203 protein-coding genes, 3 tRNA genes, 9 pseudogenes and 2 riboswitches (2 of these 217 only partly in view) are annotated in these 227307 nt (G+C 68.8%); of the genes and pseudogenes, 102 read left to right on the top strand and 113 right to left on the bottom strand.

Annotated elements, in window-relative coordinates; all coding sequences use genetic code 11:
- From EZH22_RS09750 to EZH22_RS09740, 3 genes are all read right to left on the bottom strand, one after another.
- On the bottom strand, nt 1-197 hold the 5' portion of the coding sequence (locus EZH22_RS09750) for a VIT1/CCC1 transporter family protein (protein WP_203195442.1). Its footprint begins 499 nt before the window's first position; 197 of the gene's 696 nt are visible here — the first part of the coding sequence; its start codon is at nt 195-197; its stop codon lies beyond the left edge, outside the window.
- Nucleotides 198-714: 517 nt separating this feature from the next.
- A tRNA-Ala gene (locus tag EZH22_RS09745) sits at nt 715-790 on the bottom strand.
- 140 nt (nt 791-930) lie between these two features.
- Nucleotides 931-1323 carry a TIGR02300 family protein gene (locus tag EZH22_RS09740; protein ID WP_203195441.1) on the bottom strand — a complete coding sequence of 131 codons (393 nt, stop codon included), beginning with the start codon at nt 1321-1323 and terminating at the stop codon, nt 931-933.
- Nucleotides 1324-1517: 194 nt separating this feature from the next.
- Here EZH22_RS09740 and aroA point away from each other — a divergent pair, with 194 nt between their 5' ends.
- From aroA to folK, 4 genes are all read left to right on the top strand, one after another.
- The gene (gene aroA / locus EZH22_RS09735) at nt 1518-2891 is read left to right on the top strand and encodes a 3-phosphoshikimate 1-carboxyvinyltransferase (protein ID WP_203195440.1); all 1374 of its coding nucleotides are present in this window, start codon (nt 1518-1520) and stop codon (nt 2889-2891) included.
- A 14-nt stretch (nt 2892-2905) separates the two neighbouring features.
- Nucleotides 2906-3532, top strand: coding sequence for a (d)CMP kinase (cmk, locus tag EZH22_RS09730; protein ID WP_203195439.1), 627 nt, complete (start codon nt 2906-2908; stop codon nt 3530-3532).
- Nucleotides 3533-3684: 152 nt separating this feature from the next.
- Entirely contained in the window at nt 3685-4521 is an 837-nt protein-coding gene (folP, locus tag EZH22_RS09725; protein WP_203195438.1) for a dihydropteroate synthase, read from the top strand.
- Nucleotides 4518-5012 (top strand): 2-amino-4-hydroxy-6-hydroxymethyldihydropteridine diphosphokinase, encoded by a 495-nt coding sequence (gene folK / locus EZH22_RS09720; protein WP_203195437.1) that lies wholly within the window; start codon nt 4518-4520, stop codon nt 5010-5012. The genes folP and folK overlap by 4 nt, the downstream gene beginning before the upstream one ends.
- A 90-nt stretch (nt 5013-5102) precedes the next feature.
- On the opposite strand, the gene EZH22_RS09715 is transcribed toward folK, so the two are convergent.
- On the bottom strand, nt 5103-5309 hold the full coding sequence (locus EZH22_RS09715) for a CsbD family protein (RefSeq protein WP_203195436.1): 207 nt from the start codon (nt 5307-5309) through the stop codon (nt 5103-5105).
- A gap of 171 nt (nt 5310-5480) precedes the next feature.
- Here EZH22_RS09715 and meaB point away from each other — a divergent pair, with 171 nt between their 5' ends.
- Nucleotides 5481-6470, top strand: coding sequence for a methylmalonyl Co-A mutase-associated GTPase MeaB (meaB, locus tag EZH22_RS09710; RefSeq protein WP_203195435.1), 990 nt, complete (start codon nt 5481-5483; stop codon nt 6468-6470).
- Between the two features lie 184 nt (nt 6471-6654).
- A complete protein-coding gene (locus EZH22_RS09705) occupies nt 6655-7296 on the top strand; it encodes a pyroglutamyl-peptidase I family protein (protein ID WP_203195434.1) in 642 nt (213 codons plus the stop codon).
- Here EZH22_RS09705 and EZH22_RS09700 read toward each other — a convergent pair.
- On the bottom strand, nt 7284-8573 hold the full coding sequence (locus EZH22_RS09700; protein ID WP_203195433.1) for a GGDEF domain-containing protein: 1290 nt from the start codon (nt 8571-8573) through the stop codon (nt 7284-7286). The two genes, EZH22_RS09705 and EZH22_RS09700, sit on opposite strands and share 13 nt — an antisense overlap.
- Before the next feature lie 293 nt (nt 8574-8866).
- Between EZH22_RS09700 and EZH22_RS09695 the strand changes: the two genes are divergently transcribed.
- From EZH22_RS09695 to EZH22_RS09685, 3 genes are all read left to right on the top strand, one after another.
- Nucleotides 8867-9793 carry a sulfite exporter TauE/SafE family protein gene (locus tag EZH22_RS09695; protein WP_203195432.1) on the top strand — a complete coding sequence of 309 codons (927 nt, stop codon included), beginning with the start codon at nt 8867-8869 and terminating at the stop codon, nt 9791-9793.
- A complete protein-coding gene (locus EZH22_RS09690; protein WP_231711404.1) occupies nt 9790-10566 on the top strand; it encodes a TIGR02186 family protein in 777 nt (258 codons plus the stop codon). Before EZH22_RS09695 ends, EZH22_RS09690 begins: the two co-directional genes overlap by 4 nt.
- A gap of 531 nt (nt 10567-11097) precedes the next feature.
- Nucleotides 11098-11880 carry an enoyl-CoA hydratase-related protein gene (locus EZH22_RS09685; RefSeq protein WP_203195431.1) on the top strand — a complete coding sequence of 261 codons (783 nt, stop codon included), beginning with the start codon at nt 11098-11100 and terminating at the stop codon, nt 11878-11880.
- Between the two features lie 24 nt (nt 11881-11904).
- Here the strand turns inward: EZH22_RS09685 and EZH22_RS09680 are convergent, their stop codons facing one another.
- Nucleotides 11905-12270, bottom strand: a complete 366-nt coding sequence (locus EZH22_RS09680; RefSeq protein WP_203195430.1) for a hypothetical protein — start codon at nt 12268-12270, stop codon at nt 11905-11907.
- Between the two features lie 348 nt (nt 12271-12618).
- On the opposite strand from EZH22_RS09680, the gene EZH22_RS09675 reads away from it, so the two are divergent.
- Both EZH22_RS09675 and EZH22_RS09670 read left to right on the top strand, forming a co-directional pair.
- A tRNA-Gln gene (locus EZH22_RS09675) sits at nt 12619-12693 on the top strand.
- Nucleotides 12694-12841: 148 nt separating this feature from the next.
- Nucleotides 12842-13900, top strand: a complete 1059-nt coding sequence (locus EZH22_RS09670) for an MBL fold metallo-hydrolase (protein WP_203195429.1) — start codon at nt 12842-12844, stop codon at nt 13898-13900.
- Between the two features lie 69 nt (nt 13901-13969).
- On the opposite strand, the gene pap is transcribed toward EZH22_RS09670, so the two are convergent.
- The 4 genes from pap to EZH22_RS09650 all read right to left on the bottom strand — a co-directional run bounded on the left by pap (nt 13970) and on the right by EZH22_RS09650 (nt 17710).
- Nucleotides 13970-15457 (bottom strand): polyphosphate:AMP phosphotransferase, encoded by a 1488-nt coding sequence (gene pap / locus EZH22_RS09665; protein WP_203195428.1) that lies wholly within the window; start codon nt 15455-15457, stop codon nt 13970-13972.
- A gap of 45 nt (nt 15458-15502) precedes the next feature.
- Entirely contained in the window at nt 15503-15955 is a 453-nt protein-coding gene (locus tag EZH22_RS09660; RefSeq protein WP_203195427.1) for a MaoC family dehydratase, read from the bottom strand.
- Nucleotides 15956-16192: 237 nt separating this feature from the next.
- On the bottom strand, nt 16193-17149 hold the full coding sequence (locus EZH22_RS09655; RefSeq protein WP_203195426.1) for a DnaJ C-terminal domain-containing protein: 957 nt from the start codon (nt 17147-17149) through the stop codon (nt 16193-16195).
- A gap of 129 nt (nt 17150-17278) precedes the next feature.
- Nucleotides 17279-17710, bottom strand: a complete 432-nt coding sequence (locus tag EZH22_RS09650) for an RT0821/Lpp0805 family surface protein (protein ID WP_203195425.1) — start codon at nt 17708-17710, stop codon at nt 17279-17281.
- A gap of 79 nt (nt 17711-17789) precedes the next feature.
- Here EZH22_RS09650 and pdxH point away from each other — a divergent pair, with 79 nt between their 5' ends.
- Nucleotides 17790-18431, top strand: a complete 642-nt coding sequence (gene pdxH / locus EZH22_RS09645; RefSeq protein ID WP_203195424.1) for a pyridoxamine 5'-phosphate oxidase — start codon at nt 17790-17792, stop codon at nt 18429-18431.
- Nucleotides 18432-18524: 93 nt separating this feature from the next.
- Nucleotides 18525-19240: pseudogene (locus EZH22_RS09640) on the top strand (SDR family NAD(P)-dependent oxidoreductase).
- Between the two features lie 36 nt (nt 19241-19276).
- Here EZH22_RS09640 and EZH22_RS09635 read toward each other — a convergent pair.
- Together EZH22_RS09635 and EZH22_RS09630 are read right to left on the bottom strand one after the other, a co-directional pair.
- Nucleotides 19277-20251: a magnesium transporter CorA family protein gene (locus EZH22_RS09635; RefSeq protein ID WP_203195423.1), complete on the bottom strand. Its 975-nt coding sequence runs from the start codon at nt 20249-20251 to the stop codon at nt 19277-19279.
- Nucleotides 20252-20396: 145 nt separating this feature from the next.
- Nucleotides 20397-20609, bottom strand: a complete 213-nt coding sequence (locus tag EZH22_RS09630) for a hypothetical protein (RefSeq protein WP_203195422.1) — start codon at nt 20607-20609, stop codon at nt 20397-20399.
- A 315-nt stretch (nt 20610-20924) separates the two neighbouring features.
- On the opposite strand from EZH22_RS09630, the gene EZH22_RS09625 reads away from it, so the two are divergent.
- Complete coding sequence (locus EZH22_RS09625) at nt 20925-21527, top strand: L,D-transpeptidase (protein WP_203195421.1); 603 nt, start codon at nt 20925-20927, stop codon at nt 21525-21527.
- A gap of 289 nt (nt 21528-21816) precedes the next feature.
- Here the strand turns inward: EZH22_RS09625 and EZH22_RS09620 are convergent, their stop codons facing one another.
- Nucleotides 21817-22971 carry an extensin-like domain-containing protein gene (locus EZH22_RS09620; protein ID WP_203195420.1) on the bottom strand — a complete coding sequence of 385 codons (1155 nt, stop codon included), beginning with the start codon at nt 22969-22971 and terminating at the stop codon, nt 21817-21819.
- A 158-nt stretch (nt 22972-23129) separates the two neighbouring features.
- On the opposite strand from EZH22_RS09620, the gene EZH22_RS09615 reads away from it, so the two are divergent.
- Complete coding sequence (locus EZH22_RS09615; RefSeq protein WP_203195419.1) at nt 23130-23873, top strand: HAD family hydrolase; 744 nt, start codon at nt 23130-23132, stop codon at nt 23871-23873.
- Between the two features lie 101 nt (nt 23874-23974).
- On the top strand, nt 23975-24754 hold the full coding sequence (locus EZH22_RS09610; protein WP_203195418.1) for a DUF1499 domain-containing protein: 780 nt from the start codon (nt 23975-23977) through the stop codon (nt 24752-24754).
- Nucleotides 24755-24789: 35 nt separating this feature from the next.
- On the opposite strand, the gene EZH22_RS09605 is transcribed toward EZH22_RS09610, so the two are convergent.
- The 3 genes from EZH22_RS09605 to EZH22_RS09595 all read right to left on the bottom strand — a co-directional run bounded on the left by EZH22_RS09605 (nt 24790) and on the right by EZH22_RS09595 (nt 27497).
- Nucleotides 24790-25509, bottom strand: a complete 720-nt coding sequence (locus tag EZH22_RS09605; protein ID WP_203195417.1) for an SOS response-associated peptidase — start codon at nt 25507-25509, stop codon at nt 24790-24792.
- 70 nt (nt 25510-25579) lie between these two features.
- Nucleotides 25580-26494 (bottom strand): MBL fold metallo-hydrolase, encoded by a 915-nt coding sequence (locus tag EZH22_RS09600; RefSeq protein WP_203195416.1) that lies wholly within the window; start codon nt 26492-26494, stop codon nt 25580-25582.
- Between the two features lie 298 nt (nt 26495-26792).
- Nucleotides 26793-27497 carry an outer membrane protein gene (locus EZH22_RS09595; RefSeq protein ID WP_203195415.1) on the bottom strand — a complete coding sequence of 235 codons (705 nt, stop codon included), beginning with the start codon at nt 27495-27497 and terminating at the stop codon, nt 26793-26795.
- Between the two features lie 342 nt (nt 27498-27839).
- Here EZH22_RS09595 and EZH22_RS09590 point away from each other — a divergent pair, with 342 nt between their 5' ends.
- On the top strand, nt 27840-28181 hold the full coding sequence (locus EZH22_RS09590; RefSeq protein ID WP_231711403.1) for a hypothetical protein: 342 nt from the start codon (nt 27840-27842) through the stop codon (nt 28179-28181).
- Nucleotides 28182-28314: 133 nt separating this feature from the next.
- The gene (locus tag EZH22_RS09585; RefSeq protein ID WP_203195414.1) at nt 28315-28611 is read left to right on the top strand and encodes a hypothetical protein; all 297 of its coding nucleotides are present in this window, start codon (nt 28315-28317) and stop codon (nt 28609-28611) included.
- A gap of 160 nt (nt 28612-28771) precedes the next feature.
- Here the strand turns inward: EZH22_RS09585 and EZH22_RS09580 are convergent.
- Nucleotides 28772-30687: pseudogene (locus EZH22_RS09580) on the bottom strand (propionyl-CoA synthetase).
- Between the two features lie 250 nt (nt 30688-30937).
- Between EZH22_RS09580 and EZH22_RS09575 the strand changes: the two are divergent.
- Nucleotides 30938-32581 (top strand): acyl-CoA synthetase, encoded by a 1644-nt coding sequence (locus EZH22_RS09575; protein ID WP_203195413.1) that lies wholly within the window; start codon nt 30938-30940, stop codon nt 32579-32581.
- Nucleotides 32582-32794 carry an alkylphosphonate utilization protein gene (locus EZH22_RS09570; RefSeq protein WP_012114481.1) on the top strand — a complete coding sequence of 71 codons (213 nt, stop codon included), beginning with the start codon at nt 32582-32584 and terminating at the stop codon, nt 32792-32794.
- A gap of 35 nt (nt 32795-32829) precedes the next feature.
- On the opposite strand, the gene EZH22_RS09565 is transcribed toward EZH22_RS09570, so the two are convergent.
- Nucleotides 32830-33276, bottom strand: a complete 447-nt coding sequence (locus EZH22_RS09565; RefSeq protein ID WP_203195412.1) for a GSU2403 family nucleotidyltransferase fold protein — start codon at nt 33274-33276, stop codon at nt 32830-32832.
- An 84-nt stretch (nt 33277-33360) separates the two neighbouring features.
- Here EZH22_RS09565 and EZH22_RS09560 point away from each other — a divergent pair, with 84 nt between their 5' ends.
- Nucleotides 33361-35109, top strand: a complete 1749-nt coding sequence (locus EZH22_RS09560) for an ABC transporter ATP-binding protein/permease (protein WP_203195411.1) — start codon at nt 33361-33363, stop codon at nt 35107-35109.
- A 110-nt stretch (nt 35110-35219) separates the two neighbouring features.
- The gene (clcA, locus tag EZH22_RS09555; RefSeq protein WP_231711402.1) at nt 35220-36611 is read left to right on the top strand and encodes a H(+)/Cl(-) exchange transporter ClcA; all 1392 of its coding nucleotides are present in this window, start codon (nt 35220-35222) and stop codon (nt 36609-36611) included.
- 57 nt (nt 36612-36668) lie between these two features.
- Here clcA and cydC read toward each other — a convergent pair whose 3' ends face one another.
- Genes cydC through EZH22_RS09530 form a run of 5 tightly spaced genes read right to left on the bottom strand, consistent with a single transcriptional unit; the run spans nt 36669 to nt 41705 of the window.
- Nucleotides 36669-38378 carry a thiol reductant ABC exporter subunit CydC gene (gene cydC, locus EZH22_RS09550; protein ID WP_203195410.1) on the bottom strand — a complete coding sequence of 570 codons (1710 nt, stop codon included), beginning with the start codon at nt 38376-38378 and terminating at the stop codon, nt 36669-36671.
- Entirely contained in the window at nt 38375-38932 is a 558-nt protein-coding gene (locus EZH22_RS32380; protein ID WP_203195409.1) for an ATP-binding cassette domain-containing protein, read from the bottom strand. The genes cydC and EZH22_RS32380 overlap by 4 nt, the downstream gene beginning before the upstream one ends.
- Nucleotides 38929-40191 carry an ABC transporter ATP-binding protein/permease gene (locus tag EZH22_RS09540; RefSeq protein WP_203195408.1) on the bottom strand — a complete coding sequence of 421 codons (1263 nt, stop codon included), beginning with the start codon at nt 40189-40191 and terminating at the stop codon, nt 38929-38931. Before EZH22_RS09540 ends, EZH22_RS32380 begins: the two co-directional genes overlap by 4 nt.
- A gap of 53 nt (nt 40192-40244) precedes the next feature.
- Nucleotides 40245-40997: a 4'-phosphopantetheinyl transferase family protein gene (locus EZH22_RS09535; RefSeq protein WP_203195407.1), complete on the bottom strand. Its 753-nt coding sequence runs from the start codon at nt 40995-40997 to the stop codon at nt 40245-40247.
- The gene (locus EZH22_RS09530) at nt 40998-41705 is read right to left on the bottom strand and encodes a thioesterase II family protein (protein WP_203195406.1); all 708 of its coding nucleotides are present in this window, start codon (nt 41703-41705) and stop codon (nt 40998-41000) included.
- Nucleotides 41706-42138: 433 nt separating this feature from the next.
- On the opposite strand from EZH22_RS09530, the gene EZH22_RS09525 reads away from it, so the two are divergent.
- From EZH22_RS09525 to EZH22_RS09505, 5 genes and pseudogenes are all read left to right on the top strand, one after another.
- Complete coding sequence (locus tag EZH22_RS09525) at nt 42139-43551, top strand: beta/alpha barrel domain-containing protein (protein ID WP_203195405.1); 1413 nt, start codon at nt 42139-42141, stop codon at nt 43549-43551.
- Nucleotides 43552-43684: 133 nt separating this feature from the next.
- Entirely contained in the window at nt 43685-44548 is an 864-nt protein-coding gene (locus EZH22_RS09520) for a sugar phosphate isomerase/epimerase family protein (RefSeq protein ID WP_203196479.1), read from the top strand.
- Between the two features lie 388 nt (nt 44549-44936).
- Nucleotides 44937-46178, top strand: coding sequence for a S1 family peptidase (locus tag EZH22_RS09515; protein ID WP_203195404.1), 1242 nt, complete (start codon nt 44937-44939; stop codon nt 46176-46178).
- A 444-nt stretch (nt 46179-46622) separates the two neighbouring features.
- Nucleotides 46623-48370 (top strand): annotated as a pseudogene (locus EZH22_RS09510) (ABC transporter permease).
- An 11-nt stretch (nt 48371-48381) separates the two neighbouring features.
- Entirely contained in the window at nt 48382-49719 is a 1338-nt protein-coding gene (locus EZH22_RS09505) for an ABC transporter ATP-binding protein (protein WP_203195403.1), read from the top strand.
- 327 nt (nt 49720-50046) lie between these two features.
- Here EZH22_RS09505 and EZH22_RS09500 read toward each other — a convergent pair whose 3' ends face one another.
- From EZH22_RS09500 to EZH22_RS09490, 3 genes are all read right to left on the bottom strand, one after another.
- Entirely contained in the window at nt 50047-50295 is a 249-nt protein-coding gene (locus EZH22_RS09500; protein WP_203195402.1) for a hypothetical protein, read from the bottom strand.
- A gap of 1201 nt (nt 50296-51496) precedes the next feature.
- Entirely contained in the window at nt 51497-52132 is a 636-nt protein-coding gene (locus EZH22_RS09495; RefSeq protein WP_203195401.1) for a response regulator transcription factor, read from the bottom strand.
- Nucleotides 52133-52139: 7 nt separating this feature from the next.
- Entirely contained in the window at nt 52140-54056 is a 1917-nt protein-coding gene (locus EZH22_RS09490) for a sensor histidine kinase (RefSeq protein ID WP_203195400.1), read from the bottom strand.
- Nucleotides 54057-54286: 230 nt separating this feature from the next.
- Between EZH22_RS09490 and EZH22_RS31695 the strand changes: the two are divergent.
- Nucleotides 54287-54495: pseudogene (locus EZH22_RS31695) on the top strand (amidohydrolase family protein); the annotation flags it as partial.
- A gap of 54 nt (nt 54496-54549) precedes the next feature.
- On the opposite strand, the gene pcaD reads toward EZH22_RS31695, so the two are convergent.
- The 9 genes from pcaD to pcaF form a co-directional block, all read right to left on the bottom strand.
- Nucleotides 54550-55347 (bottom strand): 3-oxoadipate enol-lactonase, encoded by a 798-nt coding sequence (pcaD, locus tag EZH22_RS09485; RefSeq protein WP_203195399.1) that lies wholly within the window; start codon nt 55345-55347, stop codon nt 54550-54552.
- Between the two features lie 25 nt (nt 55348-55372).
- Entirely contained in the window at nt 55373-56407 is a 1035-nt protein-coding gene (locus EZH22_RS09480; RefSeq protein WP_203195398.1) for a cyclase family protein, read from the bottom strand.
- 12 nt (nt 56408-56419) lie between these two features.
- A complete protein-coding gene (locus tag EZH22_RS09475) occupies nt 56420-57142 on the bottom strand; it encodes an SDR family oxidoreductase (RefSeq protein WP_203195397.1) in 723 nt (240 codons plus the stop codon).
- Nucleotides 57139-57450, bottom strand: a complete 312-nt coding sequence (locus EZH22_RS09470) for a YciI family protein (RefSeq protein ID WP_203195396.1) — start codon at nt 57448-57450, stop codon at nt 57139-57141. Before EZH22_RS09470 ends, EZH22_RS09475 begins: the two co-directional genes overlap by 4 nt.
- A gap of 8 nt (nt 57451-57458) precedes the next feature.
- On the bottom strand, nt 57459-58121 hold the full coding sequence (locus EZH22_RS09465; protein ID WP_203195395.1) for a 3-oxoacid CoA-transferase subunit B: 663 nt from the start codon (nt 58119-58121) through the stop codon (nt 57459-57461).
- A complete protein-coding gene (locus EZH22_RS09460) occupies nt 58118-58792 on the bottom strand; it encodes a 3-oxoacid CoA-transferase subunit A (protein ID WP_456300860.1) in 675 nt (224 codons plus the stop codon). The genes EZH22_RS09465 and EZH22_RS09460 overlap by 4 nt, the downstream gene beginning before the upstream one ends.
- Before the next feature lie 17 nt (nt 58793-58809).
- The gene (gene catC / locus EZH22_RS09455; protein WP_203195393.1) at nt 58810-59085 is read right to left on the bottom strand and encodes a muconolactone Delta-isomerase; all 276 of its coding nucleotides are present in this window, start codon (nt 59083-59085) and stop codon (nt 58810-58812) included.
- A 165-nt stretch (nt 59086-59250) separates the two neighbouring features.
- Entirely contained in the window at nt 59251-60462 is a 1212-nt protein-coding gene (locus EZH22_RS09450; protein WP_203195392.1) for an ABC transporter substrate-binding protein, read from the bottom strand.
- A 36-nt stretch (nt 60463-60498) separates the two neighbouring features.
- Nucleotides 60499-61704 (bottom strand): 3-oxoadipyl-CoA thiolase, encoded by a 1206-nt coding sequence (pcaF, locus tag EZH22_RS09445; RefSeq protein WP_203195391.1) that lies wholly within the window; start codon nt 61702-61704, stop codon nt 60499-60501.
- 259 nt (nt 61705-61963) lie between these two features.
- On the opposite strand from pcaF, the gene EZH22_RS09440 reads away from it, so the two are divergent.
- Complete coding sequence (locus EZH22_RS09440) at nt 61964-62950, top strand: 3-hydroxyacyl-CoA dehydrogenase (protein WP_203195390.1); 987 nt, start codon at nt 61964-61966, stop codon at nt 62948-62950.
- The gene (locus EZH22_RS09435; RefSeq protein ID WP_203195389.1) at nt 62947-63723 is read left to right on the top strand and encodes an IclR family transcriptional regulator domain-containing protein; all 777 of its coding nucleotides are present in this window, start codon (nt 62947-62949) and stop codon (nt 63721-63723) included. The genes EZH22_RS09440 and EZH22_RS09435 overlap by 4 nt, the downstream gene beginning before the upstream one ends.
- A gap of 132 nt (nt 63724-63855) precedes the next feature.
- Here EZH22_RS09435 and EZH22_RS09430 read toward each other — a convergent pair whose 3' ends face one another.
- The 8 genes from EZH22_RS09430 to EZH22_RS09395 form a co-directional block, all read right to left on the bottom strand.
- On the bottom strand, nt 63856-64032 hold the full coding sequence (locus tag EZH22_RS09430; RefSeq protein ID WP_203195388.1) for a hypothetical protein: 177 nt from the start codon (nt 64030-64032) through the stop codon (nt 63856-63858).
- 187 nt (nt 64033-64219) lie between these two features.
- Nucleotides 64220-65467 carry a M20/M25/M40 family metallo-hydrolase gene (locus tag EZH22_RS09425; protein ID WP_203195387.1) on the bottom strand — a complete coding sequence of 416 codons (1248 nt, stop codon included), beginning with the start codon at nt 65465-65467 and terminating at the stop codon, nt 64220-64222.
- Between the two features lie 77 nt (nt 65468-65544).
- Entirely contained in the window at nt 65545-66582 is a 1038-nt protein-coding gene (locus tag EZH22_RS09420; protein ID WP_203195386.1) for a 2-hydroxyacid dehydrogenase, read from the bottom strand.
- A 59-nt stretch (nt 66583-66641) separates the two neighbouring features.
- Nucleotides 66642-67727 carry an FAD-dependent monooxygenase gene (locus EZH22_RS09415; protein WP_203195385.1) on the bottom strand — a complete coding sequence of 362 codons (1086 nt, stop codon included), beginning with the start codon at nt 67725-67727 and terminating at the stop codon, nt 66642-66644.
- 150 nt (nt 67728-67877) lie between these two features.
- Entirely contained in the window at nt 67878-68783 is a 906-nt protein-coding gene (locus EZH22_RS09410; RefSeq protein ID WP_203195384.1) for a polysaccharide deacetylase family protein, read from the bottom strand.
- 211 nt (nt 68784-68994) lie between these two features.
- Complete coding sequence (locus EZH22_RS09405; protein WP_203195383.1) at nt 68995-69861, bottom strand: substrate-binding periplasmic protein; 867 nt, start codon at nt 69859-69861, stop codon at nt 68995-68997.
- Nucleotides 69862-69902: 41 nt separating this feature from the next.
- The gene (locus EZH22_RS09400) at nt 69903-70688 is read right to left on the bottom strand and encodes an amino acid ABC transporter ATP-binding protein (protein WP_456300859.1); all 786 of its coding nucleotides are present in this window, start codon (nt 70686-70688) and stop codon (nt 69903-69905) included.
- Entirely contained in the window at nt 70670-71335 is a 666-nt protein-coding gene (locus EZH22_RS09395; protein ID WP_203195381.1) for an amino acid ABC transporter permease, read from the bottom strand. Before EZH22_RS09395 ends, EZH22_RS09400 begins: the two co-directional genes overlap by 19 nt.
- 552 nt (nt 71336-71887) lie before the next feature.
- On the opposite strand from EZH22_RS09395, the gene EZH22_RS09390 reads away from it, so the two are divergent.
- Both EZH22_RS09390 and EZH22_RS09385 read left to right on the top strand, forming a co-directional pair.
- Nucleotides 71888-72631, top strand: a complete 744-nt coding sequence (locus EZH22_RS09390; RefSeq protein ID WP_203195380.1) for a GntR family transcriptional regulator — start codon at nt 71888-71890, stop codon at nt 72629-72631.
- 70 nt (nt 72632-72701) lie between these two features.
- Nucleotides 72702-73298, top strand: coding sequence for a flavin reductase family protein (locus EZH22_RS09385; RefSeq protein ID WP_203195379.1), 597 nt, complete (start codon nt 72702-72704; stop codon nt 73296-73298).
- Nucleotides 73299-73799: 501 nt separating this feature from the next.
- Here EZH22_RS09385 and EZH22_RS09380 read toward each other — a convergent pair.
- From EZH22_RS09380 to EZH22_RS09365, 4 genes are all read right to left on the bottom strand, one after another.
- Nucleotides 73800-73875 (bottom strand) — tRNA-Lys (locus EZH22_RS09380).
- Nucleotides 73876-73980: 105 nt separating this feature from the next.
- Nucleotides 73981-75480 (bottom strand): tripartite tricarboxylate transporter permease, encoded by a 1500-nt coding sequence (locus EZH22_RS09375; protein WP_203195378.1) that lies wholly within the window; start codon nt 75478-75480, stop codon nt 73981-73983.
- Nucleotides 75481-75492: 12 nt separating this feature from the next.
- Nucleotides 75493-75954, bottom strand: coding sequence for a tripartite tricarboxylate transporter TctB family protein (locus EZH22_RS09370; protein ID WP_203195377.1), 462 nt, complete (start codon nt 75952-75954; stop codon nt 75493-75495).
- 288 nt (nt 75955-76242) lie between these two features.
- A complete protein-coding gene (locus tag EZH22_RS09365) occupies nt 76243-77217 on the bottom strand; it encodes a tripartite tricarboxylate transporter substrate-binding protein (protein WP_203195376.1) in 975 nt (324 codons plus the stop codon).
- A gap of 273 nt (nt 77218-77490) precedes the next feature.
- Here EZH22_RS09365 and EZH22_RS09360 point away from each other — a divergent pair, with 273 nt between their 5' ends.
- Entirely contained in the window at nt 77491-79482 is a 1992-nt protein-coding gene (locus tag EZH22_RS09360) for a flagellar export protein FliJ (RefSeq protein WP_203195375.1), read from the top strand.
- 154 nt (nt 79483-79636) lie between these two features.
- Here EZH22_RS09360 and EZH22_RS09355 read toward each other — a convergent pair whose 3' ends face one another.
- Nucleotides 79637-81232 carry a 2-isopropylmalate synthase gene (locus tag EZH22_RS09355; RefSeq protein ID WP_203195374.1) on the bottom strand — a complete coding sequence of 532 codons (1596 nt, stop codon included), beginning with the start codon at nt 81230-81232 and terminating at the stop codon, nt 79637-79639.
- 737 nt (nt 81233-81969) lie between these two features.
- Here EZH22_RS09355 and EZH22_RS09350 point away from each other — a divergent pair.
- From EZH22_RS09350 to EZH22_RS09335, 4 genes are all read left to right on the top strand, one after another.
- On the top strand, nt 81970-83670 hold the full coding sequence (locus tag EZH22_RS09350; RefSeq protein WP_203195373.1) for an OFA family MFS transporter: 1701 nt from the start codon (nt 81970-81972) through the stop codon (nt 83668-83670).
- Between the two features lie 300 nt (nt 83671-83970).
- Nucleotides 83971-85356 carry a sigma-54-dependent transcriptional regulator gene (locus EZH22_RS09345; protein ID WP_203195372.1) on the top strand — a complete coding sequence of 462 codons (1386 nt, stop codon included), beginning with the start codon at nt 83971-83973 and terminating at the stop codon, nt 85354-85356.
- Nucleotides 85349-87397 carry a cache domain-containing protein gene (locus tag EZH22_RS09340; protein WP_203195371.1) on the top strand — a complete coding sequence of 683 codons (2049 nt, stop codon included), beginning with the start codon at nt 85349-85351 and terminating at the stop codon, nt 87395-87397. The genes EZH22_RS09345 and EZH22_RS09340 overlap by 8 nt, the downstream gene beginning before the upstream one ends.
- A gap of 242 nt (nt 87398-87639) precedes the next feature.
- Complete coding sequence (locus tag EZH22_RS09335; protein ID WP_203195370.1) at nt 87640-88083, top strand: SRPBCC family protein; 444 nt, start codon at nt 87640-87642, stop codon at nt 88081-88083.
- Between the two features lie 182 nt (nt 88084-88265).
- On the opposite strand, the gene EZH22_RS09330 is transcribed toward EZH22_RS09335, so the two are convergent.
- The 4 genes from EZH22_RS09330 to EZH22_RS09315 form a co-directional block, all read right to left on the bottom strand.
- Nucleotides 88266-89054 (bottom strand): 1,6-dihydroxycyclohexa-2,4-diene-1-carboxylate dehydrogenase, encoded by a 789-nt coding sequence (locus tag EZH22_RS09330; RefSeq protein ID WP_203195369.1) that lies wholly within the window; start codon nt 89052-89054, stop codon nt 88266-88268.
- 66 nt (nt 89055-89120) lie between these two features.
- Nucleotides 89121-90464: an MFS transporter gene (locus EZH22_RS09325; protein WP_203195368.1), complete on the bottom strand. Its 1344-nt coding sequence runs from the start codon at nt 90462-90464 to the stop codon at nt 89121-89123.
- Between the two features lie 88 nt (nt 90465-90552).
- Nucleotides 90553-91467 (bottom strand): catechol 1,2-dioxygenase, encoded by a 915-nt coding sequence (catA, locus tag EZH22_RS09320; protein ID WP_203195367.1) that lies wholly within the window; start codon nt 91465-91467, stop codon nt 90553-90555.
- 102 nt (nt 91468-91569) lie between these two features.
- The gene (locus tag EZH22_RS09315; protein ID WP_203195366.1) at nt 91570-92748 is read right to left on the bottom strand and encodes a muconate/chloromuconate family cycloisomerase; all 1179 of its coding nucleotides are present in this window, start codon (nt 92746-92748) and stop codon (nt 91570-91572) included.
- Between the two features lie 97 nt (nt 92749-92845).
- Between EZH22_RS09315 and EZH22_RS09310 the strand changes: the two genes are divergently transcribed.
- Nucleotides 92846-93760 (top strand): LysR family transcriptional regulator, encoded by a 915-nt coding sequence (locus tag EZH22_RS09310; protein ID WP_203195365.1) that lies wholly within the window; start codon nt 92846-92848, stop codon nt 93758-93760.
- A 419-nt stretch (nt 93761-94179) separates the two neighbouring features.
- Nucleotides 94180-95427, top strand: coding sequence for a cupin domain-containing protein (locus EZH22_RS09305; RefSeq protein WP_203195364.1), 1248 nt, complete (start codon nt 94180-94182; stop codon nt 95425-95427).
- Nucleotides 95428-95602: 175 nt separating this feature from the next.
- Here EZH22_RS09305 and EZH22_RS09300 read toward each other — a convergent pair whose 3' ends face one another.
- From EZH22_RS09300 to EZH22_RS09280, 5 genes are all read right to left on the bottom strand, one after another.
- Nucleotides 95603-96259 (bottom strand): response regulator transcription factor, encoded by a 657-nt coding sequence (locus EZH22_RS09300; protein WP_203195363.1) that lies wholly within the window; start codon nt 96257-96259, stop codon nt 95603-95605.
- Complete coding sequence (locus tag EZH22_RS09295; RefSeq protein ID WP_231711513.1) at nt 96256-97689, bottom strand: sensor histidine kinase; 1434 nt, start codon at nt 97687-97689, stop codon at nt 96256-96258. The genes EZH22_RS09300 and EZH22_RS09295 overlap by 4 nt, the downstream gene beginning before the upstream one ends.
- A gap of 233 nt (nt 97690-97922) precedes the next feature.
- Complete coding sequence (locus EZH22_RS09290) at nt 97923-101030, bottom strand: efflux RND transporter permease subunit (RefSeq protein ID WP_203195361.1); 3108 nt, start codon at nt 101028-101030, stop codon at nt 97923-97925.
- A 2-nt stretch (nt 101031-101032) separates the two neighbouring features.
- Nucleotides 101033-102178 carry an efflux RND transporter periplasmic adaptor subunit gene (locus tag EZH22_RS09285; protein WP_203195360.1) on the bottom strand — a complete coding sequence of 382 codons (1146 nt, stop codon included), beginning with the start codon at nt 102176-102178 and terminating at the stop codon, nt 101033-101035.
- Between the two features lie 268 nt (nt 102179-102446).
- A complete protein-coding gene (locus EZH22_RS09280; RefSeq protein ID WP_231711401.1) occupies nt 102447-102821 on the bottom strand; it encodes a response regulator transcription factor in 375 nt (124 codons plus the stop codon).
- A 334-nt stretch (nt 102822-103155) separates the two neighbouring features.
- Between EZH22_RS09280 and EZH22_RS32375 the strand changes: the two genes are divergently transcribed.
- Both EZH22_RS32375 and EZH22_RS09275 read left to right on the top strand, forming a co-directional pair.
- Nucleotides 103156-103281 carry a hypothetical protein gene (locus EZH22_RS32375; RefSeq protein ID WP_269902911.1) on the top strand — a complete coding sequence of 42 codons (126 nt, stop codon included), beginning with the start codon at nt 103156-103158 and terminating at the stop codon, nt 103279-103281.
- Between the two features lie 91 nt (nt 103282-103372).
- Nucleotides 103373-104146: an alpha/beta fold hydrolase gene (locus EZH22_RS09275; protein WP_203195358.1), complete on the top strand. Its 774-nt coding sequence runs from the start codon at nt 103373-103375 to the stop codon at nt 104144-104146.
- A gap of 227 nt (nt 104147-104373) precedes the next feature.
- On the opposite strand, the pseudogene pncA reads toward EZH22_RS09275, so the two are convergent.
- Both pncA and EZH22_RS09265 read right to left on the bottom strand, forming a co-directional pair.
- Nucleotides 104374-105011: pseudogene (gene pncA / locus EZH22_RS09270) on the bottom strand (bifunctional nicotinamidase/pyrazinamidase).
- Between the two features lie 407 nt (nt 105012-105418).
- Complete coding sequence (locus EZH22_RS09265) at nt 105419-105670, bottom strand: hypothetical protein (RefSeq protein WP_203195357.1); 252 nt, start codon at nt 105668-105670, stop codon at nt 105419-105421.
- Between the two features lie 381 nt (nt 105671-106051).
- Between EZH22_RS09265 and EZH22_RS09260 the strand changes: the two genes are divergently transcribed.
- Nucleotides 106052-106771: a response regulator gene (locus EZH22_RS09260; RefSeq protein ID WP_203195356.1), complete on the top strand. Its 720-nt coding sequence runs from the start codon at nt 106052-106054 to the stop codon at nt 106769-106771.
- Nucleotides 106768-108264 (top strand): ATP-binding protein, encoded by a 1497-nt coding sequence (locus EZH22_RS09255; protein ID WP_203195355.1) that lies wholly within the window; start codon nt 106768-106770, stop codon nt 108262-108264. The genes EZH22_RS09260 and EZH22_RS09255 overlap by 4 nt, the downstream gene beginning before the upstream one ends.
- Nucleotides 108265-108316: 52 nt before the next feature.
- On the opposite strand, the pseudogene EZH22_RS09250 reads toward EZH22_RS09255, so the two are convergent.
- The 5 genes and pseudogenes from EZH22_RS09250 to EZH22_RS09230 all read right to left on the bottom strand — a co-directional run bounded on the left by EZH22_RS09250 (nt 108317) and on the right by EZH22_RS09230 (nt 115188).
- Nucleotides 108317-109515: pseudogene (locus EZH22_RS09250) on the bottom strand (amidohydrolase family protein).
- Nucleotides 109516-109630: 115 nt separating this feature from the next.
- Nucleotides 109631-110404, bottom strand: a complete 774-nt coding sequence (locus EZH22_RS09245; RefSeq protein ID WP_203195354.1) for a ferredoxin--NADP reductase — start codon at nt 110402-110404, stop codon at nt 109631-109633.
- A gap of 33 nt (nt 110405-110437) precedes the next feature.
- Nucleotides 110438-110764 (bottom strand): ferredoxin FdxA, encoded by a 327-nt coding sequence (fdxA, locus tag EZH22_RS09240; protein ID WP_203195353.1) that lies wholly within the window; start codon nt 110762-110764, stop codon nt 110438-110440.
- Between the two features lie 322 nt (nt 110765-111086).
- Nucleotides 111087-114641, bottom strand: coding sequence for a molybdopterin cofactor-binding domain-containing protein (locus tag EZH22_RS09235; RefSeq protein ID WP_203195352.1), 3555 nt, complete (start codon nt 114639-114641; stop codon nt 111087-111089).
- Nucleotides 114634-115188, bottom strand: a complete 555-nt coding sequence (locus EZH22_RS09230) for a (2Fe-2S)-binding protein (RefSeq protein WP_203195351.1) — start codon at nt 115186-115188, stop codon at nt 114634-114636. Before EZH22_RS09230 ends, EZH22_RS09235 begins: the two co-directional genes overlap by 8 nt.
- Nucleotides 115189-115507: 319 nt before the next feature.
- Here EZH22_RS09230 and EZH22_RS09225 point away from each other — a divergent pair, with 319 nt between their 5' ends.
- The 9 genes from EZH22_RS09225 (at nt 115508) to EZH22_RS09185 (ending at nt 124561) form a co-directional block, all read left to right on the top strand.
- Nucleotides 115508-117004 (top strand): 6-hydroxynicotinate reductase, encoded by a 1497-nt coding sequence (locus EZH22_RS09225; protein ID WP_203195350.1) that lies wholly within the window; start codon nt 115508-115510, stop codon nt 117002-117004.
- Nucleotides 117005-117007: 3 nt separating this feature from the next.
- Nucleotides 117008-117958, top strand: coding sequence for a UPF0280 family protein (locus EZH22_RS09220; RefSeq protein WP_231711400.1), 951 nt, complete (start codon nt 117008-117010; stop codon nt 117956-117958).
- On the top strand, nt 117951-118535 hold the full coding sequence (locus tag EZH22_RS09215) for an amino acid synthesis family protein (RefSeq protein WP_203195349.1): 585 nt from the start codon (nt 117951-117953) through the stop codon (nt 118533-118535). The genes EZH22_RS09220 and EZH22_RS09215 overlap by 8 nt, the downstream gene beginning before the upstream one ends.
- Nucleotides 118532-119116, top strand: coding sequence for an amino acid synthesis family protein (locus tag EZH22_RS09210; protein ID WP_203195348.1), 585 nt, complete (start codon nt 118532-118534; stop codon nt 119114-119116). Before EZH22_RS09215 ends, EZH22_RS09210 begins: the two co-directional genes overlap by 4 nt.
- 129 nt (nt 119117-119245) lie before the next feature.
- Nucleotides 119246-120442: an ABC transporter substrate-binding protein gene (locus EZH22_RS09205; RefSeq protein ID WP_203195347.1), complete on the top strand. Its 1197-nt coding sequence runs from the start codon at nt 119246-119248 to the stop codon at nt 120440-120442.
- Nucleotides 120443-120633: 191 nt separating this feature from the next.
- Nucleotides 120634-122535, top strand: a complete 1902-nt coding sequence (locus tag EZH22_RS09200; protein ID WP_203195346.1) for an ABC transporter permease — start codon at nt 120634-120636, stop codon at nt 122533-122535.
- Complete coding sequence (locus EZH22_RS09195) at nt 122532-123305, top strand: ABC transporter ATP-binding protein (RefSeq protein WP_203195345.1); 774 nt, start codon at nt 122532-122534, stop codon at nt 123303-123305. The genes EZH22_RS09200 and EZH22_RS09195 overlap by 4 nt, the downstream gene beginning before the upstream one ends.
- A complete protein-coding gene (locus tag EZH22_RS09190) occupies nt 123302-124006 on the top strand; it encodes an ABC transporter ATP-binding protein (protein WP_203195344.1) in 705 nt (234 codons plus the stop codon). The genes EZH22_RS09195 and EZH22_RS09190 overlap by 4 nt, the downstream gene beginning before the upstream one ends.
- Nucleotides 124007-124096: 90 nt before the next feature.
- Nucleotides 124097-124561 (top strand): MarR family winged helix-turn-helix transcriptional regulator, encoded by a 465-nt coding sequence (locus EZH22_RS09185; protein ID WP_231711399.1) that lies wholly within the window; start codon nt 124097-124099, stop codon nt 124559-124561.
- 63 nt (nt 124562-124624) lie between these two features.
- On the opposite strand, the gene EZH22_RS09180 is transcribed toward EZH22_RS09185, so the two are convergent.
- The 4 genes from EZH22_RS09180 to EZH22_RS09165 all read right to left on the bottom strand — a co-directional run bounded on the left by EZH22_RS09180 (nt 124625) and on the right by EZH22_RS09165 (nt 127430).
- Nucleotides 124625-125302, bottom strand: a complete 678-nt coding sequence (locus EZH22_RS09180) for an energy-coupling factor ABC transporter permease (RefSeq protein ID WP_203195343.1) — start codon at nt 125300-125302, stop codon at nt 124625-124627.
- A gap of 41 nt (nt 125303-125343) precedes the next feature.
- Nucleotides 125344-125561, bottom strand: a riboswitch (cobalamin riboswitch).
- 141 nt (nt 125562-125702) lie between these two features.
- Nucleotides 125703-126278: a copper chaperone PCu(A)C gene (locus tag EZH22_RS09175; protein WP_203195342.1), complete on the bottom strand. Its 576-nt coding sequence runs from the start codon at nt 126276-126278 to the stop codon at nt 125703-125705.
- A gap of 103 nt (nt 126279-126381) precedes the next feature.
- Nucleotides 126382-126771 (bottom strand): hypothetical protein, encoded by a 390-nt coding sequence (locus EZH22_RS09170; protein WP_203195341.1) that lies wholly within the window; start codon nt 126769-126771, stop codon nt 126382-126384.
- Between the two features lie 134 nt (nt 126772-126905).
- Nucleotides 126906-127430 (bottom strand): carboxymuconolactone decarboxylase family protein, encoded by a 525-nt coding sequence (locus EZH22_RS09165; RefSeq protein WP_203195340.1) that lies wholly within the window; start codon nt 127428-127430, stop codon nt 126906-126908.
- Nucleotides 127431-127759: 329 nt separating this feature from the next.
- Here EZH22_RS09165 and EZH22_RS09160 point away from each other — a divergent pair, with 329 nt between their 5' ends.
- The 5 genes from EZH22_RS09160 (at nt 127760) to EZH22_RS32830 (ending at nt 132804) form a co-directional block, all read left to right on the top strand.
- Nucleotides 127760-128128: an EamA family transporter gene (locus tag EZH22_RS09160; RefSeq protein WP_203195339.1), complete on the top strand. Its 369-nt coding sequence runs from the start codon at nt 127760-127762 to the stop codon at nt 128126-128128.
- Between the two features lie 71 nt (nt 128129-128199).
- Nucleotides 128200-130356: a DUF7657 domain-containing protein gene (locus tag EZH22_RS09155; RefSeq protein ID WP_203195338.1), complete on the top strand. Its 2157-nt coding sequence runs from the start codon at nt 128200-128202 to the stop codon at nt 130354-130356.
- Nucleotides 130357-130457: 101 nt separating this feature from the next.
- Nucleotides 130458-131363, top strand: a complete 906-nt coding sequence (locus EZH22_RS09150; RefSeq protein ID WP_203195337.1) for a class I SAM-dependent methyltransferase — start codon at nt 130458-130460, stop codon at nt 131361-131363.
- 92 nt (nt 131364-131455) lie between these two features.
- Nucleotides 131456-132364, top strand: a complete 909-nt coding sequence (locus EZH22_RS09145; RefSeq protein ID WP_203195336.1) for a hypothetical protein — start codon at nt 131456-131458, stop codon at nt 132362-132364.
- Entirely contained in the window at nt 132259-132804 is a 546-nt protein-coding gene (locus EZH22_RS32830; protein WP_408647728.1) for a rhamnosyltransferase WsaF family glycosyltransferase, read from the top strand. The genes EZH22_RS09145 and EZH22_RS32830 overlap by 106 nt, the downstream gene beginning before the upstream one ends.
- 36 nt (nt 132805-132840) lie before the next feature.
- Here EZH22_RS32830 and EZH22_RS09135 read toward each other — a convergent pair whose 3' ends face one another.
- Both EZH22_RS09135 and EZH22_RS09130 read right to left on the bottom strand, forming a co-directional pair.
- On the bottom strand, nt 132841-133203 hold the full coding sequence (locus EZH22_RS09135) for a DUF2304 domain-containing protein (RefSeq protein WP_203195334.1): 363 nt from the start codon (nt 133201-133203) through the stop codon (nt 132841-132843).
- Nucleotides 133200-133826, bottom strand: coding sequence for a glycosyltransferase family 2 protein (locus EZH22_RS09130; protein ID WP_231711398.1), 627 nt, complete (start codon nt 133824-133826; stop codon nt 133200-133202). The genes EZH22_RS09135 and EZH22_RS09130 overlap by 4 nt, the downstream gene beginning before the upstream one ends.
- Before the next feature lie 310 nt (nt 133827-134136).
- Here EZH22_RS09130 and EZH22_RS09125 point away from each other — a divergent pair, with 310 nt between their 5' ends.
- The 5 genes from EZH22_RS09125 (at nt 134137) to EZH22_RS09105 (ending at nt 138791) form a co-directional block, all read left to right on the top strand.
- Nucleotides 134137-134973, top strand: coding sequence for an ABC transporter ATP-binding protein (locus EZH22_RS09125; RefSeq protein WP_203195332.1), 837 nt, complete (start codon nt 134137-134139; stop codon nt 134971-134973).
- On the top strand, nt 134966-135868 hold the full coding sequence (locus tag EZH22_RS09120; RefSeq protein ID WP_203195331.1) for an ABC transporter permease: 903 nt from the start codon (nt 134966-134968) through the stop codon (nt 135866-135868). Before EZH22_RS09125 ends, EZH22_RS09120 begins: the two co-directional genes overlap by 8 nt.
- A 41-nt stretch (nt 135869-135909) precedes the next feature.
- Nucleotides 135910-136794, top strand: coding sequence for an MBL fold metallo-hydrolase (locus EZH22_RS09115; protein ID WP_203195330.1), 885 nt, complete (start codon nt 135910-135912; stop codon nt 136792-136794).
- Between the two features lie 58 nt (nt 136795-136852).
- Nucleotides 136853-137860 (top strand): ABC transporter substrate-binding protein, encoded by a 1008-nt coding sequence (locus EZH22_RS09110; protein WP_203195329.1) that lies wholly within the window; start codon nt 136853-136855, stop codon nt 137858-137860.
- A 97-nt stretch (nt 137861-137957) separates the two neighbouring features.
- Entirely contained in the window at nt 137958-138791 is an 834-nt protein-coding gene (locus tag EZH22_RS09105) for a GntR family transcriptional regulator (protein WP_203195328.1), read from the top strand.
- Nucleotides 138792-138795: 4 nt separating this feature from the next.
- Here EZH22_RS09105 and EZH22_RS09100 read toward each other — a convergent pair whose 3' ends face one another.
- A complete protein-coding gene (locus EZH22_RS09100; protein ID WP_203195327.1) occupies nt 138796-139836 on the bottom strand; it encodes a GlxA family transcriptional regulator in 1041 nt (346 codons plus the stop codon).
- Between the two features lie 119 nt (nt 139837-139955).
- Here EZH22_RS09100 and EZH22_RS09095 point away from each other — a divergent pair, with 119 nt between their 5' ends.
- From EZH22_RS09095 to EZH22_RS09070, 6 genes are all read left to right on the top strand, one after another.
- The gene (locus EZH22_RS09095) at nt 139956-141209 is read left to right on the top strand and encodes a sarcosine oxidase subunit beta family protein (RefSeq protein WP_203195326.1); all 1254 of its coding nucleotides are present in this window, start codon (nt 139956-139958) and stop codon (nt 141207-141209) included.
- A gap of 8 nt (nt 141210-141217) precedes the next feature.
- A complete protein-coding gene (locus tag EZH22_RS09090; RefSeq protein ID WP_203195325.1) occupies nt 141218-141499 on the top strand; it encodes a sarcosine oxidase subunit delta in 282 nt (93 codons plus the stop codon).
- A complete protein-coding gene (locus EZH22_RS09085) occupies nt 141499-144528 on the top strand; it encodes a sarcosine oxidase subunit alpha family protein (protein ID WP_203195324.1) in 3030 nt (1009 codons plus the stop codon). Before EZH22_RS09090 ends, EZH22_RS09085 begins: the two co-directional genes overlap by 1 nt.
- Complete coding sequence (locus tag EZH22_RS09080) at nt 144521-145075, top strand: sarcosine oxidase subunit gamma (protein WP_203195323.1); 555 nt, start codon at nt 144521-144523, stop codon at nt 145073-145075. Before EZH22_RS09085 ends, EZH22_RS09080 begins: the two co-directional genes overlap by 8 nt.
- 19 nt (nt 145076-145094) lie before the next feature.
- Nucleotides 145095-146432: an L-serine ammonia-lyase gene (locus EZH22_RS09075; RefSeq protein ID WP_203195322.1), complete on the top strand. Its 1338-nt coding sequence runs from the start codon at nt 145095-145097 to the stop codon at nt 146430-146432.
- 794 nt (nt 146433-147226) lie between these two features.
- Nucleotides 147227-147412, top strand: coding sequence for a hypothetical protein (locus EZH22_RS09070; RefSeq protein ID WP_203195321.1), 186 nt, complete (start codon nt 147227-147229; stop codon nt 147410-147412).
- Between the two features lie 100 nt (nt 147413-147512).
- Here EZH22_RS09070 and EZH22_RS09065 read toward each other — a convergent pair whose 3' ends face one another.
- The 3 genes from EZH22_RS09065 to EZH22_RS09055 are packed head-to-tail and all read right to left on the bottom strand — an operon-like array spanning nt 147513 to nt 150698.
- Nucleotides 147513-148211 (bottom strand): ABC transporter ATP-binding protein, encoded by a 699-nt coding sequence (locus tag EZH22_RS09065; RefSeq protein WP_203195320.1) that lies wholly within the window; start codon nt 148209-148211, stop codon nt 147513-147515.
- Entirely contained in the window at nt 148204-149430 is a 1227-nt protein-coding gene (locus EZH22_RS09060) for an ABC transporter permease (RefSeq protein WP_203195319.1), read from the bottom strand. Before EZH22_RS09060 ends, EZH22_RS09065 begins: the two co-directional genes overlap by 8 nt.
- The gene (locus EZH22_RS09055; RefSeq protein WP_408647687.1) at nt 149427-150698 is read right to left on the bottom strand and encodes an efflux RND transporter periplasmic adaptor subunit; all 1272 of its coding nucleotides are present in this window, start codon (nt 150696-150698) and stop codon (nt 149427-149429) included. Before EZH22_RS09055 ends, EZH22_RS09060 begins: the two co-directional genes overlap by 4 nt.
- Before the next feature lie 231 nt (nt 150699-150929).
- On the opposite strand from EZH22_RS09055, the gene EZH22_RS09050 reads away from it, so the two are divergent.
- The 12 genes from EZH22_RS09050 (at nt 150930) to EZH22_RS08995 (ending at nt 163902) form a co-directional block, all read left to right on the top strand.
- The gene (locus EZH22_RS09050; RefSeq protein ID WP_203195317.1) at nt 150930-151523 is read left to right on the top strand and encodes a GntR family transcriptional regulator; all 594 of its coding nucleotides are present in this window, start codon (nt 150930-150932) and stop codon (nt 151521-151523) included.
- A 119-nt stretch (nt 151524-151642) separates the two neighbouring features.
- Entirely contained in the window at nt 151643-152989 is a 1347-nt protein-coding gene (locus tag EZH22_RS09045) for an FAD-dependent oxidoreductase (RefSeq protein ID WP_231711397.1), read from the top strand.
- Nucleotides 152990-153013: 24 nt separating this feature from the next.
- On the top strand, nt 153014-153751 hold the full coding sequence (locus EZH22_RS09040) for an enoyl-CoA hydratase/isomerase family protein (RefSeq protein ID WP_203195316.1): 738 nt from the start codon (nt 153014-153016) through the stop codon (nt 153749-153751).
- The gene (locus EZH22_RS09035; RefSeq protein WP_203195315.1) at nt 153748-155334 is read left to right on the top strand and encodes an acyl CoA:acetate/3-ketoacid CoA transferase; all 1587 of its coding nucleotides are present in this window, start codon (nt 153748-153750) and stop codon (nt 155332-155334) included. The genes EZH22_RS09040 and EZH22_RS09035 overlap by 4 nt, the downstream gene beginning before the upstream one ends.
- A 50-nt stretch (nt 155335-155384) precedes the next feature.
- The gene (locus EZH22_RS09030; protein ID WP_203195314.1) at nt 155385-156413 is read left to right on the top strand and encodes a TRAP transporter substrate-binding protein; all 1029 of its coding nucleotides are present in this window, start codon (nt 155385-155387) and stop codon (nt 156411-156413) included.
- A 56-nt stretch (nt 156414-156469) separates the two neighbouring features.
- Nucleotides 156470-156991 carry a TRAP transporter small permease subunit gene (locus EZH22_RS09025; protein ID WP_203195313.1) on the top strand — a complete coding sequence of 174 codons (522 nt, stop codon included), beginning with the start codon at nt 156470-156472 and terminating at the stop codon, nt 156989-156991.
- A 34-nt stretch (nt 156992-157025) separates the two neighbouring features.
- Nucleotides 157026-158339, top strand: a complete 1314-nt coding sequence (locus tag EZH22_RS09020; RefSeq protein ID WP_203195312.1) for a TRAP transporter large permease — start codon at nt 157026-157028, stop codon at nt 158337-158339.
- A 103-nt stretch (nt 158340-158442) separates the two neighbouring features.
- The gene (locus EZH22_RS09015) at nt 158443-159585 is read left to right on the top strand and encodes an acyl-CoA dehydrogenase family protein (RefSeq protein WP_203195311.1); all 1143 of its coding nucleotides are present in this window, start codon (nt 158443-158445) and stop codon (nt 159583-159585) included.
- Between the two features lie 376 nt (nt 159586-159961).
- Nucleotides 159962-160321: a hypothetical protein gene (locus EZH22_RS09010; RefSeq protein ID WP_203195310.1), complete on the top strand. Its 360-nt coding sequence runs from the start codon at nt 159962-159964 to the stop codon at nt 160319-160321.
- Between the two features lie 12 nt (nt 160322-160333).
- Complete coding sequence (locus EZH22_RS09005) at nt 160334-161740, top strand: glutamate decarboxylase (protein ID WP_333473714.1); 1407 nt, start codon at nt 160334-160336, stop codon at nt 161738-161740.
- Nucleotides 161741-161801: 61 nt separating this feature from the next.
- Nucleotides 161802-162917, top strand: a complete 1116-nt coding sequence (locus EZH22_RS09000) for a linear amide C-N hydrolase (protein WP_203195309.1) — start codon at nt 161802-161804, stop codon at nt 162915-162917.
- Between the two features lie 163 nt (nt 162918-163080).
- Nucleotides 163081-163902, top strand: a complete 822-nt coding sequence (locus EZH22_RS08995) for a hypothetical protein (protein WP_231711396.1) — start codon at nt 163081-163083, stop codon at nt 163900-163902.
- 273 nt (nt 163903-164175) lie between these two features.
- Here the strand turns inward: EZH22_RS08995 and EZH22_RS08990 are convergent, their stop codons facing one another.
- From EZH22_RS08990 to EZH22_RS08935, 12 genes and pseudogenes are all read right to left on the bottom strand, one after another.
- The gene (locus EZH22_RS08990; RefSeq protein WP_231711395.1) at nt 164176-165492 is read right to left on the bottom strand and encodes a glycosyltransferase; all 1317 of its coding nucleotides are present in this window, start codon (nt 165490-165492) and stop codon (nt 164176-164178) included.
- 42 nt (nt 165493-165534) lie between these two features.
- On the bottom strand, nt 165535-166080 hold the full coding sequence (locus EZH22_RS08985; RefSeq protein ID WP_231711394.1) for a TetR/AcrR family transcriptional regulator: 546 nt from the start codon (nt 166078-166080) through the stop codon (nt 165535-165537).
- 779 nt (nt 166081-166859) lie between these two features.
- A pseudogene (locus EZH22_RS32825) lies at nt 166860-167009 on the bottom strand (transposase); the annotation flags it as partial.
- A gap of 70 nt (nt 167010-167079) precedes the next feature.
- Nucleotides 167080-168255, bottom strand: coding sequence for an OmpP1/FadL family transporter (locus tag EZH22_RS08975; protein WP_203195306.1), 1176 nt, complete (start codon nt 168253-168255; stop codon nt 167080-167082).
- A 314-nt stretch (nt 168256-168569) separates the two neighbouring features.
- Nucleotides 168570-170135 (bottom strand): carotenoid oxygenase family protein, encoded by a 1566-nt coding sequence (locus EZH22_RS08970; protein WP_203195305.1) that lies wholly within the window; start codon nt 170133-170135, stop codon nt 168570-168572.
- 30 nt (nt 170136-170165) lie between these two features.
- Nucleotides 170166-171674, bottom strand: coding sequence for an aldehyde dehydrogenase family protein (locus EZH22_RS08965; RefSeq protein WP_203195304.1), 1509 nt, complete (start codon nt 171672-171674; stop codon nt 170166-170168).
- Between the two features lie 29 nt (nt 171675-171703).
- Nucleotides 171704-172660, bottom strand: a complete 957-nt coding sequence (locus EZH22_RS08960) for a PDR/VanB family oxidoreductase (protein WP_203195303.1) — start codon at nt 172658-172660, stop codon at nt 171704-171706.
- An 18-nt stretch (nt 172661-172678) separates the two neighbouring features.
- Nucleotides 172679-173749: an aromatic ring-hydroxylating dioxygenase subunit alpha gene (locus EZH22_RS08955; RefSeq protein ID WP_203195302.1), complete on the bottom strand. Its 1071-nt coding sequence runs from the start codon at nt 173747-173749 to the stop codon at nt 172679-172681.
- 67 nt (nt 173750-173816) lie between these two features.
- Entirely contained in the window at nt 173817-174662 is an 846-nt protein-coding gene (locus tag EZH22_RS08950) for a fumarylacetoacetate hydrolase family protein (RefSeq protein ID WP_203195301.1), read from the bottom strand.
- Between the two features lie 7 nt (nt 174663-174669).
- Nucleotides 174670-175734, bottom strand: a complete 1065-nt coding sequence (gene gtdA, locus EZH22_RS08945) for a gentisate 1,2-dioxygenase (protein ID WP_203195300.1) — start codon at nt 175732-175734, stop codon at nt 174670-174672.
- An 18-nt stretch (nt 175735-175752) separates the two neighbouring features.
- Nucleotides 175753-176736 (bottom strand): PDR/VanB family oxidoreductase, encoded by a 984-nt coding sequence (locus EZH22_RS08940; RefSeq protein WP_203195299.1) that lies wholly within the window; start codon nt 176734-176736, stop codon nt 175753-175755.
- Between the two features lie 4 nt (nt 176737-176740).
- Nucleotides 176741-177832 carry an aromatic ring-hydroxylating dioxygenase subunit alpha gene (locus EZH22_RS08935; RefSeq protein WP_203195298.1) on the bottom strand — a complete coding sequence of 364 codons (1092 nt, stop codon included), beginning with the start codon at nt 177830-177832 and terminating at the stop codon, nt 176741-176743.
- Between the two features lie 581 nt (nt 177833-178413).
- On the opposite strand from EZH22_RS08935, the gene EZH22_RS08930 reads away from it, so the two are divergent.
- Entirely contained in the window at nt 178414-178896 is a 483-nt protein-coding gene (locus EZH22_RS08930) for a MarR family winged helix-turn-helix transcriptional regulator (RefSeq protein ID WP_203195297.1), read from the top strand.
- Between the two features lie 533 nt (nt 178897-179429).
- Here EZH22_RS08930 and EZH22_RS08925 read toward each other — a convergent pair.
- From EZH22_RS08925 to EZH22_RS08870, 12 genes and pseudogenes are all read right to left on the bottom strand, one after another.
- Nucleotides 179430-180437, bottom strand: coding sequence for an MBL fold metallo-hydrolase (locus EZH22_RS08925; protein ID WP_203195296.1), 1008 nt, complete (start codon nt 180435-180437; stop codon nt 179430-179432).
- A 273-nt stretch (nt 180438-180710) separates the two neighbouring features.
- A complete protein-coding gene (gene arsH, locus EZH22_RS08920) occupies nt 180711-181430 on the bottom strand; it encodes an arsenical resistance protein ArsH (protein ID WP_203195295.1) in 720 nt (239 codons plus the stop codon).
- On the bottom strand, nt 181427-182482 hold the full coding sequence (arsB, locus tag EZH22_RS08915; RefSeq protein WP_203195294.1) for an ACR3 family arsenite efflux transporter: 1056 nt from the start codon (nt 182480-182482) through the stop codon (nt 181427-181429). The genes arsH and arsB overlap by 4 nt, the downstream gene beginning before the upstream one ends.
- A 16-nt stretch (nt 182483-182498) precedes the next feature.
- Nucleotides 182499-182924 (bottom strand): arsenate reductase (glutaredoxin), encoded by a 426-nt coding sequence (gene arsC / locus EZH22_RS08910; protein WP_203195293.1) that lies wholly within the window; start codon nt 182922-182924, stop codon nt 182499-182501.
- 11 nt (nt 182925-182935) lie between these two features.
- Nucleotides 182936-183475: an arsenate reductase ArsC gene (locus EZH22_RS08905; RefSeq protein WP_203195292.1), complete on the bottom strand. Its 540-nt coding sequence runs from the start codon at nt 183473-183475 to the stop codon at nt 182936-182938.
- Nucleotides 183468-183830 (bottom strand): ArsR/SmtB family transcription factor, encoded by a 363-nt coding sequence (locus EZH22_RS08900; RefSeq protein WP_203196473.1) that lies wholly within the window; start codon nt 183828-183830, stop codon nt 183468-183470. The genes EZH22_RS08905 and EZH22_RS08900 overlap by 8 nt, the downstream gene beginning before the upstream one ends.
- Before the next feature lie 184 nt (nt 183831-184014).
- On the bottom strand, nt 184015-185010 hold the full coding sequence (locus tag EZH22_RS08895) for a beta-ketoacyl-ACP synthase III (RefSeq protein WP_203195291.1): 996 nt from the start codon (nt 185008-185010) through the stop codon (nt 184015-184017).
- Nucleotides 185007-186293 (bottom strand): adenosylmethionine--8-amino-7-oxononanoate transaminase, encoded by a 1287-nt coding sequence (locus EZH22_RS08890; protein WP_203195290.1) that lies wholly within the window; start codon nt 186291-186293, stop codon nt 185007-185009. The genes EZH22_RS08895 and EZH22_RS08890 overlap by 4 nt, the downstream gene beginning before the upstream one ends.
- Entirely contained in the window at nt 186290-186934 is a 645-nt protein-coding gene (gene bioD, locus EZH22_RS08885) for a dethiobiotin synthase (RefSeq protein WP_203195289.1), read from the bottom strand. Before bioD ends, EZH22_RS08890 begins: the two co-directional genes overlap by 4 nt.
- Nucleotides 186931-188078, bottom strand: a pseudogene (locus EZH22_RS08880) (8-amino-7-oxononanoate synthase). The gene bioD and the pseudogene EZH22_RS08880 overlap by 4 nt, the downstream one beginning before the upstream one ends.
- A gap of 19 nt (nt 188079-188097) precedes the next feature.
- Complete coding sequence (gene bioB / locus EZH22_RS08875; protein ID WP_203195288.1) at nt 188098-189111, bottom strand: biotin synthase BioB; 1014 nt, start codon at nt 189109-189111, stop codon at nt 188098-188100.
- Between the two features lie 339 nt (nt 189112-189450).
- Complete coding sequence (locus EZH22_RS08870; RefSeq protein WP_203195287.1) at nt 189451-190062, bottom strand: GntR family transcriptional regulator; 612 nt, start codon at nt 190060-190062, stop codon at nt 189451-189453.
- Between the two features lie 162 nt (nt 190063-190224).
- Between EZH22_RS08870 and arsC (EZH22_RS08865) the strand changes: the two genes are divergently transcribed.
- From arsC (EZH22_RS08865) to edd, 3 genes are all read left to right on the top strand, one after another.
- Complete coding sequence (gene arsC, locus EZH22_RS08865) at nt 190225-190602, top strand: arsenate reductase (glutaredoxin) (protein WP_203195286.1); 378 nt, start codon at nt 190225-190227, stop codon at nt 190600-190602.
- Between the two features lie 243 nt (nt 190603-190845).
- Nucleotides 190846-191550: a glutathione S-transferase N-terminal domain-containing protein gene (locus EZH22_RS08860; protein WP_203195285.1), complete on the top strand. Its 705-nt coding sequence runs from the start codon at nt 190846-190848 to the stop codon at nt 191548-191550.
- A gap of 162 nt (nt 191551-191712) precedes the next feature.
- A complete protein-coding gene (gene edd, locus EZH22_RS08855) occupies nt 191713-193566 on the top strand; it encodes a phosphogluconate dehydratase (RefSeq protein ID WP_203195284.1) in 1854 nt (617 codons plus the stop codon).
- Between the two features lie 17 nt (nt 193567-193583).
- Here edd and EZH22_RS08850 read toward each other — a convergent pair whose 3' ends face one another.
- Both EZH22_RS08850 and EZH22_RS08845 read right to left on the bottom strand, forming a co-directional pair.
- Nucleotides 193584-194933 (bottom strand): sigma-54-dependent transcriptional regulator, encoded by a 1350-nt coding sequence (locus EZH22_RS08850; RefSeq protein WP_203195283.1) that lies wholly within the window; start codon nt 194931-194933, stop codon nt 193584-193586.
- A complete protein-coding gene (locus EZH22_RS08845) occupies nt 194930-196771 on the bottom strand; it encodes a sensor histidine kinase (protein WP_231711393.1) in 1842 nt (613 codons plus the stop codon). The genes EZH22_RS08850 and EZH22_RS08845 overlap by 4 nt, the downstream gene beginning before the upstream one ends.
- 280 nt (nt 196772-197051) lie before the next feature.
- On the opposite strand from EZH22_RS08845, the gene EZH22_RS08840 reads away from it, so the two are divergent.
- Both EZH22_RS08840 and chrA read left to right on the top strand, forming a co-directional pair.
- Nucleotides 197052-198398 carry a dicarboxylate/amino acid:cation symporter gene (locus EZH22_RS08840; protein WP_203195282.1) on the top strand — a complete coding sequence of 449 codons (1347 nt, stop codon included), beginning with the start codon at nt 197052-197054 and terminating at the stop codon, nt 198396-198398.
- Nucleotides 198399-198580: 182 nt separating this feature from the next.
- Nucleotides 198581-199810, top strand: a pseudogene (gene chrA / locus EZH22_RS08835) (chromate efflux transporter); the annotation flags it as partial.
- A 457-nt stretch (nt 199811-200267) separates the two neighbouring features.
- Here the strand turns inward: chrA and EZH22_RS08830 are convergent.
- Together EZH22_RS08830 and EZH22_RS08825 are read right to left on the bottom strand one after the other, a co-directional pair.
- Entirely contained in the window at nt 200268-200747 is a 480-nt protein-coding gene (locus EZH22_RS08830; RefSeq protein ID WP_203195280.1) for a Crp/Fnr family transcriptional regulator, read from the bottom strand.
- A 109-nt stretch (nt 200748-200856) separates the two neighbouring features.
- Nucleotides 200857-201543 carry a response regulator transcription factor gene (locus EZH22_RS08825; protein WP_203195279.1) on the bottom strand — a complete coding sequence of 229 codons (687 nt, stop codon included), beginning with the start codon at nt 201541-201543 and terminating at the stop codon, nt 200857-200859.
- Nucleotides 201544-201671: 128 nt separating this feature from the next.
- Between EZH22_RS08825 and EZH22_RS08820 the strand changes: the two genes are divergently transcribed.
- Nucleotides 201672-202211, top strand: coding sequence for a L,D-transpeptidase family protein (locus tag EZH22_RS08820; protein ID WP_231711392.1), 540 nt, complete (start codon nt 201672-201674; stop codon nt 202209-202211).
- Nucleotides 202212-202240: 29 nt separating this feature from the next.
- Here EZH22_RS08820 and EZH22_RS08815 read toward each other — a convergent pair whose 3' ends face one another.
- The 5 genes from EZH22_RS08815 to thiO form a co-directional block, all read right to left on the bottom strand.
- Nucleotides 202241-204610, bottom strand: a complete 2370-nt coding sequence (locus EZH22_RS08815; RefSeq protein ID WP_203195277.1) for a Tex family protein — start codon at nt 204608-204610, stop codon at nt 202241-202243.
- 85 nt (nt 204611-204695) lie between these two features.
- Nucleotides 204696-205334: a thiamine phosphate synthase gene (locus EZH22_RS08810; RefSeq protein WP_231711391.1), complete on the bottom strand. Its 639-nt coding sequence runs from the start codon at nt 205332-205334 to the stop codon at nt 204696-204698.
- 8 nt (nt 205335-205342) lie between these two features.
- A complete protein-coding gene (gene thiG / locus EZH22_RS08805) occupies nt 205343-206122 on the bottom strand; it encodes a thiazole synthase (RefSeq protein ID WP_203195276.1) in 780 nt (259 codons plus the stop codon).
- Between the two features lie 86 nt (nt 206123-206208).
- The gene (thiS, locus tag EZH22_RS08800; RefSeq protein ID WP_231711390.1) at nt 206209-206448 is read right to left on the bottom strand and encodes a sulfur carrier protein ThiS; all 240 of its coding nucleotides are present in this window, start codon (nt 206446-206448) and stop codon (nt 206209-206211) included.
- A gap of 5 nt (nt 206449-206453) precedes the next feature.
- Nucleotides 206454-207656, bottom strand: coding sequence for a glycine oxidase ThiO (gene thiO, locus EZH22_RS08795; protein WP_203195275.1), 1203 nt, complete (start codon nt 207654-207656; stop codon nt 206454-206456).
- A riboswitch (TPP riboswitch) is annotated at nt 207645-207744 on the bottom strand. Its footprint overlaps the gene before it by 12 nt.
- A gap of 120 nt (nt 207745-207864) precedes the next feature.
- On the opposite strand from thiO, the gene EZH22_RS08790 reads away from it, so the two are divergent.
- From EZH22_RS08790 to EZH22_RS08770, 5 genes are all read left to right on the top strand, one after another.
- Complete coding sequence (locus EZH22_RS08790) at nt 207865-208473, top strand: glutathione S-transferase family protein (protein WP_203195274.1); 609 nt, start codon at nt 207865-207867, stop codon at nt 208471-208473.
- Nucleotides 208474-208542: 69 nt separating this feature from the next.
- Entirely contained in the window at nt 208543-209022 is a 480-nt protein-coding gene (locus tag EZH22_RS08785) for an NUDIX domain-containing protein (protein ID WP_231711389.1), read from the top strand.
- Between the two features lie 144 nt (nt 209023-209166).
- Nucleotides 209167-210138, top strand: a complete 972-nt coding sequence (sppA, locus tag EZH22_RS08780; protein ID WP_203195273.1) for a signal peptide peptidase SppA — start codon at nt 209167-209169, stop codon at nt 210136-210138.
- A gap of 102 nt (nt 210139-210240) precedes the next feature.
- The gene (gene ihfB, locus EZH22_RS08775; RefSeq protein ID WP_012114247.1) at nt 210241-210525 is read left to right on the top strand and encodes an integration host factor subunit beta; all 285 of its coding nucleotides are present in this window, start codon (nt 210241-210243) and stop codon (nt 210523-210525) included.
- A 4-nt stretch (nt 210526-210529) separates the two neighbouring features.
- On the top strand, nt 210530-210859 hold the full coding sequence (locus tag EZH22_RS08770) for a lipopolysaccharide assembly protein LapA domain-containing protein (RefSeq protein ID WP_203195272.1): 330 nt from the start codon (nt 210530-210532) through the stop codon (nt 210857-210859).
- Nucleotides 210860-210937: 78 nt separating this feature from the next.
- Here EZH22_RS08770 and cysW read toward each other — a convergent pair whose 3' ends face one another.
- From cysW to EZH22_RS08755, 3 genes are all read right to left on the bottom strand, one after another.
- Nucleotides 210938-211810, bottom strand: a complete 873-nt coding sequence (gene cysW, locus EZH22_RS08765; RefSeq protein WP_203195271.1) for a sulfate ABC transporter permease subunit CysW — start codon at nt 211808-211810, stop codon at nt 210938-210940.
- A gap of 2 nt (nt 211811-211812) precedes the next feature.
- Nucleotides 211813-212676, bottom strand: coding sequence for a sulfate ABC transporter permease subunit CysT (cysT, locus tag EZH22_RS08760; RefSeq protein WP_203195270.1), 864 nt, complete (start codon nt 212674-212676; stop codon nt 211813-211815).
- A 225-nt stretch (nt 212677-212901) separates the two neighbouring features.
- Nucleotides 212902-213237 carry a hypothetical protein gene (locus EZH22_RS08755; protein WP_203195269.1) on the bottom strand — a complete coding sequence of 112 codons (336 nt, stop codon included), beginning with the start codon at nt 213235-213237 and terminating at the stop codon, nt 212902-212904.
- 234 nt (nt 213238-213471) lie between these two features.
- On the opposite strand from EZH22_RS08755, the gene EZH22_RS08750 reads away from it, so the two are divergent.
- Nucleotides 213472-214506, top strand: coding sequence for an aspartate-semialdehyde dehydrogenase (locus tag EZH22_RS08750; RefSeq protein ID WP_203195268.1), 1035 nt, complete (start codon nt 213472-213474; stop codon nt 214504-214506).
- Between the two features lie 66 nt (nt 214507-214572).
- Here EZH22_RS08750 and EZH22_RS08745 read toward each other — a convergent pair whose 3' ends face one another.
- Nucleotides 214573-215478 (bottom strand): DMT family transporter, encoded by a 906-nt coding sequence (locus tag EZH22_RS08745; protein WP_203195267.1) that lies wholly within the window; start codon nt 215476-215478, stop codon nt 214573-214575.
- A 274-nt stretch (nt 215479-215752) separates the two neighbouring features.
- On the opposite strand from EZH22_RS08745, the gene EZH22_RS08740 reads away from it, so the two are divergent.
- Nucleotides 215753-215965, top strand: coding sequence for a Trm112 family protein (locus EZH22_RS08740; protein ID WP_203195266.1), 213 nt, complete (start codon nt 215753-215755; stop codon nt 215963-215965).
- Between the two features lie 84 nt (nt 215966-216049).
- Here EZH22_RS08740 and EZH22_RS08735 read toward each other — a convergent pair whose 3' ends face one another.
- Entirely contained in the window at nt 216050-217342 is a 1293-nt protein-coding gene (locus EZH22_RS08735; RefSeq protein ID WP_203195265.1) for a ubiquinone biosynthesis hydroxylase, read from the bottom strand.
- Between the two features lie 227 nt (nt 217343-217569).
- On the opposite strand from EZH22_RS08735, the gene tesB reads away from it, so the two are divergent.
- Nucleotides 217570-218442, top strand: coding sequence for an acyl-CoA thioesterase II (tesB, locus tag EZH22_RS08730; protein WP_231711388.1), 873 nt, complete (start codon nt 217570-217572; stop codon nt 218440-218442).
- Between the two features lie 75 nt (nt 218443-218517).
- On the opposite strand, the gene EZH22_RS08725 is transcribed toward tesB, so the two are convergent.
- Complete coding sequence (locus EZH22_RS08725) at nt 218518-218769, bottom strand: hypothetical protein (RefSeq protein ID WP_203195263.1); 252 nt, start codon at nt 218767-218769, stop codon at nt 218518-218520.
- Between EZH22_RS08725 and EZH22_RS08720 the strand changes: the two genes are divergently transcribed.
- The 7 genes from EZH22_RS08720 to EZH22_RS08690 all read left to right on the top strand — a co-directional run.
- Nucleotides 218756-219094, top strand: a complete 339-nt coding sequence (locus tag EZH22_RS08720; protein WP_203195262.1) for a P-II family nitrogen regulator — start codon at nt 218756-218758, stop codon at nt 219092-219094. The genes EZH22_RS08725 and EZH22_RS08720 overlap by 14 nt on opposite strands.
- 29 nt (nt 219095-219123) lie before the next feature.
- Nucleotides 219124-220620 carry an ammonium transporter gene (locus tag EZH22_RS08715; protein WP_231711387.1) on the top strand — a complete coding sequence of 499 codons (1497 nt, stop codon included), beginning with the start codon at nt 219124-219126 and terminating at the stop codon, nt 220618-220620.
- 405 nt (nt 220621-221025) lie between these two features.
- Nucleotides 221026-224028, top strand: a complete 3003-nt coding sequence (ileS, locus tag EZH22_RS08710) for an isoleucine--tRNA ligase (protein ID WP_203195261.1) — start codon at nt 221026-221028, stop codon at nt 224026-224028.
- A gap of 7 nt (nt 224029-224035) precedes the next feature.
- A complete protein-coding gene (gene lspA, locus EZH22_RS08705) occupies nt 224036-224566 on the top strand; it encodes a signal peptidase II (RefSeq protein WP_231711386.1) in 531 nt (176 codons plus the stop codon).
- 37 nt (nt 224567-224603) lie between these two features.
- Nucleotides 224604-225290, top strand: coding sequence for a hypothetical protein (locus tag EZH22_RS08700; RefSeq protein WP_203195259.1), 687 nt, complete (start codon nt 224604-224606; stop codon nt 225288-225290).
- Between the two features lie 290 nt (nt 225291-225580).
- Nucleotides 225581-226936: a M16 family metallopeptidase gene (locus EZH22_RS08695; RefSeq protein ID WP_203196467.1), complete on the top strand. Its 1356-nt coding sequence runs from the start codon at nt 225581-225583 to the stop codon at nt 226934-226936.
- A 77-nt stretch (nt 226937-227013) separates the two neighbouring features.
- Nucleotides 227014-227307, top strand: partial view of a M16 family metallopeptidase gene (locus tag EZH22_RS08690; RefSeq protein ID WP_231711385.1) — the 5' portion only. Its footprint extends 1002 nt past the window's final position; only the first 294 of its 1296 coding nucleotides appear in the window; the start codon lies at nt 227014-227016; its stop codon lies beyond the right edge, outside the window.

Raw genomic sequence — 227307 nt, 5'->3', positions numbered from 1 at the left:
CCCGCCGCCATCGACATGGCACCGGCCACAAGGCTCGCGACGCCCGCGACCAGAATCTCGGACGAATTGGTCGATGCCGCCGCGACGCCCACCATGAGGCTTGCCGTCGAAATAATGCCGTCGTTGGCGCCAAGGACGGCGGCGCGCAGCCAGCCGATACGCGCGATCAGATGGGTTTCCCGGTGGAGGGGTTTCATTGCAATGCCTGCTCGGAGGGTCTGCAGATCGCTGGCAGCATAGCGACGAAGGCCCCGATTGGCAGCTTCAAATTAGAATTAGTCTAATTTTCTGCAGGCCTTCATCCAGAGCGCTTTCTCCCACCCCACGGTTGAAGCGACCGTCGAAAAGCGCCACATGATGCCCTTCCGAGGCGCAAGGCGGTGTAGAGCTCTTCGCGCCGTTCAGTGATCTGCGAGCGCGCTTTTGCAGCAGCAGGGTCGCAACGGTGGCGAGCATTGGAAACCGGCATCGTCTTCGGCCGGGTCTCCGCCGGCTTGTTCGGCGCGAGCACGCGCTTGCCGCGCAGATCCTCGACCGGGTGTGGGAGGCGGTCTGAGCGGTCGCATCCCGCCCAATCCCACCTGATCCCGGCCAATCCCGCTTCTGTCCACCATGGACCGCCACGAGCCAACGCGCGTGCCAGGGCCGATGCTCGGACACGGAGTTTCCGAGATGCAAATTTTCTCGTGTTTTCAGTTATTTAGGATATATTTTTGGTGGAGCCAGGCGGAATCGAACCGCCGACCTCTTGAATGCCATTCAAGCGCTCTCCCAACTGAGCTATGGCCCCACCGGGCCGCGGGCTGCGCACGGGGATCATGAACACGAGGTTCTGAGCCCTTCCATGCGCCGGGAAGTCCCGCGGCGGGGTGCTCGGTGAATCAGATCCGCCGAGCGAGAGCGGCCTTTAAGCACAGGCCGCGTCGGGTATCAAGCCTCTTCGTCGTCCTCGAGGCCCTCACCGATCAGATCGGAGACATCGTCCCCATCATCTTCGTCTTCCTCGAGGAAGGTATCGTCGTCACCCGCCTCGATGTCGTCGTCCACGTCCACGTCGTCGGCCACGGACACCTTGGTGGTGCCCGCGGCCTCCTCGTCGGCTTCCTCGAGGCTGATCACCTCGGCATCCGGCTCCTCGCCGGCGGCCTCCTCGGGAACGGGGCGGGACTCGGCGCGGCTGGAACTGCGTGCCGCCGGTTCAAAATAGGACCTTGGATAGGATTCCCCCGTGAACGGCGACACGATGGGATCCTTGTTCAGATCGTAAAACTTGCGCCCCGTGACAGGACAGATGCGCTTGGTGCCGAGTTCAGGCTTCGCCACGGCAAAGATCCTCGGAGGGCTGTAAAAGGAGCGTGCTCCATTGGCGCCTGACTTTGCCCCTGTCAAGGGCTGATCTCCCCGAGGCCCTCCGATTACCCGCCCGTGACGCCCGCCGAGACCCCGTGCTAGACGACGCAATCGACAAGAGACGATCATCCGGCGTCAGGCCGGCAGACGCCCGAGGAAGCCCGCCCATGTCCGCACCCAGCGCAAGCGCCCCCGCCCCGTCCGGCCACGGAACCTTGCCCGCGACACCCGCCACGGCGCGCCGCTCGCCGCCCCTGTCCGGCCGCGTGCGGGTGCCGGGCGACAAGTCGGTCTCCCATCGCGCGCTGATCTTCGGACTGTTCGCGCAGGGCAAGACGCGCATCACCGGCCTGCTGGAAGGCGAGGACGTGCTCAACACCGCCAAGGCCTGCGCCGCCCTCGGCGCGCGCGTCACCCGCCTCGGCGAAGGCGAATGGGAGGTGGAGGGCGTGGGTGCGCGCGGGCTCTCCTCCCCCGCCGCCCCGCTCGATTTCGGCAATTCCGGTACCGGCGTGCGCCTGATGATGGGGGCGGTGGCGGGACAGAATGTCACTGCCACCTTCGATGGCGACGCCTCGCTGCGCCGCCGGCCCATGAAACGCGTGCTCGATCCGCTCGCCGCCATGGGCGTGGCGTTGGCCGCCGCCTCCGAGGGCGGCCGCCTGCCGCTCACGCTCAAGGGCAGCGCGACCCTGAAGCCCACCGTCTATGAGACCCCCGTCCCGTCCGCCCAGGTGAAATCGGCCGTGCTGCTCGCCGGCCTCGGCGCCGCGGGCGAGACGGTGGTGATCGAGCGCGAGGCCACGCGCGACCATACCGAGCGCATGCTCGCCCATTTCGGCGCCGACGTGCGCGTGGAGCCCCACGGCACCCACGGCCGGCGCATCACCCTGAAAGGCCGGCCAAGCCTCATCGCAGCGCCGGTGGACGTGCCGGCGGACCCCTCCTCCGCCGCCTTCCCGCTGGTGGCGGCGCTGATCGTGCCGGGTTCGGACGTGACCCTCACCGACGTGATGATGAACCCCCTGCGCATCGGCCTCGTCACCACCCTGCTGGAGATGGGAGCGGACATCGCGGTGGTGGCCGAGCGCACCGAGGGCGGCGAGCGGGTGGCCGACCTGCGGGTGCGCCATTCGCGCCTGAAGGGCGTCGAGGTGCCGCCGGAGCGAGCGCCGGCCATGATCGACGAATATCCCGTCCTGGCGGTGGCCGCGGCCTTCGCCGAGGGCGTCACCCGCATGCGCGGCCTCTCCGAGCTCCGGGTGAAGGAGAGCGACCGGCTCGCCGCCGTCGCCGCCGGCCTTGCCGCCTGCGGCATCGCCCATGAGGTGAAGGGCGACGACCTCATTGTCACCGGCAGCGCGGGGGTGCGTGGCGGCGGGCCGGTGGAAACCCACATGGACCACCGCATCGCCATGTCGTTCCTGGTGCTCGGCCTCGCCAGCGAACAGGGCGTGAGCGTGGACGACGTGGCCTTCATCGCCACCTCCTTCCCCACCTTCATGCCCATGATGCGCGGCCTCGGCGCCGTCATCAACTGATGCGGACGATAGCCGTGATCATCGCCATCGACGGGCCGGCGGCCTCCGGCAAGGGCACGCTGGCGCGCCGGCTCGCGGCGCATTACGCGCTCCCCCATCTGGACACCGGCCTGCTCTACCGGGCGGTGGCGGCGCGCTGCCTCGCCCTCGGCCGCCTCGACGACGCGCCGGCGTCGGAGGAGGCGGCACGCCATCTCGACCTCTCGACCCTCGATCCGGAGGCGCTGCGCACGGCGGCACTGGGCGAGGCGGCCTCGGTGGTGGCGGCACGGCAGGGGGTGCGCGCCGCGCTGCTCGACCTGCAGCACCGCTTCGCCGCCCAGCCGGGCGGCGCGGTGCTGGACGGGCGCGACATCGGCACGGTCATCTGCCCCCGGGCGGAGGCCAAGCTGTTCGTCACCGCCACGCCCGAGGTGCGGGCGGAGCGACGCTACCGCGAGCTGGCCAGCCGGGGAGAGCCGATCACCTATGACGCGGTGCTGGCCGACATCCGCAAGCGCGACGAACGTGATTCGGCCCGCGCCACGGCACCGCTGGTGATGGCCGAGGACGCCGCGCTGCTCGACACCTCGCAGTTGGACATTCCGGCCGCCTTCGCCGCCGCCCTCGCCATCGTCGAGGCGCGCCGGCACGGGCGCTAGGCCTGCCGCCCCCGGCGGTGCCCCGCCGCCGGGAGGCCTGAGCGCGCGTGCTCACTCGCCCGCCCGCTTGCCCGCCCGCTTGCCCGCCCCTTGCCCGCCCCTTGCCATGTGAACCCCGCCGCGTTTCAGTGGGGCCCCTCTGGATCACCCCCATGCCCGCTGCTCCTGCCCGCACCCTCCTCGCCCGTGGCCGCGCCATCGCCCTCGGCCCGCGCACCCTCGTCATGGGCATCCTCAACGTGACGCCCGATTCGTTTTCCGATGGCGGACGCAGCGCCGCGCCCGAGGACGCGCTGGCCAATGCCCGGCGCCTCGTCGCCGAAGGGGCGGACATGCTCGACGTGGGCGGCGAATCCACCCGCCCCGGCCACACCCCGGTGGCGGCGGAGGACGAATGGGCGCGCATCGCCCCCGTCATCGCCCCGCTGGCCGGCGAGACCGGCGTGCCGGTCTCGGTGGATACCTACAAGGCCTCCGTCGCCCGCCGCGCGCTGGAGGCGGGGGCGCTGATCGTCAACGACGTGTGGGGCTTCGCCCGCGACCCCGACATGGCTCGGGTGGTGGCCGACTACGATGCCGCCGCCGTGGTCATGCACAATCGCGAGAGCGTGGACGAGGGCATCGACATCGTCGCCGACATGCTCGCCTTCTTCGAGGTGGCGCTGGAGAAGGCCGACAGGGCCGGCCTGAAGCGCGAGCGCATCGTGCTCGATCCGGGCATCGGCTTCGGCAAGAGCTTTCCGCAGAACCTCTCCGCCGTGCGGCGCCTCGACGAGCTGCGGGTGCTGGGGCTGCCCCTGCTGCTGGGCACCTCGCGCAAGTCGCTGATCGGTAAGGTGATCGACACCACCCCGGCGGAGCGCCTGCCAGGCACCATCGCCTCCAACGTCATCGGCATCATGGCCGGCGTGGAGATCATCCGGGTGCACGATGTGGCCGCCCATGTGCAGGCGGCGCGCGTCGCCGAGGCCATCCGGGACGCCCGATGAGGCCCTCGCGCGGCACCACCGCCTATCTCTGCCTCGGCTCCAACGTGGGCGGGCGCGCCGCCACCATGGGCCTTGCCCTCGGCACGCTGGCGCGGGCGGGGCTCACCATCCGGGCGCGCTCCTCGCTCTACGAGACGCCGCCCTGGGGGCCCATCCCGCAGGGACCCTACCTCAATCAGGTGGTGGAGGTGGAAAGCCCGGTGCCTCCGCGGAGCCTGCTCTTCCTCGCGCTCCTGGTGGAGCGGATGCTGGGGCGCGACCGGCCGCACGAGGTCCGCTTCGGCCCGCGGCGCATCGACATCGACATCCTGCTGTTCGGCAGCGAGAAGGTGGACGCGCAGGACCTGGAGATTCCCCATCCCCGCCTCATGGAGCGCGCCTTCGCGCTGGTGCCGCTGACGGAAATCGCCCCGGAGATCGAGGTGGGGGGCGTGCGGGCCAAAGACGCGCTGGCCGGCCTCGACCGCAGCGGCATCCTGAAAGTGACGTGAGGCGGAAGCCGCCCGAAGACACGAGGAAGCCCCGCGCCGCTGCGGCGGCACGGGGATTGCCCTGCGCGGCTCTCACCAGCGCGCGGCGCGTCACATGGTCCGGATGTTGGTGGACCAGGTATCAACCTGGCGCTTCACCTCGTCCTTGGCATAGCCGTAGCGCTCCTGCAGCTTGCCTTCGAGAATCTCGCGATTCCCGTTGATCTGGGTGAGGTCGTCGTCGGTGAGCTTGCCCCACTGCGCCTTCAGATTGCCGGTGACCTGCTTCCAGTTGCCCTCGATGCGATCCCAGTTCATTGGCTCGTCCTCGCTTGAAGTGGAAAGATATGGAAAGAACGTTCACGCTGACGGCGGGTTCCAGATGATGGCGAATCCGATTCTCCGGATCCGCCGGAGGAGCTGACGGGCCAACGGCCCCAGGGCGAACATCCTGCGGAGAGCGAGCTGGTGGGTGGGGACACGGCGGGCATGACGGGCGCACGGCACGAGGACGACGAGAAACTCGCCGCGAGCGTGGCGAAGGGCGAGCGGGCGGCGCTGGCCCGGGCCATCACCCTGGTGGAATCGCGCCGGGCCGATCACCGGCGCCGGGCGCAGGTGCTGTTGCAGTCGCTGCTGCCGCGCACCGGCGGGGCTTTTCGCGTGGGCATCACCGGGGTGCCGGGGGTGGGCAAGTCCACCACCATCGATGCGCTCGGCACCTACCTCACGTCGCAGGGCCACAAGGTGGCGGTGCTGGCGGTGGATCCCTCCTCCACCCGCACCGGCGGCTCCATCCTCGGCGACAAGACCCGCATGTCCCGCCTGTCGGTGGACCGCAATGCCTTCATCCGCCCTTCCCCGTCCAGCGGCACGCTCGGGGGCATCGCGGCGAAGACGCGCGAGACCATGCTGTTGTGCGAGGCCGCCGGCTTCGACGTGGTGCTGGTGGAGACGGTGGGCGTCGGCCAGTCGGAAACGGCGGTGGCCGACCTCACCGATACGTTCCTCGTGCTGATGCTTCCCGGCGCGGGCGACGAGCTTCAGGGCATCAAGAAGGGCGTGTTGGAGCTCGCCGACATCGTCGCGGTGAACAAGGCGGACGGCGACAACATCAACCGCGCCCGCGCCGCCGCTGGGGAATACCGCACGGCGCTGCACCTGCTCGGCGCGCGCCTGCCGCACTGGTCGCCCCCTGTCCTCACCTATTCGGCCCTCACCGGCGCCGGCATCCCGGAGGTATGGGAGCAGGTGGTGCTGCACCGGCAGAAATCGGAAGCTGCCGGCACCTTCGCCGCCACGCGGCGCGCCCAGCAGGTGCGCTGGATGTGGACGCTGCTCAACGAGCGCCTCGCCGAGAAGGTGGCCCACGACCCGGCGGTGAAGGCGCGCCTTCCCGCGCTTGAGAAGGAGGTGGCGGCGGGCACCCTCGCGCCCGCACTGGCGGCGGCAGAGATCGCCGGCCTCATCGGGCTCTAGTGGATCAAAGAGTTGTGGTTCGACCTAATCGCGACAGATGGGTTCCATCTGTCGCGGTCGAATCACTAGAGCGTTTTCGAGCGAAGTGGAGACCGGTCCGCGTGAAGAAAATGCGATCACGCAAAGACATAGGGCGTTTCCCCGATTCCATGAAACGGGGAAACGCTCTAGGACGCCAGGGAGAATGAGCACCCGCCCCGCCCGCCTCCTCGTCTGCGCCTTCGGGCCGTTTCCCGGCGTGCCGGTGAATCCATCGCAGCGGGCGGTGGCCGATCTGCTGCGGCTGCGGCGGCCGGCCCTGGGCGGGCTCGACATCGAGGTGGAGATCCTGCCCACGCGCTGGGATGCCCTCTCCCGCCTCGACGCGCTGCTGGAACGGCGCGTGCCCGATGGCGTGATCCTGTTCGGCGTGGCCGCCCGGCGCCGGTGGGTCTCGGTCGAGACCCTGGCGGTGAATGCGGCGCGCGCCTTGCCTGATGCCGCCCGCCGGCCCCCGCCCGGCCGCCGGCTGCTGGCGGGAGCGCCGGATGCGCTCGGCGCGACGATGCCGGCCGGCCCCCTTCTGGCGGCCCTGCGCGCCGGCGGGGTGCCGGCCGCCACCTCCCGCGACGCGGGCCGCTACCTGTGCAACGCCGGCCTGCTGCATGCCCTCGCCTGGGCGCGGAGGCGTCGGGATGCGGGCGGGCCGCCGCCGGCCGTCTTCATCCATCTGCCCGGACGCAGCGGGCGCCCCCGGGGCGTCTCGCGCGCGGGGATGGCCCGGGCCCTGTCGGCGCTCGTCGTCGCCTTCGCCGCAGCCGTGCGCCACCGCCGTCAGGCGCGCTGAACCTCGATCCGGTCCCGCCCGCGGTGCTTGGCGCGGTAGAGCGCCTCGTCGGCGCGGCGCATGGCGGCATCGGCGGGCACCGCGCCGACGGCGGCGATGGCACAGATGCCCACGCTCGCCGTGAGCACCTTCAGATCCGGATGCACCTCGGCCCAAAGCTCGATGCGCATGGCGCGGCGGATGCTCTGCGCCACCGCCAGCGCCTCCTCCGCCGTGGCGTTGGGCAGGAGGACGGCGAACTCCTCGCCGCCGTGGCGCGCCGCCAGATCCCCGGGGCGGGTGACCGCGCCGCGCACCGCCGCGGCCACGCGCCTCAGGCATTCGTCACCGGCGGCGTGGCCGAAGCGGTCGTTGACCAGCTTGAAATGGTCGAGGTCGATGAGCAGCACCGCGGCCGGCGTGCCCCACCGGGCGCAGCGCGCCCACACATCGCCCATCGCCTCGTCGAAGCGGCGGCGGTTGGCGAGGCCGGTGAGCACGTCGGTGGCGGCGATGGCGGACAGCTCGTCCAGCGCGCGCTTCAGCTCCGTCTGCTGGCGCTTCAGCTCGGTGATGTCGGAATGGGTGAAATAGCCGATGCCGGCAGCGGACCGCCGCGCGATGACCCGCCGCCAGCGGCCGCCGGGAAGCTCGATCTCAAAGGGCGCGCCGACGAAATGCAGGTTGTCCGGCACGAAGCCGTCCGACCAGCGGTCGGGCTGCTGCGCCTTTATCCAGGCGGCGCAGACCACATCCACGAGGGTCGAGCCGATGACCGATTGTCCTTCCGGAACGTCGTAGAGGGCGCGGAACTCGTCGTTGGTGGCGATGATCCGGTCGTTCTGGTCGAGCACCATCGCCCCGTCGGCAATGTGATCGAGCAGGTCGATGGGAAACGCGTCCCACCCGCCCGGCCCGGCGGCCTTGCGCTCCTCCGACAGCTGCTGCCAGATGCGCAGGCGATGGCCATCCGGCGTCGGCAGGGAGGCGACCCGCAGGCGCCGGCCGAGATGGAGGAACACGAAGGGCCGCGACTGCGCCCGATGGCGGGCGATCCCCTCCTCGATGTACCGGTCGATGTTGCGCCGCTCCTCCCCCGCGAGCCGGGCGTCGTAGAAGCGGCGCAGGTTTTCGCGATAGGGCTCGCCGGCATACACATGGCCGGCATGCTCGGGAAAGAAGCGCAGGAACGTGTCGTTCCATAGGAGGGTGTGGTCTTCCGCATCGAACAGGCAGACGGCCATATCGAGAGAATCAAGGATCGTCCCGAAAAATCCGTACACACGCGATTGCGACACGAACGCCTCACCGAGCGCCGAAGACCGGACCACAATAGCAGCGGCAGCGCGATCCATACATGGCTTGCGAAACCGGCTCGCGAAACCGGCTCGCGAAACTTGGCCCGCGAAGCTTTGGCGACGGAAGGTCCGGCGTCCCGATGCAACCGCCCCGCCGGCGGCGTCCCGCGGCCCGTGCGGGATCACCGGCGCGGAGATGCAATGCCAAGTTCTTCGATCAAAGGGCTTCAGCTTTCCTTGACCTGCCGCGCGCATTATAGGCCCGGCACCGACCGCGACCAAAAGGTCCGCCCGTGACCATCTACCTGCCCATCGCCGAACTGCCCGTCGCCATCTTCACCATCTTCGCCATGGGCCTTGCGGTGGGGTTCATCTCCGGCATGTTCGGGGTGGGCGGCGGCTTCCTGATGACGCCGCTGCTCATCTTCACCGGCGTGCCGCCGGCGGTGGCGGTGGCCAGCGTGTCGCCCTACATGGCCGCCTCCTCCCTCTCCGGCGCCCTGTCCTACTGGCGCAAGGGGATGATGGACATGCCGCTGGCCGGCGTCCTGCTCGCCGGCGGTCTCCTGGGGACGGTGGCGGGGGTGCTGCTGTTCCTGTTCCTGCGCACCATCGGCCAGGTGGACCTCGCCATCCGCGTGTCCTACACCCTGCTCCTCGGCGCCATCGGCACGCTGATGCTGGTGGAAAGCCTGCGCGCCATCCGCCGGGCGCGCCGGGGCGAGCCTGCGGTGGTGCGGCGGCCCGGCACCCGCGCCTGGTTCATGCGCCTGCCCCTGAAGATGCGCTTCCGCCGCTCGCGCATCTACATCTCGGCCGTGCCGGTGGTGGGCCTCGGCTTCATCATCGGCCTGCTCGGCGCCGTGCTGGGGGTGGGCGGCGGCTTCATCCTGGTGCCCGCGCTCATCTATCTCCTGAAGGTGCCGACCCAGACCGCGGTGGGCACCTCCCTCGTCCTCACCCTCGTCACCATGGCGGCGGCCACCGTGCTGCACGCGGAGGCCAACGGCACGGTGGACGTGGTGCTCGCCTTCGTCCTGATGGTGGGCGGCACCATGGGCGCCCAGTTCGGCGCGCGGACGGGGCAGACGCTGAAGGCGGAGAACCTGCGGCTGCTCCTCGGCCTCCTGGTGCTGTCGGTGGCGCTGCGCGTGGCGGCGGACCTGGTCAGCCGGCCGCCGGACGCCTTCGCCGTGACCATCGTGGAGCCATTGCCGTGATCTCCCGTCGCCTCGCCGGCGCCCTCGTCGCGGCAGGCCTTGCCTGCGGCGCGGCTCCGGGCCTCGCCCGCGCCGACCGCCTGGTGCTCTCGGTGTCGCAGCCGGAGGTGCGAATCACCTCCGGCTTCACCGGCGCCGACCTCGTCCTGTTCGGCGTCGCCGAGCCGGAGGGGGCGACCGGCGCCGCCGACGTGGTGGTGACCGTGCGCGGCCCGCGCGAGACCTTCATCACCTGGCGCAAGACCCGCATTCTCGGCCTGTGGGTGAATTCGGACAGCCGCACCTTTCTCGAGGTGCCGGCCTTCCTGTCCGTGCAGTCCTCCCGCCCCACGGCGGAAATGGCCGGCGCCGACGCGCTGCGGGCCGGGCAGATCGGGCTCGAGCGCAACATCTTCATGCAGCGCGTCGGCACCGACTTTGCCGATTCGGTCCCCACCGACCTGTTTCGCAGCGCCTTCCTGCGGATCCAGTCGGCCCAGGGCTTCTACGGCGAGAACCCGCGCGGCGTCAGCTTCCTTGCGCCCAACGTGTTCCGCAGCGAGATCTCCATTCCCGGCACCGCGCCGCTGGGTCGCTACGAGATCGAGGTGGCGCTGCTGCGCGCCGGGCGCGTGTCGGCCACCGCCACCACCACCTTCAACGTGCAAAAGACAGGATTCGAACAGAAGATCGCAGAATTCTCCCAGCACAACGGTCTGCTCTATGGTCTCGCCGTGGCATTGGGCAGTCTCGTTGTCGGATTTTTCGGAAACCTCCTGTTCCGGAAGGAATGAAGCAAGCGATTCGAGGCCCGGTCCGGCGCGGCGCACCGCCGAAAAGGCACAGTTCAAGGGCAAGCTATTACCAATGCGGGGGTCCCGCCGTACCATTGGCTCACTTTTTCCTTGAAAGCTGCTCCAACCGGCGCCACACACAAAGGCAACATCAGTCGGCGAGATGGAGATCTGGAGCTTCGCGAAGCCGTCTGCGCGCTTCGGGTGCCAAGCCCTGACCGGCGCCCGTTGGGGAACGGGGTGGCGTTACGGCGCCACCCCGGGAACCCTCGTACAGGCGTTTCCAGACCTCGCCCCTCGCCTTCCCCGCGCCCCATCGCCGATGCCCGCTCGCGGCCCGGTTCGCCCGGCGAAGGCCCTTGCGGGCACCGCCTCAGCTTCGGCGGGCTTTCCTCCCCGACGCGATCCGTTTAGACCGGAAGGCGGCCCAGCGGCGCACCGTGCCGCGGGCCGGCGAAGATCGGGGCGATACGGTCGGGCAGTGACCGCCGGCCAGCTGGTCCCGATCCGGCGCAACCGGGGAGATGAAGTGTGGCCGGCAGCATCGCCATAACCGTCGAGGGCGGCATCGCCCGACTGGTCCTGACGAATCCCGAACGGCGCAACGCCATTTCAAGCGCAATGTGGCGGGCGCTGAGCGCGTTCGCGCAGGAGGCGGCCGGCCGCACCGACATCCACGTGGCGGTGCTGCGCGGCGCGGGTGACCTTGCTTTCTCCGGCGGCGCCGACATCTCCGATTTCGATACCGCGCGCTCGGATGCCTCGGGCGCCCAGAGCTATGACGAGTTGGTGGAAGGCGCCTGCTCGGCGCTGGAAAGCCTGCCCTTTCCCACCGTCGCCCTGGTGCGTGGGGCCTGCGTGGGGGCGGGCGCCGCGCTCGCGGCCAGCTGCGACATGCGCATCGCCGCCGACGACGCCTTTTTCGCCATCCCGGCCGCCCGGCTCGGCCTCGGCTACGACCCGCGCGGCATGGGCCGCGTCCTGCGCGTGTTCGGGAGCCAGGGGTCCCGGCAGCTCTTCTTCACCGCCGACCGGCTGCCCGCGACCCGCGCCCATGCGCTCGGCGCGGTGGATGCGATCGCGTCGCCCGCCGAAGTGGACGCCGCCGCCGACCGCATCCTTCAGCGCATCTCCGAAAACGCGCCGCTCACGCTGAAGGCCGCCAAGCTCGCCATCCGCGCCGCCGAAACGGGGGCGGCCGCGCTTCTGGCCGACGCGCGGCGCGCCACCGCGCTCGCCAATGCGAGCGCGGACTATCGCGAGGGGCGGCGCGCCTTCGCCGAGAAGCGGGCGCCGCGCTTTTCCGGCAGCTGACGGCCGGCGCGATCGATCCCGCCCCTACTTGCCCTGGGCCTTGAGGCGCGTGTTGCACGCGCTCCAGTATTTCGGCCAGGTCTGGCCGGCGGGAATCTTGCCGGCCTCCTTCGCCGTGCGCCATTCCGCCCCGCACGTCGTCTGGCGCTGATGCAGGGCCGCCTGCGCGGGCGACTGGGCCGGCTTGGCCGGAGCTGGGGTTGCCGTGGTGCCCGCCGTGGTGCCCTTGGCGGCATCGCCGGCCGGCTTGGCCGGCGCCGTGGCGGGCTTAGCCGCCGGCGGGACCGCGGGCGTGGTGCTGGAGGGGGTGGTGGCCTGAGCGAAAGCGGGAGCCCCGGCAGGCAGGGTCGCCGCGAGGGCGAGGCAGAAGCAGACGGTGCGCAATTTCATTGCGCTGATCTCCGGGAGAGCTGCGCGGAACGGCGCGGCGCGTGCAGGTTCCATCTTAGGGACCCGGTCGGAAAAAAGCACGCGAGCGGGGCCGAAAAGCGGCGTCGAACGCGACGCCCGGCGCCCCGCCATCGGCGGACCCGGGCACGATGTCCGAGATCCCACCCCACGCGTCGGCGGGCGACGCGCAGGGAAAACGCCGGCGCAAGGGCCCCGTCGCAACCGGGCGGCCGCACGGATGCTCAAGCAGGCCGCGCACCCGCCGCGCGGATGCTCAAACAGGCCACGCATCCGCCGCGCGGATGCGTGGACAGGCGGCGTGCTCGCCTATATGGTCCGCCGCCGCGTTGGGGCGTAGCCAAGTGGTAAGGCAGGGGATTTTGATTCCCCCATCCCCTGGTTCGAATCCAGGCGCCCCAGCCACTTTCCGCAAGCACGGCGTCCCGCACGCACGGCATCTCCCCGTGCTCCTGCGCGAGCGTTTGCCGATGCGCGCGGCGGCCTGGGGGGAGAGGGTCTTTTCCCGAGCAAATGGATGCCATTTGCTCGGATCGCGCTCTAGATTGGCGCCATGTCCCGCCCCTATCATCACGGCGCGCCCTCGGACCATTTCGACGGGGAGCGCTTCTTCAATCCGGACCATCCTCCCACCGACAGGTCGCTAGGCGACCTGCTGCGCTGGCGCCGCGAGCGCCGGGAGCGCGGCGCCTGGCCCGCCGTGCCGACGCTGCCGTTGGCGGTCGATGCGCCGCCGTCCGCCGTCACCTCCGGCCTTCGGGTGAGCATGGTCGGCCACGCCACCCTGCTGATCCAGGTCGCCGGGCTCAACATCCTCACCGATCCGGTCTGGTCGCAGCGCGCGGGGCCCCTGCCCTTCCTCGGGCCGAAGCGCTTCACCGCACCGGGCATTCCCTTCGCGGCGCTGCCGAAGATCCACTGGGTGCTGGTCTCGCACAGCCATTACGACCATCTGGACCTCGCCAGCCTGCGGCGCCTGTGGCGGGAACATCGCCCGCGCATCCTCGCCCCCATCGGCAACGACATGCCCCTCGCCCGCGCGCTGCCGCGACAGGCCATCGACACCGGCGACTGGGGCGCGCGCTTCGCCTTGTCGCAGGACGTGTCCGCCGTGATCCACCCGGCCTACCACTGGTCGGCGCGTACGCTGAAGGACCGGCGGCGCGCCTTATGGGGCGGCTTCGTGCTGGAGACGCCGGAGGGCGCCATCTACTTCGCGGGGGATACCGGCTACGGATCGGGCGAGATCTTCCGCGCCCTGCGGCGCAGCCACGGCGCGCCGCGCCTCGCCATCCTGCCCATCGGCGCCTACGAGCCGCGCTGGTTCATGGCGGCGCAGCACGCCAATCCGCAGGAGGCAGTGCAGATCCTCGAGGATACCGGCGCCGCGCAGGCGCTCGGCATCCACTGGGGCACCTTCCGCCTCACCGACGAAGCGCAGGACGCCCCGAAGCACGCCCTTGCCGGCGCGCTCGCCGCGGCCGGCATCGCGCCGGACCGGTTCCTGCCGCTCCATCCCGGCGAGGTCTGGCAGGCCCCCGGCCGCTCAGTCCCGGCGGGAGGGGAGATCCGCGCGGCGGGCGATCACCGGGGCGACAGGTCACCCGCGTGAACGGCTCGGCGCGGCCGTCCTCGTCGCATAAGGTCCGGTGGCAAGCCGTCCCGCCTCGCCCCGCTCCCCCTATCCCAGGGCGGCTTCCAGCCGGTCGGCGATGGTCCTCAGCACCTTGACCCGCGCGAAATGCTTGTCCTCCGCCTCCACCAGGACCCACGGCGCGGTGCGGGTGGAGGTGCGGTCCACCATCTCCGTCACCGCCGCGTCGTAGAGCGGCCACTTCCCGCGGTTGCGCCAGTCCTCCGGGGTCAGCTTGAAGCGCTTGTAGGCGATGGACTCGCGTTCCTCGAAGCGCCGGGCCTGCTCCGCCTCGCTGATGGCGAGCCAGAACTTCACCACCACATAGCCGGCCTGCGAGACCTGGTCCTCGAAATCGTTGATCTCGCCATAGGCGCGGCCCCAGTCGTCGGGCCCGCACAGCCCCTCCACCCGCTCCACCAGCACCCGGCCGTACCAGGAGCGGTCGAAGATCACCGTGCGCCCGTGCTGGGGAATATGTCGCCAGAACCGCCACAGATAGGGCCGCGCCCGCTCCTCGTCGGTGGGGGCGGCGATGGGATGCACGCGGAAGCGCTGCGGATCCAGGGCCCGGCGCAGGCGCATGATGGTGGAGCTCTTGCCCGCGGCGTCCGACCCCTCGAACGCGACCACCAGGCCGGCGCGGCCGAAGGCGGGGGAATTGGTCAGGCGGGTGATGCGATTCTGCTCCCGGGCGAGCTGCGCCTCATACTCCGCCGGCGTCAGGCTCTGCGACAGATCGAGGGTGGACAGGATGGAGAAGGGTGGAAGGGCGCCCGGCACCCGGGTCGGGTTGGGCGGCAGCGGCTGCGGGGCCGGCTCCGGCTCGGCGGCGATCGCGCGCAGCGTCTCCAGCAGCAGGCTGCCCGCCATGGCGTCGCGATAGTCCACGTCGGCCGCAGGCACCACGTGCCACGGGGCGATCTCGGTGGAGGTGGCGCGGGCCGCCTCCTCGGATGCCTCGTAGAGCCGCTTGCGCGCCCCGGCTCCACCCAGTTCGGCCCATTCGCGCACCACGGGGCGCTGCCAGGCCCCCTTGGTCAGCGCCTTCAGGCGGCGGCGGGCCTCCTCGTCGTCGAGATAGAGCCAGATCTTCAGCAGGCTCACGCCCTCGGAGTGGAGCATGGCCTCGAAGCGCTGGATCTCCTGAAGCGCGGAGATGAAGTCGGCCCGCCCCATCTCGCCCAGCGCCCGCCTGCACAGGGGGGCGTGGTACCAGGAGCCGAGCATGACGCCGATCTGGCCGAAAGGCGGCAGCTCGCGCCAGTATTTCCACATGGGCGGGCGGTCTTCCTCCGCGCACGGCATGTCGAAGGTGAGCGTCTGCACCTTGCGCACGTCGAGCCAACCGTAGAGACGGTTCAGCACGCCGCCCTTGCCGGACCCGTCCGGCCCATGGATCAGCACGAGCAGGCTGCGCCGCTTCTGGTCGATCAGCTGGAACTGGGCATTGAGCAGGTCCTCGCGCAGGCTGGGCTCAAGCGCCTTGAAGTCCGCCTTGTCCAGGTGGTGCTCGAATTTCACGGACTCGAACATGTCATCCCCTCATCGGCGGGCAGCACGGGGAAGGTGGACGCCCCCTCAGGGGGATGCAACCTTCCGCGCGCCCGAGGATGGCACCTTCACCCACGCCTCCCCGTCGAGCACCACCTCGCCCTTCACCGTGCAGAAGCACGAGAGGCGCGCGCGGAATCGCTCGGGGATGAGCTCCACCACCCGCACTTCCACCTCCACCGTGTCGTCGATGCGCACGGGCGCGCGGAAGTTCAGGGTCTGGGAGATGTAGACCGCGCCCGGCCCCGGCAGCCGGGTGCCGAGCACGGCGGAGATCAGGCTCGCGGTGTACAGACCGTGGGCGATGCGGCCGCCGAACGGCGTCTTCGCCGCGAAGTGCTGCGACAGGTGGATGGGATTGCGGTCGCCGGTGAGCTCGGCGAAGCCGACGATGTCGGAGGACGACACGGTCTTCGACATGCGTTCGGTGCGACCCAGGGTCAGGTCTTCGAAATAGAGGTTCTGCAGCTCGAGAAACATGGGTCAACCCGCCGGCCGGAGTTCGGGGCGCGGACTTTAGAGCGCCGGCGCCTGCCTGAAAAGCCGGCAGTCCGGCGCCGCCGCTGCCCAAGGCGACGCCGGGCGCCACAGACCCGGTCCGATCCGCCGGCGGCGGCGCGGTCCGGCCGGCAAGGCGGTGCGCCCGCCTGCACCCGTCAGGGCCCGGCACGAGGCCGGGCATAACGGTCGCTTAGGAGGAACCCCGCCGAATACTGATCAGTCCTGGGCGGCGGCCTCGCGCAGCTTCTTCATCAGCGCTTCCAGTTCCTCGTCCTGCGCCTTGGGCAGCACGATGTTGGCCTTCACCAGAAGATCACCGTGTCCGCCCGTGGCGGTGGGCAGGCCCTTGCCGCGCAGGCGGAAGGTGCGCCCCCCCGAGGTCCAGGCGGGAATCGCCAGCTCGACCGCGCCGGTCAGGGTCGGCACCCGCACCTTGGCGCCCAGCACCGCGTCGGGCAGCGGCACGTCCAGGCTGTGGCGCAGGTCGTCGCCGTCCCGCTCGAACACCGCGTGGGGCGCGTATGTCACCGAGACGTAGGCATCGCCGGACGGTCCGCCCATGGGGCTCGCCTCGCCCTGGCCCTTCAGCCGCATGCGGTGCCCCTCGCGGGTGCCGGGGGCGATCTTGATGTCGATCTGCTTGCCGTTGGGCAGGCCGACCCGCTTGGAGGCCCCCGCCGTCGCCTCCTCGTAGGAGACGGGAAGGGTGATCTCCATGTCGGCGCCGGGCGTCGGGGCGAAGCCGCCCCCGGCCGATCGCCGCTGGCGGCCGAAGCCGAACAGGTCGCCCACGTCCTCGAAGCCGCCGCCACCGCGCGGCCCGCCGCGGCGCACGCCCTCGGGACCGAAGGAGAAGCTCTCGAAGATCGTGTCGCCGTCGAAGCCGGAGAAGCCGCCCGGCCCGCGCCGCGGCCCGCCGCCGCTGAAGCCGGAGAAGTCCGGCGCGCGCGGCTTACCCTCGGCGTCGATCTCGCCGCGGTCGTACTGGCCACGCTTCTCCTTGTCCTCCAGGATCTCGTGCGCGGTATTCAGTTCGGCGAACTTGTCCTGCGCCTTGGGATCGGAGGCGTTGGCATCGGGATGCAGCTTTTTCGCCAGCCGCCGATAGGCGCGCTTGATCTCGGCCTCGTCGGCGGTCTTCGAGACCCCGAGGACGTCGTAAGGATCACGCATGAAATCTCACCTCGCCGGCCGGCGCTCAGGCGGCCGGCCGCATCGGAAATGTGGTTCGCGCCGACAAAAATGCAACAGCGCAGCTGCCGCAGGCGACGGCTTTTCGTTCCGGAGGGGCGGTTTTCGTCCTCAAACCCGGCCGAGCACCCGCACCTGGGACAAAACGGTGCCCGAGCGGCCCTTGCAGGCCTCGCCCTGGATCCAGCGGTCCGCGGCCTTGCCGTCCACCAGCGAGATCATGAAGTCGCGGCATCCCGAGCCGCGCGCCGTGCCGATGGGGGTGGCGGTGCCGCGCGCCCCGCTGTCGCGGTTCTCCCAGGGGATGGAGGCGTCCTTGCTGCGCGCGGCGAGGGCCTGGTCAAGGGCGATCTTCGCCTGCGCCCAGTCCCCGGCGGAGACCCCGGAGGGGGCCGCGCCCTCCGGCACGTGGTAGGCGGCAGGGGTCGGCCGGACGGAGCCGGTGACCAGCGTTTCCTCGTCCATGGCCCCCACCGTCGAGCAGCCGCCGAGGGCCGCGACCACAAGCCATGCGGCCGGGAAGAGGCCGAGGCCTTCGCGCACGCGGGTGAGACTTCTATATAAGGAGATGCAGCGGCCCGCAGAGGCAGCGCGCGAACGGCGAGACACGAGGGGCTCCCACATGACCACGAGCACGACCATGGAAGCCCAGAACCCCTTAACATCCGGTGATTTCACGCAAGCCGGCGAACCTTTTCGCCTGTTCGCCGACTGGCTCGCCGAGGCCGAGAAGAGCGAGCCGAACGATCCCAACGCCATGACCCTCGCCACCGTCGATCCCGACGGCCTGCCGGACGCGCGCATGGTGCTGCTGAAGGGGCTCGACGAACGCGGCTTCGTCTTCTTCACCAACACCGGCAGTGCCAAGGGCCGCGAGCTCGCCGCCACCCCCAAGGCCGCCCTCGTCTTCCACTGGAAGTCGCTGCGCCGGCAGGTGCGGGTGCGCGGCCCGGTGGAACAGGTGAGCGATGCGGAGGCCGACGCCTATTTCGCCACCCGCCCGCGCCTGTCGCAGATCGGCGCCTGGGCGAGCACCCAGTCGCAGCCGCTCGAAGGGCGGTTCGCGCTGGAGGCCGCGGTGGCGGTGGCGACGGCGAAATACGCCATCGGCAGCGTCCCGCGGCCGTCCCATTGGACCGGCTTCCGCATTCTGCCCGTGGCCGTCGAATTCTGGCACGACCGCCCCTTCCGCCTGCACGACCGCGTGGTCTTCCGGCGCGAGGGGGAAGGAACGCCCTGGAGCAAGACGCGACTCTTTCCCTGATCCGCCCGAGAAGCCCTGCCCGCGGCGCGTTCCGTGCACGGGCGTCCTGAAAGCGAAGCCATGACCACCGCACCCGACCAGCCGCCGCGCATCATGCTCCTCACCGGGGCCTCGCGGGGCATCGGGCATGCCACCGTGAAGCGCTTCTCCGCCGCAGGGTGGCGTGTCATCTCCTGCTCGCGCCACGCCTTCCCCGAGCAGTGCCCCTGGGGGCGGGGCCCGAGGACCACATCCAGGTGGACCTGTCGAGCCCGGCCAGCACCAAGGCCGCCATCGACGAGGTCAAGGACCGCCTGCCGGACGGCAAGCTGCATGCCCTGGTCAACAACGCCGCCATTTCCCCCAAGGGCGAGGGCGGCGCGCGGCTCGGCACCCTCGACACCGACCTGGAGACCTGGGTGGATGTGTTCCAGGTGAACTTCTTCGCGCCCATCATGCTGGCGCGGGGGCTGTCGGCGGAGCTGGAGAAGGCGCAGGGCTCGGTGGTGAACGTCACCTCCATCGCCGGCTCGCGGGTGCATCCGTTCGCGGGGGCGGCCTATGCCACCTCGAAAGCCGCGCTGGCGGCGCTGACGCGGGAGATGGCGTCGGATTTCGGCCGGCGCGGCATCCGCGTCAATTCCATCGCGCCGGGAGAGATCGACACCGCCATCCTCTCGCCGGGGACGGACAAAATCGTGGCGCAGATCCCCATGCAGCGCCTCGGCACGCCCGACGAGGTGGCGAAGATCGTCTACGTGCTGTGCACCGAGGCCTCGTCCTACCTCAACGGCGCGGAGATCCACATCAACGGCGGCCAGCACGTGTGAGCGGGTCCGCCCGGCCCCGCGCTGGCGGGCCGGCCCCTACAGCCAGCGCCGCCACTTGAAGAAGAGGTAGGGCAGGATGCCCGAGATCACCATGCCCACCAGCGCCGCCGGATAGGCGTAGGTCCAGTCAAGCTCCGGCATGTGCTGGAAGTTCATGCCGTAGATGGAGGCGATCAGCGTCGGCGGCATGAGCACCACCGAGAGCACCGCGAAGATCTTGATGATGTTGTTCTGCTCGAGGCCCACCATGCCGATGGTGGCGTCCAGCAGGAACTGCAGCTTGTCGCCGAGGAAGTTGGCGTAGTCGGACAGGCCCGCCACGTCGCGGCTCATGGACTTGACCGAAGCCTTCGCATCCTTGGTCACCGTCGCCCCGTCGGTCTCGGTGCCGAGGAAGGACAGCAGGCGCTGGAGCGAGGCGAGGCTCTCGCGCGCATAGGAGACGAGGCCTTCCTTGCGGCCGATGTGGGAGAGGATGGCGCGGTAGCGCTGATTGGAGTTCTCGCGGCCCTGCGAGCGGTCGAAGATGCGCTTTGAAATGCGCTCCACGTCCGAGCCGATCTGCTCCAGCACGTCGGCGGCGCGGTCCACGATCGCTTCCAGGAGCTCGATCAGCAGCGCCTCCCCGGTGATGCCGGCGGGGCAGGCCTTGCCGAGCCGTCCGGCGACCGTGGGGAAGGCCTTGGGCTCGCCGTAGCGGACGGTGATGAGCCGTCCGCCCGAGAGGATGAAGGTGACCGCCAGCATGACCGGCGTCTCGGTATCGGCGCCGCAGAGGACGGAGGCGGTCATATAGCGCGCGCCGCCTTCCATGTAGAGGCGGCTCGACTGCTCGATCTCGCCCATCTCCTCCCGGGTCGGGACCGAGATACCCGCGAAAGCTTCCGTGAGGGCGTCGTCCGCCTCGGTGGGCGAGACGAGATCGAGCCACACGGTTTCCGCCGGGATGTGCCCTTCCGTTACGGGAACAACCCGGAGACTTCCTTCGGCGGCAACGTTGGCGAGGATCATGCGGCGGTTCCCAGCGGGATGTAGGGCCTTCTAGCCCGGCCCCGTCGCCGAGGGAATGGCCGCCGGCTGTCGCCGGGGGTCCCCGTCTCAATGGCACCCCGCCCCGGCCCCCGCGCCGGAACTGGGTCGTGCCGCATCCGCCGGCTCAGGCGGCGAGGTGGTCGATGTCCTTGAGGGTCACCACCCGGTTCGGCTCTCCGCCGCCCTTGGTCTCGGCGAGACGCTTCTCGCTCGCCTGCTGGGCAGCTGCGGCGACGGCCGAGATCCCGATATCCCGCCACTGCTGGCTCTGCGCCTGACGCTTCAGATCCGATTCCACCCGGGTGCTGAGCCCCTGCGACGGCTGTTCGGTAGACATGTCCTTCTCCTGTGTGGTGCGCTTATGATGATGCGGCACCTTCGCGTGACCCCTCAGAGATGGCCATCGACTGCGTCAAAACTGTGCAACCGATGCGACTTCTCCGGGGTCATACCGAGAGTAGGAGCCCAAATGCTTGCGAAACTCCGAATCCCCTGACGAAAGGTGAGCCGGTGCGGCATTTCTGCAACGCTCTCGCATAAGCCGACAGTCCTCACGACCTCGACACTTCAAGCACGGCGGACATTCGGTTAATTCAGACGGAGCGGGATCGAATCCACCTTGCGTGACAAGGCAGAGTATAAAGAGGCGAACATGATGTGGCGGGCGGTCGGGGCATTGCTGACGGGCTTGATGCTCAGCGGCTGCGTGTCGGGAACCTTTGCGCCAGCGCCGGAATCGGCGATGACGGCAAAAGACAAGCAGCTTCTCGCGAACAAGCCCTATCCAAATGTGAAGCCGTCGGGCGAGTATGCCCGGCACCTCGTCGAGTATCCGACGAACAAGAAGGCCGGTACCATAGTCATCGATACGCCGAACAAGTTCCTTTACTACGTGGAAGGGAATGGTAAGGCGATCCGGTACGGCGTGACCGTCGGCGAAGAAAGCCTCGCCTTCCGTGGCCAGGCCAAGGTGGGCCGCAAGGCGGAATGGCCGAGCTGGACCCCCACGCCGGAGATCCACCAGCGCATCGCCGGGCTGCCCTCCTATGTGGGCCCCGGCCCGCACAATCCCATGGGCGCCCGCGCCCTCTACCTCTACCAGGGCAGCCAGGACACCCTGTTCCGCATCCACGGCACCAACCAGCCGGAATATATCGGGCAGGCCATCTCCTCCGGCTGCATCCGGATGCTGAACGAAGATGTGATCGACCTCTACAGCCGGGTGCCGGTGGGCTCCGAAGTGGTGGTTCTCTGATCGCGCATCCGAAGGGCCGGGATCTGGATGAAAAGGCGCGGGTATCCCGCGCCTTTTTCTTTTGTGCCGGCAATGAGCCCACCCCTCCGCCCGCTGATGCGGACCGCGACGCGCAGCGCCTCGGCTGAATGGCGCATTGGCCGCGCAGCCGCTTGGCTCGCCGACCGGGCGGGCGGGCCGGACTTGCTGGCAGCCGGGGGGAAAGGGGGCGCCGGTCCTTCCGGGCGCGGGTCTTGCTCCCTCGGCGGGTCTTGCTCTCGCGGCGGGGTCTTGACCGGCCCGTCCCGGCCTACCGCGCCGCGGGTTTTGCGGGGCCTGAGGGCTGTGCCTCCGCGACAGGAGCCGGCGCCGCCGCGGGCGCCGCCTCGTCGCCGGCCTTCTCCCCCTTCGCGCCGGCGGGCTTTGCGCCGGCCGCCGGGGCCGCCTCCTTCTTGCGCGCCACCACCGCGCCGGCGTCCAGGTCCCAGCGGCACAGCTTGTAGTCCCGCTTGCGCACGGCGAGATCCACATGGACGTGGTCCTCGTGATAGCCGTCCGAGCCGGGGCCGAGCACGGTGGCGAAGCGGCGGCAGGCGCTGTCCTTCATGCCGACGCGCAGCAGGCGCGGCAGGCCACCTTTCTCCACCTTGATCAGCCGCCGGTCGGCCAGCTCGAAGCCTCCCACGTCCACCGCCTTGCCGAGGCCGTGCTCGCTCATGCGCGCGCCGGCGACCCGGTTGCGCGGGCGGCAGTCGTAGGAGGCGGCGATCTGCACCGCGCTGAGCTCGCTGCCGAGGGCCGCCACCGCCGGGCCGACGTCCTCGCGCATCCACGCCGTGAAGGCTGCCGCCACCTCGCACGCCACGATCGCCGCCGGCCTCAGCGCGACCATGCGGCCATCGGCCAGCCGCACGCCGGAGAGCCGGACGGGCTGGGGCAGGCCGCAGCTGCCGTTCGGCGGAATGTCTTTCTCCAGCGTCGCGAGCATCGCCCCCTCCGCCACCAGCTCGGCGCAGGCCGGGGCGAGCGCGACGGGCGCGGTGATGACGTCCGCCGGCGCCTCCTCTCCCTCTGCCGGAGCCTCGGGGGCGGGCGTCGCCTCCGGCGCCGCGCGGCGGGGCGGCAACGGAGCGAAAGCGGGCGCGCGTTGCGCCGGGAGGGCCGCGACTTTTGCGCCGACCTCCGGAGCCACGCGCTCCTGCGCCTGGCTCTCCTCAGCTTCCTCGTCCTCGGCGCGCAGCGCATCCAGTTCGGCCGGGCGGGCCGGTGGCAGCGGCGCCGGGCGGGCCCAGGCGGCGCGCGGCGGCAGGGGACGCGGCAAGGGCGGCGGCGCCATCGTCGCGGGGCCGGCCGGCCGCTTGGGCGGCAGGGGCGCCGGGGCCTGTGCCGCGGCGGCCGCGCCCGCGAGCAGGAGCAGCGCCAGCGACACCCCGGCGGAACGCTGCCAGAAGGCGAACGGGGACACGCGGCGGGCCGCAGCTCCGGCAAGACGGCGCAAGGGGGGATGGCGCGGCGGCGCAGGTCGTCGCGAAGGCATGATGATGATAGTAGAGAAGCTTCGGTGCCCGGTCGATACGGCGGGCCGGTGCTCACCCGAGGCGCCCGCGCGGCGATGTTGGTGCCATGCAAGACCTGACCGCGCTGCTGTTCGACAAGGACGGCACCCTCATCGATTTCAACCGCACGTGGGGCCGTGCGGCCGGCGCGGTCATCCGCGCAGTGGCCGGCGGCAGCGCCGAGGCGGAGCACCGGCTGGCCGCGGTCAGCCACTATCTGCCGGACGAGAGCCGGTTCCTGCCCACCTCCCCGCTGGTGTCGGGGTCGTCCGCCCATTACGGCCCGCTCTGGGCGGAGGCGGTGGGCCAGCCGGCGACGGCGGCCTTTCTTGCGCGCATCGATCAGCTCTTCGCCGAGGCGGGCCTGCTCCATCTCACACCGATCGGTCGTCCGCAGGCAGCGCTCGCGCGGCTGAAGGCGGCGGGGCTCGACCTCGGCATCGTGACCAACGACGCCGAGGCGAGCGCGCACCGGCAGGCGGAGGCGCTCGGCCTCTCGCACCTCCTGACGGCGGTGCACGGCTACGATTCCGGCTTCGGCTCCAAGCCCTCGCCGGGCATGGTCCGGGCCTTCGCCGAGCGCTTCGGCCATCGCCCCGGCCAAGTGGCGGTGATCGGCGACAGTGCCCACGATTTTGCCGCCGCGCGCGGCGCCGGGGCGCGCTTCATCCTGGTGCGCAGCGGTCCCATGCCGGTGGAGCACCTGCTTTCCGAGGCCGATCTCGTCATCGACACCGTGGACGAGCTTCCCGACCGGCTGCTCGGCCCGGGCGATGCCGCCTCTTTCCCGGGGCGTGAAAACGCGGTCTAGATAGGATACGTTCCCGCCGGGCCACGCCGCGATCCCGGCGAGCGCGCATCCCAATTTTCAAGGTCAGGCGCGGCAAAGGAAGGACGCGGACGGGCGAGAGCATGATCAGACGCCGTCTCTATGCCGAGGAGCGCTTTTCACCGCTGGCGCGGTGGAGCTTTCGCCTCGCCTTGTTCTGCCTGCCGGTGGTGGCGCTTTCGGCGATCCTCTACCGCACCGGCCTGCTCGACTTCACCCCGGCGGTGGTGACGTTGGCGGCGGGTCTCGGCCTCGCGCTGCTCGCGGCGATCCTGGGGACGGTGGCGTTCTTCATCACCTGGGAAACCGGCTGGCTGGGCATCGGCCGGGCCATCGCCGCGGTGGCCATTGCGGTCGCGGTCCTCGCGGGCCCCGCCGCCGTGCTCGCGCGCGGCATGATGCTGCCGCGCCTCACCGACATCACCACCGATTCCGCCGATCCGCCGCGCTTCCGTGGCCTCGCCCTGGCGCATCCGCGCGAATCCAATCCGCTGCAATATCCCGGCACGGAGGCGGCGACGGCACAGCGCCTCGCATATCCGGGAATCAAGCCGGTGGACCTGAGCGCCACGCCCGAGGAGGCGTTCAACGCCGTGCTCGCACTGGTGCAGAAGCGGCACTGGCGCATCCTGGATGCCATCCCGCCGCGCGGCACGCGCCGCGACGGGCAGATCGAGGCGGTGGCCGAATCGCCGCTGATGGGGTTTCGCAGCGACGTGGTGATCCGCATCCGGCCGACCCCCAAGGGGGCACGGGTCGATGCGCGCTCCGCCGCGCGCTACGGCATCCACGACCTCGGCACCAACGCCCAGCGCATCGAAAGCCTGATGGCCGACCTCGCCACCGAGCGCCGCAAGCGCTGACCCCCGGCACGCGGCGCAGCCACGCCGGCGCCGCTTCAGGCCGCGCCCTCCAGAAGCCGCAGGGCGGCGGCCGCCGTCTCCCCCGCGAGCGGCGCCATGAGGTCCGCCCCCTCGTTGCGCACCGCGTTGACGCGGAGAGAGACCGGCCGGATGGCGAGGTCCCCGCCGGGATAGGGCCGCAGCAGCGCGCGCGGGTCGCCCTCCCCGAGGAAGGCGGCGATGTCCTCTTCCGCGAGGATCACCGGCATCCGCCCGTGCAGGGGGCGCAGGCGCGGGTCGGCGGCGCAGGTGAGGATGCTGAAGGTCCTCAGCCAATGGCCGGTGGCGGGGTCCTTCCAACCCTCCCACAGGCCGGCGAGCGCCAGCAGACGCCCGTCGTCCCGGCCGATGAAGAAGGGCTGGCGCACCTTCGCTCCGGGCGGCCATTCATAAAAACCCTCGGCCGGCACGATGCAGCGCCGGCGGGCCCGCCAGGCGGCCCGGAACGACGGCTTCTCGGCAACGGATTCGGCGCGCGCATTGATGAGCCGCGCGCCGCCCGACGCATCCTTCGAAAACGACGGCACCAGCCCCCAGCGCAGCACCGAGAGGTGGCGCGCTCCGGTCTCGGGGTGCCGGCGCACCACCATCAGGTCCTGCGTCGGCGCCGCGTTGAAACGCGGCGGCGCGTTGGGCAGGGGTTCCGCCAGGGAGTCGACACCGAATTGCGCCGCATAGGCGATGGGCGCGCCATGCTGGACGAAGCGCCCGCACATGGCCTCATCGCCTCCGGCCGGAGGCCGGCACGGCCCCGCAGGACGGGAGGCACCGCATGCGCCGGCCCTTTCAGGCGGCGCGACGGAAGCGGCCGTCGAGGGCCGAAGCGCCTTCGGTGACCACGCGGCCGCTCTCTACCAGATGCTCGAGATGCGCCAGCACGGTCAGCGAGGCGGCACCCACGAGGCGGGGGTCGAGGCCGATATAGATGCCGCGCACGAGGTCGGGAATGGTCTCCACCTCCCGGTCGAGCGCCCGCAAAATCGCCGCCTCGCGCGCCCGGCGATGGTCGAGATAGTCGCGGACGAAGGCGGGCGCGTCGGTCACCGGGCCGCCATGGCCGGGCAGATAGATGCGCTCCGGCCGCGCCGCGAGGATCTCCAGCGACCGGATATAGTCGCCCATGGCGCCATCCGGCGGCGCGACGATGGAGGTGGCCCAGGCCATCACATGGTCGCCGGAAAACAGGAGATCGTCCTCGGCGAGGGAGAAGGCGAGGTGGTTGGCGGTGTGCCCGGGCGTCGCCAGGGCGGTCAGGGTCCAGCCGGCGCCGGCAACGGCGGCTCCGTCGGCCAGCACGATATCGGGCCGGAAATCCGTATCGGCGCTCGCATCCAGCGGGTTCACCTCGCCCCGCGCGAGCGGGCGGGCGGGCCGGTGCGGGCCTTCTGCGACCGTGACGGCGCCGGTCGCGGCCTGAATGGCGCGGGCGGCGGGGGAATGGTCGCGGTGGGTGTGGGTGACGAAGATGTGTGTCACCTGCTCGCCGCGCACGGCATCGAGCAGCGCGGCCACGTGGGCCGGGTCGTCCGGCCCCGGATCGAGGATGGCGACCTGGCCGCGTCCCACGATGTAGGAGCAGGTCCCGGTGAAGGTGAAGGGCGAGGGATTCGGCGCCACGATACGCCGGACCAGGGGCGAGACCTGGTCTACCCGGCCGGACGGCACATCGAAATCGCGATTGAACGGGATGTCGTCACTCATGAGGCGAAACTAGATCACCCCGGGGCGGGCGTGCAACGCGGGCGGCCGGGAAAACGCGGGACCAGCGGGCCGTTCAGCGACCCGCACCGTGGAGCGCGGGCTCGGGGCCCGGCCGCGCCCTGTCCATCGGCGGCGGACCCGGCGGCGGCTTCCCGAACAGACCCGGCACGGATCCGGACGAGCGCCAAGGCGGGAAACGCGAAGGCTGGAGAGGCCCGCGCCTGGGCTGAAGATGGCGGCTGAACGACAAAAAGCCCGCTGCCGAAGCAGCGGGCTCTGAGATGAAGCGAGGCTTCGATCAGAACTTGTAGTTCACACCAGCCTTGAAGGTGTGGAACTTGGTGTCGTTGCTGATGGTGGCCGGGATGCCGAGGGCCGCCAGGCTCAGGTCGTTGCTGCCGAGGTCGACGTACAGGTATTCCGCCTTGAACGTCCAGTTGTTGGTGACCGCGAACTCGCCGCCGGCACCGAGGGTCCAGCCCCAGTTGGTGGACGAGGACGAGAACAGCGGGACGCCGAGCACAGTCAGGTCGGTGCTGGTCTTGCCGTAGGCCACGCCGCCGGTGATGTAGGGCAGGAACCGGTCGATGGCATAGCCGAGGCGAGCGCGGATCGTGCCGAAGTAATCGACCGAGGAGCCGAAGCTGGCGACGGGCAGGCCGAGCACGGAGGCGTCGACGGTGCCGGAGATGTCCGACCACTGCAGGTCGGTCTCAAGGCCGAGCACGACGTTGTTGGCGAACTGGTAGTTGTAGCCGATCTGGCCACCGACGAAGAAGCCCGACGAGGTGATGCTCGCGTCGGCGAACGGCACGCCGGCCAGGTTCACGTCGTAGCTGAAGGAATCACCACCGTAGCCAACGTTGGCACCGATGTAGAAACCGGTCCAAGAGAACACCGGAACCGGCACTGCCTTGACCGGGTACTTCGTCGCCAGGTCAGCAGCCGCGGCCGGAGCCGAGAGCGCCGCCAGCGCGACAGTGGCGAGAAGGAACCGCTTCATGACCAACCCCCTTGCTTGGGTAAATTACGCTTTTGGGCGAATTTGTTTCGATACGCAGACGCTAGATACGAGTCATTTCGTCCAGTGGGATCTATCTAGCAGGGGTCCGATCCAAATGCCGTAACATTCCTGCCACAGTCGACCCAAAACAGCACAACCAAACGCCGAAATCCTATCACGCTACCGCCATCCATCGCGAGTCCCCAAAATCGCGCGCCGAAAATGCCCCCGCGCCGCTCCCAGCGGTAAATAGATTGTAAACACAGGGCCTTCAGCCGTCGTTCAGGTGAGGTAAGGGATGCTTCCAACGGGGCGGAAGGCGCGTCTGCAAAGGTCTCCGAGATGCAACTATTCCGATTCGCTCGCCGGTCGACCCCGCTGAATGCCGGGCCGGCCGCGACGGGCGCCGCGGCCATCATTGCGCTGCTCGCGGCAACAGGCTTCGCCGAGGCGCGGCCGGACACCCTCGCCATGAGCTGCGGCGAGGCGGCCGGCCTCGTCGCAGCTCATGGCGCCATCGTGCTGGGGACGGGCCCCAACCTCTACGACCGCTACGTGCGCGAGCTGCGCTTCTGCTCGGGTTTCGAGCAGCTCAAGCCGGAATGGGTGAAGACCAGGGACAATCCCCAGTGCTTCATCGGCTACACCTGCTACGTGCCCACCCGCGACAACAACTTCCGTTGAACGTGCGCGCGTGGGCCGGGCCTTGTGATATCGAGCGCCGCGCCCCAGCTATCCGGGGGGCGTGTCGACGGGCGCGAAAGACCCCGCCGGCGGAGTGCCGGGCGGCTCGCCCAGGGTCCAGCGGAGAGGTGCCATGAAGAAGATTGCCGTGGTGACGGGTGCGCTGCTGCTGGCGGGCGCCGGCGGCGCTTTGGCCCAGACCCCCAGCATCACCCTCACCTGCGGGCAGGCCGCGGACTTGGTGCGGACCCGCGGCGAGGCCCTGCTGGCGACGTCCCGCACCCTGTACGACCGCTACGTCCGCGATCGCAGCTTCTGCGTCTACGACCAGGACACCCGGCCGGAATGGGTCCCGACCAGGGACAACCCGCAATGCTTCATCGGCTATACGTGCTTCGAGCCGTCGCGCGGCGGCGGTCGCAGCCCGTAGGGCATGCGCCGATCCGCTTGCACCGCACGCGGATCGCGTCACGCGTTCGCTATCAACGCTCCGGCACCGGCGGCGCCGCCCGGAAACGAGAACGCCGCGCCCGGAGGGCACGGCGCTTCACGCAAGGTTTCGAGGCCGGTGGCTTGACGCCCGTGAGCCGTCAGGCGATGCCGCGCGACTTCAGCACCCCTTCGATCTCCTCCAGCACCCCCGGATCGTCGATGGTGGCGGGGATGGACCAGGGGTCGTGATCGGCGATCTTCTTCATGGTGCCGCGCAGGATCTTGCCCGAGCGCGTCTTGGGCAGGCGGTCCACGGTGACCGCCAGCTTGAAGGCGGCGACCGGGCCGATGCGGTCGCGCACGAGGCCGACCAGTTCCTTCTCGATCACCGCGTGGGCGCGCCGCTCGCCGGCCTTGAGCACCACGAAGCCGCAGGGCACCTCGCCCTTGAGTTCGTCCTTCACCCCGATGACCGCGCACTCGGCCACGTCCGGATGGGAGGCCAGCACCTCCTCCATGCCGCCGGTGGACAGGCGGTGGCCGGCGACGTTGATGATGTCGTCGGTGCGGCCCATGACGAAGACATAGCCGTCATCGTCCATGAAGCCGGCGTCCGAGGTCTTGTAGTAGCCGGGATACTCGACGAGGTAGCTCTCGACGAATCGGTCGTCCTGCTGCCACAGGGTCGGCAGGCAACCGGGGGGCAGCGGCAGTTTCACCACGATGGAGCCCATGGTGCCCGCCGGCAGGGGCTTGGCCGCCTCGTCGACGATCTGGACGTCGTAGCCGGGCATGGGCACGGTCGGCGAGCCGAGCTTGACCGGCAGGAGGCCGAGCCCCACCGGGTTGGCGGCGATGGCCCAGCCGGTCTCGGTCTGCCACCAGTGATCCACCACCGGCACCTTCAGCTGCTGCTGGGCCCAGACCACCGTGTCCGGGTCGGCGCGCTCGCCGGCGAGGAACAGGGTGCGAAAGCGGGAGAGGTCGCGGCCCTGCTTCAGGGCGCAGTCCGGATCTTCCTTCTTGATGGCGCGCAGCGCGGTGGGCGCGGTGAACAGCGCCACCACCTTGTGCTCCTCGATCACGCGCCAGAAGGCGCCGGGGTCCGGCGTGCCCACCGGCTTGCCCTCATAGACGAGGGTGGTCGCGCCCAGGATGAGCGGGCCGTAGACGATGTAGGAATGCCCCACCACCCAGCCGATGTCCGAGGCGGTCCAGAACACCTCGCCGGGCTTGATGCCGTAGAGGTTCTTCATGCTCCAGGCGAGGGCCACCATGTAGCCGCCGGTGTCGCGCACCACGCCCTTGGGCAGGCCGGTGGTGCCGGAGGTGTAGAGGATATAGAGCGGATCGGTGGCCGCGACATCGGCGCAGGACGCGCTCTTGCCGGCGGCGGTCGCGGCGGCGCAGGCGGTCGCCCAGTCATGGTCGCGGCCCGCGACCAGCGTTCCCGGCCCCTGCGCGCGCTGCAGGACGAGGCAGGCCTCCGGCTTCACCGCCGACATGGAGATGGCGAGGTCGAGCAGCGGCTTGTAGGGCACCACCCGGTTGGGCTCGATGCCGCAGGAGGCGGCGAGGATCACCTTCGGCTCGGCATCCTCGATGCGGGTGGCCAGCTCCTTCGCCGCGAAGCCGCCGAACACCACCGAATGGATGGCGCCGAGCCGGGCGCAGGCCAGCATGGCGGCGATCGCCTCCGGCACCATGGGCATGTAGATGAGCACCCGGTCGCCCTTGCCGACGCCGAGATCCTGGAGGACGGCGCCGAGGGCGCCCACCTCTCCCAGCAGCTCGGCATAGGTGAGGGTGCGCTTGGTGCCGGTGACCGGGCTGTCGTAGATCAGCGCCGCCTGGTCGCCGCGGCCGGCGGCCACGTGGCGGTCGAGGGCGTTGTGGCAGACATTGCCGGTCGCGTCGGGAAACCAGCGGCCATAGACCCCGGCCTCGGGATCGAAGACGGCCTCGGGCGGCTTCGTCCAGTCGATGTTCTGCGCCGCGGCCCCCAGAAGGCGGACGGGTCGGCCTTCCAGGCGGCATAGGTTTCGCCGTAGCGGCTCGTGCCGGCATCAGACATGGACGTCTCCCTCGTCACTGTTCTTTATTGTGGTTAGTGCCCGGTCAGCTATTCACGACGCAAGTTCGCACAAATGCGTAAGACGTTGGTCGCGACGCCGGCCCGATGCGCGACCGCGACGTGAGACTTTCGTCGCGCGCGGGGCCGATTGCGCCGGCTTGCCGGGCTCGGCTACGTTCGCCCGCGCATTCGACCGGAATTTCGACGGCGCCACAAGAGACGCCACAAGACTTGCATCCCGGGGGACCAGATGACCGGCAGCAGCATCTACGACCTGCATCTCGACCGCAATCCGGCGAACCACCAGCCGCTCAGCCCGCTGGGCTTCCTGGAGCGGGCGGCCAGCGTGTTTCCCGATCACACCGCCGTCATCCACGGCCAGCTGCGCCGCACCTACCGCGATTTCTACGCCCGCAGCCGCCGGCTCGCCTCCGCCCTGGCCAAGCTCGGGGTGGGCAAGAACGACACGGTCGCGGTGATGCTGCCCAACACCCCCGCCATGCTGGAAGCCCATTACGGGGTACCCATGGTGGGCGCGGTGCTGAACTCCCTCAATACCCGCCTCGACGCCGCCATCCTCGCCTTCACCATCGACCATGGCGAGGCCAAGGTGCTGATCACCGACCGGGAATTCTCCCCGGTCATGAAGGCGGCCCTGGCCATGGCGGTGCGCAAGCCCGTGGTCATCGACTATGACGACCCGGAATTCACCGGCAAGGGCGATCGCGTCGGCACCATGGAATACGAGGACTTCCTCGCCACCGGCGACGCCGACTTCGCCTGGAGGACGCCGGACGACGAGTGGGACGCCATCGCCCTCAACTACACCTCCGGCACTACGGGCGACCCCAAGGGCGTGGTCTATCACCATCGCGGCGCGCACCTTCTGGCGGTAGGCAACGTGGTCACCTGCGCCCTCGGCAAGCATCCGGTCTATCTGTGGACGCTGCCCATGTTCCACTGCAACGGCTGGTGCTTCCCCTGGTCCATCACGCTGGCGGCGGGCACCCATGTGTGCCTGCGGCAGGTGCGGGCCAAGCCCATCTTCGACGCCATCGCCGACCACAAGGTCACGCACATGTGCGGCGCCCCCATCGTCATGTCGACGCTGCTCAACGCGCCGGACGCCGACAAGCGGCCCCTGCCGCACAAGGTGGATTTCATCACCGCCGCCGCCCCGCCACCCGAGGCGGTGCTCGCCGCCATGCAGGATGCCGGCTTCAACGTGGTGCACGTCTACGGGCTGACCGAGGTCTACGGCCCCTCCGTGGTGAATGAATGGCATGCCGGGTGGGATGCGCTGCCGGCGCAGGAGCGGGCCATCCGCAAGGCCCGCCAGGGGGTGCGCTACGGCGCCCTCGAGGCCCTCGACGTGCTGGACCCGGAAACCATGGTCCCCGTCCCCGCCGACGGCGCGACCCTGGGCGAGGTCATGTTCCGCGGCAATGTGGTGATGAAGGGCTACCTGAAGAACCCGACCGCCACCGACAAGGCCTTCGAAGGCGGCTGGTTCCATTCGGGCGACCTCGGGGTGAAGCATCCCGACGGCTACATCCAGCTCAAGGACCGCTCCAAGGACATCATCATCTCCGGCGGCGAGAACATCTCCTCCATCGAGGTGGAGGACGCCCTTTACAAGCATCCGGCGGTCAGCGCGGCGGCGGTGGTGGCAAGGCCCGACGAGAAGTGGGGCGAGACTCCGGTCGCCTTCGTGGAGCTGCGCGAGGGCATGAGCGCCACGGCGGAGGAGATCATCGCCCATTGCCGGACCCATCTGGCCGCCTACAAGTGCCCGCGCCACGTGGTGTTCGACGAGATCCCGAAGACCTCCACCGGCAAGATCCAGAAGTTCCGCCTGCGCGACATGGCGCATAACCTGGCCAAGGAGGTCTGAGTGGACGTGAAGGACGCCAACGGCGCCATCCTCAAGGACGGCGACAACGTCACCCTCATCAAGGACCTCAAGGTGAAGGGCACCTCGGTGACCCTGAAGCGCGGCACCTTGGTCAAGGGCATCCGCCTCACCGACGATCCGGAGGAAATCGACTGCAAGGTCGAGAAGGTGAAGGGCCTCGTGCTGCGCACCGAATTCGTGAAGAAGGCCTGAGCGGACGGCTCAGGTCACCAATTCGGGCAGCCAAATCAGGCCCCCAGGTCGTCCGGCGTCGGCCCGAGTTCCGCCAGGGAGCGCTCCTCCGGGCGCTTCCGGCCGGTGACGCCCTGCGCGCAGGCGCCCTCGAAGGCGTCGGACAGGGCGAACCGGTCCGCCGCCTTCAACGCCGCGATCAGCGCCCCCGCCTGCACCAGGTCCTTGGCGCGCCGGGTGGTGTCGCCGCCGCGCTTCTGGGCAAGGATCAGCTTGTGCCCGGCGAACCGCGCCGGACGGGGAATGCGCACGGTAATACCGGAACGGTAGAGAACCGCCGCATCCGTCGGGTCCTCGATCAGCCACGCCAGACGCCGGAGCGGCGTCGCGCCTGCCGCCGGCGCCGAAAGCGGCAGGGGATTGGGATCGGCCTGCTTGAGTTTACAGACACAAATCTCAAGTCCGTCTGAAACCGCCCCTTCACCCCTCTTCCCCTTCGGCACCTTTCCAATTGTTCATGCGGCGGCCATGGTTCCGCCATGCGGGCCGCGCCAAAGCTGCGCGGCCCGTGTCTGGAGAGTGCCCCCTTGCGCGCCTTGCTCAACCTTCTCGCCGACATCCGCCGGCTCGCCGTGCCCTATTTCAGGAGCGAGGAGCGCTGGAGCGCCATCGGCCTGCTCGCCGCCGTCATCGCCCTTGAGCTCGCCTGGGTGTTCGCCACCGTCCTCCTGAACGAGTGGAACGTGGCCTTCTACAATGCCATCCAGGACAAGGACTTCCCGGCCTTCAAGACGCAGCTCCTCATCTTCTGCGGGCTGGCGGCGGGCGCCATCGTGGTGGCCGTCTACCAAGTCTATCTCAAGCAATGGCTGGAGATCCGCTGGCGGCGCTGGCTGACGCGGCGCTATCTCGGCGCCTGGCTCACCGACAACGTGCACTACCGCCTGCGCCTGTCGGGCGACGCGGCCGACAATCCAGACCAGCGCATCTCCGAGGACGTGCAGCTGTTCGTCAACCGCACCATATCGGTGGGCATCGGCCTCCTGGGCACGGTGGTGTCTCTGGTCTCCTTCAGCATCATCCTGTGGAACCTGTCCGGCCCGCTGGCGATCCCGATCTTCGGCCACCAGCTGAACGTTCCCGGCTACCTGTTCTGGGCCGCGCTGATCTATTCCCTCTTCGGCACGCTCATCGCCCATTTCATCGGCCGGCCGCTGGTGCGGCTCAATTTCGACCAGCAGCGCTACGAGGCCGACTTCCGCGTCGACCTCGTACGGGTGCGCGAGAACGGCGAGCAGATCGCCCTGCTCGACGGCGGCCGGGCCGAGGACCGCAAGCTCGAAGGCCGCTTCACCCGCATCTGGGGCAACTTCTTTGATCTCATGCGGGCGCAGAAGCGCCTGACCTGGTTCACCGCCGGCTACAACCAGATCTCCACCATCTTCCCCTACGTGGTGGTCGCCCCGGCTTATTTCGCCGGGCAGATCCAGCTCGGCCAGCTCATGCAGACGGCCTCCGCCTTCTCCTCGGTGCAGGGTTCCTTCTCCTTCTTCGTCTCGAGCTACGTGACGCTCGCCGAATGGACCTCCGTGGTGAACCGGCTCACCGGCTTCGAGGCGGCCATCGCGGCGGCGCAGGCGGACGCGGGCCAGCCCGCCTTCACCGGCAGCGCCAGCGCCGACGGACCGGCCATCGCCCTCAGCGGCTTCGACGTGCGCCTGCCCGGCGGCGGGGCGCTGGTGGCCATGGACGACCTGGCCATCGCGCATGGCGAGAGCGTGCTGTTCACCGGCCCCTCGGGCGCCGGCAAGACGACGCTCCTGCGCGCCATCGCCGGCATCTGGCCATTCGGCTCGGGCAATGTGGAACGCCGTGACGGCCACCGCCTGATGGTGCTGCCGCAGAAGCCCTACGTGCCGGTGGGCCGGCTCGACGCCGCCCTCGCCTATCCGCGGCCGGCCGAGGAGATCGAGCCCGCGCGCATGGCCGAGGCGCTCACCGCCGTGGGGCTCGGCGCGCTCGCCGGGCGGCTCGGCGAGGAGGCCCTGTGGCCGCACATGCTCTCCCTCGGCGAGCAGCAGCGCCTGTCCATCGCCCGCGCGTTGCTGGATGCCCCGGACGTGCTGCTGCTCGACGAGGCGACCTCGGCCGTGGACGAGACCTCAGAGGCGGCGCTCTACCGCCTGCTGCGCGCGCGCCTGCCGCAGGCGACGCTGCTCTCCATCGGCCACCGCTCGACGCTCCACACGCTCCACGACCGGACCCTGCACCTGCACGGGGAGGAGGCCCCGCGCACCCTGAGGCCGGCCTCGGCCCCCATGTTCCAGGCGACCTGAGGCCCGCACGCGGAGGATCCATGCCCGGCATGCCTTGCTCCGCCCGCACCGCCTCCGCTAAGGCTGGAGGGATCGGCGCAAGCGCCGTCCCCCCAGTCCCGAGGTCCGGCTTGACACCCGACGAGACGCCCGACACCTCTCGCGAGCCCGCCAGCGGGGTCTATTACGCCCTCGCGGCGCTGGTCGGCGCGGTCGCCGGCTTCTTCGGCACCCTGTTCCATCTCCTGACGGACAAGGCCGGGACCTGGCCGTCCCTGCTGCTGCCGCACCTCGACGGGCCGGTCCTCTATCTTGCGCTTGCCGGCGTGTCGGCGGCGATGGTCACCTTATCGGTGGCGCTGGTGCGCGCCTTCGCGCCGGAGGCGGCGGGCTCCGGCGTGCAGGAGATCGAGGGCGCGCTCGAAGGCCTGCGCATCCTGCGCTGGAAACGGGTGCTGCCGGTGAAGTTCGTGGCCGGCGTGCTGGCGCTGGGTTCCGGACTGGTGGCGGGGCGCGAGGGGCCGACCATCCACATGGGCGCCTCGGTGGCCAAGGCGGTGTCCGACGCGTTCCGGCTGGGCACGCGGGACGGGCGCGGGCTTCTGGCCGCGGGCGCCGCCGCCGGGCTCGCCGCCGCCTTCAACGCGCCGCTCGCCGCCATCCTGTTCGTCATCGAGGAAACGCGCCGCCAGTTTCCATACGGCCTGCGCACCTACAGCGCCGTCATCATCTGCTCCGCCGCCGGCGCCGTGGCGACTCAGATGATCGCCGGGACCGGTCCCGACATGCGCCTCGACGTGGCGGAAGTCCCGCTGCTCTGGCTTCCCGCCTTCCTCGTGCTCGGGGCCATCCTCGGCGCGCTGGGGGTCGCCTTCAACCGCGCGCTGGTCGCCGCGCTGGACGGCGCCCGCGCCCTCGCCGTCACCGTCTCGCCCTATCTGCTGCCGGTGCTGGTGGGCGCCGCCATCGGGCCGCTGCTGATCCTGCGGCCCGAAGCCACCTCCGGCGGCGAGCTGCTGGCGGTGTCCCTGCCCGGCATGGGCCTGCCGGCCCTGACGCTGGCCGGCATCGTCGTCATCCGCTTCACCATGACCATGGCGAGCTATTCCACCGGCATCCCCGGCGGCATCTTCGCCCCCATCCTCGCCCTCGCCACCGCGGTGGGCGTGCTGTTCGGCACGCTCCTCGACGTGGCCTTCCACCTGCCCCCCGGCCTGGTGGCGGCCCTCGGCGTCGCCGCCATGGGCGGCCTGTTCTCGGCGACAGTGCGAGCGCCGCTGGTGGGCATGGTGCTGGTGGCCGAGCTGACCGGCTCCTACGACCTGCTGGTGCCGGTCATCTTCACCTGCGTGACCGCCAACCTCGTGGCCGAGGCCCTCGGCGGCAAGCCCATCTACGAGGTGCTGCTGGAGCGCACGCTGCGGCTCGCCGGCACCCCCGTGCGGCCGCCGCACGAGGATGCGCCCCCGGCCGGCGAGGCCATCGGCGGCTGGGACGAGCGCGAGCGCCGGCCCCAGCCCTGAGGCCGTGTCTCGGGGCAATTGGCGGGCGGAAGGAAAACGCGCCGCGCCAAAGCGGATTCACCCCGGGGGCCGGCCGAAGCGGGGCAGGATCTCCGCCGGCGTGCCGCGGGCGACGATGCGCCCCGCCTCCAGCACCAGGATCTCGTCCATGCGATCAAGCCCGGCCGGCCGATGGGTGATGAGCAGGACCGCGCGCTCGCGCGCGGCATCCAGCACCGCGTCCATCACCCTGCGCTCGGTCTCGGGATCGAGCCCCTCGGTGGGCTCGTCGAGGATGAGGATGGGCGCATCCTTCAGCAGGGTGCGGGCGAGAGCGAGACGGCGCGCCTCGCCGCCGGAAAGCCCCGCCCCGTGGGCCCCCACGAAGGTTGAGAAGCCGTCCGGCTCGGACGCCACGAAGGGGAGGATGGCGGCGGTGGCGCAGGCCTGCTCGCAGCGGGCGAGGGAGGCCTGCGGATCGGCGATGCGCAAATTGTCGAGGAGGGTTTCGGCGAACAGGTGCTCCGCCTGGGCCAGCACGGCGATGCGCCGGCGCAGTCCATCCGGCTCGAACGCCGCCACGTCCGCGCCGGCGAAGGTGATCGTACCGGCATCCGGCGCGCGGAAGCGCAGGGCGAGGGCCACCAGGCTGGACTTGCCCGAGCCGCTCGGCCCCACCACCGCCACGTGCCGCCCCGGGACGAGGGCGAGGTCGATGCCGTCGAGGGCCGGCCGGCCGGCGCCGGCATAGGTGAGGCCGACCTGCGAGAAGACGAGGGCGCCGGCCGCCGGCACCGGCCGGAACACACCGCGTTCCGGCACCGGCGGCGGCCGGTCCATCAGGGTGAACAGGCGCCGCGCGCTCGCCAGGGTCGCCGGCAGGGTCTGCAGAGCCAGCGGCAGGGGAGCCACGGCGTCGAAGGCGGCGAGGGCCATCAGCGCCAGCATGGGCAGCTCCGCGCCCGCGAGCTGCCCGGCCAGCACCAGCGGCGCGCCGAGCAGCAGCACCGCCAGCAGGGCGAGCTGCCCCGTCATCCCGACCCCGGCGGAGGTGGCGGCGGCGAGGCCCGCCAGCCACCGCTCGTCGGTGAGCAGGGCATCGCTGGCCGCATCGAGCCGGGCGCGGTGGCGGTTCTCCGGGTCGTAGATGTCGAGCTCGGCCCGGCCTTCCAGATGGTCCACCAGCGCCGCCTCGAACGCCCCGGTGTCCCGCGCCAGCCGCCGCGCCGGGCCGGCGCCGAGCCGGTGCGCCAGGACCGGCAGGCCCACCCCCGCGACCAGCAGCAGCCCGGCGAGAGCCAGGGCGATGGCGGCATCGTAGGCGGCGGCGAAGGCCACCACCACGACCACCGCCAGCAGGGCCGCGAGCAGGGGCGACAGGATGCGCAGGAAGGCGAATTCCAGCCGGTCGATGTCGGTCTTGAGGCGGGCGAGGAGATCGCCCGAGTGCTGGTCCTCCAGCGCGGCGGGGGCCAGTGGCACCAGATGCGCGAAGAACCAGGGGCGCAGGTGCGCCACGAATTTCAGCGTCGCCTCGTGGCCGATGATCCGCTCGCCGTAGCGCGCCGCGGTGCGCAGCAGCGCGAAGGCGCGGATGGCGGCCGAGGCGGTGAAGGGATTCATCACCGCCCCCGCCGCCCCGGCCAGCGCCGCGGCGGTGATGAACCAGCCCGAGGCCGCCATGAGCCCGGCATGGGACAGGCTGGTGACCGCCGAGAGCAGGACGGCGAGGGCCATCCACCCGGCCTGCGGCCGCATCAAGGCGAGGAGGCGCACGAAATCCCTCACGAGGCGGCCTCCTCGGGCAATGCCCCCGCCGCCACCAAAGCGGCATAGCGGCCGCCCTGCGCCAGGAGGTCGGCGGGCGGCCCCGCCTCCACCAGCCGGCCCGCCTCGATCACGACGACGAGGTCCGCCTCCGCCGCCTGGGCGAGGCGATGGGCGGCGAGCAGCGCGGTGCGGCCGGGCAAGAGGCGGCGCAGGGCGCGCTCCACGTCGGCCTCGGTCGCCCGGTCGAGATGGGCGGTGGGCTCGTCGAGGACGACGAAGGGCGCATCGCGGTAGAAGGCACGGGCCAGGGCCAGACGATGCGCCTCGCCGCCCGAAAGGCCCGTCCCGCCTTCGCCCACGCGGCCGGACAACCCGCCGGGCACCCGCGCCACCGCCTGCGAGAGCCCCGCCGCCTCCACCGCCGCCGCGAGCCTGTGCGGGTCCGGCGCGTCCTCCCCCGGCGCGATGTTGGCGGCGAGGGTTCCGGCGAACAGGCGCGGGCGCTGCGGCGCGTAGGCGACGTGCCGGCGCCAGGCGGCCCGGTCGATCTCGCCGAGGAGCACGCCGTTCACCAGCACCCCCCGGAGGTGGGCCGCACGAAGCCCAGGGCGAGGGCGAGGAGGGAAGACTTGCCCGCCCCCGACGATCCCACCAGCGCCACCCGCGCCCCGGCCGGCACGGTGAGCGTCACCCCGTCGAGGGCGGTACGCCCGTCCGGATAGACGAGGCAGACGTCCTCGAAGCGGATCTCGATGGCGCCGGCATCGGGCACCGGGAGGATCCCGCCGGGCTCGGCGAGGGCCGGCAGGTCGGCGAGGGCGAGGATGCGCTCGGCGGCGCCGACGGCTTCCATGCGCGCATGGTAGGCGGTGCCCATGGCCCGCAGCGGCTGGTAGAATTCCGGCGCTAGCAGGAGGATGAACAGCCCGTCGAAGAAGTCCATCCCGCCCCACAGCAGGCGGAAGCCAATGAAGATGGCGGCCAGGGCGATGGAGACGGTGGCGAAGAATTCCAGCGCCAGGGACGACAGGAAGGCGACGCGCAGCACCGCCATGGTGTCGCGCCGGTAGGCGTCCGCCACCTCCGCGACGCGCGCCGTCATCCGCCCGGCGGCGCCGAAGGCCTTCAGGGTGGAAAGGCCCTGCACCGCATCGAGCAGGTGGCCCGACATGCGGGCGAGGCGGCGCCACTGGCGCTGGTTCAGCGCCTCGGCCCCCTTGCCGATGAGGATCATGAACACCGGAATGAGCGGCGCGGTGAACAGGAAGATCAGGCCGGACACCCAGTCCAGCGGGAACACCACCGCGAGGATGGCCACCGGCAGCGCCACCGACAGCACCGAGGCGGGCAGGTAGCGCGTGTAGTAGGGCTCCGCCGCCCGCACGCCGGAGGAGATGGCGGCCACCAGCTCCCCGGTGCGCTGACCCGACAGGCCGGCCGGCCCGAGCCGCGCCACGTGGTCCAGCAGTTCGGCCCGCAAAGCGCGCATCACGCTCTCGGCGGCGGCGAACCCGGCGCGCTCCGCCGCCTGGCTCGCCAGCGCCCGGGCGAGGATCACGCAGAGGAGGGCCACGATCTCCCCGCAGGCGTCGGTGAGCGGCTGGCGCGCGAACAGCACGAGGGCGATGAGGCGCGCCACCAGGGCCGCCTGGGCGATGACGAGGAGCCCGGCCACCAGCGCGAAGCCATAGGCGAAGGCGAGCGGGCGCCGTGCCGTCTTCCGGCGGGCGGCGAGAAAGGACGACAGGCGCTTGCGGTCGGCGGCGATGGCGAAAGTCTCCCGCGCGGGATGTCCCCCTCGCCCATAGCACGCGCCTTCGCCCGCTCCCATGCCTGCCTGTCGATCCCGCACGGCGGCGAGACGTCCCGCGGCGCGCCCGGCGATCAGGGACCGGCGGCGGGCCGGGCGCCGGAAAGGCTCCACCCCGTGCCGCCCGCCAGCGCCAGCAGGCGCGGCAGGTGGACGCCCTCCACCGCGACCGCGAGGGCCGCGTCTGGCGCGAGGACGGCGGCGTGGAGCGTGGCCACGGTGAAGCTTCGGCCGGCCCGGCCGATCACCGCCGCCTGCGGGCCGAGCGGCAGCGACACGGCACGCGGATCGGCCGCGAGCCCCTCGCCGGTGGCTTTCAACACCGACTCCTTGCGACACCAGGCCGACAAGGCCGCGTCGGCCCGACCGTCGGCCGACAGTCGGGACCAGGCGACGGCGTCGGCGGCATCGAGGAATTCGCCGATGAGGTCCTGCCACAAGGCGAGCGGGCGCTGGTGCTCCACATCCACCCCGATGCGCCCGCCGCGCATGACACCCACCGCAATGCTCGACCCGGCATGGCTGACATTGAAATCAAGCCCGGCCTCCTCCTCCAGATGCGGCCGGCCCCGCCGGTCCCGGCGCAGGGCCACCTCCGCCGGCGCCATGCCCAGAACCGCCCCGAGGCAGAAGCGGGCCAGCCGCCAGGCGGCACGGCGGGAGCGGCGGTCGCGGTCGTGGACGAGCCGGCCGATGCGCGCCTCGTCCTCATCCGGCAGGGCGAAGGCGAAGCCCGGCGCAGCCACGAGATCCTGCACCTGCGCCACCGCGAGGAAGCTTTCGCCGGCGGCGAGGGCCGGCACCGGCACGGCGGGGCGCTCCCCCATTCAGCCGCCGGCCCTGGCCGCGCGCCATGCCGGGAGGAGGCGGCGCAGCAGCTCCATGAGCCGCGCTTCCTGATCGCGCACGAAGAAGTGACCGCCCGGCCAGAGCTCCACCGCGAGTGGGCCGGAGACGACCTCCGCCCAGGCGTGGAGCGCGGGCAGGGGCGTGGCGGGATCCTCCGCGCCGCCGAGGATCACCGCCGGAACCGGGAGCTTCGGCCCGGCGGCGAAGGCGTAGGTATCCACCAGCCGGAAGTCGGCGCGCAGCACGGGCAACATCGCCGCCATGAGCTCCGGCTGGGCCAGCACCGCCTGCGTCGTCCCGCCGATCCGCTGGAGTTCGGCTGCGAGCGCGGCGTCGCCGAGCAGGTGGCGGCCGAGGGACGGGAAGGGAAGCTGCGGCGCCGCGCGGCCCGAGAGCACCAGCCCCGCCACACTGATCCCGTGGCGGGCCAGCGCGCGCGCCGTCTCGAAGGCGAGCACCGCGCCCATGGAATGACCGTAGAGCACGAGCGGGCCGACCCGGTGCGCGACGGTGTTCGCCACGTCCCCGGCGAGGTCGATGAGGCTGGAGGCGAAGGGCGCGCCGAACCGTGTGCCACGTCCCGGCAGTTCCGGGCTCTCCACGGTGGCAAGGCCCGAGAGCGCCACCTTCCAGGGCCGGTAGAGCGCGGCGGAGCCGCCGGCATGCGGCAGGCAGACGAGCCGCATCGCCTCAGGCCCCCATGCCGCGCGAGCGGATGGCCGCGCGCCGGCCCTTGGGGAGAATGTCGCGGTGAATATCCTGCATGAAGTCGCCCCTCGGTGCCGAGATAAGCGTGAATGACGCGGAGGCTCAAGGGGTCTTGCGGCACTGCAGCACGATCCCGCGCGGAAATCGCGGCTGCCCGTTACCGTGGTGCCGCCCCTCCCGCTCCGACCCCGGACACCCGCGCGCCACCCGGCCCGGGCCGAGAAAGCGCTTGACACCTCACTGCGCCAGGCTCGTAATTCACCGATTGGTTACAAACCGGCGCGCAGAAGCCGGGGACAGCCAGTCGCGGAGGAGACTGCCATGGGGGTGACCGTGCGCGCGGGCGCGACGGCGCGGAGTTTCCGCAGCCGTGCTGCCCGTCCCGGCGGCGGCCGGCGGAGCTGAGGGAGCATGGACGCGCCGCGCCTCGTGCTACGTTCGGTCGAGATTTTCGAGCGGCTGATGCCGTTCATGCACCCGTTCCGCTTCGGCCCGTCGGTGGTCGAGGCGGCGCCGCAGGCGTTCGTGCGGGTCGAGGCGGAGGTGCCCGGCTTCGGTGTCGCCACCGGCTGTTCGGCCGAGATGATGATGCCGAAATGGTTCGACAAGGATCCGTCGAAAAGCCCCGCCGACACCGTGGACGACCTGCGCCGCGGCCTCGTGAATGCCGCCTCGGCCTATTTGGCGGCCGGAGCCGACACCGCCTTCGGCCTCAGCGCCGCCGTGCGTCCGGGCCAGGACGCCTGGGCGGAGCGGGAGAAGGTCCCTGCCCTCGCCGCCGGCTTCGGCCCCGCGCTCCTCGACAAGGCGGTGCTGGACGCACTCCTGCGCGCCATCGGCGTTGGAGTCCTGGACGGGCTGAGGCGCAACGCGATGGGGCTCGATGCACGCCTGACGCCGGACCTCGAGCCCGGGCGGCTCGCCGCGTTCCTCGCCGGGCTCGTCGCCTCGCCGGCCGTGGCGGTGCGCCACACCATCGGGCTCCTCGACCCGCTGGACGGGCCGCATGGCCTGCCCAACCTGATCGCGGCGGCGCAGCTCGCCTTCTTCAAGATCAAGATCGGCGGCGACATCGATGCGGACATCACGCGGCTCGAGGAGATCGCGGTTACTCTCGACGCGGTGGCCCCCGGCTTCGTCGCCACGCTGGACGCGAACGAGCAATATGATCCCGACCGGCTGGAAATGCTGGCGGACGCCCTCGGCCGGCCCTCGCTCGCGGTTCTGCGCGCCCGGCTGCTTTATGTGGAGCAACCGTTCGACCGGCGCGCCACCTTCGCCGCCCCGCTTTCCCCGGCGCTGCACGGCCTCACCGTGATCATCGACGAGGCGGACGACGCCTACGATTCGTTCGTCCGCGCCTCGGCGCTGGGCTATCGCGGCGTGTCCTCCAAGGCCTGCAAGGGGCTCTACAAGTCCATCCTCAACGCCGCGCGGGTGAAGGCCTGGAACGCGGCCGGGGTCCGCGCGCCCTTCCTGCTCTCCGGCGAGGACCTCACCTGCCAGGCGGGCCTCGCCGTCGAGCAGGACACCGCGCTCATCGCCGCCCTCGGCCTCACCCACGGCGAGCGCAACGGGCATCATTACGTCGCCGGCTTCGGCCCGGCGCCGGAGGCCGAAGCGCGGGCCTTCGCCGCCGCCCATCCGGACCTCTACACCGAGCAGGACGGCCGCATCGTCCTCGACGTGCGCCGCGGGCTGCTGCCGACCCGGGCACTCCTCGCCGCCCCCGGCTTCGCGCGGCGGGCCGAGCCCGACTGGGAAAGCCTCGCCCCCATCACCCCACGCTCCGCTGCGCCGCTCCCGCAGGCGGCCCGCGCATGAGGGAGCGGCGCAGCGGCCTCGACGCGGCGGGCGTGAGAAACGGGCTTGCCGCGCAGGGCGGCGGAGACTGATGCGCACCATGCAGGATCACGTCTCCCCCACGAGCCTCGCGCCGGCCTTCCAAGCGCCGGCCTTGCGCGATTTCTCGGCCGACGCCCGCCAGCTCTCCATCAACACCGTCACGCTGCGGAGGCAGGGTGATCTTGTCGCCATCATCGAGGCCTGCGCCCGGGCCGGCATCCGGGCCATCGCCCCGTGGCGCGACCAGGTCGCCGCCATCGGCCTCGATCGCGCCGTGGCGGCGGCGAGGGCGACGGGAATGGCCCTGTCCGGCTATTGCCGGGGCGGCATGTTTCCCGCCGATCCCGCGCGCCGAAGGGAGGTCGCCGACGACAACCGGCGCGCCGTGGACGAGGCGGCCGCCCTCGGCGCCCCCTGCCTCGTGCTGGTGGCGGGCGGACTGCCGCAATTCTCCCGCCCGGGCTCGGCGCCGACCAGGGACCTTGGCGGCGCCCGCGCGCAGGTGGAGGACGGCGTCGGCGCGCTGCTCGATCACGCGCGGGAGGCGGGCATGCCGTTGGCCATCGAGCCGCTGCACCCCATGTATGCCGCCGACCGTGCGTGCGTGAACACGCTGCGCCAGGCCCTCGACATCTGCGACCAGCTGGATCCGGGGCGCACCGGCCTGCTGGGGGTGGCGCTCGACGCCTACCACGTGTGGTGGGATCCCGAGCTTTCCGGGCAGATCGCCCGCGCCGGCCGTGCCCGGCTCCTCGCCTATCACGTCTGCGACTGGCTGGTGCCGACGACGGACATGCTGACCGACCGCGGCATGATGGGGGACGGCGTCATTGACCTGAGGGGCATTCGCGCCGCGGTGGAGGCGCAGGGCTATGCCGGCTTCGTCGAGGTGGAGATTTTCTCCGAGCACTGGTGGTCCAGGCCCATGGACGAAGTGCTCGCCACCTGCGTCTCGCGCCACCGCACGGTCGTGTAGGACCTTTTCGCGCGAACCGGCGCGCTCAGCCGACAAACCGGAGGCATTGGCGCTCCCACGCAACACCGGACACCACACTTCGCTCGGCGGCGGCACCGGCCATGCGCCGCGCTTGAAAGCCGGCGGCCCGAGCGTTACCGTTCCCGCACGCAACCTGTGATCGGCAGGGCTTGCGTCGGCCGGTGCCGCGCATCGCGGCGACGCCGTTGCGTGGGGGCGCGGCGGATCGGGTGTCCTGGTCGAGGACTGAAGTCTTGGTCAGGGGGCTGGGCATGATCATCCGCATCCACGCCGCGCGCCGCCGCAAGCACGCGGCCATCCCTTCCCCGGCGCGGACGCCCGTCTTTCCGTCGCCCGACGCGCTTCTTTCCGCGCCAACGGCCCGGCCATGATCCGGCGGCTGCGCGACAAGATCCCTGCCACGGCCCGCGCCCTGCTGCTCGCCGCCGCCGGCCTTCTCGCGTCCGGCACGGGGACGATGGCGCAGTCCCTGCTCGCCATGGACGAGACCCTCGACGACGTGCGCGGCTGGGACATCGGTGTCAATACCGCGGTGAGCGGCTGCCTCGCCAAGGCGCGGTACGAGGACAAGACCACCGTGTGGTTCGGCTTCGGCGGGGAGGACAAAAAGCTGTTCTTCGGCCTCAGCAATCCCCGCTGGCGATCGGTGCAGGCCGGCAAACGCTACGAGGTTGTGCTCATCGCGACCAATGCGGGGCGCTGGAACGGCACCTTCACCGGCGGCGATGCGGGCGACGAAAAGAGCCTGGTGGCGACCAACCTGAAGGAGGACTTCATGGTCGACATCGGCCGGGCCGGGAGCCTCGATGTCCGCTTCCAGGGCAAGAGCATCGCCCGCCTTTCATTGTCCGGCTCCATGGCGGCGCTCGGCGCCGTCATCGACTGCCAGAAGACCCTGCTTGCCCGTGGCGACACCGAGCGCCGCGCCCCGCCGCCCCAATCCCGGGGGAGCGAGGCGAAAGGCGGCGGCAGCGCCCCGGAGGACGCCAAAAGCTCCGGTACCGGCTTCTTCGTGAGCACGAACGGCCACATCCTCACCAACCACCACGTAATCGACGGCTGCAAGGTGGTGCAGGTCACCCGCCCGGGATCCGTGGCCGAGCCGGTCCAGGTGCTCGCCCGCGACTCCATCAACGACCTCGCCTTGCTCAAGGCGGCCGCCGGCCCCAAGAGCGTGCCCGCCCTCGCGGCGCGCACGCGCATCGGCGACAGCATCTACATCTACGGCTTCCCCCTCGCCGGCCTGCTGGCCAGCTCCGGCAACTTCACCGTCGGCAACGTCACCGCCACGTCGGGGCTCAACGACGACAGCCGGATGGTGCAGATCTCGGCGCCGGTGCAGCCCGGCAACAGCGGCGGGCCGCTTATGGACCAGTACGGCAACATCGCCGGCGTGGTGGTTTCCAAGCTCAACGCCCTGCGCCTCGCCTCGGTGACCAAGGACCTGGCGCAGAACGTGAACTTCGCCATCAAGAGCACGGTCGCCCAGACCTTCCTCGACGGCAACGGCATCACCCCGCCGGTGGCGGCAGGGGGCGCCCCGGTCCTCGATCCCGCCACCATCGCCGAGACGGCCAAGGGCTTCACGGTCTTCGTGGAATGCCGCTGATCCGGTCGTCCGCCCCGCCGGTGCGGCATTTGCCCCTGCCCGATCGCCACCTGCCGCAGCGGCCATGGCCATCGGCTTGCGACATCCGCGCCCGGCCCGCCTATTCCCGCTTGACCGCGCGCCGGGACGGCGCGATAGGCGGGCAGCCGGTCGCCCTGCGCCGGATTTCATCGAAAGACTCGTCTCTTATGGACAGTTCCAATCGATCTAGCTCGAGCTTGCTCGCGACGGCCCGGACCTGACCCCTCGCGTCTGGTTCCCCGTCCCGCCGGCAGGCTCAGGGATGCGAGGTGAACCATGCGGACGCCCTTTCTCCGCAAGAACCCGCTGCTCCGCCACGCGGACGCGGACCGAAGTCGGCACTGACGCGCCGTAACCGCGGCATCGCGCGGCCTTGCTCTTTTGCCGGCCATCCGGATCCACGTCGATTTCGGGTTTCAGACCATGACCCTCCACCACCCGGCCCTGGAAGCGGGGCGCCGGCGCAGATTCGCGCTGAACCTGTGGGATGCGCTGGCCTTCGGCCTGCTGTTCGGCGGCCTCATCCTGATGGTCCATGGCGGACAGCAGACGCTGGCCCCCTCACCGCCCTGAAGTCGGCGCCGATCTCGCTCGACCCGACCCTGCTGCCGGAATACGCGCTGCGCACCACCCTGCGCATGCTGGCGGCGATCGTCGCTTCCCTCGTCTTCACCTTCGCCTACGGCGCGCTGGCGGCGAAGAGCCGGCGGGCCGAGATGGTGCTGGTGCCGATGCTGGACATCCTCCAGTCGGTGCCGGTGCTCGGCTTCCTCTCGTTCACCGTGGTCGGCTTCATGGCGCTGTTCCCCGGCCGGGTGCTGGGGGTGGAGCTCGCGGCCATCTTCGCCATCTTCACCAGCCAGGCCTGGAACATGACCTTCAGCTTCTACCAGTCGCTGAAGTCGGTCCCGCGCGACCTCGACGAGGCCACCCGCAGTTTCCGCCTCACCGGCTGGCAGCGCTTCTGGCGGCTGGAAGTGCCGTTCTCCATGCCGGGCCTGGTGTGGAACACCATGATGTCCATGTCCGGGGGCTGGTTCTTCGTGGTCGCCTCGGAGGCCATCTCGGTGGGCGACACCACCATCACCCTGCCGGGGGTGGGCGCCTACGTGGCGCTCGCCATCAAGGACCAGAACCTGCCCGCCGTCGGCTGGGCGGTGCTGGCCATGCTCGCGGTCATCCTCATCTACGATCAGCTGCTGTTCCGGCCGCTGGTGGCGTGGGCCGACAAGTTCCGGGTGGAGACCTCCGCCGGCGGTGCCGCGCCTCGGTCCTGGCTGCTCTCGGCCATGCGGCGGGCGGTGCTGCTCCAGCGCCTCGCTCGCCCCCTCGGCGCCGTGATCGCCGCCGTGCCGCGCCAGCGCCTCGCCTTGCCCGCCGCCATGCCGCAGGAGGCGCGCCGCGCCGTCGGCGGCGCCTGGGCGAGCCCTCTCGCCGACAAGGCATGGCTTGCCCTGGTGCTGGCGGTGGCGTCCTATTGCCTGTGGACCATCGTCGCCTTTGTCGCCACGGAGCTGACCATGCCCGAGGTGGTGCGGGTGTTCGGCCTCGGCGTGCTCACCATGCTGCGGGTGGTGGTGCTGATCATCCTCGCCACCCTCATCTGGGTGCCCATCGGCGTGTGGATCGGCCTGCGGCCCCGCTGGGCCGAGCGGGTGCAGCCGCTGGCGCAGTTCCTCGCCGCGTTTCCGGCCAACATCGTGTTTCCGTTCGCCGTGGTGGCCATCGTCCGGCTCGGCCTCGACCCGGACATCTGGCTGTCGCCGCTGATGGTGCTCGGCACCCAGTGGTACATCCTGTTCAACGTCATCGCCGGGGCGAGCGCGTTCCCCAACGACCTGAAGGAGGCGGCCTCCACCTTCCGCATCCGCGGCATCAACTGGTGGCGCAAGGTGATGCTGCCGGGGATCTTCCCCTATTACGTCACCGGCGCCATCACCGCGAGCGGCGGCTCGTGGAACGCCTCCATCGTCGCCGAGGTGGCGAGCTGGGGCGACACCACCCTGCGCGCCCACGGCGTCGGCGCCTACATCGCCGACGCGACGGTGGCCGGCGACTATCCGCGCATCGTGCTCGGCATAGCCGTCATGTCGATCTTCGTGATGCTGTTCAACCGCCTGCTGTGGCGACCGCTTTACGCCTTCGCCGGCCGCCGGCTGCGCCTCGACTGAGGGAGGAAACCATGACCGCCATCGATCGCGCCGCCCGCGCGCCGCAGGCCGAGCAGGGGCTCCTGGTGGATGCCGCCGGCGTGCGCCAGATCTACCAGAAGGGCGACAATGCCGACCTCGTGGTGCTGGACGACGTCTCCCTCTCCATCCGCGAGGGCGAGGTCGTCGGCCTGCTCGGCCGGTCGGGCTCGGGCAAGTCGACGCTGCTGCGCATCATCTGCGGCCTGGTGAAGCCCACCTCCGGCCGGGTGGAATGGCGTGGCAAGCCGGTGACCGGGCCCAGCGAAGGGCTCTCCATGGTGTTCCAGAGCTTCGCGCTGTTCCCCTGGCTCACCGTGCTGGAGAATGTGGAGGTGGGACTCGAGGCCATCGGCGTGCCGGCGGCGGAACGGCGGCGGCGCTCGCTGGAAGCCATCGACCTCATCGGCCTCGACGGCTTCGAGAGCGCCTATCCCAAGGAATTGTCCGGCGGCATGCGCCAGCGCGTGGGATTTGCCCGCGCCCTGGTGGTGCATCCGCGCCTGCTGCTGATGGACGAGCCCTTCTCCGCCCTCGACGTGCTCACCGCCGAAACGCTGCGCACGGACCTCATCGAGCTGTGGATCGAGGGGCGCCTGCCCATCAAGTCCATCCTGATGGTCACGCACAATATCGAGGAGGCGGTGCTCATGTGCGATCGCATCCTCATCTTCTCCTCCAATCCCGGCCGGGTGGCGGCGGAGATCAAGATCAACCTGCCGCACCCGCGCTCGCGCGTCGATCCCGTGTTCCGCGCCATCGTCGACGACATCTATGCGCGCATGACCCAGCGCGTGCCGGTGGACACGGGCGCGCGCAAGGAAGAAAGCGGCGCGCCCGGCATCGGCATGGCGCTGCCGCACATCTCGACCAACCTCCTGTCCGGCCTCATGGAGGCCCTGGCGGCGGCGCCCTACGGCGGCAAGGCGGACCTGCCGGACCTGGCGGCGACGCTGCAGATGGAGGTGGACGAGCTGTTCCCCATCGTCGAGACGCTGCAATTGCTGCGCTTCGCCGAACTGGAGGAAGGCGACGTGCGCCTCACCGACGCCGGCCGGCGCTTCGTCGATTCCGAGCAGGATGCGCGCAAGCGCCTGTTCGCCGAGCACCTCATCGCCCACGTGCCGCTGGCCGGGCTCATCCGGCGGGTGCTGGACGAGCGGCCCTCGCACCGCGCGCCGTTCACCCGCTTCTCCGAAGAGCTGGAAGACCACATGTCCGAGGACTTCGCCGAGGAGACCCTGCGGGGGCTCATCACCTGGGGGCGCTATGGCGAGCTGTTCGGCTATGACGAGCACACGCGGCAGTTCAATCTGGAGAACCCGGCCTGAAGGCTCCGGCGGATCGGACCTCGGGCGTTTCCCGTTTCACGGAATCGGGCAAACGCGGAAACGCCCGATGTTTCTGCGCGATCGCGTCTTCTTCACGCGAACCGGTCTCCACTTCGCTCGAAAACCCTCCAGGACCGATCGACATTCAGTGTCCGCGTTTTTCTTCGGCCGCCGCCATGGCCGGGCTTGTCCCGGGCATGGCGGCCGCACCACCGGCGCAGGCCTGCGAGAGGATGTGTGCCCGGCCCAACCGCGTGGAGGGCCGGGACAGGCCCGGTCATGACGGTGGTGTCGGGAGGACGCCGGTCGATCTGACCGCGATCCGCGCTAGGCCGCTTCCAGCCCCTCATCCGGGACCGTGCCGAAGCTCGCGATGAGCACCGGCGGATCGGCATCATCCGATTCGGGATCCACATCCCGCGAGAAGGCGATGGCTCCGGCTTTCACGATCGCCATCCGGCGGGCGATGCGCTCGGCGTCGGCAGCGGTGCGGACCTCCATGGCCGGGGCGGCTTTCAGCGTGCCGCGCTTGCCCAGCTCGAAGGGCTGGACCACGTAGAACGTCTTCTTCGCCATGGCGTGCTCTCCCCAATGAGGGGGTGAAGCTGCACCACCTACCAGAACAATTCAAGAACTTGCTGAGACGATGCACGGGTCTCGTCTCCGGGTGGCGCGGCGCGCTCCCACCGCCGGGGTCGATTGCGGGCGACGACACAGTGGCGCCCGACCGGCCTCCCCTCCCCGCACCCAGCCTCCACCGACGCCACCGGCGGACTCACAGCAGCGCGCAGGCTCGGCCGGTCGAGGGCGCGGAAGCACCCCTTACCGCCCAATCCGCCGGTGGCGGCGGCGGTCGTCACCCCGCCCTCGCGACCGTTCCGGTGCTTGCGGAACCTGGATCGAAAAATTTCCCAAAAACTGGATCTATGAGGTTGTGCAACCACCCGCGCACTATCGCGCGCTTGCTCCAAGCCCTGACCGGAGTAGGCTTACCGGGCGGTGGACCATGTCCACCGCCCGGTTCCCTCACAGCCTTTGCGATGGGCTTCAGCGGCCGCGAATGCCGGGGCTCCCCAGGCGCTGGAAAGCCTCCAGGCGCGCCGGTGGATTGCAGGGCAATGACACAGACAGAAGCGCGGCGCGGCTCGATTTCGTCCACGGGATCTCGTTCAGCTGCGACGGCGTCGCGCGTCGGACAGCGGGGGGCAAGCTGCCGCGACCTCGCCTCTCGGCTTGGTCGCGGCAGTCCTGGCCGGTGGCAGCCGGGCTGGAGGACGATGCCGATCGGACAGAAGCTGCCTGAACGGGTCGCTCTCCATCCGCTTCCGCGGAGGACGATAGCGGGGTACCGGCGGCCACCGGTCAAGCCTGTTGCCCGCTTGGGGCTTGAAATCCTCGACGCGCATGGCGCCCAGCTGCACCCCGTCGAGGGAGAACAGCTCGCGCTTGGCGTTGCGCCGATGTGCATGGCGGGCCGCCCGCGTCGCCGACGGCGATCACCGGTTCCGGCGACTCGCCACGTGCACCGCGGACCCAGGCATCTTTGGAGCCGAAACGCACTCGGGACCATCGGCCGAAGGGGACGGCGCATATGCCCGAAAGGGCAAGCGCGGAGGTATCAAGATATATTCAGAGACTTTCGGGCGGCGGCGCGCGTCGACCCGGCCCGGGGGCGCCGGTTCGCCAATCGGGCGATCGCGCCCTCGCCCCGTCATGACCGGACATGAACCGGGGCCCCGCCCGGATCCGGCCGCCCCTGCAAGCGGGGGCCAGCCCCTCATCGGTTGTCGGGCAGGTCTTGGGTCAGGCGCTGCAGACGTTCAGCGAGGCGGCCGAGCTCGGCGGCGGATTCGGCGCCCAGCTTGATCATGAGCTGAGCGCGCTGGGCCTTCACGGTGCGCTCTGCGATGCCGAGCTCGTCGGCGATCTGCTTGTTGAGCTTGCCCGCCACCACCAGGTCGAAGACCTCGCGCTCCCGCGGCGACAGCAGGGCGAAGCGGGAGAGCAGGTCGTCGGCATCCGTGCGCGCGGCTCGCATGCGCGCGTCGCGCTCCAGCGCCCGCTGGACGGCTTCCAGAAGCACCTGCGGCTCCACCGGCTTCATGAGAAAATCCACCGCGCCGGCTTTCATCGCCTCCACGCTGCACGCGACGTCCGCATGGGCGGTGAAGAAGATCACCGGCAGCGTCGCGCCGAGCGTGCGCAATGCCCGCTGAAGCTCCAGCCCCGAAGGGCCGGGCATGCGCAGGTCCAGAAGGATGCAGCCGGGACGGTGCGGAAGGGGATGCAGCAGGAAGTCGCCGGCGGAGGCGTAGGCCCGCACTTCCAGGCCGGCGGCATTCAGCAGCCGCGCCACCGCCGTGCGCAGGGAATCGTCATCGTCCACCACGTGGACCAGCGGTGCCGCACTCATGCCGAACTCATGCCGCCCCGACCCACGCGCTGCTGCCGGGGGCCGCCCGGGGAAGCCAGATGGTGAAGGTGGCGCCGTCCCCGGGGCCGCTCTCGGCCGCGATGGTGCCACCATGGGCCTCGACCAGCGTGCGCGCAATGGACAGGCCGAGCCCGATGCCCTTGCGCTTGGTGGTGAAGAAGGAATCGAACAGCTTCGGCAGGTGCTCGGCGGTGATGCCGACGCCGCGATCGCGCACCCTGATCGTCGCCCCGGCGTGCGAGCCCTCGAGGGAGAGGCTCACGGTCCTGTGCTCATCGGGCGTATCCGCCAGCGCATCCATGGCATTCATGATCAGGTTGATGAGCACCTGCTGCACCTGGATGCGATCGCCGACCACCGTGATCGTCTCCGCCGGCGTCCGGGCGCCCAGCACGATGCGCCGGCGCCGGGCCTCGGCATTCAGCAGGGTGATGACGTCGCTCACCGTTTCGTTGAGGTCGAAGGGCTGGCGCTCCACCTCGTGCTTGGCGAGCAGCGCCCGCAGCCGGCGGATCACCTCGCTCGCCCGCAGATCGTCGCGGCGGATGTCGGCGAGAATGTCCTTGAGGTCGCCAGGCCGGGCCGCGCCCGATTGCAGCAGCATTTCCGCCGCCGCCGCGTTGCTTAGAATGGCCGCGAGCGGCTGGTTGATCTCGTGGGCGATGGAGCCGGTCAGTTCACCCGCCACCGCCAGCCGGGAGGCGTGGGCGAGCTCGAAGCGATGCCGGTCGAGGCTCGACTGCGCCAGCCGGCGGCGGTTGCGCTCGACCAGCAGGGCGGTCATCAGCAGGCTTTGCAGCAGGAAGGCCAGGACAACCGCGATCGCCTCCGTCCGGTAGGTCTGCCAGAAGCTCGGCGCCCGGAACTGGACGACGGTGCCGGCCGGCACCGCGCCCGGATCGATCCCCCAGCGCTCGATCTGCCGCCAGTCCACGTACAGCGCGGACGGCATCACCGAGGGCAGGTGCAGGGCCGATGGCGCCTCTCCGCCGAGCAGGCGGCCGGCGATCGACCCGCCCTCGCGGCCCATCGCCTCGAAACTGGCCATCCATCCACCAACCACGCCGGTGCCGAGGAAACTGACGAAGGGGCCATAGACCGGCGCCGTCGACGCCTGGGCGATGAGGCGCGCCGATTCCGACGGCGTGAACAGGTTGCCGGCGCCGTCACGGAAGAAGCCCGGCGTGAACACCACCGCATCGGGTCCGAGCTCGGCAACCCGCCGCAGCACCTCGTCCACAGGACGGCCCTCCAGCATCTCGACGCTCACCCGTCCTTCGACGCGCGCCGCCAGCTGGCGCACCTCGCCCTCCCAGACGCGGTCCCGCCCGGCGGTGCCGGTGATGAGGACGAGGCGGGTGGCGCGCGGATGCCATTTCAACGCCTGATCGATGGTCGCCGCAAAGTCCTGCTCGAAGGGCACCCCCACCACGTCGGGCGGCAGCTGCGTCCGCGATGCCAGGAAGGAACGGGCGACGCCCACGTGCACGATGGGCACCGACGGGAACAGGTCGGCCCGCGCCCCCAGGGCGAAATCCAGCGCGTTGTCGCCGGCGACGATGATGACGTCGGGCGGCCGCGCCGCATATTTCTCCCGCAGGAAGCGGGTGACGGTGGCCACATAGGCCTCGCCGCTGAAACGCGGATAATCGAGGAACTCGGTGCTGACGTCGGTGTTGCGGTTGGCTTCGCCCAGCGCGCTGGTGATGCCCCGATCCCTCAGGACATTACCCGGCAGCAGGCGGTTGTTCTCGAAGAGAACCAGCACATGCCGCGGCGGCGCCGCGGCGCCGCAGGGGGCGGCGCCGGCCAGCATGAGGCAGAGCCACAGGGCGCCGAATGCCCGGCGCGCGGCCCGCGGACGCAGGACGACCCAATCCCGGACGGAGCGGCGCCTCGCCATGCTGCGATCGAACCTCACATCTTTCACGTCCGGATTGCCTTATCACGGCGGCGGCGCGCGGGAGCGGTGCCGGAGCCCGCTGGCGGCGTCTCGCCCGGCGGCCCCGTCCGGGGAAAATCAACGCCGCGGCGCCACCCACCGGCTCCAGGACCGTTTCAGCCGCCGCCCGCCGTCTGCAACCGGAGGCACGTGCCCGAAGTCGAATATCGCATCCTTGGCGGCCTGCTCAAGGCGGCTGGGTCAAGCTCTCGCGCGACCACCGCAATGCCGTCGAAGGACCGCCCTACGCCGATACGATTCCTTTCGCCGGCTGCTGCCTGAAGCTGCCCCGGATCGCTGCGTCTGGGGTTCCGGCTGGCCCCCCAACGCGGCGGCGCGCAAACGCGTCCCCGTGAACAATGCGCACCGGCTTTATGACCTTCCGCCCGCAGCTAAATGACCACCATCGTGAATCCGACCTTGCCCATCACATCGCCATGGTTCCGGCGTGCCATCAGTCGCACAGATGCGGCACGATCTGGCGCAGCAGTGATTCAGGCTGCTCGACGCAGGGAATGTGCGAGCAGTCCGGTATCGTCGCGAGCCGCGCCCCGGGAATAAGGGCGGCGAGCGCTTGGGCGGAGGCGAATGGGGTCGCCGGATCCTGCTCGCCCACCACCACCAGGGTCGGCGCGGCGATGGTGCGGTCGCCATCCGTGAGGTCCGCGTCGCGCACCGCCATGGCGCAGCCGAGGTAACCTTCGAGGGAGGTGCGCGCCACCATGTTCACATAGCCCCGCACGACGTGAGGCACGCGGGCGCGAAAGCCCTCGGTGAACCAACGGGCCATCACCCCGGGCGCGATTGCCGCAAGGCCGTCGCGGCGGATGCCCGCGATGCGCTCGTTCCACACCGAGGCGGGACCGATGACGGCGGCGGTATCGCACAACACCAGGCGGGCGACCCGCTCGGGCGAGGCGGCGGCGAGGTGCTGGGCGATCATGCCACCGATGGACAGGCCGCACAGATGAACCTTGTCGATGCCGAGGCCATTGAGCAGAGCAAGCGCATCCTGGGCGAGGGCGGCGATGGAATAGCCGGCGGTTTCATCCGGCAGGGGCGTCGCGTCGCTCAGGCCATGACCGCGCTTGTCATAGCGCAGCACCCGGAATTGACGGGTGAGGACCTCCATCACCGGATCCCAGACCAGGAAGCTGGTGCCCAGCGAGTTCGCGAGCAGCAGCACCGGCGCGTCCTCGGGACCTTCCAGGGCATAGTGGGTGGTGATGTCGCCAGTGACGAGGAAAGGCATCCGGGAGGCTCCGCGCAGGATTGGGTCAGACGGTGGCGATGGGGGTGACGGGAGAGCCGGCGGCGCCCGGCAGGCGCAGCGGCGGGGCGGTGAGGAGGAAGCGGTTGCGACCCGCCACGCGCAGATGGGCGGCCAAGGCCTCGAACCACCACAGCTCGCCGAGCGGCAGGCCCAGCTTGAACAGGCAGTGGTGGTGCAGCGGCATGGCCGCATTGGCGCCGCCGGCGAAGGCGCGGGCGGGCAGGCCTTCCACCGCATAATTGTCGGCTGCGATGGCGGCGATCTGGCTGTCGGAGATCCAGCGCAGCAGACGCGCGTCCCGCCCGTCGAGCACGGCGCAGGCATGGGACAGCACAGCCGGATCGGGCGCGCCGTCCATGCGCATCACCAGGTCGGCAAAGCCGGTGTAGAGGCAGAGGATGTCGCCGGGCTCCACCGCCACCCTGTCTGCGTCGAGCGCCGCCATCAGGTCGTCATAGCCGACGAAGCGGCGGGTCTCGCCGAAGCGGGCGAACAGGTCCACCAGCACGCCGCGCCCCTGCACGCCGTGGGCGGCGGCATTCTCGATGCCCAGCTTCAGCGCGCCAAAGGCGCGGCCTGAGGCGGCGGCCTGCGACGCATCCGGCACGTCGGTGCCGGCGCGGAAGCCGTTATAGTAGACAGGCTCGGGCACGCCGTCGCCGTCCGCGTCGAACATGGCTCCCACATGCACCAGCGCATCCCACTGGGTGGAATACTGGAGCGCGATCTCCACCTTGTCGTCGCAGGCCACGTCCAGCAACCCGGCCTCGTCATGGCACAGGCACTGGTTCCAGCGCGGCTTCTCGGCCGGGCCGGTGGGCGAGAGCACGGGCGGGCCGCGGCGCGGGTTCAGCGCCTTGCCCCCCGGCCGGTCGAGGGGCAGGCTGAGGCAGAAGGTCCTGCCCTCGCGCACCTCGGCGATGCCCTGCCGGACCTTCGCGGGGGTCAGGAGATTCAGGCGGCCGAGCTGGTCATCCGCCCCGAAATCGCCCCACGTGGATCCTTCCGGGCGATGGACCCAGCGCGGATTGGACGGCATGGCGCAAACTCCTCAGACCGTTCCCTTGCCCACCGTGACGCCGCCGCACACGGCGAGCGTCTGGCCGGTGATGAACCCGGCCTGCGTGCCGAGGAAAAAGCCGATGGCTTCGGCCACGTCTTCCGGCAACCCCACGCGGCCGACCGGAATGCCCTCGATGATAGCACGGGTGCGCGGCGCGTCCGGCGGGTTGGCGGCAGTGAAGAGCGGCGTGGCGATGGGGCCCGGGGCCACCGCATTCACGGTAATGCCGTCCTTGCCCAGTTCCAGCGCCCAGGTGCGGGTGGCGCCGAGCAGGCCCGCCTTGCTGGCCGCGTAGGCGGTGCGCAGTTCCTTGCCGTAGGCGGCACGGCTCGACACATTGACGACGCGGCCGAAGCGCGCCGCCCGCATGCCCGGCAGAAGGGCCTGCGTGCATTGGATCGCGGTGCCGAGATTGAGCCGCATCACGCCGGCGAAATCTGCTGCTGTGGTGTCGTCGAGAAGCGCCGGGCGCACCATGCCCACATTGTTGACGAGGCGGGTGATGGAGCCGCCCACCAGCGCCTGCGCGAGCGCGGCGCTGGTGGCGGCCTCGTCCATCATGTCGACGGCGATGAAGCGGGCGTCCAGGTCTTGCGGCGGCGGCGCGCGGTCGAGCACCACCACCGCCCGTCCGGCCGCGATCTCGCGGCGTGCCACGGCAAGGCCGATGCCGCCGGCCCCGCCGGTGACGAGGGTGCGCTCAACGCTCACGGCTTCATCTCCGGCAGGTAGCAGACCCCGTCCACATAGGCCTTGCGCCAGCGCTGGATCACCACCCGATCGAACAGGCCGGCCTTGAAGAAGGGATCGGCGGCGATGAAAGCCTCCGCCTCGGCGCGGCTCTCCAGCGCCACCACGTAGAGCCCGCCGCCGGCGGCGTTGCCGTCGTCGTCCAGCTTGGCGCCGCAGGCGAGCAGCAGCGCCGCGTTCTCGGCGAGGAAGGCAAGGTGCGCGTCGCGTGTTGCCGTGCGGAGGTCCAGCGTGCCGGGCTTGTCGAAGGTCTCGATCATGTAGGGCATGACAGGTCTCAGGCCCGCGCGCGGATGGAAAGGCCTGTGCGCTGCCGCAGCTCGTCAAGGCTCAGCCCGGGCGCAAGGCGCGCCACCGTGAAGCCGCCGTCGACGACGTCGAGCACGGCGTGATCGGTATAGACCCGCGAGACGCAGCCGAGCCCGGTGAGCGGGTAGGTGCAGCGCTCCACCAGCTTGGATTCGCCCTTCTTGGTGAGCATCTCCATCATCACGAACACGTTCTTGGCGCCCACCGCCAGGTCCATGGCGCCCCCCACCGCCGGGATCGCGTTGGGATCGTTGGTGGCCCAGTTGGCGAGGTCGCCGTTCTCCGCCACCTGGAAGGCGCCGAGGATGGCGATGTCGAGATGGCCGCCGCGCATCATGGTGAAGGACAAGGTGTGGTCGAAGATCGCCCCGCCTTCGAGCAGGGTCACCGGCTGCTTGCCGGCGTTGATGAGGTCCCAGTCGATCTCGTTGGCGCCGGGCTTGGGGCCCATGCCGATGAGCCCGTTCTCGGACTGGAGCAGGATTTCCTTGTCGCGGGGCAGATAGTCCGCCACCAGCTCGGGCATGCCGATGCCGATGTTGACCACCGCCCCTTCCGGGATGTCGGCGGCGATGAGTTGCGCCATCTCGGCGCGCGTCCACAGCTTCAGGTCGGTCGCGACTTCGCTCATTGGGCAGCTCCCGTGCCGACGGCCACAACGCGGTCCACGAAGGCGCCGGGGGTGACGATCACCTCCGGGTCGAGGCTGCCGAGAGGGACGATCTCCTCCACCTGCGCCACCGTCATCTTGGCGGCGGTGGCCATGACGGGGCCGAAATTGCGCGCCGTCTTGCGGTAGACGAGATTGCCCCAGCGGTCGGCCTGCCGCGCCTTGATCAGCGCGAAGTCGCCCTTGATGGGATATTCCAGCACATAGCCGCGCCCGTCGATCACCCGCGTCTCCTTGCCGTCGGCGATGGGGGTGCCGTAGCCGGTGGGGGTGAAGAAGGCGCCGATGCCGGCGCCGCCGGCGCGCAGCCGTTCCACGAGGTTGCCCTGGGGCACCAGCTCCAGCTCCAGCTGGCCGGAGCGGTAGAGCCCGTCGAACACATGGGAATCCGCCTGCCGGGGGAAGGAGCAGACCACCTTCCTCACCAGCCCCGCCGCCAGCAGGGCGGCGAGGCCCTTGGTGCCGTTGCCGGCATTGTTGGAGACGATGGTGAGGTCCCTGGGCGCGCGTTCGATCAGCGCGTCGATGAGCTCGTGCGGCATGCCGGCACCGCCGAAGCCGCCCACCAGGATGGTCGCGCCGTCGGCGATGTCGGCGACACAGCTTTGCGTGTCGGGTCTCGTCTTGTCGATCATGGCGGGCGGGCTCTTCAGATCGCGGAGGGGTGGCGCGCCAGCGGCGTCACGTGGATGTCCATGAAGGGGAAGAGGGGGAGCGAGGAGAGCAGCGTGTGCAGCTCGTCCACGCTCTCCACGTCAAAGATGGAGATGTTGGAGTAGCGGCCGGCGACGCGCCACAGGTGCACCCACTTGCCCTGCCGCTGGAGATCCTGCGCGTAGGCCTTCTCCGCCGCCTTGATGGCATCCGCCTTCTCGGACGGGAAGTCGTGGGGGATGGTCACGGTCATCTCCACATGGAACAGCATAAGCGTCGCCTTCCTGTCTGCGCCGCCCGGCAAGCCATCCGGCAGGCGCGGGCCACTTTAAAGAAAAACCTCGGGCGTCCACGCTGCGAGAGCGCGGCTCGAAAGCGCGCGCGAGGACGCCCGAGGCGGCGGCGGGCGGGGGAGGACCGCCCGCCGCTCTGAAGCTCACTTCTTGACGAGCGGGCAGGTGCTTTCGCTCAGCGGCTGGAACGCCTCGTCGCCCGGGATCACGCGGACGATGTTGTAATAGTCCCACGGCCCCTTGGACTGCGCCGGCGACTTCACCTTGGCGAGGTACATGTCATGCACCATGCGGCCGTCCTCGCGGATCTTGCCGTTCTTGGCGAACATGTCGTCGATGGGCAGCTCGCGCATCTTGGCGATCACCTTGACGCCCTCGTCGGTGCCGGCGGCCTCGGCGGCCCGCAGGTAATGCAGAACGGAGGAATAGACGCCCGCATGCACCATGGTGGGCATCTTGCCTTTCATGCGCTCGGCGAAGCGCTTGGAGAAGGCGCGGGTCTTGTCGTCCGTGTCCCAGTAGAAGCCGGTGGTCAGCGCCATGCCCTGGGCGGCGTCGAGGCCCACGGAATGGATGTCGGTGAGGAACAGCAGCAGCGCCGCCAGCGTCTGGCCGCCCTGGGTGATGCCGAACTCGCGGGCCTGCTTGATGGTGTTGATGGTGTCGGCGCCGGCGTTCGCCATGGCGATGATCTGCGCGCCGGAGGCCTGGGCCTGGAGCAGGAACGAGGAAACGTCCGAGGTGCCGAAGGGATGGCGCACGCTCCCCTTCACCGTGCCGCCCTTCTCCTTCACGATCTTGGCCACCTGGTTCTCCAGGTCGTGGCCGAAGGTGTAGTCGGCGGTGATGAAGTACCAGGACTTGCCGCCCTCGCTCACCAGCGCATTGCCGGTGCCGGCTGCCAGCGAATAGACGTCATAGGTCCAGTGCAGGCCGGTGGGCGAGCAGGCCTTGTTGGTGAGGGCCATGGAGGCGGCGCCGGAATTGATGTCGACCTTGCCCTTTTCCTTCGCCACCTCGCGCACGGCGAGGGCCGCCACCGAGCCGTTGATGTCGAAGATGGCGTCCACGTCTTCCGTGTCGTACCACTTGCGCGCGGTGGAGGAGGCGATGTCCGCCTTGTTCTGGTGGTCGGCGGAGACGAGTTCCACCGGCTTGCCGTTGATGGGCTTGCCGAAGTCCTCGATGGCCATCTTTGCCGCTTCCACCGAGCCGGCGCCGGCGAGGTCAGAATAGGCGCCCGACATGTCGGTGAGCACGCCCACCTTGACGCCGCCGCCGGCATATTGGGCGGCGGCCGGGGCGGTCATCATCGCGCTGGCGAGCAGCGCCGCGCAAACGGCATTGGTCTTCATATTTCCTCCTGAGGATCGGGACTTGAAGGGCGCGGTTCAGACGCGCTCGATCACGGCGGCGATGCCCTGGCCGACGCCGATGCACATGGTGCAGAGCGCATAGCGGCCCTTGGTGCGGGCAAGCTGGTACATGGCGGTGCCCACCAGCCGCGCGCCGGACATGCCGAGCGGATGGCCGAGGGCGATGGCGCCGCCATTGGGGTTCACGTGGGCGGCATCGTCGGGGAGGCCGAGGTCGGCGAGCACGGCGAGGCCCTGGGCGGCAAACGCCTCGTTGAGCTCGATCACGTCCATGTCGGCAAGGGTGAGGCCGACCTTTGCCAGCACCTTGCGGGTGGCGGGCGCGGGACCCATGCCCATGATGCGCGGCGGCACGCCGGCGGTGGCCATGCCGAGGATGCGGGCGCGGGGCGTCAGGCCGTACGTCTCCACCGCCCTGGCGGAGGCGATGAGGAGGGCCGCGGCGCCGTCATTGACGCCGGAGGCGTTGCCGGCGGTGACAGTACCATCCGGCTTCACCACGCCCTTCAGGCGGACGAGGTCTTCCAGCTTCGTATCGGGCCGCATGTGCTCGTCGCGGTCGAAGAGCTTGGGCTCGCCCTTGCGCTGGGGAACCGGGAACGGAACGATCTCGTCGGCGAAGCGGCCCTCGGCCCAGGCGACGCCGGCACGGCGCTGGCTCGCCAGCGCGAAGGCGTCCTGGCGGGCGCGGGAGATGTTGAATTCCTCCGCCACGTTCTCGGCGGTCTCGGGCATGGAATCGGTGCCGTGCAACGCCTTCATGCGCGGATTCACGAAGCGCCAGCCGATGGTGGTGTCCTCGATCTTCGCGGCGCGGGAGAAGGCACTGTCCGCCTTGCCCATGACGAAGGGCGCGCGGCTCATGCTCTCGACGCCGCCGGCGATCATGAGGTCCGCCTCGCCGGCCTTGATGGCGCGTGCCGCGGTCCCCACCGCGTCCATGCCGGAGCCGCACAGGCGGTTGATGGTGGTGCCGGGCACCTCTATGGGCAGGCCCGACAGCAGGGCGCCCATGCGCGCCACGTTGCGATTGTCCTCGCCGGCCTGGTTGGCGCAGCCGAAGATCACGTCCTCCACCGCCGCGGCATCCAGCCCCGGGCTGCGCTCGGCCAGAGCGCGAATGACGTGGGCGGCAAGATCATCCGGCCGCACCGAAGAGAGGCCCCCGGCATAACGGCCGATGGGCGTGCGGACCGCGTCACAGATGAAAGCTTCGGTCATGGCGTCAATCCGGGCTTCTTATTGTGCGTATAGCGAACATTTATACGCAATTTCCTACGGCGACCTCGCCGCTTTCGTCAAGCGGATTCCATGCTGCACCTGCGTAATGAAGGCCTGGAGCTAAACGAATTTCATTTAGAAGCCTGAAATATTGCGCGCTTCCGAAGGCGGGCACGGGTCGCGTCAGAACGGGCGGATTGCCTTCCAATTTTGTTCGTATTACGAACATATGTCATCTTTTACGCACAAGGGCGTTGGAATGAGCGTGGGACAAGAAGGCGTCATCGCCCTCGTGGGTGGCGGCAGCATGGGGGTGGGATGGGCCATCGTGTTTGCCCGGGCGGGGCTTGCCGTGCGGGTCCACGACGCCTCCGCCGAGGTGCGCCGCGCGGTCCTGCCCGCCGTGGCGGAGCGCCTCGCCGCGCTCGCCGCCCATGGCCTCCTCGCCGAGGCCCCGGGCGAGGTGATGGCGCGGGTGAGCGTGGCCGACGACCTCGCCGCCGCCCTCGACGGCGCCGTCCATGTGCAGGAGAACGTGCCGGAGCGTCTCGACCTCAAGACCGCCCTGTTCCGCGCCATGGACGAGCTGGCGCCGCCCCACGCGGTGCTCGCCAGCTCCACCTCCTCGCTGCCGGCCTCCGAGTTTGCGGGCGATCTTCCCGGCCGGGCGCGCTGCCTCGTCGCCCACCCGGCCAATCCGCCCCATCTCCTGCCCATCGTGGAGATCGTGCCCGCCCCCTTCACCGCGCCCGAGGCCGCGGAGCGCACCCGCACCCTCATGGCCCGCGCCGGCCAGGCGCCGGTGGTGCTGAAGCGCGAGGTGAACGGCTTCATCTATAACCGCCTGCAGGGGGCGGTGTTGCGCGAGGCCTACTGGATGCTCGAGCAGGGCATCGCCGACGTGGCCGATATCGATCGGGTGATGACCTCCGGCCTCGGCCTGCGCTGGTCCATTGTCGGCCCGTTCGAGACGGCGGACCTCAACTATCGCGGCGGCCTGGAAGAGCATGCCCGTCGCATGGGCGAGCGCTACCGGCAGATGGGCGCCGAGCGCGGCCAGCCGGAGGCATGGGACAACGCCCTCGTCACCCGCGCCGCCGCCGAGCGCCGGACGCTCCTGCCCCTCGACCAATGGGAGGCGCGGGTGGCCTGGCGCGATTCCCGCCTCATGGCGGCGCGCGCCGCTGGGCAGGCGCAGCCGGCTTCCTATAATGCAGAGGCGGATGATGCGGGGACGGGGGCATGACGACGGGCGCGGCGAACGAGGACAAGGACTACGTCCAGTCCCTGGTGCGGGGGCTGGACGTGATCCGCACCTTCAGCCAGTACAAGCCGCGCATGACGTTGAGCGAGGTGGCCCAGCATGCCGGGCTCACCCGCGCCGCGGCGCGGCGGTTCCTGCTCACACTCACCCGTGAAGGCTACGCGGCCACCGACGGAAAGTATTTCTTCCTGCGCCCGAAGGTGCTGGACCTCGGCTTTTCCTACCTCTCTTCGCTGCCCATGTGGGAGGTGGCTCAGCCCATCATGCGCGACGTGGTGAACGCGCTGCAGGAATCCTGCTCGCTTTCGGTGCTGGACGGGGGCGACATCGTCTATGTGGCCCGCGTGCCCACCCAGCGGGTGATGACCATCGGCCTGTCCATCGGCAGCCGCCTGCCGGCCTTCTGCACCTCCATGGGCCGCACCCTGCTCGCCGGCCTGCCGCCGGCCGAGCTCGCTGTCTTCTACGACCAGGTGAAGCTGGAGAAGCTCACCGAGCGCACAGTGGCCAACATGGTGGCGCTGAAGGATGCCATCGAGGCGTCCCGCCGCCAGGGGTACACCTTGGTGGACCAGGAACTGGAGATGGGGCTTCGATCCATCGCCGTGCCCGTGCGCAATCGCCGATCGGAGGTGCTGGCCGCGCTCAATGTGAGCACACACCAGGGGCGCTCCTCCATTGAGGCGATGAAGACGCGCTTCCTGCCGGTGCTGCTCGATGCCGCCGAACGCATCTCCGCCTCCCTGCCGCAATAGGGCAGCTTGCCGATCGTGCGCTCGTGGTACTCGCTGGTACTCGCCCCCCGAAGCGCGCAGCCACGAGCGCCTGCAGCTCGACCCGCTGGGCTGCCATCAGCCGGCCCGGCTTGGCGCGCGCAAGATCGCCCTTCAACCCTTTGGGCCGCGCGCGTTGAACTGGCGCACCCAATCGTTCAGCGTCTGGCGGCCCATCCCGGCGAGCACCGCCACCAGAGACAACAGCCGCTTGCTCTGGCTCGCATACTTCGAGGCGGCAGCGAGCCGCCGCAACTCAAAAGCCGTCCAATCACCCGTGATCGCGACCACTTTAGTATGGCATGGAACCTCCATGCCAGCTTGAATCACGCTTGCGGGCCCGTGGAAATCCCCCAAGAGTCAACGATCGCGCGCGCTGGCGCTCGGCGATGGGGCAAACCAATATTTACGGCACGGGTGATTTTCATACCCTCACCGTTCAGAATAATACTATCCGCGACCGATAATATATATATTTCTATGCTTTTCTTAAATAATCAAATGCCGACAACACATGACACTTCACTATATGAATGAATTCCTCGACCGGCACATGTTCGTCGACACTTCCCATGCCGCGAGGCGCCGGGCCGTACACGATCGCCGGGAGGCCCTTGTAGCGCCAGAGTCGCGCGTCCGTTGCGCCGAGGCTGATGATCGGCGCCGGATCAATGCCCGCGAGCTGCTTCGCGTTCTGTCGCACATAGTCGATCATCTCGGAATCGGGGGGCGTCCAGGCCGGCTCCTCGGACAGGATCACGCGATAGGTCACGCCGTGGTGGCGGGCGCTGATCTCGTCGATATGCGGGAGGATGTCCTTCTCGGTCAGTCCATTGGGCACACGGATATCCACCTGCACACGGCATTCGGCGGCCACCAAATTGACCTTGACGCCACCCGCAACGAGACCGGGATTGACCGTGACCTTGCGAATGATGGCCGCGGCGCCGGCTCCATATTCGCCATCGATGACCCCGGAGGCCGAGCTGATGGCGGCCTCGAGGTTGCCAAGATCGGGCACGGCGAGATCCTTGAGCCTGGCCAAGTCGGCAATGAGTTCGCTCGCGATGACTGTCGCGCTCGGGCTCATGTGCGTGTAGGCTCCGTGCGCCCCCGCCGTGCGAATGCGGAACTCGAGCCAAAGCGGCCCCTTCTCGCCGAAGCGTACGGTACTGATGCCGCTCGGTTCGCCGTTGAGGCAGCAATCGCCGAAGACTTCAGGGCGATGCTCGGCCAGATAGCGCGCGCCCCAGGGCCCGAAGGTCTCCTCGTCGGAAACCACCACGAGCGTGAGGCGCCCCTTGAGCTGCTCGCGGATGCGATTCAGATAGGTGTAAGCGAAGATGGAGGCCGTGGTGCCGCATTTCATATCGGCCGAGCCGCGGCCATAGATCTTGCCATCCACGAGGGCCCCGCCCCATGGATCCTGGCTCCAGGCGCTCTCGTCTTCGACCGGGAACACGTCCATGTGTCCATTGAGCGCCAGATGACGCCCGGCAGCGCCGCCCTCGAATGAGGAAACGATATTGGGCATGAGCTCGTTGGGCGCAATAATCTCGTAGGCGATATTCTGAGCATCGAGAAAAGCGCGCACATGCTGCGCAGCTTCGAGCGTGTCACCTGGCGGGTTGGGGCTGCGGCAGCGGATGAAGTCCTGGACGAACTGGATGAGGACATCGCGGTCCGCGTCCACCCAGGCTTCCAGATCTTGCTTCGTCACAGTCATGTGTCTCGTTCCATTTTTTGCGGCGGCTCGCAGTACGACGGCCAGGACAGGGCGAGCGGCAAGGGCAATGGTCTGGCTCAGTAACCCGCGCGCGGATCGACAACGTGCAGAGGCGCAAGCCCCGACAAAGCACGACGGATATTCTCTGTAATCTGTCCGATTGCGGTATCCGGATTGGTTGCGCTGGAGTTATGCGGCGTCACTGTGATCCTTGGGTGTGCCCAGAACGGATGGTCCGCCGGAAGCGGCTCCTGTTGGAAGACGTCCAGCACGGCGTGCCGTAGTCGTCCGCCATCAAGCGCAGCAATAAGAGCCGCCTCGTCGATCAGCGCACCTCGCGCGACATTGATCAATGTCGCGCCCTCTCGGATGTCTTCGAGAAATCCCGCGTCGACAAGGCCGCAGGTTTGCGCCGTCAACGGCAGCAAAAGCACGAGAACATCGCATCGGCGCCGAAATTCGGCGAGCTCGTCCTGTCCGGCATACGTGTCAAACTTCGGCCGATGTTTACGCGACCTGCTCCAGCCAACCACCTTGAAACCAAAGGCAGAAAGAGTGGAGGCACACGAGAGGCCGAGTTGTCCAAGGCCAAGCACGCCCACGCAGCATCGCTCCGGCGGCGCAGGATGAATGAATGTCCATCGCCGTTCTCGCTGCGCCTTGGCAGTCTCATCCAGTCGGCGGTGCAACGCCAGCGTCTGAAGCAACACGTACTCCGTCATGCGAGCCGCAAGTCCCGGATCCACGAGGCGAGCGATCGGCACACCCCTTGGAAGTCGCGGGTCTGCGAGGAAGTGATCAACCCCGGCTCCAAGAACCTGGATCAGCCGAAGGTTCGAAAGGGATTCAAGCATTCCCGAAGGGTGCTTCCAGACCACTGCGGCCACGACATCCTCAGGCGGGATCCCATCCAGCGTCCTTCGAACCTCGAACTCCGGCAACGCGCGCTGGATCGCATCAGGCCAGCGTGGATCGCTGGCTTCACTATGAAAAAGTATCACCTGAGGCCGCGATCCGGTCATGACTGTCGCCATATAATCAGGTTGGAATGCTATCCTCACCCGGTTCTCGTTGACTGGACCGGGGGTGAGGAAAACACCCGCGAGCCCGCCCATTTAACCCATCCGGCTTCAGAGGAGGCTCACGCACCCCCCATTGCGAGGGGCCGAATAATCTATATATTCTGCGATTCAATTTCCTTCTCGTACCGCACAGCCACCGGTTCAACTTTATTTCGTCCGAGAAAGCTTCCTTTTTGAGAGCATTTCACCACGTAGTTGGCGGCGGGACGCCGCTCATTCTCGTACTCGTGCAGCGCCTGATCGATATCTTTTGTCTTTGCGAACGCATTCCGCAGGGCCAGCGCGTCGATGAAGGTCTGGCTCGCGCCTTGCGCAAGATCAGGCATCATTGGATGGGCGGCATCTCCCAGTAACGTGATGCGGCCATGGGTCCATTGATAAGGAATTCCATCTACATCATAGAGTGGACTCTCGACGATTATATCCCTTGGGGTGATGCTGAGGGTTCGCGGAATGTGAGTGTGGGTCCAGCATCTAAAATAATCGATGAACTCATCCAAGTTCCTCGCTCCGGATACGGAGCCGAACCAATAGGCCTTACCACCTCCGATGGGGATAACTGACAACCATCCACCAGGCGTATAGAACCCTGTCTGTGCGGCGGGATCGACATCTATTTCATCGAGATCAATAACTGCGCGCCATCGATAAGCATGATGGTCATTTGGGCGAAATTTCACCCCACCGATCAACTGATCGCGAATGACTGAATATATTCCATCAGCCCCAACGATGAGATCTCCCGCATAACTCTCGCCGTTACTGAAGTGGCAAATGGCTTTGTCGCCTTTATTTTCCACCGACCGCACCTCATGGCCGAATTTTATTTTCTCCAGGCCGTACGCCGTGGCAAGCATCGAACTCAAGGCCAGCCGATATACTCCAACCGATGGAGCGCCGTACTTCCGGGGCCAATCGCGGGTGTCTTGCTCAAAAAGTGGCTTTCCATTGGCGTCATAGCCGAGATAGCGGTCTAATTTTACGGAAATGGCGCCATATTGGTCGCGCAAGCCAAGGCCACATATTGCGCGCCCGGCATTCGGCCAAAGGTTTAGACCCGCCCCCGTAGCTCTAAGGGACGATGATTTCTCGAACACCTCGACCTCGAAACCTAAGGATGCCAGTCCGATGGCGGCAGAAAGCCCTCCCAATCCGCCGCCGCAAATTCCAACTCGCATCTTTATTTTCCTTTATTTGGACGCCGATTACCTGCATCGCCAAGCAATGACCGCAAGTCCATGTGCGCCTTCCCTTAGCGCCTTCGCCTTTTGCTCACCTGGCTTGGCCGATGCGCAGAACAAGAGGGAAACGCTCAGCCGTTGCGGAGCCTAGCGCTGTCGGCTCCAAGGATCAGCCACCGCATCGTGATAGGGTATCTTTTCTTTGGAAGGCTTGTATTCACCGGACAAAATCATGCGATTAACGTGCGACGCGACCTCGTCGAGAGTGGCAAACCACACGCCGCCCTTGTCATGCATGTATTCAATCATCTTCTCCATGCGCACACACCTGGCCAGGCGCCCCATCACGAAAGGATGCCAGACCGCAATCCAAAGACCGCCATATTCCCAGGCAGCCTCGAATTCAGCCATGAAGACATCCATGGCACGATCTGGCGAATTGACCTGCATCGCGTACCCAAGGTCCGAGTTTATTGTAAATTGTGGCCAGTCATCCAAAGCCCAATGTGTGGGCAATTCGACAAGGCCGCCGTTGTCACCCTCAATGAGGTAGGGGACATCGTCCCCCATTAACGATGAATCATAACAAAATCCCTCTCGCGCGAGGTAATTCAGAGTGTTTTTCGAGAACCGATAGCTTGGCGCCCTGAAGCCGCGGGGGCGCAATCCCGTGACCTTCTCAAGGGCCTCCAGGCTGCGCATGAACCAGTAGTCTTCCATCTCGGCCGACAAGGTATCCAGCCGTTCATGAAGGTACCCATGAGCGCCGATCTCGTGACCCTCATCAAGAATTTGCTTTATGGTGCCCGGATAGCGCTCCGCAGTCCAACCCGGCACAAAGAATGTCTGTTTTATATCGTATTTCTTAAATATCTTCAGAATCCTTGGAATTCCCACGAGATCATAACGCAGCAAAGATGCGGTACCGATCAGAGTATCTGCAGTGTGCCTATGCGCATAGTGCAGGAGGCAATCGGTGTCCATGTCGAAGGTAATTGCAACGGCACATCTTGCGCCGTTTGGCCACTTTACCGGATTCTCGATCATGCCCATGTTCCCTTCCCGATTGCGATGCTTCCGAATTGAGTGGGCACGAACAGTCGCGAGCGAGTTCCAGGCCAAGGCTCAGCCCGCATGGCCTGGCGCTCCCATGCTCCCGCGACCTTGTCCGCAGGAGCGAACGACCGCGCCACGCCTGTCCCTTTGCGCATTGCCGTTGCTCTGGCCGCTTTGCGAACAGGGCGTGAAACCAGTCTTTGGGGCCTTACTTCTTGTCGGTCGTCGGAGCCTCCGTCACGGTGCCGAACGCCATCAGGCTCGGCCGGTCGTAGAAGCGGCCGGTCATGCCGTAAGCGTTGGCCATGCGCTCCCAGCGTCCCGTCAGCAGCATGAAATCGATGGCGGTGTTGGTGAAGTTGAGGAGGTCCTGATTGCCGCGCTTCACGGTCCATGCGATGGGCAGGAGATTGTAGGGGTTGTCCTGAAAGAGGTCAGTCACGCCGGGCTGCTGAGACGCGTAGCGGCGCGCCTGCCAGGCATCTTCGATGCCGACTTCGGCGCGCCCCGCGGACACCTCCATGAACGGAGCGGTCAGGTTTCCGGTGCCGAGGGCGACCACGGTGGCGTTGGGGAAGTTTTCCTTCACGTATTCTTGCGCGGCACCGCCCTGCACAACAGCGATCTTGAGGCCTTCCTTGTTGAAGTCGGAAGGCACCTTGAAGCGCGCGTCGCCCTTCTTCACGATGGCGCTGTAGCCGAGATAGTGGATGGGCTTGGTGAACTCGACGGCGGCGGCGCGCTGAATGGTTGCGAACGTGCCGGCGATGGACAGGTCGAACTGGCCCGATTGTAGGCCGGCGGCAAAATTCGCCCAGGTGGTTTCGACGAAGACCGGCTCAACGCCGATGGCCTTGAAGATGTAGCGCACGCCGTCGACGTAGTAACCTTTTACTTCACCCGACGCAGGGTCCTTGATGGTGCCGGGCGGCGATGGAATGTAGCCGATCTTGATCGAGCGGTCCTTCAGGATGCGGTCCATGACCTGCGCCCTGGCGGGTTGCACGGTGGCGGATACCACGAGGGCGGCCAGCACGCTCCCGAGAAGGAGCGGGTAGCGTAAGATGTTCTTCATAACGTGGTCCTTTCGCTGACTGTCAAAGTCGTTGGCCGCATTCAACGCAGGACGCGTTGCAGGAATTCCGCTGTGCGGGGGTGGGACGGGTTCGTGAAGATCTTTTCGGGCGTGTCGATTTCGACGCGATTGCCGTCGTCCATCATCATCACGCGGTCGGCAACCTCCCGCGCGAAGCTCATCTCGTGCGTGACGACGACCATGGTCATGCCGTCGGCGGCAAGCGATCTCATGACGTCCAGCACTTCGCCGACGAGCTCCGGATCGAGTGCCGAGGTTGGCTCGTCGAACAGCATGACCTCGGGGTCCATGGCGAGCGCGCGCGCTATGGCCGCCCTCTGCTGCTGACCGCCCGAAAGGGCCTCGGGATAGACATCGACCTTTGCCGAGAGGCCGACGCGATCGAGCAGGGCCTTGGCCTGCGTGATGACGTCCTCACGCTTGCGCCGCTGGACGACGGTCGGGCCCTCGACAACATTTTCGAGCACGCTCATGTGCGGAAACAGATTGAAGTTCTGGAAGACCATGCCCATGCGCGTGCGGATGGCAGCGATGCGGGACGCCTTGTCCTTCACGAGCGCGCCATTGCCGGCCTTGCGGTAGCCGACGAGCTGGTCGCCGAACCAGATCTCGCCGTGGTCGTATTCCTCGAGGAAATTCATGCACCTGAGGAACGTGCTCTTGCCCGACCCGCTCGGACCGATGATGGCGAGCACCTCGCCCTTCACGATCTCAAGGTCGATGCCTTTCAGGACATGTAGCTTCCCGAAGGACTTCTGAACGTTGCGCGCCTTGATCACGGGAGCGGTCATTGGTGCAGCTGCCAGCGCTGCTCGAGCCGCTGCGAGGCGTAGATGATGGGGTAGATGAGGGCCGCGAAGGCCACCGCCAGCACGGTGTAGATCTCGAGCGGCCGATAGGTGCTGTTGATGAGGTTGTTCGCCTCATGAAGCAGTTCATAGACCGCGAGCGCCGAGCCGAGCGTCGTCAGCTTGATGAGCGAGGCAAACTCATTGATAAAGGGCGGGATCATGCGCCGAATGGCCTGCGGCAGGATGATCCTGCGCATGGACTGCGTGTAGCTCATGCCGATCGCCCGCGCGGCATCCCACTGCCCCTTGCTGATGGAGTTCACCCCGGCCCGGAAGATCTCGCCGAAGTAGGCAGCCGCGTGCAGGCCGAGGCCAATGGACACCGATGCGGTGTTGCTCAGTTGCAGGCCCGTGAGGATTGGCAGCGCGTAGTAAATCCAGACGAGCTGCACGAGCACAGGCGTCGACCGGAAGAGCTCGATAAAGGTCGCGGCCGGAGCGCGAAGCAGAAGAATCTGGCTTCGACGCATGAGGCCAAGCGCAAGGCCCAGGGTCAGGCCGATCGATGTCGCCCAGAACGTGATCTGCGCGGTCATGATCGCCCCGCGCACGAAGACCGCCCGATAGTCCCACACGATCTGGAAGTGCCAAGTGTAGTCCATGAGCCGCGGGCCACCCCGTGATGCCACTGCATGTTGCACGCCGGGTGCTGCATGCTGCATGCAGAAATGACGATAGCAAGAGGCGTGCCACCAGGCCAAAAGCGGCACCGGGCCAGCATTCTTTCCGATTCAGGGCGGGCCAAACGACCTCAGATCTCACGGTACGGCGCCGGTTTGCACAATGTCCCGGCACGGCCTGCCGCACAGTTAATCAGCAGGCTGCCTCGGGCGCGTCTGTGGAGGGGGGCGATGGTAGAAAACGATCGGCGCTCTGCTTGACGCTGGCACGGCACCGCACCTATGGTTGATCGCTGAATGCAGAATGCTGAATGCATTCTCACGCTTGTGCCGCAGCAATACCTGCTTGAGGAGTCACCTTCATCCTCGTCAAGCTCGATAAATCCGACGGCCCCTTGAACTTCGCGCCGCCGCACTGCAAGTCTGGCGCCTCCATCACGCCGCGCGCCGAATTGGAGTGCGTCGCAAGTTGCGCGAGGGCGGGCTTGGCATATAAAACCCTAAGTAGAGGGCCAGTTCGCAAGGGGGGCAGGCATGCGAAACACTGCTGCAAAAAGTAAAAGTTCCGGGCAACAGAGCCATGCTTCTACACCGCCTCTGCCGGAGCGACCGGCGAACGCGACCCCGACGAGGACCCTGAAGCCTGCCACCGTCATGCGGGCCGCGCGGGTGGCGGATCAGGTCTATCGCCATCTGCGGCGGGCAATCATCTCCGGCGAGATCGAATCCGGTACGCGCTTGCGAGAAGTCGAGATCGCCCAGGCGTTGAGCGTCAGTCGAACGCCTGTTCGAGAAGCGATATCGCGCCTCATCGGCGACCTCCTGGTTCGCGAGCATGAGACAACCGGCGTCGAAGTTGTGGATATGGCCGGAGATGTGATGGATATCCATCACATCCGCGAGGCTCTGGAGCTTTGCGCGGCGCGGCTGGCAGCGAAACGAATCACAGATGAGCAGATTCAAGAACTGGAGGCGCTTGTAGAGAAGGGGGAGAAGGCCTCGTTTGCGGATCGCGTACGCGTCAATCAGAAATTTCATCTGATGATCGTGCAGGCCTCGGGCTCTCCGCGGCTGATCGACATGCTCACAAGTTTCAACGAGTATTTTCTGCATCCGAAATGGGTAACCCGGACTGAAAAGAAATCTGTCGATCAAGCCTTGAGCGACCACAGGCAGATCGTCGCGGCCTTGCGCGCGCGCTCTCCGGATCGAACGGAGAGAATTCTCCGCCGCCACTTGAAGCTGGGCCTCATGCAACTGACAGACAACGCCGGCTGACGATCTTGATAAGCGGGCAAGTTTAGTGTCGCAAGGCCCGATCTCTCCAATCCCGTTCTGGACCTGCGCCATGGCCAAGATTTATGCGAGAGACCTTGATAATTCCAGTGCATACACACTGTTGACGGGGGTCGTCGTTCCCCGTCCCATTGCCTGGATTTCAACCCAATCGAGCGTGGGAAAGTCAAATATCGCGCCGTTCAGTTGCTTCACTTTCGTTTCCTCCGATCCTCCGATGATCGGGTTCAATTGCGGATTGAGGGACGGGGCGCGCAAGGACACGGCGCGCAATATCGCCGAGACGGGGGAATTCGTCGTTAACATCGTTGACGACGGTTTTCTTGAAAAGGTGCATCAATCCGCGGCGGATTATTCGGCCGACGTCAGCGAACTGGACGTGCTGGAACTGGACCGCGCGCCGTCCGACACCATCGCCGTGCCGCGCGTCATATCCTGCCCGATAAATCTGGAATGCACCTTGGATCAGATCGTCAAGTTCGGTCACTCCGGATCGGAGTTCTTCGTTGGCGAAATCAAGTTGTTTCACGTGAGGGACGGCCTGCTCGCGGACGGCAAGGTGGATTCGGAGAGCCTGCGGCCCCTCGGGCGGCTCGCCGGGCCGGTGTACGGCAAGCTGGGCGAGGTGGTTCGCGCGACCAAGACGTAGACGCCTCGCTGGAGCATCAGCCCGGGCCGGCGGTGCGCAGGCCCGGGTCGGGCAGCTTGCAGATGCGCTTGCCGCGTCGCAGTCAACGTGTGCGAGCGCGGCGGCCGGCTCTATGCTGCCGACGGGCCGGCATCGTATGGACGGAGGATGCCATCGCGGCATTCCTGGCAGAGGCGTCCCTGTCGCCTCGCCTCGCGCCCACGCTGGCGCCCTGGACAGGGCAGAGGCAAGGCGACCTGCTGCGGTTGTCATGGACGGCCCATGATGGGGAAAGGGTCAGCCTGCGGCAGGGCGTGACGCGCCTCGCCTTTGCCGGCTGCGCCGTGCCGCAGATCACCAGCCACAGCCGGAAGGATGCCAATCGGTCCTCCAGGCGCACGATCTCGGCAGCACGCGCGAGCTTGCGGAGCAAGCTATGGTGAATCTGGAGGAGAAGCGCGGAGACGGAACGAAGGCTGCAACCTGGCGTGCAATCCGTTCTTTCCGTTCTCGCTTGAAACTTGGTGGGCGCACTAGGGCTCGAACCTAGGACCCGCTGATTAAGAGTCAGCTGCTCTACCAACTGAGCTATGCGCCCGTTCCAGGGGTGCCCCCGGAAGGAGGCGTCCGTTTAGCAAATGCGTTCCCGCCTGACAAGGGCGGCGGCGAAGATTCTCGCCGCCGCTCCGGTCGCCGCGCACGCTTACTCCTTGAAGGCCTCCTCGCGGGTCTTCTGCACCGAGGGCAGGAGCACCACCACCAGCGCCGCCAGGGCCAGCGCCAGGAGCACCGCGGAGATGGGGCGCGTCACGAACACCAAGGGATCGCCGCGGGAGATCAGCATGGCGCGGCGCAGGTATTCCTCCAGCATGGGGCCGATGACGAAGCCGAGCAGCAGCGGCGCCGGCTCGCAGTCCAGCTTCACCAGCGCGTAGCCCAGGAGCCCGAACAGCGCCATCGAGTACACGTCGAAGGTGTTGTTGTTCACGCTGTACACGCCGATGCAGCAGAACGCGATGATGGCCGGGAACATCACGTGGTACGGCACCGTCAGCAGCTTCACCCACAGACCGATCAGCGGCAGGTTCAAGAGCACCAGCATGAAGTTGCCGATCCACATGGAGGCGATCACGCCCCAGAACAGGTCCGGCTTCTCGGTGACCACATTCGGCCCCGGCGTGATGCCCTGGATGATGAGGGCGCCGATCATCAGGGCCATCACCGGGTTGGAGGGGATGCCGAGGGTCAGCATGGGGATGAACGAGGTTTGCGCCCCGGCGTTGTTGGCGCTCTCCGGCCCCGCCACGCCCTCGATGGCACCGCGCCCGAACTCCTGCGGGTGTTTCGACATCTTCTTCTCGATCGAATAGGACGCGAAGGAGGACAGCATGGCGCCGCCGCCCGGCAGGATGCCGAGAAACGAGCCCAGGGTGGTTCCGCGCAGCACCGGCCAGATGATGCGCTTGAACTCGTCCTTCGTGAGCATCAGGCTCTTCACCTTGGCGGCGACGAGGGAGCGCGTGTGCTCGTCCTCGAGATTCCTGATGATCTCGCTGATGCCGAACATGCCCATGGCGAGCGCCACGAAGTCGAAGCCGTCGGACAGTTCCGGCAGGTCAAAGGTGAAACGCGGCGTGCCGGTGTAGATGTCCTGCCCCGACAGGCCGAGCATCAGGCCGAGGACGATCATGGCGATGGCCTTGACCACCGAGCCGGAGGCCAGCGTCACCGAGGCGACGAGGCCGAGCACCATGAGGGAGAAATATTCCGGCGGCCCGAACTTCAGCGCCAACTCCGCCAGGGGCGGCGCGAAGACGGCGAGCAGGAAGGTGGCGACCGTGCCGGCGAAGAAGGAGCCGAGCGCCGCGGTGGCCAGCGCGGCGCCGGCGCGGCCCTTCCTGGCCATCTGGTGGCCGTCGATGGCGGTGACCACCGAGGAGCTCTCCCCCGGCAGGTTGATGAGGATGGCCGTGGTCGATCCGCCATACTGGGCGCCGTAATAGATGCCCGACAGCATGATCAGCGCCGACACCGGCGGCAGGCCGAAGGTGATGGGCAAAAGCATGGCGATGGTGGCGATGGGGCCGAGGCCCGGCAGCACGCCGATGAGGGTGCCCAGCAGCACGCCCACGAAGCAGTAGAGGACGTTCTGCAGCGAGAGGGCGACGGAGAAGCCGAGGGCGAGGTTGTCGAAGAGTTCCATCGTCTCAGTTCCTCAATATCCGCCGAGCCATGGGCCGAGGAGGGGCAGTGGCAGGCCCAGCCCCTTGATGAACACCGCCCAGGCGAACACCACCATCACCGCCGTGTTGGCCAGCGCCGTGACGATGTGGAACTTGCGGCTCGCCAGGGCCGAGACGAAAACGGTGATGCCGAGCGCCGGGAGGAAGCCCAGCGGGCGCACGGCGAAGCCGAAGAAGACGACGGAAAAGGTGAGGATGACCACCGCCCGCCAGGCGATGCCGCTCGGCATGTCGCCATCAAACCGCAGGCCGTTGACCAGCACGATGAGGCCGAGCAGGCCGAGCAGGGCCGCCAGCACCAGCGGGAAATAGCCTGGCCCCATCCGCACCGCGGTGCCGAGCGGCAGGTCCCAGGCCTGCAGGCCGAGCAGACCCGCCAGGAAGATGAAGAGAAGACCCGAAAGGACGTCCTTCGGGTTGCGGATGATGTTCATGTGTCCCAGCCCCTAGAGCCCACTTGCCTCCGGAGCCGATGCTGTTCGGACCACATCGCGGTCTCGTCGGCCCGGCGTCCGCTGTTCTTGAATGTGGAGATGCAGCCGCCGGCAGGGCCGAGCGGCCTTCAGGGATCCCGTTTCCGTGTCGTCCGGCCTGCGGAGCGGCGGCGAAAACCGGAAGTGCGCCGAAGTCGACACCGCCGGGGGACGCGGAATGCGCCCCCCGGCGGTGGATATGTGCCCGGCTCCGCCTGCGCGGCGCCTTGCGGGCGCCGGTGGGCCGCGTCAGTCGGCGTAGACGCCGGCGGACTGGATCACCGGCTTCCACCGGGCGATCTCGGCGATGACGAAATCCTTATGAAAGGCGGGACTGCGGCGATCCTTCGCCTCGGGCTCTGTGCCGAGGTCGGCGAAGCGGGCCACCACCTTGGGATCGTCGAGGGCCGTGTTGAGAGCGGCGTTGAGCTTGTCCACGATCTCCTTGGGCGTGCCCTTGGGAACGTAGACGCCGTGCCAGACCGCGACCTCATAATCCTTGAGCCCGCTCTCCTGCATGGTCGGCAGGTCGGGCAGCGACTTTACCCGGTCCTTGGTAGTCACGGCGAAGGCCTTAACCTTGCCGCCCTTGATCTGGCCCGTCGTGTTGGTGGTCTGGTCGCACATGAGGTCGACCTGGCCGCCGACGATGTCGTTCATGGCCGGTCCGGTCCCCTGATAAGGCACCGTGGTCATCTGCGCGCCGATGGTGGACATGAACAGCATGCCGCACAGGTGCGAGGCGGAGCCGACGCCGGCATTGGCGTAGGTGACCTTGTCCTTGTTGGCCTTCACGTAGGCGATCACGTCGACCATGGTCTTCGGCTCGAAGCCGGACTTGGAGATCATGGTCATGGGCACGGCGGTGACGAGGCCCACCGCCTCGAAGTCGGTCGCCGGATTGTACGGCAGCTTGCGGTACAGGCTCGCCGCCGTGGCGTGGCCGATATGGTGCAGGAGAATGGTGTAGCCGTCCGGGGCCGCCTTCGCCACCTGGCCCGCACCGCGGGTGCCGCCGGCGCCGCCGACATTCTCCACGATCACCTGCTGGCCCAGCGTCTTCGACATGGATTCGGCGACGAGGCGCGCCACCGTGTCGGTGGGGCCGCCCGCGGCGAACGGGACGATCATGGTGATCGGCCGGCTCGGATAGGTCTGGGCGCCGGCGACGGTCGAAAGGCCAAGCGCGGCGGCAAACGCCAGCACCGCTGACAGGATACGCATCGGTTTCCTCCTCCGGGAGCTTCTTCGAACACCCCTTACCTCCTTTGAAGGTCGCGTAGCGGCAGCCGTCAAGCCCGAAGTGGCGGCAGTTGCCTCCGGGAGAGCACGACCCAGGCACCTCCCGCCCGCCTCGCGTGCCCTTCATTTGCCGCACCACGGCTCCGCTACTTCAGATAAATTATTGAAAATAAATATATTTTTCCGCAGCGCCACGGACGGAACCGGGCCCTGCCTCCGCCGGTTCTCTTGCCTGCGCACCTGAGAGGACACCGAATGCGAATTTCACGACATCTCCTGGCGACCGTCGCCCTTACCCTGAGCCTGCCCCCGGTCGCCGCCTTGCCCGTTGCCGCGCCGGCAATGGCGCAGGGGGCCGGACAGGACGCGGGACGGGCCGCGGGCGACCGGCAGCGGGTGAACGTCGACATCTTCTACGGTCCGCTCGCCGAGCACGGGACCTGGGTGCAGCACCCCGACTACCAATATGTGTGGATCCCGTCCGGACTCGATTCGAGCTGGCGGCCCTACCAGGAGGGACGCTGGATCTGGACCGATGACCATGGGTGGTACTGGGATTCGGCCGAGCCCTTCGCCTGGGCCGTGTACCATTATGGCCGCTGGGGCTACGACCCGGCCTATGGCTGGTTCTGGGTGCCCGGCGATACCTGGGCACCGGCCTGGGTGACGTGGCGGCGCGGCGGCGGACATACCGGCTGGGCGCCCATCGCCCCGGACGGGCGCGGCTTCGCCTATGGCGCGCCCCGCGTCATGGACCCGCCGGTGGCGGAAAGCTGGGTGTTCGTGGAGGACCGCTACATCGCCGAGCCTGACCTCGCCGTGCGGGTCTCGCCCATCGGCGAGATCGGCGCGTGGCTGCGCAACGATCCGCAGATCTACCGTCCGGTCTATCGCGACGGGATGGTGACCACCCGCTTCGTCGATCGCGCGGTGTTCGAGCCCGTCGCCGGCACGCGGATCGTCACCCGGCAGGTGGTGTTCGTGGACGGCTATGGCGACGAGTTCGACGATGCCAGTGGTGCGCGGATCGGCATTTACGGGCCGTCCATCGGCACCGACCGACGCATCCCCGTGCCGCCCCGCTTCGAGCGGGAGATCCGGCAGAACCAGCGCGTCTTGGTGCGCGACTATGTGCGCGATCCGGTTCCGGCGCTGCTCGCCCCGTCCGCCGCCCTGCTCTCGGTCATCACCCCCGACCAGCGGCGCACCCTGCGCGACCGCCGCTGGTCCGGCGACGACCGGGCCTACCGGCAGGAGATGGATACCCTGCGCCAGGGCCAGCGCGACCGGCTGCAACAGGAGATCCAGCAGGCGACGCGCAACGAGCGCGAGATGCAGCAGCGCCGCCTGGAAGCGCTTCGCGCGCGCAGCGAGAAGTTGCACGGCCTTGTGGAACAGCGCCAGCAGCGGGCGCAGCAGGTGATGGACCGCATGGAGCGCGAGCGCCCCAATGCGCTGCCGCCGGCCCGTGCCGGAGGCGGCCCCGCGCCACAGGACCGGCCCGCGCCGGGCGCGACGCCCGCACCGCCCGGTTCGCCGCGGCCGGCAGACGGACGGCCAGCCGTCCCGCCGCCCGGAGCCCAGTCTCCCGGAGCCCAGTCTCCCGGGCGCCCCTCCCCGGCGCCTTCGCCCGCCGGCACGCCGGCGCGCCAGCCCGATGCCCCGACGACGCCCCCCGACCGGCCGACGCCTCCCCCCGGCGCCACCGATCCGGCCACGGCACCGCCCCGCAGCGGGCGACCGGAACAGAATGAGCGCGAGGCGCAGCCTGATCGTCCGCGCCAGCCCCAGGCCGCCCCGCCGGCCGCGCCCGGCGATCGTCGCCCGCCTGATGCCGGAACCGATCGTCCGGCCCGCGAGCGCCCCCCTGCGCCGGATCGTCCGGCCCCGTCGCGTCCGGAGCGGCCGCAGGCGCCGCCGCGCACGGGCACCGATGCCCCGGACCGCGCACCGGCACCCGCCGCGCGAGACCGGCCGGCGGCGCCCGAGAGGCCCGCGACCCCAGAACGGCCTGCGGCGCCTGAGAGGCCTGCGGCGGCGCCTGGCCCGCAAGGCGACACGCCGCGCGCTCCCCAGGGTGCAGCTCCCGGCGGTGCGCCACAGGCACGGCCCGTCCCGGCGGAGCGTCCGGCGCCCGCCGAGCGTCCCGCCGCGCCCCAGGCTCGCCCCCAGGGCACCCCGCAGCCGAGCCCGCAGGGCGGCGCCCCCGGCGCCCCCGGCGCCGGGGAAACGCCGCGCGGGCAATAGATCAAGCGTTCGGGCAAGGTGGTCGCCGGTCCCGGGACATGGAGCATTTTCGCGGTTCCGGGAATCAGGGAAATGCTCCGGCCAGAGCAGCAAAAAGGGCCGCCCGGCATCGGGCGGCCCTTTTCGGTGTGGCGCTATCCGTGCGGCGCGGGACTCAGCCCACGGCGCTCTGCGGGTTCACGCTCTGCCGCTTCATCTGCAGCTTGTTGAGGGCGGTGATGTAGGCCTGGGCGGAGGCGACCAGCGTGTCCGGGTCGGCCGAGCGGGCCGTCACCGCCTTGCCGTTCTCCTCCAGCCGCACCGAAACTTCCGCCTGCGCGTCAGTGCCCTCGGTCACCGCATGCACCTGGTAGAGGTCGAGCTTGACCGTGTGCGGCACCAGCGCCTTGATGGCGTTGAAGGTGGCGTCCACCGGGCCGTTGCCTTCGGCCTCCTCCGTCTTCACCTGGCCGTCCACCTCCAGCTTCATGGTGGCGCGCTGCGGCCCGCGGGTGCCGGCGATGACCGACAGGGAAATGAGCTTGATGCGGTCGTGGGCGGCGGCGATGCCCTGGTCCACCAGCGCCTCGATGTCCTCGTCGTAGACCACCTTCTTGCGGTCGGCGAGGTCCTTGAAGCGGGCGAAGGCGTCATTGAGGGCGTTCTCGCCCAGCTCGTAGCCCATGGTCTTCAGCTTGTCGCGGAAGGCGGCGCGGCCGGAATGCTTGCCCATGACCAGCGAGGTCTTGGAGACGCCGACGCTCTCCGGCGTCATGATCTCGTAGGTCTGGGTGTGCTTGAGCATGCCGTCCTGGTGGATGCCGCTCTCATGGGCGAAGGCGTTCCGGCCGACGATGGCCTTGTTGTACTGCACCGGGAACGACGTCACCGCCGACACGAGCTTGGAGGCCCGGGTGAGCATCTTGGTGTTCACGCCCGTGCGATACGGCAGCACATCGCTGCGCGTCTCGATGGCCATCACCAATTCCTCGAGCGCCGCATTGCCCGCGCGCTCGCCGATGCCGTTGACGGTGCACTCGATCTGCCGGGCGCCGCCGGCGAGGCCGGCCAGGGAGTTGGCCACCGCCATGCCGAGGTCGTCGTGGCAGTGCACCGAGAAGATGGCCTTGTCCGAGTTGGGCACCCGCTCGCGCACGGTGCGGAACAGGGCCTCGTACTCGCCCGGCGTGGTGTAGCCCACCGTATCGGGGATGTTGATGGTGGTGGCGCCCGCCTTGATGGCGGCTTCCACGCAGCGGCAGAGGAAATCGATCTCGGTGCGGGTGCCGTCCTCCGACGACCACTCCACGTCCTCCACATGGTTGCGGGCGCGGGTGACGGAGGCGACGACCATCTCCAGCACCTCGTGCGGCTCCTTCTGGAGCTTGTACTTCATGTGCACGGGCGAGGTGGAGAGGAAGGTGTGGATGCGCCCGCGGCGGGCGTGCCTCACCGCCTCGGCACAGCGGTCGATGTCGTTGAGGGCGGCGCGGGACAGGCCGGCGATGGTGGCGCGCTTGGTGCGGCGGGCGATCTCGGCGACGCTCTCGAAATCGCCGATGGAGGCGATGGGGAAGCCGGCCTCGATCACGTCCACGCCCATCTCGTCGAGCAGTTCCGCGACCTCCAGCTTCTCCTCGAAGGTCATGGAGGCGCCGGGGCACTGCTCGCCGTCGCGCAGGGTGGTGTCGAAGATGATGACGCGGTCGCGGTCCGAGACAGGCACTGCGGATACGGGAGCGGCGGCGGGGGAAGCTGGGGCTTCGCTCATAAGAAAGGTCCTTCTCGCGATCCGGCGGGGCCCTTCGGGCGGGCGCATTCGAGCCGGATGATAAGCCGAAACGGGCGCCGGGTCTGCAACCCGGCGGCGGCGTGATCCCCTGAGTGCCCAGGCACAAGCCCGGCCGGCCCTCAGGGGCGGCTAAGGAGAAGAAGCGCGCGCAGAATAAGAGCGTTGCCCGGAACCTTGATGGTCCGGGGGGCAGAAGCGGCAGTCTTGGTCGTGCGGGACGACACGGGGCGCTCTACTCTTCGCTCGACAGATCGGGATAAGACCTCTAGCCGAGGTGCGGCGGGAGCGCAAGGGGAGCGCTCGCATGCGACGGCCTCGCAAAGGACTTGGGTGTTTGATCCCGGCTTTCCGGGTCCATCGCCTTCCAGAAAGTCCTTTTCCGTCTCGCCTGTCACCTCGACCGGGACAAGAGCCTGCGACTTTCCACGCACCCCCAGGGGGACCTGGCGACCCGCACGAGACGGTGACGCCGGAAGCGGCGCTGCGCCGGCACACGCTTGTGCCACTTCCGCATGGGGATGTCGCTATGGCCAAAATGACCCGGCCGCCCCCGCGGAGGTCTGCCGGGTTGGACAAAGTGTCCATCTCCCGCATGAACCCTCCCAGTCAACACGTTGATTTGGAAAGGTCTTTGTCCTGGCCCTCGGCTTGCTAAGCGCCCGGTGCCGCGCGTCCGACGAGAGCGCGCGCCAAGCAATAAGCATGCTGGAGGAACCATGACCCTTGCCACCTATGCGCCGCCCCCGTTCCTGAGCCGGGAGCGCACCATCGCCTCCGCCGGTTTCAACCGCTGGCTGGTACCACCGGCCGCCCTCGCGATCCATCTGTGCATCGGCATGGCCTACGGCTTCAGCGTGTTCTGGCTGCCGCTCTCCCGCGCGGTGGGGGTGAGCAAGCCCATCGCCTGCCCCGCCGACATGGGCGCCGTCGCGGCGTTGTTCGCCACCACCTGCGATTGGCAGATCTCGTCCCTCGGCTGGATGTACACCCTGTTCTTCGTCCTGCTCGGCTCCTCCGCCGCCATCTGGGGCGGCTGGCTGGAGACGGCCGGCCCACGCAAGGCCGGCCTCGTCTCGGCGTTCTGCTGGTGCGGCGGCCTGGTCATCTCAGCGGCCGGCGTCTACCTGCACCAGATCTGGATGCTGTGGCTCGGCTCCGGCGTCATCGGCGGCATCGGGCTGGGGCTCGGCTACATCTCGCCGGTCTCCACCCTCATCAAGTGGTTCCCCGACCGGCGCGGCATGGCCACCGGCATGGCCATCATGGGCTTCGGCGGCGGCGCCATGATCGGCGCGCCGCTGGCCGACATCCTCATGCGCCACTTCTCCTCGCCCGCCTCGGTGGGCGTGTGGCAGACCTTCCTCGCCATGGCCGGCATCTATTTCATCTTCATGGTCGGCGGCGCGCTGGGCTATCGCGTCCCGCGCGAAGGCTGGACGCCGAAGGGCTGGACGCCTCCCGCCGCCGCCGCCAACGCCATGGTCACCCACCGCCACGTGCACCTGAACGTGGCCTGGAAGACGCCCCAGTTCTGGCTGCTGTGGGCGGTGCTGTGCCTGAACGTGTCGGCCGGCATCGGCGTCATCGGCATGGCCTCGCCCATGCTGCAGGAGGTGTTCGGCGGAAAGCTGATCGGCCTTGACCTCACCTTCTCCCAGCTCGATGTCGGCCAGAAGGCGCAGATCGCCGCCATCGCGGCGGGCTTCACCGGCCTCCTCAGCCTGTGCAACATCGGCGGGCGCTTCGCCTGGGCCTCCTTCTCCGACCGGCTCGGGCGCAAGATGACCTACGCGGTCTTCTTCGTGCTCGGCTTCGGCCTGTATGCGCTCGTGCCGACCACGGCGCACATGGGCTCGGTGGTGCTGTTCGTCGGCGCCTTCTGCATCATCCTGTCCATGTACGGCGGCGGGTTCGCCACCATCCCGGCCTATCTGGCCGACATCTTCGGCACCCACATGGTGGGCGCCATCCACGGCCGCCTGCTCACCGCCTGGGCCACGGCGGGCGTGCTCGGTCCGGTGCTGGTGAACTATCTGCGCGAGTACCAGATCGCCTCCGGCATCCCGCGGGAGGCCGCCTACGACCAGACCATGTACATCCTCGCCGGCCTGCTCGTGCTCGGCCTGGTGTGCAACCTCCTGGTCCGGCCCGTCGCCGAGCATCTCTACATGAAGGACGACGAGCTGAAGAAGCTGGGCAAGGCCGCCCTCGCCAGGGAAGAGGCCCACGCCGACTTCGAGGACTTCGAGGAGGAGGCCAAGGACGGCGGCACCCCCGCGGCCGTGCGCAGCTCGACCCCAATCGCCTCGGGGTCGACGCCCCTGCCGGTCGTGGTGCTGGCCTGGCTGGTGGTGGGCCTTCCCCTCGCCTGGGGCGTGTGGATCACCCTGCAGAAGGCGGTGATCCTGTTCCGCTAGAGCGCGATCCGATCAGATTGGAACAATCTGGTCGGTGAATCGCCCTCTTACCCGGGAGAGGAGAACGCGTTCCCCTCTCCCGGCTCCCCTCCGGCGCGCCTCATCCCCCCAAAGGGCCGGCGGGGCACGCCTCTTTCCTGTTTGCTCGCTCCCGCAAAGTGCGCGATGGATGACGCCGATGCCGCGGGCGCGGCATCGGGAGGAAGGGCGGGACGGCCGGGCACGCGCCGGGCCGGGCGTCTTTCGCGGATGGCCTTTGTCGCGTGTCGGCGAGGGTCCGAGAACGACGGTCGAGATGAGATGACCCCCATTGCCGACGCCCCGGCCGATGCCGCCGGCGACATCGCCTTCAGCCCGCATCTGGCCGGCGCCTCCATCCTGATCGTGGACGACGAGCCGGGCATGCGGAATTTCCTCATGCGCATGCTCGCCTCAAGGTGCCGCCATGTGGCCGAGGCGGCCGACGTGGCGGCCGCGTCCCGGCTGCTGGAGGCGACGCCCTTCGACCTCATCATCCTCGACAACATCATGGCGGGGCGCACCGGCCTCGAATGGCTGGAGGAGTTGCGCGGTTCCGGCTTCTACCGCGACGTGATCCTGATCACCGCCTTCGCCGACCTGGAGACCGCCATCAAGGCGCTGCGCGCGGGCGCGGCGGACTTCGTGCTGAAGCCGTTCCGCTCCAACCAGATCCTCAACGCCATCGCCCGCTGCCTCGACCGGGGTCGGCTCCTGCGCGAGAACTTCGTGCTCAAGCGGGAGCTGAAGACGCTGCCCGGCGGCGGCCCCGGCATCATGGCGGGGGCGTCCCTGTCCACCCATGCCGTGCGCAGCATGATCGAGCGCGTCGGCCCCATGCCCACCACCGTGCTGGTGACCGGGGAATCCGGCACCGGCAAGGAGGTGACCGCCCGGGCATTGCACACGGTCTCGCCACGCGCGGCAAAGCCGTTCGTGCCGGTGAACTGCGCCGCCATCGCCCCGGAGATCATCGAGAGCGAGCTGTTCGGCCACCTGAAGGGCGCCTTCACCGGCGCCGCCTCCTCCCGCGAGGGGCTGTTCTTCTACGCCCAGGGCGGCACGCTCTTCCTCGACGAGGTGGGCGAGCTGCCCCCCGCCATGCAGTCCAAGCTGCTGCGCGTCATCGAGGACAAGAAGGTGCGCCCGGTGGGCGCCGAGCGCGAGATCCCGGTGGACGTGCGCCTCGTCGCCGCCACCAATTGCGACCTTGCCGACGCCGTGGCGCAGGGCCGCTTCCGCCAGGACCTCTATTACCGCCTCAACGTGGTGAACATCCACCTTTCCCCCCTGCGCGAGCGGGCGGCGGACGTGGCGCCCCTCGCCCGCCTGTTCATGGACGAATTGTCCGCCCAGCTCGGCGTCGCGCCCCTGGGCCTCTCCGATGCGACGCTGCGGGACCTCGCCCGCTATCCCTGGCCGGGCAACGTGCGGGAGCTGCGCAACGTCATCGAGCGCTCGCTGATCCTCGGCGACTTCCCGCGGGACGTGGTGCCCGGCGATGCGGAAGAGGACGAGGAGGCGTTCTCGCAGGCCCTCGACGCAGTGGAGAAGGCCCACATGCTCAAGGTGCTCGGCGAGGCCGGCGGCAACCGGGCCGAGGCGGCGCGGCGCCTCGGCGTCTCGCGCAAGACACTGGACCGCAAGCTGAAGGCCTGGAATGCCTGAGCCGGCCGCGCCGCCGCGCTGGCGGGAGACCCTCTCTCGCCTGCGCTCGGTGCGGGTGCGGCTGCTCGCCATCGCGCTCCTTCCCACGCTCCTCATCCTGCCGGCGGTGCTCGCGGTGGTGGTGACGTGGTGGACGCAGCAGTTCGACCGCCTGCTCATCTCCAAGGTGAACGGCGACCTCACCATCGCTCGCCAGTATCTCGACCGGCTCATGGAGCGCTCCGACGAGACGCTGCATGCGCTGGGCGATTCCGTCGCCTTCGCCCGCGTCGCCGACCGGGGCGATCCCGACGCCATGGCGGCTTTCCTCGATCAGCGGCGGCGGGCGATGGGGCTCGATTTCCTCTACGTCCTCGATGCGCAGGGCCGCCGCATCGCCGCGTCGCCGGCCGCCACGGCGGGGGAGGACGCGGCGGATCTGTGGCCGGTGGAGCGCCGGGCCCTCAATGGCAGGGCCTCCACCGAGATCGACGTCTTCAGCGCCAGCCAGCTCGCCCGCCTGTCGCCGGAGCTGGCGACACGCGCCCATATCGCCCTCGTGCCCACCCCCGGCGCGGTGCCCACCGACCGTGCCGGCGAGGACCGGGGCATGGTGGTGCACTCGGGCACGCCGGTGAATGTTCCCGGCGCCGGCCGCGCGGCCCTGGTCGGCGGCCTCCTGCTCAACCAGAACCTCGATTTCATCGACACCATCAACGATCTCGTCTACCGCTCCGGCAGCCTGCCCGAAGGCAGCGCCGGCACCGCCACCCTGTTCGTGGACGACGTGCGCGTCTCCACCAACGTGCGCCTCTTCGAGGGGCGGCGGGCGCTGGGCACCCGCGTATCGAAGGAGGTGCGCGAGGCGGTCCTCGGCGAGGGCCGCGTCTGGCTCGACCGGGCCTTCGTGGTGAACGACTGGTACATCTCCGCCTACGAGCCGGTGGTGGACAGCCACGGCAGGCGCGTCGGCATGCTCTATGTGGGCTTCCTGGAGGCGCCCTTCCTCGCCCTGAAGCGGGCGAGCCTCGCGGCGGTGGCGGTGGGCTTCCTGCTGGTGGCCATGGTCGCGACCCCGGTGCTGCTGCGCTGGGCCGCGGGCATCTTCCGGCCGCTGGAGGCCATGAACGCCACCATCGCCGCGGTGGAGGGCGGCGCCCTCTCGGCCCGCACCGGGGTCGCCGCCACCTCGGATGAGATCGGCCGGGTCGCCCATCATCTCGACGCCATGCTGGACCTCCTCCAGCAGCGCGACGGCGAGCTGCGCCGCTGGACGCAGGAGCTGGACCGCCGCGTCGCCGAGCGCACGGCGGAGCTTCAGGCGGCCAATGCGGAACTCGCCGCCACCCAACGCCAGCTGGTGATGTCCGAGAAGCTCGCCGCCATCGGCGAGATCACCGCCGGGGTGGCCCACGAGATCAACAACCCGGTGGCGGTGATCCAGGGCAATCTCGACGTGGCCCGCGACGTCCTGGGGGCGGCCGCGGGGCCGGTGCGCACCGAATTCAACCTCATCGACCAGCAGGTCCACCGCATCACCATCATCGTCTCCAAGCTGCTGCAGTTTGCCCGGCCGGCGGAATTCGCGGGCCATCTCGATCCGGTCGCCGCGGGGGAGGTGATCGGCGACACCCTCGTGCTCGTCCAGCATCTACTCTCACGCACCGAGATCACGGTGACGCGGGAGGAGACGGCGACCCGGCTCGTGCTGATGAACCGGGTGGAGATGCAGCAGGTGCTCATCAACCTCATGGTCAACGCCATCCATGCCATGCCGAGGGTGGGGACGCTCACGCTCCGCACCCGCGACGAGGCGCGCGGCGGCCAGGCGGGCATCCGCATCGAGGTGGCGGACACCGGCGCCGGAATTCCGCCGGAGCGCATCGGGCGGGTGTTCGATCCGTTCTTCACCACCAAGCCGCAGGGCGGCACCGGCCTCGGCCTGTCCATCAGCTACACCCTGGTCGAACGGGCCGGGGGCACGATGACGGTGGAGAGCGCGCCTGGCGCCGGCACCGTATTTTCGTTCTGGCTTCCGGAAGCGAGGACGGATTTTTCTTGAGACATGGTTCCGGCTGCAAATAAAAATGAAGTCCCGACGATCGGGCACGGGGCGGGCCGGATCGAACGCTGCGGGTGCCTTCAGAAAAATCTGAGACCCCGTTGTCGGATCCGAAAGTCCACGTTCGTCCTCGGGGCGTGGATCGGCAAGGCAAAGAATTGCAGATCATGCCGGACTGCCGACCCCAGGAGGCCTCACCGGCTTCAACGCCCATTTCCACTAGGTCATAAGGATGAGCCACCATGCCCAGCACCATACGGTTGCACCGCGTTCTGGCGACCAGCCCGGAGAAGATCTATCGCGCGTTCATCGAGGCGGACGCGCTCGCGAAATGGCTGCCGCCCAACGGCTTCGCCTGCACCGTGCATCATCTGGAGGCGAAGGTCGGAGGGACGTTCAGGATGTCCTTCCGGAACTTCACGACGGGCCAGAGCCACATGTTCGGCGGCGAATATGTCGAGCTCGTGCCGGGTGAACGCCTGCGCTACACCGACACGTTCGACGATCCCAACCTGCCCGGCGAGATGCAGGTGACCGTGACGTTGAAGAAGGTGTCGGTCGGCACCGAGTTGGATATCACGCAGGCGGGCGTGCCGGACGTCATTCCGGCCGAGGCTTGTTATCTCGGCTGGCAGGAATCGCTGAAAAATCTAGCGAGCCTTGTCGAGCCCGAGATCAATCAATAGCGCATCGCGATCGCGCAAAGGCCGCGATCCGATTGCCCCTTCGAGGAAGCGCCGGATCTTCGGGCAAAAGGACGTCGGAGCCCTCCGCCGCCGAGGGGCAAGGGAGGGATGCCGATGTTGGTCCCGCTCGCCGATGGCCGGGACATCGGGCACGACGCGGGCAGTTCAAGGTGACGGACGCTTCAGCCCACGGTGCCGCCGGCGACGAAGCAGGTCTGGCCGGTGATGTAGCCGGCCTCGTCGGAGGCGAAGAAGCAGATGGTGGCCGCCACCTCCTCCTTGGTCCCCATGCGGTGCAGCGGCGTGCCGGAGAGGATGTCCTCGTACATCTGCCTGCCCCACGCCTTCTCCTGGTCGGACAGCGGAGCGGTGTTGCGGGGAATGGCGCGCACCCCGTTGTCGATGGCGCCGGGCGAGACGGCGTTGACGCGGATGCCATGCTCGGCGAGCTCCAGCGCCATGCAGGTGGTCATGGCGTGGACGCCGCCCTTCGCCGCCGAATAGGGCACGCGATAGATGCCGCGGGTGGCGTTGGAGCCCACATTCACGATGGACCCGCTTTTCTGCCGCATCATCACGGGGATCACGGCACGGCAGCTCCACAAGGTCGGCCACAGCGAGCGCCGGATCTCCTTCTCCATCTCCTCGGGCTCATAGGTCCAGAACGGCTTCGACCAGATGGTGCCGCCCACATTGTGCACGGCGACGTCGATGCGTCCGCAGGCCCGGAGCGCGGCCTCCACCATGGCCTCGGCGCCGGCATGGGTCTCCAGGTCCGCCGCGAAGGCCAGTGCGCTGCCCCCCGCCGCCTCGATCTCCGCGGCGACTTCGGCGTTCACATCAGCCGCCCGGTCCACGATGAACACCCTGGCGCCCTCGCGGGCGAGCCGCACCGCTGTGGCGCGGCCGATGCCCTGGGCCGAGCCGGTCACCAGGGCCACCTTGTTCTCGAACCGCCTATCTCCCACCATTCTCTCCCTCATGCCGCGCGGGAGCGGCCGCGGGATGTCCCGCGACCGTCCTTGTTTCCTGTGCCGTCAATGCGCGGTGGAGAGCGAGCCCTTCGGCTCCGCCACCGGGCGAGCACGGATCAGCGCCACCGCCAGCGCGGCGATGGCGAGCGGAATGGCGATACCGAGATAATAGCCCGGCACGCCACCCATCTGCAGGAACCAGCCGCCGAGCGCGGAGCCGACGATGGCGCCGGTGCGGCCGATGCCGATGGCCCAGCCGGTGCCGGTGGCGCGCAGCTCGGTGGGGTATATGCCGGAGATGAGGTAGTTCAGCGCCAGCTGCTGGCCGCCCACGCCGAAGCCCGCCGCGGCGACGAGGACGAACACCGCCGTCCAGTTGTTCCCCGCGAGCGCGAGGCCGACGCAGATGGCGATGCCGAGGGCGAACATGCCGAGCAGCAGGAAGCGTGCATTCACCTTCGGCAGCACGATGGAGAGCGGGATGGCGCAGACGATGAACGCCGTGTTCACGGTCACCGTCCCGAAGGCGGCGGTGGCGGCGGGAAGCCCGGCGGTGGTGAGCACCGTGGGCAGCCACAGCAGCAGCATGAACCAGGCGATCCAGTTGAAGAGATAGGTCGCCCACACGGCGATGGTGCGCGTGCGGTAGGCGGGGGCGAAGAGCGCGGCGACCGAGCCCTTCGCCACCTTCTCCTCCGGCACGAAACGCGTCTCGGCGGGCACCGGCCGGCCGATGATGCGGGCGACGAGGCTGCGGCTGTTCTCGAGATCGCCGGGCTTGCCGCGGGTGACGAGCAACTGCGGCGATTCCGGCAGGATGAACAGGCAGACGATCAGCATGGCGAGCGGCAGCGAGCCGCCGACGAGATAGATGCCCTGCCAGCCGATCACCGGCATCCAGCCGGAGGCGAGGAGCCCGCCGAGAACGGCGCCCAGCGGCAGGCCGAGCAGCACGCCGGTGAGCACCGTGCCGCGGGCGCGGCTCGGCGCGTATTCGGCGGCGAGCGCCAGCAGGACCGGCGTCGCGCCGCCCATGCCGAGCCCGGTGAGGAAGCGCAGGACCACGATCTGCGTGGGCGATGTGGCAAAGGCGATGGCCAGCGAGAAGACGCCGAAGAGCAGCATGGCGCCGAGGATGGCGGTGCGCCGGCCGATCTTGTCGCCGATGGAGCCCAGCGCCATGGCGCCGATGGCCATGCCCAGCGTGCCGGAGATGAAGATGTAGGTCATCTCCGCCGGCGCCATGCCGAAAGCCTTGGCGATGGCGGGCCCGGTATAGGCGATGCACTGGGTATCGAAGCCGTCGAGCGCGGCCACGAAGAAACATAGAAGAAAGACGAGCCACTGGCGCCCGCGCACGGGCTCCTTGTCCAGGAGATCCTGGATGCTCTGGGTTGCACCCGCCATGGTTTCCTCCACCTGCCGGTTTGATCGTTGATTGGGGGATGGGTTGCGCGAGAGTCGGGCGGCGCGGGGCGCGCCGCCCGTCCGCGCCTCAGGCGGCTTCCGCGCGCAGGCGCTGCACTTCCGCGGCCGGCAGGAGGCCGGCCTCGCGCTTGAGCTCGAAGTCGAACGCGATGGCGGCGAACGGCTCGTTGAGCCCGGCGGCAGCGATGGCCGCGGGGTCCGCGTTGCGCTCCACCGGCGGGATCAGGTCGTCGCGGGTGGCGAAGGCGAAGTCGTCGTGGAGATAGGGATCGCCGTCGATGTTGATCTGGGTGGTGAGCTTGCGATAGCCGGGCGCGCTGACGAAGAAGTGGATGTGCGCCGGGCGGTGGCCATGGCGGCCGAGCTGCTTCAGCAGGGTGTCGGTGGAGCCTTCCGGCGGCACCGCATATCCCGACGGCATGATGGTGCGGAAGCGGTAGCGGCCCTCGGCGTCGGTCTCGATGGTGCGGCGCAGGTTGAAGGCGCTCTGGCCCTTGTCGAAAAAGGAATAGTTGCCGCGCGTGTTGGCGTGCCACACCTCCACATGGGCGCCGGCGACGGGCGTCCCGTCCACGTCGCGCACCTGGCCGTGCATGACCAGGATCTCCCCCTCCTCCGAGCCGTCGTCGAGCCGGCCCTCCCCCTTCACCAGCGGGGCGCCGGCCACGTAGAGGGGCCCCTCGATGGTGCGCGGCGTGCCGCCCGTGAGACCGGCCTTGGCCTCCGCCTCGTCGAGGCGCACGTCGAGGAAGCGCTCGAAGCCGAGCCCGGCGGCGATCAGGCCGTATTCGTCGTTGCGCCCCGCCTCGGTGAGGTAGTTCACCGCCGTCCAGAACTCGCTCGGCTGAACATCGAACTCCTCGATGACATAGAACAGGTCCCGCACGATCCGGTCGACGATGGCTTTCACGCGCGGCGTCGGCGCGCCGCGGCTCGGCGCCTGCATCTCCTTCAGCAGGGTATCGATGGCAGCTTTTTCCATGAGCGTTCTCCTTGATGATCGTTTCTTGCGTCCGCGCCCTGGAGCGCGGGTGGTTCTTCGTGCCCCCGGCCGGATCGGCGGCCGCCTTGTGGCGGCGGAGTGTCAGGCGCCCGCGGTCTGGCGGGCGAGGGGCGCAAGGCGGGACTTGGGCCGGTCACGGCGATAGAAGTCGACGCGGTCCATGTCGAGCTCCACGCCGAGGCCGGGCGCCGCCGGCACGGCGAGCGCGAAGTCGGCATAAGCGAGGGGCGTCGCCAGGATCTCCTCGGACAGGAGCAACGGGCCGAAGAGTTCCGTACCCCAGGCGAGCGCCGGCAGTGCGGCGCAGAGCTGGGCGGCGGCGGCGGTGCCGATGCCTCCTTCCAGCATGGTGCCGCCATAAAGCTCGATGCCCGCCGCATCGGCGATGACCGCCACGCGCTGGGCATCGAACAAACCGCCAGACTGGGCGATCTTCAGCGCGAAGACGCCGGCCGCGCGGGCCTTTGCCAGCTCCATGGCCTCATAGGGCCCCTGCAGCGCCTCATCCGCCATGATGGCCACGTCGAAGCGCCGGGTCAGGCGGGCGAGCGCGTCGCGCTGCTCGCGGCTGACCGGCTGTTCGACGAGGTCGACCCCGGCGGCTTCGAGGGCGGCGATGCCGCGCCGCGCCTGGTGCTCGCTCCAGGCCATGTTCACATCCACCCGCACGCTGGCGCGCTCGCCGAGGGCGGCCTTGATGGCGGCCACGTGCTTCACGTCGGCCATGACGTCGCGCTTGCCGATCTTCAGCTTGAAGATGCGGTGGCGGCGCGCCGCCAGCATGGCCTCGGCCTCCTCGATATCCTTCGCGGTATCGCCGCTGGCCAGCGTCCAGGCCACCTCCAGCGTGTCGCGGCGGCGACCGCCGAGGAACTCGGAGACCGGCAGGCCGAGACGCCGGCCGAGGGCATCCAGCAAGGCCGTCTCGACGGCGCAGCAGGCAAAACGATTGCCCTTCACCTGCCGCCTTACCCCGGCCATGAGGGCGGAGACGCGGGATGCGTCGGCGCCGATCAGGAGGGGGGCGATATAGGCGTCGATGGTGAGCTTGATGCCCTCCGGGCTTTCCTCGCCGTAGCTCAGGCCGCCGATGGTGGTGCCCTCCCCCGTGCCCACCGTTCCGTCGGAGCAGAAGACCTGCAGGATCACCAGCGTCTGGCTCCGCATGGTGTGCATCGACAGGTGATGGGCACGTATGGTTGGAATGTCGAGGATCAGGGTTTCGATCCGCTCGATGCGTGTCGCGCCGCCAGTCTGCATCAGGCTTTGGTCCCTACGTTGCGCATAAGGACAATCACGTTCGCCAGCTTTGCGTCAAAGACAATCTCGGTCGGTTTGCATACCTAAAAGGTCTGGAATGGAACTGCGGCACCTCAGGTACTTCACCACTGTCGCCCGCGAGCGCAGCTTCACCCGCGCGGCGGAGAAGCTGCACATCGCCCAGTCTCCCCTCAGCCGGCAGATGCGCGAGCTGGAAGAGGACCTCGGCGTGTCGCTGTTCGAGCGTCCGAGCCGCCCGGTGCGCCTCACCGCGGCGGGACGCTTCTTCAACGAGCACGCGCTCGAGATCCTGCGGCGCGCGGAGGAGCTGCGCATCACCACGCGGCGGTTCGGCGAGGCGGGCCGTCGCCAGTTCCTCATCGGCTTCGTCGGATCGGCGCTCTACGGCGGCCTGCCGGAGGTGGTGCGCGGGTTCCGCGCCTTGTGCTCCGGCCTCGAGGTGGTGCTGCTGGAGATGAGCACCGTGGAGCAGATCTCCGCGCTCAAGGAAGGCCGCATCGATGTGGGGTTCGGTCGTATCCGCTTCGACGATGCCGCCATCCGGCGCGAGGTGATCGCCGAAGAGACGCTGATGGTGGCTCTGCCGCCCGACCACCGCTATCTCGGTGTCGACAGCCTGTCATTCCAGGACATCGCCGACGAGGCGCTGGTGCTCTATCCCAAATCACCGCGTCCGAGCTACGCCGACCAGGTGCTGTCCTTCTTCCGCGACCGTGGTCGCCAGCCGATCATCGCACAGGAGGTGCGCGAGCTGCAGACGGCGCTCGGTCTCGTCGCCGCAGGCGTGGGCCTCGCCCTCGTGCCCCGGTCGGTGCGCCACCTCCACCGCGACGACGTGAGCTACCGGCCGCTCGCCGAGCCGGCCATCACCTCGCCGCTCATCATGAGCTGCCGGGCGAGCGACACGTCCGCCGAGGTGGCGCAGATCTTCGCATTGGTGCACGAACTCTACCAGAGCGATGCCGTGCGCCCGGAGGACGGAGCCGCCTGAGCCGCCTGAGCCGCATACCAAGGTATGCATTTCCCAAACTCATCATCTACTTGGAAAAACATAGGTAGACTGGAGGATAATCCATCATCTTCTACCATCAGACGGTAATCAGGCGTTGAATGCGGCTGTCGGCTGGCGGATGTGCAATCTCGGCCCGCCCGGCCGGCCGAAGTACAGGACCCGAGCGCAGGTGAGAGCGCGCTCGGCGTCGGGGTCCAGGCCCCGCCCCATTCACGAGGGTGTTTCGCCGCTTCGTCGGCGCGACGCCGTCCTGCTGGTGCGGCCCCAGCCGTGCCCGCGCCAGACGGCCCGAGGAAGGCAGATCCGTCCGGCTTGCAGTGCAGGCTGAACGGCGCAAGCTCAAAGCAATTTTCGCGTGCCGCACACGTACCCTGAACCGTCAGAAACGGAGACCCGCCATGGAAGACCTCTCCCGCCGCAAGCTTCTCGCCCTCGGCGCCCTGACCGGCGCCACCGTCGCCAGCGGCGCGGCGCAGGCCGCCACCTTCGGCAATCCCGACGAGCCGCCTCAGGGCGCCATCAATTCGACGCCCGGCGCGCTTTCCAATCCCGGCCCGCAGAACCCGGTTCTGGAAGGCCAGTTCCCCTCGTTCCAGAACCCGCCCGCGACCGACGTCGGCGACATGCCCATGCTATGGTCCTCCTTCAACATCATGCCGAAGCGGGTGCAGGCCGGCGGCTGGGCGCGTCAGGTGACGGCGACGGAATTCCCCGCCGCGACCTCCGTGTCGGCGGTCAACATGCGCCTTGGACCGGGCGGCGTGCGCGAGCTGCATTGGCACCTGGCGGGCGAATGGGGCCTGATGACCAACGGGCGGTGCCGCGTAACGCTGCTCGACCAGCAGGGGCGGGCCTATGTGCAGGATGTGGGGCCCGGCGATCTCTGGTTCTTCCCGGCTGGATGCCCCCATTCGCTCCAGGGACTGGGAGAGGACGGCTGCGAATTCCTGATCGTCTTCGACAATGCCTTCCAGTCCGAGTTCAACACCCTGCTGGTGACCGACTGGCTGGCGCACACCCCGCCCGAGGTGCTGGGCCAGAATTTCGGCGTCTCCCCCAGCGTTTTCCGCAACATCCCCCTGCACGACCTCTGGATCTTCCAGGGCAAGGAGCCGGGGCCGCTGGCGGCGGACCAGGCGATGGTGGCCTCCGGCGGGGTTCCGCCCGAGCCTTTCACCTTCTCTCTTACGGCGACCAAGCCGGTGAAGGAGAACGCGGCCGGCAGCATCCAGCTCGCCGACAGCCGCACCTTCAAAGTCTCCACCACCATCGCCGGCGCCATCGAGACCATCCGACCGGGCGCCCTGCGGCAGATGCACTGGCATCCCAACGCTGACGAATGGCAGTATTGGATCAAGGGCCAGGGCCGCATGACGGTGTTCAATGCCGGGCCGCGAGCCCACACCATCGACTTCAAGGCCGGCGATATCGGTGTCGTCCCCAAAAGCCAGGGTCATTACATCCAGAACACCGGCACCGAGGACGTGCAGGTTCTCGCGATCTTCAGGGCGCCCGAGTACCAGGAGGTGGATCTTTCCGACTGGCTCACGCACACCCCGCCGCAGCTCGTGGCGCAGCACCTGAACATCGATCCGGCCGAGCTGGCGAAATTCCCGAAGAGCCAGCTCGGAATACAGCCCGGGTGAGGTCGTAAATCCGTTCTCCCCGCGTCCGCCGGCATCTTTGCCCTGGGCGGGCGCACCGGGAAACATGTCGGGCCGGGGCCTCCCCTGCTCTTTTGCCGGTCTTTCCTGCCGGCGAAAGGAGCGGCAGCGGGCTGCGCGCATGGTCGGAGGGTGACGGATGCCGCGGCGGCGGCGTTCATCGCCCGGCCTTGGCCATGCCCAGCGTCTCGGCCATGCGCACCAGGTCGGCGAGCGACTTCGCCTCCATCTTCCGCATCACGTGGCCACGATGGATCTTGACCGTGATCTCGCTCAGTCCCACCTCGGCGGCGATCTGCTTGTTCATCAGACCGGAGGTGACCAGCGCCATGATCTGCTTTTCGCGGACGGTCAGCGTCTCGAACAGCCCCTGGACATTGGCGACGGCCTTTTGCGCCTCGCGCCGGGTCCGGTCGGCGTCGAGGGCGGCGGTGACCGCGTCGAGCATGTCCTGGTCGCGGAAAGGCTTGGTGAGGAAATCGACCGCCCCCGCCTTCATCGCCCGCACCGACATGGGTATGTCGCCGTGGCCGGTCATGAAGATGATGGGCATTTCCGACGGCGACTTCGCGAGCTGGGCCTGAAAGTCGAGGCCGCTCACCCCCGGCAGCCGGATATCGAGCACGAGGCAGCGCGGGACATCCGGCAGCTTCGCCGCGAGCAGTTCGGCGGCGGATGCGAAAAGCTCCACCCGAAGGCCGACCGAACGGAACAGGCTGGAGAGCGCGGCGCGCAGGTCGGCGTCGTCATCGACCACGATGACGAGGGGCTCGCCGGACGGCGCGGGCGGCTGGGACTGCGGGCGAAGGCTCACGACGAGGGCTCCTCATGCTCGGATAGCGTCACGCTGAAGCACATTCCTCCCCCCTCGACGAGGGTGGCGGAGACAAGGCCATTGTGCGCCTCGATGATCGAGCGGGAGATGGACAGGCCCATGCCCATCCCGTCGCTCTTGGTGCTGTAGAACGCGTTGAACAGCAACGGAAGATTTTGGGGGTCGACGCCCGGGCCGGTATCGGTGATCTTGATCAGCACCCGGCGTTGCCCCGCCTCGTCCCTGGTGCTCGTCTCCAGATGGAGGCACCGCCGGGCTTCCGGCACCGCATCCATCGCCTGGATGGCATTCAGTGCAAGATTGATGAGGACCTGCTGCAACTGGACCCGGTCGCCGAGGACGTGGGGTCCCTTCGGGTCGAGCGACAGGTCGAGCGCCACGCGATGATTGGAGAGTTCGCGCTCCAGCAGGAGCAGCGCTTCGCCCGTGGCCTCGTTGATGTCCACCGGCAGGCGCAGGGGCTCGCCCCGGCGCGCGAGGGCGCGCAGGCGGGCCACCACCTCGCTGGCGCGCCGGCCGTTGCGGATCATCTGCTCGACCGCGGATTTCGCCTCGCCGAGATCCGGCACGTCGCGCCCCAGCCAGCGCAGGCATGCCTCTCCGTTGGTGACCACGGCGGCCAGTGGCTGGTTGATCTCGTGGGCGATGGAGGCGGTCAGCTCGCCCATGGTGGCGACGCGCGTGACATGGGCGAGCTCCGCCTGCGCCTGATGCAGACCGTCTTCGGCGCGCTTTCGTTGGGTGATGTCGCTGTTCGTTTCCATGGTCGCTATCGGCCGGCCGCGCGCGTCGCGCTGCAGCGACCAGCGGCTCATGACCACGACGGGTGTTCCATCGCGCCGGGTGTGGGAGAGCTCGCCTTCCCACCGGCCCGCCCGATGGACCGCCTCGCGAATCTCGAGCGGCGATTCCGGAAAGACGGTGTGCAGAAGCTGGCTGGCCTTGCGGCCCACGGCCTCGGCGCGCGGCCAGCCATAGAGCCGCTCGGCACCTTGATTCCAGTAGGTGATAATGTCCGAATCGCCGCGCACGAAAACGGCGTCGTGGGACAGGTCGAGCAGGTCCGCCTGCTCGCGGAGCGCGCGCGTCGCCTTCTGGTTCTTGAGCGAGAGCAGCGTCGTCACCGAGATGGCCGCGATGCTGACGATGCAGCGCATGACGGAGGCGAGGTTGTAGTTCTCGCGGTGCATGATGGTGAAGCTCAGCATGGTGAGCCCGACACAGGCGGCGCCGACCAGCAGAAGCGTCCGCCGCTCCACCTCGTTCGTCAGGAACAGCACGACGACGGCATACAGGACGGCGATCGCCATATCGAGCGGCGAGAGCGTATCGATGGCGAAGATCACGACCGCGAGGGCAAGCGCCACCCCCAGCATGAATACTCTCCTGGGCTGCGGCTTCACGCGCACTTGGTCCAAGACGGCCTCCATCGGTCAGGCGCTCGGCCCCAACCGAGCAAGGGAGGGTCGAGCAGATCCCTGCCCCGCGATACAATAGGACAAAGCGCCCGGCTCCAAGAAGGTCGCCTCATTCGTCGCCTTTCGCGCTCCGCCGCCGATGCCCAAGTTCGACGAGTGCGGTTCTCCGGCCCGAGGCCCGCCTCGCCGCCTTCCCCCTCGCATCGTCGGGGCTCCGTCGCCCGTTACGGGGAGGGCATGGCGGAACTTTCTCCGGCATTCGCGCGCCCTTTCAGGTGCGCGAGCCGGTCGAGGTAGAGATAGATGACCGGCGTGGTGTAGAGGGTCAGCAACTGGCTCACCACCAACCCTCCGACGATGGCGTAGCCGAGCGGCTGGCGCAGCTCGGAGCCGGTGCCGTGGCCGAGCATCAGCGGAACACCGGCCAGCAGCGCCGCGAACGTGGTCATCAGGATCGGCCGGAAGCGCAGCAGGCACGCCTCGCGGATGGCGTCGTGCGCCGACAGGCCCTCGCCGCGCTCTCGCGCGATGGCGAAGTCGACGATCATGATGCCGTTCTTCTTGACGATGCCGATCAGCAGGATCACCCCGACCAGGGCGATGATGGAGAAGTCGAAGCCGAACATCCACAGCATGATCAGCGCGCCGAGGCCCGCCGACGGCAGGGTCGAGAGGATGGTCAGCGGATGGACGTAGCTTTCATAGAGGACGCCGAGGATCACGTAGATCACCAGCAGCGCCGCCGCCACCAGGTAAGGCTCGCTGGCCAGCGAGGACTGGAACGCCTGCGCATTGCCCTGGAAGGTGCCAATGAGCGTCGCCGGCTTGGCGATCTCCGCCTCCGCCCGCTTGATCGCCGCCACCGCGTCGCCGAGCGCGACGCCGCGGGCGAGGTTGAAGGACAGCGTCACCGACGGGAACTGGGACTGGTGGTTGATGGACAGGAAGCTGGTCGGCTGCGAGGTCCATTTGGCCAGCACCCTCAGGGGCACCTGCTCGCCGGTGAGCGGCGACTTCAGGTAGATCCCGTCCAGCGCATGCGGCGAGTTCTGCAGCTGGGGCAGCAGCTCCAGGATGACGTGATAGCTGTTCAGCTGGGTGAAATACTGCGTCACCTGCCGCTGGCCGAAGGCGTCATAAAGCGTGTTGTCGATATCGGCCGGGCTGATGCCGAGCCGCGAGGCCTGGTTGCGGTCGACGGTGAGCGTCAGCGTGGCGCCGCCCGACTGCAGGTCGGTGGCGAGGCCGGTGAGCTCGGGCAGGGTCTTCAGCTTCGCCAGCAGCTTCGGCGCCCAGGCGTTCAGCTCGTCGATGTTGCCGTCCTGCAGGGTGTACTGGAACTGGGTGCGCGCGACACGGCCGCCGACATTGAGGTCCTGCGCCGCCTGCAGGAACAGCGCGGCGCCCTCCACCCCGGCGAGCTTCGCATTCAGCCGGTCGATGATCTGGAAGGCGGACGCGGCGCGCTGGTCGCGCGGCTTCAGGGTGATGAACAGGCGGCCGTTGTTCACCGTCTGGCCACTCGACGCCCCCACCGCCATGCCGACGGTCGCGACGTCGGGATCAGCCGCGACGATCTTTCCGAGCTCGAGCTGCCGCTGCACCATGTCGGCGAAGGAAATGTCCTGCGCCGCCTCCGACACGCCGATGATCAGCCCGGTGTCCTGCTGCGGGAAGAATCCCTTGGGAATGGCGTAGAACAGGCCACCCGTGGCCGCCATCGCGACGACGAAGGCGGCAAGCGTCACCCGGTGGTGGTCGAGGGCCATGTCGAGGGTCGTGCGGTAGGCGGCCAGCAGCGCGTCGAATCCGCGCTCCGACCATCGGTAGAGCCGGCCATGCCGCGCCGCGCCCTTCGGCTTCATGAACAGGGCGCACATCGTCGGCGTCAGTGTCAGCGACACCAGCGCCGACATGGCGATGGTGATGGTCACGGTGACGGCGAACTCGCGGAACAGCCGGCCGACGAGGCCACCCATCAGCAGCAGGGGAATGAACACCGCGATGAGCGAAAGGCTGATGGAGAGAATGGTGAATCCGATCTCGGCCGAGCCGTCGAGCGCGGCCTGAAGCGGCGTCTTGCCCATCTCCAGGTGGCGCTCGATGTTCTCCAGCATGACGATGGCGTCGTCCACCACGAAGCCGACGGCGATGCTCAGGCCCATGAGCGAGAGATTGTCGAGACTGTAGCCCAGGGCATACATGGCCGCGAAGGTGCCCACCACGGCGAGGGGGACGGCGACGGAGGGGATCAGCGTCGCCATCAGGCTGCGCAGGAAGACGAAGATCACCGCCACCACGAGCACCACCGTGATGACGAGCGTCTTCTCCACATCGTCCACGGACGCGCGGATGGTCTGCGTGCGGTCGCTCAGGATCTGCAGCTCGATGCCGGCCGGCGCGGCGGCGAGGAGCGCCGGCAGCTGCGCCTTGATCTGCTCCACCGTGCTGATGACGTTGGCGCCCGGCAGCTTGAAGACCGGCAGCAGGATCGCCTGCGTGCCGTTCGCCCAGGCGGCGAGCTGTTCGTTCTCGGGCGCGTCGACGGCGGTGCCGATATCGCGGACCCGCACCGGGGCGCCGTCGCGATAGGCGAGGATGGCGTCGAGCCAGGGCGCCGCGCTGGTGAGCTGGTCGTTGTCGAACAGCGTGAACGTGCGGTGGGCGCCCTGCACGGCCCCCTTCGGATCGTTCACCGTGGTCGATATGATGGCCTGCCGCAGGTCCTCCAGCGACAGGCCGAGATTGGCCACCTTGGCCGGATCGACCTGGATGCGGACCGAGGGCTTCTGCTGGCCGAAGACCAGCACCTGGCCGACCCCGCCGATCTGGCTGACATGCTGCTCGAGCACATTCTCCGCGAAGTCGTCGACGTCGGTGATCGGCAGGGTGCGCGAGCTCAGCGCCAGGACCAGGATGGGCGGGTCGGCGGGATTGACCTCCCTGTAGGTGGGTGGCGCGGGGAGGTTGGTGGGGAGCTGGCCGCCGGCGGCGTTGATGGCCGTCTGCACGCCCTGCGCAGCCGTATCGATATTCACGTCGAGATTGAACTGCAGCGTGATGGAACTGTTGCCGAGCGTGCTGACGGAGGTCATTTGCGCCACGCCGGGGATCTCGCCGAACTGCCGCTCCAGTGGCTGGGTCACGGCCGAGGCGATGATCTCCGGGCTCGCGCCCGGCAGCTGGGTGGAGACCTGGAGGGTCGGGAAATCCACATTGGGCAGGGGCGCGACCGGAAGGAGCGGAAAGCTCACCGCGCCGGCCACGAGCAAGGCGGCCATCAGCAGCGAGGTTCCGATCGGGTGGCGGATGAACCAGGACGAGAGCGACATGGTCAGCCCCCCTGGAGGGATTTCGGTGCGATGCGGATACCGGGGGCAAGGCGGTACTGCCCGCGCACGACGACGCGCTGGCCCGCGCTCACCCCGCGCTCGACGACGGCGATGCCATCGGCGATCTGCCGGACCTTCACCGGCGCAACCGCCACCTTTTCATCCGCGCCGACCGCGAAGACGAACTCGCCATCGGGGCCGCGCTGGATGGCATCGGACGGCACGGTGAGGGCATCGGCGAGGACCTCCACACGCACGTTCACATCCACGAACTGACCGGGCCAGAGCTGGTCCGCCGTGTTGGGAAAGACCGATTTGAGGCGCAGCGTGCCGCTCTGCGGGTCGATCTGGTTGTCCGTCAGTGCGACGGTGCCCACATCGAGGACCGATCCGTTCTCGTGGGAAACGGCCTGCGCCTCCACATTGCCGGCGGCGAGCGCCGCGCGGATGGCGGGAACGTCCACCTGGGGGATCGTCGAGATCACGGTGATGGGGTGAAGCTGGTTGATGACCACGAGACCGTTGGCATCGGTGGCGTGGACGATGTTGCCCTGGTCGACGAGCCGCAGGCCGGCACGCCCGTCGATGGGCGAGACGATGCGGGTGTAGGAGAGCTGCGTCTGCGCCGTGCTGATCAGCGCCCGGTCCTGCTCCGTCTGGGCCGTGAGCTGCTCCACCACGCTGCGCTGGTTGTCGACGGCCTGCACGCTCACGAAATCGCTCTTGCCCAGCTTGACGTCGCGATCGAGGATGAGCTGCGCGTTGGCGAGGGCGGCGGTATCCTGCTGGAGCCGCGCCTTGGCCTGATCCAGCGCCGCCTCAAAGGTCCGCGGATCGATGACCGCGAGAAGGTCGCCCTTCCTGATGTCCTTGCCTTCGTCGAAAAGCACCTGCTGCAGCTCGCCGTCGATCCTTGAGCGGATGGTGACCGTGTTGAAGGGCTCGACGGTGCCGATGCCGGTCACGTAGACGGGCACATTGCGCCGCTCCACCGTGGACACCTCCGCCGGCACCGGGGCCGGCGCCGATGCGCCTTGCTCCGTGGCGGCATCCACACCGGCCAGCGTGACACCACCATAGGCAGCGCCCATGGCGGCAACCGCGGCGATGATCGAGAGCGCGCGCCGCCGCGCTTTTGTGTTCGACATGGCGGGCCGGCCTTTCGGCAGAAAACGACCCTGCCTTACTGCCACTCCGCGACACGGCATTCTTTCGGAAATGCCGGATGCTTGCACCTTCACCGGATTAAACATCCGGGCGCCGGGCTCCGGGACGCCCATGCAAGGGCACGGGGGAACCAGGCCCGCAATTCATCTCGGGAGCTTGCGCGTGGAACGTCAACCACGCGGCAGCCGGCTATACTTGGGAAATACACCGCCGGCCGGGCATCCCCGGGGCGAAGGCGGGCTGAACCGGTCAGTTGGCCGCCGAAAGCGCCTGGTCGATGCACGCGATCATGGTGCCGCCATCGAAGGGCTTGCTGAGGAACCCGATCGCTCCGGCCTCCATGACCTGCCGGCGAATGCGCTCCTCGGGAAAGGCGGTGACGAAGATGACCGGCACGGTACTGCCTTGCCCGCGCAGCCGCGACTGGAGCTCGATCCCCGACATGCCCGGCATCTGCACGTCGGTGATCAGGCAGTCCGTGTCCTTCACCCGGCCCGAGTCCAGAAACGCGTCCGCCGAAGCGAACGTGCTGGTCCGCAGGCCCAGCGACCGCACCAGGCTCTCTATGGCTGTACGCACGGCATCGTCGTCATCGACGATGGTGACCAACGGATACTGTGACACGGAACCGATCCTTCTCTCGAGATACTGCCCGGCCCCAACCGAAGCGCCCTCATTCGACCCCACCATGACGCGAATTGCCGGGGAATTAAATCATACGCTGGTTTGCCCCGGTTCAGGCGCCACATGCGCGGATCTCGGTCAGAACTTCCGGGCCTGACACCTCCCATCCCGGAAGCGGCGCGCTCGCGGCTGGTGGCGTGTCTGAAAGCGCGGGGCCTCATACCTTGGTTTGCTCAATACAGACGCTCAGATGCGGATTAAATATCTCCATACACTTCAACCGGATCCGCAAAGCGCCGACACTTCCCGCATGCACAGACGGCAGGAGGTTCACATGAACGCGCGCCTCAAGATCTTGGTCTCGCTTTCCACGATCGTCTTCATCGGCATCGGAATCGTGCACAGCGCCTACGCCAATGAGTACAAGCCATCCGGGCCCGTGATTGGCTTTTCTGAATAATAGCAAGCTTTGTCGCCAGACATGAGCCTGGAACTCCTGATGCCATGAGTACATCCTGAAACTCAAATCCACCTTCACCAGGAGGGATGCCATGAATCTCAATCGGAGAGCTTTCGCCGCAGCGCTGGCTGGCGGAGTCGCAGCCTCGCTGGTCTCGACCCGAGGCGTGGCCGCAGGGCCGCCCGCGGCGCGCAACGTCGTCCTCGTTCACGGGCTGTTCGCCGATGGGTCATGCTGGTCGGACGTGATCGCTCGGCTGCAGGCGCGCGGCCTCAATGTCACCGCCGTGCAGAACCCGCTGACGACGCTGCCCGAAGCCGTCGCCTCGGCCCGGCGTGTGCTGGACCGGCAGAGTGGACCGACGGTTCTCGTGGGACATTCCTTTTCCGGCATGATCGTCACCGAGGCGGGCGTGCACCCCAACGTCTCCACCCTCGTTTATGTGGCGGCGCGCGCGCCGGACGCGGGCGAGGACTACGCGGCGCTGGCCAAGACGTTCCCCACGCCGCCGGCGAGCGCCGGGATTGTCTTCGACGGCGACGAAGGCCGCCTGAGCGAAGCCGCCTTCCTGCGTGATTTCGCCGGCGACCTGCCGGAGGCGAGGGCGAAGGTGCTGTATGCGGTCCAGGAGCCGTTCCAGAAGGCGCTGCTCGCGGGACGGACGACGCAGGCCGCCTGGCGCACGAAGCCGAGCTTCTATGCCGTCTCCACCGAGGATCGGACGATCAATCCCGACCTCGAGCGCTTCATGGCCCTGCGCATGGGCGCCAAGACCATCGAGCTGAAATCCAGCCACGTGTCGATGATCTCCCATCCCGACGCGATCACCGGCCTGATCCTGGAGGCCGCCGGACACGGGAGCTGATGCCAAGGCCGATGAGTTGGACGCGTCGGCCCTTTGTGGAGGCCGCGCGGCGCCTGACCGATACCCTCCCGGCACCGGTCAAAGATCGGGGCCGTTGGCCTGAGGCGCCCGCGCATCAGGCCGCCGCTGGTCCGTTGCGCGACCTCGAACCTTGAGCGGCGACGTCACGTTCGCCGCCGGCGTTGGGCCGGTGGTCCATCGATGCCGGCTTGACGCGGCGCGGGCGGTCAGAGGAGCGAGGCCGCCGGCACACGCGGGATGCCCAGCCCGTCGAGCAGAGCGCGGGTCGCATCCGCCGATCCGTCCACGTCGATGCTGCGGCAGGCATCCTCGATCACGATCACCTCGAAGCCGGCGCGGTGCGCGTCCTCGGCCGAGTACCTCACGCAGAAATCGAAGGCGAGGCCGGCGACGAAGATGCGCGTGATCCCGCGCTCGCGCAGATACCCGGCGAGGCCGGTCGCAGTGGTCCGGTCGTTTTCGTAGAAGGCGGAATAGGAATCGATGCCGCGGTGATACCCCTTGCGCAGGACGAGCTGGGCGTGGGGATGTGGAGGTCGTCGCGAAAGGCGGCGCCATGGGTGTCCTGCACGCAGTGGTCCGGCCACAGCACCTGAGTGCCGTAGGCCACCTGCGTCGACTGGAACGGCTCCGCGCCCGCGTGGGACGACGCGAACGACAGATGTCCCGCCGGGTGCCAGTCCTGCGTCAGCACCACATGGGCAAAGGCCACAGCGAGGCGATTGATCAGCGGGACCACCTCGTCGCCGTGCGGCACGGCCAGCCGGCCGCCGGGACAGAAATCGTTCTGGATATCCAAGACGAGCAGGACGTCGCGTCCGTTCAGGCGGAGCGGTGCGTTCACGAGACTTTCTCCGCGCGGCGCGCGCCCCGCGTGCCGGCCAGGCGCGGGTGGAGATCCATCAGGCTTGGACGGGTGACAAGGCCCACGGAAACGTCTCTCCGCTCTTCCGCTTTGGTGGCCGGGAGCCTACCTCAACCGGACGCCGAGGGCGATCGCGCCGGCGAAGTTTGCGCCGGCGCCATGCCGCCGACACGCTCGACGGCACGCAGGTGTACGGTGCGGATCTCGTCTTCCCCGACCTGACGGAGACCTTCGTTGGCAACGGCAAAGGCGATGCACGCGGAGTCCTCGCCAAGGCAGGACGGGGGATCGGGCCTTGCCGTCGAAGCCGCCGGCCGGAGCGGTGTCGCGAGGTGCACAAGGTCCACCTCGGCGGCGGCGCCGGCCGGCGCGGCAGCAGACCCGGGTCAGCCGTTGCCGAGGCCGCGGTCGCCCTGCATCAGGAACAGGCGGTCTTCCTCGGTGAGGGAGGAGGACGGCGTGCCCTGCTCACGATCGATCGTGCCCTGGGGAAAGGCGCGGTTCGCGGGAGAGCTCGGCGCGGCCACCGGCGCATAGGAGCGCTGGTGCTGACGCTGGGGCTGCGGAGCGCTTTCCTGAGCGAAAGCAGTGGTCGACAGGAGGGCAGCGGAGATCGCGGCAAGAAGTGCGTAGCGCATGGTGGAAAACCTCAGATTGTTCGCAGTCGAAGACCGCGCGGGAAGGCAAGCCAGTTGCCCGACACCCCGGAACATAGGGAGGGCCTGTCGCAGACCTGTGCCCGAAAGGCGCGAAATTTCATCAAAGTGTCCCCATCCGCCGCGCTTGGACACACGGATACGAACCGGCGCGGTCCCGCCGCCTTCCCCACCCCGGCCACACCCATCCGAGGCGATCGCCCGGTCGCCGCGCAAATCCAGGCCGCGGCAGGGGCGGCGGCGGAAACGGTGACCCAAAATGGTCGGCGAATGTCGCAGCGGCACGCACTGAGACGATCTGATACACTTTTTGGCTGGGGGTGACTGGCGTCTTGGCTATGGTCCGTGCCGGAGCTTTTATTGATGGACTCGGCCCCTCACATCGCGATCGTCGACGACCACCGGGATATCCGCGATCTCGTCGGCAAGTACCTCACCCAGCACGGCTACCGCATCAGCCTTGCGGAGAGCGCGGCGGCGATGCGCCGCCTCCTGGAGAAGAGCGCTCCCGATCTGGTGGTGCTCGACGTGATGATGCCCGGCGAGGATGGCCTGTCCCTGTGCCGCCACCTGCGCAGCACCACCGACCTGCCGGTGATCCTCCTGACCGCCATGGCGGAGGAGACCGACCGCATCGTCGGCCTGGAGGTGGGCGCCGACGACTATTTGAGCAAGCCGTTCAACCCGCGGGAGCTTCTGGCCCGCATCAAGGCGGTGCTGCGGCGTGTCAACAGCCTGCCGCCGCAGAAGGGCCGGCTGGCGGCGAAGGTGGCGCGCTTCGGCCGCTGGACCCTGGATTCCGGACGCCGCGAGCTGATGGGACAGGACGGAATGGCCGTGCCCCTGAGCACGGCGGAGTTCCGCCTGCTCTGCGCCTTCCTCGACCATCCCGGCATCGTGCTGTCCCGCGACCAGTTGCTCGACTTGACGGCGGGCCGCAGCGCCGAGCCGTTCGACCGCAGCATCGACAACCAGGTGAGCCGCCTGCGCAAGAAGATCGAAGTCGATCCCAGGACGCCTGTCCTCATCAAGACGCACTGGGGCGGCGGCTACAGTCTGGAAGCGGAGGTGGAGCGCGCATGACACGCCTGTGGACCGGCAGCCTCGCTGCTCGCTTCATCTGCTTCACCCTGCTCTCGCTGGCGCTGGCACAGGCGGCGACATTCCTCATCTCCTGGGACGAGCACGGCCAGGTGATGCGCAAGGCGGCGAAGGGCGAGATGCTGAGCCGCTGCGCCTCGCTGGTGCGCGTGCTCGAAGCCACGCCGCCCGAGCTGCAGGACGACATCCTGGCCGCCAGCAACACCACCAGCACGCGCTACTGGGTGTCGCCCCACGGGCCGACCGACGCCGCGCAATGGCGGCGGGAGGCATGGGACCACCTCACGCGCCCGCTGCCCCGGGTCATGTTCCCCGGCCAGAAGGCCTTTCCGGAGCCGCGGATCGAGGCCCCCGCCAACATCGAAGCGGCGGGATCGCCAAACTGGTACGAGGTTCGGCCCGAGGCCTGGCCGCTCGCGCGCCCGGCCAGCTTTCTCTATCTCGACCAGAATACGGGCATGGGCCTCGCCGTGCGGCTCGAGAACGGCAGCTGGCTCAACTCCGCCTTCGCCAAGCCGGTGCAGGAGGGCTTCTGGAACGCCCAGTCCATCACCTCGCTCGGCCTGTCGGCCCTGGTGCTTTCGATCATCGCGGTGTTCGCCGCGCGCGGCATCACCCAGCCCCTGCGCCGGCTGGCACGCGCGTCCGAGGCGCTGGGTCGCGGCCAGGACATCGGACCGCTGCCGGAGACCGGCCCCGAAGACATCCGCCGCACCGCCGAAGCCTTCAACCGCATGCAGGCCCGGCTGCTGCGCTTCGTCGAGGACCGCACGCGACTGCTCGCCGCCATCGGCCATGATTTGCGCACGCCGCTCACCTCCCTGCGCCTGCGGGCCGAGTTCATCGCCGACGACGAACTGCGCGAGAAGATGCTGTCGACCATCGCCGAGATCCAGTCCATGGCCGAGGCGACGCTGGCTTTCATGCGCGAGGAGGCGACCGCCGAGCCGACCCGGACGGTGGACATTTCGGCCCTGGTGGAGAGCCTGTGCGAGGACCTCGCCGAACTGGGCCACGACGTCGTCTTCGCCGAGGGACCCCGGCTCGGCTATCGCTGCCGCCCGGCAGCGCTGCGGCGGGCCTGCCGCAACCTCGTGGAAAATGCAGCCCGCTACGGCGAGCGCGCGCGGGTCCGCATCGAGGTGTCGGAGCAGAACATCGACATCGTGGTCGAGGACGATGGGCCCGGCATTCCCGACGGGGCGCGCGAGCAGGTTTTCGCGCCCTTCTTCCGGCTGGAGAATTCACGCAACCGGGAAACCGGCGGCGTCGGGCTGGGCCTGTCCATCGCCCGCACCATCGTGCGCCATCATGGCGGCGACGTGATGCTCACCAACCTGCACCGGGGCCTGCGCGCGACCGTCAGCCTTCCGACACTGGACGCGGAGGCTCCGGCCCGCGCCCCGCGCGAGACCCACGCCGAGGAGCGCATGCCGGCCTCGATCCCGGGGGCCCGGGCGACCCCCGCTGTGTGACGGCCGGGGCTTCTGCGCGCGGCCGCCCCCGTCCGGCGAGGGCCACGGGGGCTCAGGCCTTGACGATGAAGGGGACCCGCGTGGCCGGTGGGGTATTGCGCGAGCGCTCGGTGCGCACGATGCCGTCGATGATGGTCATGCCGATGCCCGGCAGGTCGCCGAGCCCGACGCTCTCCAGCAGCGTGCGGCCAGCCGAGTGCTGGGCCGTGTCCATGATCACGAAGTCGGCCACGCGCCCCACCTCGATCAGCCCGCAATCCAGGTTGCGCATGCGCGCCGTGTTGCCGGTGGCGAGGCAGAAGGCGACTTCCGCCGGCAGGTCGCCGAGGGAGGAGAGCAGCGAGACCATGCGCAGGATGCCCAGCGGCTGCACCCCGGACCCCGCCGGCCCATCGGTGCCGAGGATGACCCGGTTCAGCTCACCCATCTCTTTGGCGATGCGCAAGGTGTAGAGGGCGGAGCGCTCGTTGCCGTTGTGCACCAGCTCCAGGCCGCGCTTGCAGCCCTCGCAGATGCAGCGGATCTGCCCGTCCGGCAGCGCGGTGTGGCCGCCATTGATGTGGCCCACGATGTCGGCGTCGGCCTCCAGCACCACGTCCTTGTCGATGAGGCCGGAGCCGGGGATGGAGGGGCCGCCGGTGTGGATGGTGGACTGGATGCCGTACTTGCGCGCCCATCCCACCATCTTGCGGGCGGTCTCGCCGTCCTTCACCCCGCCGAGCCCGACCTCGCCGAGCAGCTTCACGCCGGCGGCGGCAAGCTCCTTGAAGTCGTTCTCCTCCATCTCGTGCTCGATCACCGGCGCGCCGGCATGCAGCTTCACCCCGCCGGGGCGGAAGGCGGAAAAGCTGCGCTGCGCGGTGATGGCGAGGGCCTTGATGCCGATGACGTCGCGCGGCCGGCCGGGATAATGCACCTCGCCGGCCGAGATCATGGTGGTGACGCCGCCGTGGAGCGAGCTGTCGATCCAGTTCATCTGGCTCTGGCGCGGGGTCCAGTCGCCGGCCACCGGATGCACGTGGCTGTCGATGAGGCCCGGCGTGACGGTGGCGCCGTTGGCGTCCACGGTGGTGGTGGCGCCTTGCGTGTCCACGTCCTTGAGCCGGCCGACCGCGGTGATGCGCCCGTTCTCGGCGACGATGGCGTCGGCGTCGAGGATGGGCTTTTCGAGGTCGCCGCTCAGGAGAAGGCCGATGTTGCGGATGACGAGCTTGGTGGGGCCGGACGGTCCGCCGGGGCATCATGGGCCATCTTGCATCTCCGGAAACGGGGCCGGAGACGCGCGGGGCGATCCCGGTCAATTGTTTGTAGGCATATGAAGATTAGGCCCCGGCGCGGCGCTTGAGAACCGCGCCGGGGAAAAAATTCACCGTTCGGCGAAGGCCTTTTCCAAAACGAAGTCGCCGGCCTCGCCGTGGTTGCCCTCCTCGAACCCGCGCTGCTCCAGCATGGCGCGCAGGTCCACCATCATCTGCGGCGAGCCGCACAACATCACCCGGTCCCGCGCCCTGTCGAGGGGTGGCAGGCCGATGTCCTCGAACAGCTTGCCGCTCTCGATGAGGTCGGTGACGCGGCCGCGGTTGCGGAACGTCTCGCGGGTGACGGTGGGATAATAGATCAGCTTGCCGCCGATCTCCTCGCCGAGAAATTCGTGGGCGGGCAGGTCCTCGGTGATGAGGTCGCCATAGGCGAGCTCCTGCACCTCGCGGCAGCCGTGGACCAACACCACCTTGTCGAAGCGGGCATAGGTTTCCGGGTCGCGGATGATGGAGAGGAAAGGCGCAAGGCCCGTGCCGGTGCCCAGCAGATAGAGGTTTTCGCCGTCGCGCAGATTGTCGATGACGAGGGTGCCGGTGGCCTTGCGGCCGACGATGATGGGATCGCCCACCTTCAGGTGCTGGAGACGCGAGGTGAGTGGGCCGTCCGGCACCTTGATGGAGAAGAATTCGAGGGTGTCCTCATGGTTCGGACTCACCACCGAATAGGCCCTCAGCAGCGGCTTTCCGTCCACCTTGATGCCGATCATGGTGAACTCGCCGTTGCGGAAGCGAAAGCCGGTGTCACGGGTGGTGGTGAAGCTGAACAGGCGGTCGGTCCAGTGGTGGACGCTGAGCACGCGCTCTTCCATTAGGTTGCTCATGGGAAGGCTCCGGACGTTTTGACGGGCTGAAGATCAGGCGGCGGTGGGGGAGAACAAGGCGGCCTTGCCGTCGCGCCCGTTCCAGGCGTCGGCATCCTCCGGCGGGGCGCCCTTCTCGGTGATGTTCGGCCACTTCGCCGCATATTCGGCATTGAGCGCGGCCCACGCCCCCGCGCCGGGATCGGTGTCGGGGACGATGGCGGCTGCCGGGCATTCCGGCTCGCACACGCCGCAGTCGATGCACTCGTCCGGATGGATCACCAGCATGTTTTCCCCGGCATAGAAGCAGTCCACCGGGCAGACGGAGACGCAGTCCATGTATTTGCAGCGGATGCAGCCATCGGTGACGACGTAGGCCATGAGGAGCTCCCACGCGACGATGCAGGATCGGCTGCATCGAATATTGTTTGTGTACAAATGAAAATATGGAAAAAGGCCTGCCCTGTCAACGCGCCGGGCGGCGCCCAGGTGCGGATATTTCGAGCAGGCGTGCTGAGAGAACGGGCAGGCAGAAGGCGCGCCGTCCCCGGTATGAACCGTCATGTCCCGGTTGGTCCGGGGCATCCACCGATCCGCCGGCGCTCCAACGAAACTACTGCCCCAAGCGGCCCCGCGGATCCCCGGACGGGCCGGGCATGACGGCTGCTGGAGCCGGGGACACCGACCCGCGCCGGGTCCGCCCCTAATGTTCCGGCGTCGCCCGCAGCCGTGCCACTGTCGTCTCCAGCCCCTCCCAGGCGGGCGCGTCGGGGGCGAAGCGGGCGCGGATGTAGCGCGCCAGCGCGGCCACTTGCGTGTCGTCCAGGCTGTCGCGGAAGGCCGGCATGTCGCCGAGGTCGCGGGCTGCCGGCGAGGGAATGCCGTCGAGGATCACGCGGATCAGGTTGTCCGGCCGGGTGGCATGCACATTGGTGTTGAGCGCCAGCGCCGGACGCACGCCGAACAGGGTGGGGCCCTCCTTGGCGTGGCAGGCGGCGCAGGCGCCCTCGTAGAGCTTGCCGCCCAGGCTGTCGAGCGGGCGCAGGGAGGCTTCGGCCCTCGTCTCCATCTCCGCCGCGCGCGCGGCGGGATCAGCGACTGCGGCACCGGCATCGGCGAAGGAGGCGAGATAGGCCGCCATGGCACGGATGTCCGCATCCGGCAGGTGCGCCAGCTCCTGCACCACCGGCGCCATGGGGCCGGCGGCCGTGCCGTGGAAACGCGAGAATCCCGTGCGCAGGTAGGAATAAAGCTCCGCCTCGGTCCACGGAATGGGCGCGGCCGACAAGGCGGTGAGGGCCGGGGCTTCCCAGCCGTCCACCATGGCGCCGGCGAACTCCGCCGCGCCCTGCTTCTCCGCCCCGAGGAGGTTGCGCGGGGTGTGGCAGGCGCCGCAATGGCCGAGCCCTTCCACGAGGTAGGCGCCGCGGTTCCACTGGGGCGAACGGGCCGGCTCCGGTGCGAGCGGCCCCGGCCGCAGGAACAGAGCATTCCATCCGGCCAGGAGCGGGCGGATGTTGAGGGGGAAGGCCATCTGCGCCTGCGGCGTCGGCGCGGAGACCGCCGGCTGCGACATGAGATAGGCGTAGAGGGCCTGGAGGTCGATATCGGAAGCCTTGGTGAAGGCGGTGTAGGGGAAGGCCGGATACAGGTGCCGCCCGTCGCGCGAGATGCCCTCGCGCATGGCGCGCTCGAAGGCGGCGTAGGACCAGCGGCCGATGCCCGTCTCGGCGTCCGGCGTGAGGTTGGTGGCATAGACGGTGCCGAACGGCGTCCGCATGGCCCGCCCGCCGGCATTGGCGATGCCGCCCGGCACCGTGTGGCACACCGCGCAATCGCCCAGCGCCGCGAGCTGGCGGCCGCGGGCGATCATCTCGGCGGAGAATTGCGCCGGATCCGGCGGGGCGACGGGCGCGATGGCGCCGCGGATCGGCAGGGCCATCGCCGCCATGCCGAGCGCCCCCGCCAGCGCGGCTCCAGCAAGGGCGAACCAGGAGCGCTTCGGCTTTTCCGGCTTCGGCTCCGCCGGAGGAGCCCGCCCGGCCAGCGCCGCGCGCACCCGGTCCGGGGTGAAGGGTGGCTCGCGCATGCGCACGCCGGTGGCGTCGAAGATGGCGTTGGCGATGGCCGCCGCGCTCGGCACCGAGGCGGACTCGCCCGAGCCCAGAGGCGGCTCGTCCGGGCGCGGCATCAGCACCACGTTGATCACCGGCACCTCGGGAAAGGTGAGGATGGGATAAGCACCCCATTCCCGGCTCGCCACGGCGGTGTCGGTGAAGCCCACCTGCTCCTTGAGCACCCGGCTGGTGGACTGGATGACGTTGCCATGGATCTGGTGCTCGATCCCGGCGGGGTTGATCATCAGGCCGGAATCCTGGCCCACCACCACCCGCGAGACCTTCACGTCACCGGTGGCCGTGTTCACCTCCACCTCGGCCACCCAGGCCGACCAGGCGGCACCATAGCCGGGGAATTTCGAATGCACGTAAAGGGCATAGGCGAAGCCCTGCCCACGCACGACGTCCCCCTCCACCACTTCCATCCGCGGCCCGGTACGGTGCGCCCAGTCGGCGCGCGCCGCCACCTCCTTCACCAGGTCCACGGCGCGCGGATCGTGAAGATGGCGCAGGCGGTAGTCCACCGGATCGACGCCCGCCTCGGCGGCGAGCTCGTCGATATAGCTTTCATGGGCGAAGGAGTTGGGCAGGGCCGAGACGCCGCGCAGCCACGCGGCGCGGACAATGGGCGCCATGTCGTGCACCACCACCCGCAGATTGTCGTAGGCATAGGGCGGGATGGCGGTGCGGTCGCCCATCTCGAAGACGGGATTGTTGGCCGGCACGCGTCCCGTCAGCAGCAAGGCGAGGGTGACGGCGGCGTTGGAGGGGTAGCGGGTGGAGAAATCGTAGGCGGCCGGGGTGCCATCGGCATTGAGGCCGCCCTTCACCTCCATGAGCTGGGCGGCGCCCTTGGGCTCCCAGGCGTGCTCCTGCTCGCGGGTCAGCTGCACCCGCACCGGGCGGCCGATGGCGCGCGACAGCAAGGCCGCGTCCGCCGCCACGTCGTCGGCACAGTTGCGGCCGTAGCAGCCGGCGGCCTCGAAGCGGATGATGTCGATGTCGTCTTCCGCCACGTCCAGCAGCAGCGCGATATCCGCCCGCAGCGGATAAGGGTTTTGCGTGCCGGACCAGACCGTTACCCGATCCGGCCGCACGTCGGCGACGGCGCAGGAGGGGCCGATGGAGGCGTGCATCTGGTAGGGCCACGCATAGGTGCGATCCATGGGGACGGCCGCTGCGGTGCGGGCCGCCTCCACGTCGCCCCTGTCGATGAGGGTGCGCGGGGTGGAAGGGTTGGCGCGCAGCGCCTGCGCCACGTCGGCGAGGTCCGGCAAGGGCGGGGTCGGCTTCCAGCGCACCACAAGGCGGCGCGCGGCTTCCGCCGCCTGCTCCTCGCGCTCGGCGACGACGCCGACGAAATCGCCCATGGTGACCACCGCCACCACCCCGGGGAGGCCGGCGACGGAGGCCTCGTCCACGCAGATCAGGCTGGTGCCGATGAAGGCGCCGGCGTCCACACCGGCATAAGGCGGGCGCACCACGCGCCCGTGCAGCATGCCGGGCACGCGCACGTCGTGGACATAGACGAACTGGCCGGTGGCCTTGGCCGGGATGTCCACCCGCGGCATCCTTTGGCCGACGATGCGATGCTCGGCGACCGGCTTCAGCGCCACGTGCTCGGCCAGCAGCAGCCGGTCCTTGCGGCCGCTCAGCAGCGCGGCGTAGGAGATGCCGACATTGCCGCCGGCCCTGGGGCGCACCACGCCGTCGGTCACGTCAAGTGCTTCTGGCGGAAGGCCTAATTCCGCGGCGGCGAGGCCGACCAGGTGGTGCCGCGCCTGGGCGGCGGCGCGGCGCAGGGGGATGGCGGCCACCTGGATGGAATCGCTGGCGATGGTGGCGCCCTGGTTGGGCGTGCCGCCGGTGTGGCCAAGCACCATAAGGACTTGATCGAACGCCACATCCAGCTCTTCGGCGACGATCTGGGCCAGCGCGGTGCGGATGCCGGTGCCGAGGTCCACATGGCCGTTGAAGGCCATCACCGCCCCGCTATCGTCCAGGAACAGGAACAGGTCGAGGGCGCCCTCGCGCGGGGCCGCCGTGCGCTGGAGGCCGCCCACCGGCAGCGCCGGGCGCAGCACCGCGAGCGTGCCGGAACGGGAAAGAAGCGTGTCAGGAGAAGGGGTTGGCTCAGTCACGGACGCCCTCCCCGGCGGCGGCCGCCCCCATCTCCCGGGCGGCGCGCAGGACGGCTTTGAGGATCTCCACATGGGTCCCGCAGCGGCACAGATTGTAGCGCAGCGCCTGGCGCGCCTCCTCCGGGGTGGGATCGGGGGTGCGGGCGAGGAAGGCGGCGGTGGTCATGATCATCCCGTTGAGGCAGTAGCCGCACTGGGCGGCCTGCTCGGCGATGAAGGCGGCCTGCACCGGGTGCGGTCGCTCCGGGGTGCCAAGCCCTTCCAAGGTCGTCACATTCCGCCCCTCCGCGGTACCGAGCCGCATCACGCAGGCGCGCGCGGCCACCCCGTCCACCAGCACCGTGCAGGCGCCGCATTCGCCGAGGCCGCAGCCGAATTTCGGCCCGTTCAGGGCGAGGTCGTTGCGCAGCACGTAGAGCAGCGGCGTCGTCCGCGGCAGGGCGAAGCGGTGGGCGACGCCGTTCACCGTCACCGTCACGACATCGGAGGCGTCGGCGATGTCGTGCACGGTGTCAGGCCGAGTGTCGGGCGATGTGTCGGCCGACATGTCAGGCAGGCTCCGGCCGACAGCCGGAAGACTGTCGGCGACCCTGCCGGGGACGCGCGCCGGCGCTCGACCTTGGTTTCATGTCCGCCCTCTGGCTGGCCGGTTCGCGGCCTGGTCCAGATTGTTTCTATACAAATGAAAGCGCGTCAAGCGGCACGTCAGCATTGCTGCCCTTTAATGCAGCTTGCCCGTTCCTTGTGCTTGACACGGACAAGGTCGCATATTTCATTAGTACACATATGAACTGCGCCCCCGAAACCGCGCGCCCCGGCGGGCGTGTCCGGCGGGCGCTCCTCGCGCCCCTTGAGCGGTGAGTCCCATGTCCGACGAAACCAGCCCCGTGATCCCCGCCGCGGACGAGAAGATCCGCTGCGATGCCTGCCCGGTGATGTGCTACATCCGGCCGGGCCTGACCGGGGCCTGCGACCGCTACGCCAACCATGCCGGCGAGCTGGTGCGGGTGGATCCCCACGTGGTGCTGGACCGCACCCTGGCGGTGGGCGGCACGGTGGTTCCCTTCAATCGCGGCGAGGCGGGCTGGGACGGCAAGCTGGTGTCCGGCCCGGAGACCTTCGTCACCGCCATCGGCGCCGGCACCACCTATCCCGACTACAAGCCGGCCCCCTTCATCGTCTCGGCGCAGGTGGACGGGGTGGACATGGTGACCGTCGTCACCGAGGGCATCTTCAGCTATTGCGGCGTGAAGGTGAAGATCGACACCGACCGCTATCTCGGCCCCGAGCAGGCGACCGTGCGCGCCGCCGGCGAGCCGGTGGGCCATGTCACCACCTCCGAGTACGGCTCGCAGATGCTCTCCTTGGGCGGCGTGCACCACCTGACCGGCGGCGGCAAGAAGGAAGGCCGCATCACCTGCGAGGCGCTGCTCGACCTGTGCAACGGCAAGCCGGTGGAGCTGACCATCGACGGCGGCGCCAGCGTGGTGGTGGAGGCCGGCAAGGCGCCCGTCGTCAACGGCACGAGGGAAGAGCGCATGCGGGTGGGCTGCGGCTCCGCCACCATCGGCATGTTCGCCAAGCAGTGGTTCGACAAGGCCGACGAGGTGGTGGTGGTGGACGACCACATCACCGGCGTCCTCTCCGAGCACCAGGCCGGCAAGATGCTGGGCGTGCGCGACACCGGCATCCGGATGAAGGGCCGCCGCTCCACGCCCGGCCGCTACTTCCAGGTGGCCGAGCCGGGCACCGGCTGGGGCGGCACCTCCATCACCGATCCCCTGGCCATCATCGGCGCGTTCGACCCCAAGGTCGCCTGGCCGGGCCTGCGCCTGTTCTTCATCTCCACCACCGGCGAGCACGCCGCCTATTTCGAGCTGGACGAGACCCTCGCCCCGATCGCCAAGCCGATGCCGGCCGACCTCCTGGCCTCCGCCGAGCGGGTGAAGGAGAATTGCGAGCCGGCCTTGTCCACCGTCCTGTTCATGGCGGGGGCGGGCGGCTCCCTGCGCTCGGGGGTCACGGAGAATCCGGTCCGCCTCACCAAGTCGGTGAAGGATGCGCTCACCTATGTCACCTGCGGCGGCGCGCCGGTCTATGTCTATCCGGGCGGCGGCATCACCTTCATGGTGGACGTGACGCGCATGCCGGAGAACGCCTTCGGCTACGTGCCCACCCCGGCCCTGGTGGCGCCCATCGAGTTCACCCTGCGCCTGTCGGACTATGCGGCCCTCGGCGGCCACATGGCGGAGGTCCGCCCCGCCGCCTCGGTGCGGGCCGACGACAGCCTCCTGCCCCTCGCCCCGCGGCCGGACAATCCCTGGCCGCTCTCGCCCCACACCGCCAAGCGCTCGCACGGCTGAGCCATGATGCAGCCCGCCCCTTCCCTCCCCGTCCGGCGCGCCCCGCAGGCTGCCCTGCTGCCCGACGGGCGCCGCCTGCACCTGCAGGACGGCCCCATCGACCTCGTCATCGAGGCGACAGGGGACGAGGCGGCGGTGCGGCGGGCCCATGGGGACGCGGTGGAGCGCTTCACCGGCCTGCTGGATGGCCTGTGCGCCGAGCTGCCAGGCCTGCGCGCCGCCGCCGAGGCGGACCGGTGCCCGGTGCGCGGGCAGGTGGCCCAGCGCATGTGGCGGGCGGTGGCGCCGTTCGCGCGCGACGGCTTCATCACCCCCATGGCGGCGGTGGCGGGGGCGGTGGCGGAGGAGGTGCTCCTCGCCTTCCACCGGCCCGGCATCACCCGCGCCTATGTGAACAATGGCGGCGACATCGCCCTGTATCTGCCGCAGGGCGCGCGCTTCACCGTCGGCCTCGTGGACCGGCCGGATGCGCCGCGCATCGTCGGCACCTCCGCGCTCGCCTGGGACGGCCCGGTCCGCGGCGTCGCCACCTCCGGCTGGCGCGGCCGCAGCTTCTCCCTCGGCATCGCCGACGCGGTCACCATCCTCGCCCCCACCGCTGCCATGGCGGACGCGGCGGCGACCGTGGTGGCCAACGCGGTGGACCTGCCGGGACATCCCGGCATCGTGCGGGTGCCCGCCGACACCCTCCAGCCGGACAGCGACCTCGGCCCGCGCCCGGTGACCCGCGCCGTGCCGGCGCTCACCGCCGCCGAGCGGGCGCTGGCGCTGGGCCACGGCCTTGCGCTGGCCCGGTCGCTGGTGACGCGCGGCCTCATCTGCGCCGCCGCCTTGCATCTCCAGGGTGAGAGCGCGAGCACTGATCCTTTGTCCCTCCCCGTCGACGGGAACACCGTTGCCGTCGACGGCCCGTTTGTCCCACCAGAACCAGAACAAGGGCGTGCCCATGCCTGAGGTCAAGATCCGCAAGCGCCTGATGATCGTCGAGGAGATCTTCCACGAGGGCGGCCCCGCCGCCGCGATCCCACGCCGGCGCGCCGCCGCGCTCGCCGTCATCGAGAACCCGTTCGCCGGCCGCTACGTGGAGGAGATCTCCGCGTTCATGGACGACCTGACGCCCCTCGGCGTCGCCATGGCCAAGGACCTCGTGGCCGCGCTCGGCGGCGATGCGTCCGTCGTCGACGGCTACGGCAAGGGCGCCATCGTCGGCGCGGCGGGCGAGCTGGAGCACGGCGCCCTGTGGCACGTGCCCGGCGGCTACGCCATGCGCGAGGCCCTCGGCGACGCCAAGGCCATCGTGCCCTCCACCAAGAAGGTGGGCGGCCCCGGCACCCGCCTCGACGTGCCGATCACCCACGTCAACGCCTCCTACGTGCGCAGCCATTTCGATGCCATGGAAGTGGGCGTGCCGGACGGGCCGAAGGCCGACGAGATCGTGCTCGCCTTGGTCATGACCACCGGGCCGCGCGTCCATGCCCGGGTCGGCGGGCTCAAAGCCGACGCCATCCAGGGAGAGGATGGGCTGCGATGAGCGCGAACATCCGCAAGATCGTCACCTTCGTCGAGGAGACCCGCACCGAGATGGGCCGGCCCGTCTCCCCGCCCACCCGCCGCGCGGCGGCGGTGGCGGTGATCGAGAACCCCTTCGCCGGGCGCTACGTGGAGGACCTCTCCGACCTCATCGCCATCGGCGAGGAGCTGGGCGGCCTGCTGGCGGAAAAGGCGGTCGCGGCGCTGGGCATCGCGGGGCCGGCGGCGCAGAGCTACGGCAAGGCGGCGCTGGTGGGCGAGAATGGCGAGCTGGAGCACGCCGCCGCCTTGCTGCATCCCAAGATGGGCGCCCCGGTGCGCAAGGTGCTGGGCACGGGCGCGGCGCTCATCCCCTCGTCCAAGCGGCGGGGCGGCCTCGGCGCCGAGCTGGACATTCCGCTGGGCCACAAGGACGCGGCCTTCGTGCGCAGCCATTTCGACGGCATGCAGGTGAGCATCAGCGATGCCCCCCGCGCCAACGAGATCGTGGTGGCGGTGGCGGTCACCGATTCCGGCCGCCCCCTGCCGCGCGTCGGCGGGCTCAAGGCGGCCGACATCAAGGGCGAGGATGGACTGAGGTAGGATCCCCCCGCGTAACGCGGGAGGACCGAGGGACCATTCATCAAGAAGGACGGTCTCCAAGAAACGCGTTCTTTAAGAATACGAGTCTTCCAGGAACCTTCGATCCACCGGAACCACAGGGGATACGGCATGAAAAAGATGATCGGGTTGGCGCTGGCGGCCACGCTGCTGGCGTCCGGGGCCGCGAGGGCCCAGCAAAGCGAGATCAAGGTCGGCGAGATCAACTCCTACTCGTCCCTGCCCGCCTTCACCGAGCCCTATCGCAAGGGCATGGAGCTGGCGCTCAAGCAGATCAACGATGCCGGCGGCATCAAGGGCAAGAAGCTGGTCATCATCTCCAAGGACGACGGCGGCAAGCCGGGCGATGCCCTCACCGCCGCCAACGAGCTGGTCTCGCGCGACGGCGTGGTGATGATCTCCGGCGGCTTCCTGTCGAACGTGGGCCTCGCCCTCAGCGACTTCGCCAAGCAGAAGAAGGTGGTGTACCTCGCCGCCGAGCCGCTCACCGACGCCATCGTCTGGTCGAAGGGCAACGACTACACCTTCCGCCTGCGCACCTCCAACTACATGCAGGCCGCCATGCTGGCGGAAGAAGCCGCCAAGCTGCCGGCCAAGCGCTGGGCCACCATCGCCCCCAATTACGAGTTCGGCCAGTCCTTCGTCGCCGTGTTCAAGGAGCTTCTCACCAAGAAGCGCCCGGACGTGGAGTTCGTGGCCGAGCAGTGGCCGCCTCTGGGCAAGATCGACGCCGGCCCGGTGCTCCAGGCCATCGACGCCGCCAAGCCCGACGCCATCCTCAACGCCACCTTCGCCGGCGACCTGGTGAAGCTGGTGCGCGAGGGCAATACCCGCGGCGTGTTCAAGGACCGCGCGGTGGTGTCCTATCTCACCGGCGAGCCCGAATATCTCGACCCGCTGAAGGACGAGACCCCCAACGGCTGGATCGTCTCCGGCTATCCCTGGTACTCGATCAACACGCCGGAGCATAAGGCGTTTCTCGACGCCTACCAGCAGCTGCACAAGGACTATCCGCGCCTCGGATCCATCGTCGGCTATTCCACCGTCATGAGCATCGCGGCGCTGCTGAAGGGCACCGACGACTATTCCACCGACGGCCTGGTGAAGGGCATGAAGGACCTGAAGGTGGACACTCCCTTCGGCCCCATCGTCTACCGCGCCGGCGACCATCAGTCGACGCTCGGCGCCTATATCGGCAAGACCGCGCTGAAGGACGGCAAGGGCGTGATGGTGGACGTGGTGTTCAAGAAGGGCGCCGACTACCTGCCGCCCGAGGCCGACGCCGCCAAGCTGCGCCCGGCCAACTGAGGCGGCGGGACGCCGCCGTCATCCCCCGGCTCGTCCGGGGGATCCACGCCGCGGCCGGGATGGCGATTGCCGTCCCGCCGCAGCGCGGCACCCCGAGCGCCCCTGCCGCAGAACGGCCCCGCCCTCGACGGCGGGGACCCGAACAAAACGAAGAACACTTTTTCCAGATCCGGTGAACGAAAGGCCGAGCCGTGGAATTCCTTCTGGTCCAGGCCCTCAGCGGGCTCGCCAGCGCCGCGTCGCTGTTCCTGGTGGCGTCTGGCCTGTCGATCATCTTCGGCGTGACGCGCATCGTGAACTTCGCCCACGGCGCCTTCTACATGCTGGGCGCCTACGTGGCCTTCACGCTGACCGACCGCTTCGCCGGCCCGCTCGGCTTCTGGGGCTCCATCCTTGTCGCCAGCCTGGTGGTGGCGGCGCTGGGGGCGCTGATGGAGATGGTGCTGCTGCGCCGCATCTACCACGCGCCCGAGCTGTTCCAGCTGCTCGCCACCTTCGGCGTGACGCTGATGGTGCAGGACCTCGTGGTCCTGATCTGGGGCGCCGAGGATCTCATGGGCCCGCGCGCCCCGGGCTTTGCCGGCGCCGTCGAGCTGTTCGGCCGCCGGGTGCCGGCCTACGATTTCCTGCTCATCTCCCTCGGCCCCATCGTGCTGGGCCTGCTCTGGCTCGTCTTCCACCGCACCCGCTGGGGCGTGCTGGTGCGCGCGGCGACGCAGGACCGCGAGATGGTCGCCTCCCTCGGCGTGAACCAGAAGTGGCTGTTCACCTCCGTCTTCGCCCTCGGCGTCTTCCTCGCCGCGCTGGGCGGCGCGCTGCAGATCCCGCGCACCACGGTGAGCCACGCCATGGACCTCTCCATCATCGTGGAGGTGTTCGTGGTGGTGGTGATCGGCGGCCTCGGCTCGGTCACCGGCGCCTTCGTCGCCGCCATCCTGGTGTCGGAGCTGAACGCCTTCGGCATCCTCATATTGCCGCAGATCTCCATGGTCATCGTGTTCCTGGCCATGGCGGCGGTGCTGGTGGTGCGGCCATGGGGCCTGTTCGGCAAGCCCGACGCCACGGTGCGCGCCGCCACCGGCGTCGCCATCCGGCCCTGGCGCCCCATGAGCGGCATGGAGCGGGCGGCGGTGGCCGCGGCCGTGGCGGTGGCCGCGGCCCTTCCCTTCTTCGCCGGCAGCTACGCCTTGTCGGTGGGCTCGGAGATCCTCGTCTTCGTGCTGTTCGCCGCCAGCCTGCACTTCCTGATGACCGTGGGCGGCCTCGCCTCCTTCGGCCATGCCGCCTATTTCGGCCTCGGCGCCTACGGGGCGGCGTTCCTGGTGAAGTATCTCGGCGCACCCATGGAGGCGGCCCTCCTGGTCGGTCCGCTTTTGGGGCTGGCCGGCGCGGTGGTGTTCGGCTGGTTCTGCGTGCGCCTGTCGGGGGTCTACTTCGCCATGCTGACGCTGGCCTTCGCGCAGATCGCCTGGTCGGTGGCGTTCCAGTGGGTGGAGGTGACCGGCGGCGACAACGGCATGCTCGGCATCTGGCCCGCGTCCTGGGCGGCGACGCCGCAGGGCTTCTTCTGGCTGGCGCTGGCCATCGTCACCGTCGGCGTGGCGCTGCTGCGCATGCTGGTGTTCTCGCCCTTCGGCTTCGGCCTGCGCGCCGCGCGCGACAGTACGTTGCGCGCCGAGGCCATCGGCATCGACCGCAAGTCCACCCAGTGGGCCGCCTTCATCGTGGCCGGCACCTTCGCCGGCGTGGCCGGGGCGCTGTTCGCCTTCCTGAAGGGCTCGGTGTTTCCCGAGAACCTCGCCATCCCCACCTCGGTGGACGGGCTGGTGATGGTGCTGCTCGGCGGCATCGAGACGGTGTCGGGCGCGGTCATCGGCGCCATCGTCTACAAGGCCCTCGCCATCTGGCTGATGAGCAAGACCGAATTGTCCAAGCTGGTGCTGGGCGGGGTGATCGTGCTGCTGGTGGTGGCCTTTCCCAAGGGCATCGTCGGTTTCCTCGAAGACCTGCGCCACCGCCTGCGCCCGCCCAGGCCCAACGGGGCGGGACCGCAGGCGGCCGGCTACGGCGCCAAGGTGGAGGCTGCGGAATGAGCGCGCTGCTCGAAGTGAAGGGCCTGATGAAGTCCTACGGCGGCGTGCACGCCGTGCGTGGCGTCTCCTTCGCCGTCGCCCCCGGCGAGATCCTGGCGCTCATCGGCCCCAACGGCGCCGGCAAGAGCACCTGCTTCAACATGCTGAACGGCCAGATCGAGCCGGACGCCGGCTCCATCATCCTCGCCGGCGAGGAGATCGTCGGCCTGCCGCCGCGCGCCGTGTGGCGGCGGGGCGTCGGGCGCACCTTCCAGATCACCGCCACCTTCGCCTCCATGACGGTGCGCGAGAACGTGCAGGTGACGCTGCTGTCCTTCCATGGCGGCCTGCGCGCCATGGTGGGCTATGCCGGCGCCGCCCACCGGCAGGAGGCCGACCGCCTCCTCGCCCTCGTGGGCATGGAGGCCCAGGCGGAGCGGCCCTGCGGCGAGCTGGCCTATGGCGACCTGAAGCGGCTGGAGCTGGCCATCGCGCTGGCCAACGATCCGCGCCTGCTGCTGATGGACGAGCCCACCGCCGGCATGGCGCCGAAGGAGCGGGTGGACCTCATGCGCCTCACCGCCGAGATCGCCCGCACGAAGGGCATCGGCGTGCTGTTCACCGAGCACGACATGGACGTGGTGTTCGAGCATGCCGACGCGGTGATGGTGCTGAACCGGGGCGAGCTGATCGCCCGCGGAACGCCCGCGCAGGTGCGCAAGGATCCGGATGTCCGCGCCATCTATCTGGGCGAGGGCCTGCTCTACAATCGCGAGGAGAGCGCGGCATGAAGCTCGAGGTCGCAGGTCTCAACAGCCATTACGGGCCGGCCCACATCCTGTTCGACGTGGGCTTCGAGGTGGGCACCGGCGAGGTGGTGGCGCTGCTGGGGCGCAACGGCGCCGGCAAGAGCACCACCTTCCGCTCGGTGGTGGGCCTCGTGTCCCAGCGCTCCGGCACGGTGCGGTTCGAGGACGAGGACATCTCCCGCCTGCCCACCTACGAGATCGCCCGCCGCGGCCTCGGCTACGTGCCGGAGGACCGGCGCATCTTCAGCCAGCTGACGGTGGAGGAGAATTTCGAGGTGGGCCGGCAGCCCCCGCGCGAGGGCGTCGCCACCTGGACGCCCGAGCGCATCTACGCGCTGTTTCCCAACCTCGGCGAGATGCGCAAGCGTCCCGGCGGACAGATGAGCGGCGGCGAGCAGCAGATGCTCACCATCGGCCGCACCCTCATGGGCAATCCCTCCCTCGTGCTGCTGGACGAGCCGTCCGAGGGCCTCGCGCCGAAGATCGTGGAACAGATGGCGGACGCCATCCTCACCATGAAGCGGGAGGGGCTCTCCATCGTCATCTCGGAGCAGAACCTGCATTTCGCCAAGCTCATCTCCGACCGGGCCTATATCATCGAGAAGGGCCGCATGCGGTTTTCTGGCACCATGGCGGAGCTCGAGGCCAATCCGGAGGTCAGGGACGCCTATCTCGCCGTGTGACGGCGGGCGGGAGGGGAACCGTTCGGGCCGGCCGGGCCCGGGCGGTCGACCCGCTCCCACGGGAAGGACGGGGCAGGAGGGGCACGAGGGGTGAGCACGAAAGTGGCAACGGACGTCCGGCGCCGCCGCGCCAAGCCGGCGCAGGCCGAATACATCCTCGACCATCAGGTCGGCTTCCTGCTGCGCCAGGCGATGCAGCGCCATACGCTCATCTTCGGCGCCCGCATGGGGCAGGAGCTGACCTCCACCCAGTGGGCGGCCCTGGCCAAGCTCAACGAGAAGGGGCCCTGCTCGCAGAACCTGCTCGGCCGCCTCACCGCCATGGACGCGGCCACCATCAAGGGCGTGGTGGATCGCCTGGTGAAGCGCGGGCTGGTGGAGACCCGGCCCGACCCGGAGGACGGCCGCCGCCTGGTGGTGGCGCTCACCGCGGAGGGCACCGCCCTTACCGGTGAGGCCGCCGCGGTGGCGCACGCCATCACCGAGGAGACGCTGGCGCCCCTGGATGCCGACGAGCGCGTGCAGCTGATCGCCCTGCTGAACCGCCTGAAATGACGACGCCCGGCATCCCGTGGGGGATGCCGGGCGCGATCAAAGCCGGACGGGGGGCGGCCGCGATCAGGCCGCGTCGTAGAGCCGACGCTCGAACAGCGGGCTGCCCTTCAGGCCGTGGAGCGCCTTGGCGGCGCCGAGCACGGCGAGATCCACCAGCGGCTCCAGCAGGATGACGAGCATGTAGGCGCCGCCGAAGGTGGCGACCGAGGCGAGGCTGTCCACCGAAACGCCCTGGCCATAGAGGGCCCAGAACGCCACCCAGCCGACGATGCCGGCCTGGTAGGTGGTGGAGAGCACCAGCGCCTGGCGGTATTTCAGCTCCACATAGGGGGTGTTCGGGGCGATGACGCGCCGCGCCACCGCGGAGAGGGCGAACAGCGGCACCAGCAGCGTGGTGACGTTCATGCCGTATTGCGGCAGGTCGAACGGCGCGAAGAACAGGCCCTGGACCAGCAGGCCCAGCGCCAGCCCGATGGCCGCCGGGGCGGCGCCGAAGATGAGGAACAGGGTCGAGCCGAGGATCAGATGCACCTCGGACACCCCCACCGGGTGATGCGGCAGCACCTCGAAGAAGGAAAAGACGAGGGCGGTGGTGGCGATGGAGCGGGCCGCCAGCGAGACGAGCCCGCGCTCGCGCGCCGCGTCGAAGGCGAGTTTCAGGGCATAGCCGCCCGCGCCGGCGGCGGTGACGTAGCTCAGCCAGATTTTCCCGCCATCCACGAGACCTGGTTCGATATGCATTCTCTTGATCTCCTACGCCGTCTCACCCGACGGCCCGAGGTTGGACACGTGCACGCCTGGCCGGTCTCCTGACTCGCGGGTCGCCGCAGACCTCCCGTCTTCCCGGCGGTCCCCGAAGGAAACCTGCCAGTGACACGGTGGAAGGCCGCTCGCCGCTCACAGTCGCGGGGGCGGTCGGGGCGCGGGCGAGAAGCCCTTCCCCGTTCCCGTTTCAGCCCGGACGCACCGCGTCCGGGTCACCTTGCGTACCGGCAGCAGGTGCCAATTCCTCCCTGCTGTCAAGCTGGCCGGGCATCCACGCCGCCCCGCTGGCGCCGGCCCAACCGCGTGGATGGCCGGGACAAGCCCGGCCATGACGGTGGTGGAGGCAGGGCGCCGGTCGATCTGAACGCGACCCGCGCTAGTGCTTGTGGGCGCTGCCCTCGGCCGGCGCAGCGGCGCCGGCGCCCACGCCCTCGACCTTGAACTGCACCGCCACGGTGCCCGCCTTCTCGAAGGTGAGGGTCCCGTCGACCAGCGTCCCCTCCTTCAGCGGCGCCTTCAGGTCGAGGAACATGAGGTGGTAGGAGCCCGGCTTCAGCGCCACCGTGCCGCCGGCCGGGACCTCGATACCGGCCGGCAGGGGGCGCATGGTCATCACCCCGTCCTTTACCGCCATTTCGTGAATCTCCGCCCGGCCGGCGAAGGGCACCGTGGCGGAGACCAGGCGGTCGGGCGCCGCGCCGGTGTTCTTGAGCACGAAGTAGCCCGCCGCCACGGAGGCGCCGCCGGGGGTCGCCCGCGACCAGGGATGGCCGATCTCGATGGCGCCGGCCTTGAATTCGTGCGCCAGCAGCGCCTGCGCCGAGACCATCAGGAGGCACAGCGCGAAGGCGCCGGCGGCGAGCATCTCCTCGACGAAGAGGACCCGGCGCAGAAATGGGCGCGCGGCCCCGCGCCGCGGCTGCGAGAAGGGGAAACGCAGGAAATGGGACATGGTGGAAGCTCCGCACGCACGCTCCGCCCCGCCCGGCGGGCGCGGAGACAGTTCAACAGCCAGATGGAAACGACGACGAAAAGGCCGGTTCGGCCCGGCGCCATCAGGCCGGCGGTGCCCGTGCGAGGTTGGCGGACCATGCCCCGCCCCTCGGCGGCGGAAGATAGGTGCGGTCGGTGTCCATGCGCGACGCGGCGGCCGGGCCGCGCGCCGGCAGGTCGCCGGCGGAGGACGGCGGCGCGACCAGGGGCCCGAAGGCGGCGCACCCCAGGACGCAGCATGCGTCCGCCACGTGCCGGAGCGGCGCGCCGTCCCGGTCCGCCGGGGACGGATCGGGGCGCGCGCCGTGGCAGATCGTGCCGTCCGGCCCGGCGGCCAGGGCCGGCGCCACCGAAAGACCGGCGGCAAGGCCCGCCAGCAGCACCTGCAGGACGAGCAGATAGGCCGCGAGAATCGCGGTCCTGTCTCTCCAGGCGGGGCGGGCGGCGGTCACGTCGGGTGGCGTCTCCAAGGGGCCGGCACTGTGCCACCGAACGGGCGGACAACCAAGATGGGCCCCCCCGCCGGGCGGGGCGCATGCGTCAAGATGCCCGCGCGCTCCGCCCGCGGACCAAAGGCGCCGGGCGCTCAGCGCGCGTCGTGGGTGTGGATCTCGAGCGCCTCCAGGAAGCGCGACACCATGTTGTAGGCGCCGATGGTGGCGGTCAGCTCCACCAGCTCGCGATCATTGAAGACGCCGCGCACCGCCGCGAACACCTCCGGCGGAACCTGGACCTGCCGGGTCATGGCGTCCACATAGGCCAGCACCGCGCGCTCCCGCGGCGAGAACAGCGCGCTGTCCTGCCAGCTGGCCAGGGCATCCACCTGGGCCTGCGTCACGCCCTCGCGCAGGGCGATGGGCACGTGCTGGTCCGCCTCGTAGGGCGCGTTGTTGAGCAGGGCGATACGGATGATCACCGTCTCGCGCAGCGCGCCGGGGAGCACGCCCCTGTGGCGGATGGCGGTGAGAAAGGCGAGCCACCCCTCGGCCACCGGCGGGCTGTGGATCAGCATCTGGTAGAGATGCAGCAGGCTGCCGCGCTCGGCGACGATGCGCTCCACCAGCGCATGCGCGTCTGGGGCGGCGGGATCACCATAAGGAATGCGGGCCATGTTTCCTCCTTGCGGGACGAGGCGTGTTCCAAGGCCGGAGGCCCATGGCGCATCCGGCGGTCCGGTCCCGACCGAGATATCCGGTGCCGGAGGAAAAGACCGCGTTAATCTCCCCAAGCCTGAAAAGGCCGCCCGGCGGGGATCCGGGCCGCGCCGGCGCCGGGCGTGATGGCTTCGGCCCGATTGTCCTGAGCTCCTGCATCGTCATTCTTGCTATCGCAAGGGTATGCTGGCAGGCTCGCAGCGCAGGGTTGCAGTTGGACGAGGCGTTTGTGCGCCACCCGGGAGACGGAATTCACCATCGGGCAGCGCGCCCTCGGAACGCTTTTATGGACCATCTGAAGGCGCTGACATTCGTCGGCATCGCGGCTCTTCTGGCGATTGGGCAAATCCTCTTCAAGCTTGCGGCCAGCACACTGCCGGAAAATGCGTTTTCGACCATCGGCTCGGCTCTCTCCGCCGCCCGGAATGGATATCTTGTTTCCGGACTTGCCCTCTACGCATTTACCACCGTCTTTTGGGTTTTATCGCTCAGGGATACCGACCTGAGCCGCGCCTATCCGTTCATGGCGCTCGCTTACGTCTTCGTGCCGCTCGCGAGCGTCTTCGTTCTGGGCGAGCGGACGACCCCGGTCCTGTGGCTCGGATATGCCTTCGTGATCGCGGGCGTCCTCATCGTCGCGTGGGGTGGAGCGTGATTTGGCGGCCCGTCGCGATCACCGCGCGACGCCTGTGGCGACGGCGGCCACACGCCGTCGCGGGAGCGCTGGTGCTGCTGCTGGGGGTGATCTATGTGAGCCAGGCCCTGACCCCCTCGAGCTATGGGCAGGTCCTGACCCACATCGGCGCCGACAAGGACGGGCTGGTGTTCGGCGAGCCGCGCGACATCCGGACCGATGAATATCTGGTCCTGACGCCGTTCATCCAGATGGCTTTGCGCAGCGGCTTTCAGCGACACGAGACCATCTCTCCCTACGGGCAGGATCTGCGCAACTACTATGCCCTGCCCCTGCTCGACTGGGCGCTGCCCTTCAAGCCTCAGCTCTGGGCCTTCTTCTTCGCCGACCCGGCGTTCGCCTATTCGGCGTACCACTTTGCACTGATCGCCGCCTTTCTGTTCGGATACGCCATCCTCGCGCGGCAGCTCGGGGCGCAGCCGAACGTCGCATCGGCGGCCGCCGTCATCTTGCTCGGGTCCCATTTCACCCAATTCTGGTGGAGCTCCAACGCCGCCACCTTTGCCCTCGCTCCCTGGATTCCGGTGGTCTACCTGGCCCGCTGGCCCTGGCTCCTGCGGTCCGCGATCTTGTTTTATGTCGCGACGGTGTGGGTTCTGTCTCTCGTCTATCCCCCGTTCATCATCTCCGCGACTTTCGCTTTCTTTATTCTTCTCGTGGCATTCCGGCCGGATAGCCTGGACTGGCGCCGCGTGGCCCTGGCGGTGCTGGTCGCGTGCGGCGCGATGGCGACCGTCTGGGCCTATTACGGCGATGTCGCCGCCGTCATGCGCGACACCATCTATCCCGGCCGTCGCGAATTTTCCGGCGGCGGCATGCCGTGGCTCATGGCCGTGGCCCACCTGTTCCCCTACCTCAATCTCCTGCAGTTCGATTCTCTCATTCCCGACGCCAACCCGTGCGAGGTTGGCGTCGTCAGCAGCTTTCTGCCGCTCTCGCTCCTGGTATTTGCAGATCACCGCGCCCTGGGGCGCTGGATCGCGCACCATCCCCGCGCCGCCATCGTCCCGGCGCTCGGCCTCGGGCTGACATTGTGCTGGATGATGCTCCCGGTGCCCGTCGAGCTGGGCCGGCTGCTGCTCTGGAACATCATTCCCCCGACCCGGCTGCTGTGGGGCGCCGGGCTGATCCTGACGCTGGGCCTTGCCGTCATCGGGTCGCAGGTGCCCTGGCGCATCAATGCCCCGCGGGTGGGCGTGTTCTGCGCCCTGGTGCTCGCCGCCTGGCTGTTCTCGAAGATCGTGGTCGCCGGCGTGATGTTCCCGCGGCCCGACCGGGCGGTGCCCCTCATGCTGGCGCGCGCGATATTCGACTGGATCATCATCGTTCCGGTCCTCGGCCTTCTGCTGGTGAGGACGTGCGCGCGGGTCCCCGCGTCCGCCAACGCGCGCGGACCGCTGCTGGCCGTCGTCGCCGCCACCGGCCTCTTCACCTTCGGCGGCTTCAACCCGCTGCAATCCGCAGGGCCGATCTTCGCCGATCACGACACGCCCTACGTGCGGGCGCTTCGGATGCTCGCCGACGCTCCCCCGCACCGGATGGCCGTGGTCGAAGGCCCCGTCGGCGGGATGATCAACGGCCTCGGCATTTCCGCCTTGAACACTGTTCTGTGGAAGCCGCAGGTCGCCTTCTTCGCGGCGCGGCTTCCGGAGATGGCGCCGGACGACCTGCGCTTCGCCTTCAACCGATATGCGCAGATCGTCCCCATGGCGACGCCGGACGTGAGCGTTCCCAGGATGGACGCGGTCTTCGTGCCGATCCAGCGCTTCGGCACCGGCCTGCCGGTGGAGATCGCCGCGGAATGCCGCCCGGCCGGGGGCGCCGCCGGGGACCTCGCCGAAGGCGGCGTCATGGACGCCATGGCGGCGACGCAGACCGCGGCCGGCCGGGTGCGGGTGGTCATCCGCGGTTGGGCCGTGCTGGAAAACTGGTCGGCCGGACAACGGCTCGCCGTCTGCCTGCAGCCGGGGCAACCCGCGCCCATGCGCATCCTGGCGGCCAGCGCCGTTCGCGTTCCCCGGCTCGATGTGGCCACCTACTTCAAGGACGATGCGCTTGCTTTGTCCGGGTTTCTGCTGGAGCTCAACATCGCCGCCGATCCGCCCGCGCAGGCCTTCCCCCTCACCGCGCTCGCCCTCGTCTCCCATGATCCGGCACGCGGCGGGCACCGGCTCCGCCAGCTCCCATGAGAGGCGCCGATTGGAACTCCCAGCCGAAGGCGGAAGACGTTGCGGGCCCTGCCGATTTCAGACTGAATGCGGCATATTTTCTGTTTCCCGGAGGAATTGTCATGCGCCCAAAGCCGCTCGGATTTTCGCCTGAAGACATATCCCGCTTCGACGATGCCCAAAGGCTTTTTTTTGCTCGCGCGGTGACGACAGTGCTCGACCACCTGCCGCGATTCGAAGTCGATGATGCATTCGCCGCCCGCTCTGCGGGAGACACCACCGAGGAACTGTTCATCTTTGTCGGTCTTGAGTGGGTCGAATTCCTGATTTCCCATTGCCGGCTGCTTCCGGATCATGCCGTTCTTGAAATCGGCAGCGGCGCCGGCCGAATAGCGCTGCCGCTCTCGCGGTACCTGCTGCCCTCCGGCCTTTATTTCGGCCTTGAAGCCGACCAGCAACTGGTCGATTTTTGCACGGCCACCATACCGTCCTCGAATTTCACGTTCGATCATTTCACCGAGATGAGGGGCACGCCGGACCAGGCGACATCGGCCGATTCGAATACCGCGAAATTCCCTTATCCAGATCAATTTTTCGACGTCGTCTTCGCCTCCTCCGTATTCTCCCGGCTGCCCCTGGATGAAGCCATCCTGTGCCTGAGGGAGATCACGCGCGTTCTCAAGCCTGGCGGGCGGGCGCTGCTCTCCGCATTCGCGATCACCCGCGATCTCGCGCCTCGAAACGGTTCCGGAATCACCGAAAGGCTGGGGCACGGAGATGGAGACTACATGTTTCGGTTCAAGGCCGGCGGCGGCGGGTTCTACACGCGATGCGGCGACGACGGCTTGTCCAAGAAACGCTATCCCGGCGAGGATCCCGCGGGACTTCCCGTCGCCTTCGACAAGGAGGCCTTTGTTGATCTGATCAGGGCCGCGGGACTGATCTTCATAGCCCACCTGCCCGGGGCATGGAGCCGCCACGAATACCGGAACGGATATCACGACATCTTTCTGGTTGAAAGATCATAACAAAAACAGAACACAATTTACCCGCCACAATAAATAAGAGTATCGTCATGTTTAGGTCCATAAAGCGGTATCTTAAAACAAGACGCCAGCTTGTGAAATTCGACGAGGATTTCTATCTGCGCCAATACACGGACGTTGCAGACGCGGTTCTGCGCGGCCAGTACCAGTCGGGCCTTGAGCATTATAAACGCCATGGCCACCGGGAAGGGCGCCAGATCTTTGAAGGCTCCACCATATCGCTGAGGCACGGCGCCGCCTTCGAGCAGACGGAATTCGCGACCCTGAGGGCCATCGACCGGAGGATGCGGCCCCTCAGGTACCACATTACGCCCAGCCGCCCGGCGGTCGCCAATATATTCATACCAACCTTGGACAAGGATGTATTTTTCGGCGGCTATATCGCATTCCTCAATTTCCTGATGCGGATCAGCCTCCGGGGCATGAAGCTGCGCTTCATCCTACTCGAGGAAACGTCATTCAAGCCGGCGGATTTCGATACCTTCCGCGCCGACAAGCTCTGGCAGGGGGCCTTCGACGACGCGGAGTTCGTGAACGCGAGCAAGCGGGACGTCTTCCTCTCCCTCAATCCATCGGATGTCTTCATTTCCTATTCCACCTGGACAACGCTCGATGCCGCCCCCCTTGCCGAGCGGCTGAAGAAGAAGGTCATATTCTTCATTCAGGAATATGAACCAAGCTTCCACTGCTATGATTCATTTCACTTCATGTCGAACTCCGCCTACAGCGTCCCGCACGTTGCGATATTCAATTCGCGTGCGCTGAAAGACTATTTCGAGGTGAACCGGATCGGCGTGTTTGCGCGGCCTGATCCGCAGTTCGTGACGTTCGAGCATGCGATACTATCCCCCCTCCCCCGTCGGGTCGGAAAAGAACCATACCGGCGCTCCTCTTCTACGCGCGACCGGAGGCGCACGCCCTGCGGAACCTGTTCTCGGTCGGCGTCCTCGCGCTCAGAACCTGTGCCAGCAGGGGCATCATAACGCCGCGATGGCAGCTCACGGGCATCGGATCGACCACCTACTACAAGCTCGAGATCGGGCGCGGAATTTACCTCAACGGCCTGCCGAAGCTGGCGCCGGACGAATACCGGCGCAAGGTGCAGGATTACAGCGTCGGCCTCTCGCTGATGGCGACCCCGCACCCGGGCGTCGTGCATTTCGAATGGGCCGCGGCGGGTCTCGCCACGGTCGTAAACACCACGCCGGAACGCGCCCCGGCCTTCTTTCATGCCCGCAGCCCGAATCTGGTTCCCGCCCAGCCCACCGTTGCCGGCATCGCCGACGCCATCGAACAAGCGGCGAAGCGGACCGGCGGGCTGGAGCCGCCATCAGCGGCGATATCCGGCTATCCGACGTCGTGGAACCAGGCCTTCGACGCGGCCTTCATGGACCAGGCGATGAAACTGATCGCGCGATGCTGAACCGCGGCTGAGCGTCGGTGACGTTTCGCAGCGGCCTCACCGCGGGTTGGCGCCCTCGCGGCCGTTCGCCCGGGGCGGCTCGGGCGGCACCTCGGCACTCATCAGGGCGATCTTGCGCGCCAGTATGGTGGACGTATCCGACAATTCGCGCATCCGCAGATGAATGTGGAATATGGCCGTGAGCACGAACAGAATGAAACAGTAGAAAACGAGATCCGTGCCACGGCCCACGCCGAGCATCTCCGCAAGCGATGACGAGAGCTCCGGAAACAGCACGAGAACCATGCCGCCAACCGACAGCGCGGTCATCGCCGCGGAAAGCGCGCGCGATCGCGCCCTCTGCGACAGGGCGTAGACAATAAGAAGCAGGAAGCCCGCAATCAGAACGACCTTGATCATCGCTGGAACTTCCGGACCGCGATATCGAAGAGAATCCGGAACGCCGCCATGCTGCTCTGGCCCTTCGATCTGGAATATTGCGTATAGCGCAGCGTGCAGCCGTATTCGACATAGCGCAGCTTCGATCGCGCGATGTAATCGAGGATCTCGGAGGCGTGGGCCATGCGATTCTGGCGAAGGTGGAGCTTGCTCGCCGCCGCGCGGCTGAAGACGCGCAAGCCGTTATGGGTGTCGCTGACCCTCAATCCCGTGCTCCAGCGCGTGTAGGCGACGGCGAGCCTGAGCATCGCCGCCCGCACGCGGGGCATGCCCTCGGTCCGCCCGAGATTGCGCGAGGCGAGCACGACGTCGAACTCGCCCAGCGCGAGGTGGCCGAGCATGGCTGCGGCATCCGCCGGATCGTGCTGCCCGTCCGCGTCGAAGGTGACGATGCTGCCGGCGCCTTGCGCGAGGACATATTCAATGCCCGTCTGCAGCGACGCGCCCTGGCCCAGGTTGACGGGATGGCGGAGCACATGGGCGCCGCGGGCGCGGGCGATGGCCGCGGTCTCGTCGCGAGAGCAGTCGTCGATCACGACGATCCGATCAAAATGCTGGCGCAGTCCGTCGAGCGTGGCGGCCACGACGGCGGATTCTTCGAAGGCCGGCACCACAACCCAGACCGGCGAGAGGTCACGGCGACACGACACCAAGGCTCAACCCTTCAGTGATCGAGACCTTTCACATAGCGCATCTCCCGCGTCGGAAGCAATCTGACGCACCCGCGGACCGCACCGGCGCGGCCCGGCGCGGCGGGGCCTCGACATCCCGCTTGACATTTAAACTATGCAGCATTCATATTTGCACTGCATATTAAAAACAACGAATTCAGCCGCGCGGCCTCCCTCTGGGAGCCGTGAAGGCGAAGCCAGAGCCGGAACAATGAGGGGGCCGATGAGCGCGCGCGCAGGTGCCAAGCATCCCGAAGAGCATCCCGAAGACCAGACGTATTCACCCCCGCCGGCCAGGCCGTTGCTTGAGGTGTCGGGTGTTACGCTCCAGTACAAGACGCGTGATCTTCTGGTCACGGCCACCCGCGACGTCAGCTTCGAAGTCTATCCGGCCGACCGTTTCGTGCTGCTCGGCCCGTCCGGCTGCGGCAAATCCAGCCTGCTGAAAGGTGTCGCCGGCTTCCTGAAGCCGGTCGCCGGCTTCATGCGGCTGAACGGCCAGATGATCACCGGCGCCGGCCCCGACCGCATGATGGTGTTCCAGGATTTCGACCAGTTGATGCCCTGGAAGACCGTGGTGGAGAACGTCATGTTCCCCATCCTGGTGAGCCGGCGCTTTCCGCGCGCCGAGGCCCGCGAGCGGGCCATGGCCAGCATCACGAAGGTCAAGCTCGGCAAGTTCGCCGATGCCTATCCGCACATGCTCTCCGGCGGCATGAAGCAGCGCGTGGCCATCGCCCGCGCCATGGCCATGGAGCCCGCCATCCTGCTGATGGACGAGCCCTTCGCCGCCCTCGACGCCCTGACGCGCCGCCAGATGCAGGACGAGCTGCTGCAGCTGTGGGACGACATCCGCTTCACCGTCCTCTTCGTCACCCACTCCATCGAGGAGGCGATTGTGGTCGGCTCGCGCATCCTCGTGCTCTCGCCCCATCCCGGCCAGGTGAAGGCGGAGCTGAACGCCCACCAATACGGGCACGACCACCAGGGCGGGAGCGATTTCATGGCGCTGTCCCAGAAGATCAACACCATGCTTTTCGCCGAGGGGCACCATGGCTGAAATCACCCCCTTGCCGGTCGCCCGGCTGTCTCCGCCGATCCGGCCGGAATTCGAGCGGACCACGCCCCCCGTGAGCGATGCGGCCGAGATCGAGCGTCCGCTCTCGCTCTGGGAGCACCTCGCCAACATGGAGGGCGTCCGGCGCGGGGCGATCGTCGCCGCGCTGATGGTGGCCTGGCAGCTCTACGCCCTGTGGCTCGCCAACCCGCTGATGTTCCCCACCCTGACGGACACGCTGCGCGCCTTGTGGGACGGCCTCGTCCACGGCGTCCTGCTCCAGCGCATCGGCGCCACGCTCCAGGTGCTGATGACGGGCTACGCCATCGGCATCGCCCTTGCGGCGATGCTCACCACCTTCGCCGTCTCCTCCCGGCTCGGCGCCGACCTGCTGGCAACGCTCACCGCCATGTTCAACCCGCTGCCGGCCATCGCCCTCCTGCCGCTGGCGCTCTTGTGGTTCGGCCTCGGCGTGCCCAGCCTCGTCTTCGTCATCGTGCATTCGGTGCTCTGGGCGGTGGCGCTCAATACGCTGACGGGCTTCCTCGGTGTGTCCGAGACCCAGCGGCTGGCGGGGCAGAATTACGGCCTGCGCGGGGTGCGCTACGTGGCGCTGATCCTGATCCCGGCCGCCTTCCCCTCCATCCTGTCCGGGCTGAAGATCGGCTGGGCCTTCGCCTGGCGCACGCTGATCGCGGCGGAACTGGTGTTCGGCGTGTCCTCTCGCTCGGGCGGGCTCGGCTGGTTCCTGTTCGAGAAGCGCAACCAGCTGGAAACCGATCAGGTCTTCGCCGGGCTCACCTGCGTCATCATCATCGGCCTCCTGGTGGAGGGGCTGATCTTCCGCACCATCGAGGCCCGCACCATCCGCCGCTGGGGCATGAGCCGCGCCGGCTGACCTCACCTTGCAAGCAAAAGCCAAAGGAAAAGAGCCCTCCCATGCGTATTCGCCTCCTCGGCACAGGCACGCCCACCCCCTCCCTGCGCCGCATGTCCTCCGGCTATGTGATCGAAACCGGCGACGACGTGATCGTCATGGACCACGGCTTCGGCGCCCATCATCGCCTGCTGGAGCTGGGCATCCCCGCGACCAGGGTGACCCACCTCTTCTTCTCCCACCTGCACTATGATCACTGCGGCGACTACGGCCGGCTGCTCCTGACCCGCTGGGACCAGGGCGCCGACCGCATCCCCGAGCTGAAGGTCTTCGGGCCGGCGCCCATCGCCGAGATCACGCAGCGCCTGTTCGGGCTGGACGGCGTGTACAATGCGGATCTGGTGGCGCGCACCTCCCACGGATCGAGCCTCGACTTGTTCAAGGCCCGCGGCGGCACCCTGCCGCGGCCGCGGCCCGCCCCGGAGGTCACCACGCTGTCGCCCGGCGACGTCATCAAGGGCGATGGCTGGACGCTGGAGACGGACCAGGTGAACCACTTCCAGCCCTTCCTCGTCACCCTCGGCTTCCGCCTGACGACGCCCGAAGGCGTCTTCGTCTATTCCGGCGACAGCGGGCCGGCGGAAAGCATGCACGTGCTGGCCAGGGATTGCGACGTGCTCGTGCACATGTGCCATTACCTCTCCGGCACGAACTACAGCCCGGATTTCTCGCACAGCTGCATGGGACACATGGAGCTGGCGGAGCTGGCGCGCGACGCCAAGGTGAAGAACCTGGTTCTCACCCACATCACCGAGCAGTTCGACCGGCCCGGCCTCCGGGAGCGGGTGGTGGCCGACATATCGCGGGTCTATGGCGGAAACATCTTCTTCGGCGAGGATCTCATGGAGATCCCGCTCAAGGGACCGCAGAACGACCGCCTGCTCTGACACGCAAAAACGAGACGCCGAACCGGCGCGGGACCTTCCAGGCAACATGGGGATACGAATGAAACGACTTGCGAAGCTGGCCGCGTCGGCCCTCGTCCTTGCCGCCGCCCTCGGCCCGCACCTCGCCCGGGCGGCGGAGGTGCGGGTCGTCAGCGGGCTCGGCCTGTGCTACCTGCCGATGATCGTCGCCGCGGAAAACAAGCTGATCGAGAAGCACGCGGCGGCCCTCGGGATGCCCGACGTCAAGGTCACCTACACGCAGCTGACCAGCGGCCCCGCCATCACCGATGCGCTGATCTCCGGCAATGCCGACATCGCCATGGCCGGCACCTCGGTGATGCTGAATTTGTGGGACAAGACGGTGAAGTTCGCCCCCGTCAAGGGGATGATGGCGATCTGCGATTCCCCGATCTACTTCAACACCATCGATCCCGACATCAGGTCCATCAAGGACTTCAAGCCCACCGACCGGATCGCCATGGCGGCGGGCAAGGGCACGCAGCATGCGCTGATCCTGGAGATGGCGACCGCCCAGGCCTACGGCTTCGACCAGCGCAACAGGTTCGACACGCTGGCCATCACCATGTCCCATCCCGACGGCGTCGCCGCGCTGCTCTCGGGCGGGGCCGGCGCCAAGACGCACGTGACCACGGTGCCCTTCATCCAGATGGAGCTCGCCAACCCGAACGTGCGCACCATCCTGAGCTCCTATGACGTCACCGGCGGCCCCAACACCCTGATCACCGCCTATGCCAACGAGAAATGGCGGGCCGAGAACCCCAAGCTCTATGCCGCCACCTATGCCGCGCTGACCGAGGCGATGACCCGCATCGCCGCCGACAGGACGGCGGCGGCGCAGGCGTTCAAGAGGTTCGACAATTCCAGGCTCTCCGTCGCGGAAATTGTCGCGATACTCAATGACCCGAACATGATGACCTTCTCCCCCACCCCTCACAAGGTGATGGTCTTCGCGCAATACATGAACAAGACCGGCCTGCTGAAGACGCTGCCGGGCTCCTGGAAGGACGTCTTCTTCAGCAACGTGCACGATTTGCCCGGCGACTGACCGCCCGTGGCATGCGCCGGTGCTCCCCGGCGCATCGCCTTGCCTCGCCGGGGGAATGTCGGTACCACCACCCTCTCACTCGCCTTCGGGATCTCCCATGACAAAGCCTCGGGTTCCGCGCCCGACACGCGATAAGGCAGATGCCGTCACCAAGGCCCCGGCGTCCCCGGCGGGATACGACTTCTGGCGCCGCTTCGCGCCGAAGGACCCCGGCCATGCCCCGAAGTACCTTCAGCTCCGCGACGCCGTGCTCGCCGGGATCCGCGAGGGATTCTGGAGCCTTGGCGATCGCCTGCCGGCGGAGAAGGACCTGGCCTTGGCCACGGGCCTCAGCCTCGGCACGGTGCAGAAGGCGTATCGCGAGCTGGTGCAGGACGGGGCGGTGGATCGCCGCCAGGGGCGGGCGGGAAGCTTCGTCAATCGCGAGCCGCGCCAGGTGGACACGGTCTGGCATTTCCTGTTCAGCGACGAACGGCGCGAGAACTTCTTCCCGGTCTTCCCCCAGGTCGACCGCATCCACCGGCACGCCAGCCGGGGCTCGTGGAGCATGCATCTGCAGTGGGTGGAAGACGAAGTGGTGGAGATCGACCGCATCGTCGATATCGGCCACGAATTCCTCGTCTACAGCCAGTTCATCATCGATGCCCGCGTCTACGACCAGGCGCGCAAGGACAAGCGCACAGCCCTCGAAGGCATCAACCTGAGGCGTGAGCTCAACCTCAATGTCCAGCGCATGACCTACGATATCCGGATCGAGCAGCTGCCGCGCGACATCTGCTCCAAGATCGGCGTGCCGGCGAAGACGACCGGCATGGTCGTGGAGATCTTCAGCTCGGCGAGCCCGGCCAATTACGGCTCGTTCCAGCGCATTTTCATCCCGCGCACGCAGTTCTTCATGCGCATCGACAGCCTGGCGCCCCGCCCCGGATGACGTTTCACCCGTAGACGCGTCGATCCGCATTTTCCTGCGGGCGGACGGCCTCGGAAACGCCGGCCCGGCATGCCTTGCGGAAAGCGGCCGGCGTCACGCCGAGCCGGGCCTTGATGGCGCGGCTGAAATGCGAGGAATCCACAAAGCCGAGGTCCGCCGCGATTTGCGCGGTGGTATTTGCAGTATTCTTGAGCATCCATTGGCCGTGCGTCAGCCGCAGGTCGAGATAGGCCTGATACGGGCTCCGCCCGAGCTGCTCGTGGAACAGGCGCTCGAACTGGCGCGCCCCGAGGCCGAGCCTCGACGCGATCTGCGGGATCGTCAGCGGATCCGCCAGGTTCTGCTCCATCATCAGCAGCGCCCGCTGGACCCGCCGGTCCTGGCCGGCTTGGGCATCGGGTTGCGGCGCCGGCTGCGGGCTCGCCTCGTCGCGGGGCCGGTCCACCAGGAGAATATGGAGCGCCTTCTGCGCCTGTGCCTCGCCCAGATGCCGGGCCACCAGGCGCGCGGCGAGGTCGGCGACGCCGGCCCCGCCGGAGCACGTGATCCGCCCGCCATCGATCACGAACAGCAGGTCCGCCACCGGGACAAGGTTCGGGAACTCTTCCAGGAAATCGCGGTAGTGATACCAGCTCACGCAGCACTTGCGGTGCTCCATGAGGCCGAGCCGGCAGAGCACGAAGCTCGCCGTGCACACCCCCACCAGCGGCACGCCCGCCGCCGCCGCCCGGTGCAGGTAGGCGGCGGTCTCCGGGGGCAGCGGCGGCACGTCGTGCAGCAATCCGCCCACCACCACCACATAGTCGAAGCCCGAGGGGTCGACCAGGCCCGAGGTGGGCCGCACCTCGATCCCGCAGGAGGAGCGCACCGGCATCCTGTTCGCGCTCATCACCCGCCAGTCACAGGCGATGGGGCGCGAGCGGTCGCCCTCGTCGCCGGCGAGGCGCAGCACATCCACGAAAGTGGAAAATGCAGTAAGGGTGAAATTGTGCAACAGCACAAAGCCGACCTTCAGCTTGGGCTGTACCGCGCGCGAATGTCTCATTCCTACTCTTTTGTAGTCGTCTTTCTACAAGATTCAAGAATGATCCGCACGCACAATCCCCGCACGGATCCACCGACCCGCCTGGCCGCTGCAGGTGATTTCCATTGCAGGTGATTGCGATGCCCCGCTTCTCGCTCACATCGCTTCTGTCCGAAGCCGTCAACGCCCACCGGGGCTGGGGTCCGCAATGGCGCAAGCCCGCGCCCCAGCGCGCCTATGACGTGGTCGTCGTCGGTGGCGGCGGGCATGGGCTGGGCACGGCCTATTATCTGGCGCGCAAGCACGGCATCACCAACGTGGCCGTGCTGGAGAAGGGCTGGATCGGCGGCGGCAATTCCGGCCGCAACACCACCATCATCCGCTCCAACTATCTCTATGACGAGAGCGCGGCGATCTACGAGCACGCCCTGAAGATGTGGGAGAACCTCTCGCAGACATTGCAGTACAATGTCATGTATTCCCCGCGCGGCGTCATGATGCTGGCGCACACCCAGCACGATTTGCAGATTTTCAAGCGGCACATCTACGCCAACCGCCTGAACGGCATCGACAATGAATGGCTGACCGCGGAGGAGGCGCGCGCCGTCTGTCCGGGTCTCGATATCTCGCAAGGCGCCCGCTATCCGGTTCTCGGCGCCGCGCTCCAGCGGCGCGGCGGCACCGCCCGCCACGATGCGGTGGTGTGGGGCTATGCCCGTGCCGCCGATGCCCTCGGCGTCGACATCATCGAGAATTGCGAGGTGACCGGATTCCTCCGCCACCCCGGCGGCGCCATCGCCGGCGTGGAGACCACGCGCGGGCCGATCCGGGCGCGGCGCGTGGGCGTGGCCGCCGCCGGGCACACCAGCGTGGTGATGGCGCGGGCCGGGCTGCGCCTGCCGCTCGAGAGCTTCCCGCTGCAGGCGCTGGTTTCCGAGCCGGTGAAACCGGTGGTGCCCTGTGTCGTCATGTCGAACGCCGTGCACGCCTACCTGTCGCAGTCCGACAAGGGCGAGCTCGTCATCGGCGCCGGCACCGACCAGTACGTCTCCTATTCCCAGCAGGGCGGGCTGCACATCACGTCCCATACGCTGGACGCCATCTGCGAGCTGTTCCCGCAGTTCCGGCGCATGAAGATGATGCGCGCCTGGGGCGGCATCGTCGATGTCACGCCCGACCGTTCGCCGATCATCGACCGGACATCGGTGGAGGGGCTTTACGTCAATTGCGGCTGGGGAACGGGGGGCTTCAAGGCGACGCCGGGCTCGGCCGACCTGTTCGCCCACCTGCTCGCCACCGATGCCGCCCACCCCATCAGCGCGCCCTTCACCCTGGACCGTTTCCGCACCGGCCGCCTCATCGACGAAGCGGCCGCGGCGGCGGTCGCTCACTGAGTCCCGCCATGCTCCTCCTCCATTGCCCCTATTGCGGCGCCCGGCCGGAAATCGAGTTCCGCTGCGGCGGCGAAGCCCATATCGCCCGGCCGGCGCATCCCGACGCCTGCGACGACGCGGCCTGGGCGGACTTCCTCTATTCCCGCACCAATCCGAAGGGGCCCCACGCGGAGCGCTGGCTGCACGCGCACGGGTGCGGCCGCTGGTTCAATGCGCGGCGCGACACCGCGAGCGATGCCTTCACGGCGAGCTACCCCATGGGGACGCCGCGGCCCGCGGGAGGCGCATGATGGCCGATCCGCAGCCCTTCCGCCTGCCCACGGGCGGGCGCGTCGACCGCACGCAGCCCCTTGGCTTCACCTTCAATGGACAGCGTGTCGCCGGCCTTGCCGGCGACACGGTGGCGTCCGCCCTGCTGGCGAACGGCATCCATCTGGTGGGCCGCTCGTTCAAATACCACCGCCCGCGCGGCATCCTCACCCACGGTTCCGACGAGCCCAATGCGCTGCTCGACCTGGATCGCGGCGCCGGCCGGCGCGATCCGAACAATCGCGCCACCATGGTGGAAGCCTGCGCCGGCCTCGTCGCGCGCTCGCAGAACCATTGGCCGACGCTGGAATACGATGTCGGCGCGGTGAACGATCTTCTCGCCCCGATCCTCGTCGCCGGCTTCTACTACAAGACCTTCAAATGGCCCCGAAGCTTCTGGCACAGGGTCTATGAGCCATTGATCCGCGCCGCCGCGGGGCTCGGGGTCGCGCCGCATGCGGCGGACGCCGAGCGTTACGCGCATCGCCATGCCCATTGCGACGTGCTGGTGGTGGGGGCCGGTCCCGCGGGCCTGGCCGCCGCGCTGGCCGCCTCGGAGCACGGACGGCGGGTGATCCTCGCCGACGAGCAGCCGGAGCCGGGCGGGACCCTGCTCCACGATGCCGCCTCGACCATCGAGGGCAAGCGCGCCATCGCGTGGCGCGACCAGGCGGTCGCCGAGCTTGAGCGCCGGGACACGGTCACCGTGCTGCCGCGGACCACGGCCTTCGGCTATTACAACCACAATCATGTGGCGCTGGCGGAACGGCTCTCCGACCATCTCGCCTCCGCCCCGGCGGGCCTGCCGCGCGAACGGCTGTGGCAGGTGCGCGCCCGCGAGGTGGTGCTCGCCACCGGCGCCCACGAACGGCCCCTCGCCTTCGCCGGCAACGACCGGCCCGGCATCCTGCTGGCGGAGAGCATCCGCGTCTACCTCCAGCGCTACGCGGTCGCGGTCGGGCGGTCCCTCGTCTTCGCGACCAACGGGGCATCGGCCTATCAGGCCGCCGTGGAGGCACGGACCGCGGGCCTTGCGGTGACGGTGGTGGACACGCGGCCGGAAGCCGCCTGCGGGCCGGAGCTCGCCCGGGTCCGCGGCGAGGGCATCGAGGTGCTGACCGGGCACACGGTGGTCGGCTCCCTCGGCCGCAGCCGGGTGAGGGGCCTTCTTGTCGCCCCGGTGAGCGCCTCCGGGACCGTGGGGCAGCGCCGCACGCTGGCCTGCGACGCGGTCGGCCTGTCGGGCGGCTGGACGCCCGCCGTCCACCTCCACTCCCAGTCCCGCGGCCAGCTCGACTTCCGGCCGGACATCGACGCCTTCGTCCCCGGCGCGGCAGCCCAGCGGGCGCGATCGGCAGGCGCGTGCAACGGCGCCTATGATCTTCCCGCCGTCCTCGCGGAGGGCTGGCAGGCGGGCGCGCGGGCGGCGGGAGAGGAAGGCGCGCGGAGCTTCGCCGTCGTCCCGTCCTCCTTCACCGGCTTCGCGCCGGTCCGGCTGCTGCCGACCGACGCCGACCCCGGTCGCGCGCGCGCCTTCCTGGATTTCCAGAACGACGTCACCGCCAAGGACATCAGGCTGGCCGTGCGCGAGGGCTTCGAGAGCGTCGAGCACGTCAAGCGCTACACCACCACCGGCATGGCCACGGACCAGGGCAAGACCTCCAACATGGCCGCCCTCGGCCTCATCGCCGAGGCGGTGCGGCGGCCCATTCCGCAAGTGGGCACCACCACTTTCCGCGCGCCCTACACGCCGGTCTCGTTCGGCGCCATCGTCGGGCCGGCGCGCGGCGCCCTGTTCGACCCCATCCGCACGACGCCCATCGACGATTGGGCGCAGTCCCAGGGCGCGGTGTTCGAGCCGGTCGGCCTGTGGCGGCGCGCCCGCTCTTTCCCCCGGCGCGGCGAGGACATGCGCGCCGCGGTCGCCCGCGAATGCCGCGCGGTGCGCCACGCCGTCGGCCTGTTCGATGCATCGACGCTGGGCAAGATCGAGGTGACGGGGCCGGACGCGCTGGAATTCCTGGAGCGCATCTACGCCAGTTCCCTGGGCGGACTTGAACCCGGCATGTGCGGCTATGCGCTCATGCTGGGCGAGAACGGCTTCATCCTCGATGACGGCATCGTCGGCTGCCTGGCGCCGGACCTTTTCCACGTCACCACCTCCAGCGGCGGCGCGCCCCGCGTGTTCGCCCACATGGAGGACTATCTTCAGACCGAATGGAGCGACCTGAGGGTCCATCTCACCTCCACCACGGAGCAATGGGGCGTCGTCGCCGTGCAGGGGCCCCGCGCCGCCGAGGTGATCGCGCCGCTGGTCGAGGGCATCGATCTCGCGCCGGCCGCCTTTCCCCCCATGGCGGTCCGCGAAGGAACCCTGTGCGGGGTGCCCCTGCGGCTGTTCCGGCTCTCCTTCACCGGGGAGCTGGGCTACGAGATCAACGTGCCCTCCGGCTTCGCACGGGAGGTGTGGGACACCATCTGGGAGCGCGGGCAAGGCTTCGGCATGGTCGCCTACGGCACCGAGGCCACCCATGTGCTGCGCGCCGAGCGGGGCTTCCTGCTCGCCGGCCACGACACCGACGGCACGGTGACGCCCGACGACGCCGGCCTGTCCTGGGCGGTGTCCGGCGCCAAGGCCGACTTCGTCGGCAAACGCTCGCTGCGCCGGCCGGACATGCTGAAGGCCGATCGCCGGCAACTGGTCGGCCTCCTCACCGAGGCGGAAGGCCTCGTGCTGGACGAGGGGGCGCAGATCGTGGCCGATCCGAACGCCGCCGTGCCGGTGCCGATGCTCGGGCATGTCACGTCGAGCTACTGGAGCGAGACCTGCGGGCGGTCCATCGCCCTCGCGCTGGTCTCCGGCGGACGCGGGCGCATGGGCGAGGTCCTGCATGCGACGACGCCCACCGGATTTGCCGCCGTGCGCGTGGTGCCGCCGGTCTTCTTCGACCCCGAGGGAACGCGCGTGCACGGGGGGAGCGTCGGATCTGGAGGGAACGTCCATGCCTGAGCACGCCGCATATCGCTCACCGTTCATCGCGCCGGCTTCCGGCACTGGGGCGGCGGGCATCGTCCCGCTGGGTCCCGCGAGCCGCCACGTGCTGCGGCTCGCGCCCGACGCCGCGGCCGTTGCGGGGCGCGCCGGCCTGTTCGACCTGTCCGGCGCCATCAATTCGGCGCGCGGCACGGGCGAGCGCTTTGCCGCGCGCCTCGGCCCGGACGAATGGCTCCTGGTGGCGCCGGACGGGGATGGATCGGCGGGCCGCGTGGCGGCGGATCTTGGCGGGTGCTTTCATTCCCTGGTGGATGTCGGCCACCGCCAGGCCGCGATCGCCGTCAGCGGCGCCGCCGCGCCGATGATCCTGAATGCGGGCGTGCCGCTCGACCTCGACGAGCGGGCATTTCCGCCCGGCAGCGCCACCCGCACGCTCCTCGCGAAGGCGGAGATCGTGCTGGTGCGCTGGGGCGAGGGCTTTCGCGTCGAATGCGCGCGCTCCTTCGCCCCTTATGTCCACGCCTTCCTCCGCGAGGCGGCACGGGAATACGGGGCGGCGTGAGGCGATCGGGACAAGAAGCATGATCAGCGTGTTCGACCTGTTCAAGATCGGCATCGGGCCGTCCTCGTCCCACACCGTCGGTCCCATGGTGGCCGCCGGGCGCTTTCTCGAGGCGATGCCCGCCGATGCCGCGCGGGTGCGGGTGGAACTCTTCGGCTCCCTGGCCTGGACCGGACCCGGACATGGCACCGATAGCGCCATCTGCCTGGGGCTCCTCGGCGCCGAGCCGTCGCGGGTGGACCCGGACACGGTGCCCGGCCTGGTGGCCGGGCTCAGGGCCCGGCGTCGCCTGGCCTGCGGCGCCGCATTCGATCCGGCCGTCGACCTCATGTTCAACTTCGAGACCCTTCTCCCCGTCCACAGCAACGGGATGCGCTTTCGCGCCCTCGCCGGGGACGGAACGCTGCTCCTGGAGAGGGACTTCTATTCCGTCGGCGGCGGCTTCGTCGTGGCGGCGGAGCAGCCGGAGGAGACGGCGCCGCCGCCGGTGCCCGACCCGTTCACCACCGCCGCCGAACTGCTGGCCATCTGCGCGGATCGCCGCCTGAGCATCGCGGACGTCCAGCTCGCCAACGAATGTGCGCTGCGGGCCCGGACGCAGGTGGAGGCGGAGCTCGACGGGATCGCCCACGCCATGTTCGCGTCCATCGCGCGGGGGCTCGAAGCCGATGGGCTCCTGCCGGGCGGGTTGAAGGTGCGCCGCCGCGCCAAAGGCATCGCCCGGAAGCTGGCGGCGGCGGAGCACTCAAACATGCTCGCGCCCCACGAGGTGCTGGACTGGGTGTCCGCATTCGCCATCGCGGTGAACGAGGAGAACGCGGCGGGCGGGCGCATCGTGACCGCCCCCACCAACGGGGCCGCCGGGATCATTCCGGCGGTGCTGCGCTATGCCCGCGACTTCTGCCCCGGCGCCACGGCGGCGCGGCAGCGCGTCTTTCTGCTGACCGCCGCGGCCATCGGTGGCCTGATCAAGCGCAACGCGTCCATCTCGGGCGCGGAGGTCGGCTGCCAGGGCGAAGTGGGCTCCGCCGCCGCCATGGCCGCGGCCGGCCTCGCCGCGGCGCTGGGCGCCGATCCCCGCCAGGTGGAGAACGCCGCCGAGATCGCCATGGAACACCATCTCGGCATGACCTGCGATCCGGTCGGCGGCCTGGTGCAGATCCCCTGCATCGAGCGCAACGCCTTCGGCGCGCAGAAGGCCATCTTCGCCGCCTCCCTCGCCCTGCGCGGCGACGGCATCCATCATGTCTCGCTGGACCAGGTGATCGAGACCATGCGGCAAACCGGCGCCGACATGCAGTCCAAATACAAGGAAACCGCGCAAGGCGGCCTCGCGGTCAACCTCTCCGCCTGCTGACAGCGCTGCCGCGCCCCCGGCGACCAGGGGGCATGCCTCCCCGGCGGGGCCCGGCAAGCCATGCCGCATGCGCGGGACCGGGGACGACCCCGGACCACTCGGGGTCCAGGCCTCTCCGGCGACCGGCCGTCACCCCTGTCGCCGCGCGGCAACGCCATGTTTCGTCCCGCGTCGGACGGACACGGGGCCGAAGGCCGATTGACATCAAAAAGCAGGCGGTCAACATGACCGGGCGGCGTCCGCCCGCAGGTGGTCGACACGACGGCGGGTTCAACATGGCAACGCGGACGGGACGTGCATAACGGTCAAGGTATCCCCGCAAACGACCGGCATTCGCGGACATTCGGACGACGATCACTCTGCGGGCAGCATTCGAGCGAAACAGTGCGTGCCGGCAGACAAAAAGGACTTTCGGTTCTGCGGGCGGTGTGACGGGCGTTCGTTCTCAGGTCCTTCAAATGCAATTGATCATTCAATTGCCGCCGATGCGCGACCGATCCCTTCATTCGGCGCGCCGCAGAGATGGGAGAGGAAAGCATGAATTTATACACGCCGTCCGTTCCGTTTTTCGTGACCTCTCTGGTCCTGGCCGCACTCGCGCTTCTCGGTCGTGTTATATTGCTTCCATACCTCACGCTATACGGCTTCTGGTTTGCATTGACTGCCTATATCGTCCTCGCGCTTGGCGTCGTCCTGAAGAGGTAAGCATCTCGACCGGACGAATGGAGGGGATGTCATTTTAATTATGAACGAGTATTTTAAGATCGTATCCGCATCTGCGACAGGAGGCTGCAATGATCAGTCTGGTGATTGGAATTTTGATTATCGTCGTCGTCGGCGCGATTTTGTTCTGGGTTATCGATAAATTCTGCACGGATGCCCGGCTGGCATATCTTCTCAAGATCCTCGTGGTCCTGGTCTGCCTGGGCGCGATCATATCCCGGCTGCTTCCGATCCTCGGTTATCCGTCTTATTTTTAGGGGCGCGGCGTCGGCATAATTGCCCCGCGTGTCGCGTGTTCCGCGCGGCGCCGGTTCGCACGCGCATGGTGCCGTCGGCCGCGCCGCCGATGTCCTTGCTTCAGCCGGCCAGCCCCGGGCCGGGGGTGAGCCGGCCGTCGACCACCTCGACGATGCGGTCGCAGCGCCGGGCCAGATCCAGATTGTGGGTGACCACCAGGAACGTGGTCATCCGCTCGCGATTGATCTGCCGCATCAGCTCGAACACCGCGTCGGCCGAGGCCGTGTCGAGGTTGCCCGTCGGCTCGTCCGCGAGCACCAGGGCGGGGTCCATGGCCAGCGCGCGGGCGATCGCCACGCGCTGCTGCTGCCCGCCGGACATGTTGGTCGCCCGGTTGTCGCGCCATCTGCCGAGCCCCACCCGGTCGAGCAGTTCGGCGGCCCGCCGCTCCATCTCCCGGTCGGGATGGCCGCGATCCACCAGCATGGGCATCATGACGTTCTCGGCCGCGGTGAAGGCGGAGATCAGGTAGTGATATTGGAACACGAAGCCGATGGTGTGGCCCCTGAGCTTGGTCAGCGCCTTGTCCGGGAGGTCGGTCGTATCCTCGCCGTTGATGAGCAGCCGCCCCGACGTCGGCCGGTCCAGCAGCCCGACGATGTTGAGGAGCGTGCTCTTGCCGGAGCCCGACGGGCCCATCAGCGCCACGAACTCGCCCGGCCGCATGGTCAGGTCGATGCCGTGCAGGACCTCGGTCTCGACCGGGGTTCCGACGTTGTAGGACTTGCGGATCTGGTCGAGGACGAGAACGTCAGCCACGGATCGCCTCCACCGGGTCGAGGCTGGCCGCCCGCACGGCCGGGGCGACGCCCGCGACGACGCCGGTGAGGGTGGCGATCGCCGCGGCGGCGAGGAACAGGCCCGGCTCGAGCAGGAGCGGAAACAGCTCGGTCCCGTCCACCTGCCGGGCCAGATTGTGCCATAGCACCAGCGCGCCCGCGCCGAGCGCCGAGCCGACGAGCGAGCCGAGGAAGCCGAGCACCCCGCCCTGGATGAGAAAGATCTGCAGGATCTGCCGGCGCGAGGTGCCCATGGCGCGCAGGATGCCGATGTCCTTGGAGCGCTGGATCACCGACACGATCAGCACGGCGGCGATGCCGAACGCCACGGAGAGCGCGACGAACAGGCGGATCAGCGTGTTGGAGTTCTGCTGCGCCCGCACCGCCGTGAAGAACTGGGCGTTGGTGGCGATCCAGCTCTCGGCCTGCACCGGCAGGCTCGCCGCGATCTCCTGGGCGATGGTCTCGGCGGCGTAGATGTCGGTCACCGTCAGGTCGATGGTGGTCGCGCCGCCGATCAGGTTGAGCAGGCTCTGGGCGGTGCGCAGCGCCACATAGGTGTTGCGCTCGTTGGCGCCCTTGTTGCCGAGATCGAAGATGCCGGTGATGGTCAGGATGCGGCGGCCGGCCTCGGCGGAGGTCACGTTCAGCTTGTCCCCCACCGTGGCGCCGAGATCCTTGGCGAGCTCGGTGCCGATGAGGATGTCGTCGGTGCCCAGCCGCAGCTCCCCGGCGACGAGATAATCCGGCACCCGCACGATCTGGAAATAGTGCTCCGGCTCCATCCCGGTGAGGGTGATGGAACGGCTGGCGTCGCCGCGCACCGCCAGCATGGCCCCCGATGCGGTCGGGGCGGCGACGCGCACGTCCGGCCGCGAGCGCATGGCGTCGCGGATCGCCTGCCACTGGTCGATGGACAATACCCGCTGGGCGGGGCGCTGCACGATGGCCGCCTCGTACACCCCCTCGCCCTGCCGCAGCGCCCGCGCCACCTCGTCGGGCGGCAAAAGCTGGATCTGCGGCTGGGAGGTGAGCACCCGCTTGATGAAATTGGCCTGAAGCCCGGCCAGCATGGCCGACATGAAGACGATCACGCCCACCCCGATGGCGATGCCGCTCAGGATGAAGGTGGTCTGCATCCGCCCCTCGGCGAGGAAGCGCAGCGCCGCGATCCAGGCGAAGGGCAGCCAGCGTCTCACGCCTGCACCGGCCGGATGCGCTGGCCGGCCCGGACGCCGGACGAGAGCGGCACCACCATTTCCCCCGGCGCGACCCCCTCCAGGATCTCCACATAATCCCCGGCGCGCAGCCCGATGCGCACCTTCTGCGCCCGCGGCCGGCCCTCGCGCACCACCAGCACCCAGGGCGCGGCGGATGTCGCATCATGCACCGCCCGCGCGGGGACGATGACCGCCGCGGGACGGCGATCCACCGCAATGTCGACCGAAACGGTCATGTCCTGGCGCAGATAGGCCGGGGGATCGACGACCGTGAGCTTTACTTCCACCGAGGCCCGGGTGATGTCGACGGAAGGATTGATATAGGTCACCGTGGCGGCGAAGCGCTGGTCCGGATAGGCATCGGCGGAGGCCAGCGCGCTCTGCCCGAGCTTCAGCAGGCCGAGATTCTTCTCGTCGATCTGCAGCACCAGTTGCATGTCGCCGGCCGGGGCCAGGACGAGGAGCGCCTTGCCGGCCTGGACGACGGCGCCGCGCTCCACGTTGCGGGTGATGAGGACGCCATCGCGCGGGGCGGTGATGGTGGCGTAGCCGAGGCGCGCCTGCACCATGGTGAGATTGGCGCGCGCCTGGTTGAGCTGCGTCTCCGCCATCACATAATCGCTGCCGCCGGGGCTGCTGGTATAGACCTGCAGCTCGGCGGTGCGCACCTGCGTGCGGGCGACATCGATCGTCTTGGTGGCGTCGTCGAGCGTGACCCGCGTGCCGGCGCCGCTCTTGGCGAGCCGCTCGGCGCGCTCATAGGCGGCCTCGGCATTGGCGAGGTTGGCCTTGGCCTGCTTCAGCGCCTCTTCGGCGGCGGGCCGGGTCAGCTCCTGCATCTGGCGGACGCGGGCTTCCGCCTGCGCCTGCGCGCCTTCGGCCTGCACCTCGAGGGCCTTGAGCTCGTTCGTCTCGAGGACGATGAGCGGCTGGCCCTGTGTGACCGCCTGCCCTTCGTCCACCAGCACCTCGCGGACCATCCCGGTGATCTGGCTGCCGATCTCGACGCGGAACGCCGTCTCCACGTGACCGCTCGCCACCACGGTCTTCACCAGCTCGCCGCGGGTGGCGGGATAGACAACGACCTCCGGACCCAGCAGCCAGCGGGCAACGGCCCAGGCGATCGCCGCGACCGCGAGGACGGCCCCGCCGATCAGCCACTTGCGCGCCCATGCCGCACGGATGATGCGGTATGGGCGCCGTCGCTCGGACCCGCGGGCGTATTCGGCTATGTTCGTCTGCTCCACCGCGTTTCCTTTAGTCAGGTTCGACCCCAGCCGCATTGCGCTCGATCATGGCGCCGCCGGCGTCCCACCGATCCAGGCCCGCGCCCCACCCTTGACTAATGCCCGCCCGATCTGGATGTAGAGACGGTGCCCTGCCAAGGACGTCCAGTGACACAGCCAGTCAAGGCTCTTGATACCAAGTCTGCGGAATCTCTGTCGTCGGAGGCCTTTCGAGCGATCGAGGAACGCATCGTGACCCTGGCCTTCGCCCCCGGCAGCACCTGGTCGGAGGCCGCCATTGCGGAGGCGGTGGCCATTGGCCGGACGCCGGTCCGCGAGGCGCTCCAGCGGCTCGCCGTGGGGCATGTGGTGAAGATCGTGCGCGGGCACGGCATCGTTATCTCGCCCATCGACCTGCAGACCCAGCTGCTGGTGATCGAGACCCGCCGCGAGCTGGAGCGGCTGGTGGCGGTCCGGGCGGCGCGGCGCGTGCTCGCCTCCGACAAGCGCGAGCTGCGGCAGCTTGCGGACGAGCTCGAGGAAATCGGGCAGACGCATCAGATCAAGGGATTCCTGAGCAAGCAGTTCATCTACAAGGAGCGGCTTGCCGAAATTGCCGGCAACCCCTTCGCCGCCGCCGCGCTCGAGCCGCTCCACCTCCTCACCCGCCGCTTCTATTTCCGTTACCACCCCGACCTCGAGGACCTGCCCGAGGTCACGGCGGTTCACGCCGCGCTTTTGCGCGCGGTGGCGAGCGGCGACGAGGCCGCGACCGCGAAAGCGGTCAAGCGCATGATCGACTACGCCGAGCAGCTCACCCGCCGGATCGTCGAGCGCGAGCGCTGATACATAAGATAAATCAGTAATCTATCGGCATTTTCCAAGGCGCCTCCCCGGCCCCCTTGACGCCGCCCTCCTTTTGGATATTTTTGCGATATATTACAAAAATATCGGAGTGAGGCGCCGTGGAACAAGGATGGCAGGGACGGGATGACCGGCCTCCCCTGGATCTTGCGTGCGACGTGCTGGTGGTCGGGGGCGGGGCCGCCGGCCTTGCCGCAGCGGTCACCGCCGCGCGCCAGGGGCTCAAGGTCACGCTGCTCGAACGCTACGGCTTCTGCGGCGGGGCGGCGGTCGCCGGCCTCTCCGGGACCGTGTGCGGCATGTACGAGGCTTCCGACGACCCGTCCCGTCCGCCGGTGCAGACGGTCTTCGGCTTCCTGGATGATTTCATCGCCCGCATGGAGGCGCGCGGCGGGATCACCGGGCCGGTGCGCTACGGCAAGACCTTCACCCGCGTGCACGATCCCCTCGCCTGGCGCGAGACGGCGGACGACCTTCTCGCCGATGCGGGCGTCAGCGTGCTCTACCACACGGTGGTCACGCAGGTGCTGACCGCGGATGGCCGTGTCGAGGGCGTCTGCGGCTACACCAAGCAGGGGCCGCTCGCGGCGCGCGGACGGATCGTCATCGACGCCTCGGGGGACGCGGACGTTGCCGCCATGGCGGGCCTCGCCTGCACCGTCGGCGACGGGGGCCGGGTGCAGAACCCCACCATGATCTTCCGCATGATGGGCGCCGACGTGGACCACCTGAGGCAGGTGGAAGGGGAGGATTCCATCCTCGGCCCCCATGTCGGCGACCTCATCGCCAAGCTCCACGCGCAGGGGGAATACGTGCTCCCCCGCTCGAAGATCTTTCTCTTCCCCACGCCGCGGCCCAACGAGATCCTGTGCAATGTCACGCGGGTCGTCGGGCGCGACGGGCGCGAACTCAATCCGCTCGTCGTCGCGGACCTCACCGAGGCGGAAATCGAGGGCCGCAAGCAGGTGCGCCAGTATGAGCGCTTCCTGCAGAACCACGTGGCCGGCTGCGCGCAGGCCTTCGTCAACGACACCGGCGTCCAGGTGGGCGTGCGCCAGACCCGGCAGATCGTCGGCACGCGCCGCCTCGCCAATGCGGACGTCCTGGAGGGACGCAAGTTCGCCGACGGCATCGCCCGCTCGCCCTGGCCCATCGAGCTGCATTCGGGCGCAAAGCCCAGGCTCGAATGGCTCCTGGAGGATGTCTACGAGGTGCCCTACGGCTGTTTCGTGCCCGAGAGCGGAGAAGGTCTCCTCGTCACCGGCCGCTGCCTTTCGGCCGAGCACGAGGCCCTCGCCTCCGCCCGCGTCACCGCCCAGTGCTTCTCCTACGGCCACGCCATCGGCCATGCCGCCGCCCTCGCCGTGAGGGAAAGCGTGGCCCCCCGCGACATCGACGGGCGCGACCTGCGCCAGGTGCTGAACCGCGATGGCGCGCGGCTCGACTGACGGATTTCTGAAAGGGAGCATTCCATGATCAAGGAGGATCGCCGCGGGTCGGTCTGCGTCATCGAGATCGACAGGCCCCGCCGGCGCAACGCCCTCGACCACGCTACCGTCGCCGCCATGCGGGTCCGCTTCATGGCCCTCGACAGCGATCCGGACGTGGCGGCCGTCGTTCTGTCGGGCACGCCGCCGGGCTTCTGCGCGGGCTCGGACCTCAAGGAGCTCGCCACCCTCGACCGGGACGGCATGGCCGAGCACGAGGCGGAGACGGCGGCCTTCGCCCGCGCGCTCTCCTTCATGTCGAAGCCCGTGGTGGCCGCGGTGTCCGGCTTCGCCCTGGGCGGCGGCTTCATCCTGGCGGCCTCCTGCGATGTGGTGATCAGCGAGGCGGCGACGCGCTGGCACCTGCCGGAAGTGACGAACGGCTGGATTCCGCCATGGGGCCTCACGGTGCTTTCCGCCCGCTGCGGCCCGGTCGCGGCCCGCCGCCTCACCTGGGGCGCTCGGCCCATCGACGGGCTGGAGGCGGTGCGCCTCGGCGTGGCGGACACCCTGGCGGAGCACGCCCTCGACGCGGCCATGGCCGAGGCCGAGGCGCTCGCGAAGCTCCCGGCGGAGGCGGTGGCCTCCACCAAGCGCTTCTTCGCGCGGCAGATCATGGGCGCGGGCGAGGCCGACGACATGGAGGCGAACCGCCTGTTCGCCGAAGATTGCCGCGGCGCCGCAGCCACCGCCACCTTTCAACGCTTCGGAATGCGCGCATGAACGCCCCCGTTTCCCTCCGGAAGAGCAAGGTGGTTTCTGCGGACGAGGCGGCGAGCCTCATCCGCGACGGGGATGCGGTGGCCTGCGTCGGCGTGATCGGCTGGATCACGCCGGACCGGGTGCTCAAGGCGGTGGGCGATCGCTTCTCGGCCTCCGGGACACCGCGCGGCCTCACCTTCTATTTCCCGGTCGGCACCGGCGACGCGGTGGACATCCGGGGCATGGATCACGTGGCCCGCGAAGGCCTCATGAAGCGCATCGTCTCCGGCTCCTACATCAATCCGCTCAACCCGAGGACGGGCGAGCGGCCGGCGCTCATGGGGCTCATCCGCGGCAACAAGGTGGAGGCCTATTCCTGGCCCATCGGCGCCACCATGCACTGGCTGCGCGAAGTGGCCCGCCACTCGCCCGGCTACCTCACCAAGATCGGCCTTCGCACCTATATCGACCCGCGCCTCGGCGGCGGGAAGTTCACCGAACGCTGCGCCGACGACCTGGTGGAGGTGACGCAGTTCCGGGGCGAGGAGTATCTCTTCTACCCCTCCTGGCCGCTCAACGTGGGCATCATCCGCGCCGCCTCCTCGGACGAGTTCGGCAACCTGTCCTGGGAGGACGAGCCGCTCACGTCGAGCAGCCTGCAGATCGCCCTCGCGGTCAAGGCCTGCGGCGGCAAGGTGATCGCCCAGGTGCGCCGCATCGTGCCCCGCCATTCGCGGCCAGTGGCCTCCGTGCGGGTGCCGGGGGTGCTGGTGGACGCGGTGGTGCTCGACCCCGACATGGTGATGAGCACGGGCGTGGCCTATGACCCGGGCTATCTGGGCGCGGCGAGCCACGAGATGAACCTGCCGCCGCTGCCCCTCTCGGCGGACAAGGTGATCGCCCGCCGGGCGGCCCGGGAGGTGCGGCCGGGCGAAGTCTCCATCTTCGGCTTCGGCGCTTCCGCCGACGCGCCGCAGGTGATGGCCGAGGACGGTCTGCTGGCGGGCGACAAGCTCTACGACTACCTCTTCACCACCGAGCACGGCCCGTTCGGCGGCTTCGTGATGAGCGGCTGGCAGTTCTCCGCCAACTGGAATCCGGAGGCGCTGCTCGACGGGGCGTCCCAGTTCGACTTCATCGATGGTGGCCTGTGCCCGTTCGCGGCCCTCGCCTTCGCCCAGTTCGATGAGGAGGGCAATGTGAACGTGAGCAAGTTCGGCGTGGCCAATCCCGGCGCCGGCGGCTTCATCGACATCGCCACCAACGCAAGGCGCCTCGTCTTCACCGGCACCTTCACCACCGCCGGCCTCGCCTGCGGGTTCGAGGGCGGCCGGCTGGGCATCGCCCAGGAAGGCAAGGTGTCCAAGTTCGTGCGCAACGCCGACAGCATCACCTACCGGGTGCGCGAGGGCGTGCGCGAGCGCGGGCAGGAGGCGCTCATCGTCACCGAGCGCGCGGTATTCCGCGTGGAGGCGGACGGCCTCGTCCTCGCGGAAGTGGCCGAGGGCGTCGACGTCCGCCGGGACATCCTGGACCTGATGGCGTTCGCGCCGGTGCGGATCCTCGATCCCCTGCCGCGCATGGATCCTTCGCTGTTCGCCTGAACAATTCCGTGAGTCCCCGACCAACGGGGCAAATTGGGAGGAACCAAGACGTGGTAACACGACGCAACATGCTCGCCGCCGGCGCCGGACTTGCGGTGGCCGGCGGGCTTTCGGCTCCCGCCATCGCCCAGAAAACCCATCGCTGGCGCATCCAGACCCTCTGGCAGGCCGGCACCGTCAACCAGCAGGCCTTCGAGCGGTTCTGCGAGAACGTGAAGGCGATGACGGAAGGCCGCGTGCAGATCACGCCGCTCGCCGCCGGCGCCGTCGTCGGCACGCTGGAGACGCTCGACGCCGTCAGCCGGGGCCTGCTGGACGGGCACCATCCGGCCACCGTCTACTGGACCGGGCGCAATCCGGCCTTCGGCGTCCTCGGCGACCTCAACGGCGCCTACGACACGCCTTACCAGGCCCAGGACTATTTCGAGAATTACGGCGGGCTCGACCTGCTGCGCGAGACCTACAAGCCGTTGAAGATCTATCCCATCGGCGTCGCCTGGTGGGGCATGGAATCCATCCCGGTGAACCGGCCGGTGCGCAGCCCAGATGACCTCAAGGGCCTGAAGATGCGGCTCCCCCAGGGCATGTCGGCGGACATCTTCGCCAAGTTCGGCGTGGTGGCCGTGAACCTGCCCGGAACCGAGGTGTTCAGCGGCCTCGACCGCGGCGTGATCGAGGCCGCCGACTGGGGCACCCTCGGCATGAATGCAGAGATCGGCCTGCACGAAAAGGCCAAGTACGCGCTCTTCCCCGGCTTCCATTCCATGCCGGTGGGCGATGTCTCGGTGAACCAGGAGCGCTGGGACGCGCTCAGCCCGGACCTCAAGGCCATCCTCGCCACCGCCGTACGCGACTTCTGCCGCGACATGATCCAGTCCGTCGGCCGGCAGGATGCCTCGACCGCGGTGGCGCTGGCGGAAAACAAGGTGGAGCTGATTTCCTGGAGCCCGGATTCGCGCCGGAAGTTCCGCGATGTCGCGGCGCAGGTCTGGGCAGACTACGCAAAGAAGAACGATCTCTGCCGAAAAGCGATCGAAGGCCAGATGGCCTATCTCAAGAGCCGCGGCCTGATGGGCTGAGCAGGCCGCTCCGGGCGTGGGACATCCTGCGCCCGGCTCTGGGAAGGAAAAGCGCCATGAAGCTGTTCGACCGCGCGATCGCCGCCTTCAGCGACACCATCGCCTGGATCTACTTCGCCATTTTTCTGATCACGACCTACGACGTGGCGGCCCGCTACATCTTCCATGCGCCCACCGTCTGGGGCGCCGACCTCGCGATCGCGCTCGCCGGCGTCCATTACATGCTCTCCGGCGCCGGCGCGCTTCAGCGGGGCGATCATGTGCGGATCGACGTCATCTACAACCTCCTGCCGGCGCGGGCGCGGGCGTATTCGGATGTCGCCTCCGATCTCATCATCATCGCGGTGCTCGTCGCGCTGATCTGGTTCGGCATCATCCAGGCGGTCCCGTCAGTGCAGGATTTCGAGACCACGGGCACGGCCTGGAACGCGCCCACGCCGGTGATCATGAAGCTCGCCATTCCCATCGGGGCCGCCCTCATGCTCGGGCAGGCCGTCGTCCTTCTCGTCCGCCGCCTGCGCGGACAGGCCGGGCCACCCGCCGAGACTGCCGACGCCTCCTCCCGACCGCTCGATTGAGCCGCGTCCGCCTCCGACTGGCACAGGAGACACCATGTCTATCGAATACGGTACGCTGCTGATCGTGGTCCTCATGGTCGGCCTGATGGTCATCGGGCTGCCCCTCGCCTTCGTCACCGCGTTCACAGCCGGTGTGTTCGGCTTCATCCTCTTCGGCGCCGACAGCTTCTTCCTCATCGTCAGCCGCATCTACACGCTGATGAACAATTACGCGCTCATCTCGGTGCCGCTCTTCGTCCTCATGGGCTGCATCCTGGAGCGCAGCGGCCTCGTGGAGGGCATGTTCCGATCGCTCCACCTGCTGGTGGGGCGCATTCCCGGAGGCCTCGCGGTCGCGACCATCGCCGCCTCCACCATCATGGCCGCCATGGTGGGCGTGATCGGGGCGGAGATCGTCACCCTCGGCCTCGTCTGCCTGCCCGCCATGCTCCGGCGCGGCTACGACAAGCGCCTCGTCAGCGGGGTGATCTGCGCCGGCGGCTCGCTTGGAACCATGATCCCGCCTTCCGTGGTGCTCATCGTCTACGGCCTGGTGGCGCAGGTCTCCATCGGCAACCTCTTCATGGCGGCCATCGGCCCCGGCTTGCTGCTGGCAATCCTCTACGCCGGGTTCGCCGTCTTCATCTGCTGGAGCCGGCCGGACCTCGCCCCGCCGCCGGACCCGAGCGAATACGCCGTGCCGCTTTCGCAGCGCATGGCCGAGATGCGCCAGCTCATCGCCCCCGCGGTGCTTATCGGCTTCGTGATGACCTGCTTCTACACCGGCATCGCCACCCCCACGGAGGTGGGCGCGCTCGGCACGCTGGGCGCCCTGGTCATCCTGGTGCTCAACGGCCAGTTCACCTTCGAGAACCTGCGCCATTCGGTGATCCAGACCGGACGAACAGTGGCCATGGTCACATGGATCTTTTTCGGCGCCTCGGCCTTGGTGGGGATCTATACGCTCGCCGGCGGCACGGACTTCCTGCGGGCCGAGATCCTCGACCTCGGCTTCGGTCCGCTCGGCACGCTGCTGCTCATGATGGGCATCCTCATCGTGCTCGGCTGCTTCATCGACTGGATCGGCATCGCGCTGCTCACCATGCCGATCTTCGTGCCGATCATCAAAAGCCTCGGCTACGATCCGGTGTGGTTCGGCATCCTGTTCTGCATGAACATGCAGATCTCATACCTGTCGCCGCCCTTCGGCCCCGCCGCCTTCTACCTGAAGGGGGTGGCGCCGCCGGAGGTGTCGCTGAGCGACATCTTCGCCGGAGTGTGGCCCTTCATCATCCTTCAGCTCGTGGCGCTCGCGACGGTAATCGCCTTCCCCCAGATCGCCATGTGGCTCCCCGCTCATACCCAGTGAGGACGCCATGGGAAAGCGCGCCCGTCCGCGCAGAGGCGGCCCGCCGGGCGGTGCGCCGCCTCCCCTTGCGACATGCAACGCTGATTTTCCTTGAGAGGATGCCATGCTGCTCGATCTGACCGACGACGAGACCCTGTTGAAATCGAGCCTTGAGGCGTTCGCCCGGCAGGAGCTGGCACCGCGCATCAAGCCGTTCGTCGACCGCCACGAGTTTCCCACCGAGCTGGTCAAGGCCTTCCTGGCCCTGGGCTTCATGGGCACCGCCTACGACCCGGACCATGATGGCGGCGGCCTGGGCACGAAGGGCGCCGCCATCGTCGCGGAGACGCTGGCACGGGTGGAGCCGGGCTTTGCCGCCATCTATCTGTGCAACAGCGCACCCATGACGGTGATCGCCCGCTACGGCTCGCCGGAGCTGAAAGCCAGATGGCTCGGGCCGCTGTGCCGGGGCGAGACCCTCGCCTCCTTCGGCGTTTCCGAGCCCCACGGCGGATCGGACGTCGCCGCCACCCGCACCCGCGCGGTGGAGGACGGCGATGATTTCGTCATCACCGGATCGAAGATCTTCTCCACCAATGCGGGCACGCCGCTGCACGGCCTGTCCACGGTCATCGCGACGACGGATCCCGACAAGGGCGCCAAAGGGCTCTCCACCTTCGTGGTGCCCGTGGGTACGCCGGGCTTCCGGGTGGGCAAGGCAGGACGCAAGGTGGGCTGGCGCATCGCTGATTCCGTCGAGCTCTATTTCGACGAATGCCGTGTCCCCAGGGCCAACATGGTGGGCAATCGGGGCGACGGGCTCAAGCAGATCCTCACCACGCTCTCCATCGGCCGCATCCTGGTGGCGGCCGCCGCCCTCGGCCTGTCGCGCAAGGCGGTGGACCTCGCCCGCACCTATGCCGCGCAGCGCAAGGTGGGTGGCGCGCCCATCCTCTCGAACCAGGGCCTCGCCTTCCCCCTGGCCGACGCGCTCACCAAGATCCATGCCGCGGAACTGATGGTCCGCAACGCCTCGGCCATCGCCGATGCGGGCCGGCCCTTCCGCACCGAGACTTCGATGGCGAAGCTGTTCGCCAGCGAGATGGCAGGGGAGATCGCGGATCTCGCGGTCCAGGTGCACGGCGGTTACGGCGTCTTCGAGGAGTTCGACGTCTCTGGCCTCCTGGGCGAGGCCAAGGTGCTCCAGATCGTCGAGGGCACCAGCGAGATCCAGCGCCTCATCATCGCCCGGGAACTGGCGGAATAATCGCCATTTCTGCCTGTTCTTGGCGCCGCCGCAACACGACGCCGGATTGATTTGTTTGCGGCGCCACCTCGAACCGTGGTGCGCGAGGGAATAGATCTGGCTCACGCCCCGCCTGCACCGTCGCAAGGCAAGGGCGGCCAGAGGCCAGGGCCTGAGGGTCGCGTCCACAGGGTCTCGTCCGTGCGGGTCCGCGCCGGCTCGCCGACCCGTCCTCGAGGCCAGGCCCGGCTTGGCAGCGGGGTTGGAAAGCTCAACGGTAGCTGGTACCTGTCCGTACGGACAGGATTGGGTTGGGGTTGAATCAGACGGAATGTCACCGCGACGCCTGAGACGGCTATCCTTAGCCAGCCCTCGCGCCCCTGGATTGCTTGGTTCCGTGACTTTCAGCCTCGCGGGTTGCACAGGACAGATCAGCCCCTCTGTCGCGCTCTTCGGCGCTTATATTCCGTCTTGGCTGATCTGCGTGGCGGGCAACGCGCTGCGCGCCGCGCTTGAATCCCACAAGGCGGCGAGCGCGCTCGCCTCGGCCGCTTCCACCACCTACGATGCGGCCCTCGCGGCCTACAGGAACGGCGTGGGCACGGTTACCGTCGCCGACAGCGGCCTGCTGGACGCGCGTCAGGCGCAGGCCGACGCCCTTATCGGGGCGGCGGACCTGGCGTTCGTGGTCGGTGCCATGACGTCGGGGGACGCATTCACCGCGGCCGTGCAACGGCAGGGTTCCATCGCACACTGAGGAGGAGACATCTTGGCATCCACCCCCCCGAGCGCAGGGCTGCGCAGCGAGCTTCTGGACGACGTCTATTCGGCCGGCGATCTCGCGCGGGCGCTGCCGAAGTTCTCCTTTCCCAGGGCGGAGCGTGATCCGCGGCACGTCTTCGCCTCGGTGCGCGACGAGCTGATGCTCGACGGCAACTCGCGCCAGAACCTCGCCACCTTCTGCCAGACCTGGGTCGACGACGAGGTCCACGACCTCATGAACCTGTCGATCGACAAGAACATGATCGACAAGGACGAGTATCCGCAGACGGCCGACATCGAGGCGCGCTGCGTCGCCATGCTCGCGGACCTGTGGAACTCGCCCGATCCGCGCGGAACCATCGGCTGCTCCACCGTCGGCTCCTCGGAAGCCGCGATGCTCGGCGGCCTCGCCCTGAAGTGGCGCTGGCGGAAGAAGCGGCAGGCCGAGGGCAAGCCCGCCGACAGGCCCAACCTCATCTGCGGGCCGGTGCAGATCTGCTGGCACAAGTTCGCGCGCTATTTCGACGTGGAGCTCCGGGAGATCCCGCTCGAGGGCGACCGGCTCATCATGAACGTCGAGGAGGTGCTGAAGCGGGTCGACGAGAACACCATCGGCGTCGTGCCCACCATGGGTGTCACCTTTACCTGCCAGTACGAGCCGGTAAAGGCTGTGAGCGACGCGCTGGACAAGCTCCAGGCGGAGACCGGCCTCGACATCCCGATCCACGTGGACGGCGCGAGCGGCGGCTTCCTCGCCCCGTTCTGCGCCCCCGACATCTTGTGGGATTTCCGCCTCCCGCGCGTGAAGTCGATCAACGCGTCCGGCCACAAGTTCGGGCTTGCCCCGCTGGGCGTGGGCTGGGTGGTCTGGCGCGAGGCGCGCGACCTGCCGGAGGAACTGGTGTTCAACGTGAACTATCTGGGCGGCAACATGCCGACCTTCGCGCTGAACTTCTCGCGGCCCGGCGGACAGGTGATCGCGCAATACTACAACTTCCTGCGCCTCGGCCGGGAGGGCTACGCGAAGATTCACGGGGCCTGCTACGCGACGGCGCAGTATCTCGCGCAGGAGATCGCCGCGCTGGGGCCGTTCGAGATCCTGTTCGGGGGCGAGAGCGAGGCGGGGATACCGGCGCTGTGCTGGACGCTGAAGGACGGGGCGGGCATCGGCGGCTACACGCTCTATGATCTCGCCGACCGCCTGCGCAGCCGGGGCTGGCAGGTTCCCGCCTATTCGATGCCGGCGCACCGGGAGGACCTCGTGATCCAGCGCATCCTGGTGCGGCACGGGGTGAGCCTCGACCTGGCGAGCCTGCTGGTGGCAGACATGAAACGCGCCATCGACTTCTTCGAGAAACACCCCGTCGCACGCCCCATGACGCAGGACGAGGCCAGCGGCTTCAACCACAACTGACCCGATCGGGGAGGCTTCGCCGCGCTCGAACGCCCCCCTTTCAACTGGAGAAGACGGCTGCATGTGCACGTCACTCGGATACAAGGACGCCGCCGGAAATGCCTATTTCGGCCGGACGCTCGAACTCACCACCGACCTGCCCTATCAGGTCGTCTACCTGCCCGCCGGGCACGAAGCCACCTCGCAGATCCCCGGTCACCCGCCGCTGAAGCTTGTCGCGCGCCATGCGATTCTCGCGGTCACCATGCCCTACCGCGTGCCGACGCCGCAGATGCCGTTGACGATCTCCGATTTCAAGATTCTGGAGGGCCTCAACGACCAGGGCCTGACCTTCAGCCTGCTGTCCTATCCGGCGGCAGGCGGCAGGCAGACCTCCGTCGACGTCACGCAGGCGGTGCTTTCGGCTTCCGATCTCGGGGTCTGGGCGCTGGGCCAGTTCGCCTCGGTCGCGGACGTGAAGGCCGCCCTTGCCGAGCAACCGGTGATGCTTCAGCCGCTTGCGCTGCTGGGCGGCGTAGAATCCCCCTTCCACTACGTGGTGCACGACGCCACGGGAGCGGCGGCCGTGATCGAGTTCGATCATGGCACCATGACCGTCTACGACAACCCGGTCGGCGTGATGACCAACGGGCCGAAGTTCGACTGGCATCTGACCAACCTTGGCAACTACACATTCCTCTCCAACGTGGACAAGTCGAGCGCGACGTTCGGCACCTACAAGGCCGTCCAGCCCGATTCCGGCATCGCCACGGCGGGGCTGCCCGCCTCGAACACCTCGGTCGGCCGGTTCGTGCGCGCGGCCTTCTACGCGCAATTCACCGAGAAGGCTGCCTCACCCGATCTCGCGGTCCAGACGCTGGCCCATATTCTGAACACGTTCGACAGGCCGCGCGGCGCCACCATCGACTATCCGGACCAGGGCGGCGGCCACCTGGAGGTGCAGGGCCTGGCGCAGGGCGGCGCGGAGCCGTATGCGACCGAATTCACCTGCTGGACGAGCCTGTCCGATCTCGACCGCAAGCAGTTCTTCGTGCGCGACTATCGCAGCCTGAATTTCACCTGCTTCGACCTGAAGGCACTCGCGGGAACGGGGGCCGCGGCCATGATCCCGCTCCAGAAGCTCTCCGGTGGTCCGGTCGACGCCACCGGCCTTCTGGCCGGCAAGACCGCACATTGAGCAACCCTGCTGTGCGCCGGCGGCGCACGGCATGCCACCTCAACGGCGGAACGAACGCGCGACAGGCGGGCCGCGATCCGCCGTCTCGCGCGCCGCCGCGGTCCCGTCCCTCTTGCGAGATCTGCGAATGAAAGGTCACTTCCTCCATCCGAGCGGGATCCATATGCGGATCGAGGGCCCTTGGCCTTTCATCACGAGCCGCAGCTATACGCGCGCCGGGCATCACATCGTCTGGCTCGCCCGCCGGCACCGGAAGGGGCTGGATCTTGCAGCCCGGGCGCGCGATGCGACCATTCCTCCCATCTGGCAAAGCCCGGCGTACAATTGGAGCGTGGGGGCGATCTTCGCGCTCGGATCCCTGCTTTTCGCGATCGGCAGCGTGATGAGCCTGATGCCGCAAGGGCCGTGGCAGCCGTCGGCTCTCTCGACCAATGTGGTGTTCTTCCTCGGCTCGGTTCCGTTCACGACGGCTGGATATCTGCAGCATTTCCAGGCCGCGAACGCTTCCGCGTTCACCCTCGATCCGGCAACGCCCGGCCGGCGGCATCTGACGCTGATCGGCTGGCACCCCGCAAGCGCGGGGTGGCTCAGCACGTTCACGCAATTCGTCGGCACGGTCGCGTTCAACTTCAACACCTTCGACGCCATCGTCGCGTCCAATGCCTGGTACGTTCAGGATGTGGCGGTCTGGGTGCCCGACATGGCGGGATCGGCGCTCTTCCTCATCTCCGGCTATCTCGCCTTCATCGAAACCGGGCACCGCTACTGGAGCTGGCGACCGAAAGACCTCGCCTGGCAGATCGTCTTCGTGAACCTGATCGGATGCATCGCCTTCATGATCGCGGCGGTTCTCGCCTATGTCCCGCGCGGTCCGCAGCCGGGCTGGATGGCGACGGTTTCGGTGGTCCACCTTCTTATCGGTGCGCTCTGCTTCTTCGTCGGTGCCATCCTTACGATGCGCGAGAGCAGGTTCCCGGGGGCTTGATCCCGAGCTTTGGCGCGGCCGCGCCTGCGTTCGTGCGCAAGCCAGCGGAACCGAGGCGGGCATCGCCGAGACGCCACGGGCGGAGGGCGCACGCGCCGCGCAAGGGCCGGAACTCTTCGTTCGCCGGCCAGACCATGACAGGCCCCGACTAAACCGCGCGACCATGCCCCGGCGCGGATCACGTCCTCGCCGGGGCACGGCTCCCCGTTCCTCCGCAGCGGGGGAATGCGGAGGTCACGACCACAAGAGATGGGAAACGGAGGAGGCGGCGCGTCAGGCCGCGCAGGTCGGACGTGCCCGACGCCGGGCCGCGAGACCTTCGATCTCCGCAACGAAGCGCTCGCGCGCCGGCACCTCGGCATGCAGGGCATCGGCGATCCTGCGCGCATTCTGCGCGAAGGCGGGCTGGTCGATCAGCCGGCAGATGGCTGCGGCGATAGTGCCGGCGTCGCTCGCCGGGTCGAGCCGCAGGCCCGCGCCGTGATATTCGACGCGCGCGGCATTCTCGTTCTGGTCGCGGCCCATGGGCAGGACCAGCAGCGGCACGCCGTGGCGGAGCGCGCGCAGGGTGGTGCCGTGCCCGCCATGGGTGATGGCCAGGGTCGCCCGCGGCAGGATCGCCTCGTGCGAGGCCGACGCCACGACCCGCACATTGGGCCGGGCCGGGAGGTCCGAGGCTTCGAGCATGTCGCCGAGCGTCACGACCGCCTCCACCGGCAGGGCGCCCAGCGCGTCCACGAGGCGGGCCAGCACGGCGCCCTGCCCCTGTTCCGTGGTGCTGAACGAGACCAGCACGCGCGGCCCCGCCGCCGCCTCGAAGCCCACGCCGCTCCCGGCCGCCCAGCTCGGCTCGCGCAGCAGCGGCCCGATGTAGCGCACGTCCTCGGGAAGCCCGGCGACGGGAAAATCGAAGGCCGCGCTGGTCGCCAGCAACTGGAGGTCGGCGGCGTGCATCTGGTCGAGCACGCGGGCGAGCGGCGTCAGCCCCAGCGAGGTGCGCGCGGCGTTGAGGTGCGGCAGGAAGCCGTTCCACAAGGCCTCCACCGCCCCGGCGACCGCACGGTCGCGTTCGTGATCGGCGGCGTTGGCGGCCGGAAGGAATCCGGGACCGAACGGGGGGTGTCCCGGCAGCGGGGACAGCGAGACGTTGGGCGCGAGGACCGCGGTGGGAATCTGCGCCACCTCCCCCGCCAGCACGCTGCCGAACAGCAGGTCGCTGGCGACCAGCACGTCGGCCGGGCGCACCGTCATCACGTCGATGAGATCGCGCGCATAGGCCTCGCAGGGGCCGAGGAAGATCCGCTCGGACCAGGCCGCCATGACGGCGAACGGATCGGGCCACTCGCCGTCACGCACCGGAGCACTTGCCGCCGAGCGATCGGGCCGGTTCGGCGCCCGCTTCCAACCCACGAAATGCGCGCCCGCCGCCCGTGCGTCGCCGGCGATGGAATCGTCGGCGACGAGGGTCACGTCGTGGCCGCGGGCGCGGAGCGCCTCGATGGCGGCAAGTATCGGCGGCACGTTGCCGCCGCCCTCCCATCCGGCCACGACGATGCGCAGCCGGCCCGTGGGGGCCAGTGTGGGTTCCATGTCCATCCTCCTTATATGCCGGCGTTCGGGCGCCGGCGCCCTTCAATCCTCGCGGAGCAGCCGCTCCACGATCTGCGTCATCAGGCGCTGCGTCCGCTCGGCATCGTGGCCTTGCCGACGGCGCATGAGATGCCAGACCCAGACATCCGTCACCGCCAGGAGCTCGGCGAAAAGATCGTCCCGCCGCGCGCCTTCACGCCGGTCGAGCCACGGGCGGAACATGTCCATGATCCATTCCCGGTGGCCGCGGCGCCCCTGGTCCAGAACCGCGCCGAACTCGGGAATGCGATCCTCCTGGTTCAACGTGCGCACCACCAGATCGCCGCTGCGCTCGTAGTCGGCCATGAGGACGCCGATGATGCCGGCCACATCGGCTGGCGCGTCCTGCCAGCGATGCGTCCGGATCGTGCTGTCCTGCTGCGCGGCGAGCGCGCTCAATAGCCCGGCCTTGCTGCCGAAGCGGCGGATCACCGTCTGGCGCGTGGTGCCGGCCGCGGCGGCGATCTCGTCCAGGGTGACCTCGTCGAACCAGCGCGTCTCCATCAGCGTCGCGAAGGCCTCGACGATCTGCTGCTCGGTGCCGCGCACCGCGCTCTCCCGCGCCACCTGCCGATAGGGCCTCGCCGCCATGATCAACTCCATTTCGCGTTACATTGAGTAACACGAAATATGAGCCTGTCAATGGCCCGCGCCGCCCGGTCTCGCGGGACGGCGCCGACCCCACTCGTCTTGCCGCCGGGCGATCACATGCCACACCCGGGCCCGGGAACGGCCTGAGCAGCCGCCTCCCGCCCGATCTCGGGAAGTCCGCTTAAGAGCGCCTCACACAACCTGCTGGTGGCTCTGGCGCATAGGATTGCAGCGGCGAGGACGAGGAAGGCGCGATAAAGGTCGGCTTGGCGCCGGTAGCGGATGGCGCGGCGGGCTGCGACCAGTTCCGCGCCATGCGCGATAGATTTCCTCTCCATGGCTCACATGACAGTGGATACGTGATTGATAGACAGCCATCCCATCGCTCATGGCAGAGCGAAGGGGACACCGAAAACCTGAGTGCCGACCGATGGTCCATCACGCGCGACCGAAGGTGAATGGTCCCCATTCTGCCGAGCGATCCCCAATCTGCGCTACGATCGAGCCAGATGCGCGCTGCGGCGAGCTTGAGGGCTGCGAGGAAACTTTCCGGGCGGCGGCCGTGGCGGATGGCGGGGCCCGCATCTGCTTGATGCAGCTGAGGAAGCGCTCGATGTGGTGCCTCTGGTGGCGGAGCCAGGGGCTGAAGGCGAGGTTGCGCTTGCGCATTGTGCGGGGCGGCACATTGGCAAAGGCGCCGCACCCCGTCGTCTCGGCACGGATGGCGTCGGTGTCATAGGCACATCCCGCCACGGCGCCCGGTGCGGACCCGCCAGAGAATGCCCTTGGTCACCCGGCTCGATCACCCGAGCAACGCCCCGTGGCTTGTTCGGCAGCAGCGGGGCGATGATCGCCCATTCCCCGTCGGCCAGATCATTGCGGCGCATCTCTTCAGGCCCCCGGTTCGGGAGCCTGAATCACGCCCCGGGCCCGGCCGCAAATTTAGGGGACCACGGCCTAGAATTTCATGCCAAATCCCATCGCCAAAACCCAAAAATCAGTCCGGATTTCAGTTCCCAGGCTGGGCCCGGTTCCTACCAGTGGGTTTGGAATATCATATTCCAGCCCGAGGTTGAACTCATAGCCACCACCGAGCCGGCAGGTGAAGCCGGCAGTAATCGCGTTGGAATTGATCCCGGTCAGAATGAAATTCTGCGTGGCAAAATCCGAATCCGGAGCTTGATTGGCAAGGCTAAATCCGCCTCGGAACGTCCACACATCATTGAAATCGTAGGAAATTCCAGCACGGAACACGTCCTGGTCCTGCCACCCGAACAGGTCATTATACGCCCTGACGTCAGACCACGATATGTGCAGATAATCAACCGCAATCGTCACGTTATCAAATGGCCTAATGGCAATTCCGACCCCGTACTGTTCGGGGATATCAATTCCCCCGCCAACCGTCGACAGAAGTGTTTTACTATATCCGGGAATATTTCCCATGATTGTCTTTGGCGAATAGGACGCACCCACGGAAAACCAATTTGTGACGTTCCAGAGCGCTCCTACCTTTCCAGTTACGCCGAATGCCGCTCTCGTATTGTAGGAATCGAAGAGAATCGGCGCGCCGTTGGGACCCGGCGCGAACAGGCCGGATGCCTCAAACAGTTGAATCGCGGGACCGACCGACGCTCCCACCGCGAAATCGTCTGTGACCTTATAGGTGACAGTCGGTAGCGCGACAACTTGCTTGAAGCTGGCCTGAGCATTGTGCATTCCGGGAATAGGCAGCGCTGACGTTGAATAATTAAACGCGGCCCCGCTCGCAAAAGTCGACATGCCGAGCGTGATCTGCGGCGTCAGCTGGTAGTTGAAGCCCATCTCTGGAACCGGCGCAATGATTGAGCCGTCTATCCGATTGGCGGGCGTGATGAGCGTCGTCTGGGAGGAGGCGCCCAGGAACTGGACATCGAGGTCAATGCGGTTCCCGACGTAGGCGAGCCCCGCCGGATTATTGGCCGCGGCGATCGAGTCTTGAGGGAATGCAATTGATGCTCCACCCATTGACATGGCGGCCACGCCGTAGCCAGTCAATTGCGATGCATCGGTCGCCCAGGCAGCCGAGCTCACAATCGCAAATCCAGAAGCCAGCGCTATCGGCGCGACGCTCACAATATTTCGAACCGGCATGTTGAGCCCCCCCTCGTTTTGTCTTTTCTATTTGGAATCATTCGTTTCGTACTTGCTTGTGTAATAGATCCAGATAATTTCCCATTTTCAAATGAAAAATAGTAAAATTGAATGCGCTACAATTATTGGCACGACAACGGTGATGTTGCCCCCCGTCAACGCAGGACAACATCACACCATTCGTAAAGTCCGAACGGCCCCTGGGACGACATCCGATCAAATCGAACCAACCTGATCGGTGAATCGCCGCCTCATTCCAAGATGGAACACGGGGTTTCCGATCAGCCTGCGATGCAGGCTGATCGGCGCGCGCGCTAGGCTTCCAACGAACGCCAGCTGCCATGGAAGCCAAAGGGAATCCGGGTCGGCAGTTCAACCCTGGCGATCGGCCCCTTGCTGATATCAGTGGTGTCCAGAACGATGAAATCGCTCAGATTGCGCTCAGGGTCGTAGACGATTGTAACCACCCAGCCATCGCCTTCCGGAGCATTCTTGTCACGCGGGACAAAAGCGGGCTCGAGAACATAATGCCCTTTTCCCGGGCGATACTCCTTATGCTCGCGCGTCACGACATCCAGCTGAACGATTGCATCGTAATAGGAGCCGTCAACCCATTCGCCCAAGAAGGCGGCGTAGAAGCATTTGGAATACCGCTTCCCCACGTACCTCTCGTCGACGACGGGAAACTCACCCGCAACCGAGGAAAGAACTTCCTCCGTATACCCGTCTTCATTCGAATCCATGTCGAAAGTCCAGCGCACCGGCACGCCGTTGCCATCTCGGATCCATTCCGGTTCGCTATTCTTCGACAAGTCGGGAAAGAGCGGCAGATGCGGATACTGCATCATGTCGAGCACCACCTTGGTCCGCCCGTCTTTATGCTCGGTATACGCATTGATGGTGTGAAAGGCATACGTCGCCTTCCCCCGGAACCACCTCATCTCCGAAACGTCGCCGTCTCGGCGCATGATGCCAAAATGGGTTCCCAATGCAGGATCGTAGGCGCCGAGCGGACCACCGTTGGCAACCCGCTGGAGGTTGATATCCGCAGCGAAAAGCGGAAAGATCACATGTTCCTTCGTGATAGCAAAATCATGGGCGATGGAACAAAACGGAACCGGAAAGTGGTCATGGCGAATGAGATTTCCGTTCTTGTCCACCACCGAGTAAGACATTTCCGCCGTACCAAAGCCGCCCGCCTGGTATCCGAAGCCGTGCATCTCCCCCGTATCCGGATCGATATGCGGATGGGCGCTGAGGGCGCCTTTGTGCTTGCCTTCGAAATCCCAGGTCTCGACAACAGTTTCCAGTGTATCCCCATCCAGCGCCGCGGGGCCGCACCACTCATCCAGCGCCAGGAGCTTGCCGCCGTGGAATAGAACGTGAGTTGCCGCGAAATGCTTGGGAATATTTTCGCCCTCGGGAAGCGACGGCGACTTGAGTCCCGTGGTGACGAGACGATGACCGGCCTCGCGCTGAGCAAGATACTGCTGCGTGCGAACCCAGCGGTTGCGATAGCTGACCTGGCCGTCCTTGACATATACCGCGTGGATCATCCCTTCCGATAGGAACCAGTGATGATCTGAACTAAGCGGCGGGAACATCGGATTGGCGCCGTTCCTATAAAGAACACCATTTAAGCCCGCGGGAATCTTGCCTTCCGTCACCAGCAGATCAGGCGCGTCGGCTTCCATTGAGATTGGCGCGTAGTTGCCCATGAGCTGAAGATGCGTGTGATTCAGATTTTCCATCGTTTCTCCTCCCCTTTTAAGATTTAACCGCCACATCGGCGCACGCCTGAGCGCGACCCAATCAAACTGCATCAATTTGATTGGTGAATCGCCGTCCAACTCTAAAATATAGAACTGGCTTTCCGACACGCTTGCGATGCAAGTCGACCGACGCGTGCTCTAGTGTTTTGCGAATACACCAAGCGGTCCGTCCTGCAGATTGATTACGACGGATTTCGTATGCGTGTAGTCGCCAAGGATTTCGTGGGCGAACTCCCGCCCGAAGCCGCTTTGCTTGTAGCCGCCTAGCGCGTTGCCGGTCTTGGCATTGAAATATCTATTCACCCAGATGGTTCCGGTCTCCATCTGACGCGACATCCGGTGAACCTGATTGAGGTCATTCGACCAGATGCCACCCGCCAGCCCATAGGGGCTGTTGTTGACCGATCTAAGCACTTCCTCCTCGCGATTCCAAGTAAATATAGCCGTAACCGGGCCAAATATTTCTTCTCGCGCGATGCGCATTTCATCACTTACGTCATCAAATACGGTCGGCCGAACAAATAGCCCCTTCTCCAGTCCGGTCACGCGGAGGGGTTCGGCCCCCGTCAGCACCCGGGCCCCCTCGGCTCGCCCGATATCGAAATATCCGGTGACCTTCTCGTACTGCGCCTGGGACGCAAGTGCCCCCAGCTGAGTGGCTGGATTGAGAGGATCACCCACACGAACACTGTTGAGCACGCGAACAAGTTTCTCGGTGAACTCGTCTTTTACCGAACTGTGGACGTAGATGCGGGACCCTGCGAGACAGACCTCCCCCTTGTTGAAAATTGTAGAAAGCGCGGCCCCCTCGACGGCCGCATCGATGTCGGCGGTGGGACAAACCACCTGCGCCGACTTGCCGCCGAGCTCCATTGTCTGCGGAATGATGTTGGCGGAAGCATATTGCATGATCTTTCGGGCCGTCGGCACCGAACCGGTGAAGGCGACCTTTCGCACGCTCGGGTGCGTAACCAGGGCTTCGCCGACGTCCGCTCCATAGCCGGTCACGACGTTTACGACACCCGGCGGAATGATGTCGGCCATCTCGTCAAAGAATTCCAGGACAGACAGGCAAGATGACTCGGCGGGCTTCAGCACCACCGTATTTCCAGCCGCGAGCGCCGGCGCGATCTTGGCTGCCATCATCAGCAGCGGCACATTCCAGGGGATGATCTGCGCACAAACGCCGAGAGGTTCCCTGTGGACGATCTGAAGGGCGTCGGGATAGTTGCGCGTCTCGCCGATCAGCGTATGCGCCGCCCCCGCGAAGAGATCGAACTGCGCCGCCGCTATTGGAATATCCCAATAGGTCGCCTCAGTGATCGTCTTGCCGTTATTCAGGCATTCCATCCGGGCATATTCGGCGTTCCTGGCGCGCATGCGCCGGGCGATCTCGATGAGCAACGCCTGCCGCTCGTCGGGCGTCGTCTGCGACCAGGAGGCATATGCGGCCTCGGCCGCCGCTACGGCGCGCAGCACGTCCTGCCGATTTCCCGCCTGCACGCAGCTCAGGATCTCTCCCGTCGCGGGATTGATCTGAGGGATTGTTTTTCCCGAATCACTCCCGATCCATCTGCCCGCAATGAAGTGGCCGTACTCCGGCTTAAATATGTTTTTCAGGTTTGCTTTGATATCGACGACGGTCATTGAGCATTCCCCAATTTTTTGATTGGACGTTAGAGGTCGAGAACCAGCTCCCGTCCCTTGGAGCGCGAGACACAGACGCAAATTTTCCGACCGGATCTGCTCTCTTCTTCACTCAGGTAGCTGTCGCGATGCTCCGGCGTGCCGGAGAGCACGCGGGCCTCGCAGGTGCCACAGATGCCTTGCTCGCATGACGTCCGCACCGGGAGCCCCAGGCGCCGCAGCGCGGCGAGGATGGTCTCATGCGATGCGACCTCGGTGCTCAGACCGCTGCGCTGAAGCCGAAGAGTGAACGGCGCGGAGGCGGCGGGCGCGGCGGGCGCCGCCGCGAAATATTCCGTTCGGATGGCCGCCGCTGGCCAGCCGTGGTCCAGCGCGGATTGCTGAACGAGCGCCATGAACGGCGCCGGACCACAAAGATAGATCTCCTCGTCCGCCTGGCGGCTCTCCGTGAGCAGAGAAACAGCGCGCTCGAGCGCGCCGCCGGCCAGGCGCAGGCGAAGCCGGGCATGCGGCGCCAGTTCGCTGCGCGCGAGCTGGCGCCGGAAGGCTGCGTGCTCCGGAGACTGGGCGAAATAATGCAGGCGGAAGGGCGCGTTCCGCGCCGCCAGGGCGGTGGCCATGGAGAGGATGGGTGTGATTCCGATGCCCCCGGCGATCAGCAGCTTGGGCCGGCCGTCGTCGTTCAGCCGGAAGTTGCTTCTCGGCCGACCGATCCGGAGGACATCGCCCTCCCGGACGACCTGATGCATCGCCTCGGAGCCGCCGCGGGAAGGCTCCACCCGCTTGATGCCGATCACATAGTGGGTGTCGCAGCCGGGATTGCAGATCGAGTACTGCCTGACAAGATCCTCGGTGATGTGCACGTCGATATGGTCGCCCGGCGCCGCGGCCGGCAGCGCATGGCTGTCGGCCGCCGCGAGCTCGAAAACCCGAATGCCGATGGCGTCCTCTCGAATGGAACGCACCTTGACGGACATGGTTTCCATCCCCGCTCCTCCCTGGATTTATGCCGTCCGGTGGAGGCGTGTGTTACGGGCTCGTCCGGCCTGCTCGGCGGATAGCAGGTCGCTCATGATCTTGCGCCAACGCACGACACCGACATCCGTCTCCAGCAAGACCTCGCCGAGTGTTTCTGCGCCCGTCATAAGCATGATTTCATGCTGGGCGCTGATCATGGGCTCGTCTTGCTCGACGAAGGCGAACTTGCGCAGATCGGAAATCTTCGCCCGCGTTTCCTCGGTCTCGGAGGACGGGCTAATATTCCAGCGAACCGCAACCGTGTGGTAGTGCGTTGATGTCTTGGTTTGCGGCGTCATGATGTGGAGGCCCAGGTAGCCGGTGCCGTCCCGCCGAGGGGCGCCCGCCTCGGTGACGCCCACATCCAGCAACAAGGCGGACGGCGCCTCCCACCGACAATCCTGCCAGGTGTCGACGGTGCCGCCGTCACCACGGAACATCAGGTCCCAGATGCCCGGACACGGCACATTCGCCATGAACCGCCGCACCCAGAACGCGTTCCCGACCTGCTCGACGGTCGTGTCGGTACAATTCATTTCCTCATTGCCGAGGATATCGCGGTGCAGGAAGTTGCCGTGGCTGCAGTCCAGGATGTTGTCGACGATCAGCTCGAACGGCACATTCATGACGAAGTGGTCACGCCGAGTGACGGCTTCTGGCGCCGCCTCCGAAAGGATCGAGTAGTCGGGAATGAGCGTTGAATCGGGGATTTCTTCGCCGAGCCAGATCCACAGGCCGCTGTGCCTTTCGACCACCGGAAAAGTGCGCACCTTGGCGGCGGCCGGAACCTTGCCGCTGAGGTGAGGGTTGCGAACGCAAGCGCCACGGGCGTCGAACTCAAGCCCGTGATAACCGCAGATCACGCGATCGCCAGCCAGCCGGCCGCGCGAGAGCGGGGCAAAGCGATGGGGACAGCGGTCCTCCATTGCGGCCACCTGCCCGGCGGCGTCGCGGAACAGCACGACCGGAACATTCAACAGGATGCGTGGAACAAGCTGACCGGCCGCCACATCTTGAGCCCACGCAGCGAAGTGCCACGTATTCCACAGGAATTCCATCGTTTCCTCTCCACATATACGCGGCGACTTAGACCTCGCGGCCTTGTCTCCGTCATATTTGCAATCGTCACGCCGTTACGGTGATAAGCAGCTCTCCCAGAGATTCAACACTGGCGTGGATCTGGTCTCCCGCATGAACGGGGCCGACACCGTCCGGCGTTCCCGTCATGATGATGTCTCCAGGGTAAAGGGTGTAGAGACGGCTGGCATATTCGATGATGCGGCGTGTATCGAACAACATGTATGCGGTAGAAGACGCCTGCCGGACATCGCCATTCACGCTCAACTGCAGACGCAGGGCGTCGGGATCTGGGACTTCATCGGGCGAAACCAGCCATGGTCCGAGAATGGCGTATCCGTCCGGCGACTTCCTGTAGCTCGGCACTTCCGGTCCACGCAGCGACATGTCGAGGCCGATCGAATATCCGGCGACGTAGTGCAACGCCTCCTCCCGATCGACGTTTTTGCACTCGGCGCCGATCACGACGGCCATTTCCACTTCATGATCGGTCCGCCTGTCCGGAAAGGTCCGCGGGAATCCGTCGGAAGGACCTGCAAGGCTGCTGTTGGCCTTCAGAAAAAGGCCGTAGGCGTCGAGGGTCGTGTATACTTTTCCGGTATTGATCTCGGTGTCCGAATTGGCTTCGTCGATGTGCGCCTTGTAGTTGACCGGCGCGCCGATGATCTTGGACGGGTTGGCCACCGGGCTGTCGAGGCGCACGGAGCCGTGGGGGATCAGCTCGCCGCGCGGCGTCGTGTCCAGATGATCTCGCCGTTCATAAAACTGGCGAACGACCGCGTCGCCGGGCAAAGCAGGCCAGGACAGGGCCAGGTCGAACCGGCTCGTGATATCCTCGATGCCATCGAGATGCCACAGGCCGAGGCGATTGCCGTTGAAGCGAACGAGTTTCATGGCCGCCTCACCATGATTCGGTGCCGAAGCCCGGCAGCGCGTCCTTGTACTCGCGCCACAGACCCAGCTTTTCGTGGACGGGCCGATCGGAAAATACGAAGAAAACGGACTCCTCGATCGCTTCAAAATGGTACGGCGTCCAGAGCGGCAGGGCGAGAACGTCTTTCGCGCTCAGGATGAAGCTGGCATCTCCCACACGCGCGCGCAACCTGCCCTCCACCAGCACCAGCACGGCACCGTCGGTCGACCGGTATGGCGCGGTCGCAATGCCCCTGGGCAAAAGGCGCATGCTTGCGGCGATGGTGGGGATTGCCCAATCCCCATTGGTGGGATTGACGAAGCGCAGAACATGCCCGTGATGGGGATCTGGATCTTCGCCCTGGGCGAGGATGTGCAGGGCCTCCCGTGTCCGGGCGTAAGGGTAGTTGAAAATCGGAGAGGTGGGGCGCGACCGGCTCTCGAGCGGCAGGAGGCCGGAGCCGTATTTGGCCGCTGCAAAGCCGTCCGGGCGGGAAACGATCTGCGCCTTGCTGTTGTGCTCCTCCCGGAAGCCAACCCCCAGATAGGAAACGAGAGGCACATCCAGCCCGTCCATCCAGATCACCGGGCCGTCGGCTTCGCTACCGTGGTCATGCCATTCCCAGGCCGGGGTGATGATGAAATCACCCGGATGCATGCTCGTGCGCTCACCCGCAACGGAGGTGAAGGCGTTGGTTCCCTCGATGACAAAGCGCAATGCCGATTGGGTATGGCGATGTGCGGGCGCGATTTCGCCCGGCATGATCAGCTGCAGCCCGGCGTACAGGGTATCCGTGATCCGCGACGCCCCCGGCAGGCCGGGATTGTTGAGCACGAGCACCCGGCGTTCGGCTTCCTCGGCCGTGATCAGGTCCCCGGCCTCCAGCAGCCTCGGGCGGATCTCGTCGAAAGACCACTTGAACGGCCGCGCCTTCGGGCTGGGCTCCGCCGGCACCAGACCCGACAGCTTCAGCCAGAGAGGCCCGAGGTTTTCAGCTTCGAGCGCATCATAGTAAGTGGTGCGTCGCGTTTCGAGTGATGCGTGTGAAGCCATTGTCTCTCGTCGCCCCGTTCAAGGCATGTCGATCGTGATTGAGCCGGTGGCTCGCGAGACACAGGCGCAAAGCTGCCGGCCTTGCGCCCGCTGGTCCGCGCTGAGGAAGACGTCCCGGTGATCGAGGTCGCCTTCAAGCGAGACGACATCGACGGCACACAGGCCGCACTCGCCGCGCTGGCAGAAATAGAGGGGCTCGCACCCCCTTTCCTCCAGCATCTCAAGGAGATTGCGCTCCGGCGGAACGAGGAATTCGATATTGCGGCGATTGACGGACACACGAAACGCCTCCGACGGGCGGTCGGAGGCCGCGCCGAATGTCTCGAAGCGCAGAAGCTCGCGCGGCCGCCCCGCCGCCGCCCATGACGCCTGCAGCGCCTCCAGCATCGGCACCGGACCGCAGACATACGCCTCCGCCGCTCCAGGCTGCGTCGCGAGGTGCGGCTGCAGATCGAAAGGACCCGCCTGCGCATCGATGTGCACCACCAGATCTTCCCCGAACTCGGCGAGCAGCCTGGGGAGGAACGGCATCGCTTCCGGCTTGCGGCCCAGGTAGAAGAATTTGAAGCGGGCGCGCAACGCGCGCAGTGCCCGCGCCATGCCGACGATGGGCGTGACGCCGATGCCCCCGGCGATCAGCATATAGGACGGGGCGCCCGGAAGCAGGACGAAGTGATTGCCGGGCAGCGACGCCCGCAGCCGGTCGCCGACCCGCAGCGCGTGCATGAACTTCGAGCCGCCCTGCCCATTGTCGAGACGCCGCACGGCGATCAGCAGGCGTTGACGCCCACGATGCTCCACCACTGAGTACGAGCGCGTTGCCTGGCGCCCGTCCGCAATCACCTGAACCTTGATGTGCGAGCCCGCCTCGTGGGCCTGCAACGGCACCGGGTATTCCAGCTCGATGGCAACGACATCGTCGCAGGCGGGGTCGACGGCGCGCACCGAGGCTTCCAGCCACTGGGTGCCTTGGCCGGGAACGCTGTAGGACAAACCATGCATCGCCTCACTCCGCCGCAACGGAGGCGTCCACGGCCTCGCCATCCTGCTCGCGGGCGACCATGCGCTCGACGATCCGTCGGGCCCAAAGCGCCCCACCATCGATATTGAGGTAGTAGAACTTCCTCAATCCGAATTCGCTCACGGATTTTTGCTGCATTTCCAGGATGAGCTTGTCCTCGCCGAATATGGAGCGCGCCCCGTCGCGCCACTCCTCGGTGAGCTTCTCGTCGTCGAGGCTGAAATTGCGCAGGAATATCCAGCGGTACTCGCACCGCGTCGCCGTCACCGGCGTAACCACATGAATCACGAAGCCACTGAACCCCTGGCTCCGGTCGCCTTCCGGCGCGCCCGTTCCTGTCAGCGCGGCGCCGACGTCGATGGTGACAGTGCTCGGCGCGTGGAAAGTGACGCGCTGCCAGCGATCGACATTCCCCGCCCGCCCCAGGCTGCCCAATATGGCGCGGAACAGCGGCGGGGCCTCGGTGTCGATCATCCAACGGGTGACCATGACCATGTCGCCGTCGTGACGAACAGTAAAGGGCGCCTCCGCCACGGCACGGTTGCCGATGCTCGAGCTGTGCACGAAGGTTTCGTGCGTGAGATCCATCAGGTTGTCGATCAACAGCCGATAATCGCAGTCCATGTGCATCAGGCCGCCATCGCCCGCCCACGCCGGATTGCTGTTCTGATGAAGATCGGGAACAAGGGCCGGATCGGCCAGGCGCGGATCACCCATCCAGATCCAGACAAAGCGATGCCGCTCGACCACCGGATAGGATTTTACACAGGCAGCGGGATTGACCGTCTGCTGGGACGGCATGTGCGTGCACCGGCCTTGCCGGTTGAAAACCAGCCCGTGATAGGGACAGGCAACCTGATCGCCAACCCGCTTGCCCGCGGACAGGGGCACCAGGCGGTGCCAGCACACATCCTCAAGCGCCGTCGGCGTTCCGTCGGCGCATCGATAAAGCAGAACCGGCTTGTCGCAGATGCGGCGCGCAGTGAGCGCAGCCCCGATCTCATCGCTCCACCCTGCTGCATACCAGCTGTTGAGTGGAAAGGCAGGGCCATCGGGGTTTGGCGTTATTTCTTGCATGGGCGCTTTCTCCGAGGTCATAACTTATAGGTCATAAGTTATGGTGTCAACGCATGTCGCGTCAGGGGCTGGCGCGGCCTGCGATCGACCACAGCCGGCGGCCGATCGCAGGCCTCCGGTCGCGCGCCTCCAATCCCACCGGGTGGGGGCCGACCCTGCGTGAAGCGCCGAATATATTTGGCGGCGGCGACCCGGATGCCCCGCCTTGCGCCACCGGCTGAAGCGGTTCGTTCCATGTCGTGCGCGATCCGCAGCCTCGAACACCTCTTCAGCGTTTGGCTGGCCGGCACCTCAACCCATGAAGAGGCGGGGTCGCATTTAGCGGAATTCCGATATGCATGCCGGGCCAACGACACGGAAATAAGAATCCATTAGACTCAAACCCGAGCCCGATGAGCAGGAGGTCGCAAGGTCGGTGGAGCGGGGATGACGATCCATGGCATTCGGGCGTGCGCCACAATTTAAAAGATGGAGCGGTGGTAAAAGACACCTCGGGAATAAGGCGGCGTCGCGCGATGATGGCTCGGCCTCCGCTCGTCGAGCACGACGCCGGTATGTGAGAAATAGAGGAAGTCAATCGTATGCTTCGCCACAAGACAGAAGAGTTCAATAATATTACGCCTCCGTCCCCCGACGTATGCGATGGATCATCCGTCACTGACACGTTTGGATATTTAATCCGACGCATACAGGATCAGTCCGTCCGCACCTTTTCCGAATTTTTTTCCGAGTACCAGCTCAACCCGATTGGGTATGCAATTCTTTCCGTTACGGCCAGAAATCCGGGAGTGCGGCAGGGAATGTTGGCGTCCGTGCTGGGCGTACAAGAATCGAACATGGCGAATGCGATCAAAGACCTCATGAATCGCCAGCTGCTTGCTCGCGTGCGCCGGAAAAAAGATGGGAAAGCTTATTACGGACTGGAATTGTCGCAGGGCGGACTGGCTATTATAGATGACCTGACGCGACGGGCAACCGAACTGGAACACCGCCAGTTGATCAATTTAACGCAGAAAGAACGCGATCAATTCATGATTCTTCTGAAGAAGATTGCTCGCCTGTAGACATCAGCATTTTCTTTATGCCGAGGCATCGGAAATTTAATCCTAGCGTCATTTTGTTCCGCGCCTCATGACGCGGCCTTATCGCAAATCACCACCTGCCGACGGCGCATCGCCTCGCTGGCTGGCCTCGCGCCGAGGTTCGGGAATGCGGCGTCACGGTTGAGCGCCGGCATCACGCCAGAAACGAGGGCGGGGCCCGGTGCGTCGCAGGATGCGGCGCCATCCAAGATTATGGGTGTGCTTTGACATCGCGGGGTTCGGATCGAACGACGGGCAGACGACCGGCGTCTCCTCACGCCGGCACAGTCGCGAACAGCCGGAGCGCGTCCGCGCTCATGGGTTTCGACAGGCCGCCCCGTCTTGCAATCGGGCCAAACGACTCGGCGATTGTCCAAGTCGATCCAGACCCGTTCGAGTTCTTGGTCGGGTCTTCCTCCTGAGAGGCGCCAGATCGGCGCGTGTATGGGACACCTTCAGTGGGCCGGGCACCGGGATGATGCAGCCCTTGGCGCAGGAGCCGGCGGGGCGCCTCATCAAGACCGGGCGAACACCCAGCGATCGCCATCCAGCGCCCGCTCCAGCGCCCCCCGCCGGACGAGATGGTTCAGATGCGCCAGCGCCTCGCTGAGGCCGAAGCCGATCTGCTCCGGCGGCAGCGCGCGGAAGAGCACGTCCGTCGTCTCCATCACCGTGCGCGGCGCGGTGCAGAACGCCATCAGCCGCTCGAGGCGCTCCGCATGGTGCGCCCGGAGCGCGGCGATGCGCGCGTGCAGGCCGAAAAACGGCTCGCCGTGGGACGGCAGCACCAGCGTATCCTCGGGCAGCGACTCGAATTTCCGGAGCGACGTGAGGAAGGCGTCGAGGGGGTCGGCCCGCGCATCGGCGGAGTAGGCGCCGATATGCGGCGAGATGCGCGCAAGAATTTGGTCCGCCGCGATCAGCATCTTTCGCTCGGCGCTGTAGAGACAGATCATCTCGGGGGCGTGGCCCTCCCCGATGATCACCCGCCAGGGGCTGCCGGCGAGCACGATCTCATCGCCCTCCGCCACGCGCAGGTAGCGGCGCGGCAGCGGTCCGACCCATTTGGGAAACAGCATGCCCCGCCCCGGCAGATAGTCCAGGAACGACTGCGGCGCCCCGCACAGGCGGTTGTGCGCCACCAGCTCGCGCATCGCCTCGTCCTGTGGCTCGTCGAGGAGCATGCGCGCCTGCATCCACTCCACCCGGCTCATGTGGATGTCGACGCCGATGCGCGCATGGAGCCAGCCGGCGAGCCCCACATGGTCGGGGTGGAAATGGGTCACCAGCAGCCGCGCCACCGGCGCCCCGCGCAGCAGGGGATCGGCCAGGACCTGCGTGAACAGCGCCCGCGTCGGCGCGTCGTCCACGCCGGAATCGACGAGGGTCCAGCCGTCCGGGCCGGACAGGAGCCAGGCATTGACCTCGCTGGGCGGAAAGGGAAGCGGCACCCTCACCCGCAGCAGGTCCGGGGCCACCTCGCTCACCCCGGCCGCCGCGCCGTCCTGCATCGCCACCGTCATGCCCGTCCCTCGCGCCGAACGCCGCCCTCCCGGGCCTGGGCAGCATATCGCGCGCGGATGCGGCGGGTTCAAGCCTTGTCCACTTGATCGCCGCCGCCGTCCGGGAGCGGGCGGGCGGCATCGAGCAGCCCGCGGATGCCGTGAACGGGAATACCGCCTGCGCGCCGCCCCGGTTCAGCAACGCGGCACCGGCCGGGCGCCAGAGCCCGCGTCACCAGCGCCGGGCGGCACCGGCCGCCGCCGGCCACGCTCCCGCCGGAGGCGCGCCTGGGCTCACCGGATGGCGCCGAGGGCGAGGCGCGCCTCCAGCGCCGCCGCCGCTTCCTTGCGCTCGCTGTAGCGGTCGGTGAGATAAGGCGCGACGTCGCGGGTGAGCCAGGTGAACTTCACCAGCTCCTCCATCACGTCCACCAGCCGGTCGTAATAGGCGGAGGGCTTCATGCGGCCGTCCGCGTCGAACTCGTCATAGGCCTTCGCCACCGAGGACTGGTTGGGGATGGTCAGCATGCGCATCCAGCGCCCGAGGATGCGCATCTGGTTCACCGCGTTGAAGGATTGCGAGCCGCCGCACACCTGCATGAGCGCGAGCGTACGCCCCTGGGTGGGCCGGATGGCGCCCAGCGCCAGGGGGATCCAGTCGATCTGCGCCTTCAGCACCGCGCTCATGGCACCGTGCCGTTCGGGGCTGCACCACACCTGCCCCTCCGACCACTGGGCCAGCGCGCGCAGCTCCTGCACCTTGGGATGGTCGATGGGCGCCCCGTCCGGCAAGGGCAGGTCGCGCGGATCGAACACCCGCGTCTGCGCCCCGAAGTGCCGCAGCAGACGCTCCGCCTCCAGGGTCAGGAAGCGGCTGTAGGAGCGCTCGCGCAGCGAGCCGTAGAGCAGCAGGATGCGCGGCGGGTGCCGGGAGGGCTCGGCCGGCCTCAGGCGTTCGAGCTCGGGGATGCGCAGCGCGGCGGCATCGAGGTTGGGCAGGGCCTCCGCGCTCATCGCACCGCCTCCTGCGGCTTGGACGCCGGGCCGCCGCGCTCGTACCAGCCCTTGGAGCGGTTCACGATCCACACCACCGACAGCATCACCGGCACCTCGATGAGCACGCCCACCACGGTGGCCAGCGCCGCGCCGGAGCTGAAGCCGAACAGGCTGATGGCGGCTGCCACCGCCAGCTCGAAGAAATTGGAGGCGCCGATGAGCGCGGAAGGCCCGGCGATGCAGTGCTGCTCGCCGGCCATCCGGTTCAGCACATAGGCCAGCCCGGCATTGAAATAGACCTGGATCAGGATCGGCACCGCCAGCATCGCGATGACCAGCGGCTGCCGCAGGATCTCCTCCCCCTGGAAGCCGAACAGCAGCACCAGGGTGGCGAGCAGCGCGGCGAGGGAGAAGGGCCCGAGCCGCGCCAGCAGCCGCTCCAGCGCCGCCGGCCCGCCGGTGGCGAGCACGCTCCGGCGCAGCAGCTGGGCCGCGACCACCGGCACGATGATGTAGAGGGCCACCGACAGCACCAGGGTGCTCCACGGCACGGTGATGGCGGACAGGCCCAGCAGCAGGCCGACGATGGGGGCGAAGGCCACCACCATGATGGCGTCGTTGAGCGCCACCTGGGACAAGGTGAAGTGCGGCTCGCCCCGGGTCAGGTTCGACCACACGAACACCATGGCGGTGCAGGGCGCGGCGGCCAGCAGGATCAGCCCGGCGATGTAGCTGTCGATCTGGTCCGCCGGCAGGAAGGGGCGGAACAGGGAGCCGATGAAGAACCAGCCGAGCAGCGCCATGGTGAAGGGCTTCACCGCCCAGTTCACCAGCAGCGTCACGCCGATGCCGCGCCAGTGCCGGCCGACCTGGCCGAGGGCGGCGAAATCGATGCGCAGCAGCATGGGCACGATCATCAGCCAGATCAGCGCCGCCACCGGCAGGTTGACCCGTGCCACCTCCACCGCGCCGATGGCCTGGAAGACCCCCGGCACGAGATGTCCGAGGCCGACGCCGGCGACGATGCACAGGCCGACCCACACGGTGAGGTAACGCTCGAAGATGGACATGGGAGGTTCCCGAGTTTCAGCCGGCGGTGATGCGGTGGCCCGCGGCGTCCACCACAAGCGCGCCGTCTTCCTTGGCGAAGGCGCCTTGCTGTGGCGGCAGGAGGTCGAGCACCAGCTCGGACGGGCGGCACAGGCGCACGCCTTGCGGCGAAACCACGAAGGGCCGGTTGATGAGGATGGGATGCGCCATCATGGCGTCGAGCAGCGCATCGTCCGAAAGGGCGGGATCGCCGAGGCCGAGCGCGGCATAGGGCGTGCCCTTCTCGCGCAGCGCGTCGCGCACCGAAAGCCCGGCGCGGGCAATGAGGTCCTTCAGCAGCGCCCGCGCCGGCGGCGTCTTCAGGTACTCGATCACGTGCGGCTCGACGCCCGCATTGCGGATCATGGCGAGGGTGTTGCGCGAGGTGCCGCACTCGGGATTGTGGTAGATGATCACGTCCATGCCCGCCGCCCTCACGCCACGTCGGGCCGGGGGGTGGTGGCGCCGTCGAGGCGGCCGATCTCGCGCAGCTGCGTGCCGAGGGACAGCCGGTCGAGCTTGGCGATGGGCAAGGCGGTGAAGACCGAGATGCGGTTCCTCAGGTAGCGGAAGGCGGCGACGAAGGCGGCCTCCTTCTGGATGTCCGTGCCCTCAACCGCGGCGGGATCCTCGATGCCCCAGTGGGCGGTCATGGGCTGGCCCGGCCAGAGGGGGCAGGCTTCGCCGGCGGCGTTGTCGCAGACGGTGAAGACGAAATCCATCACCGGGGCGCCGGGCTCGGCAAACTCCAGCCAGCTCTTCGAGCGCAAGCCCTCGCTCGGATAATCGCCGGCCTTCAGCACCTTGAGGGCGAAGGGATTGACCTCGCCCTTCGGCTGGCTGCCCGCCGAGAAGGCGCGGAACCGGCCTGCGCCGTCCCTGGCCAGGATGCTCTCGGCGAGGATGGAGCGGGCCGAATTGCCGGTGCAGAGGAACAGCACGTTGTAGACGTGCCCGGTGGTTGCGTCAGGCATGGGTGTCCTCGGTCTTGGGTTCGCAGGCGCAGGACAAGGCGGCGACGGCCGGGGCGCACACCTCGGGGTGTCCGTTGCAGCAGTCCCGCATCAGGAAGGCGACGAGATCGGACAGGGTGGGGTAGACGGCGCTGTAGATGATGGAGCGCCCCTCGCGCCGGGAGGCCACCAGCCCCGCCTGCTCCAGCTGGCTGAGGTGAAAGGACATGCGCGAGGCCGAGGCCCCGTCCATGGCCTCGCCGATGGCGCCGGCCGGCAGGCCCTGCGGCCCCGCTTTCACCAGCAGCCGCACCATGCGCAGGCGCGTCTCCTGCGAAAGCGCGGCAAAGGCGGCCAGGGCCTGTTCCTCAAGCATGGGCACCATTTCAATATCTCAATAGATGTTGAAATGAAGATAGCGGCGGTGCGCGCGCGCCGCAAGCGGAAACCTTCGCCTCATCCCCTCGGCGTCGGTCGTTGACCGACGCCGAGGGGATCACGCTCAGACGCCGCGCGGGCTATACCAGGAGCCCGTGAGTCAAGCGCACGGGCTCCTGGTATCAGAGCCGGACCAGCGCCGCGCCGCCAGTGAGGCCCGCCCCGGCGGCGGCCATCAGCAGCACGTCGCCTTCGCCGTAGCCCCGCGCCCCGGCGCATGCGGAGAGGGTGAAGGGAAGGGTGGCGGCCGAGGAATTGCCGAACTCGGCCAGGGTCGACAAGGTCCGCGCCGGAGCGATGCCGAGGCGATCGGCCACGGCCGAGACGATGCGCCCGTTCGCCTGGTGCGGCACGAAATGGGTCACCTCGTCCGGCGTGAGGCCGGCCTGGTCCAGCACGTGGCGGCAGGCATCGCCCATCATGGCGACGGCGCGCTGGAACACCGCGCGGCCGTCGCGCATCACCATGCGCGGCACGCCCGCCCTCTCCTCCCCGCCGGTCCGCCGGCTCCCGCTGTCCGGGATCTGGATGAGATCGTAGCCCGACCCGTCCGAGGCGAGGCGGGAGGCGAGAAGGCCGGTGCCGGCGCGGTCCGCCGGCGCGATCACCACCGCCCCCGCCGCATCGGCGAACAAGGCGGAGGTGGAGGCGTCCTGAGGATCGATGCGGCGCGAGAGGATGTTGGCGGCCACCACCAGCGCCGCCTGCCCGCTCGCCCGCACGAAGCCCTCCGCCAGCACGTAGGCATAGAGGAAGCCGGCGCAGGCACCGGTGAGATCCGCCGCCCCGCTCGCCGGCAGGCCCAGGCGATAAGCGAGGAGCGGCGCGGTGGGCGGCAGGAGATGGTCGGGCGTCGAGGTGGCCAGCAGCGTGAGGCCGATCATGGCGCGCGGCAGGCCGCAGGCCGCATGCGCCATCTCCAGCGCCATCTCGGCGGCGGGCAGCGCGATATCGCTCACCGCCTCCCCGGCCGCCGCATAGCGCCGCGCGCGGATGCCGGTGCGGCTCTCGATCCAGCCGGCGGCAAGCCCGAGACGGCCCTCGATCTCGGCATTGGCCACCACGCGGTCCGGGGCGTGGTGGCCGTGGCCGGCAATGCGCGTTCCGGCCCGGCTCACGCCGCGGTCCCCAGATCGGCGGCGGCGGCGATGGCGGCGTAGACGAGGTCGAGATCCCCGGCGCTCGTGCAATAGGGCGGCATCACATAGATCGTGTTGCCCAGCGGCCGCACCAGCAGGCCCCGCTCGCGGAAGAAGGCGGACAGGCGCGGCCCGATGCCGGCGAGGTATCCCGCATCCGCCACCACGAGGTCGAGGGCCGCGATCGTGCCGAGCCGCCGCGCGCCGGAAAAGCGCGCATCGTCGCGGAACGGGGCGATGCGCTCCTCCTGCAGCGCGCCGAGGGCGGCCACGCGCCCGGCCACGTCCTCCTCCGCCCAGATGTCCAGGTTGGCCAGCGCCGCCGCGCAGGCGACGGGATTGGCGGTGAACGAGGAGGAATGGAAGAAGGTGCGGGCGCGGTCGGTGGAGTAATGCGCATCGAAGATGTCCCGCCGGCACAAGGTCGCGGCCAGCGGCAGCGCCCCGCCGGTGAGGCCCTTGGACAGGCACAGGATATCCGGCACCACGCCGGCCTGCGCGCAGGCGAAGAGGGTGCCGGTGCGGCCGAAGCCGGTCATCACCTCGTCGGCGATGAGGAGCACGCCGTGGCGGGCGCAGATGGCCGCCATCTCCTTCAGCACCCACGGCGCATACATGCGCATGCCGCCGGCGCCGAGCACGAGGGGCTCCAGCACGAGGGCCGCCGGCGCCGCGCGGCAGGCGGCCTCCAGCGCGGCCAGCGTCGTGTCCTCGCGCCCCGCCTCGGGGAAGGGCAGGCGGGTCACGTCGAACAGGAAGGGCGCATAGGCGGCGTTGTAGACGCCCCGTTCGCCGGCCGACATGGTGCCGATGGTGTCGCCGTGATAGCCGTGCTCCAGCGCCAGGATGCGGCTGCGCGCCGTCCCGCCGTTGCGCCAGAACCCCGCCGCCATCTTCAGCGCCACCTCCACGGAGGTGGAGCCGCTGTCGGAGAAGAAGACGTGGTCGAGGCCGGGCGGGGTCATCGCCACCAGCCGCCGGCCCAGTGCCTCGGCGGCGGGATGGGTATGGCCGGCGAAGATCACCTGGTCGAGCTCGCCCGCCTGGTCCCGGATCGCGGCGACGATGCGCGGATGGCAATGGCCGTGGGTGATGACCCACCAGGACGAGATGGCGTCGAGAATGCGCCCGCCCTCCGCCGTCTGAAGCCACGCGCCCCGGCCGCGCACCACCACGGGCGGCTCCGGCGCCAGCGCGTGCTGGGTGAAGGGGTGCCAGACCGGTGAGGGCCCGGCGAACGTGGTCGGGGGCGCATAGGTCATGGCCGGGGGCCCTCTAGGGAGAAATCGGCGCGGCGGAAAGCGCGCGCGAAGGCGATGCGCAGGGTGTCCGCCGTCAGCACCGGCAGGCGCGGCAGGCGGCCGAGCCGGCGCACGCCGCCGATCTCGGCGATGATCGCCTCCGCCTCCTCGGCCGCGTCACCGATAAAGGCGACGCCATGCACGCGGATGCCCCGCGCGCGCAGCGCCTCGATGGCCATGAGCGAGTGGCTGATGGTGCCGAGCCCGGTGCGCGCGCACACGATCACCGGCAGGCCCCAGCGGGCGAACACGTCGGCGAACAGGGTGCGCCGGTCCAGCGGCACCAGCGGCCCGCCGGCCCCCTCGACGATCAATGGCCGCTCGGTCTGCGGCAGCACCAGCGCCGAGGGATCGATGCGCACCCCTTCCGCCTCGGCCGCCCAATGGGGCGAGGCCGGCAGGGCGAGGCGATAGGCCTCCGGCAAAATCCGCTCCGCCGGCAGGCCGGAGAGACGGCGCGTCGTCCCGGCGTCGGTGTCGCCGTCGAGGCCCGCCTGAACCGGCTTGAAATAGCAAGCGTCCAGCGCCCCGGCGAGGGCGGCGGCGAACACCGTCTTGCCCACGTCGGTGTCGGTGCCGGTGATGATGAAGCCGCGGCTCATGCCGGCTCCCGTTGCAGCACGTCGCCGAGCGCGGCGAGGAAGGCATCGAGCTCGGCATCGGTGACGTTGAGGGTGAGGGGAATGCGCAGCCGCGCGGTGCCCTCCGGCACGGTGGGCGGGCGGATGGCCCGCACGTCGAAGCCCGACGCCTGGAGGCGGTCCGCCACCCCCGCCGCCCGCCGGTCGGCGCCGAGCACCACCTTCTGGATCTGCGAGGCGGTGGCCGGCAGGCCGAGCCCGGCGAGGGCCGCGCGCACATGGGCGATGCGGGCGTGGAGGCGGGCCCGCCGGTCGTCGGCATCGACGCAAAGGCGCAGCGCGGCGCGGACGATGGCCGCGACCAGGGGCGAGGGCGCCGTGGCGTAGATGAAGCCGCGGGCGCGGTTGACCATGTAGTCCTTCAGCCCCGACGGCAGGCACACCAGCGCCCCCATGGCGCCCAGCGCCTTGCCGCAGGTGTGGAGGGTGACGAGATTGCCCGAGCCTTCGAGGCCGGTGGCAAGACCGCGCCCACCGGGGCCGAAGACGCCGGTGGCGTGGGCCTCGTCCAGCATCAGCATGCCGTCGTGCCGCGCGGCGATGGCCGAAAGCTCGTCGAGCGGGGCGAAGTCGCCGTCCATGGAATAGAGGGTCTCGGCGACGATCCACGGCCGCCCCCGCCCGCCCCCCGCCCGCCAGCGGCGAATGGCGGTGTCCACCGCGCCCGCATCGTTGTGGGGCGTGGCCACGGCCTGCGCGCGGGTGGCGGCGAGGCCCTCGTGCACGCTCGCATGGATGAGCGCATCGTGGACGACGAGGTCGCCGCGCCGGGGCAGGGTCGCCACCAGCGCCGCATTGGCGGCGAAGCCGCCGGCGAAGAATAGCGCCGCCGGCGCCCCGAAGAGGGCCGCCGCCTCCGCCTCCAGCGCCTCGTGCTCGGGATGGTTGCCGCGCAGCAGCCGCGACCCGCCGGACCCCACCGGCACCCCCGCGCCAGCGCGGCGGCGGCCGCCCGCCTGAGGGCGTCCGACTGGGCGAGGCCGAGATAGTCGTTGGAGGCGAAGTCGAGCCCGGTGCGCGGGGCCAGCGCCCGCAACCGCCCGCGCCGGCCGAGGGCGGCCAAGGCCGCCTGGTGCGCCGCCAAAGCCGGCTCTGCCTCGGGCATGGCAAGGACCGGCCTGCGTTCAAGCGTCCCCATGCGCGGCTCCGCCCGGCGCGGCGGTGATGCCGAGGCGGGCGAACAGGGCAGCATCCCGGTCCTCGGCGGGATTGGCGGTGGTGAGCAGGGTCTCGCCCACGAATATGGAATTGGCCCCGGCGAAGAAGCACAGGGCCTGCAGTTCGTCGCTCATGTGCGAGCGGCCGGCGGAGAGGCGCACGATGCTGCCCGGCATAAGGATACGCGCCACTGCCACCAGGCGGGCGAAGGCGATGGGGTCCACCGGCTGCGCGCTCTCAGCCACCGGCACACCCTCCACCTCGTTCCACAAATTGAGCGGCACGCTCTCCGGCGGCGCGTCGAGATTGGCCAGCAGCACCAGCATGTCGAGCCGGTCGGCGATGCCCTCGCCCATGCCGACAATGCCGCCGCAGCACAGTTTCAGCCCCGCCTGGCGGGCATGGCCAAGGGTGTCGAGGCGGTCCTGCATGGTGCGGGTGGTGATGACCTCGCCGTAGAAGTCGGGCGAGGTGTCCACGTTGTGGTTGTAGTAGTCGAGGCCGGCGGCGCCGAGGCGACCGGCCTGGTCGGCGTCGAGCATGCCCAGCGTGGCGCAGGTCTCCAGCCCCATGGCCTTCACCGCCGCGATCATGTCGCACACCTTGTCGAGGTCCCGCGCCTTGGGCGCCCGCCAGGCGGCGGCCATGCAGAAGCGCGTCGCCCCGGACGCCTTGGCGTCGGCCGCCGCGGCCAGCACCTCGTCGGCGCCCATGAGGCGGCTCGCCTTCACCCCGGTGTCGTAATGGGCGCTCTGGGAGCAGTAGCCGCAATCCTCCGGGCAGCCGCCGGTCTTCACGCTCAGCAGGCGGGCGAGCTGCACCTGGTTGGGGTTGAAATGGGCGCGATGGAGCGTGTGCGCCTGGAACAGGAGATCGGCGAACGGCAGGTCGTAGAGCGCCTCCGCCTGCGCACGGGTCCAGCGGGGCCGATCCCCGGCAGGCGCCGGCTCGGAATGGGGGCTTCGCGGCTCCGCCAGCATGGGATCTCCAATTTTATAGATAATTTGTGATTCCTATCTCTAAAACTTCCACAGGATGGTCCCGACCACAAGGGGGGCGCCGCCCGGGACGGTCCCCCCATGCGGCGACAGGCCACCCTCCCGCCCGGAATGGACTGGATGCGGACAGGCTTCGCCGTCGGCGCGGGCTGTCTGAACGTCTTTGCCGGAACGTCAGAATTCCGGGCTCCCCTGCCAGCCGCCACAGCCGGGCGTGACCCCGCCCCGGCGTCTCCGCCCGCCCTTTTCCAGCGGCAGGGGACGGCAATCCTGGCCGATGCCGGAGGTGAACGCTCCACGCGTCCCGGCGGCGCCGGTCGCTCAGCCGATCCGCCGCACGTGGCGGGCGAGGGTGGCGGCGGCGGTTTCCACGTCGCCCTTGCGCAGGGCGGCGAGGATGGCCCGATGCTCCCGGTCCACCCGCGGCACGAAGGTCGCCGCGCTGGTGGCGAAGAGGTGGCGGGCGCTCGCCGCGTGCAGGTCGTCGATGGTGGCCATGAGGCGGGGCATGCCGCAGGGCGACAGGATCAGCCGGTGGAAGCGGCGGTTCGCCTCCTCCCAGGCGCGCATGTCCACGCTCGCGTCGCCGGCATCGGCGGCGGTGGCGGCCGTCTCCAGCAAAGCCGGGGTCAGATGCGGCACCGCATGGCGCAAGGCGAGGGTTTCCAGCGCCGCGCGCATCTCCACCACTTCGCGGATCTCCGCCTTGTCGAAGCCCGCCACCCTCACCCCGCGCCGCGGCTCGCTCACGGCGAGGCCCTGCGCCTCCAGCCGGCGGAACGCCTCGCGCACCGGCACATGGCTGGCGCCGAACTCCTCGGCGATATGGTCCTGCCGCAGCTTCTCGCCCGGCGCCAGCGCGCCGGCGACGATCCGCTCCGCCAGGATGCGCGTGATCCGCGCCGTCACGGTCTCTTCAGGCTCTTGCCGCATGATTTTATAGATAATTTGAATCAAAGGCCGTGTCGAGCGCCGCTCCGGCTCTCCTGCGAGCCGCCTCGTCCTGACCCGAGGCGGACGGCTGACGACCGGCTTGCGCCGTCCCGGCCCTTTCGGCGAAGCTGCGCCGCGACAGGACAGCCCCGGGGGAGGCGCATGAGCAGCCGGCAGAAGGTCACCATCTGGCACAATCCCGCCTGCGGCACCTCGCGCAACGTGCTGGCCATGATCCGCGCGGCGGGCATCGAGCCCGAAGTGGTGCTCTACCTGAAGACGCCGCCGTCGCGGACGGAGATCGCGGCGGCGGTGAAGAAAGCCGGCCTCACCGCGCGCGGCGCCATCCGCGACAAGAACGAGCCGTTCGAGGCGCTCGGCCTCGGCGGCCCCGCCGTGTCCGACGACGCGCTCCTCGACGCCATGGCCGAACACCCCGTCCTCATCAACCGGCCGTTCGTCTTCACGCCGAAGGGCGTGCGCCTGTGCCGGCCGAAGGACATCCTGCTGGAGATCCTGCCCGAGGCGGCGGGGGCATAGGCACCGGCCCGTTTCGTCCTGAGCGTTTCGCCCGGCCCCGCGCCATCGCGGCCGATGCCTCCCGCCGGCAAAGCCACGCCATGGAGGCGGTGCAAAATCTTTGCCCCCGGCGGTTCCGCTGCGCCCTGGCGCACCCTATCTCAACACCGTCTCCGCCGCCGCGCCCGCGGCGGCTCTCGCAGACCTCGCATTCGGATCGAGGGTCGGCCTTGCCGCCCCGCCTCGACACCTGAGGAACCACCCATGCCCGATCTCTCCGCCTTCCCCATCACCCGGCGCTGGCCGGCGCAGCATCCGGAGCGGCTCCAGCTCTATTCGCTGCCGACGCCCAACGGGGTGAAGGTCTCGATCATGCTGGAGGAGGTGGGGCTGCCCTACGAGCCGCACACCATCAATATCGGGCAGAACGAGACCTGGACCCCCGAATTCCTGTCCCTCAACCCCAACGGCAAGATCCCCGCCATCGTCGATCCCGACGGACCGGGCGGGCAGCCGTTCGGCCTGTTCGAATCCGGTGCCATCCTCGTCTATCTGGCGGAGAAGACCGGGCAGTTCCTGCCGCAGGATCCGGCACGCCGCTACGAGACCCTGCAATGGGTCTTCTTCCAGATGGCGTCGGTGGGGCCCATGTTCGGGCAGCTCGGCTTCTTCCACAAGTTCGCCGGGCGCGAGATCGAGGACAAGCGGCCGCTGGAGCGCTACCGCGCCGAGACCCGGCGCCTGCTCGGCGTGCTCGAAGGCCGGCTCGACGGCCGCGACTGGATGATGGGGAACGACTACACCATCGCCGACATTTCCCTTCTCGGATGGGTGCGCAACCTCATCGGCTTCTACGGCGCCGGCGAGCTCGTCGACTATGCGAGCCTGACGCACGTGCCGGCGTGGCTGGAACGCGGCCTCGCCCGGCCGGCGGTGCAGCGCGGGCTGGAGATCCCGGCCCGGCCCTGACGCGCCCTCGGCCATGGGGTGGGCGCGGCGCCCGCCCCATTGTCCCCGCACCGGCATGCAAGTCTTGCCGGGATGGGGCTTGTTCCGCGCCACCGGCGCGTCAGGATCGGCCTTCGGCGGCCGCGCCGCACGCCCGCCCAACCGCCAGCACAGGAGACCGCCATGGCCGCCCAGCCCGCCTTGAATGCCCGCGTGGCGGAAGTGACGCGAGGGATCGTCGAGCGCAGCCGCGCCGGCCGCGCGCGCTATCTGGAGCGGATCGAGGCCGCGGCCGCCCACAGGCCGGAGCGCACGCGGCTCGGCTGCGCCAACCAGGCCCACGGATTTGCCGCCTGCGGCCCGGCGGACAAGGCGCTGCTGCGGGCGGGCGCGACGCCCAATCTCGGCATCGTCAGCGCCTATAACGACATGCTCTCCGCGCACCAGCCCTACGAGCGCTATCCCGGCCTGATCCGCGAGGCCGCGCACGCGGCCGGCGGCACGGCGCAGATGGCCGGCGGCGTGCCCGCCATGTGCGACGGCATCACCCAGGGCGAGGCGGGCATGGAGCTTTCGCTGTTCTCCCGCGAGGTGATCGCCCTCGCCACCGCCGTCGCCCTCTCCCACCAGACCTTCGACGCGGCGGTGTTCCTCGGCATCTGCGACAAGATCGTGCCCGGCCTCGTCATCGGGGCGCTGGCGTTCGGCCACCTGCCGGCGGTGTTCATTCCCTCCGGCCCCATGACCAGCGGCCTGCCGAACACCGAGAAGTCGAAGATCCGCCAGCTCTTCGCCGAGGGGAAGCTGGGCCGCGACGCGCTGCTGGAGGCGGAGGCGAAATCCTATCACGGGCCGGGAACCTGCACCTTCTACGGCACCGCCAACACCAACCAGATGCTCATGGAGATCATGGGCCTGCACCTGCCGGGCGCCTCCTTCGTCACCCCCGACACGCCCCTGCGCGACGCCCTGACCAAGGCCGCGGTGGAACGGGCTCTGGCCATCACCGCGCTGGGCAATGCCTATACCCCCGTCGGCCGCATGCTGGACGAAAAGGCGTTCGTGAACGGCATCGTCGGGCTGCACGCCACCGGCGGCTCCACCAACCACACGCTCCACCTCGTGGCCATGGCGGCGGCGGGAGGCATCTTTCTGACCTGGGACGATTTCTCGGCGCTGGCCGAGGTGACGCCGCTGCTCGCCCGCGTCTATCCCAACGGCGCGGCGGACGTGAACCATTTCCACGCGGCGGGCGGCATGGCCTTCGTCATCCGCGAGCTCCTGGGCGCCGGCCTGCTCCATGCCGACGTGGAGACCGTGCTCGGCCAGGGGCTGGAGGCCTATGCGCGCGAGCCGGTGCTGGACGGCGAGAGCCTCGGCTGGCGGGAGGGACCGGCCGCCACCGGCGACGACAAGGTGCTGCGCGGCGTCAGCGCCCCCTTCCAGACCACCGGCGGGCTGAAGGTGCTCGACGGCAATCTCGGCCGCGCGGTCATCAAGACCTCGGCGGTCGCCCCCGAGCGGCACGTCATCGAGGCGCCCGCCCGGGTGTTCCATTCGCAGGATGAGCTCCAGGCCGCCTTCAAGGCGGGGACGCTGACCGGCGATTTCGTCGCCGTGGTGCGCTTCCAGGGACCGAAGGCCAACGGCATGCCGGAGCTGCACAAGCTGATGCCGCCCCTCGGCGTGCTCCAGGACCGCGGGCAGAAGGTCGCCCTCGTCACCGACGGGCGCATGTCGGGCGCCTCGGGCAAGGTGCCGTCCGCCATCCATGTGACGCCGGAGGCGGTGGAGGGCGGCGCCATCGCGCGGATCCGCGACGGCGACCTGGTGCGGGTCGATGCGGTGGAAGGCCGGATCGAGGTGCTGGTCCCGCCCGGCGAATGGGCGGCGCGCCCCGCGGCGAGCGCGGATCTCAGTTCCTCCCACGTGGGCGTCGGCCGCGAACTGTTCGCCCCGTTCCGCGCCGCCGTCGGCACCGCGGACAAGGGCGCCACCATCTTCGCCGCGCCCGTCTTCACCGAGGCGGCGGAATAGGTTCGGCCCGCCGCCGCTCAGCCGCGCGCCTTCCCCGGCCGGTATGCCGCTTGGTCGATGCCGTGGCGGCGCAGCTTGTCGTAGAAGGTCTTGCGGGGGATGCCGAGGGCGGCCACCGCCGCCTGCACGTCGCCCTGGTTCGCCTCCAGCGCGGCGCGGATCTCCGCCGCCTCGAAGCGGTCCACCCGCTCGGGAAGGGTGCCTTCGCCCAAGGAGGCGTCCTGCGCCAAGGCCGGCAGGGGCTCCACCAGCCCCAGCGCCACCCGCTCGGCATAGTGCACCAGCTCGCGCACGTTGCCGGGCCAGTCGTGCGCGCCGAGATGCCGGCGCACGCTCGCGTCCAGCTCCGGCGGCACCCGGTTGAAGCGCTCGGCGGCGCGGGCGAGGAAATGGCCGAACAAAAGCGGCACGTCCGCCCGCCGCTCGCGCAAGGGCGGGATGCGCACCGCCGCCACGTGGAGGCGGTAATAAAGGTCCTCGCGAAAGCGGCCCTGCCGCACCAAAGCCGGCAGGTCCACCTTGGAGGCGGCCACCACCCGGATGTCCACCCGCCGCGTCTCGTTGGTGCCGAGCGGCTGGACCTCGCGCGCCTCCAGCACCCGCAGCAGCTTCACCTGCAACGCCGGCGACATGGCCTCGATCTCGTCGAGGAAGAGGGTGCCGCCATGGGCGTGCTCGATGCGCCCGATGCGCTTCTTCAGCGCCCCGGTGAAGGCGCCGGCCTCATAGCCGAACAATTCGCTTTCGATCACGGTTTCCGGCAGGGCGCCGCAATTGACCGCCACGAACGGACGGTTGGCGCGCCGGCTCCAGCGGTGCAGCGCGTTGGCCACCACCTCCTTGCCGGAACCGGTCTCCCCCTCCACCAGCACGTCCACGTCGGCCTCGGCGATCTGGCGCAGCATCTGCCGCATGCGCGCCATCACCGGGGTGGAGCCGAGCAGCGGCATGTCCTCGCTCGCCGCCTCCACCGAGCGCTTCAGCTCCCGGTTCTCCAGCACCAGGCGGCGCCGGTCGAGGGCGTGGCGCACGCTGGTGATCAGCCGTTCCGAGGCATAGGGCTTGGCCAGGAAGTCGTAGGCGCCCTCGCGCATGGCATCCACCGCCATGGCGATGTCGCCGTGGCCGGTGACCAGGATCACCGGCAGGTCGGGATCGACGCGCTTCAGCCGCCGGAACAGCTCCAGCCCGTCGATGCGCGGCATGCGCACGTCGGTGACGACGACGCCGGGGAAGTCCGCGTCGAGCTGGTCCAGCGCGTCGACGGCGGAGGCGAAGCCGGTGGCCGAAAGGCCGGCCAGCATCAGCGCCTGCACGTTGGCGGCGCGCAGCGCATCGTCGTCGTCGATGAAGGCGACATCGCTCATGAGGCTCTCGGAAGGGTTATGGTGAAGACGGCCCCGGCCCGGCTCTCCACCGCCAGCGAGCCGCCGCATTCGGCGATGATGTCCTTGGAGATGACGAGGCCGAGCCCCAGCCCCTGCGGCTTGGTGGTGGTGAAGGGCAGGAACAGCGCCCCCAGAACCTGCGGCGACAGGCCCGGCCCATTGTCGGCGACGGTCACCACGACCGTGTCGGCGCGGGTTTCGGAGGTGATGCGGATGGTCGCGCCGGGGCGGCCGGCGAGGGCCTCGGCGGCGTTCTGGACGAGGTTGACGAACACCTGCTCCAGCCGCACCCGGTCGCCGGTCACCCTCGCGTCCGGGGCATCGAGGACGACCGCGAGGGCGATGTCGTTCTGCAGCAGGCGGTAGCGCAGCAGCAGGAGGGCGCCGTCCACCACCGCGCCGATCCGCACCGGCTCAAGCTGCGCCGCCGACTTGCGGGCAAAGGCGCGCAATTCGCCGGTGATGGCGCCGATGCGCTCGGTGAGGGCGGCGATGGTGTCCAGGTTCCGCGCCGCCGATCCCGCATCGCCGCGATCGAGGAAGGCGCGGGAATTCTCCGCGAAGGTGCGGATGGCGGCCACCGGCTGGTTCACCTCATGGGCGACGCCCGCCGCGATCTGGCCGAGCACGGCGAGCTTGTTCGCCTGCACCAGCTCGTCCTGCAAGGCGTCGATGGCGAGGCGGGCGCGGCGGCGCTCCTCCATCTCGGTGCGCAGCTGGGCGTTGGCGGCGCTGAGCTCGGCGGTGCGCACGGCGACGCGCTCCTCCAGCTCGCGCCGCGCCTCGGCCTGCCGCGCCTCCGCCCGCGCCCGGCGTCGGCGGCGGGTGCGCCACAGGCCCGCCGAGCCCAGCCCCACCACGCCGAGCAGCGCCGCCGAGGCCCGGGCCGCCGTGGCGGCGAGGGCGGTGGTGGCGGCGGTGGGGGCGAGCACGGACAGGGTCCAGTCGGTGGTGGGCACCGGCATGGACGCCTCGAGGAAATCCTCCCGCTTGGAGCGCCCCGGCAGGCGCACCCGCTTCAGCCCGGGATCCCCCGGCACCGGGCTGAGGTCGATGAGATCGAGGGGCGCATCGCCGAACTGCAGGCTTTCGCGAATCACCTTGCGCTCCCCCGCGTCGAGGGGAACGGTGGTGCGGAAGCGGAAGGCCGGCTCGCTGGCGATGAGCACGATGTGGCGCGCGTCGGTGACGAAGGTGGGCTCGGAGAAGTGCCGCCATTCCTCCTCAAGGGTGTCGAACTCGGCTTTCAGCACCAGCACGCCCAGGGGCTCGCCGGCCGCGTCCTCCACCCTCTGGGCGAGGTAGAGGCCCGGCTTGCGGCTGACGGTGCCGAAGGCGAAATGCTCCGCCCGCCCCTCCGCCAGGGCGATGCGGAAATACGGGCGGAAGCCGTAGTCGCTGTTGAGGAAGCTCTCCGGGGTGTTGAAATTGCTCGCCGCCACCGTGTGCCCGCCGGTGTCGATGAGATAGATCACCCCCGCGCGCACCCGCGCGACCAGGGCCTCGAACCGCTGGTCGAGGGCGAGGAACAACCCGGCGTCCTGGCTCGCCAGCGCCCGGCGCACGTCGGGATCCTGCGCCAGGGCGAACGGCAGGGAGCGCTGCTTCTCGATCTCGCTGCGCAGCACCGCCACCCTGAGCGCCGCGGCCGTGCGCGCGCCCGCCTCCACCTGGGCGAGGGCCCAGCGGCGCGCGGCAAAATCGGCGATGCGGTCGAGGCCGAGCATGACGGCGAGCATGCCCGCCACCACCCCGGCGGCGACCAGCAGCCGCCGCCGGCCGTGAACTGTGCTGCTTCCACCCTCCGCCGCGTCCACCGCGCAGCCTCTCCGCTTCTTCTTGTGCGGATTTCCGCACGCGCTTCAGGGCGACTGTGCAGCCATCCGCACGACCTGTCGAGCCCCATCCTGAGCCGCCTCAATTTTCTGAAAGCCTGACAAGCGCTTAACAAAGATGCGCGCGCGGCGCGGGACTGGCATGCGGCTTGCGCAAGAAGGGGCGTCTGCGGCGCGCCCGCGCCGACCCCACAACGAAGCATCCGGCGCCCGAAGTGCCCATCGCAAGAGGCACCACGGTTCCGGCGGAGGAGCCCGTCTCATGGCCCACGCCCTTCCCGTCGCAGCGCCCGTGCGCCCGCGCAAGTTCTATCATCACCTCTATTTCCAGGTGCTCGTGGCCATCGCCGCGGGCTGCCTGCTCGGCCACTTCTATCCGGATGTCGGCGCCAGCATGAAGCCGCTGGGCGACGCCTTCATCAAGCTGGTGAAGATGGTCATCGCCCCGGTCATCTTCCTCACCGTGGTGACCGGCATCGCCGGCATGCGCGACCTGGGCAAGGTCGGGCGGGTGGCCGGCAAGGCCATGATCTACTTCCTCACCTTCTCCACGCTTGCCCTCATCATCGGCCTCGTCGTGGCCAACGTGGTGCAGCCCGGCGCGGGCCTCAACATCGATCCCGCCAGCCTCGATCCCAAGGCGGTGGCGACCTATGCCGCCAAGGCCCATGATTCCTCCATCATCGGCTTCCTGATGGACATCATCCCGGCGACGCCCGTGGCGGCGCACGCCTCCGGCGACATCCTCCAGGTGCTGTTCTTCTCGGTGCTGTTCGGCATCGCGCTCGGCGGCGTCGGCGATCTCGGCCAGCCGGTGCTGACGCTGTTCAACTCGCTCTCCGCCGCCATGTTCCGGCTGGTGGCGATCGTGATGAAGGTGGCACCCATCGGCGCATTCGGCGCCATGGCTTTCACCATCGGCAAGTACGGTATCGGCTCGGTCAAGAACCTCGCCTTCCTGATCTTCACTTTCTACCTCACCGCCGGCCTGTTCATCTTTGTCGTCCTCGGGCTTGTGGCGCGCTACAACGGCTTCTCGCTCTGGAAGCTGCTGAAGTACATCCGGGAGGAACTCCTCCTCGTGCTTGGCACCTCGTCCTCCGAGGCGGCACTGCCGGGCCTGATGCTGAAGATGGAGAAGGCCGGCTGCGGCAAGTCGGTGGTGGGCCTCGTGATCCCCACCGGCTACTCGTTCAACCTCGACGGCACCAACATCTACATGACGCTGGCGGCGCTGTTCATCGCCCAGGCGACGGGCATCCACCTGTCGCTGGAAGAGCAGATCCTGCTGCTGCTGGTGGCCATGCTGTCCTCCAAGGGCGCGGCGGGCATCACCGGGGCGGGCTTCATCACCCTGGCCGCGACGCTCTCCGTGGTGCCGAGCGTGCCGGTGGCGGGGCTTGCCCTCATCCTCGGCATCGACCGTTTCATGTCCGAGTGCCGGGCCATCACCAACTTCATCGGCAACGCGGTGGCCACCATCGTGGTGGCCCGCTGGGAGGGCGAGCTCGACAAGGCCCAGCTCGCCCGCGTCCTCAATGGCGAGCACTACTCGCTGGAGGACGAACTCGACTCCACCCCGGCGACGCCGGCCATCGCCGCCGAGTAAGGCAAAGCCGGGTCGGGCGGGATCCGGCCGGGCATCCGCACATGCGGCAAAGGGGCCACGGCATCCCGCAAGGGGCCGTGGCCTTTTCCTGCGGGCGCCGGTTTCACGGCGGACCCTGGCCACCCTTGACCGCGCCCCCCGCGCGATGACATCGAAGGTGGCGGGGCAGGCCGGGGGCGACCATGGACGAGCGGGGAACGGCGCAGGCGCAGGGCACGGCCACCGGCTCGTCCGGCGAGGTGTTCCTCGCCTTCCTCAGGCTCGGCCTCACCTCCTTCGGCGGCCCCGTCGCCCATATCGGCTACTTCCGCGACGCCCTGGTGCTGCGGCGCCGGTGGATCGACGACAAGGGCTTCGCCGATCTCGTCGCCCTGTGCCAGTTCCTCCCCGGCCCCGCCTCCAGCCAGCTCGGCTTCGCCCTGGGCATCCTGAGGTCCGGATCGCTGCTCGGCGGCCTCGCCGCCTGGGCCGGCTTCACCCTGCCCTCGGCCCTCTTCCTCACGGTCTGCGCCCTCGGCGCCGCCGCCCTCGACGGGCCGGGGGTGGCGGGCGTGCTGCACGGGCTCAAGCTGGTGGCGGTGGCGGTGGTGGCGCAGGCGGTGTGGGGCATGTCCCGCACGCTCACCCCGGATGGGCCGCGCACCGCCATCGCCCTCGCCGCTTTGGCCCTGGTCACCTTCACCGGCGGCACCCTCGGGCAGGTCGCCGCCATCGCGCTGGGTGCCATGGCCGGGCTCGCCCTCTGCCGCGCGCGCTCCGGGACCGGGCACGACGACCCGTACGGGGCCCGCGGGGCGCCGGTGCCCCTGTCGCGCCGCACGGGGCTGGCGCTGCTCGCCTTGTTCGCGGGGCTGCTCGTCATTCCGCCGCTGGTCGCCGGTGCCGGCGATTTCCAGGCCCTGGCGCTGTTCGACGCCTTCTACCGTTCCGGCGCCCTGGTGTTCGGCGGCGGCCACGTGGTGCTGCCGCTGCTCCAGGCCGAGGTGGTGGCGCCGGGCTGGATCACCAACGGGCAGTTCCTCGCCGGCTACGGCCTCGCCCAGGCGGTGCCCGGGCCGCTCTTCACCTTCGCCGCCTATCTGGGGGCGCTGGTGCAGCCGGCGCCGAACGGCGTGGCCGGCGCCGCCATCGCCCTGGTGGCGGTGTTCCTGCCCGGCCTGCTTCTGGTCACCGGGATGCTGCCCTTCTGGGGGGCGCTGCGGCACCGGCCGGCGGCGCAGGCCGCCATGCGCGGCGCCAACGCCGCCGTGGTCGGCCTGCTCGGCGCGGCGCTCTACAGCCCGGTCTTCACCAGCGCCGTCCTCGGCCCGCGCGACTTCGCGGCGGCGCTGGCCGGCTTCCTGCTGCTCACCGTCTGGCGCGTGCCGCCGCTGGCGGTGGTGGTCGCCCTCGCGGCGGCGGGACCGCTGCTGGCGGGGGATGAGGCCCGCCGTCAGCGGCGCCGCAGCGCGCCGGCCATGTCCACGACCCCCTGGCAGACCACCACGCTGACGACGCCGACGGCCGCCATGAGCAGCGGCGCCCTGACATTGCCGGAGATGGCGAAGCCGAAGACGAGGCTCACCAGAACGCCCGCCAGCAGCGTCAGCAGCCAGACCCGCCACCGCGGCTGGCCGGCCGCCGTCAGCACGCCCGACAGGATGCCGGCGGCAAGGGCGGGAACCAGCGCGACCGAGAGGATCAGCGTCACCGCCCACCACCACAGGTCGCTGCCCGGCCGCCCGAGCGGCGGCCCGGACGACGTCGTCGCGGCGAGCACATAGAGCTGCGCCAGCCCGGACAGGGGGCCGAGCACGGCGAACACCGCGATGATCCGGAGGGCCCGCAGGATGCGCATGGCTCGGGACGCTCCGGGCGGGACGGGGGGAATCAGCGGCGGCGGCGCTGGCGCTGGTCCTCGAGCTTCACCCGCACGCTGTCGAGGGCGCGGATGGTCTCGTCGAGGCGCTTGGCGATGCTGCGCCGGAGCTTGGTGGCGGCTTCGGGATAGCTTTCCAGCATGCGCACGAAGGTGGAGCGGGCGATGCGCACCACCACCGTGGAGCCCGACGCAACGGCGGTGACCGGGCGCGGCGTGGCCACCAGCAGGGCGGTCTCGCCCAAGAGGGTGCCCGGCCCCACCTCCTTGAGCATGCGCGGCGCATCGGCCTTGCGCTCGTCCACCAGCCGGATGCGGCCCGAGACCACCACATAGGCGCAGTCGGCGACCTCGCCGGCACGGAACAGGCCCTCCCCGTCGGCCAGCGTCCGCTCCTCGGCGCTGATGGCGAGGATGCGCAGGGCCTCGGAACTGAGCACGTCGAAGGTGGCGACCGCTCGAAGCAGCGCAATGTCCTTCTCGATGCTCACGGACGGCGTTTCCTTGCTGCGACGGAGATGTTGAGTCTTGATGGTGACGTGCGGAAGGGAAAGATCGGGTTAAGCGCCAGCGGCCGTCGGGGGTCGGCCGACCGCGCGGTCAGGGCACCAGCTTGTAGCCTCCGGCCTGGGTTGCGAGCAGAGTGGGATTGGAGGGGTCGGGCTCGATCTTCTGGCGCAGGCGATAGATGTGGGTTTCCAGAGTATGCGTGGTTACGCCGGAATTGTAACCCCAGACCTCCTGCAGCAGCGTCTCGCGCGGCACCGGGGTTTTTCCCGCCCGGTAGAGATAGCGCAGGATCGCCGTCTCCTTCTCGGTGAGGCGGATCTTGGAGCCGCGCTCGGTGAGCAGCAGCTTGGCGCCGGGCCGGAAGGAATAGGGGCCGATGGCGAACACCGCGTCCTCGCTCGCCTCGTGCGAACGCATCTGGGCCCGCAGCCGGGCCAGCAGCACGGCGAAGCGGAAGGGCTTGGCGATATAGTCGTTGGCTCCCGCCTCGAGGCCCATGATGGTATCGCTGTCCGTGTCGTGGCCGGTCAGCATGAGGATGGGCGCCTTGAAGCCGGCGCGGCGCATCTGCCGCACGGCGTCGCGCCCGTCCATGTCCGGCAGGCCCACGTCCATGATGACGATGTCGATCGCGCCGTTCTTCGCCGTCTCGAGGGCGGCGGTGGCGGTCTCGGCGGCGACGGGCTCGAATTCATCCTGGAGCGCGAGCTGCTCGATCAGCGCATCGCGCAGCTCCGGGTCGTCTTCGACTACCAGGATCTTCCACGCATTGGCCATCAATTCCTCCTGCGCCCTTGCGGGCGCGCGAATCGCGCAAGTAGAGCATGCCCATGGCTGTGCGCAAATTTCCATCCGTGGGCGGATATTTGCCGGTATTTTAATACGTCATGAGGGCGCGATATCCTGTGGGCATCTCGAAAATCACCGTCCGCCGCCGCCCCGGCGCGGCGCATCTCGGTCTTCTGCGCGCCGGCGCCCTGGCCTTGCCGGTCGCCATCGGCCGGGCCGGAACGGGCTTCGACAAGCGCGAGGGGGACGGGCGCACCCCCGCCGGAACGTGGCGGATCCGTCGGTTGCTCTACCGGCCGGACCACGGACAGCGCCCGGTGACGCGCCTTCCCGCGGCGCCGCTGCGGAAAGGCGACGGCTGGTGCGACGAGCCCTCGGACCGCCGCTACAACCGGGCGGTCCGGCTGCCCCTCGGCGGCACCCGGCCGGTGTCCCACGAGCGCATGTGGCGCGACGATGACGTCTACGATCTGGTGCTGGTATTGGACCACAACACCCGGCCGCGCGTGGCCGGGCGCGGCTCGGCGGTGTTCGTGCACCTGGCGCGCCCGGGCTTTGCGCCCACGGCGGGGTGCGTGGCGCTGCGGCGCGCGGACCTCGTCCGCCTCCTTGCCCGCCTCAGGCCCGGCGCCCGGCTGGTGGTGGAGCACGGCTGAGGCCGCCGACCGCACCACCACCGATCCGCCTACGGCCCCTTGCGCTTGAGCGCCTCGGCCAGCGCCGCGCCGAACGCGCCCTGCCCCGGCTTCTCCCGGGCCGGCGGCGGGGCGCGGCGGGCCTCGTTCGCCCGTCCCTCGTTGCGCGGCCCGTCGTTGCGCGCCTCCTGCGGCCGGCCCCCGGAAGGGCGGGCGCCGGCGTCGTCCTTGCGCATGGAGAGGGCAATGCGCTTCCTCTTCACGTCCACCTCGACCACGCGCACCTTCACCACGTCGCCGGCCTTCACCACCTCGTGCGGGTCCTTCACGAAGCGGTCGGCCAGCGCCGAGACGTGGACCAGCCCGTCCTGGTGGACGCCGATGTCCACGAAGGCGCCGAAGGCGGCGACGTTGGTCACCGTGCCCTCCAGCACCATGCCGGGCTTCAGGTCGCTCATCTCGTGAACGCCCTCGGCGAAGGTGGCGGTCTTGAACTGCGGGCGCGGGTCGCGGCCCGGCTTCTCCAGCTCGGTGAGGATGTCGCGCACGGTGGGCAGGCCGAAGCGCGCGTCCACGAAGGCGCGCGGGTCCAGCGCCTTCAGCGCGGCGGTGTCGCCCATGAGGGCGCGCACGTCGCGGCCGCAGGCGGCGACGATCTTCTTGGCCAGATCATAGGCCTCCGGATGCACCGCCGAGGCATCGAGCGGCTCGGCGCCCTCGGGGATGCGCAGGAAGCCGGCGGCGAGCTCGAAGGTGCGCGGGCCGAGGCGGGAGACCTTCAGCAATTCCTTGCGGGTCTTGAACGGCCCCACCGTGTTGCGATGGGCGACGATGGCCTCCGCCAGGGAGGTGCCGAGGCCGGACACCCGGGCGAGGAGGGAGGCGGAGGCCATGTTGAGGTCCACGCCCACCGCGTTCACCGCATCCTCCACCACCGCGTCGAGGGCCTTGGCGAGCCGGGCCTGATCCACGTCGTGCTGGTACTGGCCGACGCCGATGGCCTTCGGCTCGATCTTCACCAGCTCGGCCAGGGGATCCTGGAGCCGGCGGGCGATGGAGACGGCGCCGCGGAGCGACACGTCGATGTCCGGCATCTCGGCGGCGGCGGTGGCCGAGGCGGAATAGACCGAGGCGCCGGCCTCGCTCACCACCACCTTGATGGGCAATTTGCGCGGCGGCTCGGGCGGCGGCAGCAGGCCGAGGAGATCCGCCACCAGCTTGTCGGTCTCCCGGCTCGCGGTGCCGTTGCCGATGGCGATCAGCTCCACATTGTGCCGGCGGATGAGGCTGGCGAGCTCCGCGCTCGCGCCCTGCACGTCGTTGCGCGGCTGGAACGGATAGACGGTGGAGGTGGCGATGAGCTTGCCGGTGCCGTCCACCACCGCCACCTTCACCCCGGTGCGGATGCCGGGGTCGAGCCCCATGGTGGCGCGCGAACCGGCCGGCGCCGCCAGCAGCAGGTCCTTGAGGTTGCGGGCGAAGACGCGGATGGCCTCCTCCTCGGCGCGCTCGCGCATCTCGCCCATCAGCTCCACGGTGAGGTGGAGCGAGAGCTTCACCCGCCACGCCCAGCGGGCCACCTCCAGCAGGAAGCCGTCCGCCGGCGCGCCATTGGCGAGCGGGATCGCGTAGGCCTCGGCGACGATGCGCTCGGCCGGCTTCACCGGGGTGGTGGCGTCCTCGTCCACCACGAGGTCGAGGGTCAGCATCTCCTCGTTGCGCCCGCGCAGCATGGCGAGCACGCGGTGGCTGGGGGCGGTGGCCCACTTTTCCGAATGGTCGAAATAGTCGCGGAACTTGGCGCCGGCCTCCTCCTTGCCCTCGGCCATCCTGGCCTTGAGCACGGCATTGGCCTTCAGGTGCGTGCGCAGCCGGCCGACGAGGTCGGCATTCTCGGCGAAGGTCTCCACCAGGATGTCGCGGGCGCCGTCGAGGGCCGCCTTGATGTCCGGCACCTGCTCGGTGAGGAAGGCGCTCGCGCGCTCGGCGGGTGCGACACTGCGATCCGCCAGGATCGCCTCCGCAAGGGGCCCGAGCCCCTTCTCGCGGGCGATCTCCGCCTTGGTGCGGCGCTTGGGCTTGTAGGGGAGGTAGAGGTCCTCCAGCTCCGCCTTGGTGGTGGCGGCGGCGATCTTGCCGCTCAGTTCGTCGGTGAGCTTGCCCTGCCCCTCGATGGAGGACAGCACGGCGGCGCGCCGGGCCTCCAGCTCGCGCAGATAGGAGAGGCGCTCTTCCAGCGTCCGCAGCTGGGTGTCGTCGAGGCCGTCCGTCACTTCCTTGCGGTAGCGGGCGATGAAGGGGACCGTGGCGCCTTCGTCGATGAGGGCGACGGCCGCGGTCACCTGCGCCGGGCGGGCGCCGATCTCGGCGGCGATGATGCGGGCGATCAGTTCGCTCGGTCCCTGCGGTGCGGCGGCCATGGGTCCTCCTTCGGATTCGGGGGCACGGCCATAGCCGAGCAATCGGGCGCTGTCACGATGGGGCATCCGGCGACGGGGGGAAAGGTCAGTCGGTTTCGGCGGCAAACGCCTGCGCCAGGGTCCGGACCGTCGCCGCCGGTTCCTGCGCCCGCATGACATCGCCCATGACCGCGATGCCCGCCGCCCCGGCTTTGCGGCACAGGCCCGCCGTCGCGGCGGTGATCCCCGCGAGGGCGATGACCGGGACCGGCGCGGCGGCGACGACGGCGGCGAGCCCCTCCCCTCCCAGCGCCGGCCCGTAGCCGGGCTTCGACGCGGTGAGGAAGACCGGGCTCACGGTGATGTAGTCGAGCAGGGCCGGATCGGCCGCCCGCGCCTCTTCAGACGTGTGGACCGACAGCCCCACGAGCGCCCCGGCGCCGAGCAGCGCCCGCGCCGCCGCCGGATCGCCGCCGCCCGGCAGGTGCACGCCGTCCGCCCCGGCGGCGCGGGCCAGCTCCGGCGCGCCATGCAGGGTGAGGCGGGCGCCAAAGGGGCGCGTCGCCGTCCTCAGGCGCGCGAACAGGGCGACCTGCGCGGCGGGGGAAAGGTCCTTCTCGCGCAGGCTGATCCAGCGGCAGCCGCCGGCGCAGGCCTGCGCCACCACGTCCGCCAGATCGCCGCGAGAACCGCCGCGCACCTGGCTGCGGTCGGTGATGAGCAGCAGCGGCGGGGCGGGCAGCACGCCGGGGCTCAGCTCCCCACCAGCCCGAATTCCGGGCTGGAGGCCTCCGCATGCAGCTTGCGCGGGATGCGGCCGGACAGGCGGGCGAGGCGGCCGGCGTCCACCGCATGGCGGAAGGCGGTGGCCATGCGCACCGGATCGTGCGCCTTCGACACCGCCGTGTTGAGCAGCACCGCCGAACAGCCCAGCTCCATGGCCAGCGCCGCGTCGGAGGCGGTGCCGATGCCGGCGTCCAGCACCACCGGCACGGGCGAGCGGGCGCAGATGAGCTCGATCATGTGCGGGTTGGCGATGCCCAGCCCCGAGCCGATCATGGAGCCCAGCGGCATCACGGTGGCGGCGCCCAGGTCCGCCAGCTTCTGGCAGGTGACCGGATCGTCGTTGCAGTAGGGCAGCACCACGAAGCCGCGCGAGACCAGCTCCTCGGTGGCCTTCAGCAGTTCCTCCACGTTGGGATAGAGCAGTTCGCGGTCGCCGATGACCTCGAGCTTGACCCAGTCGGTCTCCAGCGCCTCGCGGGCGAGCTCGGCGGTGAGCACGGCATCCTTGGCGGTCTGGCAGCCGGCGGTATTGGGCAGGATGTGGACCCGGCCGAGGAGCAGGTCGGTGAGGCTCTCCTCATAGCCGGCGAGGCTGATGCGGCGGATGGAGGCGGTGGCCATCTCGGCCCCCGACGCCGCCAGCGCGTCGAGGAACACTTTCTGGTTGGGATAGCCCGCGGTGCCCAGAAAGAGGCGCGACTGGAACGCGCGCCCGGCGATGACGAGGGGGTCGGCAAATGCGCTCATGTTGTGTCTTCCCGGCACCCGTCGGGGCGCCTCATGGCGGTTTCTTCCCGGCGCCGTCGCGGCGCCCTCTTGGTTCTCGCGGGGCGTCAGCCGCCCTGTTTGGCCTCGATGATCTCCACCGTGTCGCCGCAAGAGAGCGGCGTCCCCGCCCAGGCGCGGCGCGGCACAACGGCGCCGTTCACCGCCACCGCGATGCCCTTGCGCTCCGGGTCAAGGCCCTTGGCCACCAGCAGGTCGGCGACGCTGGCCACAAGATGGTCCTCGGCGGCGCCGTTCACCCTGAGGGCCAGCGGCACGGGGGTGCGCGAGGCGGAGGACGCGGCCATGGCGCTCACTCCGCCGCCGCGCGCGGCAGGAACCGGTCGACGCCGAAGGCCGCCGCCACCGGCGCCATGCGGCCGTCGAGCACGAAGTCGGAGATCACCGCCGTGGTCACCGGCAACAGCAGGATGCCGTTGCGATGGTGGCCGGTGGCGTAGACCAGGCCCTCCACCTCCGGGCTCGGCCCGAGGATGGGCGCATCGTCCCGGCTGCCGGGCCGGAAGCCGACCCACTGCTCGGCGATGGGCAATTCTTCCAGCGTCGGCAGCGCGCGCCAGGCATTGGTGAGCAGCGCCAGCTGGCCGCCAGCGGTGAGGCTGGCGTCGAAGCCCTTCTCTTCGGTGGTGGCGCCGATGATGAGGCGCCCGTCCCGGCGCGGCACCAGATAGGCGTTGGGCGCCCACAAGACGTGGTTGAGGATGGGCGCCACCGTATCCATGCGCAGCGACAGCATCTGGCCCTTGATGGGCCGCACCGGCAGCGGCGTGGCCGGCGCCGCCGGCACGCCGCGGCTCCAGGCGCCGGCGGCGAGGATCACCACGTCGGCCGCGTGCAGCGACCCGGCCGCGACCACCCCGCTCACCCGGCCGCCCGCCGTCTCCACCTTGGCCACCGGCGTGCGCTCGTGGAGCCGCGCGCCGGTGCGCTGGGCCGCGACCTTCAGGGCGGCGGCCACCTTGCGGTTGTCCACCTGGTGATCGGCCGGCGTGAAGATGCCGCCGGCGAGCTTGGGCGACAGATAGGGCTCGCGCCGCCGCACCTCGGTGGCGCTCAGCCATTCCACCGGCAGGCCGAGGGAGGTCTGGAAGGTGTAGAGGTGCCTGAGCCGCGCGAGGTCGTCGGCGGTGAGCGCGATGGTGAGGGTGCCTTCGGTGCGCAGGTCCACCGGGAAGCCCGACTCCGCCTCCAGCTCGGCGGCGAAGCGCGGCCACAGGGTCTGGCTCTCCCGGTTGAGGGCGAGGAGCCCTTCCTCCCCCGGCTCCGCCTCGGCGCAGGCGGCGAGCATGCCGGCGGCGGCCCGGCTCGCCCCCTGGCCGGTGGCGCCGGCCTCGAACAGGTCCACGGCGCAGTCGGCGCGGGCCAGCTTCCACGCCAGCGCCAGCCCGATCACGCCGCCGCCGACGATGGCGACGCGCGGACGCGCCGTGCCGGCCGAAGAGGACGCGGATGACATGGGGGCGGATGATGTAAAGGTCGACAAGCTCTCGCTCATCGGCATCTCCCTACGCTGGTATGACCCAGACAGGTTCGATGGGTGTGATCTCAGCCGCGCATGATGCACGGCACCCCAGGCCGTGCGGATATTATCCATGCCGCGGACCGAACCGCAAGGCCGCAATCGCCGGACCGGATGCGCTCCGGGCGCTGGACTCACATATCTGTTCTCTTTATGTTCCGATCAAACGGGACCGGAGGACCCCATGCTGAAGCTTTATTGGGCACCGAACTCGCGCGCGTTCCGCATCCTCTGGCTGCTGGAGGAGGCGGGCCTTCCCTACGAGCTGGTCCATGTCGACATCCGCGGCGGCGCCCAGGACGATCCCGCCTATCGGGCCATCAACCCCATGGGCAAGGTGCCGGCGCTGGCGGATGGCGACGCCCGCATCTGCGAGGGCGGAGCCATCTGCGCCTATGTGGCGGAGCGGGCGCCGCAGGCGGGCCTCGCCCCGGCGGTGGGTGACCCGCTCCGGGCACGCTACCTGCAATGGCTGTTCTTCTCCGTCGCCTGCATGGAGCCGGGCTTCCTGCAGAAGATGATGGGCATCACCCTGCCCAAGGCGACCGCCGGCTGGGGCAGCTTCGACCTCGTCATGGAGGTGGTGGAGAAGGCGGTCGATCCCGGCCCCTATCTGCTCGGCGACCGCTTCAGCGCGGCGGACGTGATGCTGGGCACCGACCTGTGGTACGGCATCCACCTGCTCAAGGTCATCACGCCGACCCCGGCCGTCGCCGCCTATGTGCAGCGCTGCACCTCCCGCCCCGCCTTCCGCCGGGCGGAGGAGCTGGAGGCGGCGCGCGCGCCGGCCTGACCGGGCGGAGTTCGGCGGGGCCGGATTCGCCGGAACGCGAAAATTCTCCGCGCGCGCACCGGGGCGGGCATGCACTATGCTCGCGCCATGCGGTCCTTCCTGAACCTGCAATCCCTCATGAACGTCGTGCGCCGGGTGCGCCACGGCATGACGCTCGGCGTGCGCGTCATGGCCCACGACACCGACGGGCGCCTCCTGCTGGTCCGCCACACCTACGTGGCGGGCTGGCATTTCCCCGGCGGCGGCGTGGACATCGGCGAGACCGCCGAGGCGGCGGCCCGCCGCGAGCTCCAGGAGGAAGCCAACGTCGACGTGGCGGGCGACCTCGCCCTCGCCGGCCTCTTCTTCAACCCGCGGGTCGGCGGCCGGGACCATGTGGCCCTGTTCCGCGCCGGGCAGATTCTCGCCGGGCCGCGCCCGGAGCGGAACCTGGAGATCGTCGCCGCCGACTTCTTCGCCTACGACGCCCTGCCCGAGGACGTCTCGCCGGCGACGCGGCGGCGCCTCGACGAATGGCGGAACGGCCTGCCGCCCGCCGGCACCTGGTAGGGCCGCCCGCGCAGGGCACCACGCGCGGCGGCACCGCGACGGGCGATGGCGCCCGCCATCGCGCCTTGCCAACCGGCCCCCGGCCCGCTTAAGTCCCGCGATCCGCCCGGCCCCGAACGCCGGCGCGCAGAGGAGAGTTTCGAGATGTCGATCGACGCCGACCAGATCGTCGAACGCCGCCGCCTCCGGCGGAAGGTCACCTTCTGGCGCACCCTCGGCATCCTCGCGGTGGTGGCGGCCGTGGCGGTGGGCGCCGCCACGGTGGCCGGCCGCTCCATTCCCGTGGGCAGCCCGCACGTGGCCCGGGTGATGATCGGCGGCCTCATCCGCAACGATCGCGAGCGGGTGGAGATGCTGGAGGAGATCGGCCGCTCCCGGGCGCGCGCGGTGATCCTGTCCATCGACAGCCCCGGCGGCACGGTGACCGGCTCCGAGCAGCTCTACGACGCGCTGCGCCGCCTGGCGGCGAAGAAGCCGGTGGTGGCGGTGGTGGAGGGCGTCGCCGCCTCCGGCGCCTATATCGCCGCTTTGGGCGCCGACCACGTGATCGCCCGCCGCAACGCCCTCGTCGGCTCGGTGGGGGTGATCTACCAGTTCCCCAACTTCACCGAGCTGCTCAAGACCGTGGGCGTGACCATGGAGGACATCAAGTCCTCCCCGCTCAAGGCCTCGCCCAACCCCTATACCCCCACCACCCCCGAAGCCCGCGCGGCCGTGGATTCGCTGGTGAAGGACAGCTACGCCTGGTTCAGGGGCCTGGTGGGCGAGCGCCGCAAGCTCTCCGATCCCCTGCTCGCCACCGTCTCCGACGGGCGGGTCTTCACCGGCCACCAGGGGCTGGAGCTCCAGCTGGTGGACGAGCTCGGCGACGAGCGCACGGCCCGCGCCTGGCTGGCGCGCGAGAAAGGCGTGCCGGAAGACCTGAAGGTGCGCACCTGGCGCAGCGGGCAGGTGGGCGACGAATTCGGCTGGCTGCTCGGCGCCGCGCGCGGCGTGGTGAGCGCCCTCGGCTTCCCGCAGGCGGCGGCGTTTCTGACGCAGGCCGCCCATGGCGCGCTGGAGCGCACTCAACTTGACGGTCTGCTGGCCCTCTGGCACCCTCGTGTCGACGGGTGAGAAGCGCTTGCCGATCAAACAATAAAAACCGAAATCGTGACGGAAAGAAGCGCGCGTCCGCCGGACCCAGCGGATCCTGCCTCGAGGGGAATTGCGGCCACCATGATCAAGTCCGAGCTCGTGCAGAAGATCGCCGAGGCCAACCCGCACCTCTACCAGAGGGACGTGGAGAACATCGTCAACGCCATCCTGGAACAGGTCGCCTCCGCTCTGGAGCGCGGCGACCGGGTGGAGCTGCGCGGCTTCGGCGCGTTCTCGGTGAAGAAGCGCGACGCCCGCGTCGGTCGCAACCCGCGCACCGGCAAGCAAGTGGACGTGAGCGAGAAGACCGTGCCCTATTTCAAGACCGGCAAGGAGATGCGCGAGCGTCTCAACACCGGAAAGTAGCACCGTGGGCCGCCTCGCCTCCATCCTGATCGGGCTGCCGCTCTCCATCCTCGCCGTGGCGCTCGCGGTGGCGAACCGCAAGGCGGTGACCCTCTCGCTCGACCCCTTCTCGCCCGACGCGCCGGCGCTGGCGGTGACGCTGCCCTTGTTCGCGGTGGTGTTCGGCGCGCTCATCCTCGGCGTGGTGGCCGGCGGCACGGTGACCTGGCTGCGGCAGGGCCGCTTCCGCCGCGAGGCGCGCCGGGCCCGCCGCATCCTCGACCGCACGCCCCCCGGAAACGCGCCCGAGCGGGCATCCTCCGGCGCCCTCGGCCTGCCCGCCCCCCGCGCCTGACTCCCCGGCTCCGCGCAGCGGCCCGGCATCATCGCCCCACCGGAGGCCGCGCCATCCGGCCCGCCATCGCGCGGCGCTTCAGTGTCCCGGACGGCGCGCCGGCTGGCCCTCCTCGCGGGTCCGCTCGGCCCGCTCGATCAGGTATTTCGCCACCAGCGTGAACAGGGCGACCCCGGCGAGCACGGTGGCGGCGGCGAAGGCCGCAAGCACGTGGCTGTCCTGGTAGAGCAGCTCGATCTGCAGCGGCAGGGTCGAGGTCTGGCCGCGGATGTTGCCCGAGACCACGGAGACGGCGCCGAACTCGCCCATCACCCGCGCATTGCACAGGGCCGCGCCGTAGAGCAGCGCGAAGCGCACGTTGGGCAGGGTGACGAGACGCAGCACGTCGAAGCCCGTGGCCCCGAGGCTCACCGCCGCCTCCTCCTCGTCTCGCCCCTGCGCCATCATCAGCGGCACCAGCTCGCGCACCACGAACGGCGCGGTGACGAACAGGCTGGCCAGGATGATGCCGGGCAGCGCAAACACGATCTTGATGTCGTGGGCCTGGAGAAACGGCCCGAACAGCCCCTGCCCGCCGAAGACGAAGAGATAGGCCACGCCGGCCACGATGGGGGAGATGGAGAAGGGCAGCTCCACCACCGCCAGCAGCAGGTTGCGGCCGGGAAAGGTGAACTTGGTGACCGCCCAGGCGGCGGCGATGCCGAAGGCGACGTTCACCGGCACGCAGACCAGGGCCGTGACCAGCGTCAGGCCGATGGCGTGGAGCGTATCCGGCCGCGCCAGCGCCGCCCCATAGGCGCCGAACCCGCGGGCGAAGGCCTCGGCGAAGATGACGGCGAGGGGGGCGATCAGCGCGACGGCGGTGGTGATGAGCACGAGGCCGAGGATCACCGTCCGGGTGAGCCGCCCGTCGCCCACGCGCGGCCGGCGGCGATTGACCGGGGTCGCCATGCTCAGCCCTCCCCGAGGGCGCTGCGCTGGTGCCAGGCCTGCACCAGGTTGACCACCAGCAGCATCAGGAAGGCGAGGGCGAGCATGGTGACGGCGATGGCCGCCGCGGCCGCATAATCATATTCATCGAGGCGGATGAAGGTGAGCAGCGCCACGATCTCGGTGCGGAACGGCTGGTTGCCGGCGATGAACACCACCGCGCCGAACTCCCCCAGCGACCGGGCGAAGGCCAGCGAGGTGCCGGCCAGGAAGGCGGGGAAGAGCGTCGGGAAGATCACCCGCCGGAAGATGGTGAGGTCGCGGGCGCCCAGCGTTGCCGCCGCCTCCTCCAGTTCCGGCTCCATGTCCTCCAGCACCGGCTGCACCGTGCGCACCACGAAGGGAATGGAGGTGAAGGCCATGGCGCAGACGATGCCCGCCGGCGCGTAGGCCACCTGGATGCCCCATTGCGCCAGGGGCGCGCCGAACCAGCCGTTCTTCGCGAACAGGGTGGCGAGGGCGAGGCCCGCCACCGCGGTGGGCAGCGCGAACGGCACGTCCACCATGGCATCCAGCAGGCGCTTGCCGGGAAAGTCGTAGCGCACCAGCACCCAGGCGAGGCCCAGGCCGTAGACGGCGTTGAACAGGGCGGCAATGGCGGCGGTGGTCAGCGTCACCTGGAACGAGGCGAGCGTGCGCGGCGAGGTGATGATGGCGATGTAGCGGGCGAAGCCCACATCCGCCGCCTTCAGCATGAGGGCGGCGATGGGCAGCAGCACGATGAAAGCGAGATAAAGCAGCGTGATGCCCAATGCGAGGCGGAAGCCGGGGATGACGCTGCGCCGGGCGAGGCCGGCGGCCGGTGCGGCAAGGGAAAGGCGGGGCATGGGCGCAGCCGTATGGGATCAGGATGCGGCACCGCCGCGAACGGACGGGCCCTTATGCCGTGCGCGCGGGCTATTGTCATGCCCCCTGCGGAAACAGCGATGAACCACTTGGTAAAAATGTGATTAGAAGGCGCAAAAAAGGGCCGCGCCTGCGGCCCCTCCCCGATCGTCCCTCCTCGGACGTTCTTCCTTGGACGTCCTTCCTCGGACGTCCTTGGCGCCGGGTCAGTAGCCCGGCAGCTCGAACGGCCCCGGCAGCGGCTGGCGGATGCCGGTGATCGGCCCCGGACCGGCGGCGCCGCCCTGGCCGTAGCCCGGATAGAACCAGCCCGGCGGCAGGGCATAGTCGAGATAGGACTTGGACCCCGGCTTCACCACCGTGCCGGCATCGAGGTACGAGCGCTTGCTGACGTCGATGCGCGTGCGCTTCTTGGTGACCTGCTGCGCCTGCGCGGAGTCGGCGGCCACCAGGGAAGCCACGCCCGACAGCGCCACCGCGGACGTCACCGCGAGCGCCAGCCGAACCGCAGCGGCGAAGGTGATGTACGGCGCGACACGCATGGCAACCTCCAAAAACGGCATAGCCGCCGCCCTAGCCTGACTTAGGACACTCCCGCCCCCCGTGCAAGGAAACGAGGACGGGCAAGGACCTGTTCCCGCTTTCTCGGCGCCGGCGCGTTGCGCTGGCGCAACAGTTCGCCCGAACGCTCGCGAATCAGCGATTTGCAAGGATGGGGCATTCGGCCTAAAAGCACCGTTTCCGGCCGCATGGGCCGGCAGATCCCGAGGAACAGCATGGGTTACAAGGTCGCCGTCGTCGGCGCCACGGGCAACGTGGGCCGGGAGATTCTCGCGATCCTCGACGAGCGGGGCTTCCCCGCCGACGAGGTGGTGGCGCTCGCCTCGCGCAAGTCGCAGGGCGTGGAAGTCTCGTACGGCGACAAAACCCTGAAGGTGAAGGCGCTCGACACCTACGACTTCTCCGACACCGACATCTGCCTGATGTCGGCGGGCGGAGCCGTGTCGAAGGAGTGGTCGCCGAAGATCGGCGCCGCCGGCTGCGTGGTGATCGACAATTCGTCCCAGTGGCGGATGGATCCCGACGTGCCGCTGATCGTGCCCGAGGTGAATGCGGACGCCATCGTCGGCTTCACCAAGAAGAACATCATCGCCAACCCCAACTGCTCCACCGCGCAGCTGGTGGTGGCGTTGAAGCCGCTGCACGACGCGGCGACGATCAAGCGCGTGGTGGTCTCCACCTACCAGTCCGTCTCCGGTGCCGGCAAGGAGGGCATGGACGAGCTGTTCTCCCAGACCCGGGCCATCTTCGTGTCCGATCCGGTGGAGCCGAAGAAGTTTCCCAAGCGCATCGCCTTCAACCTCATTCCCCAAATCGACGTCTTCCTCGACGACGGCTCGACCAAGGAAGAGTGGAAGATGGTGGTCGAGACCAAGAAGATCCTCGACCCGAAGATCAAGCTCACGGCCACCTGCGTGCGCGTGCCGGTGTTCATCTCCCATTCGGAGGCGGTGAACGTGGAGTTCGAACGGGAGCTCTCGGCCGAGGACGCGCGCAAGATCCTGCGCGAGGCGCCGGGCATCCTCGTCATCGATACCCGCGAGCCGGGCGGCTACGCCACGCCGCATGAGGCCGCCGGCGAGGACGCCACCTACATCTCGCGCCTGCGCGACGACCCGACGGTGGAGAACGCCATCAACTTCTGGTGCGTCTCCGACAACCTGCGCAAGGGCGCGGCGCTGAACGCGGTGCAGATCGCCGAGGTGCTGGTGAACCGCAAGCTCATCACCGCCCGCAGCAAGGCCGCCTGAGCCGGCCCGCACGCACCCTGACAGCCTGGAAACGGCCCTCCCGCGAGGGCCGTTTTCGTTTGCGCCTCAACCCGGCGGCACGGCCGTGCCCCGGCTCTTGCGGGCGCTCACCCGCTGGGCGACGGCCACCACCAGCACCACCCCCAGGGCGAAGAACAGGGTCTCGGCGTCGGGCGTCTCGCCATTGATGGGCCAGGCGAGGCCCACGGTCACGAAGGTCTGCAGCAGCTGCATCTGCCCGACCCGGGCGACGCCGCCCATGGCCATGCCCGCATTCCAGAAGAAGAAGCCGATGAACTGGCTGAACAGCCCGAGATAGAGCACCGACACGAGGGCCGCGGTCGATACCGCCTTCCCCCACGGATAGGTGGCAAGGGCGACCGGCAGCGTCACCGGCAGAGCGAGGATCAGCATGAAGGCGATGACCTCCCAGCCGGCCATCTGCCGCAGCAGCCGTCCGCTGACCCCGTAGCCCACCGCGGCGGCGACGACACCGGCGAACAGCATCATGTCGCCCGCGCGCACGCCGCCGTCGCCGCCATTGCGCAGGGCGAAGGCGGCGACGAGGGCCGCCCCGGTGGCACTGGCCACGAACAGGGGCGCGCCGGGACGCTCGCCGGCGAACAGCACCGCGGCAAGGGCCGTGAGCAAGGGCAGCAGGCCGACCACGACGCCGCCATGGGCGGCGGGCACCGTCTGCATCGCCAGGCCGATAAGAAGCGGGAAGACGATCACCAGGCAGGAGCTGCCGATGGCGAGGTCCCTGAACGTGCCGCGCGCGGCGAACGGCCACGGCCGGCCCGACGCCAGCACCAGGGCCAGGGCGGCGACGCCGGCCACCGCGGCACGGCCGAAGGTGATGGCCCAGGGGTCGAGGTCGGCAAGGGCGAAGCGCGTCACCGGCAGAGTGGCGCCGAACATGAGGACGCCGACGAAGCCGAGGACGAGCCCGAGGGAAGCGCGGCGGTCCATGGAAGCCTTTCGGGAGGTTCGGCCCGAGAATCCGGCCGCGCCGGGGGCGGCGCGGCATGGGGCCGGATCCGGCCGGGTGCAGCTGTAGGCAATCGGCAACCTGCGGAACAATGAAATCGGCTGATAAATAGGCAAAGGATCTTGATGGATCGTTCCCTCCGGCGAAAAGGCCGTGGACGGGACGGCGCCGGCGGCTATGGTGCGCCCCCGAGGGCCCGGCGGGCGACGCCGACCCGGGCCACGCCGATCTCCGGCGCGACGAAGGTGACACGCCATGATCCAATCCCAGCGTCCCGGCCACCAGGTGGACCCGAAGCTGCTCGAAATCCTGGTCTGCCCGCTGACCAAGGGGCCCCTGGAGTACGACCGCGAGCACCAGGAGCTGATCTCCCGCGCCGCCCGCCTCGCCTATCCCATCCGCGACGGCATCCCGATCATGCTCGCCGACGAGGCCCGCAAGCTCGATGAAAGCGAGCTCGCGCGCTGAGGCGCCGCGGCGCGCGGGTGGCCGGGACGAGCCCGGGCACGACCGCGGCCGAAGAAAAACGCGGACACTGAAGGTCGATCGGCCCTAGAGCGCCTCGCCGCGGAGCAGCTTGGGCACCGCGCCGGTGAGGCCCGCCGCGTCGCGGATGAACAGGCCCTTGAGGCGCGGCAGGCGGTCCACCAGGCCGAGCCCCACGTCGCGCACCGCCCGGAGCGCGTCGGAGTGGTTGGAAAACAGGCGGTTGAGCCCGTCCGTCGCCACGCCCATGGCCAGGGTGTCGAACCGCCGCCAGCGCTGGTAGCGCTCCAGCACCGAGGGGGCGGCGAAATCGAGCCCGACCCGCGCCGCGTCGGTCACCGCCTCGGCCAGCGCCGCCACGTCGCGCAGGCCCATGTTGAGGCCCTGCCCGGCGATGGGGTGGATCAGGTGGGCCGCGTCGCCCACCAGGGCGAGGCGCTCGCCGATGAAGGTGCGGGCCATGGCGAAGCCGAGGGGATAGGGGCGCGGCTTCGACACCGGCTTCACCCAGCCCAGCCGGTGGCCGAAGCGCTGCTCCAGCTCCTCCTGGAACAGGACCGGGGGCAGCGCCACCAGCCGCTCGGCATCCGCCGTGCGCTCGGTCCAGACGATGGAGCTGCGGTTGCCGGGCAAAGGCAGGGTGGCGAAGGGGCCGGCGGGCAGGAAGTGCTCCTCGGCGCGGCCCTCGTGCGGACGCTCGTGCTCCACCGTGAAGGTGATGCCGCTCTGGCCGTAGCCCCACGAGACGTTGGCGATGCCGGCCATGGCGCGGATGCGCGAGCGGGCCCCGTCGCAGGCGACGAGGAGCTGCGCGCGCAGCGGCGCGCCCGAGGCGCTCGAAAGGCTCACGCCGCTGCGGTCGGCGGCAAACGCATCCACCGCCTCGGCGCGCAGGTCGATGCCCGCCGCCCGCGCGCAATCGACGAGGGCATGCTGCAGGGCGGCGTTGGGCACCATGTAGGCGAAGGCCTCGCCCGGCTCCAGGGCACCGTCCTCCAGTCCGCCGTCGAAGGTGAGGAAGGTGGGCCGCGCCACGTCCTTGGTGCGGCTGTCGGTGACCACCATGGACCGGATCGGCTCCGCCTCCCGGCTGATCCGCTCCCAGGCGCCCAGGGTGGTCAGCAGCCGCCGCGCCCCGGCGGCGATGGCCGAGGCCCGCCCGTCTTCGATGGTCGGCTTCGCCAGGGCCGGATCGAACAGCACGATGTCCGCGTCCGGCCCGAGGCCCTGGCGCAGGGCGAGGGCGAGGCTGAGCCCGGCGAGGCCGCCGCCGACGATGGCGACATCCGCCCGCGCGGCCGCCGCCGTGGCGGCGGCGCCCGGTGCGAATTCCGGGTGGGGCGCATTCAGGGAGGCCATTGTTCTGCTCCTTGGACTTCTCCGGTGCCGCGGGCACCGTGGTCGTGTGGCGCCGGCCGGCGCGGCCTGTGCTCTTTTCCGCACCAGGCGGTGCGGTCCCGCGTCACCCTATACGGCAAGCGGCTGACGTTTTCGGGGTTGACGCGGACGGCGCCGGCATGGCGTCCTCGCTGTCCATCCCTTTCGCCCGATCGCCCCGCGCGACGGCGCCCAACGAGCCGAGCCGCATGACCGGATCACCGTCCAACGTGGGTACGCTTCTGGACATCCTCGACCTTGAAACCCTGGAGATCAACCTGTTCCGCGGTCGCACCGCGTCCCCGGACGGCGGCCGCGTGTTCGGCGGGCAGGTGGTGGCCCAGGCGCTGGTGGCGGCGCGGCGGACGGTGGAGGCGGATCGCATCGCCCACTCGCTTCACGGCTACTTCCTGCTCGGCGGGGATCCGCGGGTGCCCATCATCTACGACGTGGACCGCATCCGCGACGGGCGCTCCTTCACCACCCGGCGGGTGGTCGCCATCCAGCACGGCCAGGCCATCTTCACCATGGCGGTGTCGTTCCAGATCGAGGAGAGCGGCCTGTTTCACCAGGGCACCATGCCCGAGGTGCCCCTGCCGGAGGATCTGCCCTCCGACGAAGTCTGGCGCGAGCGCCTCCTCGCCCGCTTTCCGCGCGCCGCGCGGGCCGACTGGATGTCCCTGCGCCCGCTGGAGGTGAAGCCCACCACCCTCGACCCCGCGTATCTCGGCGCCCCGGGGACGCGGCCGAGCATGTGGGTGCGCGCCAGAGATCCCTTGCCGGACGATCTGCCTACGCATCAGGCGGTCCTTGCCTATGCTTCAGACCTTTCCCTGCTCCAGGCGGCGTTGCTGCCGCACGGGAAATCGGTGTTCGACCCCGACCTGCAGGTGGCCAGCCTCGATCATGCGCTGTGGTTTCACCGCCGCTTTCGCGCCGACGAGTGGCTGCTCTACGTGCAGGAGAGCCCCGCGGCGTTCGCAGGGCGGGGTTTCTGCCGCGGGGAGCTGTTCACCCGCGACGGACTTCTGGTCGCCTCGGCGGCGCAGGAGGGGCTGATGCGACCGGTAACGCCCCGATAATCGCGGGCATCCCTACTTCCGCACCATCCCCAACCCCCGCCATGCACAGACCTGAGTTATAAATAGGCTTAGAAGCTAAAAATTAGGCAGCAAAAGCGGCGATCGGGCGGCAAAGCCCGGCCCGCGCGCGCCGTGGCGTAAAAATATGCACGGGACTCCCACCTCCTGATCTCTTGGCACGGTAATTGATTCCAATGCCGCAGGCTTGCCAGCCGCGGCGCGGATCTCCCCGGCCCGCTCGGCGAAGCCGCCGCGAAAAAACACCGCGCGTACCCGTTCCGGGGCGGCGGCATCAGGGGACAGGGACCGATCCATGAAGATCGTCATGGCCATCATCAAGCCATTCAAGCTGGAGGAGGTGCGCGACGCCCTCACCGGTATCGGTGTGCACGGTCTGACCGTGACCGAGGTGAAGGGATACGGGCGGCAGAAGGGCCACACCGAGATCTACCGCGGTGCCGAATATGCCGTGAGCTTCCTGCCGAAGCTCAAGATCGAGGTGGCCGTGGCCGCCGATCAGGTCGCGAAGGTGGTGGAGGCGATCACCGCTTCCGCGAAGACCGGGCAGATCGGCGACGGCAAGATCTTCGTTTTCCCGATCGACCACGCCGTGCGCATCCGCACCGGCGAGACCGACGCCGACGCGCTTTGAGCCTTCCTCATTCGACGGAGCTTTCTTCCATGACGTCCAAGACGTGGTCCCGCGTGGGGATTCCCGCGCTTCTTCTGGCGACGGCGTTCGCCTTGCCAGCCTTGGCACAGACCGCCGCGCCCGCCGCCGACGCCGGCACCACGGCCGCCGCGGCCGCGGCCGCGCCCACCGTGAACAAGGGCGACGTGGCCTGGATGCTCACGTCCTCGCTGCTCGTGCTGATGATGTCGGTGCCGGGCCTGTTCCTGTTCTACGGCGGCCTGGTACGCGCCAAGAACATGCTCTCGGTGCTGATGCAGGTCGGCTACTGCGTGTGCATCGTCGGCCTCATCTGGGTGCTGTACGGCTACTCCCTCGCCTTCACCGGCGGCTCGCCCTTCATCGGCGGCTTCTCCAAGGCGTTCCTCTCGGGCGTGACCACCGACTCCCTGGCGGCCACCTTCTCGGTTGGCGTGGCAATTCCGGAACTCGTCTACATCGCGTTCCAGATGACCTTCGCCATGATCACCCCCGCCCTGATCTTCGGCGCCTTCGCGGAGCGCACCAAGTTCACCGCCGTGGTCCTGTTCGTGCCGCTGTGGGTGACCTTCGTGTACTTCCCGGTGGCCCACATGGTCTGGTACTGGGCCGGCCCTGACGCCATCGACGCGGCCGCCAAGGCGGTTGCCGCCGCCGCTGACGGCGCCGCCAAGACCGCCGCGCAGACCGCCCTCGACGCCGTCCTCGCCGATGCCGGCTACATCTTCTCCCTCGGAGCCATCGACTTCGCGGGCGGCACCGTGGTGCACATCAATGCCGGCATCGCCGGCCTGGTGGCCTGCCTGATGGTGGGCAAGCGGCTCGGCTACGGCAAGGAGGCGCTCTCGCCCCACTCGCTCACCCTCACCATGGTCGGCGCCTCCCTGCTGTGGGTCGGCTGGTTCGGCTTCAACGCCGGCTCGAACCTCGAGTCGAACGCGGTGACCGGCCTCGCCATGATGAACACGTTCATCGCCACCTGCGCCGCGGCCATCTCCTGGATGTTCGTGGAGTGGCTGGTGAAGGGCAAGCCCTCCATGCTGGGCCTGGCCTCGGGCATCGTCGCCGGCCTCGTGGCCGTCACGCCGCCGTCGGGCTTCTCCGGCATCATGGGCTCGCTGGTGCTGGGGCTGGTCGTCTCCCCGATCTGCTTCATCTTCTGCACCGCCGTGAAGAACGCGTTCGGCTATGACGACGCGCTCGACGTGTTCGGCGTGCACGGCATCGGCGGCATCGTCGGCGCCATCGCCACCGGCATCCTGGTGAACCCGGCCCTCGGCGGCACAGGCATCTTCGACTACACCATCGGCAAGGTCGCCGACTACGACATGGCCACCCAGCTGATCGCGCAGGTCAAGGGCGTGCTCATCACCGTGGCCTGGTCCGGCATCGGCACCGCGGTGATCCTGTTCGTGATCTCGGTGGTGGTGGGCCTGCGTCCCACGACCGACGTGGAGCGCGAGGGCCTCGACATCAACGAGCACGGCGAACGCGCCTACCACTCGTGAGCCTTTACCGGGGCGGCGCTGCCGCCCCGGCGATTTAAAAAAGAGGGGAACCAAGAAAGCCCCGGCACCTCGGTGCCGGGGTCTTTTTTTGCGCGCCCGGTGGCTGGCGCCTTGCAGTGCCGGAGGCCTTTTTGGCGCGCCCGGCGGCGGGCGCGCCGGCGCGGGGCTTTTTGCGCGGACGGGCCGGGGGCCGGGCGCTGCGCGGATCTGTGGGCTTTTCGCGGCCGGGGCCGCCTGCTAGAAGCCGGATCCATGTGCGGATCGTCCCATTCCGGCGGGCTTGCGCCCCGCCACGCAGCGCCCCTTGCGGCGCGAATTATCGGCCCGGCCCCCCGCCGGCGCGGCTGAGCGCGCGGGGGACGCCGGGTTCGTCCGCCTGATCCGACCTCATCCCCCGAGCGTTCCATGACCGAAAAGCCCCCGTCCGGCGCCCCGGACTATTCCAAGACCCTGTTTTTGCCCGAGACGGCGTTCCCCATGCGCGGCGGCCTGCCCCAGAAGGAGCCGGAACTGCTGGCCCGCTGGGCGCGCACCGATCTCTACGGCCGCCTGCGCGAGGCCGGACGCGGCCGCGCCCGCTTCGTGCTGCACGACGGCCCGCCTTATGCCAACGGCAACATCCATATCGGCCATGCGCTCAACAAGATCCTCAAGGACGTGGTGACGCGCTCCCAGCAGATGCTCGGCTACGACTCGAACTACGTGCCCGGCTGGGACTGCCACGGCCTGCCCATCGAGTGGAAGATCGAGGAGGAGAACTACCGCAAGAAGGGCAAGCAGAAGCCCGATTTCTCCGACGCCGCCGCCATGGTGGCCTTCCGCCAGGAATGCCGCGCCTATGCCGAGCACTGGCTCGCCGTCCAGCGCGAGGAGTTCAAGCGCCTCGGCGTGGAGGGCGACTGGGACCACCCCTACACCACCATGGCCTTCATGGCGGAAGCCCAGATCGCCCGCGAGATCATGAAGTTCGCCGAGAACGGGCTTTTGTACCGTGGCTCGAAGCCGGTCATGTGGTCCGTGGTGGAGAAGACCGCCTTGGCCGAGGCCGAGGTGGAGTACCAGGATTTTACGAGTGACACGGTTTGGGTGAAGTTTCCGGTGACCTCCGAAGGCAACCTGAGGGGCGCCTCCGTCGTCATCTGGACCACCACGCCCTGGACGCTGCCGGGCAACCGCGCCATCTCCTTCGCCTCCAAGATCTCCTACGGCCTCTACGAGGTGACCGACGCCCCCGCCGACAATTGGGCCAAGGCCGGCGACAAACTGATCCTCGCCGACAAGCTGGCCGAGGACGTGTTCAAGCAGGCCCGCGTGACCGCCTTCGAGCGCCGCAGCGACGTCCCGGCGGACGTGCTCGGCGCCCTCGTCACCGCCCACCCCCTCGCCGCCCTCGGCTACGACTTCAAGGTCCCCCTCCTCGACGGCGACCACGTCACCGACGATGCCGGCACCGGCTTCGTCCACACCGCGCCGGGCCACGGCCGCGAGGATTTCGAGATCTGGACCCAGCATCGCCGCTGGCTGGAAGAGCGCGGCATCAACCCCGCCATCCCCTACACGGTGGACGCGGACTCGTTCTACACGTCCCAGGCGCCCGGCTTCGCGGGCAAGCGCGTCATCACCGAGAAGGGCGAGAAGGGCGATGCCAACACCGCCGTCATCGACGCCCTGATCGCGGCCGGCAACCTGCTCGCCCGCGGCCGGGTGAAGCACCAGTACCCGCACTCCTGGCGCTCCAAGAAGCCGGTCATCTTCCGCAACACGCCGCAATGGTTCATCGCCATGGACCAGGACATCCGCGCGGCGGACGGCAAGGCGGCGACGCGCCCGGCGGCGCTGCCCGGCAATGCCCCCGACACCCTGCGCGCCCGCGCGCTGGCCGGCATCAAGACCGTGGAGTGGGTGCCCGCCGCCGGCGAGAACCGCATCAATGGCATGATCGAGAACCGGCCCGACTGGGTGGTCTCGCGCCAGCGCGCCTGGGGCGTGCCCATCACCGTGTTCGTGAAGGACGTCGGCGACGGCTCGGTGGAGATCCTCAAGGATGCCGAGGTCAACGCCCGCATCGCCGACGCCTTCGCGGCGGAAGGCGCCGACGCCTGGTTCAAGGAGGGCGCCCGCGAACGCTTCCTCGGCAGCCGTGCCGGCGAGGGCTGGGCCAAGGTGGACGACGTGCTGGACGTGTGGTTCGACAGTGGCTCCACCCACGCCTTCACCCTGGAGGTGCGCCCGGACCTCAAGGCGCTGCGCCCGCCCGAGGGCAATGACAAGGTGATGTATCTGGAAGGCTCGGACCAGCACCGCGGCTGGTTCCATTCCTCCCTGCTGGAGAGCTGCGGCACCCGCGGCCGCCCGCCCTACGACGTGGTCCTGACCCACGGCTTCGTGCTCGACGAGGACGGGCGCAAGATGTCCAAGTCGCTGGGCAACGTCACCGCGCCGCAGGAGGTGATCAAGCAGTCCGGCGCCGACATCCTGCGCCTGTGGGTGTGCGCCTCCGACTATGCGGACGACCTGCGCATCGGCCCGGAAATCCTGAAGACCACGGCCGACACCTACCGCAAGCTGCGCAACACCGTCCGCTGGCTGCTCGGCTCGCTGCACCATTACCGGCCTCAGGAAAAGGTCGCCTTCGCCCAGATGCCGGCGCTGGAGCGCTTCATCCTGCACCGCCTGGTGGAGCTGGACGCTGAGATCCGCGCCGCCTACCGCGCCTTCGACTACAAGAAGGTGCACGCGGCGCTGTCGTCCTTCATGACCACCGAGCTGTCGGCCTTCTATTTCGACGTGCGGAAGGACGCGCTCTACTGCGACCCCATCTCCTCGCTCACCCGGCGGGCCTGCCTGACCGTGCTCGACGAGGTGTTCGCCCGCCTCGTCACCTGGCTCGCGCCGATCCTGCCCTTCACCTGCGAGGAGGCCTGGATTGCCCGCACCGGGGACGAGGAAGGCTCCGTGCATCTCCTCCCCTTCCCCGACACGCCGGCCGCGTGGCGCGACGATGCCCTCGCCGAGCAGTGGCGCAAGGTGCGCCTGATCCGCCGCGTGGTGCTGGGCGCGCTGGAGGTGGAGCGCGCGGCCAAGCGCATGGGCTCGTCGCTGGAGGCGGCGCCCGAGGTGTACGTCACCGACGCCGCCCTCGCCGATGCCCTCGACGGGCTCGACCTCGCCGAGATCGCCATCACCAGCGCCGCGACCCTGGTGCGCGGCGAGGGACCGCAGGACGCGTTCCGCCTCCCCGACGTGCCGGGGGTGGCGGTGGTGTCCGTCCGCGCCGAGGGCAGGAAGTGCGCCCGCTCGTGGAAGATCTCCCCCGAGGTGGGCACCGATCCCGAATTCCCCGACGTGACGCCGCGCGACGCGGCGGCGCTGCGGGAATTCCATGCCGCCTGCGCGGCGGCCGAGTGAGGTGAGCGTGCAGCGCCGCCGCATCGTCTTCGGGCTTCTCGTCGCCCTCCTCGTGCTGGTGGCCGACCAGGCCACGAAGAGCCTGGTCATCGCCTGGGCGGAGCGCTGGCCGGCCCAGTTGCACCCGGTGACGCCGTTCCTGGATTTCGTCGCCCTGTGGAATTACGGCATCAGCTATGGCCTGTTTCCGCAGGGGGAGACCGGGCGCTGGGTGCTGGTGGCCATCAAGGTGGTCGCCGCCCTGCTGTTCTCGGTGTGGCTGACCCGGGCCCGCGGGCGTCTGGAAGCCCTCGCCCTCGGCATGCTCATCGGCGGCGCCATCGGCAATGCGGTGGACCGGGTGGTCTACGGCGCGGTGTTCGACTTCATCTCGCTGCACGCATTCGGCTACCGCTGGTACGTGTTCAACGTGGCTGACGTCGCGGTCGTTGTGGGCGTGGGCCTGCTTCTTTATGATGCGTTCTTCAGCCGCGCCTCAAAATTGCCGCCCTCGGACCTGCCAATGGCTCCGAAACCTGAAGCGGAGCGCGAGCCTTGAGAGGGGAGCACCCATGCGCGTCGGTGAAATTTTGCGCGTGAGCGCGAGGACGGCGGCCACGGATGCCGCCCCCCTTCGTCGCCCGGCGATGGCCTGCGCGGGAGTGCTGTGCTTCGGCCTCGCGGCCTTCGCCGCGCCGACCGCGGCCTCCGCCCAGTCGTTCGGCAACAACGACATCTTCGAATCCACCCTCCAGATGCTCGGCCTCAAGGACGACGAGGCCAAGCCCGAGATCGACTATCGCGAGCGCGCCCCCCTGGTGGTGCCGCCCAAGGTTCCGGACGCGCTGCCCGTGCCCCAGGCGAGCGCGGCGGAGGCCAACCCCAACTGGCCGAAGGACCCGGACGTGCAGCGCCGCAAGCGCGAGGCCGAGGGGTCCAAGACGCCCATCGTGCGTGACGATCCGGGCCGTCCGCTCCTGCCCTCCGAACTCAACAAGGGCAAGCGCAAGTACGTGGGCAATTCGTCCAACGCGCCCACCGAGCCGGTCGGCGCGGAATCCAAGCGCGACGTGCTGCTGCCAAGCCAGCTCGGCTTCACCGGCTGGATGAACGGCGTGACCGGCAAGCAGGACCAGCTCACCTTCAACGGCGAGCCCGAGCGCGAGAACCTCATCCAGCCGCCGCCCGGCTACCAGACCCCGGCCCCCAACGCCCCCTATGGCGTGGTGGAGCCGAAGAAGGAAGCCTTCAAGTTCCCCACCCTGTTCGACCGCACGAACTAGAGCGCGCCGAGGCGCAGGCCGGCGAGGCCGCGGCGCCACGAGCGGATGCGGTCGCGGCAGATGGCGGTCGCAGCGTCGGGCCGGGGAGCACCGGCATCGCCTGCTCCCTCCGCCGGAGCGCGCAAGGGCACGTGGCGGATGCCGATAACGATCGCGGGATCGCCGGCCCGGCGTGCGCCGCGGCGACCGATTTCACCGCCACGGCCCTTATCGCGCCGCAGCCACCCCCTATCTTTCCTTGACGCGCGGGCCGTTCGGCGCGCGCAATGCCGGAAGATCGCCACGTGCATATGAGCCGTCTCACCATGGTTGCCATTCTCGCCGCAGGCGCGGCCGCGCTTTCCCCCCGCCTCGCCGACGCCGCAGGGCCGGAGGTCACCCAGTTTCAGCTCGCCAACGGCCTTCAGGTCATGGTCATCCCCGACCACCGCACCCCGGTGGTGACCCACATGGTGTGGTACAAGGTGGGATCGGCCGACGAGCAGCCCGGCAAGTCGGGCATCGCCCATTTCCTCGAACACCTGATGTTCAAGGGCACGGACGCGCACCCGCAGGGCCAGTTCTCGGCCGAGGTGGCGCGCCTCGGCGGCCAGGAGAACGCCTTCACCTCGCAGGACTACACCGCCTATTTCCAGCGCGTCGCCAAGGAGCACCTGGAAAAGGTGATGGGCTTCGAGGCCGACCGCATGACCGGCCTCAAGCTCTCCGACGAGGTGGTGCTGCCCGAGCGCGACGTGGTGCTGGAAGAGCGCCGCATGCGCACGGACAACGATCCCGGCGCGCGCCTGTCCGAGGTGCTGCAGGCCACGACGTACGTGAACCACCCCTACCAGCATCCCATCATCGGCTGGGAGCACGAGATCAAGGGGCTGAACCGCGAGGACGCCCTCGCCTTCTACCGGCGCTACTACGCCCCCAACAACGCCTTGCTCGTGGTGGCCGGCGACGTGGACCCCGAGGCCGTGCGCGCGCTGGCCGAGAAGACCTACGGCAAGGTGGCCCGCGCCGACACGCCGCCGCGCAGCCGCCCGCAGGAGCCCGAGCCGCAGGCCCATCGCCGCGTCTCGCTCGCCGACCCCCGCGTGGCCCAGCCGAGCCTCCAGCGCTCCTACCTCGTGCCCTCCTCGCGCACCGCGCAGCCGGGGGAATCCGAGGCCCTGGAGGTGCTTTCCCAGATTCTCGGCGGCGGCCAGACGAGCCGGCTCTATCGCACCCTGGTGGCGGAGAAGGGCCTCGCCGCCGGCGCTGGCGCCTGGTATCAAAGCACCGCGTACGACGCCACGCGGTTCGTGACCTACGCCTCGCCGCGGCCCGGCGTGAGCCTGGAGGACCTGGAGAAGGCGGCGGACGCGGTGGTCGCCGATCTGCAGGCGAAGGGCGTGGATGATCTGGAGCTGGCCCGGGCAAAGACCCGGCTGGTGGCCGACACCATCTACTCCCAGGACAACCAGGCAACGCTGGCGCGCATCTACGGCGCGGCCTGGGCCACCGGCCTCTCGGCGGATGACGTCAACGCCTGGCCGGAGCGCATCAAGGCGGTGACGGCCGAGCAGGTGAAGGACGCGGCCCGCCGGTATCTGGTGACGGATCGCGCGGTCACCGGCTACCTGAAGCAGTCCGAAGCCCGCAAGGAAGACCGCTCGTGAGGCTGGCCCTCCCGACGGCACCCGCCCATGCCGGCAGCGCTGCGCGCGCCGGCCGTCTCCTCTTTGCGATGGTTACGATGGCTCTTTCCCTTCTGTCCGCCGACGCGGCGCACTCCCAGTCCAACCGCATCACCGAGGTGACCAGTCCCGGCGGCATCAAGGCCTGGCTGGTGCACGACACCACCCTGCCCCTCATCGCCGTGGAGTTCGCCTTCATCGGCGGCGCGTCCCAGGACGGCAAGGACCTTCCGGGCCTTGCCAACCTCACCGCCTCCCTCCTCGACGAGGGGGCCGGCACGCTCGACGCGGAGGCCTTCCAGCGCGCCTTGGCCGACCATGCCGTGGAGCTGCATTTCGACGCCGGGCGTGAC

It is taken from the genome of Xanthobacter dioxanivorans (assembly GCF_016807805.1).
In the GTDB taxonomy this organism is placed as follows: Bacteria; Pseudomonadota; Alphaproteobacteria; order Rhizobiales; family Xanthobacteraceae; genus Xanthobacter; species Xanthobacter dioxanivorans.
Note: the sequence above shows the minus strand (reverse complement) of the source record. Positions and strands in the feature narration are given on the sequence as shown.

What these genes read in the sequence shown, in the direction of transcription:
- aroA (WP_203195440.1), top strand. Translation starts at nt 1,518, where the DNA reads ATGTCCGCACCCAGCGCAAGCGCCCCCGCCCCGTCCGGCCACGGAACC.
- folP (WP_203195438.1), top strand. Translation starts at nt 3,685, where the DNA reads ATGCCCGCTGCTCCTGCCCGCACCCTCCTCGCCCGTGGCCGCGCCATC.
- folK (WP_203195437.1), top strand. Translation starts at nt 4,518, where the DNA reads ATGAGGCCCTCGCGCGGCACCACCGCCTATCTCTGCCTCGGCTCCAAC.
- EZH22_RS09715 (WP_203195436.1), bottom strand. Translation starts at nt 5,309, where the DNA reads ATGAACTGGGATCGCATCGAGGGCAACTGGAAGCAGGTCACCGGCAAT.
- meaB (WP_203195435.1), top strand. Translation starts at nt 5,481, where the DNA reads ATGACGGGCGCACGGCACGAGGACGACGAGAAACTCGCCGCGAGCGTG.
- EZH22_RS09705 (WP_203195434.1), top strand. Translation starts at nt 6,655, where the DNA reads ATGAGCACCCGCCCCGCCCGCCTCCTCGTCTGCGCCTTCGGGCCGTTT.
- EZH22_RS09680 (WP_203195430.1), bottom strand. Translation starts at nt 12,270, where the DNA reads ATGAAATTGCGCACCGTCTGCTTCTGCCTCGCCCTCGCGGCGACCCTG.
- EZH22_RS09670 (WP_203195429.1), top strand. Translation starts at nt 12,842, where the DNA reads ATGTCCCGCCCCTATCATCACGGCGCGCCCTCGGACCATTTCGACGGG.
- pap (WP_203195428.1), bottom strand. Translation starts at nt 15,457, where the DNA reads ATGTTCGAGTCCGTGAAATTCGAGCACCACCTGGACAAGGCGGACTTC.
- EZH22_RS09660 (WP_203195427.1), bottom strand. Translation starts at nt 15,955, where the DNA reads ATGTTTCTCGAGCTGCAGAACCTCTATTTCGAAGACCTGACCCTGGGT.
- EZH22_RS09655 (WP_203195426.1), bottom strand. Translation starts at nt 17,149, where the DNA reads ATGCGTGATCCTTACGACGTCCTCGGGGTCTCGAAGACCGCCGACGAG.
- pdxH (WP_203195424.1), top strand. Translation starts at nt 17,790, where the DNA reads ATGACCACGAGCACGACCATGGAAGCCCAGAACCCCTTAACATCCGGT.
- EZH22_RS09635 (WP_203195423.1), bottom strand. Translation starts at nt 20,251, where the DNA reads ATGATCCTCGCCAACGTTGCCGCCGAAGGAAGTCTCCGGGTTGTTCCC.
- EZH22_RS09630 (WP_203195422.1), bottom strand. Translation starts at nt 20,609, where the DNA reads ATGTCTACCGAACAGCCGTCGCAGGGGCTCAGCACCCGGGTGGAATCG.
- EZH22_RS09625 (WP_203195421.1), top strand. Translation starts at nt 20,925, where the DNA reads ATGATGTGGCGGGCGGTCGGGGCATTGCTGACGGGCTTGATGCTCAGC.
- EZH22_RS09615 (WP_203195419.1), top strand. Translation starts at nt 23,130, where the DNA reads ATGCAAGACCTGACCGCGCTGCTGTTCGACAAGGACGGCACCCTCATC.
- EZH22_RS09610 (WP_203195418.1), top strand. Translation starts at nt 23,975, where the DNA reads ATGATCAGACGCCGTCTCTATGCCGAGGAGCGCTTTTCACCGCTGGCG.
- EZH22_RS09605 (WP_203195417.1), bottom strand. Translation starts at nt 25,509, where the DNA reads ATGTGCGGGCGCTTCGTCCAGCATGGCGCGCCCATCGCCTATGCGGCG.
- EZH22_RS09600 (WP_203195416.1), bottom strand. Translation starts at nt 26,494, where the DNA reads ATGAGTGACGACATCCCGTTCAATCGCGATTTCGATGTGCCGTCCGGC.
- EZH22_RS09595 (WP_203195415.1), bottom strand. Translation starts at nt 27,497, where the DNA reads ATGAAGCGGTTCCTTCTCGCCACTGTCGCGCTGGCGGCGCTCTCGGCT.
- EZH22_RS09590 (WP_231711403.1), top strand. Translation starts at nt 27,840, where the DNA reads ATGCAACTATTCCGATTCGCTCGCCGGTCGACCCCGCTGAATGCCGGG.
- EZH22_RS09585 (WP_203195414.1), top strand. Translation starts at nt 28,315, where the DNA reads ATGAAGAAGATTGCCGTGGTGACGGGTGCGCTGCTGCTGGCGGGCGCC.
- EZH22_RS09575 (WP_203195413.1), top strand. Translation starts at nt 30,938, where the DNA reads ATGACCGGCAGCAGCATCTACGACCTGCATCTCGACCGCAATCCGGCG.
- EZH22_RS09540 (WP_203195408.1), bottom strand. Translation starts at nt 40,191, where the DNA reads ATGGGAGCGGGCGAAGGCGCGTGCTATGGGCGAGGGGGACATCCCGCG.
- EZH22_RS09535 (WP_203195407.1), bottom strand. Translation starts at nt 40,997, where the DNA reads ATGGGGGAGCGCCCCGCCGTGCCGGTGCCGGCCCTCGCCGCCGGCGAA.
- EZH22_RS09530 (WP_203195406.1), bottom strand. Translation starts at nt 41,705, where the DNA reads ATGCGGCTCGTCTGCCTGCCGCATGCCGGCGGCTCCGCCGCGCTCTAC.
- EZH22_RS09525 (WP_203195405.1), top strand. Translation starts at nt 42,139, where the DNA reads ATGGACGCGCCGCGCCTCGTGCTACGTTCGGTCGAGATTTTCGAGCGG.
- EZH22_RS09515 (WP_203195404.1), top strand. Translation starts at nt 44,937, where the DNA reads ATGATCCGGCGGCTGCGCGACAAGATCCCTGCCACGGCCCGCGCCCTG.
- EZH22_RS09505 (WP_203195403.1), top strand. Translation starts at nt 48,382, where the DNA reads ATGACCGCCATCGATCGCGCCGCCCGCGCGCCGCAGGCCGAGCAGGGG.
- EZH22_RS09500 (WP_203195402.1), bottom strand. Translation starts at nt 50,295, where the DNA reads ATGGCGAAGAAGACGTTCTACGTGGTCCAGCCCTTCGAGCTGGGCAAG.
- EZH22_RS09495 (WP_203195401.1), bottom strand. Translation starts at nt 52,132, where the DNA reads ATGAGTGCGGCACCGCTGGTCCACGTGGTGGACGATGACGATTCCCTG.
- EZH22_RS09490 (WP_203195400.1), bottom strand. Translation starts at nt 54,056, where the DNA reads ATGGCGAGGCGCCGCTCCGTCCGGGATTGGGTCGTCCTGCGTCCGCGG.
- pcaD (WP_203195399.1), bottom strand. Translation starts at nt 55,347, where the DNA reads ATGCCTTTCCTCGTCACTGGCGACATCACCACCCACTATGCCCTGGAA.
- EZH22_RS09480 (WP_203195398.1), bottom strand. Translation starts at nt 56,407, where the DNA reads ATGCCGTCCAATCCGCGCTGGGTCCATCGCCCGGAAGGATCCACGTGG.
- EZH22_RS09470 (WP_203195396.1), bottom strand. Translation starts at nt 57,450, where the DNA reads ATGCCCTACATGATCGAGACCTTCGACAAGCCCGGCACGCTGGACCTC.
- EZH22_RS09465 (WP_203195395.1), bottom strand. Translation starts at nt 58,121, where the DNA reads ATGAGCGAAGTCGCGACCGACCTGAAGCTGTGGACGCGCGCCGAGATG.
- catC (WP_203195393.1), bottom strand. Translation starts at nt 59,085, where the DNA reads ATGCTGTTCCATGTGGAGATGACCGTGACCATCCCCCACGACTTCCCG.
- EZH22_RS09450 (WP_203195392.1), bottom strand. Translation starts at nt 60,462, where the DNA reads ATGAAGACCAATGCCGTTTGCGCGGCGCTGCTCGCCAGCGCGATGATG.
- pcaF (WP_203195391.1), bottom strand. Translation starts at nt 61,704, where the DNA reads ATGACCGAAGCTTTCATCTGTGACGCGGTCCGCACGCCCATCGGCCGT.
- EZH22_RS09440 (WP_203195390.1), top strand. Translation starts at nt 61,964, where the DNA reads ATGAGCGTGGGACAAGAAGGCGTCATCGCCCTCGTGGGTGGCGGCAGC.
- EZH22_RS09435 (WP_203195389.1), top strand. Translation starts at nt 62,947, where the DNA reads ATGACGACGGGCGCGGCGAACGAGGACAAGGACTACGTCCAGTCCCTG.
- EZH22_RS09425 (WP_203195387.1), bottom strand. Translation starts at nt 65,467, where the DNA reads ATGACTGTGACGAAGCAAGATCTGGAAGCCTGGGTGGACGCGGACCGC.
- EZH22_RS09420 (WP_203195386.1), bottom strand. Translation starts at nt 66,582, where the DNA reads ATGGGCGGGCTCGCGGGTGTTTTCCTCACCCCCGGTCCAGTCAACGAG.
- EZH22_RS09415 (WP_203195385.1), bottom strand. Translation starts at nt 67,727, where the DNA reads ATGCGAGTTGGAATTTGCGGCGGCGGATTGGGAGGGCTTTCTGCCGCC.
- EZH22_RS09410 (WP_203195384.1), bottom strand. Translation starts at nt 68,783, where the DNA reads ATGGGCATGATCGAGAATCCGGTAAAGTGGCCAAACGGCGCAAGATGT.
- EZH22_RS09405 (WP_203195383.1), bottom strand. Translation starts at nt 69,861, where the DNA reads ATGAAGAACATCTTACGCTACCCGCTCCTTCTCGGGAGCGTGCTGGCC.
- EZH22_RS09395 (WP_203195381.1), bottom strand. Translation starts at nt 71,335, where the DNA reads ATGGACTACACTTGGCACTTCCAGATCGTGTGGGACTATCGGGCGGTC.
- EZH22_RS09390 (WP_203195380.1), top strand. Translation starts at nt 71,888, where the DNA reads ATGCGAAACACTGCTGCAAAAAGTAAAAGTTCCGGGCAACAGAGCCAT.
- EZH22_RS09385 (WP_203195379.1), top strand. Translation starts at nt 72,702, where the DNA reads ATGGCCAAGATTTATGCGAGAGACCTTGATAATTCCAGTGCATACACA.
- EZH22_RS09375 (WP_203195378.1), bottom strand. Translation starts at nt 75,480, where the DNA reads ATGGAACTCTTCGACAACCTCGCCCTCGGCTTCTCCGTCGCCCTCTCG.
- EZH22_RS09370 (WP_203195377.1), bottom strand. Translation starts at nt 75,954, where the DNA reads ATGAACATCATCCGCAACCCGAAGGACGTCCTTTCGGGTCTTCTCTTC.
- EZH22_RS09365 (WP_203195376.1), bottom strand. Translation starts at nt 77,217, where the DNA reads ATGCGTATCCTGTCAGCGGTGCTGGCGTTTGCCGCCGCGCTTGGCCTT.
- EZH22_RS09360 (WP_203195375.1), top strand. Translation starts at nt 77,491, where the DNA reads ATGCGAATTTCACGACATCTCCTGGCGACCGTCGCCCTTACCCTGAGC.
- EZH22_RS09355 (WP_203195374.1), bottom strand. Translation starts at nt 81,232, where the DNA reads ATGAGCGAAGCCCCAGCTTCCCCCGCCGCCGCTCCCGTATCCGCAGTG.
- EZH22_RS09350 (WP_203195373.1), top strand. Translation starts at nt 81,970, where the DNA reads ATGACCCTTGCCACCTATGCGCCGCCCCCGTTCCTGAGCCGGGAGCGC.
- EZH22_RS09345 (WP_203195372.1), top strand. Translation starts at nt 83,971, where the DNA reads ATGACCCCCATTGCCGACGCCCCGGCCGATGCCGCCGGCGACATCGCC.
- EZH22_RS09340 (WP_203195371.1), top strand. Translation starts at nt 85,349, where the DNA reads ATGCCTGAGCCGGCCGCGCCGCCGCGCTGGCGGGAGACCCTCTCTCGC.
- EZH22_RS09335 (WP_203195370.1), top strand. Translation starts at nt 87,640, where the DNA reads ATGCCCAGCACCATACGGTTGCACCGCGTTCTGGCGACCAGCCCGGAG.
- EZH22_RS09330 (WP_203195369.1), bottom strand. Translation starts at nt 89,054, where the DNA reads ATGGTGGGAGATAGGCGGTTCGAGAACAAGGTGGCCCTGGTGACCGGC.
- EZH22_RS09325 (WP_203195368.1), bottom strand. Translation starts at nt 90,464, where the DNA reads ATGGCGGGTGCAACCCAGAGCATCCAGGATCTCCTGGACAAGGAGCCC.
- catA (WP_203195367.1), bottom strand. Translation starts at nt 91,467, where the DNA reads ATGGAAAAAGCTGCCATCGATACCCTGCTGAAGGAGATGCAGGCGCCG.
- EZH22_RS09315 (WP_203195366.1), bottom strand. Translation starts at nt 92,748, where the DNA reads ATGCAGACTGGCGGCGCGACACGCATCGAGCGGATCGAAACCCTGATC.
- EZH22_RS09310 (WP_203195365.1), top strand. Translation starts at nt 92,846, where the DNA reads ATGGAACTGCGGCACCTCAGGTACTTCACCACTGTCGCCCGCGAGCGC.
- EZH22_RS09305 (WP_203195364.1), top strand. Translation starts at nt 94,180, where the DNA reads ATGGAAGACCTCTCCCGCCGCAAGCTTCTCGCCCTCGGCGCCCTGACC.
- EZH22_RS09290 (WP_203195361.1), bottom strand. Translation starts at nt 101,030, where the DNA reads ATGTCGCTCTCGTCCTGGTTCATCCGCCACCCGATCGGAACCTCGCTG.
- EZH22_RS09285 (WP_203195360.1), bottom strand. Translation starts at nt 102,178, where the DNA reads ATGTCGAACACAAAAGCGCGGCGGCGCGCGCTCTCGATCATCGCCGCG.
- EZH22_RS32375 (WP_269902911.1), top strand. Translation starts at nt 103,156, where the DNA reads ATGAACGCGCGCCTCAAGATCTTGGTCTCGCTTTCCACGATCGTCTTC.
- EZH22_RS09275 (WP_203195358.1), top strand. Translation starts at nt 103,373, where the DNA reads ATGAATCTCAATCGGAGAGCTTTCGCCGCAGCGCTGGCTGGCGGAGTC.
- EZH22_RS09265 (WP_203195357.1), bottom strand. Translation starts at nt 105,670, where the DNA reads ATGCGCTACGCACTTCTTGCCGCGATCTCCGCTGCCCTCCTGTCGACC.
- EZH22_RS09260 (WP_203195356.1), top strand. Translation starts at nt 106,052, where the DNA reads ATGGACTCGGCCCCTCACATCGCGATCGTCGACGACCACCGGGATATC.
- EZH22_RS09255 (WP_203195355.1), top strand. Translation starts at nt 106,768, where the DNA reads ATGACACGCCTGTGGACCGGCAGCCTCGCTGCTCGCTTCATCTGCTTC.
- EZH22_RS09245 (WP_203195354.1), bottom strand. Translation starts at nt 110,404, where the DNA reads ATGAGCAACCTAATGGAAGAGCGCGTGCTCAGCGTCCACCACTGGACC.
- fdxA (WP_203195353.1), bottom strand. Translation starts at nt 110,764, where the DNA reads ATGGCCTACGTCGTCACCGATGGCTGCATCCGCTGCAAATACATGGAC.
- EZH22_RS09230 (WP_203195351.1), bottom strand. Translation starts at nt 115,188, where the DNA reads ATGTCGGCCGACACATCGCCCGACACTCGGCCTGACACCGTGCACGAC.
- EZH22_RS09225 (WP_203195350.1), top strand. Translation starts at nt 115,508, where the DNA reads ATGTCCGACGAAACCAGCCCCGTGATCCCCGCCGCGGACGAGAAGATC.
- EZH22_RS09220 (WP_231711400.1), top strand. Translation starts at nt 117,008, where the DNA reads ATGATGCAGCCCGCCCCTTCCCTCCCCGTCCGGCGCGCCCCGCAGGCT.
- EZH22_RS09215 (WP_203195349.1), top strand. Translation starts at nt 117,951, where the DNA reads ATGCCTGAGGTCAAGATCCGCAAGCGCCTGATGATCGTCGAGGAGATC.
- EZH22_RS09210 (WP_203195348.1), top strand. Translation starts at nt 118,532, where the DNA reads ATGAGCGCGAACATCCGCAAGATCGTCACCTTCGTCGAGGAGACCCGC.
- EZH22_RS09205 (WP_203195347.1), top strand. Translation starts at nt 119,246, where the DNA reads ATGAAAAAGATGATCGGGTTGGCGCTGGCGGCCACGCTGCTGGCGTCC.
- EZH22_RS09195 (WP_203195345.1), top strand. Translation starts at nt 122,532, where the DNA reads ATGAGCGCGCTGCTCGAAGTGAAGGGCCTGATGAAGTCCTACGGCGGC.
- EZH22_RS09190 (WP_203195344.1), top strand. Translation starts at nt 123,302, where the DNA reads ATGAAGCTCGAGGTCGCAGGTCTCAACAGCCATTACGGGCCGGCCCAC.
- EZH22_RS09180 (WP_203195343.1), bottom strand. Translation starts at nt 125,302, where the DNA reads ATGCATATCGAACCAGGTCTCGTGGATGGCGGGAAAATCTGGCTGAGC.
- EZH22_RS09175 (WP_203195342.1), bottom strand. Translation starts at nt 126,278, where the DNA reads ATGTCCCATTTCCTGCGTTTCCCCTTCTCGCAGCCGCGGCGCGGGGCC.
- EZH22_RS09165 (WP_203195340.1), bottom strand. Translation starts at nt 127,430, where the DNA reads ATGGCCCGCATTCCTTATGGTGATCCCGCCGCCCCAGACGCGCATGCG.
- EZH22_RS09160 (WP_203195339.1), top strand. Translation starts at nt 127,760, where the DNA reads ATGGACCATCTGAAGGCGCTGACATTCGTCGGCATCGCGGCTCTTCTG.
- EZH22_RS09150 (WP_203195337.1), top strand. Translation starts at nt 130,458, where the DNA reads ATGCGCCCAAAGCCGCTCGGATTTTCGCCTGAAGACATATCCCGCTTC.
- EZH22_RS09135 (WP_203195334.1), bottom strand. Translation starts at nt 133,203, where the DNA reads ATGATCAAGGTCGTTCTGATTGCGGGCTTCCTGCTTCTTATTGTCTAC.
- EZH22_RS09125 (WP_203195332.1), top strand. Translation starts at nt 134,137, where the DNA reads ATGAGCGCGCGCGCAGGTGCCAAGCATCCCGAAGAGCATCCCGAAGAC.
- EZH22_RS09120 (WP_203195331.1), top strand. Translation starts at nt 134,966, where the DNA reads ATGGCTGAAATCACCCCCTTGCCGGTCGCCCGGCTGTCTCCGCCGATC.
- EZH22_RS09115 (WP_203195330.1), top strand. Translation starts at nt 135,910, where the DNA reads ATGCGTATTCGCCTCCTCGGCACAGGCACGCCCACCCCCTCCCTGCGC.
- EZH22_RS09110 (WP_203195329.1), top strand. Translation starts at nt 136,853, where the DNA reads ATGAAACGACTTGCGAAGCTGGCCGCGTCGGCCCTCGTCCTTGCCGCC.
- EZH22_RS09105 (WP_203195328.1), top strand. Translation starts at nt 137,958, where the DNA reads ATGACAAAGCCTCGGGTTCCGCGCCCGACACGCGATAAGGCAGATGCC.
- EZH22_RS09100 (WP_203195327.1), bottom strand. Translation starts at nt 139,836, where the DNA reads ATGAGACATTCGCGCGCGGTACAGCCCAAGCTGAAGGTCGGCTTTGTG.
- EZH22_RS09095 (WP_203195326.1), top strand. Translation starts at nt 139,956, where the DNA reads ATGCCCCGCTTCTCGCTCACATCGCTTCTGTCCGAAGCCGTCAACGCC.
- EZH22_RS09090 (WP_203195325.1), top strand. Translation starts at nt 141,218, where the DNA reads ATGCTCCTCCTCCATTGCCCCTATTGCGGCGCCCGGCCGGAAATCGAG.
- EZH22_RS09085 (WP_203195324.1), top strand. Translation starts at nt 141,499, where the DNA reads ATGGCCGATCCGCAGCCCTTCCGCCTGCCCACGGGCGGGCGCGTCGAC.
- EZH22_RS09080 (WP_203195323.1), top strand. Translation starts at nt 144,521, where the DNA reads ATGCCTGAGCACGCCGCATATCGCTCACCGTTCATCGCGCCGGCTTCC.
- EZH22_RS09075 (WP_203195322.1), top strand. Translation starts at nt 145,095, where the DNA reads ATGATCAGCGTGTTCGACCTGTTCAAGATCGGCATCGGGCCGTCCTCG.
- EZH22_RS09070 (WP_203195321.1), top strand. Translation starts at nt 147,227, where the DNA reads ATGATCAGTCTGGTGATTGGAATTTTGATTATCGTCGTCGTCGGCGCG.
- EZH22_RS09040 (WP_203195316.1), top strand. Translation starts at nt 153,014, where the DNA reads ATGATCAAGGAGGATCGCCGCGGGTCGGTCTGCGTCATCGAGATCGAC.
- EZH22_RS09035 (WP_203195315.1), top strand. Translation starts at nt 153,748, where the DNA reads ATGAACGCCCCCGTTTCCCTCCGGAAGAGCAAGGTGGTTTCTGCGGAC.
- EZH22_RS09025 (WP_203195313.1), top strand. Translation starts at nt 156,470, where the DNA reads ATGAAGCTGTTCGACCGCGCGATCGCCGCCTTCAGCGACACCATCGCC.
- EZH22_RS09020 (WP_203195312.1), top strand. Translation starts at nt 157,026, where the DNA reads ATGTCTATCGAATACGGTACGCTGCTGATCGTGGTCCTCATGGTCGGC.
- EZH22_RS09015 (WP_203195311.1), top strand. Translation starts at nt 158,443, where the DNA reads ATGCTGCTCGATCTGACCGACGACGAGACCCTGTTGAAATCGAGCCTT.
- EZH22_RS09000 (WP_203195309.1), top strand. Translation starts at nt 161,802, where the DNA reads ATGTGCACGTCACTCGGATACAAGGACGCCGCCGGAAATGCCTATTTC.
- EZH22_RS08995 (WP_231711396.1), top strand. Translation starts at nt 163,081, where the DNA reads ATGCGGATCGAGGGCCCTTGGCCTTTCATCACGAGCCGCAGCTATACG.
- EZH22_RS08990 (WP_231711395.1), bottom strand. Translation starts at nt 165,492, where the DNA reads ATGGAACCCACACTGGCCCCCACGGGCCGGCTGCGCATCGTCGTGGCC.
- EZH22_RS08975 (WP_203195306.1), bottom strand. Translation starts at nt 168,255, where the DNA reads ATGCCGGTTCGAAATATTGTGAGCGTCGCGCCGATAGCGCTGGCTTCT.
- EZH22_RS08965 (WP_203195304.1), bottom strand. Translation starts at nt 171,674, where the DNA reads ATGACCGTCGTCGATATCAAAGCAAACCTGAAAAACATATTTAAGCCG.
- EZH22_RS08960 (WP_203195303.1), bottom strand. Translation starts at nt 172,660, where the DNA reads ATGGAAACCATGTCCGTCAAGGTGCGTTCCATTCGAGAGGACGCCATC.
- EZH22_RS08955 (WP_203195302.1), bottom strand. Translation starts at nt 173,749, where the DNA reads ATGGAATTCCTGTGGAATACGTGGCACTTCGCTGCGTGGGCTCAAGAT.
- EZH22_RS08950 (WP_203195301.1), bottom strand. Translation starts at nt 174,662, where the DNA reads ATGAAACTCGTTCGCTTCAACGGCAATCGCCTCGGCCTGTGGCATCTC.
- gtdA (WP_203195300.1), bottom strand. Translation starts at nt 175,734, where the DNA reads ATGGCTTCACACGCATCACTCGAAACGCGACGCACCACTTACTATGAT.
- EZH22_RS08940 (WP_203195299.1), bottom strand. Translation starts at nt 176,736, where the DNA reads ATGCATGGTTTGTCCTACAGCGTTCCCGGCCAAGGCACCCAGTGGCTG.
- EZH22_RS08935 (WP_203195298.1), bottom strand. Translation starts at nt 177,832, where the DNA reads ATGCAAGAAATAACGCCAAACCCCGATGGCCCTGCCTTTCCACTCAAC.
- EZH22_RS08930 (WP_203195297.1), top strand. Translation starts at nt 178,414, where the DNA reads ATGCTTCGCCACAAGACAGAAGAGTTCAATAATATTACGCCTCCGTCC.
- EZH22_RS08925 (WP_203195296.1), bottom strand. Translation starts at nt 180,437, where the DNA reads ATGACGGTGGCGATGCAGGACGGCGCGGCGGCCGGGGTGAGCGAGGTG.
- arsH (WP_203195295.1), bottom strand. Translation starts at nt 181,430, where the DNA reads ATGAGCGCGGAGGCCCTGCCCAACCTCGATGCCGCCGCGCTGCGCATC.
- arsB (WP_203195294.1), bottom strand. Translation starts at nt 182,482, where the DNA reads ATGTCCATCTTCGAGCGTTACCTCACCGTGTGGGTCGGCCTGTGCATC.
- arsC (WP_203195293.1), bottom strand. Translation starts at nt 182,924, where the DNA reads ATGGACGTGATCATCTACCACAATCCCGAGTGCGGCACCTCGCGCAAC.
- EZH22_RS08905 (WP_203195292.1), bottom strand. Translation starts at nt 183,475, where the DNA reads ATGCCTGACGCAACCACCGGGCACGTCTACAACGTGCTGTTCCTCTGC.
- EZH22_RS08900 (WP_203196473.1), bottom strand. Translation starts at nt 183,830, where the DNA reads ATGCTTGAGGAACAGGCCCTGGCCGCCTTTGCCGCGCTTTCGCAGGAG.
- EZH22_RS08890 (WP_203195290.1), bottom strand. Translation starts at nt 186,293, where the DNA reads ATGACCTATGCGCCCCCGACCACGTTCGCCGGGCCCTCACCGGTCTGG.
- bioD (WP_203195289.1), bottom strand. Translation starts at nt 186,934, where the DNA reads ATGAGCCGCGGCTTCATCATCACCGGCACCGACACCGACGTGGGCAAG.
- bioB (WP_203195288.1), bottom strand. Translation starts at nt 189,111, where the DNA reads ATGCTGGCGGAGCCGCGAAGCCCCCATTCCGAGCCGGCGCCTGCCGGG.
- EZH22_RS08870 (WP_203195287.1), bottom strand. Translation starts at nt 190,062, where the DNA reads ATGCGGCAAGAGCCTGAAGAGACCGTGACGGCGCGGATCACGCGCATC.
- arsC (WP_203195286.1), top strand. Translation starts at nt 190,225, where the DNA reads ATGAGCAGCCGGCAGAAGGTCACCATCTGGCACAATCCCGCCTGCGGC.
- EZH22_RS08860 (WP_203195285.1), top strand. Translation starts at nt 190,846, where the DNA reads ATGCCCGATCTCTCCGCCTTCCCCATCACCCGGCGCTGGCCGGCGCAG.
- edd (WP_203195284.1), top strand. Translation starts at nt 191,713, where the DNA reads ATGGCCGCCCAGCCCGCCTTGAATGCCCGCGTGGCGGAAGTGACGCGA.
- EZH22_RS08850 (WP_203195283.1), bottom strand. Translation starts at nt 194,933, where the DNA reads ATGAGCGATGTCGCCTTCATCGACGACGACGATGCGCTGCGCGCCGCC.
- EZH22_RS08840 (WP_203195282.1), top strand. Translation starts at nt 197,052, where the DNA reads ATGGCCCACGCCCTTCCCGTCGCAGCGCCCGTGCGCCCGCGCAAGTTC.
- EZH22_RS08825 (WP_203195279.1), bottom strand. Translation starts at nt 201,543, where the DNA reads ATGGCCAATGCGTGGAAGATCCTGGTAGTCGAAGACGACCCGGAGCTG.
- EZH22_RS08815 (WP_203195277.1), bottom strand. Translation starts at nt 204,610, where the DNA reads ATGGCCGCCGCACCGCAGGGACCGAGCGAACTGATCGCCCGCATCATC.
- thiG (WP_203195276.1), bottom strand. Translation starts at nt 206,122, where the DNA reads ATGAGCGCATTTGCCGACCCCCTCGTCATCGCCGGGCGCGCGTTCCAG.
- thiS (WP_231711390.1), bottom strand. Translation starts at nt 206,448, where the DNA reads ATGGCCGCGTCCTCCGCCTCGCGCACCCCCGTGCCGCTGGCCCTCAGG.
- thiO (WP_203195275.1), bottom strand. Translation starts at nt 207,656, where the DNA reads ATGAGCGAGAGCTTGTCGACCTTTACATCATCCGCCCCCATGTCATCC.
- EZH22_RS08790 (WP_203195274.1), top strand. Translation starts at nt 207,865, where the DNA reads ATGCTGAAGCTTTATTGGGCACCGAACTCGCGCGCGTTCCGCATCCTC.
- EZH22_RS08785 (WP_231711389.1), top strand. Translation starts at nt 208,543, where the DNA reads ATGCACTATGCTCGCGCCATGCGGTCCTTCCTGAACCTGCAATCCCTC.
- sppA (WP_203195273.1), top strand. Translation starts at nt 209,167, where the DNA reads ATGTCGATCGACGCCGACCAGATCGTCGAACGCCGCCGCCTCCGGCGG.
- ihfB (WP_012114247.1), top strand. Translation starts at nt 210,241, where the DNA reads ATGATCAAGTCCGAGCTCGTGCAGAAGATCGCCGAGGCCAACCCGCAC.
- cysW (WP_203195271.1), bottom strand. Translation starts at nt 211,810, where the DNA reads ATGGCGACCCCGGTCAATCGCCGCCGGCCGCGCGTGGGCGACGGGCGG.
- cysT (WP_203195270.1), bottom strand. Translation starts at nt 212,676, where the DNA reads ATGCCCCGCCTTTCCCTTGCCGCACCGGCCGCCGGCCTCGCCCGGCGC.
- EZH22_RS08755 (WP_203195269.1), bottom strand. Translation starts at nt 213,237, where the DNA reads ATGCGTGTCGCGCCGTACATCACCTTCGCCGCTGCGGTTCGGCTGGCG.
- EZH22_RS08750 (WP_203195268.1), top strand. Translation starts at nt 213,472, where the DNA reads ATGGGTTACAAGGTCGCCGTCGTCGGCGCCACGGGCAACGTGGGCCGG.
- EZH22_RS08745 (WP_203195267.1), bottom strand. Translation starts at nt 215,478, where the DNA reads ATGGACCGCCGCGCTTCCCTCGGGCTCGTCCTCGGCTTCGTCGGCGTC.
- EZH22_RS08740 (WP_203195266.1), top strand. Translation starts at nt 215,753, where the DNA reads ATGATCCAATCCCAGCGTCCCGGCCACCAGGTGGACCCGAAGCTGCTC.
- EZH22_RS08735 (WP_203195265.1), bottom strand. Translation starts at nt 217,342, where the DNA reads ATGGCCTCCCTGAATGCGCCCCACCCGGAATTCGCACCGGGCGCCGCC.
- tesB (WP_231711388.1), top strand. Translation starts at nt 217,570, where the DNA reads ATGACCGGATCACCGTCCAACGTGGGTACGCTTCTGGACATCCTCGAC.
- EZH22_RS08720 (WP_203195262.1), top strand. Translation starts at nt 218,756, where the DNA reads ATGAAGATCGTCATGGCCATCATCAAGCCATTCAAGCTGGAGGAGGTG.
- EZH22_RS08725 (WP_203195263.1), bottom strand. Translation starts at nt 218,769, where the DNA reads ATGACGATCTTCATGGATCGGTCCCTGTCCCCTGATGCCGCCGCCCCG.
- EZH22_RS08715 (WP_231711387.1), top strand. Translation starts at nt 219,124, where the DNA reads ATGACGTCCAAGACGTGGTCCCGCGTGGGGATTCCCGCGCTTCTTCTG.
- ileS (WP_203195261.1), top strand. Translation starts at nt 221,026, where the DNA reads ATGACCGAAAAGCCCCCGTCCGGCGCCCCGGACTATTCCAAGACCCTG.
- EZH22_RS08695 (WP_203196467.1), top strand. Translation starts at nt 225,581, where the DNA reads ATGAGCCGTCTCACCATGGTTGCCATTCTCGCCGCAGGCGCGGCCGCG.